Source organism: Euryarchaeota archaeon, assembly GCA_016207515.1.
Lineage (GTDB): Archaea > Thermoplasmatota > SW-10-69-26 > JACQPN01 > JACQPN01 > JACQPN01.
Map to the genome: position 1 here is coordinate 1 of JACQPN010000002.1, position 230,686 is coordinate 230,686.

At 62.9% G+C, this 230,686-nt stretch carries 229 protein-coding genes, 3 tRNA genes and 1 pseudogene (1 of these 233 cut by a window edge); 147 read left to right on the top strand and 86 right to left on the bottom strand.

The features are described from left to right. The coding region (locus tag HY556_00505) for a transposase family protein (protein MBI4392265.1) at positions 1-653 on the top strand (653 nt) is incomplete at its 5' end. A 199-nt stretch (positions 654-852) separates the two neighbouring features. Here the strand turns inward: HY556_00505 and HY556_00510 are convergent. Then, the gene (locus tag HY556_00510) at positions 853-1,038 is read right to left on the bottom strand and encodes a hypothetical protein (GenBank protein ID MBI4392266.1); all 186 of its coding nucleotides are present in this window, start codon (positions 1,036-1,038) and stop codon (positions 853-855) included. A gap of 100 nt (positions 1,039-1,138) precedes the next feature. On the opposite strand from HY556_00510, the gene HY556_00515 reads away from it, so the two are divergent. The 3 genes from HY556_00515 (at position 1,139) to HY556_00525 (ending at position 3,669) form a co-directional block, all read left to right on the top strand. Beyond that, on the top strand, positions 1,139-2,014 hold the full coding sequence (locus HY556_00515) for a hypothetical protein (GenBank protein MBI4392267.1): 876 nt from the start codon (positions 1,139-1,141) through the stop codon (positions 2,012-2,014). A 133-nt stretch (positions 2,015-2,147) separates the two neighbouring features. Further along, a complete protein-coding gene (locus HY556_00520; protein ID MBI4392268.1) occupies positions 2,148-2,786 on the top strand; it encodes a radical SAM protein in 639 nt (212 codons plus the stop codon). Between the two features lie 157 nt (positions 2,787-2,943). Then, positions 2,944-3,669 carry a hypothetical protein gene (locus tag HY556_00525; GenBank protein ID MBI4392269.1) on the top strand — a complete coding sequence of 242 codons (726 nt, stop codon included), beginning with the start codon at positions 2,944-2,946 and terminating at the stop codon, positions 3,667-3,669. Here HY556_00525 and HY556_00530 read toward each other — a convergent pair. Next, positions 3,641-4,129 (bottom strand): hypothetical protein, encoded by a 489-nt coding sequence (locus tag HY556_00530; protein MBI4392270.1) that lies wholly within the window; start codon positions 4,127-4,129, stop codon positions 3,641-3,643. The genes HY556_00525 and HY556_00530 overlap by 29 nt on opposite strands. A gap of 79 nt (positions 4,130-4,208) precedes the next feature. Between HY556_00530 and HY556_00535 the strand changes: the two genes are divergently transcribed. The 6 genes and pseudogenes from HY556_00535 (at position 4,209) to HY556_00560 (ending at position 10,455) form a co-directional block, all read left to right on the top strand. Further along, the gene (locus HY556_00535; GenBank protein ID MBI4392271.1) at positions 4,209-5,759 is read left to right on the top strand and encodes an acyl-CoA carboxylase subunit beta; all 1,551 of its coding nucleotides are present in this window, start codon (positions 4,209-4,211) and stop codon (positions 5,757-5,759) included. A 104-nt stretch (positions 5,760-5,863) separates the two neighbouring features. Then, entirely contained in the window at positions 5,864-6,106 is a 243-nt protein-coding gene (locus HY556_00540) for a hypothetical protein (GenBank protein MBI4392272.1), read from the top strand. Positions 6,107-6,187: 81 nt separating this feature from the next. Beyond that, positions 6,188-6,667 carry a hypothetical protein gene (locus HY556_00545; protein ID MBI4392273.1) on the top strand — a complete coding sequence of 160 codons (480 nt, stop codon included), beginning with the start codon at positions 6,188-6,190 and terminating at the stop codon, positions 6,665-6,667. A 234-nt stretch (positions 6,668-6,901) separates the two neighbouring features. Then, on the top strand, positions 6,902-7,648 hold the full coding sequence (locus HY556_00550) for an MBL fold metallo-hydrolase (protein ID MBI4392274.1): 747 nt from the start codon (positions 6,902-6,904) through the stop codon (positions 7,646-7,648). A gap of 99 nt (positions 7,649-7,747) precedes the next feature. Beyond that, positions 7,748-8,811, top strand: a pseudogene (locus tag HY556_00555) (MFS transporter). A gap of 159 nt (positions 8,812-8,970) precedes the next feature. Then, complete coding sequence (locus HY556_00560) at positions 8,971-10,455, top strand: amino acid permease (protein ID MBI4392275.1); 1,485 nt, start codon at positions 8,971-8,973, stop codon at positions 10,453-10,455. Between the two features lie 37 nt (positions 10,456-10,492). Here the strand turns inward: HY556_00560 and HY556_00565 are convergent, their stop codons facing one another. From HY556_00565 to HY556_00580, 4 genes are all read right to left on the bottom strand, one after another. Beyond that, a complete protein-coding gene (locus tag HY556_00565) occupies positions 10,493-10,975 on the bottom strand; it encodes a 50S ribosomal protein L11 (GenBank protein MBI4392276.1) in 483 nt (160 codons plus the stop codon). Positions 10,976-11,298: 323 nt separating this feature from the next. Further along, positions 11,299-12,108, bottom strand: coding sequence for a class I SAM-dependent methyltransferase (locus HY556_00570; GenBank protein ID MBI4392277.1), 810 nt, complete (start codon positions 12,106-12,108; stop codon positions 11,299-11,301). A 243-nt stretch (positions 12,109-12,351) separates the two neighbouring features. Continuing rightward, positions 12,352-13,305, bottom strand: a complete 954-nt coding sequence (locus HY556_00575) for a class I SAM-dependent methyltransferase (protein MBI4392278.1) — start codon at positions 13,303-13,305, stop codon at positions 12,352-12,354. After that, positions 13,196-13,681 carry a transcription elongation factor Spt5 gene (locus HY556_00580; GenBank protein MBI4392279.1) on the bottom strand — a complete coding sequence of 162 codons (486 nt, stop codon included), beginning with the start codon at positions 13,679-13,681 and terminating at the stop codon, positions 13,196-13,198. The genes HY556_00575 and HY556_00580 overlap by 110 nt, the downstream gene beginning before the upstream one ends. A gap of 102 nt (positions 13,682-13,783) precedes the next feature. Here HY556_00580 and HY556_00585 point away from each other — a divergent pair, with 102 nt between their 5' ends. The 3 genes from HY556_00585 (at position 13,784) to HY556_00595 (ending at position 15,570) form a co-directional block, all read left to right on the top strand. Next, positions 13,784-14,692: a beta-lactamase family protein gene (locus tag HY556_00585; protein ID MBI4392280.1), complete on the top strand. Its 909-nt coding sequence runs from the start codon at positions 13,784-13,786 to the stop codon at positions 14,690-14,692. Positions 14,693-14,765: 73 nt separating this feature from the next. Then, positions 14,766-15,215: a hypothetical protein gene (locus HY556_00590; GenBank protein MBI4392281.1), complete on the top strand. Its 450-nt coding sequence runs from the start codon at positions 14,766-14,768 to the stop codon at positions 15,213-15,215. A gap of 112 nt (positions 15,216-15,327) precedes the next feature. Continuing rightward, complete coding sequence (locus tag HY556_00595; protein ID MBI4392282.1) at positions 15,328-15,570, top strand: type II toxin-antitoxin system HicB family antitoxin; 243 nt, start codon at positions 15,328-15,330, stop codon at positions 15,568-15,570. Positions 15,571-15,803: 233 nt separating this feature from the next. Here the strand turns inward: HY556_00595 and HY556_00600 are convergent, their stop codons facing one another. Further along, positions 15,804-17,441: a hypothetical protein gene (locus HY556_00600; protein MBI4392283.1), complete on the bottom strand. Its 1,638-nt coding sequence runs from the start codon at positions 17,439-17,441 to the stop codon at positions 15,804-15,806. A gap of 173 nt (positions 17,442-17,614) precedes the next feature. On the opposite strand from HY556_00600, the gene HY556_00605 reads away from it, so the two are divergent. The 8 genes from HY556_00605 to HY556_00640 all read left to right on the top strand — a co-directional run bounded on the left by HY556_00605 (position 17,615) and on the right by HY556_00640 (position 26,458). Continuing rightward, positions 17,615-18,772 carry a thiolase domain-containing protein gene (locus HY556_00605; protein ID MBI4392284.1) on the top strand — a complete coding sequence of 386 codons (1,158 nt, stop codon included), beginning with the start codon at positions 17,615-17,617 and terminating at the stop codon, positions 18,770-18,772. Positions 18,773-18,774: 2 nt separating this feature from the next. After that, on the top strand, positions 18,775-19,962 hold the full coding sequence (locus tag HY556_00610) for an OB-fold domain-containing protein (GenBank protein MBI4392285.1): 1,188 nt from the start codon (positions 18,775-18,777) through the stop codon (positions 19,960-19,962). A gap of 286 nt (positions 19,963-20,248) precedes the next feature. Continuing rightward, on the top strand, positions 20,249-20,752 hold the full coding sequence (locus HY556_00615; GenBank protein ID MBI4392286.1) for a hypothetical protein: 504 nt from the start codon (positions 20,249-20,251) through the stop codon (positions 20,750-20,752). A gap of 575 nt (positions 20,753-21,327) precedes the next feature. After that, the gene (locus HY556_00620) at positions 21,328-21,570 is read left to right on the top strand and encodes a hypothetical protein (GenBank protein MBI4392287.1); all 243 of its coding nucleotides are present in this window, start codon (positions 21,328-21,330) and stop codon (positions 21,568-21,570) included. Positions 21,571-21,794: 224 nt separating this feature from the next. Continuing rightward, positions 21,795-23,114, top strand: coding sequence for an aspartate--tRNA(Asn) ligase (gene aspS, locus HY556_00625; GenBank protein MBI4392288.1), 1,320 nt, complete (start codon positions 21,795-21,797; stop codon positions 23,112-23,114). 180 nt (positions 23,115-23,294) lie between these two features. Next, positions 23,295-23,834: a hypothetical protein gene (locus tag HY556_00630; GenBank protein MBI4392289.1), complete on the top strand. Its 540-nt coding sequence runs from the start codon at positions 23,295-23,297 to the stop codon at positions 23,832-23,834. A 329-nt stretch (positions 23,835-24,163) separates the two neighbouring features. After that, complete coding sequence (locus tag HY556_00635) at positions 24,164-24,391, top strand: hypothetical protein (protein ID MBI4392290.1); 228 nt, start codon at positions 24,164-24,166, stop codon at positions 24,389-24,391. A 552-nt stretch (positions 24,392-24,943) separates the two neighbouring features. Further along, the gene (locus HY556_00640; protein MBI4392291.1) at positions 24,944-26,458 is read left to right on the top strand and encodes an AMP phosphorylase; all 1,515 of its coding nucleotides are present in this window, start codon (positions 24,944-24,946) and stop codon (positions 26,456-26,458) included. A gap of 42 nt (positions 26,459-26,500) precedes the next feature. On the opposite strand, the gene HY556_00645 is transcribed toward HY556_00640, so the two are convergent. Then, a complete protein-coding gene (locus tag HY556_00645) occupies positions 26,501-27,781 on the bottom strand; it encodes an MgtC/SapB family protein (GenBank protein ID MBI4392292.1) in 1,281 nt (426 codons plus the stop codon). A gap of 566 nt (positions 27,782-28,347) precedes the next feature. On the opposite strand from HY556_00645, the gene HY556_00650 reads away from it, so the two are divergent. The 5 genes from HY556_00650 to HY556_00670 all read left to right on the top strand — a co-directional run bounded on the left by HY556_00650 (position 28,348) and on the right by HY556_00670 (position 31,109). After that, a complete protein-coding gene (locus HY556_00650; GenBank protein ID MBI4392293.1) occupies positions 28,348-28,530 on the top strand; it encodes a hypothetical protein in 183 nt (60 codons plus the stop codon). 235 nt (positions 28,531-28,765) lie between these two features. Next, a complete protein-coding gene (locus HY556_00655; protein MBI4392294.1) occupies positions 28,766-30,214 on the top strand; it encodes a replication factor C large subunit in 1,449 nt (482 codons plus the stop codon). Positions 30,215-30,270: 56 nt separating this feature from the next. Next, entirely contained in the window at positions 30,271-30,456 is a 186-nt protein-coding gene (locus tag HY556_00660; protein ID MBI4392295.1) for a DUF1059 domain-containing protein, read from the top strand. 50 nt (positions 30,457-30,506) lie between these two features. Next, positions 30,507-30,689 carry a DUF1059 domain-containing protein gene (locus HY556_00665; GenBank protein MBI4392296.1) on the top strand — a complete coding sequence of 61 codons (183 nt, stop codon included), beginning with the start codon at positions 30,507-30,509 and terminating at the stop codon, positions 30,687-30,689. Positions 30,690-30,800: 111 nt separating this feature from the next. Continuing rightward, positions 30,801-31,109: a hypothetical protein gene (locus tag HY556_00670; protein MBI4392297.1), complete on the top strand. Its 309-nt coding sequence runs from the start codon at positions 30,801-30,803 to the stop codon at positions 31,107-31,109. A 376-nt stretch (positions 31,110-31,485) separates the two neighbouring features. Here HY556_00670 and HY556_00675 read toward each other — a convergent pair whose 3' ends face one another. Next, positions 31,486-32,589 carry a GTP-binding protein gene (locus tag HY556_00675; GenBank protein ID MBI4392298.1) on the bottom strand — a complete coding sequence of 368 codons (1,104 nt, stop codon included), beginning with the start codon at positions 32,587-32,589 and terminating at the stop codon, positions 31,486-31,488. Between the two features lie 319 nt (positions 32,590-32,908). On the opposite strand from HY556_00675, the gene HY556_00680 reads away from it, so the two are divergent. Then, entirely contained in the window at positions 32,909-33,145 is a 237-nt protein-coding gene (locus tag HY556_00680) for a hypothetical protein (protein MBI4392299.1), read from the top strand. 72 nt (positions 33,146-33,217) lie between these two features. Here HY556_00680 and HY556_00685 read toward each other — a convergent pair whose 3' ends face one another. From HY556_00685 to rlmB, 3 genes are all read right to left on the bottom strand, one after another. Continuing rightward, complete coding sequence (locus HY556_00685; protein MBI4392300.1) at positions 33,218-34,186, bottom strand: right-handed parallel beta-helix repeat-containing protein; 969 nt, start codon at positions 34,184-34,186, stop codon at positions 33,218-33,220. Between the two features lie 165 nt (positions 34,187-34,351). After that, positions 34,352-38,383 carry a PKD domain-containing protein gene (locus HY556_00690; protein MBI4392301.1) on the bottom strand — a complete coding sequence of 1,344 codons (4,032 nt, stop codon included), beginning with the start codon at positions 38,381-38,383 and terminating at the stop codon, positions 34,352-34,354. A 240-nt stretch (positions 38,384-38,623) separates the two neighbouring features. Beyond that, positions 38,624-39,370 carry a 23S rRNA (guanosine(2251)-2'-O)-methyltransferase RlmB gene (rlmB, locus tag HY556_00695; protein ID MBI4392302.1) on the bottom strand — a complete coding sequence of 249 codons (747 nt, stop codon included), beginning with the start codon at positions 39,368-39,370 and terminating at the stop codon, positions 38,624-38,626. Positions 39,371-39,533: 163 nt separating this feature from the next. On the opposite strand from rlmB, the gene HY556_00700 reads away from it, so the two are divergent. The 3 genes from HY556_00700 (at position 39,534) to HY556_00710 (ending at position 41,148) form a co-directional block, all read left to right on the top strand. Then, a complete protein-coding gene (locus HY556_00700; GenBank protein ID MBI4392303.1) occupies positions 39,534-39,947 on the top strand; it encodes a PadR family transcriptional regulator in 414 nt (137 codons plus the stop codon). Then, complete coding sequence (locus tag HY556_00705; GenBank protein MBI4392304.1) at positions 39,948-40,673, top strand: RDD family protein; 726 nt, start codon at positions 39,948-39,950, stop codon at positions 40,671-40,673. Positions 40,674-40,797: 124 nt separating this feature from the next. Next, the gene (locus HY556_00710) at positions 40,798-41,148 is read left to right on the top strand and encodes a hypothetical protein (GenBank protein ID MBI4392305.1); all 351 of its coding nucleotides are present in this window, start codon (positions 40,798-40,800) and stop codon (positions 41,146-41,148) included. Between the two features lie 93 nt (positions 41,149-41,241). On the opposite strand, the gene HY556_00715 is transcribed toward HY556_00710, so the two are convergent. Together HY556_00715 and purF are read right to left on the bottom strand one after the other, a co-directional pair. Then, on the bottom strand, positions 41,242-43,227 hold the full coding sequence (locus HY556_00715; protein ID MBI4392306.1) for an exo-alpha-sialidase: 1,986 nt from the start codon (positions 43,225-43,227) through the stop codon (positions 41,242-41,244). A 162-nt stretch (positions 43,228-43,389) separates the two neighbouring features. Continuing rightward, complete coding sequence (gene purF, locus HY556_00720; protein ID MBI4392307.1) at positions 43,390-44,844, bottom strand: amidophosphoribosyltransferase; 1,455 nt, start codon at positions 44,842-44,844, stop codon at positions 43,390-43,392. Between the two features lie 159 nt (positions 44,845-45,003). On the opposite strand from purF, the gene HY556_00725 reads away from it, so the two are divergent. Together HY556_00725 and HY556_00730 are read left to right on the top strand one after the other, a co-directional pair. Further along, complete coding sequence (locus HY556_00725; GenBank protein ID MBI4392308.1) at positions 45,004-45,843, top strand: hypothetical protein; 840 nt, start codon at positions 45,004-45,006, stop codon at positions 45,841-45,843. A gap of 90 nt (positions 45,844-45,933) precedes the next feature. Further along, the gene (locus tag HY556_00730) at positions 45,934-46,410 is read left to right on the top strand and encodes a VOC family protein (protein ID MBI4392309.1); all 477 of its coding nucleotides are present in this window, start codon (positions 45,934-45,936) and stop codon (positions 46,408-46,410) included. A 148-nt stretch (positions 46,411-46,558) separates the two neighbouring features. Here the strand turns inward: HY556_00730 and HY556_00735 are convergent, their stop codons facing one another. Further along, positions 46,559-46,984, bottom strand: a complete 426-nt coding sequence (locus HY556_00735) for a type II toxin-antitoxin system VapC family toxin (protein ID MBI4392310.1) — start codon at positions 46,982-46,984, stop codon at positions 46,559-46,561. A gap of 1 nt (position 46,985) precedes the next feature. Then, on the bottom strand, positions 46,986-47,195 hold the full coding sequence (locus HY556_00740) for a hypothetical protein (protein ID MBI4392311.1): 210 nt from the start codon (positions 47,193-47,195) through the stop codon (positions 46,986-46,988). Positions 47,196-47,354: 159 nt separating this feature from the next. Between HY556_00740 and HY556_00745 the strand changes: the two genes are divergently transcribed. From HY556_00745 to HY556_00800, 12 genes are all read left to right on the top strand, one after another. Then, positions 47,355-47,558: a hypothetical protein gene (locus HY556_00745; protein ID MBI4392312.1), complete on the top strand. Its 204-nt coding sequence runs from the start codon at positions 47,355-47,357 to the stop codon at positions 47,556-47,558. Beyond that, positions 47,558-47,824, top strand: a complete 267-nt coding sequence (locus tag HY556_00750; GenBank protein ID MBI4392313.1) for a type II toxin-antitoxin system RelE/ParE family toxin — start codon at positions 47,558-47,560, stop codon at positions 47,822-47,824. The genes HY556_00745 and HY556_00750 overlap by 1 nt, the downstream gene beginning before the upstream one ends. 142 nt (positions 47,825-47,966) lie before the next feature. After that, entirely contained in the window at positions 47,967-49,196 is a 1,230-nt protein-coding gene (locus HY556_00755; GenBank protein ID MBI4392314.1) for a hypothetical protein, read from the top strand. A 197-nt stretch (positions 49,197-49,393) separates the two neighbouring features. Beyond that, positions 49,394-50,536, top strand: a complete 1,143-nt coding sequence (locus tag HY556_00760; GenBank protein MBI4392315.1) for a hypothetical protein — start codon at positions 49,394-49,396, stop codon at positions 50,534-50,536. Positions 50,537-50,665: 129 nt separating this feature from the next. Continuing rightward, positions 50,666-51,181: a hypothetical protein gene (locus tag HY556_00765; protein MBI4392316.1), complete on the top strand. Its 516-nt coding sequence runs from the start codon at positions 50,666-50,668 to the stop codon at positions 51,179-51,181. Next, a complete protein-coding gene (locus HY556_00770; protein ID MBI4392317.1) occupies positions 51,181-52,422 on the top strand; it encodes a hypothetical protein in 1,242 nt (413 codons plus the stop codon). The genes HY556_00765 and HY556_00770 overlap by 1 nt, the downstream gene beginning before the upstream one ends. Then, positions 52,419-53,705 carry a hypothetical protein gene (locus HY556_00775; GenBank protein MBI4392318.1) on the top strand — a complete coding sequence of 429 codons (1,287 nt, stop codon included), beginning with the start codon at positions 52,419-52,421 and terminating at the stop codon, positions 53,703-53,705. The genes HY556_00770 and HY556_00775 overlap by 4 nt, the downstream gene beginning before the upstream one ends. Next, on the top strand, positions 53,702-53,944 hold the full coding sequence (locus tag HY556_00780) for a hypothetical protein (GenBank protein MBI4392319.1): 243 nt from the start codon (positions 53,702-53,704) through the stop codon (positions 53,942-53,944). The genes HY556_00775 and HY556_00780 overlap by 4 nt, the downstream gene beginning before the upstream one ends. Beyond that, on the top strand, positions 53,941-55,281 hold the full coding sequence (locus HY556_00785) for a hypothetical protein (GenBank protein MBI4392320.1): 1,341 nt from the start codon (positions 53,941-53,943) through the stop codon (positions 55,279-55,281). The genes HY556_00780 and HY556_00785 overlap by 4 nt, the downstream gene beginning before the upstream one ends. Positions 55,282-55,339: 58 nt before the next feature. After that, entirely contained in the window at positions 55,340-56,515 is a 1,176-nt protein-coding gene (locus HY556_00790) for a hypothetical protein (GenBank protein MBI4392321.1), read from the top strand. Continuing rightward, positions 56,516-57,766 (top strand): hypothetical protein, encoded by a 1,251-nt coding sequence (locus HY556_00795; GenBank protein MBI4392322.1) that lies wholly within the window; start codon positions 56,516-56,518, stop codon positions 57,764-57,766. It abuts the gene before it with no gap. Between the two features lie 263 nt (positions 57,767-58,029). Next, positions 58,030-58,581 (top strand): Hsp20/alpha crystallin family protein, encoded by a 552-nt coding sequence (locus tag HY556_00800; GenBank protein MBI4392323.1) that lies wholly within the window; start codon positions 58,030-58,032, stop codon positions 58,579-58,581. A 61-nt stretch (positions 58,582-58,642) separates the two neighbouring features. Here the strand turns inward: HY556_00800 and HY556_00805 are convergent, their stop codons facing one another. Both HY556_00805 and HY556_00810 read right to left on the bottom strand, forming a co-directional pair. After that, positions 58,643-59,548, bottom strand: coding sequence for a hypothetical protein (locus HY556_00805; GenBank protein ID MBI4392324.1), 906 nt, complete (start codon positions 59,546-59,548; stop codon positions 58,643-58,645). Between the two features lie 45 nt (positions 59,549-59,593). Further along, complete coding sequence (locus HY556_00810) at positions 59,594-60,970, bottom strand: exo-alpha-sialidase (GenBank protein MBI4392325.1); 1,377 nt, start codon at positions 60,968-60,970, stop codon at positions 59,594-59,596. Positions 60,971-61,280: 310 nt separating this feature from the next. On the opposite strand from HY556_00810, the gene HY556_00815 reads away from it, so the two are divergent. Together HY556_00815 and HY556_00820 are read left to right on the top strand one after the other, a co-directional pair. Then, entirely contained in the window at positions 61,281-61,631 is a 351-nt protein-coding gene (locus HY556_00815) for a DUF2200 domain-containing protein (protein ID MBI4392326.1), read from the top strand. A 310-nt stretch (positions 61,632-61,941) separates the two neighbouring features. Beyond that, complete coding sequence (locus tag HY556_00820) at positions 61,942-63,567, top strand: TCP-1/cpn60 chaperonin family protein (protein MBI4392327.1); 1,626 nt, start codon at positions 61,942-61,944, stop codon at positions 63,565-63,567. A gap of 1,070 nt (positions 63,568-64,637) precedes the next feature. Here HY556_00820 and HY556_00825 read toward each other — a convergent pair. From HY556_00825 to HY556_00840, 4 genes are all read right to left on the bottom strand, one after another. Beyond that, on the bottom strand, positions 64,638-65,075 hold the full coding sequence (locus HY556_00825; protein MBI4392328.1) for a hypothetical protein: 438 nt from the start codon (positions 65,073-65,075) through the stop codon (positions 64,638-64,640). A 78-nt stretch (positions 65,076-65,153) separates the two neighbouring features. Continuing rightward, on the bottom strand, positions 65,154-65,363 hold the full coding sequence (locus tag HY556_00830) for a hypothetical protein (protein ID MBI4392329.1): 210 nt from the start codon (positions 65,361-65,363) through the stop codon (positions 65,154-65,156). Between the two features lie 174 nt (positions 65,364-65,537). Further along, positions 65,538-65,834: a hypothetical protein gene (locus HY556_00835; protein ID MBI4392330.1), complete on the bottom strand. Its 297-nt coding sequence runs from the start codon at positions 65,832-65,834 to the stop codon at positions 65,538-65,540. Between the two features lie 224 nt (positions 65,835-66,058). Then, positions 66,059-66,964, bottom strand: a complete 906-nt coding sequence (locus HY556_00840) for a radical SAM protein (GenBank protein MBI4392331.1) — start codon at positions 66,962-66,964, stop codon at positions 66,059-66,061. A 383-nt stretch (positions 66,965-67,347) separates the two neighbouring features. On the opposite strand from HY556_00840, the gene HY556_00845 reads away from it, so the two are divergent. The 8 genes from HY556_00845 to HY556_00880 all read left to right on the top strand — a co-directional run bounded on the left by HY556_00845 (position 67,348) and on the right by HY556_00880 (position 74,327). Further along, the gene (locus HY556_00845) at positions 67,348-67,653 is read left to right on the top strand and encodes a DNA-directed RNA polymerase subunit K (protein ID MBI4392332.1); all 306 of its coding nucleotides are present in this window, start codon (positions 67,348-67,350) and stop codon (positions 67,651-67,653) included. A gap of 157 nt (positions 67,654-67,810) precedes the next feature. Beyond that, complete coding sequence (locus HY556_00850) at positions 67,811-68,176, top strand: DUF3198 domain-containing protein (protein ID MBI4392333.1); 366 nt, start codon at positions 67,811-67,813, stop codon at positions 68,174-68,176. A 316-nt stretch (positions 68,177-68,492) separates the two neighbouring features. Further along, positions 68,493-70,655, top strand: a complete 2,163-nt coding sequence (locus HY556_00855) for a minichromosome maintenance protein MCM (GenBank protein MBI4392334.1) — start codon at positions 68,493-68,495, stop codon at positions 70,653-70,655. Positions 70,656-70,766: 111 nt separating this feature from the next. Further along, positions 70,767-71,153 (top strand): translation initiation factor IF-2 subunit beta, encoded by a 387-nt coding sequence (locus HY556_00860; GenBank protein ID MBI4392335.1) that lies wholly within the window; start codon positions 70,767-70,769, stop codon positions 71,151-71,153. A 3-nt stretch (positions 71,154-71,156) separates the two neighbouring features. Beyond that, entirely contained in the window at positions 71,157-71,453 is a 297-nt protein-coding gene (locus HY556_00865) for a DUF424 family protein (protein MBI4392336.1), read from the top strand. A gap of 4 nt (positions 71,454-71,457) precedes the next feature. Further along, positions 71,458-72,486: a hypothetical protein gene (locus HY556_00870; GenBank protein MBI4392337.1), complete on the top strand. Its 1,029-nt coding sequence runs from the start codon at positions 71,458-71,460 to the stop codon at positions 72,484-72,486. A 58-nt stretch (positions 72,487-72,544) separates the two neighbouring features. Beyond that, entirely contained in the window at positions 72,545-73,159 is a 615-nt protein-coding gene (locus HY556_00875; GenBank protein MBI4392338.1) for a hypothetical protein, read from the top strand. Positions 73,160-73,286: 127 nt separating this feature from the next. Then, positions 73,287-74,327, top strand: a complete 1,041-nt coding sequence (locus HY556_00880; protein ID MBI4392339.1) for an alpha-hydroxy-acid oxidizing protein — start codon at positions 73,287-73,289, stop codon at positions 74,325-74,327. Positions 74,328-74,338: 11 nt separating this feature from the next. Here HY556_00880 and HY556_00885 read toward each other — a convergent pair whose 3' ends face one another. Then, the gene (locus HY556_00885) at positions 74,339-75,229 is read right to left on the bottom strand and encodes a TatD family hydrolase (GenBank protein MBI4392340.1); all 891 of its coding nucleotides are present in this window, start codon (positions 75,227-75,229) and stop codon (positions 74,339-74,341) included. Between the two features lie 705 nt (positions 75,230-75,934). Here HY556_00885 and HY556_00890 point away from each other — a divergent pair. Next, positions 75,935-76,534, top strand: coding sequence for a hypothetical protein (locus HY556_00890; protein MBI4392341.1), 600 nt, complete (start codon positions 75,935-75,937; stop codon positions 76,532-76,534). Between the two features lie 26 nt (positions 76,535-76,560). On the opposite strand, the gene HY556_00895 is transcribed toward HY556_00890, so the two are convergent. Together HY556_00895 and HY556_00900 are read right to left on the bottom strand one after the other, a co-directional pair. Then, positions 76,561-77,106, bottom strand: coding sequence for a TATA-box-binding protein (locus HY556_00895; protein MBI4392342.1), 546 nt, complete (start codon positions 77,104-77,106; stop codon positions 76,561-76,563). A 189-nt stretch (positions 77,107-77,295) separates the two neighbouring features. Next, positions 77,296-77,940, bottom strand: a complete 645-nt coding sequence (locus tag HY556_00900) for a hypothetical protein (GenBank protein MBI4392343.1) — start codon at positions 77,938-77,940, stop codon at positions 77,296-77,298. 85 nt (positions 77,941-78,025) lie between these two features. On the opposite strand from HY556_00900, the gene HY556_00905 reads away from it, so the two are divergent. From HY556_00905 to HY556_00950, 10 genes are all read left to right on the top strand, one after another. Then, positions 78,026-78,622 (top strand): hypothetical protein, encoded by a 597-nt coding sequence (locus HY556_00905; GenBank protein MBI4392344.1) that lies wholly within the window; start codon positions 78,026-78,028, stop codon positions 78,620-78,622. A gap of 48 nt (positions 78,623-78,670) precedes the next feature. Further along, complete coding sequence (locus tag HY556_00910) at positions 78,671-79,558, top strand: hypothetical protein (protein ID MBI4392345.1); 888 nt, start codon at positions 78,671-78,673, stop codon at positions 79,556-79,558. Further along, complete coding sequence (locus tag HY556_00915; protein ID MBI4392346.1) at positions 79,555-80,043, top strand: hypothetical protein; 489 nt, start codon at positions 79,555-79,557, stop codon at positions 80,041-80,043. The genes HY556_00910 and HY556_00915 overlap by 4 nt, the downstream gene beginning before the upstream one ends. A gap of 55 nt (positions 80,044-80,098) precedes the next feature. Further along, positions 80,099-81,064 (top strand): MoxR family ATPase, encoded by a 966-nt coding sequence (locus tag HY556_00920; protein ID MBI4392347.1) that lies wholly within the window; start codon positions 80,099-80,101, stop codon positions 81,062-81,064. 141 nt (positions 81,065-81,205) lie between these two features. Continuing rightward, positions 81,206-82,534 carry a DUF58 domain-containing protein gene (locus HY556_00925; protein ID MBI4392348.1) on the top strand — a complete coding sequence of 443 codons (1,329 nt, stop codon included), beginning with the start codon at positions 81,206-81,208 and terminating at the stop codon, positions 82,532-82,534. Continuing rightward, on the top strand, positions 82,531-83,265 hold the full coding sequence (locus HY556_00930; protein MBI4392349.1) for a hypothetical protein: 735 nt from the start codon (positions 82,531-82,533) through the stop codon (positions 83,263-83,265). The genes HY556_00925 and HY556_00930 overlap by 4 nt, the downstream gene beginning before the upstream one ends. A gap of 32 nt (positions 83,266-83,297) precedes the next feature. Next, the gene (locus HY556_00935; GenBank protein ID MBI4392350.1) at positions 83,298-84,863 is read left to right on the top strand and encodes a hypothetical protein; all 1,566 of its coding nucleotides are present in this window, start codon (positions 83,298-83,300) and stop codon (positions 84,861-84,863) included. Between the two features lie 671 nt (positions 84,864-85,534). After that, positions 85,535-87,274, top strand: a complete 1,740-nt coding sequence (locus HY556_00940; GenBank protein ID MBI4392351.1) for a winged helix-turn-helix transcriptional regulator — start codon at positions 85,535-85,537, stop codon at positions 87,272-87,274. Positions 87,275-87,399: 125 nt separating this feature from the next. After that, on the top strand, positions 87,400-87,807 hold the full coding sequence (locus tag HY556_00945; protein ID MBI4392352.1) for an NUDIX domain-containing protein: 408 nt from the start codon (positions 87,400-87,402) through the stop codon (positions 87,805-87,807). A gap of 37 nt (positions 87,808-87,844) precedes the next feature. Beyond that, positions 87,845-88,786, top strand: a complete 942-nt coding sequence (locus tag HY556_00950) for a hypothetical protein (GenBank protein MBI4392353.1) — start codon at positions 87,845-87,847, stop codon at positions 88,784-88,786. 31 nt (positions 88,787-88,817) lie between these two features. On the opposite strand, the gene HY556_00955 is transcribed toward HY556_00950, so the two are convergent. The 5 genes from HY556_00955 to HY556_00975 form a co-directional block, all read right to left on the bottom strand. Further along, a complete protein-coding gene (locus tag HY556_00955; GenBank protein ID MBI4392354.1) occupies positions 88,818-89,717 on the bottom strand; it encodes an Mrr restriction system protein in 900 nt (299 codons plus the stop codon). 6 nt (positions 89,718-89,723) lie between these two features. Continuing rightward, positions 89,724-91,103: an orotidine 5'-phosphate decarboxylase gene (locus tag HY556_00960; GenBank protein MBI4392355.1), complete on the bottom strand. Its 1,380-nt coding sequence runs from the start codon at positions 91,101-91,103 to the stop codon at positions 89,724-89,726. A 2-nt stretch (positions 91,104-91,105) separates the two neighbouring features. Further along, positions 91,106-91,774 (bottom strand): triosephosphate isomerase, encoded by a 669-nt coding sequence (locus HY556_00965; protein MBI4392356.1) that lies wholly within the window; start codon positions 91,772-91,774, stop codon positions 91,106-91,108. 85 nt (positions 91,775-91,859) lie between these two features. Further along, positions 91,860-92,765: a hypothetical protein gene (locus HY556_00970; protein ID MBI4392357.1), complete on the bottom strand. Its 906-nt coding sequence runs from the start codon at positions 92,763-92,765 to the stop codon at positions 91,860-91,862. 102 nt (positions 92,766-92,867) lie between these two features. Beyond that, positions 92,868-93,485 carry a hypothetical protein gene (locus HY556_00975; GenBank protein ID MBI4392358.1) on the bottom strand — a complete coding sequence of 206 codons (618 nt, stop codon included), beginning with the start codon at positions 93,483-93,485 and terminating at the stop codon, positions 92,868-92,870. Positions 93,486-93,743: 258 nt separating this feature from the next. Here HY556_00975 and HY556_00980 point away from each other — a divergent pair, with 258 nt between their 5' ends. The 7 genes from HY556_00980 (at position 93,744) to HY556_01010 (ending at position 97,693) form a co-directional block, all read left to right on the top strand. Next, a complete protein-coding gene (locus tag HY556_00980; GenBank protein ID MBI4392359.1) occupies positions 93,744-94,394 on the top strand; it encodes a 50S ribosomal protein L1 in 651 nt (216 codons plus the stop codon). After that, on the top strand, positions 94,395-95,321 hold the full coding sequence (locus HY556_00985; GenBank protein ID MBI4392360.1) for a 50S ribosomal protein L10: 927 nt from the start codon (positions 94,395-94,397) through the stop codon (positions 95,319-95,321). Positions 95,322-95,374: 53 nt separating this feature from the next. Beyond that, entirely contained in the window at positions 95,375-95,671 is a 297-nt protein-coding gene (rpl12p, locus tag HY556_00990) for a 50S ribosomal protein P1 (protein MBI4392361.1), read from the top strand. 126 nt (positions 95,672-95,797) lie between these two features. Further along, entirely contained in the window at positions 95,798-96,031 is a 234-nt protein-coding gene (locus tag HY556_00995; protein MBI4392362.1) for an antitoxin VapB family protein, read from the top strand. Next, complete coding sequence (locus HY556_01000; protein ID MBI4392363.1) at positions 96,031-96,426, top strand: PIN domain-containing protein; 396 nt, start codon at positions 96,031-96,033, stop codon at positions 96,424-96,426. The genes HY556_00995 and HY556_01000 overlap by 1 nt, the downstream gene beginning before the upstream one ends. 47 nt (positions 96,427-96,473) lie before the next feature. After that, a complete protein-coding gene (locus HY556_01005) occupies positions 96,474-97,223 on the top strand; it encodes a YkgJ family cysteine cluster protein (GenBank protein MBI4392364.1) in 750 nt (249 codons plus the stop codon). 83 nt (positions 97,224-97,306) lie between these two features. Beyond that, the gene (locus tag HY556_01010; protein ID MBI4392365.1) at positions 97,307-97,693 is read left to right on the top strand and encodes a VOC family protein; all 387 of its coding nucleotides are present in this window, start codon (positions 97,307-97,309) and stop codon (positions 97,691-97,693) included. 69 nt (positions 97,694-97,762) lie between these two features. Here the strand turns inward: HY556_01010 and HY556_01015 are convergent. Next, positions 97,763-97,836: transfer RNA gene (locus HY556_01015), tRNA-Gly, on the bottom strand. A gap of 243 nt (positions 97,837-98,079) precedes the next feature. Between HY556_01015 and HY556_01020 the strand changes: the two genes are divergently transcribed. Then, the gene (locus HY556_01020; protein MBI4392366.1) at positions 98,080-100,083 is read left to right on the top strand and encodes a DUF4332 domain-containing protein; all 2,004 of its coding nucleotides are present in this window, start codon (positions 98,080-98,082) and stop codon (positions 100,081-100,083) included. On the opposite strand, the gene HY556_01025 is transcribed toward HY556_01020, so the two are convergent. After that, the gene (locus HY556_01025) at positions 100,071-102,302 is read right to left on the bottom strand and encodes a hypothetical protein (GenBank protein ID MBI4392367.1); all 2,232 of its coding nucleotides are present in this window, start codon (positions 102,300-102,302) and stop codon (positions 100,071-100,073) included. The two genes, HY556_01020 and HY556_01025, sit on opposite strands and share 13 nt — an antisense overlap. 189 nt (positions 102,303-102,491) lie before the next feature. On the opposite strand from HY556_01025, the gene HY556_01030 reads away from it, so the two are divergent. Beyond that, positions 102,492-103,055: a hypothetical protein gene (locus HY556_01030; GenBank protein ID MBI4392368.1), complete on the top strand. Its 564-nt coding sequence runs from the start codon at positions 102,492-102,494 to the stop codon at positions 103,053-103,055. 296 nt (positions 103,056-103,351) lie between these two features. Here HY556_01030 and HY556_01035 read toward each other — a convergent pair whose 3' ends face one another. Beyond that, a complete protein-coding gene (locus HY556_01035) occupies positions 103,352-103,996 on the bottom strand; it encodes a Holliday junction resolvase (GenBank protein ID MBI4392369.1) in 645 nt (214 codons plus the stop codon). 74 nt (positions 103,997-104,070) lie between these two features. Between HY556_01035 and HY556_01040 the strand changes: the two genes are divergently transcribed. Both HY556_01040 and HY556_01045 read left to right on the top strand, forming a co-directional pair. Then, positions 104,071-104,568, top strand: a complete 498-nt coding sequence (locus HY556_01040) for a CBS domain-containing protein (protein ID MBI4392370.1) — start codon at positions 104,071-104,073, stop codon at positions 104,566-104,568. Positions 104,569-104,594: 26 nt separating this feature from the next. Further along, complete coding sequence (locus tag HY556_01045) at positions 104,595-105,404, top strand: CBS domain-containing protein (GenBank protein MBI4392371.1); 810 nt, start codon at positions 104,595-104,597, stop codon at positions 105,402-105,404. Positions 105,405-105,607: 203 nt separating this feature from the next. On the opposite strand, the gene HY556_01050 is transcribed toward HY556_01045, so the two are convergent. The 3 genes from HY556_01050 to HY556_01060 form a co-directional block, all read right to left on the bottom strand. Continuing rightward, a tRNA-Thr gene (locus tag HY556_01050) sits at positions 105,608-105,681 on the bottom strand. 133 nt (positions 105,682-105,814) lie between these two features. Then, positions 105,815-106,291, bottom strand: a complete 477-nt coding sequence (locus HY556_01055) for a YbhB/YbcL family Raf kinase inhibitor-like protein (protein MBI4392372.1) — start codon at positions 106,289-106,291, stop codon at positions 105,815-105,817. A gap of 304 nt (positions 106,292-106,595) precedes the next feature. Next, positions 106,596-107,639 carry a class I SAM-dependent methyltransferase family protein gene (locus HY556_01060; protein MBI4392373.1) on the bottom strand — a complete coding sequence of 348 codons (1,044 nt, stop codon included), beginning with the start codon at positions 107,637-107,639 and terminating at the stop codon, positions 106,596-106,598. Between the two features lie 29 nt (positions 107,640-107,668). Here HY556_01060 and dph5 point away from each other — a divergent pair, with 29 nt between their 5' ends. Together dph5 and HY556_01070 are read left to right on the top strand one after the other, a co-directional pair. Beyond that, entirely contained in the window at positions 107,669-108,451 is a 783-nt protein-coding gene (gene dph5, locus HY556_01065) for a diphthine synthase (GenBank protein MBI4392374.1), read from the top strand. 180 nt (positions 108,452-108,631) lie between these two features. Then, entirely contained in the window at positions 108,632-110,476 is a 1,845-nt protein-coding gene (locus HY556_01070) for a fibronectin type III domain-containing protein (protein MBI4392375.1), read from the top strand. A gap of 12 nt (positions 110,477-110,488) precedes the next feature. Here HY556_01070 and HY556_01075 read toward each other — a convergent pair whose 3' ends face one another. The 4 genes from HY556_01075 to HY556_01090 form a co-directional block, all read right to left on the bottom strand. After that, positions 110,489-111,688 (bottom strand): redox-regulated ATPase YchF, encoded by a 1,200-nt coding sequence (locus HY556_01075; GenBank protein ID MBI4392376.1) that lies wholly within the window; start codon positions 111,686-111,688, stop codon positions 110,489-110,491. Positions 111,689-111,746: 58 nt separating this feature from the next. Continuing rightward, positions 111,747-113,315, bottom strand: coding sequence for a 2,3-bisphosphoglycerate-independent phosphoglycerate mutase (locus tag HY556_01080; protein ID MBI4392377.1), 1,569 nt, complete (start codon positions 113,313-113,315; stop codon positions 111,747-111,749). Then, the gene (locus HY556_01085; GenBank protein ID MBI4392378.1) at positions 113,312-114,097 is read right to left on the bottom strand and encodes a DUF92 domain-containing protein; all 786 of its coding nucleotides are present in this window, start codon (positions 114,095-114,097) and stop codon (positions 113,312-113,314) included. Before HY556_01085 ends, HY556_01080 begins: the two co-directional genes overlap by 4 nt. 225 nt (positions 114,098-114,322) lie before the next feature. Further along, on the bottom strand, positions 114,323-115,090 hold the full coding sequence (locus HY556_01090; GenBank protein MBI4392379.1) for a 30S ribosomal protein S3ae: 768 nt from the start codon (positions 115,088-115,090) through the stop codon (positions 114,323-114,325). A 263-nt stretch (positions 115,091-115,353) separates the two neighbouring features. On the opposite strand from HY556_01090, the gene HY556_01095 reads away from it, so the two are divergent. The 6 genes from HY556_01095 to serS all read left to right on the top strand — a co-directional run bounded on the left by HY556_01095 (position 115,354) and on the right by serS (position 121,983). Next, complete coding sequence (locus tag HY556_01095; GenBank protein ID MBI4392380.1) at positions 115,354-115,941, top strand: DUF1801 domain-containing protein; 588 nt, start codon at positions 115,354-115,356, stop codon at positions 115,939-115,941. Between the two features lie 220 nt (positions 115,942-116,161). After that, a complete protein-coding gene (locus HY556_01100; protein ID MBI4392381.1) occupies positions 116,162-116,716 on the top strand; it encodes a type IV toxin-antitoxin system AbiEi family antitoxin domain-containing protein in 555 nt (184 codons plus the stop codon). Next, on the top strand, positions 116,698-117,438 hold the full coding sequence (locus tag HY556_01105; protein ID MBI4392382.1) for a nucleotidyl transferase AbiEii/AbiGii toxin family protein: 741 nt from the start codon (positions 116,698-116,700) through the stop codon (positions 117,436-117,438). The genes HY556_01100 and HY556_01105 overlap by 19 nt, the downstream gene beginning before the upstream one ends. Before the next feature lie 84 nt (positions 117,439-117,522). Continuing rightward, positions 117,523-118,026, top strand: a complete 504-nt coding sequence (locus tag HY556_01110) for a DUF1801 domain-containing protein (protein ID MBI4392383.1) — start codon at positions 117,523-117,525, stop codon at positions 118,024-118,026. 204 nt (positions 118,027-118,230) lie between these two features. Continuing rightward, entirely contained in the window at positions 118,231-120,489 is a 2,259-nt protein-coding gene (locus tag HY556_01115; protein ID MBI4392384.1) for a PKD domain-containing protein, read from the top strand. Between the two features lie 153 nt (positions 120,490-120,642). After that, positions 120,643-121,983 carry a serine--tRNA ligase gene (gene serS, locus HY556_01120; protein ID MBI4392385.1) on the top strand — a complete coding sequence of 447 codons (1,341 nt, stop codon included), beginning with the start codon at positions 120,643-120,645 and terminating at the stop codon, positions 121,981-121,983. Here the strand turns inward: serS and HY556_01125 are convergent. Next, entirely contained in the window at positions 121,980-123,350 is a 1,371-nt protein-coding gene (locus HY556_01125; GenBank protein ID MBI4392386.1) for an exo-alpha-sialidase, read from the bottom strand. The genes serS and HY556_01125 overlap by 4 nt on opposite strands. A gap of 552 nt (positions 123,351-123,902) precedes the next feature. Between HY556_01125 and HY556_01130 the strand changes: the two genes are divergently transcribed. Continuing rightward, positions 123,903-124,142 (top strand): hypothetical protein, encoded by a 240-nt coding sequence (locus HY556_01130; protein MBI4392387.1) that lies wholly within the window; start codon positions 123,903-123,905, stop codon positions 124,140-124,142. Between the two features lie 39 nt (positions 124,143-124,181). On the opposite strand, the gene HY556_01135 is transcribed toward HY556_01130, so the two are convergent. The 11 genes from HY556_01135 to HY556_01185 form a co-directional block, all read right to left on the bottom strand. Further along, positions 124,182-125,429, bottom strand: a complete 1,248-nt coding sequence (locus HY556_01135; protein MBI4392388.1) for a hypothetical protein — start codon at positions 125,427-125,429, stop codon at positions 124,182-124,184. Further along, positions 125,426-125,608, bottom strand: a complete 183-nt coding sequence (locus HY556_01140; protein ID MBI4392389.1) for a hypothetical protein — start codon at positions 125,606-125,608, stop codon at positions 125,426-125,428. The genes HY556_01135 and HY556_01140 overlap by 4 nt, the downstream gene beginning before the upstream one ends. After that, positions 125,608-126,753 carry a hypothetical protein gene (locus HY556_01145; GenBank protein MBI4392390.1) on the bottom strand — a complete coding sequence of 382 codons (1,146 nt, stop codon included), beginning with the start codon at positions 126,751-126,753 and terminating at the stop codon, positions 125,608-125,610. The genes HY556_01140 and HY556_01145 overlap by 1 nt, the downstream gene beginning before the upstream one ends. A 23-nt stretch (positions 126,754-126,776) precedes the next feature. After that, positions 126,777-128,105 (bottom strand): hypothetical protein, encoded by a 1,329-nt coding sequence (locus HY556_01150; GenBank protein MBI4392391.1) that lies wholly within the window; start codon positions 128,103-128,105, stop codon positions 126,777-126,779. Next, a complete protein-coding gene (locus tag HY556_01155; GenBank protein MBI4392392.1) occupies positions 128,105-129,451 on the bottom strand; it encodes a hypothetical protein in 1,347 nt (448 codons plus the stop codon). The genes HY556_01150 and HY556_01155 overlap by 1 nt, the downstream gene beginning before the upstream one ends. 22 nt (positions 129,452-129,473) lie before the next feature. Continuing rightward, a complete protein-coding gene (locus tag HY556_01160) occupies positions 129,474-130,490 on the bottom strand; it encodes a tRNA-dihydrouridine synthase family protein (GenBank protein ID MBI4392393.1) in 1,017 nt (338 codons plus the stop codon). Positions 130,491-130,514: 24 nt separating this feature from the next. Continuing rightward, complete coding sequence (maf, locus tag HY556_01165; GenBank protein ID MBI4392394.1) at positions 130,515-131,162, bottom strand: septum formation protein Maf; 648 nt, start codon at positions 131,160-131,162, stop codon at positions 130,515-130,517. A gap of 32 nt (positions 131,163-131,194) precedes the next feature. Continuing rightward, positions 131,195-131,428 (bottom strand): hypothetical protein, encoded by a 234-nt coding sequence (locus HY556_01170; protein ID MBI4392395.1) that lies wholly within the window; start codon positions 131,426-131,428, stop codon positions 131,195-131,197. A gap of 2 nt (positions 131,429-131,430) precedes the next feature. Beyond that, entirely contained in the window at positions 131,431-132,729 is a 1,299-nt protein-coding gene (locus HY556_01175) for a hypothetical protein (protein ID MBI4392396.1), read from the bottom strand. A gap of 125 nt (positions 132,730-132,854) precedes the next feature. After that, positions 132,855-133,310 (bottom strand): 30S ribosomal protein S15, encoded by a 456-nt coding sequence (locus tag HY556_01180; protein MBI4392397.1) that lies wholly within the window; start codon positions 133,308-133,310, stop codon positions 132,855-132,857. A 182-nt stretch (positions 133,311-133,492) separates the two neighbouring features. After that, a complete protein-coding gene (locus HY556_01185; GenBank protein MBI4392398.1) occupies positions 133,493-134,548 on the bottom strand; it encodes a hypothetical protein in 1,056 nt (351 codons plus the stop codon). Positions 134,549-134,880: 332 nt separating this feature from the next. On the opposite strand from HY556_01185, the gene HY556_01190 reads away from it, so the two are divergent. Next, positions 134,881-137,169: a fibronectin type III domain-containing protein gene (locus HY556_01190; protein ID MBI4392399.1), complete on the top strand. Its 2,289-nt coding sequence runs from the start codon at positions 134,881-134,883 to the stop codon at positions 137,167-137,169. A 45-nt stretch (positions 137,170-137,214) separates the two neighbouring features. Here the strand turns inward: HY556_01190 and HY556_01195 are convergent, their stop codons facing one another. Beyond that, complete coding sequence (locus tag HY556_01195) at positions 137,215-138,498, bottom strand: adenylosuccinate synthase (GenBank protein ID MBI4392400.1); 1,284 nt, start codon at positions 138,496-138,498, stop codon at positions 137,215-137,217. 115 nt (positions 138,499-138,613) lie between these two features. On the opposite strand from HY556_01195, the gene HY556_01200 reads away from it, so the two are divergent. Continuing rightward, entirely contained in the window at positions 138,614-139,492 is an 879-nt protein-coding gene (locus HY556_01200; protein ID MBI4392401.1) for a DMT family transporter, read from the top strand. A 63-nt stretch (positions 139,493-139,555) separates the two neighbouring features. Here HY556_01200 and HY556_01205 read toward each other — a convergent pair whose 3' ends face one another. Continuing rightward, positions 139,556-140,428 carry a PKD domain-containing protein gene (locus HY556_01205; protein ID MBI4392402.1) on the bottom strand — a complete coding sequence of 291 codons (873 nt, stop codon included), beginning with the start codon at positions 140,426-140,428 and terminating at the stop codon, positions 139,556-139,558. 121 nt (positions 140,429-140,549) lie between these two features. On the opposite strand from HY556_01205, the gene HY556_01210 reads away from it, so the two are divergent. From HY556_01210 to HY556_01265, 12 genes are all read left to right on the top strand, one after another. Continuing rightward, complete coding sequence (locus HY556_01210; protein ID MBI4392403.1) at positions 140,550-143,768, top strand: hypothetical protein; 3,219 nt, start codon at positions 140,550-140,552, stop codon at positions 143,766-143,768. 36 nt (positions 143,769-143,804) lie between these two features. Then, positions 143,805-144,983, top strand: coding sequence for a hypothetical protein (locus HY556_01215; protein ID MBI4392404.1), 1,179 nt, complete (start codon positions 143,805-143,807; stop codon positions 144,981-144,983). Next, positions 144,980-146,062: a MoxR family ATPase gene (locus HY556_01220; protein ID MBI4392405.1), complete on the top strand. Its 1,083-nt coding sequence runs from the start codon at positions 144,980-144,982 to the stop codon at positions 146,060-146,062. Before HY556_01215 ends, HY556_01220 begins: the two co-directional genes overlap by 4 nt. 156 nt (positions 146,063-146,218) lie before the next feature. Then, entirely contained in the window at positions 146,219-147,586 is a 1,368-nt protein-coding gene (locus HY556_01225; protein MBI4392406.1) for a DUF58 domain-containing protein, read from the top strand. Between the two features lie 4 nt (positions 147,587-147,590). After that, positions 147,591-148,343: a hypothetical protein gene (locus HY556_01230; GenBank protein MBI4392407.1), complete on the top strand. Its 753-nt coding sequence runs from the start codon at positions 147,591-147,593 to the stop codon at positions 148,341-148,343. Between the two features lie 145 nt (positions 148,344-148,488). Further along, positions 148,489-149,391, top strand: coding sequence for a hypothetical protein (locus tag HY556_01235; protein MBI4392408.1), 903 nt, complete (start codon positions 148,489-148,491; stop codon positions 149,389-149,391). 11 nt (positions 149,392-149,402) lie between these two features. Further along, complete coding sequence (locus tag HY556_01240) at positions 149,403-149,714, top strand: hypothetical protein (protein ID MBI4392409.1); 312 nt, start codon at positions 149,403-149,405, stop codon at positions 149,712-149,714. Between the two features lie 108 nt (positions 149,715-149,822). Beyond that, positions 149,823-150,665, top strand: a complete 843-nt coding sequence (locus tag HY556_01245) for a hypothetical protein (protein ID MBI4392410.1) — start codon at positions 149,823-149,825, stop codon at positions 150,663-150,665. After that, positions 150,665-151,471, top strand: a complete 807-nt coding sequence (locus HY556_01250; GenBank protein MBI4392411.1) for a cytochrome b N-terminal domain-containing protein — start codon at positions 150,665-150,667, stop codon at positions 151,469-151,471. The genes HY556_01245 and HY556_01250 overlap by 1 nt, the downstream gene beginning before the upstream one ends. Before the next feature lies 1 nt (position 151,472). Beyond that, positions 151,473-151,619, top strand: coding sequence for a hypothetical protein (locus HY556_01255; protein ID MBI4392412.1), 147 nt, complete (start codon positions 151,473-151,475; stop codon positions 151,617-151,619). Continuing rightward, entirely contained in the window at positions 151,616-152,320 is a 705-nt protein-coding gene (locus HY556_01260; GenBank protein MBI4392413.1) for a cytochrome bc complex cytochrome b subunit, read from the top strand. The genes HY556_01255 and HY556_01260 overlap by 4 nt, the downstream gene beginning before the upstream one ends. 16 nt (positions 152,321-152,336) lie before the next feature. Then, a complete protein-coding gene (locus HY556_01265; protein MBI4392414.1) occupies positions 152,337-152,858 on the top strand; it encodes a glutaredoxin family protein in 522 nt (173 codons plus the stop codon). Between the two features lie 80 nt (positions 152,859-152,938). Here the strand turns inward: HY556_01265 and HY556_01270 are convergent, their stop codons facing one another. Further along, positions 152,939-154,096, bottom strand: a complete 1,158-nt coding sequence (locus tag HY556_01270) for a hypothetical protein (GenBank protein MBI4392415.1) — start codon at positions 154,094-154,096, stop codon at positions 152,939-152,941. Between the two features lie 97 nt (positions 154,097-154,193). On the opposite strand from HY556_01270, the gene HY556_01275 reads away from it, so the two are divergent. From HY556_01275 to HY556_01285, 3 genes are all read left to right on the top strand, one after another. Further along, positions 154,194-155,501: an FAD-dependent oxidoreductase gene (locus HY556_01275; protein MBI4392416.1), complete on the top strand. Its 1,308-nt coding sequence runs from the start codon at positions 154,194-154,196 to the stop codon at positions 155,499-155,501. Positions 155,502-155,594: 93 nt separating this feature from the next. Then, positions 155,595-155,882, top strand: a complete 288-nt coding sequence (locus HY556_01280; protein MBI4392417.1) for a 4Fe-4S dicluster domain-containing protein — start codon at positions 155,595-155,597, stop codon at positions 155,880-155,882. An 18-nt stretch (positions 155,883-155,900) separates the two neighbouring features. Beyond that, positions 155,901-156,608 carry a biotin--[acetyl-CoA-carboxylase] ligase gene (locus HY556_01285; GenBank protein ID MBI4392418.1) on the top strand — a complete coding sequence of 236 codons (708 nt, stop codon included), beginning with the start codon at positions 155,901-155,903 and terminating at the stop codon, positions 156,606-156,608. A 135-nt stretch (positions 156,609-156,743) separates the two neighbouring features. On the opposite strand, the gene HY556_01290 is transcribed toward HY556_01285, so the two are convergent. Beyond that, positions 156,744-156,974, bottom strand: a complete 231-nt coding sequence (locus HY556_01290) for a hypothetical protein (GenBank protein ID MBI4392419.1) — start codon at positions 156,972-156,974, stop codon at positions 156,744-156,746. A 196-nt stretch (positions 156,975-157,170) separates the two neighbouring features. Here HY556_01290 and larB point away from each other — a divergent pair, with 196 nt between their 5' ends. The 3 genes from larB (at position 157,171) to HY556_01305 (ending at position 159,474) form a co-directional block, all read left to right on the top strand. Then, positions 157,171-157,959 carry a nickel pincer cofactor biosynthesis protein LarB gene (larB, locus tag HY556_01295; protein ID MBI4392420.1) on the top strand — a complete coding sequence of 263 codons (789 nt, stop codon included), beginning with the start codon at positions 157,171-157,173 and terminating at the stop codon, positions 157,957-157,959. Next, a complete protein-coding gene (locus tag HY556_01300) occupies positions 157,959-158,843 on the top strand; it encodes a hypothetical protein (GenBank protein MBI4392421.1) in 885 nt (294 codons plus the stop codon). The genes larB and HY556_01300 overlap by 1 nt, the downstream gene beginning before the upstream one ends. Positions 158,844-159,192: 349 nt before the next feature. Next, positions 159,193-159,474 (top strand): hypothetical protein, encoded by a 282-nt coding sequence (locus HY556_01305; protein MBI4392422.1) that lies wholly within the window; start codon positions 159,193-159,195, stop codon positions 159,472-159,474. A gap of 283 nt (positions 159,475-159,757) precedes the next feature. Here HY556_01305 and HY556_01310 read toward each other — a convergent pair whose 3' ends face one another. Then, entirely contained in the window at positions 159,758-161,041 is a 1,284-nt protein-coding gene (locus tag HY556_01310; GenBank protein ID MBI4392423.1) for a geranylgeranyl reductase family protein, read from the bottom strand. Between the two features lie 533 nt (positions 161,042-161,574). On the opposite strand from HY556_01310, the gene HY556_01315 reads away from it, so the two are divergent. Then, positions 161,575-162,906: an exo-alpha-sialidase gene (locus HY556_01315; protein MBI4392424.1), complete on the top strand. Its 1,332-nt coding sequence runs from the start codon at positions 161,575-161,577 to the stop codon at positions 162,904-162,906. Between the two features lie 4 nt (positions 162,907-162,910). Further along, on the top strand, positions 162,911-163,726 hold the full coding sequence (locus HY556_01320; GenBank protein MBI4392425.1) for a hypothetical protein: 816 nt from the start codon (positions 162,911-162,913) through the stop codon (positions 163,724-163,726). Between the two features lie 45 nt (positions 163,727-163,771). On the opposite strand, the gene HY556_01325 is transcribed toward HY556_01320, so the two are convergent. After that, the gene (locus HY556_01325) at positions 163,772-164,302 is read right to left on the bottom strand and encodes an NAD(P)H-dependent oxidoreductase (GenBank protein ID MBI4392426.1); all 531 of its coding nucleotides are present in this window, start codon (positions 164,300-164,302) and stop codon (positions 163,772-163,774) included. A 125-nt stretch (positions 164,303-164,427) separates the two neighbouring features. Beyond that, complete coding sequence (locus HY556_01330) at positions 164,428-164,742, bottom strand: Lrp/AsnC ligand binding domain-containing protein (protein MBI4392427.1); 315 nt, start codon at positions 164,740-164,742, stop codon at positions 164,428-164,430. 217 nt (positions 164,743-164,959) lie between these two features. Between HY556_01330 and HY556_01335 the strand changes: the two genes are divergently transcribed. Further along, a complete protein-coding gene (locus tag HY556_01335) occupies positions 164,960-166,216 on the top strand; it encodes a Glu/Leu/Phe/Val dehydrogenase (protein ID MBI4392428.1) in 1,257 nt (418 codons plus the stop codon). 103 nt (positions 166,217-166,319) lie between these two features. Then, positions 166,320-166,751: an NUDIX domain-containing protein gene (locus tag HY556_01340; protein MBI4392429.1), complete on the top strand. Its 432-nt coding sequence runs from the start codon at positions 166,320-166,322 to the stop codon at positions 166,749-166,751. An 83-nt stretch (positions 166,752-166,834) separates the two neighbouring features. Here the strand turns inward: HY556_01340 and HY556_01345 are convergent, their stop codons facing one another. After that, positions 166,835-167,980, bottom strand: a complete 1,146-nt coding sequence (locus tag HY556_01345) for a YkgJ family cysteine cluster protein (GenBank protein ID MBI4392430.1) — start codon at positions 167,978-167,980, stop codon at positions 166,835-166,837. Positions 167,981-168,084: 104 nt separating this feature from the next. On the opposite strand from HY556_01345, the gene HY556_01350 reads away from it, so the two are divergent. The 5 genes from HY556_01350 to HY556_01370 all read left to right on the top strand — a co-directional run bounded on the left by HY556_01350 (position 168,085) and on the right by HY556_01370 (position 172,595). Further along, positions 168,085-168,570 carry a hypothetical protein gene (locus tag HY556_01350; GenBank protein ID MBI4392431.1) on the top strand — a complete coding sequence of 162 codons (486 nt, stop codon included), beginning with the start codon at positions 168,085-168,087 and terminating at the stop codon, positions 168,568-168,570. Positions 168,571-168,628: 58 nt separating this feature from the next. Next, positions 168,629-169,378, top strand: a complete 750-nt coding sequence (locus HY556_01355) for a hypothetical protein (GenBank protein MBI4392432.1) — start codon at positions 168,629-168,631, stop codon at positions 169,376-169,378. Between the two features lie 72 nt (positions 169,379-169,450). After that, complete coding sequence (locus HY556_01360; protein ID MBI4392433.1) at positions 169,451-169,858, top strand: acyl-CoA thioesterase; 408 nt, start codon at positions 169,451-169,453, stop codon at positions 169,856-169,858. A 317-nt stretch (positions 169,859-170,175) separates the two neighbouring features. Continuing rightward, positions 170,176-172,014 (top strand): CocE/NonD family hydrolase, encoded by a 1,839-nt coding sequence (locus HY556_01365; GenBank protein ID MBI4392434.1) that lies wholly within the window; start codon positions 170,176-170,178, stop codon positions 172,012-172,014. Positions 172,015-172,157: 143 nt separating this feature from the next. After that, a complete protein-coding gene (locus tag HY556_01370; GenBank protein ID MBI4392435.1) occupies positions 172,158-172,595 on the top strand; it encodes a hypothetical protein in 438 nt (145 codons plus the stop codon). Between the two features lie 133 nt (positions 172,596-172,728). Here HY556_01370 and HY556_01375 read toward each other — a convergent pair whose 3' ends face one another. The 3 genes from HY556_01375 to HY556_01385 form a co-directional block, all read right to left on the bottom strand. Next, the gene (locus HY556_01375) at positions 172,729-175,548 is read right to left on the bottom strand and encodes a DEAD/DEAH box helicase (GenBank protein MBI4392436.1); all 2,820 of its coding nucleotides are present in this window, start codon (positions 175,546-175,548) and stop codon (positions 172,729-172,731) included. Beyond that, a complete protein-coding gene (locus tag HY556_01380) occupies positions 175,545-176,303 on the bottom strand; it encodes a metallophosphoesterase (protein ID MBI4392437.1) in 759 nt (252 codons plus the stop codon). The genes HY556_01375 and HY556_01380 overlap by 4 nt, the downstream gene beginning before the upstream one ends. A gap of 123 nt (positions 176,304-176,426) precedes the next feature. After that, positions 176,427-177,887: an NAD(P)H-hydrate dehydratase gene (locus HY556_01385; protein ID MBI4392438.1), complete on the bottom strand. Its 1,461-nt coding sequence runs from the start codon at positions 177,885-177,887 to the stop codon at positions 176,427-176,429. Positions 177,888-178,000: 113 nt separating this feature from the next. Here HY556_01385 and HY556_01390 point away from each other — a divergent pair, with 113 nt between their 5' ends. Then, positions 178,001-178,384 (top strand): nascent polypeptide-associated complex protein, encoded by a 384-nt coding sequence (locus HY556_01390; GenBank protein MBI4392439.1) that lies wholly within the window; start codon positions 178,001-178,003, stop codon positions 178,382-178,384. 24 nt (positions 178,385-178,408) lie between these two features. Here HY556_01390 and HY556_01395 read toward each other — a convergent pair whose 3' ends face one another. The 5 genes from HY556_01395 to HY556_01415 form a co-directional block, all read right to left on the bottom strand. After that, positions 178,409-178,744, bottom strand: coding sequence for a hypothetical protein (locus HY556_01395; GenBank protein MBI4392440.1), 336 nt, complete (start codon positions 178,742-178,744; stop codon positions 178,409-178,411). A 44-nt stretch (positions 178,745-178,788) separates the two neighbouring features. Beyond that, complete coding sequence (locus HY556_01400; protein ID MBI4392441.1) at positions 178,789-178,980, bottom strand: hypothetical protein; 192 nt, start codon at positions 178,978-178,980, stop codon at positions 178,789-178,791. 129 nt (positions 178,981-179,109) lie between these two features. Next, complete coding sequence (locus HY556_01405; GenBank protein ID MBI4392442.1) at positions 179,110-179,736, bottom strand: hypothetical protein; 627 nt, start codon at positions 179,734-179,736, stop codon at positions 179,110-179,112. A gap of 86 nt (positions 179,737-179,822) precedes the next feature. Further along, positions 179,823-180,383 carry a methylated-DNA--[protein]-cysteine S-methyltransferase gene (locus tag HY556_01410; GenBank protein MBI4392443.1) on the bottom strand — a complete coding sequence of 187 codons (561 nt, stop codon included), beginning with the start codon at positions 180,381-180,383 and terminating at the stop codon, positions 179,823-179,825. A gap of 31 nt (positions 180,384-180,414) precedes the next feature. Next, the gene (locus HY556_01415; GenBank protein ID MBI4392444.1) at positions 180,415-180,771 is read right to left on the bottom strand and encodes a hypothetical protein; all 357 of its coding nucleotides are present in this window, start codon (positions 180,769-180,771) and stop codon (positions 180,415-180,417) included. Positions 180,772-180,950: 179 nt separating this feature from the next. Here HY556_01415 and HY556_01420 point away from each other — a divergent pair, with 179 nt between their 5' ends. From HY556_01420 to HY556_01435, 4 genes are all read left to right on the top strand, one after another. Further along, on the top strand, positions 180,951-181,868 hold the full coding sequence (locus HY556_01420; GenBank protein ID MBI4392445.1) for a dihydroorotate dehydrogenase: 918 nt from the start codon (positions 180,951-180,953) through the stop codon (positions 181,866-181,868). Next, positions 181,865-182,647, top strand: a complete 783-nt coding sequence (locus tag HY556_01425) for a dihydroorotate dehydrogenase electron transfer subunit (GenBank protein ID MBI4392446.1) — start codon at positions 181,865-181,867, stop codon at positions 182,645-182,647. Before HY556_01420 ends, HY556_01425 begins: the two co-directional genes overlap by 4 nt. A 178-nt stretch (positions 182,648-182,825) precedes the next feature. Beyond that, positions 182,826-183,059, top strand: coding sequence for an Lrp/AsnC ligand binding domain-containing protein (locus HY556_01430; GenBank protein ID MBI4392447.1), 234 nt, complete (start codon positions 182,826-182,828; stop codon positions 183,057-183,059). Positions 183,060-183,172: 113 nt separating this feature from the next. Further along, entirely contained in the window at positions 183,173-183,481 is a 309-nt protein-coding gene (locus HY556_01435) for a hypothetical protein (protein MBI4392448.1), read from the top strand. Between the two features lie 376 nt (positions 183,482-183,857). On the opposite strand, the gene HY556_01440 is transcribed toward HY556_01435, so the two are convergent. Next, positions 183,858-184,895: a hypothetical protein gene (locus HY556_01440; GenBank protein MBI4392449.1), complete on the bottom strand. Its 1,038-nt coding sequence runs from the start codon at positions 184,893-184,895 to the stop codon at positions 183,858-183,860. 111 nt (positions 184,896-185,006) lie between these two features. Then, positions 185,007-186,428, bottom strand: a complete 1,422-nt coding sequence (locus HY556_01445) for an MBOAT family protein (protein ID MBI4392450.1) — start codon at positions 186,426-186,428, stop codon at positions 185,007-185,009. 135 nt (positions 186,429-186,563) lie between these two features. On the opposite strand from HY556_01445, the gene HY556_01450 reads away from it, so the two are divergent. The 3 genes from HY556_01450 (at position 186,564) to HY556_01460 (ending at position 188,962) form a co-directional block, all read left to right on the top strand. Then, a complete protein-coding gene (locus HY556_01450) occupies positions 186,564-188,135 on the top strand; it encodes a tRNA uridine(34) 5-carboxymethylaminomethyl modification radical SAM/GNAT enzyme Elp3 (protein ID MBI4392451.1) in 1,572 nt (523 codons plus the stop codon). Positions 188,136-188,274: 139 nt separating this feature from the next. After that, the gene (locus HY556_01455; GenBank protein MBI4392452.1) at positions 188,275-188,559 is read left to right on the top strand and encodes a hypothetical protein; all 285 of its coding nucleotides are present in this window, start codon (positions 188,275-188,277) and stop codon (positions 188,557-188,559) included. Continuing rightward, positions 188,543-188,962: a type II toxin-antitoxin system VapC family toxin gene (locus HY556_01460; protein ID MBI4392453.1), complete on the top strand. Its 420-nt coding sequence runs from the start codon at positions 188,543-188,545 to the stop codon at positions 188,960-188,962. The genes HY556_01455 and HY556_01460 overlap by 17 nt, the downstream gene beginning before the upstream one ends. A gap of 75 nt (positions 188,963-189,037) precedes the next feature. On the opposite strand, the gene HY556_01465 is transcribed toward HY556_01460, so the two are convergent. Continuing rightward, complete coding sequence (locus HY556_01465) at positions 189,038-189,877, bottom strand: aldo/keto reductase (protein ID MBI4392454.1); 840 nt, start codon at positions 189,875-189,877, stop codon at positions 189,038-189,040. A gap of 125 nt (positions 189,878-190,002) precedes the next feature. Between HY556_01465 and HY556_01470 the strand changes: the two genes are divergently transcribed. The 5 genes from HY556_01470 to HY556_01490 all read left to right on the top strand — a co-directional run bounded on the left by HY556_01470 (position 190,003) and on the right by HY556_01490 (position 193,761). Beyond that, the gene (locus tag HY556_01470; GenBank protein MBI4392455.1) at positions 190,003-191,064 is read left to right on the top strand and encodes an ABC transporter ATP-binding protein; all 1,062 of its coding nucleotides are present in this window, start codon (positions 190,003-190,005) and stop codon (positions 191,062-191,064) included. After that, positions 191,057-191,899, top strand: coding sequence for an ABC transporter permease (locus tag HY556_01475; protein ID MBI4392456.1), 843 nt, complete (start codon positions 191,057-191,059; stop codon positions 191,897-191,899). The genes HY556_01470 and HY556_01475 overlap by 8 nt, the downstream gene beginning before the upstream one ends. After that, on the top strand, positions 191,889-192,767 hold the full coding sequence (locus HY556_01480) for an ABC transporter permease (protein ID MBI4392457.1): 879 nt from the start codon (positions 191,889-191,891) through the stop codon (positions 192,765-192,767). Before HY556_01475 ends, HY556_01480 begins: the two co-directional genes overlap by 11 nt. 344 nt (positions 192,768-193,111) lie before the next feature. After that, positions 193,112-193,360: a hypothetical protein gene (locus tag HY556_01485; GenBank protein MBI4392458.1), complete on the top strand. Its 249-nt coding sequence runs from the start codon at positions 193,112-193,114 to the stop codon at positions 193,358-193,360. Then, the gene (locus HY556_01490) at positions 193,357-193,761 is read left to right on the top strand and encodes a PIN domain-containing protein (protein ID MBI4392459.1); all 405 of its coding nucleotides are present in this window, start codon (positions 193,357-193,359) and stop codon (positions 193,759-193,761) included. Before HY556_01485 ends, HY556_01490 begins: the two co-directional genes overlap by 4 nt. A 20-nt stretch (positions 193,762-193,781) precedes the next feature. Here HY556_01490 and HY556_01495 read toward each other — a convergent pair whose 3' ends face one another. The 4 genes from HY556_01495 to HY556_01510 form a co-directional block, all read right to left on the bottom strand. Beyond that, positions 193,782-194,102 (bottom strand): hypothetical protein, encoded by a 321-nt coding sequence (locus HY556_01495; protein MBI4392460.1) that lies wholly within the window; start codon positions 194,100-194,102, stop codon positions 193,782-193,784. Between the two features lie 246 nt (positions 194,103-194,348). Continuing rightward, complete coding sequence (locus HY556_01500) at positions 194,349-196,295, bottom strand: hypothetical protein (GenBank protein ID MBI4392461.1); 1,947 nt, start codon at positions 196,293-196,295, stop codon at positions 194,349-194,351. A gap of 193 nt (positions 196,296-196,488) precedes the next feature. Next, positions 196,489-197,118: a hypothetical protein gene (locus tag HY556_01505; GenBank protein ID MBI4392462.1), complete on the bottom strand. Its 630-nt coding sequence runs from the start codon at positions 197,116-197,118 to the stop codon at positions 196,489-196,491. A gap of 18 nt (positions 197,119-197,136) precedes the next feature. Beyond that, positions 197,137-199,275 carry an AMP-binding protein gene (locus HY556_01510; GenBank protein ID MBI4392463.1) on the bottom strand — a complete coding sequence of 713 codons (2,139 nt, stop codon included), beginning with the start codon at positions 199,273-199,275 and terminating at the stop codon, positions 197,137-197,139. Between the two features lie 125 nt (positions 199,276-199,400). Between HY556_01510 and HY556_01515 the strand changes: the two genes are divergently transcribed. The 4 genes from HY556_01515 (at position 199,401) to HY556_01530 (ending at position 203,564) form a co-directional block, all read left to right on the top strand. Further along, a complete protein-coding gene (locus HY556_01515) occupies positions 199,401-201,170 on the top strand; it encodes a CocE/NonD family hydrolase (GenBank protein ID MBI4392464.1) in 1,770 nt (589 codons plus the stop codon). A gap of 142 nt (positions 201,171-201,312) precedes the next feature. Then, positions 201,313-202,524 carry a multicopper oxidase family protein gene (locus HY556_01520; GenBank protein ID MBI4392465.1) on the top strand — a complete coding sequence of 404 codons (1,212 nt, stop codon included), beginning with the start codon at positions 201,313-201,315 and terminating at the stop codon, positions 202,522-202,524. Positions 202,525-202,722: 198 nt separating this feature from the next. Further along, positions 202,723-203,043 carry a hypothetical protein gene (locus HY556_01525; protein ID MBI4392466.1) on the top strand — a complete coding sequence of 107 codons (321 nt, stop codon included), beginning with the start codon at positions 202,723-202,725 and terminating at the stop codon, positions 203,041-203,043. Further along, positions 203,040-203,564, top strand: a complete 525-nt coding sequence (locus HY556_01530) for a winged helix-turn-helix transcriptional regulator (protein ID MBI4392467.1) — start codon at positions 203,040-203,042, stop codon at positions 203,562-203,564. The genes HY556_01525 and HY556_01530 overlap by 4 nt, the downstream gene beginning before the upstream one ends. A gap of 11 nt (positions 203,565-203,575) precedes the next feature. On the opposite strand, the gene HY556_01535 is transcribed toward HY556_01530, so the two are convergent. Then, positions 203,576-205,237 (bottom strand): CopD family protein, encoded by a 1,662-nt coding sequence (locus tag HY556_01535; protein ID MBI4392468.1) that lies wholly within the window; start codon positions 205,235-205,237, stop codon positions 203,576-203,578. Between the two features lie 16 nt (positions 205,238-205,253). Further along, complete coding sequence (locus HY556_01540; GenBank protein ID MBI4392469.1) at positions 205,254-205,943, bottom strand: hypothetical protein; 690 nt, start codon at positions 205,941-205,943, stop codon at positions 205,254-205,256. Positions 205,944-206,127: 184 nt separating this feature from the next. Here HY556_01540 and HY556_01545 point away from each other — a divergent pair, with 184 nt between their 5' ends. After that, positions 206,128-206,313 (top strand): hypothetical protein, encoded by a 186-nt coding sequence (locus HY556_01545; protein MBI4392470.1) that lies wholly within the window; start codon positions 206,128-206,130, stop codon positions 206,311-206,313. 65 nt (positions 206,314-206,378) lie between these two features. Here the strand turns inward: HY556_01545 and HY556_01550 are convergent, their stop codons facing one another. Next, positions 206,379-206,822, bottom strand: a complete 444-nt coding sequence (locus HY556_01550; protein ID MBI4392471.1) for a CopG family ribbon-helix-helix protein — start codon at positions 206,820-206,822, stop codon at positions 206,379-206,381. A gap of 120 nt (positions 206,823-206,942) precedes the next feature. On the opposite strand from HY556_01550, the gene HY556_01555 reads away from it, so the two are divergent. From HY556_01555 to HY556_01565, 3 genes are read left to right on the top strand one after another with little or no spacing between them, the layout of a single operon-like run. Further along, positions 206,943-207,893: a zinc ABC transporter substrate-binding protein gene (locus HY556_01555; protein ID MBI4392472.1), complete on the top strand. Its 951-nt coding sequence runs from the start codon at positions 206,943-206,945 to the stop codon at positions 207,891-207,893. A gap of 2 nt (positions 207,894-207,895) precedes the next feature. Next, complete coding sequence (locus HY556_01560; GenBank protein MBI4392473.1) at positions 207,896-208,669, top strand: metal ABC transporter ATP-binding protein; 774 nt, start codon at positions 207,896-207,898, stop codon at positions 208,667-208,669. 22 nt (positions 208,670-208,691) lie between these two features. Further along, positions 208,692-209,540 (top strand): metal ABC transporter permease, encoded by an 849-nt coding sequence (locus HY556_01565; protein MBI4392474.1) that lies wholly within the window; start codon positions 208,692-208,694, stop codon positions 209,538-209,540. 42 nt (positions 209,541-209,582) lie between these two features. Here HY556_01565 and HY556_01570 read toward each other — a convergent pair whose 3' ends face one another. The 3 genes from HY556_01570 to HY556_01580 all read right to left on the bottom strand — a co-directional run bounded on the left by HY556_01570 (position 209,583) and on the right by HY556_01580 (position 212,014). Continuing rightward, a complete protein-coding gene (locus HY556_01570; GenBank protein ID MBI4392475.1) occupies positions 209,583-210,527 on the bottom strand; it encodes a cation transporter in 945 nt (314 codons plus the stop codon). A gap of 102 nt (positions 210,528-210,629) precedes the next feature. Continuing rightward, complete coding sequence (locus HY556_01575; protein ID MBI4392476.1) at positions 210,630-211,514, bottom strand: hypothetical protein; 885 nt, start codon at positions 211,512-211,514, stop codon at positions 210,630-210,632. Next, on the bottom strand, positions 211,511-212,014 hold the full coding sequence (locus HY556_01580; GenBank protein MBI4392477.1) for a cupredoxin domain-containing protein: 504 nt from the start codon (positions 212,012-212,014) through the stop codon (positions 211,511-211,513). The genes HY556_01575 and HY556_01580 overlap by 4 nt, the downstream gene beginning before the upstream one ends. A gap of 100 nt (positions 212,015-212,114) precedes the next feature. Here HY556_01580 and HY556_01585 point away from each other — a divergent pair, with 100 nt between their 5' ends. Then, complete coding sequence (locus HY556_01585) at positions 212,115-212,624, top strand: hypothetical protein (protein MBI4392478.1); 510 nt, start codon at positions 212,115-212,117, stop codon at positions 212,622-212,624. Between the two features lie 81 nt (positions 212,625-212,705). Then, positions 212,706-213,947, top strand: a complete 1,242-nt coding sequence (locus HY556_01590; protein MBI4392479.1) for a hypothetical protein — start codon at positions 212,706-212,708, stop codon at positions 213,945-213,947. 28 nt (positions 213,948-213,975) lie between these two features. Here the strand turns inward: HY556_01590 and HY556_01595 are convergent, their stop codons facing one another. Together HY556_01595 and HY556_01600 are read right to left on the bottom strand one after the other, a co-directional pair. Further along, on the bottom strand, positions 213,976-214,926 hold the full coding sequence (locus tag HY556_01595; protein MBI4392480.1) for a hypothetical protein: 951 nt from the start codon (positions 214,924-214,926) through the stop codon (positions 213,976-213,978). 1 nt (position 214,927) lies between these two features. Continuing rightward, the gene (locus HY556_01600; protein MBI4392481.1) at positions 214,928-215,089 is read right to left on the bottom strand and encodes a hypothetical protein; all 162 of its coding nucleotides are present in this window, start codon (positions 215,087-215,089) and stop codon (positions 214,928-214,930) included. A 510-nt stretch (positions 215,090-215,599) separates the two neighbouring features. Between HY556_01600 and HY556_01605 the strand changes: the two genes are divergently transcribed. Continuing rightward, entirely contained in the window at positions 215,600-216,700 is a 1,101-nt protein-coding gene (locus tag HY556_01605) for a ThiF family adenylyltransferase (protein MBI4392482.1), read from the top strand. Continuing rightward, positions 216,693-218,264, top strand: a complete 1,572-nt coding sequence (locus HY556_01610; GenBank protein ID MBI4392483.1) for a M50 family metallopeptidase — start codon at positions 216,693-216,695, stop codon at positions 218,262-218,264. Before HY556_01605 ends, HY556_01610 begins: the two co-directional genes overlap by 8 nt. 137 nt (positions 218,265-218,401) lie before the next feature. On the opposite strand, the gene HY556_01615 is transcribed toward HY556_01610, so the two are convergent. Beyond that, positions 218,402-219,469: a phosphate uptake regulator PhoU gene (locus tag HY556_01615; GenBank protein MBI4392484.1), complete on the bottom strand. Its 1,068-nt coding sequence runs from the start codon at positions 219,467-219,469 to the stop codon at positions 218,402-218,404. Between the two features lie 151 nt (positions 219,470-219,620). Here HY556_01615 and HY556_01620 point away from each other — a divergent pair, with 151 nt between their 5' ends. Further along, entirely contained in the window at positions 219,621-220,292 is a 672-nt protein-coding gene (locus tag HY556_01620; protein MBI4392485.1) for a molybdenum cofactor guanylyltransferase, read from the top strand. Positions 220,293-220,374: 82 nt separating this feature from the next. Here the strand turns inward: HY556_01620 and HY556_01625 are convergent, their stop codons facing one another. Further along, a complete protein-coding gene (locus tag HY556_01625; protein ID MBI4392486.1) occupies positions 220,375-221,241 on the bottom strand; it encodes a DNA integrity scanning protein DisA nucleotide-binding domain protein in 867 nt (288 codons plus the stop codon). Between the two features lie 85 nt (positions 221,242-221,326). Here HY556_01625 and HY556_01630 point away from each other — a divergent pair, with 85 nt between their 5' ends. The 5 genes from HY556_01630 (at position 221,327) to HY556_01650 (ending at position 225,691) form a co-directional block, all read left to right on the top strand. After that, a complete protein-coding gene (locus tag HY556_01630; GenBank protein ID MBI4392487.1) occupies positions 221,327-222,487 on the top strand; it encodes an acyl-CoA dehydrogenase family protein in 1,161 nt (386 codons plus the stop codon). A 274-nt stretch (positions 222,488-222,761) separates the two neighbouring features. After that, positions 222,762-222,834 (top strand) — tRNA-Phe (locus HY556_01635). Between the two features lie 226 nt (positions 222,835-223,060). Continuing rightward, positions 223,061-223,531 (top strand): hypothetical protein, encoded by a 471-nt coding sequence (locus HY556_01640; protein ID MBI4392488.1) that lies wholly within the window; start codon positions 223,061-223,063, stop codon positions 223,529-223,531. Between the two features lie 63 nt (positions 223,532-223,594). After that, a complete protein-coding gene (locus HY556_01645) occupies positions 223,595-224,068 on the top strand; it encodes a hypothetical protein (protein ID MBI4392489.1) in 474 nt (157 codons plus the stop codon). A gap of 198 nt (positions 224,069-224,266) precedes the next feature. Next, positions 224,267-225,691 carry a hypothetical protein gene (locus HY556_01650; GenBank protein MBI4392490.1) on the top strand — a complete coding sequence of 475 codons (1,425 nt, stop codon included), beginning with the start codon at positions 224,267-224,269 and terminating at the stop codon, positions 225,689-225,691. 112 nt (positions 225,692-225,803) lie between these two features. On the opposite strand, the gene HY556_01655 is transcribed toward HY556_01650, so the two are convergent. Next, the gene (locus HY556_01655) at positions 225,804-226,193 is read right to left on the bottom strand and encodes a hypothetical protein (GenBank protein MBI4392491.1); all 390 of its coding nucleotides are present in this window, start codon (positions 226,191-226,193) and stop codon (positions 225,804-225,806) included. A gap of 250 nt (positions 226,194-226,443) precedes the next feature. Here HY556_01655 and smc point away from each other — a divergent pair, with 250 nt between their 5' ends. Both smc and HY556_01665 read left to right on the top strand, forming a co-directional pair. After that, positions 226,444-230,190, top strand: coding sequence for a chromosome segregation protein SMC (smc, locus tag HY556_01660; protein MBI4392492.1), 3,747 nt, complete (start codon positions 226,444-226,446; stop codon positions 230,188-230,190). After that, on the top strand, positions 230,190-230,686 hold the start of the coding sequence (locus tag HY556_01665) for a hypothetical protein (GenBank protein MBI4392493.1). Its footprint extends 502 nt past the window's final position; the window shows 497 of its 999 coding nt (coding positions 1-497); the start codon lies at positions 230,190-230,192; its stop codon lies off the right edge, out of view. The genes smc and HY556_01665 overlap by 1 nt, the downstream gene beginning before the upstream one ends.

Genomic DNA, 230,686 nt, shown 5'->3' on the forward strand with positions numbered 1-230,686 from the left:
CGACAGCACCGGATGAGAAGTGGCAGAGCGACATCACGTACGTCAAACTCGGCGACCGGAACTATTACCTCATCACGTTCATCGACGAGTACTCCAGGTTCATCACGTACTGGGAACTCCTCAATCGGATGGATGGGAACTCGGTGAGCCTGGCGGCTGAGACGGCCCTCAGCCGCCTCGACCATGGGAAGACGCCCGTCATCCAGACCGACAATGGAAGCGGTTTCATCAGTCGGGATTTCAAGATCGTCCTCACTCGCCGCGGCATCACGCACACGAGGATCCGGCCCCACACGCCGACCGACAACGCGTTCGTCGAACGCGTCGAAGGAACCGTGAAGACCGAACTATTCCTTCACGAGCCGGAGACGCCGGAGGTCGCACGGGTGCTGCTTGAGGGGATAATCCACCGGTACAATCACGAACGACTCCACAGTGGGATCGACTACCTCACGCCCTGGACCAAGTATCGGGGAAACCCGGATGAGGTCCTCGAACAGCGGCGACTCAAGCTCGCCGCCGCGAGGCAAAGGCGGCGCGAGAAGAACATGCAACGCCGTCAATCACGCTTATACGTCAAACAAGGAATATCAGTCAGGCGGGAAACGGAACCGTCCAAAAATCAAGGGACCGATTTGTCCCACTTACGCTGAAACGGTACAAAGATAGTGGTCAAATGCACCCCCGCCGTCTTGCCGTGGGATGAGTCTCACGGCGGGACGGGGGCGTTGCGAAAATCCCGCAGCCACCTTTCCATCTTCGTGATTAACTCGACGACTTCTCCGATACCCACCATGGTTCCACGGGAGCGACGGGCCCGTGCTTAAAGGCGCCACCCCCAAAGAACAGGGTTCAGGATGTTTTCCTGCCCTTGACTCGCTCTACGACGAGACGTGATCCGTCTCGGTCGATGGTAATCCATAGGTCGTCGCCGGGTTTGAATGGGAATGCGCTGTCGCTCGCAACGGCCTTGCTGATGTAGATGAGCATTCTGGCGGACTCGTAGTGCATCAGTTTTCCGGGGCCTTCCAAAGACATGGGCTACATGGAACGAAATCGACCGCTTGAGCCATTTTGAGTAATAGGTTTGACCAAAAAGGGGAAGAACCTGTTTGAGTATGGCCGGGTGGTGTTCTTGGTGAGACAACCGCAAACCCGGGTCCGACGCATCATAGGCTTGACCACGATAGGCCTCTTCTTCATCGTCCCAATAGGGATCGCGAGTACGGATACGGTCACGTACTCGGGCGTTCGGACGAGCGACCTCTTCCCCGACGAGCAGCGCATTGATCTGTATGTTACCGTGACGGGGGCGGTCTCTTGGAAACTGGGAAACGCCACGATCCCGCCCGGAGGAAGCACCACCACTATGTTGGAGCCAAGCCCCCGAAATCTCACATTCACCGCCGACTACAGTATCCACCCCGCTTGTTGTCCGCGGGGTGCTATCGATAGCACCAAGACATTGCCCGAAACGACGCCCATCGGCTGCCACGACACCTCTTTCACCGATAGTGGATGGACCATCACTCTGACCCTCTGTGGCACCCTCCGGGCCACCCCAAGTGCCACTTTGGGCATCGTAACGCCTCGCGCACTCCAATGGGACTCGAATTGGGACGCCAAGACGCTGAACATCTCCACAGAGGCCAATGCCGAGGACAGGCAAGTCGTGAACTTGACTGTCCCGACCTTCTATGATTTTAGCGTCCGGGCTAAGGTCAGTGGTTATGGGGCAAGCTGGCAATCCCCTACCCTTGTGGTGGACGCGATTCCTAGTGACCATGAGATCCAAGAGCACTACATCGTGACCCCGGCAAGTCCCGCGAAGACCCCTACCAATACCACGCTGCCTGAACAGAACGCGGGCGAAACCACTGTGACGACCCCGTTCACGGATTCGTCGCCACAACCAAACGGGGTTCAAACGCGACCGACGCCAGGTGTTTCGCCCATAATCGTAATCCTCGGACTCGGCACCATGGCTTACTATGCCTCTAGGCGCCGAACCTAACACCCCCCGAAAAGTGACAAGGGCGCGAAACTGGCGGTTGCCCCCCGATAATGGGACAGAACCGCCACCCCCCAAGGATAATGTATGCCCACCCTGTTGGGCGCTCAACGCCGCGTCGAGGACCGATCCCACCATGAAAGTCAACGAGATATTCTACTCTCTTCAAGGGGAAGGGGCGCACGTCGGGCTCCCCACGGTGTTCGTGCGCTGCACGGCCTGCAATCTCCGTTGTGCCTGGTGCGACAGCGAGTACTCGTTCTACGAAGGCAAGGACATGGAGCTCGACGAGATATTCCGGTCGATCTCGCATTACCCGACGAGGCACATGTGCTTCACGGGTGGCGAGCCGCTCCTCCAAAGGGACGCGTTGGACTTCATGATGCAAGCGCTCGATCGGGGTTACGACATCGTCCTCGAGACGGGGGGAAGCCTCGACATCTCCGCCGTCGACAGGCTGACACCGCGGGAGAAGGTGATAATCTCGCTTGACGTGAAGTGCCCGGCGAGCAAGATGGAGCAGATGAACCGGTGGAAGAACATCCCGATCCTCCGTGCCCACGACCAGTTGAAGTTCGTCGTCGCCGACGAGACGGATTACGCATTCGCCCGCGGCGTCATCGCGAAGCATCCGTCACGGGCCCGGATACATTTCCAACCCGTTTGGGGGAAGGGATTGAAATGGCTCGCCGAGCGCGTGTTGGCGGACGGCATCGAAGCGCGCGTCGGCACACAGCTCCATAAGCATATCTGGGGAGAGGCTAGGGGACGCTAGGCGTCTTTCCGTCGACGCTTTTGCGAAGCAAAAGGGTCGCTCCACAAGCATATCTGGGGCGAGGCGCGGGGGCGGTAGGACGCACGTTCGGCGACTTGCGAGGCGCCGTTCTCGGCCACGATAGTCTTTTGGTCCCACCCCGCTTTTTTCGCATCGATTGACAGCGCTACTCTACCTAGACGAACCGCAACGCAGGACCTGCAACGCGAAGGTCGAGGCCATCCGTGGCGTTTCCTTTACGTTGGACAAGACCATCTTCTCCCCCGGGACCTCCTTGTACCGTCACCCGCAACCGCCCGACCGTGGCGAAGCGTGGATCGGCGGCGACAAGCGTCGGCTAAGCCGCATCTCGTGGCGGCGCGACGAGCTTCTCCATGCGTTGGACGGCGCCGTGCCGAAAATCGGCGATACGCTGCGCCTTCATCTTGACGTGGAAAGGCGCGAGAGGATCGAACGCACGCACACCGCAATGCACCTCATCCTCAGCGTCATGTGCCGAACCACCAAGGTCGTCCTTACGGAAAGCGCCCACGTCCAAGGCGGCGGTCATTTCGCGATCCGTATCCAGCGCGTCGGCTTCAGCCCGGCGCTTGCCGCAAAGTGGTTGGAGGCCGCCAACGGTTTCGCGGCCAAGAAGCTCCTGGTGAGGATCGAGTACCGGACGCGGCCCGCGCTACGAGACGTGGATGCGCAATGCTTTTCCGACGAGGTCACGCACCCTGGTCCGGAAGAGGGACTTCGTATCGTTCGCGTCGGAGACGCAAGTGCCCTTCCTTGTGATGGGACGCTTGCCTCGACCACCAAAGGGATGGGAAGGGTTGTTTTGCAATCGGCGCGGCCTGGTGTGGGCGGCGTCAACCTACAGTTCCGGGTCCTCGATTGACCACGCTTTCCTTCTCATCGGCCTGGGCCCGTTTTGTCCGGCGTAGAAGCTCGAACAACGAAACGACGAGCAGGGTCTCAGTGATCTTTGTGATGACGCCGGGCGCTTCGAACGGCTCAGGCCCGGGTGGATGGGGTCCCACGGGCACGCCGATGAGGCGCGTGTAGAAGTAGAGGGCGATGAGGAACAGGTTGCCGAGGATGCCGGTCCAAAGAAGAAGCACGTTACGCCGCGCGTTGCGGCCGGCCAACGTCCCCGCGCTCCCCGCCTCGAAAAGGAGAAAAGCGCCGAACAAGAACTGCGCAAGCGACGTAATGATGAAAAAGACGCCATAGACGACGCCTTCGTCGAAATGCTCGCCTGTGACGCTCGTGTGGATGAGGCCGGCAAGCATGGAGAGCGTGATCGCGGCGCGAACGACGACGAGATCGGAGTATTTCTCGAACATCCGAGGGTCCAAAGCGGCGCGACGACCAGCGCCTCTGGCGGTAAGATGCCTTCATAATACTTATCCCCCGGCATCGCTTGCCAGGGTCAGCATGTCCGTCGAGGAGAAGATCAAGGACCTTCGCTCGCGCCGGGAGGAGCACCGGGAAGGCGGTGGCGCCGACAAGGCCGCGGCCCAGCACGAGAAGGGCAAGTTCACCGCCCGCGAGCGGATCGAGAAACTACTGGACCCCGGCACCTTCGAGGAACTCGACGCCTTCGTCATGCACCAGGTCTCGCGCTTCGGGATGGACAAGAAGAAGGTGCTCGGGGACGGCGTCGTGACCGGCTACGGCCGGATCGACGGCCGCCTCGTCTACGTCTTCGCGCAGGACTTCACGGTCTTCGGTGGGTCCCTTGGAGAGATGCACGCGAAGAAGATAACGAAGGTGATGGACCTCGCGCTGCGTAACGGCGCCCCGGTGATCGGCCTCAACGACTCGGGCGGGGCCCGGATCCAGGAGGGTGTCGACAGCCTCGGCGGCTATGCGGAGATATTCTTCAGGAACGTGCTTGCGTCCGGTGTCGTGCCCCAGATCAGCGCGATAATGGGCCCGTGCGCGGGGGGCGCCGTCTACAGCCCCGCCATCACGGATTTCACGTTGATGGTGAAGAACACGAGTTACATGTTCATCACGGGCCCCGAGGTCATCAAGTCCGTGACCAACGAGGAGGTCACGTTCGAGGAACTCGGCGGCGCCATGACGCACAACACCGAGTCCGGGGTGGCTCACTTCGCGTGCGAGGACGAATCGGATTGCCTCCAGACCATCCGCCTCCTTCTTGCCTACGTGCCTCAAAACAACATGGAGGACCCGCCGGCGCTCGTCCCCAAAGACCGGCCCGACCGGGAGGACCTGGAACTCGCACGGATAGTACCCGATGAACCGGACCGGCCGTACGACGTCAAGGACGTGATCGGGCGGATCGTCGACGACGGCGAGTTCTTGGAGATCCAGGAGCACTGGGCGCGAAACATCGTAATCGGGTTCGCCCGCCTCGACGGGCACTCGGTCGGAGTGGTCGGCAACCAACCGAAGCACCTCGCCGGGACCCTCGACATCGCCGCGTCGACCAAGGCGGGACGTTTCGTACGCTTTTGCGACGCGTTCAACATCCCACTCCTCACCTTCGTGGACGTCCCAGGCTTTCTCCCCGGCACCGCCCAGGAGTATGGAGGCATCATCCGGAACGGGGCGAAACTCCTCTACGCATACTCGGAGGCGACCGTCCCAAAGATCACGGTCATCACCCGTAAAGCCTACGGCGGTGCCTACGATGTCATGTGCAGCAAGCACATCCGCGCCGATTTCAACTTCGCCTGGCCGACGGCGGAGATAGCGGTCATGGGCCCAGAGGGTGCTGTCAACATCATATTCAGGAAGGAGCTCGACGCTGCGAAGGACAAGGACAAGGAGAGAAAGCGCCTGGTCGACGACTATCGTCACAATTTCGCGAACCCCTACATCGCCGCCGAGAAGGGTTACATCGATGAGGTCATCGAGCCGAAGGAGACGAGGACGAAGGTCATCCGCGCATTGAACTCGCTTCTAACGAAGACGGAAGAGAGACCGAGGAAGAAGCATGGGAACATCCCCCTCTAAGCCAGTAGAACTTCTGGGGCCGGTCCGCCCGTCGCTGCCCTCGGCCGGGGAGGCTGCGTTCCGGCAGCATTCTTAGGAGTAACGTCGATTCCCTCCCGATTCTCATGGCCCGCCTCGTCCGTCACCGATTGTTGCTTCGCAACCTGCACATCATCTACTACCTGTTCCTGGCGCTCGGGTTCCTTAGCGTCCTCATCCTCGCGCTCACGCTTCGCGGTGGCCTCCAGCCGGCCGAAGCAAATTTCCTTCGCATGCTGGACCTTCTCGCGGTCGCGGCATTCGGCGTCGCCTTCGCGGGCAAGATCCTCGCCACGGAGCGTCCCCTCGGGTTCCTGCGCTCGCGCTAGTTCGCGATCTTCGGCTTCCTGCCTATAACAATCGTCGTCCTCGTTCCCGACGGCTTCTACCTCATCGTCCAGGTCCTCATCGTGATTTCCAGGTTCGGGCAAGCGCTCGACCGCGCGTTCGGCGTGCGCGTCGGTCATGCCATCTACTCGCGTTACAAGGCGGTGATAGTCGAGGACCTCACCGAGCCCATCCTCGACAGGATGTTCCATGTATTGCAGGTCAACCTGCGCGGGGGCCGGTACGCCGAATCGGTCGGTCGCGGAATCGATTCGAGCCGCGGTCAAATCCACGCAGCCGTCACGCGGGCGATGAAGGCGAGCCCCAACCTTTCGACAGTATCGCGCATCTCCGGGATGGAAAGCTTGATCCACACGGTCGTCGACGAAGCGCTCACAGCCACGGTCGCAACACTCGTTTCCGACGAGATCAACGTGGCCATCCAGCGTTCAGTCGACCAGACGTTCGAGGACCTCAGGAAAAACGTCCGGGACCCGAAGTGGAAGGAAGTGGGCGTCGGCCTAGGCGACGTGGGGCGCGCGTTCGTCAAAGGCCCGGCCTAGGCGCCGCAAACCCGGGGGTCAGCGTACAGAACATGAGACACGTTTTCCGTGCACGCTTTTTTCCGCCCCCGGCGGAAAAAAGGGTGCTGCCTCTCAGTTCGCCCATCAGTCATCATGGTTCAGCGGTCTGTTTTCATCATCGAGGCACAGCTACATTGCAGGTCTTTCTATAAGTGGGCACCGGCCCCTCAGCGAGGCCCTAGATAACTGGTGCATCGATTGAGTATCGATAGGATGTGTTTCAGGCAGTTCCTTCGGCCAGACTCGGGTTGCGCGAGTCACCTCGTCTCGTGCCAGTCTTTCGAGACGGCCGCGATAATCGAGCCCGATATGGACATCGACCGTTACATCCGTGAAGCCGACGAGGCGGGGGTCCGGATCGATTACGTGATCGACACGCACGTCCACGCCGATCACTTGTCGGGGGCGCGCTTGCTTGCCGAGAAGACGGGCGCGAGACTGCTGATGCACGAACTTGCGCCCGTGAAGTTCCCGTTCCAGAAGATGACGGACGGTGACATCATACGCCTTGGCAACACGTCCTTGAAGGTCATGCATACGCCGGGGCACACGCCCGAATCGACGAGCCTCGTCGCAAGCGACAAGGCGAGGATGCGGCATTTGCCGGGCGTCGAGCCGGGCCCTTGGTTCGTCCTCACGGGAGACACGCTTTTCGTCGGCGACGTCGGACGGCCGGACCTTTGGGGACCCGAGGGTGCTCCGAGGATGTTCGAGACGCTTCACGACCGGTTGATGAAGTTGGAGGACGGCGTCGAGGTGTACCCAAGCCACTTTTCTGGGAGTGCCTGCGGGGCGTTCATGAGCGGGAAGCCATCGAGCACCATCGGTTTCGAGCGGCGGTTCAACCCGGCGATGGCCGAGCCGGACGAGAAGCGGTTCGTGAAATGGCTTCTCGGCCACACGCAGCCCGCGCCGCAGGTTTTCCTCGACAACGTCAAACGGAACCTCGGCGAGGCGTAGCCACTGGCGAACGTCCGAGGCGCGCCACCCGTCTTGGGATTACGTGCGAATCTTCCCCAGTTCACGCTGTTCGTCGTCATCAACGGTTTTGTCGGTGCCATGGTCGGTCTCGAACGCGCCCTCCTGCCGGTCCTCGGGGAGGAGGAGTTCGGCGTCGAAAGCAAGCTCGCTATCCTCGCGTTCGTGGCAAGCTTCGGGCTCGCGAAGGCGCTCTCGAACCTCGTCGTGGGGTCGCTCTCCGATATCCACGGCCGACGGCCGCTTCTCATCGCGGGCTGGCTCTTGGCGCTTCCAGTGCCGTTTCTCATCTACTTGGCGCCCGATTGGAACGCGGTGATCGTTGCAAACCTGTTCCTCGGTGTCCACCAGGGTCTTTCTTGGAGCATGACGATCGCCAGCAAGATCGACCTCGTGGGCCCGCGAAACCGCGGCTTCGCGATGGGCCTCAATGAATTCGCGGGGTACGCCTGTGTGGGCCTCAGCGCGGCCGTCTCGTGGTACCTCGCTGGGGCGCTCGGCCCGCGCTCCACGAGGCGGGGGCCCGCGCCTCCGAGCCCTCCCGGCTTCGCGACGTGTTCGCGCGCGTCTCTTTCAAGGACCGGACGCTTTTCGCCGCCAGCCAGGCGGGGCTTGTGAACAACCTTAACGACGGGATAGCGTGGGGCCTTTTCCCGCTTCTTCTCCTCTCGCGTTCCGCTTCACCGGAGACGATCGGCCTCGTGGCCGCCGCCTACCCGTTCTCATGGGGCGTCCTCCAACTCGTCACGGGTCCATTGTCGGATAGGGTGGGACGCAAGTGGCCGATTGCGGTCGGTATGATCGTGCAGGCGGCCGGCATATGGGCGGTCGTGCTTGGTTCGGGGGTCGCCGCGTGGCTTATCGGCGCACTTCTCTTGGGATTAGGGACCGCCATAGGCTATCCGACCCTAATCGCCGCCGTGAGTGACGTCGTGAACCCCACGGAGAGGGCGTCGGCCGTCGGCGTCTACCGGTTCTGGCGCGACGCCGGCTTCGTAGTGGGGGCTCTTGGCGTGGGGCTCATCGCGGACACGATGGGGCTCGACGTCGGGATACAGGCGACCGCCGTCGTGACGCTTTGCTCGGGGGTCGCTGTCGCTCTTCTCATGCGTGAGACGCTTCCTGGAAGGACGACCGTGGGATGAACCAGGCTCACAAGCGCCGTGCCCGGGCCCTTGGACACGGGTCGTGGCTCGCGATTCCAGCTCGCGGGATGGTCGGCCCGCGTCGGCGAGCGGAGGATGCCGGGCCGTGAAAAGTGCGGCCCAATAGTCTTAACCCCTATCACTTCGTTGCGGCGTCGCGTGGTAATAGTCGACGACGGCAAACTCCGCCAGGACCTCGGCCTCTTCGAAGCGGTCACCCTCATCATGGGCTCCATGATCGGTTCAGGGATCTTCATACTCCCCGCCGTCATCGCGGCCGGCGTCCAATCGGCGCAGCTTGTCCTTCTCCTTTGGATCGTGTGCGGGCTCCTCACGATAACGGGTGCGCTCACGTTCGCCGAGATGGCGGGCATGTTCCCCCGCGCGGGGGGCCAGTACATCTACCTGCGGGAAGCCTTCGGCAAGAAGGGCGCCTACCTCTACGGGTGGACGATGTTCTGGGTCATCCAGACGGGGATCATCGCGGCCGTCGCCGTGGCGTTCTCCCTTTTCACGGCCGTGTTCTTCCCGATGCCGTCGTGGGCCCAGAAGTTCGTCGCCGTCGGCTGCATCATGTTCCTCACGATCGTGAATTACCTCGGCGTCAAGTACGGCGGGATCGTGCAGAACGTCTTCACGGTGATCAAGACGGGGGCGATAGTCGCGCTCGTCGTCGGCGGGCTTCTCCTTGGTAGGGCGTCGCCGGACGCCTACAATACGTTCCTCCCTGCGTCTCTTGGCGGCATCGACCTCGTGAGCGCTTTCGGGATCGCGATGGTCGCCGCCTTGTTCGCCTACGATGGGTGGCCGTCGGCGACGCAGGTCGCATCGGAGATCAAGGACCCGCAAAAGAACGTCCCCCGGGCGCTCGTCATCGGGACGGCGGCAGTGATGCTCGTCTACGTCGCCGCCAACGCCGTCTACTTCTATCTACTGCCACTTGCCCAGGCGTCCGCCTCGCCGCGCATCGCCGCGGACGCAGCGCAGGCGTTTTTGGGCGAGAACGGGCGGCTCGCGATATCGGCGGCCATCATGCTCTCCACTTTTGGGACGGTGAACGCCTTCATCCTCGCAAGCCCCCGCGTCTACTATGCATGGGCCAAAGACGGCGGCTTCATCGGTTCAATGGCGAGCGTGCACAAGAAGCACGGGACGCCGTGGTATGCCTTGATGCTCCAGGCGATCTGGGCGTCGCTTCTCGTCCTCACGGGGACGTACGTGGCACTCGCGACGATGGTGGTCTTTGCGATTTGGCTCTTTTACATCCCGTCGGTCGTCGCCTACTTCAAGTTCCGGAGGAAGATGCCCGACGCGCACCGGCCGTACAGGACCAGCGGTTACCCCGTGGTCCCGCTCGTCTTCGCAGGGTCTGCCCTTTTCATCTGCGCGAACTTCCTCTTGCGCGGAGGTTCGGCGAACGTCTTCGGTTACGTCGTCCCCATCGCGCCGGCGACACTCGTGCTGATCGCGAGCGGCCTACCCGTCCTGTGGATGGTGAGGCATAAGTTGGTGGACGAAGCGAATCCCATGATGGCGGCCCCAAGCGTCGTCGAAGGGACGACGCCCCCGGCGTCGGAACCGAGCACCGTGACGGCGCTCGATGCGGACGAGATGCCGGTCAGGGTGAGGATAAGGGGGAGTTAGGAGAAAAGACCGGGCCGTTCCCGCGACCCGTCGGCGTTTATTCCTTTATCTTCGCGTCGTACTCGCCGGCATCTATCGCCTTCTGGACCACGCGCGGGTCCTTGCCGTCCACGTTGACTCCCATGGACACGCAGGTTCCGAGCACTTCCTTGACGCGTCTTTTCAGATCCTTTCCCGAGAGGTCGTCCTGTTTCATCTTCGCGACGCGGACTGCGGCGTCGATGTTGATGCTGCCGATCTTCGCGGTGTTCGGGGTTCCGCTTCCCTTCTCGGCGCGGACTTCCTTGAGAACGAGTGCGCTCGTGGGAGGTGTTCCGACGGTGACGTCGAATTCCTTCGTGCCGGCGTCTATGGTGACCTTGACGGGGACTTTCATCCCGTCGAAGCCTTTCGTCTTCTCGTTGATGAGTTGGACGACTTTCACGACGTTCACACCCATCGGGCCCAATGCGGGTCCGAGGGGTGGGCCTGCGGAGGCCTTGCCCCCGTCGACTAGCACTTCGATGACCTGTTTTGCCATACTGTCACGGTTTCCTGCCCCGACCCTGAATGTTACGGGGGAGGCGGGCGAAGTCGCCCGCCCCCCAACCAATAACCGTGAGTCCCCGTGGACGGTTAGTCCACAAGGGCCTCGGCCTCGCCGGGTTTTTGCCCGGCATCGGCGATGAGGAAGGCCGCCCTCGTACCGGGCAGCCGATCCCAGGGATGAAGCAGGCCGACGAAAACGCACGCTGTAGATAAGGGTTTCCGGGGCGTGACCGGCGGGTATAAAGGGTCGACCCCGGGCCAGCCCCTAGTGGGCCAGATACCGGGAGAGTATCTACTTGTAGGTACTTTCCTGATTTAGGCCTTCGTGGCCCGCGTCATGAGGTATTCGAGCCGCACGACGTTGTCGGCGAAGTAGTCCTTCGTCATCGCATCGTACTCCCGCCTCCACTTCTCTAGTTTCACGGGTTCGTTCTTGAGCGCGTTCACGGTCCTTATGAAGGGGCCGCCGTACTGTTCCTGGAAAGTGCGGTAGTGCGAAACGGAGAGCGCCGGCCACGCTCCCGTGCCGCGTTCGAAGTGGATGTCCTTGACCGCGGTCCCGAGCCGTTGTCTCACCATCGACACGTCGCCCCATTGCGGCGGCGGCGCCTGACCGGGTGGCGGCGGCACATAGGCGCCGTTGAGGGCGAAGCTTCTTCCGATGAGTTGCTCCGGTGGCCACGTCGCGAATGCGATGCGCCCGCCGGGACGAAGCACGCGAAGCATCTCCTTCGTGGCGACCTCCGGCCGAGGAGCGAACATGTGGCCGAACTGGCTCAAGACCACGTCGAATTCCGCGTCTCGGTACGGGAGCTTCTCCGCGTCGCCCTCATCCCACTTGATCGAAGGCGTCCCTGCGATGTCGGCGTGATGCTTCGCGCGCGTAAGGAGTTCGGGTGTGAGGTCCATCCCGGTGACCTTCGCTCCCGCGCGGGCAGCCGTGACGGCTACGACGCCCGTTCCCGTCCCCACATCGAGCACCTTTTCCCCCGCCTTTACTCCGGCGAATCTCACGAAATTCCCGGCCACAGGGCTTGTGAACAATTGCGCGATCTGGTCGAAGTCGCCGAGCGCCCACGTTTCCCGTGCCTTTGTTTTGATTTCCGTAGTCGGATCGTTTTCCACAAGAACCACCCGAGGCGGAATCACCCGGGGGGTACTTATGGGGGCCGTCAGGGGCAGGTAACCAATTCAAGCCTGTCGGTGGGGCGGCGGTATCGATCCCGGCGACCGGATCTGCGTCTTTCCTGCGCTCGTCCCGATGGGTTTCCTGAGCTTTCCGTATTTGCGGCGTGGCAAAGTTCGCCTCCGAACATGATGGTCCCGCCGCAAGGTAAAGCCTTTCCCAGGACCTTCCGGTGGAGGAGGTCAGCGCATCCCCTTGACGGTCCACGCCCGCGCGATGAGCGGAATTGTTCCGTCGGCTCTCGTGGGGAGCCGGTCGCGGATAAGTTCGCGGAGCTTCCCGCGTCGCACCTCGTCTAGTCCCATGCAATAGCCGGGCGCAGGCGCCTGGCCTCCGAGAAAAGGCTTCCAGTAATCGTCGAAGTCCCGGAATACCGTGGGTTGGTCGACGTGCGACGTCACGACGCCAAGCAGCCCAGCGCCTTCGAAGACGCTACGCAAGGCGCCGGGTTCGCAGATGGGGAATCGCACAGCCTCGTCGAGCGTCCTTGCGTCCGCGTCGAGGTCGCAGGCGGCGTCCCAGAAATACCGCATGAGTTCCATCTTCCCCGCGTAGTCCCAGACGTAGGCCGCGACGGTGCCGCCGGGCTTCACCACGCGCCGCATCTCGGAAACCGCCTTTCCTGGATCTGGGACGAAGTTCAACACGAGTCCAGAAACCGCGCCGTCCCACGAACCGTCGGCGGGAAGGGCCCGCGCATCGCCGACTTTGAACTCGGCCCGCTGCTCGCCAGAGCCGAGGTGTCGCGTTGCGTGCTCCACATAGGCCTTCGAAGTGTCGATGCCGAGGACTTTCTCCGCGCCCGCTCTCAGGAGGGCTTCCGAGAGAGCTCCGGTGCCGCAACCTACGTCCATTACACGCCCACGACCCACGCCGGCCCAGCCCAGGAATCTTGGCGCAAGGAGCCTGCTCCAGCGTCCGACGTACGGCTCGTAAGAATCGCCGCTCGTCCAGGGATCGGTCAAGTGCACGGGCCGAAAACGTGAATCGGACGGATAAGCGTGATGGCGGCCGGTGGAACCCGCGCTACTTCGCTTCCTTCTTTTGCAAAACGCGCACGTTGTCCCCGCGCACCGTGACCGGGATAGGCACCATCGCTTCGAATAGCTCGACGGTGATCTCTTCCTTCCCTTCATCGATGCGCTGTACTCGCGCCTTCTCGCCCTTGAACGGCCCTTGGACGAGTTCCACGATGTCGCCTTCCGCGATACCGGCGACCGACGGCTTCGGGGTGAGGAAATGCTCGATCTCCGTGAGCTTCGTCGCTCCTTCGATGAGGCCTCGGGCGTGCGGGACGCCTTTGATCATCTTCTCGAACCCCTCGCGGTCGTTGCATTCGACGAGGATGTAACCGCGTAGTTCTGCGGGAGCGAGGACCGCGAGGACAGGTATCCCTTGTTTGGTTGCTTTCGTCACGACCATCTGCGCGACCATCTTCTCCTGGTTGATGGTGGTCTTCAAAGCGTAGATGCCGGCTTGTTCGGCGGCGACGGTTGGGGAATCCTCGGGCATGTGAAGCACCTAAGAAGGGATGAAGCGCGGTAGGAGGGATTTTGTATTTATAGGTTCGGGGCGCGTGGCAACGTCTTAAGCGCCCGCAACCATGGGCGGGTCATGGCCCGCGGCATCGATTCGATCGCAATGGCGAATCTTGAGCAGCACGTTTCCACCGGATTGCCGATGGTGAGGAGCGTCCTGGTCTCGTGCGGCGGTTCGCTCACGTATGAGAAGTACTTCGGCCATGGAAGGGCCGACGAACGCGTGAACGTCTGGAGCTGTACCAAGAGCTTCGTCTCGATGCTCGTCGGGATCTTGATCAAGGACGGCGCCTTTCCGGCACTTTCAGATCCCGTGGCCAAGATCCTTCCGGATGTTGCCAAGAAGTCCCACAAGTCGTTTCGCGCGATCACTGTGCGCGACGTGCTTACCATGAGGATGGGTTACGACCTCGAGTTCGGCGACTACGACGTTCTCGGTACCATCGGTTCACCGCCCACGACCGCTCCCGGGACCGCGTTTTGCTACAACGACGTCGGCCCGCACATCATCAGCATGATGATCTCCGAGGTCACGGGGAAGACCGCCAGCGAATTCGCCGATGAGACGATATTCAAGGAATCGGGGATCGTCGATCCGCCGTGGACTCGCGCGCGCGACGGTCATAGCATCGGCGGCTATGGGCTTCTCCTCACGCCGCGCGAGATGTTGGGGTTCGGCGGGTTCGCCCTCGCGCGGGGACGCGCGAACGGGAAACAACTCGTCGACGACGCGTTCTTCGAGGAATCCATCTCGCCGCAAAGCGATGGCGGTTTTCCGGGCGGGAACAGATATGGTTACTTCTGGTGGGTGAGCGACCGTGGAGGGACGCGCACACACTACGCGTTAGGCTTCGGGGGCCAACTCATCTGTGTCGCACCCGAGAAACAACTCGTGGCCGTCGTCACGTGCACGGACGATTTGGGTGCGGACATCGGTCCAGTCCAGGACATCTATTTCGACCGCATCCTTCCCGCATGTGAATGACCCCTTCGCGGCACGCCCTGTTGGAATTTGCGGCCGCCGCCCATATATACGCGCGATGCCCGTTCCCGGCCGCATGGACCGCACGCGCGTCGGATTCGCCATCGTCGGAGTCGCGCCGCTCCTCTGGGTCGCCGTGAACGTGATGCGAGGCGCTTTCGAGACGCGTCTCATGCTGGCGCTCCTCATCGGCGCGGTCGGTGCCTTCGTTGCGGCTTGGCGCCATCCCGAGAGACCGACCGTGGCCGCCGCGGGCCTTGGCGCCGTGGCGCTTAGCATCCTCCTCTTCTACGATCGGGGGATTTTCCTGACCGGCATCGCCTCCGTCGCTGGAGGTCTAGTGGCCGTCGGCGCCGCCGTGACGGCGGTCGGGCTAGCGCGCTCCACGCGTAGGTTACGACTTGGCGGCGCCGTCGTGGCCGCGTTCGGCGCCCTCGTGTGGATTGCGACGGACGACCTCGCGTGGCAGCCTGGTAACGTCGCGGCGGCCATAGGATGGATCGTGGTGGCGGCTGAAGCGCGATGAGCTTTTTCCAAGGCGATCCGCACCCGGGCCGTTCGACGAGTGCGCAGTGCAGCAGTTTCGTCAACGTCTTCCCAGAAACCCTTATTACTCCTGCCGCCTCCTGTAGACCGAGATGAAGCGCCGTTTCACGGTCGTGATTGAAAAAGATCCGGGCGGCGGCTATGTGGCCTCCGTCGCGGAACTTCCTGGTTGCCATACCCAGGGCGACACGCTCAAAGAACTCCGCGCCAACGTGAAAGAGGCGATAGAATTGTATCTTGAGAACGAGGACCTCGATGCGAAATTCCCCGAATTCGTGGGGATCGAGCGCGTCGCCGTAGCCGGCATCGACCGGCGAGGACGAAGCGCACGCTAGTGCGCGTCGAGGTCACGGTGTGAGTGGGTTACGACCTCTACCGGCTCGTAGGGTTCTCCGAGTTCTTTCGGCCCTCGGCTTCGTCGAAATTGGTCCGCCGGCAGCCACATCAACTTGAGGCCGCCCTGCGGCCGGATGGTAGTGGTAGCGCCGTAAACGCGACCGACGTCAAGGGTTGATCCAGGTCTCCCAATGGTCATCCGTATCTGTTCACCGGCGTTCCGGTAACTAGATCACGGACACTTCACAAATGGGAAAAGTTCTCTCGACGAAGCAGGCATGCCGGGTTCGCCACATGCATCGTTTGAGGCCTCGCTAAGGCCCACCACGTTTCTAGCCCTTACATGGTGGTAGAATACGTTATCTGGCGTAAATGTAAGATCAAAGGAAATGGCTCCGGCGTTGCTATTGGTTGCTATCAGGCTCGTGTTGTACGTTGTTATGGAAGGCCCAACGCTCCCGATGAGGATCTCATTTCCGTCACCTCCGATTCGATAAATCCGGTAGCCCAGGAGACCCACGCCTCCCGTGGCATTTGGGGCCGCCCAGGATAGGGTGATTTGAGAAATGCTTGTCGACGCCAAGGCTGGCCCTTGTCCAAATGCGACGGGCGTTGCCGTCAAGTTCCATGGTTCTGAGGGCCGAACTGGTGCGACACCGTGGACCGTGGTTCCTGGCCCTGTCCCCTCCAAAGTGACCGCTCGCACCTCATAGTAATTCGACTCGCCATCGCCCAAATCCTTGTCGCGGTAGGACAACGTGGTGCCGATATCCGCGAGAAGCGTCATCGCGTCCGGCGAGGAGCCTCGAAAGATGTGGTAGCCGGTGATTGCATGATTGTGACGGAGGGGCTCCTGCCAGGAGAGACTGACTTCCCCTCGACCAGAGCCTGTTTTCGCAGACAGATTTCCCACGGGATCCAAAGCCTGGTTTGCGGGATCGTACACAACGATATCCCTCAGGCGTTGGTACGCGTCGTTCCCACCAATTACATATGCGACGCCGTCGCCCCAAACCGCGCTCGTTAGGTCCACGGCGCGTGGCAAACGATCATTCGTCAAGCTGACGAGTCCGGTACTTGGATCGAACCGCAACACGTCCCACAAATGTGACCCTGTGCCATTCCCTCCGAAAACCAATGCCTCCGTTCCCGTCCACACGCCGCTAATGTGCCGGCGACCAGAGGGAAGGTGGCTCGACAAACGTTCAACAGCGCCACTCGATGGTTCGAACCTGATGATTGTTGCCACGGGCCCAATCGCGTCTTGGCCGCCAAGCATGTACGCGTATTGACCGTCCCAAACCGTTGCTCCGAAATCGTTCCCCTCGGGCAAGGTTGACGAGAGTGTGACGACCGTGCTGGTATCCGGGTCGTACCTCAGTATCGTAGGTTGCGGAACTCCGCCAACGTGGCCACCTAGGAGGTAGATGTATTGCCCATCCCAAAAAGCGCCCGCGCCGTAGGTCCGATTAGGAAGGCGAATGGGCACGAGAGTCAGAGAATCGGTCACTGGGTCGTACTGGAATATCTCGTCAAGAGGTCGGCCAAGCGTGGGCCCGTAGCCGCCAAGCACGAAGATTTTTGAACCAGCGGTCACCACTGCAGGATACTCTATGCTGAATGGCAAATTGGTGGCCGTTGCACTCAAGCACCCGGGCGGCTCGAAATACCATATTCGCTGCATGATGCCACCGAAAACGTACGCGCGGCCGTCGAACCAAGCGGCCCCCGTTGCATCGTTCGGTAGCGGTAATTGGCATTCAGACAGAACCGTCGAGTCCGCTTTGCCGGTGGGCACAATCGCAAACGCGGCCTGGGCCACGACTATTACGACTATCCAAGTCGCTTGACGCATCCGTTTGGATTTCAAAGACGCCCCCTTCACAGCCCCAGAAGGAGTCGGCGAGTAGGTAGATAAGCATTATGGCCCGGAATGGACGTCCATCGGACGCCTTACTATAGGCTTTCCGTGCGCGACGTTCTCAGGGGAAGGCGCGTTCCGGTGCGGAACCGTCTTTGCCTAGGAGCTTCGTAAATCGTCTGATGCCCCGCGTCGCCGTCGTCGGAGCCGGCCATTCAGTTTTCGGCGACCGTAACCTTACTCTCCGCCAGCTTTTCCACGAGGCCTTCACCGAACTCGCCTCCAATGTCGATCGCAACTTCGACGCGCGAGACATCGAGGAGGCATACATCGGTTCCCTCGGGTTCGGCGGCGGCCAACTGGGAAACCTCGGCCCCTTCGTCACCGAGACCTCCGTGTCGCCTTCTATTCCCTGTCGCCGCGTCGAGAACGCGTGTGCCTCCTCGGGCTATGCGTTTCGCGATGCCGTCCTTGCGGTGAAGTCCGGGGAACGCGACCTCGTCCTCGCGGGAGGTATCGAACGGATGAACGACCTCTCGCCGATCCACAAGCGTTTCTGGCTCGGGGTCTCCGGCGACACCGAATGGGAACGCACGGCAGGCCTCACGTTCGCCGGAGTCTACGCGTTGATGGCCGAGCGCCACATGATCGAGTACGGGACGACACGGGAAGCGCTCGCGGCCGTCGCCGTGAAGAACCACGCGAACGGCGCCAGAAACCCGAAAGCGCAGTTCAGGAAGGAGATAACGATGGAGAAAGCGCTCCAATCGGCGGAGGTCGCCTCGCCGCTCCATCTTTTCGACTGTTGCTCCACGACGGACGGGGCGACCGCCGTCCTCGTCGCATCCGAGGAAGTGGCGCGCGAATTGACGGACACGCCCATTTGGGTCACGGGTTCCGGAGCGAGTTCGGATCATCTGGCGCTCATGTCGCGTAAGTCCTTGACACGTCTCGACGCGACGGCCCGCGCAGCTCGAGACGCGTTCGCGCAGGCGGGGCACACGGAAAGCGATGTGGACGTGGCCGAGGTCCATGACTGCTTCACAATCGCGGAAGTGATGGCCGTCGAGGACCTTGGCTTCGTCGCCAAAGGCGAAGGCGGGCGCTTCGCCCTCGAAGGCCGGGGAAGAATAGGCGGCCGGCCGACGATCAATCCAGGTGGCGGCCTCAAGGCGAAGGGCCATCCGCTCGGCGCGACCGGCACCGGCCAGGTGTACGAGGTGTGGAAGCAGCTACGGGGCCAAGCGGGAGAACGGCAGGTGGAGAATGCCGAGGTCGGTCTTACGCACAACGTCGGCGGCTCCGGCGCGAGCGCCGCGGTCCATGTCCTGGAGCGCTGAAGATGGCGGGGGTCGCGTCGTTCGGCATCGCGTATCCTTCCTTCGAGGTACACGTAGATGAGAAGAGGCGCGGCAAGACGCGACGGTCCGCCTTGCGGCGGCTCGTGACCGCGTTCGACGAAGACGAGAACACGCTCGCCGTCGACGCGGTCCGCGCGGTGCTGGCCCACACGCGGCTCTCACCGCGCGAAATGGCCTGCGTGTTCGTGGCATCGACCGCTCGCAAGCCGCGCCCGAGCGCCTTCGGCGAAGCGTTCTCGGAGACCACCGTCCTCGATGTCCTCGAACTCACCGGCGTTCCCGTCGTGAGGTTTCCGGACACGCCAATCGGCGCGGCCAAGACGCTGCTTGCGGCGGCGACTCGATCTGGGGACGAAGACAGACCGATGCTCGTCTTGGCGACCCATGACGCGTCTCGATCGCTTTCCGGCGGCGCTTTGGCGGCCGCGGCCATAGTCACACGGACGGGAACCTGCGATCTTTCCCTGCCGACCGGTTTCAAGGGGAGATCGGTCTCTCGCGCACTCGGCGTGGTCGACATGGGGGCAGCGGGCTTCATCGCCGAACTCATGGATGCTGTCGCCGCGGTCCGAAGCGATCGGTTCACGCTCGCCCCTTCAGGCTCTAAGCGTCCCGTCTTGGGGGTCGGACGGGCCGCAGATGTGCCGGGTGCTTTCCGCTTCGAGCCCAAGACGACGCCGATCCCGCAGGAGTCCTTCGACCGGTTGCGGGCAATAGGTGTGGAGACCGGGCACATCCACGACAAACCCATGGGGGCTTTCGTGTCTCAGGCCACGTGGCTTGCCGGCTCCCGGGCCCGCTACCATTTGGAAGGCGCGGTGTGCGGTTCATGCAAGGCCGTGAACTTCCCGCCCAACGAGACTTGCAACGAGTGCGGCGCCGGACAGATGGTGACGCTTCGCCTTTCGGGGCGCGGCACGACATACTCGCTCACGAGGATCGGCCGGGGCGGGGCGCCCGCCGAGTTCGCGATGCAGGAGGCGCTTTCCGGGCCGTATTGGGTGGCGATCGTGGAACTCGACGAAGGGCCGAAGGTCGTTTCACAACTTGCCTGCGGGTTTGGCGGCGAGCCCACGGTGGGGACAAGAGTCCAGGCGGCTTTCAGGCGCATCTACAAGCAGGACGGGTCTTCGCGATATGGCCTCAAGTTCGTGCCAAGCGTGCCTTGAGCGTTTTGTGCGTCAGGCCCATTGGTCCGACCAGGTCTAAAGCAGACGTTTTGAGAAAGGTCTTTCCACCGCGCGCCCCCTCGGCGCCTCCGTGGCGCAATGGCTATGGGCGGCCCTTCTCGTTTTCTTGATGGTCGCGCGGCCGGCTGGCCGGGCCCGAAAAGCGCGCGTACCGCCACGCAAGACGGTGAAGACCAAGCCGAGAAGGGCGAAGCGCGCCGCGTCCTCCCTCGTCCGGGGCGGGCATCGTGTCGTGGGCCCTAGGCGTGCCGGTGTCGCCCCACCGATGAGCACCGACGACGATAGAGGGACGTCGGCGAAGCGCGGAACGCCACCAAGCGTCGAACGCAAGAATGCGGTGGACGAGGCGAAGCGGATCCGTGTGCCCGGACACCAGGCGGGCGAGGATGCCGCGGGTGAGCCGAGGCGGATCCGCGTGCCAGAAGCGATCCTTCGCAAGATGTACGTGGAGGGAAGCCTCGCGAACGCCAGGCAATCCGTCGTCTTCAGTCTACGGAACCAGTTCTCGACGGCAACGATCGTTTCGTTCCCGCAGCTCTTGATCGATGGCGCGAGAGTCGCCGTTGCACGACTCTGCGTGAAGGTCGCGGCCAAATCGACGCTCGCGAAATCCGTCCGCGACTCGCAGCCGTTCGTCTTCGCCAAGAACGATGAGGCTGTCTTCTTGGTCGATACAAAGCGCCTCGCGGCGGGCGTACACTCCGTACAATTGACGGCGGACACGCGTGAGTGGGGGCGGCTTGTCGTGGAGTTCGAAGCGAGTATTTGACGGTCTGCGGCTGGCGACCGATAAGGGAGGGCGGATCCGAGGATGGCCGGGTTTACCAGTGCTTTTTCCTGAGCCCGCGCCCTCGAAGCGGTTTTCGTAGTAAGTAGACAATGCTCAAGACTCCCGGGATGCAGACAGGTACACGCGAGGGTTGCCTTGTATCCGCCACCACGGTGCGCCGTCTGCCGAAGGCCGATCCTGGAGGGTAGAAGAACCGATTATTTCGGGGTAGGGACACCGCCGCCAAACGCGCGGCACGTCCACGTTCCCGACCAACACCCCCTCGCGCTCCTCCTTTGCCACGGTTGCGCTTCATTGGCTCGTTCGAGGGTAGAAACGGGACCGTCGTCGTTCGGCCTGGCGTGATCACGGGCTCCGTTTTGCCTCGCGTGATGAAGCCCCGGACTCATGGTTTCGGCGGCGCGCAATCGTACTAGGGGCCGATCCGGCGCATTCACACGCGGGTCGGCATCAGGGCGGCTCGCCCGCGAACACGGTGGCGACCTTTTCTTAAACATACCGGCAAACGTTAATCACCGCCCCTAGACGACCATCACCCGTCAGAAGGGCGAAGCGTGTCAGCGTCCCCAACGTGTCGAGAGTGCGGCAAGCCAGTGCTTGGCGGAAAGCACGCGGACTACTTCAGTCCCCCAGAGAACACGGGGTGGCTTGGAGAAGCGGAGACCACCGTCGATCACGACCGGCGGATCCTGTTGGCCACCGACACTACGAAGCCGGATCCGAGGCTTTGCTTCGATTGCAAGGCCTTGCGGGAGCGTGCTCGCATCGCCGACTTGGGACGCTTGGCCCGTTCGTAGACGGCATCCCACACGGGCGGTTTGTGACCCTTCGCCCCTTCGTTCGATCATTGCTTTGTCGGCGGTCGCCGGCATCCGGCGCGCGCTGGCGCTCACCGTTTCCTGCCCGTCGACGCGGGCGAGAGGTCCGGCGGCATCGCGACGCGTCGTCTTGTCTTTAGCTTGGCAGCGGGCGCGCCGGCGCTATGTTCATTAACGATTAGCCGCTTGGCGAAGCGACGCCCATGATCGACCTTTCGAAGCGCCGCTACTCGCTCGCGATAAGTCCCGCCGACGACGGCAAGGAGGCCGTGGTCGCCGGTTGGATCCACGAGTCGCGCGACCTCGGCGGCATCGCGTTCATCATCCTGCGCGACCGGGAGGGGACGCTCCAGGTCGTGCTTCCGAAGAAAAAGATCGAGAAGCAGCTGCTCGACCAACTGTTGGGCATCAACCGCGAATCGGTGATCGCGATCCGCGGGAGCGTGAAAGCCTCGCCTCAAGCGCGTAACGGTTATGAGATATTCCCGCTCGAAGTAGAGGTGCTTTCCCGGGCGGCGGCCCCACTGCCTCTTCCCGTGGCGGACAAGGTGCATGCCGAGATCGACACGCGTCTCGACAACCGGTACATGGACCTCAGAAAGCCCGAGGTCGCGGCGATCTTCCACGTTCGTAGCGCGATGCTCCGGTCGGCCCATGCGTTCTTCGCCGAACGCGGTTTCACGGAGATCCATACGCCGAAGATGATCTCCGCCGCTTCCGAGGGCGGGACCGATCTTTTCCCCGTCGCCTATTTCGAGAAACAGGCGTTCCTTGCCCAATCGCCGCAACTCTACAAGCAGATGATGATGGCGACGGGCCTCGACCGGGTCTACGAGATCGCGTGGTACTTCCGCGCGGAGGAGCACAACACGCGTCGCCACCTCAACGAATCGACCGCCATCGACGTGGAGATGGCCTACGTCTCTAGCGAAGAGGACGTGATGGGCCTTCTGGAACGGCTTATCCAACGGATCTGGACGGACATCACGAAGAACGAGACAGCGGCGCTCGCGGCCGTCGGGGCGAAGCCCGTGGTGCCAACGTTGCCGTTCCCGCGCGTCACCTACGACGAGGCCATTCGACTCGTCAACGAGGCGGGGTTGAAGCTCGAATGGGGCGAGGACCTCGGCACCGAGGGCGAGAAGAAGCTCGGCGATCTCATGCTCGCGAAGGGGCACGAGTTCTACTTCATAAAGCATTACCCGGCAGCGGCGAAACCTTTCTACGCCTACGTGGAGGACGGGTCGCAGCTGTCTCGTTCGTTCGACCTCGACCACAAGGGACTCGAAGTCACGAGTGGGGCCCAACGGCAGCACGATTCCGACAAACTCGTGAAGCGATTGGAGGAGAAGGGCCTGAATCCGAAGGATTTCGAGGCGTACTTGTCCGCATTCCGTTACGGCATGCCGCCGCACGGCGGGTTCGGGTTGGGGATCGAACGTCTGGTGATGGAACTTCTTGGGGTCGAGAACGTGCGGGAAGCGATACTGTTCCCGCGCGACAGGCAGAGATTGACCCCATAAGGGAGTTTTCGGCGTCGAATCCTGGCTTGAACGACCCTCCATGATGAGAATCGACCACGTCTTGCGGGCGCCACCACGTTGGTCGCCTTCTGGGGGGCCCACGGGGCCTCAAGCGGCGGCTTTTTGTATTTGAGGGTTTCCCTAAACGCTCTTACGCGACGGGTTGCGAGATATGGTCGGTTGCCGCCAATGCCGATCCAAAGGGATGCTACGCCTGTCGCAAGCACATTGTCGCCGCCGCAGCGGGAACTTCGGGCACGCGGGACGCTAGGTGAAGAGTTGCCTCTCGACTACTTCCGACTCTTTTCGGATAGCCTGGTCACGGACCTTCACACTTTGGAGGACGATGCCGTCATCGAGGACCATCTGTTCACCGCGGGCAAACGCGCCGGCGACGTGTTCTCGCGCGTGGTCTCCAAGAACACCATCCACCTTCCGAAGAAACTGGCCGTCCTTTCCGAGGCCCTATACGATTTCAAGGTGGGGATAGCGAGTTTCAGGATCCAACCTGGCTACATCCGCTTTACGATAACGGAGTGCGTACACTGCGCTGGCGCGAAACCTTCTGGCCGGGCTTTGTGCCGTTTCGAGGCGGGCATCGTCGCCGGGGCGTTGGAGAGTTTCGTCGAGCGTGAGATCGACGGTGCTTCCGTCACCGAGACCAAGTGCTGGGGGCTCGGGGACGACCGGTGCGAGTTCACGGTCGCGATGCCTGTGTGAGTTTGCCGCGGACCGTGACACGCGTTGAGTTCCCCTGCCGTGCCAGGGCCGCCACGTCCGTTCCTTCTCGTCGAGGGTCCGGGTCCGCGATGTGAGCGGGGCGCCATGCGGTTTCTCGGCCGATTCTCCGTTTTTGTGGAACGCCTTTTGACAGACCTGAACCGGTCCTAATCACGGTTGAGGCTCTAAGAAACCGTCTGTCGGGAAACCGGCTTCCGACCGGCGGCGTGCCGAAAAAAGCGCCCGTATCTCGAATAGGGTCTGAGGAAATTGTATAAATAATCCAAAATCAACGGACCAGCACCGCACGACGCGGTGGAGGCTGAAACATGCGACCAAAACACAACCGATTGGAATCCGTCTTGGAGGCAAGCGAGGCACGGTTCGAATCGGGCGAACACCTGGAGGCGCCCGAAGCGCCGAAAGAGGCAGCGAACGTGGAACACAGGATCCGGTCCGTCGACTCGATCGCCCGCACGATGAGCATCATCAACAGGCACCCGATGCACGTGAAGGGTGGGTTCGCGGAAGGCACAGACGCCTGGAACAACGCGTAAGGGGGACCGAGGGCCCGGGAGGGCACGAGGTCGCCCACTTTGGATGCACCCTTTGGCCCTGGCGCAAACAACTGTTTGCGCGGGGCCGCGCGCACGCCCGGCGTGCGCCGCGGTAAAGGGTGCTGGAGCAACGCGTAGGGGGGACCGAGGGCCCGGGAGGGCACGAGGTCGCCCACTTTGGATGCACCCTTTTGTAAAGGGTGCTGGAGCAACGCGTGGCGCGAAAAAATCCCTGCGAAAACCAACGTCCGAGGCGAAGAAGGAGAGGCAAACGGGGGCGGGGCATTCTTTCCGCATCAGTGGAACGGGTCGCCCCGCGCGTCCGGCCGCCGGGCATGCACCGGATGCCGGGGCGCACGGGGGTTTTCCATGGAGGCAGCGCAATCTTTTGAACGGCCCCGGGCAAATGCCAATGACGATGTTTCCAAACGTGCGCTAAAGCAGGGTTTAATACCCGTGGAGTCTCCATTATACGCCGCGGGAGCGGAGGACAACGGGAAGCCTTACGTTTTTCCGACCGCGCGGACATGAGGAAATGACTCGATGGATGGGCTGAAGCTCGTCGTTAGGCTTTTCGACATCGACCTCGGCAAGTACCAGGTGATCCTCCACGAGAAGGACGCCGAGGAGCTCGGCATCCACTCGCAGGACCGCGTGAAGATATCGCGCTCCGACGAGACGATCACCGCGATAGTCGACACGACCGATTCCTTCATCGAACGCGGGCAGGTCGGGGTCTTTTTCGAGGTCCAGCAAAGGCTCGAACTGACGGAAGGCAACACGCTCAAGGTCGTCCCCGCCGACAAACCGGCGAGTGTCGCTTACATCAGGAAGAAGATGGAGGGGAAGGACCTCTCGCGCGAAGAGATAGACACGCTCATCCGCGATGTGGTCGACGGCAGCCTAACAGACATCGAACTCGCGGCCTACGTCACGAGCATCCAGATCCGTGACATGAACCTGCGGGAGGTCGAGGACCTCACGAACGCGATGGTGAAGTACGGCGAGGTGATCGATTTCGAGGGCGCCGAGATCTTCGACAAGCACTCTATAGGTGGCGTGCCGGGGAACAAGATCTCGCTGCTCGTCGTCCCCATTGTGGCGGCGGCGGGGCTGCTCATCCCGAAGACCTCGTCGAGGGCGGTGACGGGTGCGGCGGGAACGGCCGACATCATGGAACTCTTTTGCAACGTGCGCCTCTCGGCCGAGGAGATCAAACGCATCACGCTCGAAGTCGGAGGTGTCCTCTCATGGGGCGGTGGCGTGAACCTCGCCCCTGCGGACGACATCATCATACGCGTCGAGCATCCCCTTTCGCTCGATCCCCGCTCGCAGCTCCTTGCGAGTGTCATGGCGAAGAAGAAGGCGGTCGGGGCGCGTAACGTCGTCATCGACCTTCCGATGGGCGAGGGCACGAAGATCGTCCAACAGGACGAGGCCCGTAAGATCGCCCGCGACTTCATCGACCTCGGCGAGAGGCTTGGGATGAAGGTGGAATGCGCGATAACGTACGGTGGGCAACCGGTGGGAAAGGCCATCGGCCCTGCGCTCGAGGCGAACGAGGCGTTGCTCGCGCTCAACAACGGCGACGCGCCGCAATCGCTCGTCGAGAAATCCGTCGGCATCGCCGGGATGCTCCTGGAGATGGGCGGCGTCACGGCGCGCGGCAAGGGCCGCAGACTCGCCCAAGAGATCCTTGAAAGCGGGAAGGCGCTGCAGAAGTTCGACGAGATAGTCATAGCGCAGGGTGGCATGAAACCGAAGGAGCAGGAGATCGGCCGTCACTCGGCCTCGATCCTCGCTCCAAACGGCGGTTACCTCACGGGCGTTGCGAACCGCCGGCTCGTCCACATCGCGAGGCTCGCCGGCGCCCCAAAAGACGGTGGCGCGGGCGTCGTCCTTCATAAGAAGCGCGGTGACAAGGTGGACACGGAGGAGCCGCTTCTGACGATCTATTCGAGTTCGGAGTACAACCTCAAGACGGCGCTCGCGGAGGCGAAGCGGGGCGTGCCGGTCACGATCGAAGGCATGGTTCTCCAACGCGTGCCGGACTTCCAGGAGTTTTGACCCAAGGCCGGGTGTCGCCGATCTAGTAGGCGCGCCTTGGCTTCACGCCGGCAGCCGCGCGTAGAATTCGATGATGACGAGCGCGGCGACGCCGACGGCCGCGGCGGCCGCTATGGGCAAGGCGACGCGCTCGGCCACTTTCTTGTTGGCGGAGCGGACGATTATGAACTTGTTCACGGTGCTCAACGTCATCGCGGCCACGGCCGTGAGGGCGGCGACTTTGAGGGGGATCGTGCCGCTCGCGTAAAGGAGCGTAACGGATGCGACGACGGCGGCCGCGTGGATGAAGCCGCCGAGCGCGGTCGCGTAGACGCCGGATTCGCCCCGTCCCGAGGCGAAGAACGCAAAGCCCGCGAGAAGCGCGAAGAGGGCGCCGAACTTCACGGCCGGCCAGATGGCGAACGGGTTCTTGAGGGCGATAGTGGCCGCGTCGTCGACGTCGCGGTCATGTTTCAAGAACGACGCTCCTACACAGATGCACGCCATCGCCGCCGCCGGGATGAGCAGCACCTGCGCGAGGCGGAGACTCGGGTCGACGAAGGCGGCTATGGCTAGGTTGCGCCCAAACATCGCGGCCGTCGCAAGAAGTGTCCCTGCCGCCGCGTGGGCGACCAGGGAAGGGTTCGCGGCGGCTATCTGGCCGAGGGATGCGGCGGTGGCCTCGGAGTTGACGAGACCGCCGAGTAGGCCCGCGGCGACGATCCCGCGGCGCGCCCCGATCTGGCGCATACCGATGAACGATGCGAAGGAGAAGGCGGAGACGAAGACGACGATGAGGATTATCGTGCGCAGGTTCCAGATGCCCCACGGGTCCAGGGGGCCGTCGGGCGAGAGCGGGTAGAGGATGAAGGCGATGGTCACGAATTGGAGCGCGGCGCTTATCTCGTCGTCGGAGAGGTGGTGCGCTATGAGGTGGAGCCGGCGCTTCGTGAGAAGCAGCCCGGTCGTCATCACGGCTATTATCGTTCCTTCGAGGAGGAATCCGTAGCCGACCATTACGCCGACGAGGTAGATCACAAAGATCGACATCGGGGTCGTGAAGCCGGTCTCGCCGAGGAGGTGGCGCACCACGAACATGCTGATGGCGAATATGCCGGCCATCGCGAGCCCGAACGCGACGACGAGCCCCGTGTCGGAGGCGATGGCGAGTTGTTGCGTGAGTAGCCCCGCGACGGCGATGAGGGGGAAGGTGCGCACCCCCGCTATGACGAGCTTCTTGTCCGTGCGGTGCTCGCGTTCGAGCCCCACGAGAAGGCCTGCGCCGACGACGACGGCGAGCTTCACGAGGAACTCGAAACTGACTTGAAACTCCAGGCCGGCCACTTTGTCCTCGTCTCTCGAAGGTGGGCCCGTGGCTTAAAATGCGAGAGTCCGAGCACGCAAGATCGCGCGGTCTCGCCCGTTCTCCGTGGACGGTCTTCTTGCTTAGGCGCCGCACGCCGGTCCATGTGTCCGGACTTCCCGCGGCATGGAGGGTTCCTCGGCCCTTGCGAGTCCTTGCGGCCACCGGGCCTCCCCGCGTGGGCAGTAGCCTATATTACCCATTACCACATCTTCGCGCCGTCGGAGTGATGTGACTGGCGAAACAGCCGGGGGAGAACTGCAAGAAGTGCGGGCATTGGGGCTCGTCGCCCGAGTTCGGTTTCGATGACCGGACAGGCTATTGCAACGCCCACGAGAAGCTCACCAGCGCCGATTACTGGTGCGACCTATTCATCTCAAAAGAGAAGTACCAGAAGCAGCAGGATGAGCTCTACGAGCAGATCGAGTCGGAAAGCGGGGAGTTCGAGGAATAGTCGCGCTAGTACGTACTTATAGGTATATGCGCCCTTGATTCGATTCCGCTCCACTCGGTAGCATTTTTATACACCTCCGGCATCTTCCGGCCGATGCGTTTCTCCATCTGGACGGCCGTGAGCCTCCTCCTGGTCGTCTTCGCCGTGGTCTTCTACGCGTACATGTACAGCATCACCGGCCGCTGGTTCGAGCAGGGTGTCTACGCGGTGACGGTGATCCCCCTGGGCTTTGGCCTCGCTGGCCTGTATCTCACGACGCGCGGGAACCCGCAGTAGCCGTGCACCGGTCACGGGCCGCGTAGCGCTGCACTTCCGGCGCGATGGGCTTTTTCCCGGAACATCACGCTCTGCCCGCCAGACCGCTTCGTTCCATGCTGCCAAACCCGATCGGGCTGGCCGGGTCACCCTTTTCCCAGGGGGACGTCGCGTGCAGGTATGGGCCTTCTCGCCGTCTGATGGCATCGCGAATCCAGGCGTCGGGGTAATCTAGCGGGAGTGCGATCCACGTCCCGTGCCCACCGAGTGGACGGAGAAATACCGCCCAAAGACCCTTGCCGACGTGGCGGCCAACGCAAAAGCGCTCGCCGATATGAAGGCGTGGGCGGATAGCTGGGAAGCGGGCGTACCGGAGAAGCGCGCTCTCCTTCTTTCAGGCGACCCCGGGATAGGAAAGACCTCGGCCGCCCATGCGCTCGCCCACGACATGGGGTGGGGAGTGATCGAGTTGAACGCGTCCGATTCGCGTAACGAAGAGGCGATCCGGCGAGTCGCGGGCGCGGGTTCGAAGCACCGCGGGTTCGGTGCCGACGGTAGCTTCGTGAAGGACACGAACGCCGGCCGCACCCTCGTCATCCTCGACGAGGCGGACAACGTCTTCGGCCGCGAGGACCGGGGCGGCGTGAAGGCGATCGCGGAGACCATCCGCGAGACGGCGCAACCCATGATACTCATCTGCAACGACCAGTACGAGTTGCAGCGACGCGGCGCCTCCCTCGTCAACCAATGCAAGGTCGTGAAGTTCAGCCACGTGATGAAGAACGCGATCCCTCCAGTGCTTCGGAACATCCTGAAGGCCGAGGGGATGACGGCGGAACCGGAGGCGCTCATCAACATCGCGGAGCGTAGCGGCGGCGACCTTCGAAGCGCCATAAACGACCTTCAGGCGTTGACGGCGGGAAAGACCGAGTTGAAGGCCGCCGACGTCGAAGCAATCGGCTTCAGGGACGCCCGCGCATCCATCTTCGACGCCGTGCGCGAGATATTCAAGTCCGAGAAGATCGACTCCGTGCGCACGGTGCTTTTCGACCTCGACGAAACGCCCGACATGCTACTCCTCTGGCTCGACGAGAACCTTCCATTGGAATACAAGGACCCGGCGGATCTGGTCGAAGGCCTCGCGTGGCTCTCCCGCGCCGACACGTTCCTCGGGAGAACGGTGCGGACCGGGAACTACGGCCTGTGGCAGTACGCGAAGGAGACAGCGGCGTTCGGGGTCACCGTCGCCAAACGCCGGCGCTACCCCGGCTTCACGCCCTACCGGTTCCCGACCTACCTCAAGAAGATGTCCACCGCCAGGGCGATACGGGAGACGAGAAAGTCCGCTTCGCGCAAAGTAGGCGAGGCGCTCCACGTGGGCCGGCGCGTCGCCCGAAACGACGTGTTCCCGTTCCTACGCACACTCTTCACGAATGTCCCGACGCTCGGGGGCAAGTTCGTCCACGACTTCGACGTGGAGGACCACGAGTTGGCGCTCATCATGGGGTCGGGCGTCGATTCGAACGAAGTGAAGGCGGTGCTTGAGGAAGCGAAGAAGATCAAAGCGCTTCCAACGGCGAAAGGAGCGCCTACGCCGGAGCCCGAACCCGTGGAAGAGCCCGAACCGGCCGAGGAAGCACCCCCACAAGAAGAGGAGCCGGAAAAACCCGCCCCGAAGAGGCAGAAGAAACTCATGGAATTCTAGGTGCGCAACGCAAACGCTCTTCAACCACCGCTAGGCTATAGGAGGTTCGAGAACACATGGACAAACCCCAAGACCAGAGGGAGTACGTGATCTACACGTGCTACCCGATAGAAGAGTGCGGCTTCTCCGTGAGAAGCCACAACGAGGAGGAAGTGGTGGACATGGCGGTCATCCACGCCGAGAAAGGGCATAAGATGCGAGTCTCCAGGGCGGGCGTCAAAGGATTGATCAAGAAAGGGTAGGCGCCAGAGGATTCGAAGGCTTTTTTTGGGGCGAACGCTTGGGCCCACGCATGGACGAGCCTACGCCAAAGAAATTCCACGTCTTCGTTTGCTTCCCGATCACCGATTGCGGCTTCACGGTGAAAAGCCACGACGAGGACGAAGTCATCGAGACGTACCTCCACCACGCCGAGAAGGTGCATGGAAAGAAGGCGTCGAAGGCGATGGCCAAGGGAATGATCAAGGTGGAGTGAGGCGGGCGGCGTTCGCCCCAAACGGGCGAAGACTTATCCGTCCGCGGCTAGCAGTCCTCTTTGCCGAGCCGCATGTTACAAATACGTCATACGACAAATATGTCTCATTCAATGTCTCGCCTGAAAGAGCCTCCCGCGTTGCCGAAGACGATCCGTGGGCCAGCCCCCACCCTGACGACACTACACGCGATCGAGATCATTCTCCGCAAGGCCGACAGTCGCGGGGAGGGTCCTTTGCCTTTGGCCGAGATAAAGCGACGGATGAAGGCCAAGAGCGTCAGGCATTCGACGATCCGCACGTGCGTGGACGAACTCCAGCGGCTGGGTCTCGTGCTGTACGCTCCACGAAGAGGCGTCATGTGGACCTACAACCCTGACCCCGCCTTCTGGGCGAAGAAAGGTTTCATCGAACTCCGGTGAGCGTGCCGGGCGTGGCCGCGCGAATCGTCCGAGTCACGGTGGACTTGCGCATGATGCGTCGCGCCGGAGGACCGCAAGCGAGGGCGCTCAGGCGGCTCAAGCCGCGACTTGAGGCCACTCCATATCTTGGCGAGAGAATCCGTGACGACTTGATCCCGTCGAGATTCCGACACATGCGGCACGTCCACAGGCTTGCCTTACCGCAAGGGTGGCGGGCACTCTATTCTGTCTCAACGCAAGAAGGAAGGTCAGAGGTCGCCATTTTCTGGATCGGGTCCCACCCGGAATACGATCGTCTCCTCGGCTACAAACGAAGTTGAATGTTCGGAACCTGCCGACGCCATGTTCCAGGTCAGGTCGAAGCTACTGGCGGATCCTACCGCCTCGTCACTATCGTCAGTATGTCCTCGTCGTTCAACTCGTGGTCGAGTCCCACCGTCTGCTCCGCGAACTTGGCGCTCGTTCCCGTGACTATCGCGTAGCGGAACTTGCGCCGCCATTCGCGGTGTATCATGTCGCAGACGGTTCCGACGTCGCTACCCGACTTCAGCACAAGCGCGTCCTTGAAGTCCGGTTCCTTTCCCGGCGGCTTCATGAAGACGCGTATGAAGCGGAGTTTGGCGTAGATGGCCTCTCTCAGTTCGTCGAGGCCGGTGCCTTTGGAGGCTGAGACCGGGACGGTGTGCCAGCCATGCCACTTCTTCTTCAGCGAGTTGAGTTCGCTCGCCGTTATTGCGTCCACCTTGTTTATGGCGATGAACGACGGGACGTAGATGCGGTTGCCGCTCACGTAGTCGATGAGCTGCTCCACCGTCGCATCCTGACGGACGATGACATCGGCGTTGATCATGCCGAACTCCGACATGACGTCGCGCACAAGTTCCTCATTGAGGTGCGATAGTTTCACGGTGGCGTTGAGGCCGATGCCACCTTGTTTCTTGTGGACGATGCGGATGTTCGGGGGCTTCTCGTTCAATCGGATCCCTGCGTCGCGCAGTTCTTCGATGAGGACTTCCATGTTGTCTGGGCGCAAGGCATCCATGATGAGCATGACGAGGTCGCAGTTTCGGACGACCGCGAGGACCTCGCGGCCGCGGCCCTTGCCGCGGGAAGCCCCTTTGATGAGTCCGGGTAGGTCGAGGACCTGGATCTTCGCTCCGCGGTACTCAAGTAGGCCCGGGATCACGTCGAGTGTCGTGAATTCATAGGCGGCCACCTCGGAATCCGCGTTCGTGAGTCGGTTGAGCACGGTGGATTTGCCCACACTTGGGAAACCGACGAGGGAAACGGTCGCGTGCCCGCTCTTCTTGACCGCATAGCCGCCGCCGCCTCCGCCGCCTTGGGACGCCCGGCGCACCTGCTCGTCGCGCATCGCGGAAAGTTTTGCCTTCAGCTTCCCGATGTGGTGGCTGGTCGCCTTGTTGTACTTGGTCTTGGAGATCTCCTCCTCGACCGCCTTGATGTCGTCGTCGATTGTCATCTGGTTCTGGGCACGCTGTTAAGGGCAGGTTTGCTAAATAAGAATCGAACGAAGGCCCGGTGTTTCGCGTCGCATGGGCGAAGGGAAGGGGGCGAGTCGTCACCCGTCGTCGGCCGGCGGCGGCCATGGGCAGAGGCCTTGAACGGACCCCATGTCCAGGCAGTCGGCGGGCCGTCTTGTCATCGGGACGGCGGGAAATCCTTCTCCCGACCTGTGACCTGTGAACGTTCCAATCTTCTCCGGTTGATTGTTCGCGACAATGTATAAATAACCTGAAACCCAATAGTTGTAGTAATAATCAATTGAAAGGTTGATACTTATGGACAATGGGCCGGGCACTTCAGTACCTTCGGACGACGCGGAACCCCTGAAGGAAGTCAAAGTCAAGATTCCGCTCGAATACCACGTGAAACTACACTCGATGAAGGTGCTCACGGGTCAACAGATCAGTGACACGATAACCGACGCGCTGAGATCCTATTTCTTGAAACGCGACGGGCCGCAGAAACTTGAGCACGCGGAGCCGTCGGAGCTGCTTGACGGCGTCACTGGGTAAGCGGTACAAGTCTTCCGGTCATTCCGTCGCGGACTCCGTTTTTTCGCCCGTTATTCTCGTAGCTTCCGCGCCCTAGGGAGGCCCGGACTCCGGCCAAGGCGCCGAGCGGAACAGGCTCGTCTTCTGGACGCACAGATTCGCCTTGTCCCCTCCCGTCTGGTTCGCCCCGAAGTGGTGGTTCCAGAAGTTCATGCGCCCGTCGAGGGTCCGCGAACAGAAGGTGCTCTCCCCGAAGACCCCGTACTCGGCGTTCTTCACGAGGTTGTTCGTGTTCACCCTCACGCCGTCGGAGAAGAGCTCCGCCCGCACGCCGATGCGGTTCATGTAGAACGTGTTGTTGATCACGCTCGCGTTCGTCGCCCCCGAGTCGAGGAACGCTCCGATGTCGCTTCCCGACACGTTGTTGCGGTAGATGACGCTAGAGCCCGCCGATGCGAGGTGGATGCCCCATGTCCGGCTTCCGTTGATGCGGTTGGCCTCGATGACTATCGATGCGGGCGGCGGGAAACCCCCCACGCGGACACCGGTCGCATAACCGCTGATGTTGTTGCCGGAGACGATGAACGTCCCGGGCGTGCTCACGATGTCGATCCCGCGCAGGTCGACGGTGCAGCCGGGGCACACGAACGCGTTATCGTTGATAGTGACGTTCGTCGCGTTCGCGTAGACGAGGAGCCCCTGTGTCATCGCGTTGTTGCCGACGATCCGGTTCTCTTGGACGACGAAATGCTCGCGGGTCCCGTAGAATTGGATGGCCGCGGCGAACCGGCATCCCGTGGCCGGCGTGTCGAGCGGGTAACCGTCCGTTATCGTCCACAACGCGACGATGTACGGCAGATCCTCTGTGCCGTCACCGGCAACGATGCCGTACTTCTCCAAGCGTTCGAGCGGCGTCTTCGAGGAGAGGTCTTCGTACACGCAAATGGGCGCATGCGTCGAGATCGTCACGCCGAGGGGCGCCGCCTCCGCGTGGGGACCCGCGCCCCCGACGAGTAGTATCGTCACAATGCCGAGAAGCGTCGGAACGGCCGTCTCTCGCACGCGATACGCATGCGTCGCGGACGGTTCAACGTTCGCGCGGCAGAGCATATCCTCTCTCTAAAGGAACGGCGTCCGTCGTACCAAGGGACAGCAGACGCGCCCGGTCCAGTACGGTAGCCGGGTCCTATGGAACACCGGCGCCTATCGAACGCCCAGGCCGCTTTCTCACGTCATGTCGTAGTGCGTAGTGCCGGCGCCTTCCGGCGAAACGTAGAACGCCTTGACCACGTTCTGCCCTGCTTGCGGCCGCAGGGGAAGCGTCGGTGGACTGAGGTTGCTTCCCACTATCCACCCGTTGAGCGAGATCAAGTGCCACCCGGGCAAGTACAGGCCTGCGCCGGCACCGGTATCCACGTCAAAGCCCACCGTGAACGTCGCGCGGCCGCCAGCGTCGGTCGTAAGGTCGAGTTTCAAGTCGGTGCGGGCCGTGAGCGGTGGCATGCCCGTCTCGACCACCGGGACGGTCCTGACGGCCCCAGTATAGGATACGTCGAACACGAGCGCCTCGCCTTCGACGGGCACTCCGTCGATGAAGACGACGCTCACGTTGCCCGTGACGGGCTTCGTGGGGTCGTTGAAACTGTCCGAGCGTCCCTCATCGTACGTCTCGAAGGGCGGCACCGGGACGATGCCGACCGTCGACGCCACGACGCCGACCTCCGCGTCCTGATCGAGGATTATCGTGTACGTCTTCTGCAAAGCGATCCGCAAGGGGTCCACTTCGACGGAGCGCGTCGCGAGGCCCATTTGGTAGCGCGCGACGACGAACGTGCCGCCGGGGTTTATCGTGAGCCTTACTTCCAGCATGTCGTTGGCGCCCCACTCCCCGATGCCGAACGAGGCGTTCGCCCAACCGTCCGCCGTCACTGCGATCTCCGAATCGCCCGTCGAAAGCGTCGCTCCGGTCGAAAGGTCAACGTAGGCGAGCGCATACACGCTCGAGGTGAGGTTGAACGGCCTATCGCCGGGCGAGTGCACGAGGCGAAGCTCCACATCAAAGTTCGTCCCGCCGTAGACGCGGATCGTCTTTGAAACGGTCGAGGTCGCCCCACCCGTATCCGTGACCCGGAGGCTCACCACGTAACTCGCCGACAGGGTGTAGGCGTGGCTCGGGCTCTGAGCCGTAGAGTTCGACCCGTCGCCGAAGTCCCACAGGTACTGGAGCGGCAGGTTCTCGGGGTCCGTCGAGGCGTCGATGAACTGGACGGCGACGTTCTCCACGGGTTGGACCGTCGCTACCGTGAAGTCGGCGGTCGGGAGCCCGTTGGCGACCGATACCGCGTGGACGATGACCGTCGAACCGCCGTCGTTGTCCGTGGCGGTCAGCGTGACATTGTAGGTGCCGATCGCGGAGAACGAGTAGTTGACGTCCGGCCCCGACGCGGTCCCGTTCGCGTCCCCGAAGTCCCAATCGAGGGTCACGACACTTCCATCGACGTCGAGTGCGGTCGAGTGGAACTCGACCACCTGGGCCGCGATGGGAGAACCGGGGTTGAAGTTGAAATCCGCGCTCGGCGGCGCGTTGACCCGTATCGTCGTGTTCGTCGTCGACGAGCCGCCCGAATTGTCGGTGACCGACAAGGTGACCGTGAACTGGCCGGCCGACGCAAACGAGTGGTTGACGATCGCGCCGCTGTCCGTCGTCGGCGTGTCGCTGAAGGCCCAAAGGCGCGCGACGATGCTGCCGTCCGGATCGGTGGAGGTGTCGGTGAAGAAGACCGTCTCGCCGATCTGCGGCACAGTCGGCCCGTACGTGAAGCTCGCGACCGGTAGCCGGTTTCGCACCGTGATGCTCGCGGAGGCGGAGGCGGACGCGCCCAGGTCGTCGGTCACCGTGAGGGTCACGACGTACACGCCCGGGTTCACGTAGGCGTGCGTGGTGTTGCGGATCGTGGAGTTGCTGGCGTCCCCGAAGTTCCAAAACCACGATACGATGGTCCCGTCGGGGTCAGAGCCCGTCGCGTTCATGTAGACGGTCTCGAAGGTGAGGACGTTGGCGGAGTTCGCCGTCCATTGCGCCGACGGCGGCCTGTTCACGGCGACTATCTTCGTCACGGAGCCCGTCGCACCGTCGTCATCGGTGACCGTGAGTGTGACCGAGTAGGCTCCCGAGCCGGGAAACGTATGGGACGGGTTCGCGTCGGTGCTTGTCGGGAGCGTGTCACCGAAGTTCCAGAGATAAGAGACTACGACGCCGTCCGGATCCGAGGCTAGCTCCGTGAAGTTGACAGGTTCGCCGCGCCTTGCGACCGCGGGCGACCATGAGAAGTCCGACACGGGGCCCCGGTTGAGGACCTGCAAGTTCACAAGGGCCGTGTTCGAGTAGCCGTCATCGTCGGTCACGGTGAGGCTGACGGTGTAGTTGCCGGAGTTCGCGTACGAATGCGTGGGGTTCGATGCGGCGGAGCCGTTCCCGTCGCCGAAGTCCCAAAGGAGCGACACGATGACGCCGTCTGCGTCCGTGGACGTGTCGTTGAACTGGATCGTCTGGCTAGTGAAGGGCACTGTGGGCGTGCGGGTGAAGCTTGCAAGCGGTGCCTGGTTGCCGACGTACATGCGCGTCTGCGTCGTGTTCGTTGCGCCATCGTCGTCGGTCACCGTGACGCTCACCGTGTAGTTGCCGTCGTCTGCGAACGAGTGGATCGGGGCTTGTACGGCGGACGTGTTCCCGTCGCCGAAATCCCAGAACCGGGTGACGATCGTCCCATCCATGTCGGTGGACGTATCGGAGAATTGGACCGGGCTCAGGTCGACTGGGAACGGAGGCGTGAAGGCAAACGACGCGACTGGAGCCCGGTTCAGGATAGTGATGTTCAGGGTCGTGGAATTGGAGAGAAGCGTGTTGTCCGTGTCGGTGAGGGTGACTGTGTAGACGCCGTCGTCGACGTACTGGTGTTTGACCGTTATTCCGAGGGTCCCGCTGAGGTCCGTGTGCGTCGCGTGAACGATGGTGACCGGCTCGTTGTAGGCTGGGTCGTTGGCGCCGGGGTTCTGGAGATTGGCGTTGAGGTGCCCGTCGCCGAAATCGAAGCGGGAAAGGACGATGACGCCGTCGTCGGTGGAAAGGTCCGTGAACCTGATGTTGGTGAAAGTGTAGACGCCGAAGAACGGGGAGGCCTGGAGGAGCATCGTGGGCGGAGGGAATGATACGCATGTCTGCGGGTCGTTCTCGTCCACACAAAGGGGGCCTCCGAGGAGCGTCTGGTTGTGGCCAGCACCGGCACCCTGGGGGGAAACGATCTGGCGCGCGTATCCGTCGAGTGAGAGCCGCGCTTCGCGGGGGCCCACCTTGAAATAGGTCAGGACGCCGACGAAATCGGACACCGCGAATACGTTGTCCACTTTTCCCCACGATTCATACCAAACGCTGAGGTCGAAGTTGTTCTCGTCGAAGCTGATCGTGACGTTTCCGGTGGTCTCATTGTTGAACTGTCGCGTTTCCTGCGTCGTCGGCGTGAACTGGATAAGCCCGATGGGCTGGTCCATGTAAGTGTAAGAATCGAGCGGCTTGCCATCCACTACGACCGCCGAGACGGGGATGTTCTTCGTGACATCGCCGCCGATTGTCCTCTCTGTCTGGAGCCTCGCGAACCCGCCGGGGTTGAGTTCCACACCCGTCACTTTCTGGCTGTCGACGATGACGAAGGCGATCTTCGTGGTCTCCTCGTCCAAAGCACCCTTCGCGTCGGCCAACGAGTCGAGCGACTGCTTCGCATGTGCCTTGTTGTTCGTCGAGACTTGCTTCAGGTCCGACTCCGCGAACATCGCACTGTGCATGGTCCCGTCGAGATGGAGTTCCGCGCGCGTGGTGCCCGCGTTCGAGACACCATACTTGCCTTCGAAGTGGCGTAGCGTGATCACGTCCATCGGCGTGAGTTTCAGTTCGCGGTCCCCGACGAAGAGGCGCGCGTTGTCGCCGCTTTTGGTCCCGACCTTGAAGATCAGTTTATCGACTTTGCCCGTCCCCCAGAAATCGGATTCGATCTTCGCGCCGTTCAATTCCGCGAAAAGCACGGAGACGCCGCCATACGCGTCTCCGCCTGGACCTTGCGCCGTGTAGACGCGAAGGTCCGTCGGGACGCTCGAGACGTCGATCCCTGTCTCGCCGCCGGCGAACTGCGAGTAGGTGGCGGTGAACTGGGAAAAGAGCAGGCTGCCGATGACGACCATGATGGCCAAAAGTTGCTTTATCAGCAAACTGGCCGCCTCCGCCCGTTCCCTCTTTCCAATCCTGCCCGCTCCTTCGACCTGCCGCTTAAGAGTGCCATGGGGACGGTCGATAGATAACCGGTTCTGCGTCACTCCAGTTGGGAACAAGCGAGCGTCCCTGGCCGGTCCGGCCGGGCGCGGGGAACACCCGGGACGCGGGCTTGGGTTAATACGTACCGACGAGACGTTGGCGCATCACGCGTGGGATGCGCGGCCGAGCCCCCATTGCTACGGTCGCATCTTCTTGGCCGCCGAAGTCTGGCGCACCCTTTCGTAGAGAAGGACGGCAGCCGCGTTCGAAACGTTCAGGGATCCGACGTGGCCGCTCATCGGGATGTAGACGGTGAGATCGCAGAGTTCCTCCGAAAGCCGTCCCATGCCGCTGCCTTCGCTTCCGAGAACCAGCGCGAGGGGCCCGGTAAGGCGCTCTTCGAAGTAGGGTCTCTTCCCGTGGACGGCCACACCCGCGATCCAGACTTCGTGGCGTTTCAGTTGGCGTAACGCGGTCGGCACGGATGATGTTGTAGATACAAGTACGTACTCGGTGGCGCCGGCGCTCGATTTCACGACCGTGGGCGTAAGCCCCGCGGCGCCGCGTTCGGGGATGATCACCCCGTGGGCGCCCGCGCCCTCGGCGCTTCGGATGACGGCGCCGAGGTTGTGGGGGTCTTCGACACCGTCGAGGACGACGATGAGCGGGTCCTCGCCGCGTTGCTTTGCCCGCGCAAGGATGTCCTCGATGGAGACGGTGCCTCGCGGCTCGCAGTAGGCGAGGACCCCTTGGTGGACGCCGCCGAACTCCTCATCCAGTTTGCGGCGGCTCGCGGGTATGACGTCTATTCCCCGCTCTGCGGCGAGGCCGAGGATCTCCTCGCTTCCCCGAGTCTCGCGAGCGAGCAGTATCCGTCGGATGGAGCGGCCACTTTTCAACGCCTCCTTCACCGGGTTCACGCCCGCCACGATCTCGAGGGACATGCTTTCGTCGCATGTCGGTCGGGCGGAAAAAGACGCCCGTCGGACGATGTTGCGGCAAAGCGTCGCGCTGGCATTCTAAAATAACATTTGCTACAAACGTGGCATCTCTTCGAATCTGCCGAAAACAATATATTGTTCGTCGGTATACCTTGCTATCCAAGGTATGGCCGATCTGACTGCTAACGCGGAGCCCGCCGGCTCCGCTAAGCGCCGCGGCGTCTCCGACTCCACGAGCGCCGACCTCGAGCGCTGGATGCGCGAACTAAGGAAAGGCTCGACGAGGCTTGCCCTCCTCGCGGTCCTCTCCGAGAAGGAGACGTACGGGTACGGGATACTCACAGAGCTTCGCAAGAAAGGAGCCGTCGCGTGGGGCTCCACCGAAGCCACCGTCTATCCGCTGCTGCACGACCTCGAGTCCGCGGGTTTTCTGTCCAGCCGCTGGGTCGCCACCGACACCGGCGTCCCGCCGAGGAAGTACTACAAACTCACCGCGACCGGAGTGGAGCTTCTCCAAGCACTACGAGGCGCCTGGAGACAGTACAAGGACGAGATGGACACCCTAGTGGGAGGCCCTTAGATGGAAATAGACCAAGCCGCAAAGAGACTGCTCGAGGACTACGCCGACTCCGTCGCGAGGCGCTCTGGGCTACCTGACCGCGAGCGATTGGACGCAAGACTCGAACTCTACTCGCACCTCTTCGACGTCGCCTCCACGCGTGTCTCGGCCGAAGGCGGCTCGATAATAACGCAAGACCACGCTAGACTCGCGATCCACTCGTTAGGGACCCCGGATGAAGTGGACGCCGCCTTCTTCGCCCCGAAACGGGCGAAACTCGAAAGGGCCCCGTTCACGCCCCGCGCGATCGCGTACCTCATCGACTTCGTCATCGTCGCCATCGCGACCGGACTCGTCGTCCGACCGCTCGTGAGCATCATCCTCGACCCCGTAGGTTACTCGTGCTCGATCGACCCCTTCCAGTTCCGCTGCAGCGCCGGTACGCCGATCCTCGGGGCGTTCCGGGGCGCCGACGAGCTCTTCGGCATACTCTACTTCGCGCTCATCTTCGCGGCCTTCGAGGCGACCCGGGGACAGACGCCCGGAAAGATCGTCATGCAACTGCGCACCGCAACGGAGCACGGCGGCCCCGTTGGCTGGAAGGCGGCGTTCATCAGGAACTTCACGAAAGGGTTCCCGCCGCTCGTCCTCGCGGACACGCTCCTCGGTCACTTCGCGTTCGGTGACAAGAAGGAGCGCGTCTCCGACAGGTACGCCGGGACCGTCGTCGTAAGGGAGGTGCGGTGATGACGCGCGGAATTGTCACCGACATGGCGTTGGCCATTTTTCTCTCGGGATGCGTGGGACCGGCGCCGCCACAAGACGGCGCGGCAAGCGGCCGAGGCGGACCCGAAGCCCGCGCGGCAATGCCATGACGGCGCGAAACCGTTCTCGCATCGTCGCCGGTGCTTTGCTCGTCTTTCTCATCGCCGGTTTCGCCGGGCTCTACTACGCTGACCTCGCGATGGAGCGTTGGCGGCCTTGGCAAAACGATCGGGACTCCGAACACGTCCCGCCGGGGTGGACGTGGCCGGTGCTCATTGGCCTTGGCCTCGTTCTCGGCTTGGCCGTGGTCCTCATCATGGGAATCGTCGCCTTGGTGATGGTGCTTGCGTTCTTTTCTCCGTTTCTTCTCCTAATCGGCGTCGTTTGGCTCCTCACCCGGGATGGGCGGCGTCAGCCGCGGCCCGCGGATCATGGCTGGAGCAGCAAGCTGCCGTAGGACCTTGCGAAGAAGGATGCCGCGCGTTCGGCGAGAACAGGGCCTTGGATCACGGTTCTCTAATCGGACCGCCCCAGGAGGAAATCGCGCCTTCTACTTCCCACCGTTCTTGTCCACACTCGGGCCCCCGAGCGATAGCCCGCCCGTCTGCCTGACGTACATGATCTTCGAAAGGCGCGCGGTGCCGCCTGCCGAGCCGTCCACGTATGCCATGTGGATGAGGCCGTCCTTGTCGGCCTGTATCTGGAAGAAGTCGAGGAGGTTACGTGCGTTTCCGCACGCACTCCCGCGCATGCAGACAGGCCCGTACTGGATGAGTTCGGGGCTTGCCGCGGATTCGACCCACGTCGCGTCGTCGTCCAACCCGTTCTCGGTGATCGCGAGAATCGTGTACCACTCGCCGAGCACTTTCTCCGGGTGTCCGACGAAGGCCGTACCATAGAAGGAGAGCGCGACCTTGCCGGCAGCCCCAGCGGTGAGCCACGGGAGAAGGTAGGTCCCCGGGTTGTTGTTCACTTTCTGCGGCGGCGACCACGTGGCGCCCTTGTCCGACGAGTGGGATATCCAGATGCTCAGGCCGCCGTTCGAATCCGTCTCGTCGCTCCACGCCGTGTAGACGTTACCGCCCGCGTCGGCCGTTACGACGGTGAAGATGTGGCAGGGGAAGCAAAACGACGTGTTCGTCTCGCCGTTACGCTTCGCGACGTTATGCCACACGAACGTCTTTCCCATGTCCGTCGACGTCGCAACCCCGGGGCCGTCGTCGTTGCATCCTGCAAGATAGAGCGTGCCGTCGGGGGCCCGTGCCAGATTGCCTCTGAAACAATCGTCTTCGGGGATGATGGTCCGGCCGGAGAACGTCTTTCCCCCGTCGAAAGAGTGTGTCACCGTCGCTCCGTCGCGTCCGTTGAAGCCGAGCCACACGTGGTCCGCCCCGTCGACGACGAGCCATTGGCGATCCGCCGAGTAGGGCGCTCCGATCGGGAGGCCGGGCGCGGCGACTGGCAGCGCGGGCGGGGAAACGGGGTAGAACGAGGCCGGGTTCGGCTGCGCCGGGTACTGCGCTCCACCGGGGTTCGTGAACCAAGTCTTTCCGCCGTCGTGGCTTGAGGAAACGGTCTCGCCGCTTCCCCCTTGCTGGTCAGAGAAATAGATGGTGTCCTCGCCGGTGACCGCTACGTCGGAGTCGCCGCCGCCAACCGTGTATATGCTACCGGGATCGGAGAGCGCGCCCATCTGGTCGCTTCGGACATCGTGGTGGATCTTGATCCGCGTGAAACTCATGCCGCCATCCATCGACTGCCACAACGATTCTTGGGGACCCGTGGGCGCGGCGACGTAGATCGTGCCCTTGGGGCTCACCGCGATCGAAGGCTCGCCGGTGCGTTTTTCGGCATCGACAAGGACCGGCGTCCCGAATTGGAGAGGCGCCTGTGTCCCGACCGGGACGGGAGAGCCCAAGATGGGCAGGGTGACGTTTCGTAGCGTGAGGCGCGCGGCGAAATCCACGGGGACGGCGTCGCCGATCCGTGAGATGGCGCTCACGCGGAGGCGCCAGTCACGCACTTCGGAACGATCCCCGTAAAGTGTCGCCCAGCATTCGCCGGCCCGTGCATTCCGGCCGATCGACGGCGCGCCGCACCAGGTCGTCCCGGACTCGTTGAGGACCCGGAAGCCTAGCGTCGCGGCACCGTCCATCCACGTGAGGTTTCCTTGGACGATGGTCACGTCCGGGGGAAGGGTGAAGTCGAGGTCGACGTAGTTCAACGGGTCATCCGGTAGCCTTGGTTTCGAAACGCTCGAAGGGATCGGGACGGGAAGCGGGACCGGGGTCGGCCCAGTGTCCGGCCGCCAGATCGCGGCCGGTGGCGTCACCTTGCCGCTCCAGACGAGTACGACGGAGTCGCCGACGACCGAGATCTGTGCCCCGACGGCCTCGACGACGGGGGCGAGGTTCACGGGTAGCGACGTGTCCGTGGGCGTCATGGAACTTGTCGGCGAGACGCAGCCCGCGAGGCTCACGCCAAGAAGCGGCAAAACGATCGCAAGCGTGGACAGTCCCCGGACGTTCTTCCCCATGGTACGCCTCTTCAAGAGAAGAGCCGTTGGAGCCTTATCATTGTTCATGTATGAGGGTTGGTCAATCGAAGGCAAGAAAGGGCCTGGGCGCAGAGAATCCGTTGCTGTGACGTGATCCTCTGGCAATCGGGGCGTGCTCTACCCGACGATCTCCGGCCTTCTTCAAAAGAGCGTCTTTTGCAACCTGTGCTTCTCCCCAGGTATCTCCACGGGGTACTCGCCCGTGAGACATCCGAGGCACAAGTCGCCATTGTCCATGCCGATGGACCTTACGAGACCTTCGACCGAAAGGTAGGCAAGCGAGTCGGCTCCGATGAACGCCGCTATCTCTTTTTCGCTCCTCGACGCGGCGATGAGTTGTTCGCGGGTCGGCATGTCGACGCCGAGATAGCAAGGCGACTTTATCGGAGGCGAGCCGATCCTAAGATGCACTTCCTTCGCACCCGCCTCACGTAAGAGCGTGACGATGCGTCGCGTCGTCGTGCCGCGCACGATCGAATCATCGACGAGCACGACGCGTTTTCCTTTGATGACAGAAGGCACGGGGTTGAGCTTCAACTTCACGCCGATGTCGCGCGCCTGCTGTTCCGGCATGATGAAGGTGCGGTGGATGTAACGGTTCTTCATCAGGCCCTCCATGAACGGGATGCCGCTCTTGCGGGCGAACCCCAGCGCGTGCGTGCGGCCGGAGTCCGGGACGGGAACGACCACGTCGGCCCGTGCCGGGGCCTCCTCTGCGAGGATCTCGCCCAAGCGGATGCGCACGTCGTGGACGTTCTTCCCGTCCATGACGCTGTCCGCGCGGGCGAAGTAGACGAACTCGAACTGGCAATGGGCCGTCGATTCGGCGGCTGTCCCGGGAAACGCCTTCAACCCCTCCTCCGAGATCTCCACGATCTCGCCCGGTTCCATGTCCCGCAGGAACTTCGCGGAGACAACGTCGAGTGCGACACTCTCGGAAGCTGCGACGAATCCGCCATCGGGAAGCTCCCCGATGCAAAGCGGCCGTATCGCGTGAGGGTCGCGCACCGCATAGACGCGGTCCTTGAACAGGATGATGAACGAGTAAGCACCCGAGAGCCGCTTCATGACGCTTCGGATCGCCCGAACGACGTTCCCCGTCTCCGACAATTCGTTCGCGATCATGCGGACCGCGACCTCCGAGTCGCTCGAAGTCTGGAACGCCCAACCTTTGGCTTTCAGTTCCTCGCGCAGTTTTTTCGAATTCGCGATGTCGCCGTTGTGGCCGAGCGCCAGTTCCCCGTGCGAGGTCGTGACCGTGAACGGTTGCGCGTTCTCCAACGCCGATGCCCCCGTGGTCGAATAACGGACGTGGCCGATCCCTACGTTCCCGTCGAGCGTTTGGAGCACTTCCGGAGTGAAGACGTTCTCGACGAGGCCCATCCCGCGGAAGGTCTGCGTGCGCCCGGGTCGTACGCCGGGCCCGCCGTTGGTCCTCTCCTCGCCGGCGGAGGACCCGTTGTGCACCGCGATGCCCGACGATTCCTGGCCACGGTGCTGAAGAGACCGTAGACCATAGAAGATGAGGAGCGAAACGGAGCCCGACTTCGAAGCGATTCCGAAGATGCCGCACTTGTCCTTGGCTTCGCCTGGCACTGGGTCCCATTATTCTGAAGGACGCCGCCTTTATACGGGTTTCGTAGGCGGGTCGCGGGTCGTGGGACCGACGCCCTCGAAGGCGGCCTGAGAAGCGCTGCCGGACGCCTTTTCCGGGGGAAGGGTTCAAGTATCCACAGGGATACAGGCGTGAACCAAATGACCGACCGCGTTCTCTTCGCCGTAGCGGCAATGGCCATCGTCCTTTCGGGCACCGTGAGCGCCGGCACCGAAAAGGCGCCCGAGCTCGTGGACGCTGCCATGGACACGGCCCGGCCCGACGAATCGCAATCCACGGACATCATCGCGGGCTGGATCGAGAAGGAGGAAGAGGCGTCGTTCACGACCGTCATCAAGGTCCAGACGCTCGACTTGAACCTCGCGGCTGTGACCGGTTTCTCATTCGCGTTCAAGTACCGCGGCCTCGACTACGCGACGTCGGCCTTCCTCATCCCGGGCTCGCCCCCCGACTTCTCCTACGGTCACTGGGACGAGGATGCGGGCTTCACCTACGATTCGAACGCGACCACAGGCACGGTCACCGCCGGGTCCCCCGGCTACGTACGCGTCGTGTTCAAGAAGGACCACTTCACGTCGGAGCCCCACGGCAACGCCGCTGCGGTCGCCTACAAGGACCCGCCGACCATCGAGAAGATCGCGGTGACGACGATCGACGGCAAGGCCTTCACGCCTCTCATCCTGCTCTTCCTCGTGAACGTCGACCCCTTTAGCGTCGCGCCGGCCCTTAGCTCGCCTCCGCCGGCGCTTTACAATTCAGACTCCGCCACCGCCACGAAGAACTACGTGATGACGCTCGGGGTCCCCGACGCGCCCGTCGTCGAGCCCTTGCTGGCCATCGAGCCGTTGAACGCGTCTGGCCATACCGAGCCGCTCTCCGATGATGCGACGGCGCCGCCGGTCGCCAATACGCCGGGCCCAGAGGCCTGGATGCTCGCGGCGGCGCTATCGGCGGCCATTGTCATAAGGCGTCGCCGGTAGAGCAGGCCGTCGTCCTTTCCTCGGCGGCCCCGCGCTCACTTTCGAACATCCCCCCTTAGCCTTAAGACGGGCCTTTAGGTTCCCATCTTGATGGCCATGGCCCTCAAGAAACCCGTCGGTGTGAACGTGATGCTTGGAGTCGAGAACGTCGAGAAGACCGCGCACTTCTGGGAAGAGAACTTCGGGGCGAAGATCCGCGACCAGATGAAGGCCCCAGATGGGACCTGGGTCCACGCGGGAACGAAGTTCGGCGAGTCCTACATCATGTGGGCCACGATCTCGCAGCCCGGAAGCATGAAGAAGGAGGACTGGCAGGCGTGGTCGGCAAAGCCTCGTTACAACGGCGTCAACGTCTACGTGAACGTGAAGAACGTGACGAAAGTCTGGGAGACGGCGAAGGCGAATGGAGCAGAGATCCGCGAACCCCTCACGGACCAGTTCTGGGGAGATCGGAACTTCACGTGCGTCGACAACAACGGCATCCTGGTGACCTTTGCCGAGAAGGTGAAGAACGTGACCGCGAAGCAGATGGCGAAGGCGCTCAAGGAATCGGGCCGCCCGCAGTAAGCGTTTGGTAATACTGGTCCAACCCTCCGCTCATGGCGTAATCGCGGGACATCGTCGATTGCGCCCTGAGGCCGGCGGTGAGCGTCCGCGCGCCGCATGTCTTCGCACGGCTGGTTCTGCAGGTTCTCGAGGCCCGGTGTCGTCTGGTTCATGCCTGTTTCTTGCGACCCTTGGTCGGACTGAACGAGATGACCTTGATGCCGAGCTTTCTTGCGGCCTGCAACTGCCTGTCATCAGCGGAGACAAGGGTTCCTCCGGTGGAGACGGCTGCCTCTAGGTACTCCGCGTCGTAGTACGTCACGCCGGTGGCGGCATCCCAGACGCGATCGTCGTCGGTGTTCAACGGAATCAGGTCGATTCCGAGGAAGACGGCGCGGTGAAGCTCCTTGGCCTCGGCGACCTTCAGGTCGCGACACTCTTTCTGTATGACCCGTCCGAGCTCGCTGTATGCGATGTGTGGAGCTTGAAGCGCCATGCCTTTCGCCGAGGTTTCGCTAAGCCAGGCCCGAAACTCCTCCGATCCCGCCTCATCGAGGAACGATTTTGCCAAAGCGCTGGCATCCAAGACGAACATCCTAGTGCTCCTCGCGAGCTTCCCGTACGACGTCAGCCACGGGACGACTTGCGGGCCGCCGGTACTTCGCAAGGGTGGCGTTGCGACGATCGATTCGGAGTCTTTCTGCGAGCTTCGTGAGGTCCTCCTTCACGGTCTCGGCGATCTTGACTCCCGCCTCGTCGAGCTCGTGCTGTAGCGCATCTGGAATACGCACGCTGATTACACCCATGTGTTTACATGGTTGTAAGACAAGATAAAGTTTACTGCTGGTTCTTACGGCCCAGGAGGGAAGTTGGTTGCACGGCGTGGGCGCCTTCGCGACCGACGTGCGAACCCGCCGACACCGCCGGTTAGTTATTTATACTTCGTCAGCGCACGTATACATTGTATGCCAGAAGACACGATGCTTCGCGTCCCAGTGGCGGTTCGCGAGCGCCTGCGACGCTACGGCGTGAAGGGCCAGACGTACGCCAACATCCTGACGAACCTGATGGACGAGTTTGACCATCGAGAGTTCGTGAAGGAACAAATCGCTTTGTTGGATGAGGCGATCGAGGAGAAGCCGCGCCTAGTTAACCTTCGAGACCTCTGATGCCTTACCGGGTGATCCTCGGGCGGCGCGCCGAAAAGAACCTTCGCGCGCTACGTGCCGATGAACGGGCGCGAGTCAAGGACGCTCTCCTCGTGCTGGAGGAAGACCCGATCCACCCCAGGCCCGGGGCGGACATCAAGCGGCTCAAGGGCACAAGACGCCTCTACCGCGTGCGCGTAGGCCCGTGGAGAGCCATCTATGGCATTCACGATGGCGACGTAATTATCACGGACTTCTTCAGGAAGAAGCGCGGATACGACATCTGATCTGTCCATGCAGACGATGCAGATCGTCTTGGGGCGGACGGCCGCGCACCCTTGAACGCGAGACGGTTTCCAGCGTCGAAAACCCGATCTGCAGCGAGAGAATCCGCAAGTTCTATCGTCCGTCTCGGGGTAAGCGGGAAACATGGATCGTTCCAGCGGCCGCGTCCAAGTCGGCCTCGCGTTCCTCATCGTGTTCGTCGCGGGCTGCCTCGGCCCGCCGCCGACGGGCGATGACGACGACGATGGACGGGACGAAGACCCTTCAACGGACCGACCGGGCGTGGGCGACAACGACGCTTCCGAGCATTTTGCGTCCGATGATGACGGGTCTAACGAGGAGGGCGGCGACGACGACCCCGACGCCGCGTTCGAACGCGTCGAATGGAACCGCCGCATCAATGCGTCGTTTGCTCCGGTCGACTGCCCGAGGCCGCCCCGGCGCGAGTACAATGACACGTACTACAAGGGCCCGCTCATCGACACGCACATGCACATCCCGCACCTTCCCGATTCCCCGATCGGCGAGCCCGTGCCCGACGAGAAGATGCACCCCATCGCCGGTGTCAACGTCCGCATGGGCGAGATCGCGTGCCTCCTCAAGTGGGAGGGGACCAAGAGCGCCGTATCGTTCTTCCCGGTATTCCCTCACATCGACTGGCAATCCCTCGAAGTCGTGAACCGGACGATGTCGCTCTATCCCGACCTCTTCATCCCGTTCATCATGGCGCCAGCCGCGAACGACGACCCACCGACCGTTGACGAGGGGCCACTTCGCGGAATGCTTGAGGTACATCCAGGGCTCTTCCGCGGCTATGGGGAAATCGGTCTCTACTCCCGCTCCGAAGGCGGACGCGACTTGAGGCCGGACGACCCCATCCTCAAACGCGTCTATCTCGTCCTCCGCGAACACAAGCTCGTCGCCTACCTCCATCCCGGCGACGGCCACGCAGCCTCACTCGACGCGGTCCTCACGGAGAACCCGGACCTCAACCTCATCGTCCACGGAGACCAGATCGCGCCCGCTATCGGCGCGTTGATGGACGCACACGACAACGTGTTCTTCACCGCGAACGACCTCTACGGCGACCAGTACCTGCTTCACCAGCGCGAGAACGCGACGACGTTCCTCGAAAAGACGAAGGACTTCGGCCCAATGCTTAGAAAGGATTGGGACGACTGGAAAGCGATCATCGAAGCGCATCCCGACCAGTTCATGTGGGGCACGGATCGGGGCGGCGTCGCGGTGTGGACGTACGACCACGCGGTCGGCGACCGGCTCTCGGATTACGGGCGCGCTTTCATCGGAGGACTCGATCCGGCCGTGCAGGAGAGGTTCGCTTTCAAGAACGCCGAGAGGCTGTTTTCGCGGTAGCCGTGCGACGAGCCGCCGCGGGTCTTGGGGCGCCGAGCGCCAACCCTCTTGGCGACGCATGCCCGAGGGCAAACGAATGGACGCGCTTCAACGCCTGTGCTATAAATACCTCTCCGTGCATCGAAACGAGTGACGTCCAACTCGCCGCCTGACAACCGGTGCGGGGCGACGCATCGTGCCAAGCGGAGTAGTTGAATTTGGACCTCGCCTGGAACCCGCTCGGCGCCATCGGCATCGTGGTGGGCGTCCTCGCTTGCGCCATGGCGGCGCTCGTGTGGAAGGCGCGGGCCGACCGGGCCCAAAACCGCTGGCTCGCGGCCTACCTCTTCGGCAACGGCTTGTACTTCGTCGCCTACAACGGCCTCCGACTCTTCGCGACCGATCCCCGTGACGCCTACGCGCTCATGGCCTCAGGTTGGTCGGTGAATCTGCTGTCCGTCGGAGGATACTTTGCCTTCCTCTCTACGTTGGATTCCCCTCTCGTCTCTTGGATGCGAAGGTACCGGATCGTGTGGGCCGTGATGGGCGGCTCTGCCCTGGTCGCGGCATATGTCGTCGTCCAGCCGGGTGCTTGGTTCCCGGGCGTGCAGCCACTCGGTGGTTTTTCGGGATGGGGCGCAGTCTCCTCCCCGCTTAGAAACCTCGTCCTCCTGGTCCTCACGGGCCTCTTTATCTTTTCCGCAGCGCCGGCGATCGACGCTTGGCGCCGAGCGAAGACGCCGCTCCTACGTCGCCAAGGTTGGATCTTTGGCGCCACGTTCGCGACGACATCGCTCGGTTGGGCGGCCTTCATAATATGGTACCTGGCCTCGGGAACGGGCACATTCACGCCGTTTGTCGTGGTCGTCAATTTCCTGTGGCAGGCCCTGCTTTCGCTTGCCCTCTCCCTTGGCCTTGCGTACGGGATCCTGAAGACCCAACTTTTCGACGTCGACATCAAGCTCAAGTGGACGTTGCGAAGCGGCACGCTCGCGGGCGCCTTCTTGGGCGTTTTCTTCGTGGCAAGCGAGGCAGCGCAATCGGTACTCTCCGCACAACTCGGTCCCATTGTCGGGCTCGTCGCAACGGGTGCTCTCGTGTTCGCGTTGGCACCGCTCCAGCGCGCCGCGGACAGGATCGCGGACAAGGCCATGCCGCGCGTTTCGGACGACGCCGAGTACAGGACGGTGAGAAAGCGCGAGGTGTACGCCGCGGCCGTCGAGAGTGCTCTCGAAGAGGGCGACATACGCCCGAAGGAGCGCGGGATGCTCGCGACACTTGCGGACCAGCTTGGGCTAGGTCCGAAGGAGATGCACGAGATCGAGGTTGAGGCGCGTTCGGAAAGAGCGCGGGTGGCGTAGATGCCCCTCTCGCCGGGTTTCCTCGTCACGCAGGCGACTACCCTCCTTCTCGTCGTGCTGGGCGCGTTCGTCCTGACCGTGCGACCGCGCACGCGTGCGCCGGCTTTCCCGGTCACGGAGGCGGCCTGAGTGCACTTGCTCGACGCCGTGGGGCTCACCGACTCCGTTTCGGTGCTAGTGTTCACTCTCCTGGGCCTTTGGGTCCTTTCGCTTCGCTGGCGTTCGGCCACGAACATCACGTTCGCCGTCTGCGCGATCGCTTTCTCGGCGGGCATAGTCCCGGTCAATCTTTTCACCGCCCGGACTCACTTGGATCCCCCCATATCCGCCGCCGCGGACGTCGTCGCGAAGCGCGCCGTCTCGATCACGCGCGACGGCGATCCCGTCCCGTGCCCCATCCCGACGCTGCCTTGCGACGCAGCGCCGCGCGGCGCGCCGATCCTGCCCGACGACACCCGATACTCGCTCGTCATCGGCGACTACGTCGCGCTCGGCGGCGACGGATACGACAGGCTCCCCGACCTCGGTGCGAGCGGCGCGCTCGAAGCGGACGTGCTCATTGAGCACCTCGAGCGCCTCGGCACGGTCGAGCCGCGCGTCGACGGCCGCGTGTGGCACGTCGCGCGACTTCAGGGGGTGCCCTGATGCACTTGCTGGGCGAGGCCTGGTTCTCGTGGGTCTCCTTCGTGGTCGCCGATGTGATCCTCGTTGCGCTCGGCATTCTCGTGCTCCGGCTCAAGCCGCGGACGCCGGCGAGCTGGGCTCTTGGCGTCTTCGCGACCGCCTGGGGAGCCAACTTCATCGTGGCGCTCGCGCCGTTCTTCTTCGACATCGACCTTTCGAGGCCAGGGTATCTGGAGGGTCAAACCCTTCTTCGCGTCGTCCTGAGAGCCATCTCCGCCGGCGGCCTCGTGGCGATGATGCTGACCTTCCCGCGGGCCCTGCCGCGAGCCGAGCGCCGCGCCCTCGTCGGGCCCGCGATCTTTGGCGCGGTCTGGGCGTTTGTGCTCATCGCCCCGCGATGGGCGATCCCACCGTGGGCGCTCCTCGACGTGGGAACCGCGATTGTCGGGTACGGGTTCGTCTGGGCGTACCTGCTGCTTCTCACGTCCCGGTGGCGGCGCGCGACCGACGCGGGCGAACGGCACCAGATCGTGCTCACGTTCGTGGCGCTCGCGCTGGGCGTCAGTTTCCAAGCGGGACAATACGCGGGAGGCGCGAGCCAGCTCGCTTCGTCAGGCGTCCTGACGTTCGTGACCCAGCTTGCCCCACCCGTCTGGCTTGCGGTCGTCTGGCTCCGGGGGGCCCACGGGGCGCAAGCGCGCGTCGAGCGGAATCTCGCCATCCTCCCGCTCGCGCTCGCGTTCGTGGGATTCCTCGTGGGGAGGAGGAGCCCCTACGATCCCTCGGGCCTCCTCGCCCTTGGCACCGTCGCGATCCTCACCTATGCGATCGTGCGTCACCAAGTCCTCGGCATCGACGTCAAGCTCCGCTTCGCCATCAGCAAGTCCACGGTCGCGGCCGTGTTCATCGCGGTTTTCTTCGTCGCGAGCGAAGCGGCGCAGCAGTTCTTCGGCGAAGCGTTCCAATCCAATTACGTGGGCATCCTGGCGGCGGGTGCTCTCGTGTTCGCGATCGCGCCGTTGTCGCGCCTCGCGGACCGGATCGCGGAGAAGGCGGTGCCGGTTCCCACGGCACCTCCGGAGCCCACGGGGCTACCTTTTCGCGAAAAGCTCTACCGGGATGCAGCGCGCTACGCGCTCCGAGACGGCACGATGACACGCATCGAGGAGTTGCATCTTGCCCAGCTTGCCGCCGAGCTCGGGCTGCGCGCGGATCGGGCGGTCGAACTGCGCCATGAGATCGAGGAGGAGATGAGGGCGTGATCGTTTTCCACACGGAGTGGGACGCGATCGTGAACGCGATTACGGCCGCGATCCTCGCGGGGTTCGGAGCCTGGATCTGGGCGCTTCGGCCGCGGACCCGACTCACCCGTATGCTCGCGCTCTTTGCCGTCGCGCACGGCGTTCTCTACACGTACATCAACTTGGTCGAGGTCCTCCCTGTGGGAGGCCCCGCTTGGATCGCGGATACGCTCCTCCGGGGCGCGCTCTTCGGGGCCGCCGCGTGGGGTCTGCTCGCGATGGGACGCGAAGTCCTGCGGCCTCTCGGCCCCGGGAGCGATCGTCTCTGGAAGGTCGCCGTCGCGACCGTCGGGATTCTCGCGGTCGTAATCACGGGCCCGGTGCTTTTTGGCCTCCCCGATTCCTCCCCTCTCGCCTGGGTCGCGATCGCCGCCGAGCTTTTCGGCCTCGCAACGTTCATTCTCGGATTCACCGCCCTTCCGGTCGTGTTTGTGTGGCTCTACCGGCAGCCCCTCGGGGAGGACGTTGAGCGGACGAGGCGCAACGCCATCGTGATGAGCAACGCGCTCGTCCTCTGGCCGGCGCTCTATGGGATTGAGGCCGCGATCGGGGGCGGTATCGGCGGATACCTAGTTCTCATCGGTGTGGTCGCGCTCGGGCTCCTCTGGCTGGCCAACATCGGAGTCGATCCCCGGACAGCCCGCGAGGCTCGCGACGCGGCGCTTCTCGCCTTCGCCCTGCTCCTCATCGGAACCGTCGACAGACTGATCCTCTCCGACGCGCTCGGCTACTCTCGCGCAGAGGGCCCGTTCTATGGAATCGCGCGCCTCCTGACGGTCGTCGCGCTCTCCTACGCCGTCCTGAAGCACTCCGTGCTCGGCTTCGACGTGAACCTACGCTTTGCAATCAGCAAGTCCACCATCGCCGCCGTCTTCGTCGCCGTCTTCTTCGTCGCGAGCGAAGCGGCGCAGCAGTTCTTCGGTGAAGCGTTCCAGTCGAGCTACGTGGGCATCCTGACGGCGGGTGCGCTCGTGTTCGCGATCGCGCCGTTGTCGCGGCTTGCGGACAGGATCGCTGAGAAGGCGGTGCCGATCGCGGAGGGCCGTCCCGCCGCCACGACGGCGAAGGAGGAAGCGTACAAACGCGCGTTGCGCATCGCGCTGCGGGACCGCAAGCTCACGCGCGAGGAGGACATCCACGTGCACGAGCTCGCGGAGCACCTCGGCATCGGCGCAGGCCGAGCGATGGCATTGCGTGTAGAGATTGAACGCGAATTGGCCGCATCGACCGGAGGCGGGACTTGACGATTCCGCTCGGCCGGATCCTCAACCTCGCCGGGAGCTCGGTGATTGTGCTGCTCGGGCTCGCCGTCGCATTCCTTGGCCGAGGACGAGGTCCAGACCTTGGAGTGACTCGGTTCTCCATCGGCATCGGCGGGCTCGCTCTCGCGAAGCGCCACATGCGCGACCTTGTGGCCACCTGGGCGGGAGAGGACGCAACTGGTCGCGAAGCGGCGCCCGACTTGGAGGCGCGGTCCCCGTGAATCTGCTCTCCGGGGCCCTCGTGCCCGCCTACGCCGGGACCCTCACAAACCTGCTCCTCGCTGCGGCTCTCCTCAGGTGGGGCCCAAGGCGGGGGGCATCGGTCTGGTTCGTCGCTTTCCTGGTCGCGGACGGCGTTGGCCTGGCGCTCAACGCAATCGAGAACCACGTCTTCCAGACCTTCGACGCCACCACGTCGAGCGCGTCAGAGATCGAAGCGACACGGGCGCTACTCACGGGGCTCGATGTCGCCGTGGGCGTTCTGCTCGTCTCTGCCCTGTTCCTGATCGTTTTCGCAACGATCGAATTCTTGGGGCGCGCCCCGCGATGGCTGGCACCGGCGGTCCTCGCGACCGCGAGCACGGCGGCGCTCTGGGGGATTCTCGACCCTCCCGCAGGATACTTCCTCCGCGAGGGCCGCCTCATACACGTCGTCGACTCCTCCTATTTCTTCCTCACAACGCTTCCTGCCTTCGCAAGCCAAGGCGTCGCGCTTCTCGTGCTCGCGCGGCGACCAGCCGGCGATCCCAGCTCACCCACGCGCCGCTCTCACCTCCTCCTTGGCATCGGTCTCCTCGTGTATCCTCTTCATCGTGGCGCCTATCTTGTGGTGGACTACTTCCTCGACCCGCTGTCTGTAGCGCGAGTAACTGCCTCCAATCGGTTCGTCCTGCTCGGCGAGCTGGCGACCGCCGTGTTCCTCCTCTTCGCCGCCTACCTTGCCATCATGCGGCTTGCACGCACACATCCCGAGCACGCGGGCCTCGTTCTCGCGGCCGGCGTGGGCCTCGGCTCCGGGATACTGCGTGCCCTGACGGATGCGCTCCCGTCCTACTTCTATTTCGGCGTCGCGAACCTCGTGCTGCCGCTCGTCGCTACGTACGCGCTGCTCCGGCACAACCTGTTCGGTCTCGATTTCAGGGTTCGGTGGGCGATCTCGAAGTCCACGATCGCGGCGGTCTTCATCGCCGTCTTCTTTGTGGCGAGCGAGGCGGCGCAGCAGTTCTTCGGCGAAGCGTTCCAATCCAATTACGTTGGCATCCTGGCGGCGGGTGCTCTTGTGTTCGCGATCGCACCGTTGTCGCGGCTTGCGGACCGGCTCGCTGAGAAGGCGGTGCCGGTGGCCGCCGGAACCGGGCCCGTCGAGGCGAGCGCGTCCGACACGCGCGGAGCCGACGCGTACCGACACGCGGTGCGCTTGGCGCTTCGCGACCGGCGCCTCACGCCCGGTGAAGAGGTCGCTTTGGCGCACGTCGCGCAGGGTCTCGGACTCACGCCTGTTGAGGCCATTCGGCTCCGCCACGAGGTCGAGGCGGAGACCGGGAAGGAGGTGCGCTAAACTGGCTCTCGACGCGCGGTTCGTAATCACCGCAGGAAGCGGCGCGCTATGGGGCCTCATGGGTGTCGTGATCCTCGCACTCGGCAGGAGCCGACGGGAGAACGTGGCGCTGGGGGCCCTCGCCCTATCGTTTGGTGCGATGTTCGTGTCGAACAACCTCGCCTTCGAGCCCGGAGCTGACGCGCTCCCAGTCATGTGGGGCTCGGCCCTCTTGGCCGTTGTCGCCGGTCTCGCCGCCCTCGCCGTGGCATGGACGACAGAGGGCCTCCCACGCGCGCCGGTCGTCGTCGCGGGAGCCGTCGGGGCCGCTTGGCAGCTCCTCGTGCCGATGGGACCCGTGTACGCGGCGGTGAACGCGGCGCGCTTCCCGCAGCCCGTGGCGGCGGCGTTCTTCACGAACGTCGCGTCTCCGCTTTTCGTCATCGCGTTGGCGCTCCTCATCGGGCTCCTTGCCGCCTTCGCCCTCGCCCCGAGGAGACTCGCGATGGGTGATCCGCGCCGTCCGCCGCGAAGGCTTCTGATGTACGCGTTCGGCCTCTACCTCGCGTACTCGATGGGCGCCAACGTGGTCGCGTACGACTTGAGCGGCTATGTCGTACTCTTCCCACTCGTCGTCGCACTTGCGGTGGCGCTGCTCGTCGCTGGCGCCGCGCCGGGCGGGCTGCCCGAACGTGACGGGGCGCTCGTCATCCTCGCGGCGGGCCTCGCCGGCGCGATCTCCGAGACCTGGGGAGGGGCGACCACGTCGGGCCTTGGCGTCGGCATCCTCCGCATCGTCGGCGTTGCGGTCCTTGCGTACTCCGTGTTCCGCTACGACCTCCTCGGCGTGCCGCTCCCGCGTATCGCCGAACACCGCGGCAGCCTTGCGATGGCCTCGCTGGCCTCGCTCTTCATCGTCGCGCAGATCGCGGAGAACTACCTCAGCGCGGAGTACGGCCTCTTGATGGGTGGCGTGGTGGCGGGCGCGCTCCTCTTCGCCGCGAACCCCATACAACGGGCGATGGAGAGGACGACCGCTCCGGTCGGGCCCCATCGTGCTCCGGCGACGGTCGAGCGCCGCGAGGAGAGCGAGCGTGCCTACAGGGTGGCGTTACGCCGCTTCCTCGTTGACGGGGATATCAGCGCGGAGGAGGAGATCGCCTTGGCCCACCTTGCGGATGAGGCGGGCGTGACGGTGCGGCGAACAATCGAACTCCGCCACGAGGTCGAGCGCGAGTTGGGGAGGCGGGGCTGATTGGTTCTCGACCTCAGCGCGGCTTCGCTCGTTCGCGCGGGAAGCGGTGTACTGTTTCTCCTTGTCGGGCTCGCGATGATCGGCCTCGGTCGTCGGAAGCGCGAGAACCTGGCCGTCGGTGTGGCGGCAGTCGCGTTCGGCCTTGCTTTCGTCGTCAACAACATCGATCCGTCAGGCTCGGTCGTCGCGCAGATCGTGCTTGCCCTGGTTTGCGCCGCCGCGCTCGCCGTGCCGGTGGCTTCCTCGAAAAGGGCCGCCGCGTTCACGGCATTTGTCGCGCTGTCGCTTGTCGGACTCCTCGCGCTATCGACGCCAGCCCAAGTCGTCGGCTTCGCGGGAGTTCCCATCCCACCTGAGGCTTGGACGGGTTATTACCAGTCCCTCTTCGGCTACCTCCCAATGGTGGCGGCGGTCCTTGGGTACGCTCTGATGCAGGCGCTGCGATGCAGTAGCGAGTCGGACGAGTGCAGCGCCCGGGCATCAGCGCTTCTTGTCGCCGGGTGGGGGATCTATCCTGCCTTCCTCACGGGCGGACAGGTTGCCATCGTTGCGACGCTTCGGTTCGGGCTGACGCCTCCCGGGCTCGCGACCACGGGCGTCCTTGCCCTCGCCGTCGCGGTCATCGTGGCGATGCTCCTCTACTCGACGCGCCGCACGAAGAGAGCCCGTAATGTCGCGTGGCTTCTCCTGGCATGCGAACTGGCCGGGATGGTGGATCAGGGCTTGGGCGGGACCTATGTCACTCCATGGGTCGGTGTCGCGCGCTCGATTGGTGCGGTGATGATTGCGGTGGCGGTCTTTCGCGAGGCGGCACTAGGTTTTGAACTCGGTCTTCCGACGATCCGCCGCGGAACGACGGCGACGGTGGTTCTCGCGGGCTTCTTCATCGTCGCCCAGATCGCGCAGAACTTCTTGAGTGATGAGTACGGGCTGGTGATGGGGGGCGTGGTCGCGGGAGCGCTGCTTTTCGCGGCGAACCCCATCCAGCGCGCGATCGAGAGGGACTGGGCCGACCGTGCGCAAGCCACCACATCAGCGGCGTTTCCCATGGCAAGGGGGGCGCCGGCCGCCGCGACGGCGAGCAAGGAGGAGGCGTACCGCAACGCGCTGCGTATCGCGCTACGTGACCGCGTCCTCACGGAAGACGAGGAAGTCCAACTCGCGCATCTTTCCGACGAATTGGGCCTCACGCATAGGCGGGCAAGAGAGATCCGAAACGAGGTGCAGCGCGAGGCCGGGGCGCGGGAGTAACGACGTCCAATGCAAGGCACGTCCTCGGGGCCCCCTCTGGTCGGTCCTTTACCGCGCGGGAGGACAGGGGTCCCAACTCGCGTTGACCCTGCCATTACCGAAGACGTGTAACAGGTACGAATTGAACGGTACACCGTGCGGTGCGTGCGAACGGAACGGTCCCTCTAGCCGAGATTGCGACGCCTCACGCGAACGGCCGCGGCGAATCGCGCCCTCGTTATTTTCATATAGAAGAACCATTCTATAACGCTTCCGTGACGTAGATGCCCACCAATCTTCCGGACGACTGGCGAAAGAGGCGCAAGGAAGGCGACAAGGACCCCTTCTTCGAGATGTTCGGCGACATGGACGCTGAATTCGAGCGCATGCGCGTCTACATGAACAAGATGATGGAGGACGCGATGAAATCGCCCGGAATGAAGCTGGGCGAGCCGTACGTCTACGGTTTCAGCCTCAAAGTAGGCCCCGACGGAAAGCCGCGCATCCAGGAGTTCGGGAACACGAAGCCCTTGGCGACGGCACCGGAGGAGGCGGGCCGCGAACCGCTCACCGACGTCATCGAGGACGAAAAGACCGTCTCGGCCACGTTCGAGATCCCCGGCGTCGAAAAAGACGAGATCCAACTCCACGTCACGGAGGACAAGTTGACGATACGCGTGAACACGCCCAAGCGGAAGTACCACAAGGAAGCGGACCTACCGGCGCGAGTGAAGCCCGAGACGACGGAGGCGACGTACAACAACGGAGTCCTCGACGTAGTGATCCAAAAGGCGGCGGAGAAGGCGCCGGCGGGAAAACGCGTGCAGATTAAGTGAATCACGCGCGTGGCCATTGTCGGTCAGAAGGTCGGTTTCTGTCCCCGACTCCTGTGTCGCCTTACTTGATTTCGGCTGGCCTCAGGCTGTAGCATCGCCCCGGTCCCATGTCGTAGTGCACGAGTTGCGCCGCGCCGCCGCTTTCCCCAAGTATCGACCCGGACTCGACCTGGTAGTTCGCAAACGCGGATAGGCCGATGAAGGGGGCCAGCGTGAGATCGAGCGCACCGGTGACGGCGCGCTTGGAAACGGTGAAGAGTCGGTACGAGACCTCCTCTCCCCCAGTGCTGTTCGCAACAGGGCCGCGGAAAGAGAACGTGAGGTCGCCGAAAGCCGCCCTTGCATCGATGGACTCGACGCCGGGCGCAGTTACCGAGGCTTGGGAGGTCGTTGTGACCTTGTCGACGGATAGATTTCGCGCGGCGTAGGCCTTGACGAGGTCGGCCGAGGCCACACCGTGGCGCAGGAACACGCGGTAATTATTGATTTCGGGGACGCGGTACGAATCGGGTGGATCCGCGTAGACATAGACGAGCGATTCCTGGTGGTTCTTGATCTCTCCATCGGGGGTGAGCGCCCGCGAACACCGGGTGACGACGAGTGCGCCCTGGGCCGTCCCCGGCGCTCCGCCCGCGAAGGGGACTGGCTCGAAGCCGGGCGGGAGGAACGCGGCGACGCGTTCGGCCTGGAAGGCGACGGCCGCCACCAGGAGCGTGCACCCTTCTCCAGTCATGTTCCAAACGACGGCTGGAGCGAGGCTAGCGTTGCCGTCCTCCATCTCGTCACCAGCGGTCGGCGTCCCCGGGTCTGTCGAAGTGTCGCCCGCCGTGCCATCGCCGCCGGGAGTTCCGTCACCGCGCGGGGATTCGGGCTCACCCAAGCATCCGGCGAATGGCGCCAGGAGCATGATCGTGCTGATAAAGAGACTGAAGACCCGGTCCATTTCTTGGTTTCCCTTGTGCCTCACGAAGACCGCCGAATCTTATCTCGTTTATGGCAAGCGAGTATCGGGTCAGGCCGTCGTCAACCGCGCGCCCGTGATGACGTGGCCATTCCCGTGTCTGGCGTTCCACACGGCAAAAGCGCCTTGACCTTCGGCAAGTGCCACGAGCCCCATGTAGTCGCCCGTCGTTCGAGTCGTGCCTTCGTGCGCGTCGAGCGTGATGCGCTCCGACATGTTGCCATTCGCCGCGATGGCTACGGCCCGAAGGGTGGCGCTTAGTGTGGTCCCTTCGCCCATCGGGAACCAGTAGGTGACGATTGCGCTCCCGTCGCGCGTGGCCGCGAGAGCGGGCGATGTCCGGGCGGCGGCCTGCGTCGACTCGATTTCGATGGCTACGCTCCATGTTCGCCCGCCGTCGTCCGACCAGCGCAGCGTCACGATCTGCGGCACGTCGGGCTGTCCGTTCGTTTCGCCCGTCATCGGGTAGGCCATGTAGATTCGCTCGCCGGTCGGCCCCGGCCCGATGGTCTTTGCGAGGACCGGGAATTTCGTCGTGCTGTCGATCGACGTGTTCGTCGTCCATGATGCGCCCCTGTCCGTGGAGACGGCTAAATGGATCTTAGCATCGTCCGTCTCTCGGTACGAAACGACGCATGATCCGTCGTCGAGCACGAGCGGGAACGCCCCGGAGGAGACGCCCCGGTAGATTTCGCTCGGCGGCGACCATGTCCGGCCGCCGTCTGTGGAACTCGCCGCATAGGTCTGCGTACAACCCTCGAAGCAAGCGGACGTCCGTTGCTCGTTGCGGTTCCACGCCATGAGGACGGTACCGTCCGCGCCCGAGGCTAGCCATTGTTTGTCGAATTCGATGCGGCCTGCACCGTAGGCGGGCGAAACCGCGTCCGAGCCTTGCTGCAGGATGCTCGCCTCGGGGAAGCTTTGACCACCGTCCGAAGAGCGCCAAAGCGCGATCGAGGCTGCGGTCGAGGCGATGCCCCGCCCGTCCACGGATTCAAAATTGAAAACGAGGGCGGTGTACAGGACGGTCCCATCGGCTAGGATGAGGACGGCCGGATCGTCCGCGTGGTCGTATGCGACGAGAGGATGGGTCGGCGGTGCGTCGCGTCCCATGGGAAGCCGCATCGTCGCCCAAGTGGCGCCACCGTCCTTGCTCACGTGCGCGAGCGGCCACGAGTACGGCTTGCCTTGCGCGTCGAACCCCTGGTCCATGCTGGCAGCGACGATCGTTTTCCCGTCCCGGGGGTCGGCCGCGACCGCGGGTTCCCAACGCGTGCCCTTGTCGATGACGACGGCGCACGGCGAGGGGCAGGAGAGGACAGGGCGGTGGTCTGGTTCCGGCTGCTGTTTCCGTGTTTGCTCGGCGCATCCGCTCACGACGACCAGTATGAGGACCACGAGTGTGATCGGGGCACGCGGGCTCTGCATCAATCCGGGGAGGCGTAGACAGCCCCCCTCCTTATCGGTTCCGCCAACGACGGTCACAACAGGCCCGCCGGGATAGGGGCCACCGACGATTGCCACCCTCTTCCACGAGCCGGTCGCGCGGGGCGAGCGCGAGACGCGACGAAGGTCACCCGCCCCGAGACCTCTCGACCTCGTTCCCAGCACCGCAGTGGTCGACAGCTCACAAGCGCTTCCTCTCGATTGCCCGGCTTCGCCTCGCAGCGTGTGAACTCCGGCGGTAGCGCTTTAACGGATTGTTCTACTACTGAGCTCAAGGATCCGGGGGATGGTCGTGACCGAACATCGAATCTTCTCCATGCCGTTTGCGCAAGTGTATCCGCTTTACATCCAGAAGGCCGAACGCAAGGGACGCACGAAAGCGGAAGTCGACGAGATCATCGGCTGGCTTACGGGCTACACGTCGAAGGGCCTTCAGCGACAGCTTGACGCCCAAGCGGACTTCCGGACATTCTTCGCGGAAGCGCCGAAGATGAATCCGAACGCGTCCCGGATCAAGGGCGTGGTCTGTGGCGTGCGCGTCGAGATGATCAAAGATCCTCTTATGCGAAAGATCCGATGCCTGGACAAACTGGTCGACGAACTCGCCCGCGGCAAGGCCATGGACAAGATCCTGCGAAAGTAGTTCGAGGCGTCCACGGGTTGCCGGTAGATGCGACGGGGCTTCGGCCGGTCTCTTGGCGGAGTAGTGCATTTCCACGCGGTCGGGCACGAGGTTTCGGTAAACCTGCCCGCCATTCGAGTGCCCCGCTCGCGCGTCCCGGCTCGCCATCCAAGGTGCGTGCGGTCAGTCGCCAAGCACTCGAGCGGCATGCGCAAGCAAGGCAAGACCACCAAACGCTTAAATAGAAGAGCTGCTTTACTGCGCCTTACTCGCGAGGCTTCCTATCTTAGGAAACCCCGCGTACCAAGAAGAATTTGGTGATTCAAACATGATGGCAGGAGGACAGCAGGTAATTATCCTAAAGGAAGGCACCCGCCGCGATCGCGGAAAGGGCGCACAGTCGAACAACATCCTCGCAGCTAAGGCTGTTGCAGAAGCGGTCCGCTCGACACTTGGGCCCAAGGGCATGGACAAGATGCTCGTCGATTCGATGGGCGACGTCGTCATCACGAACGACGGAGCGACGATCCTCAAAGAGATCGACGTCGAGCACCCCACGGCGAAGATGATCGTGGAGGTCTCAAAGACCCAGGACGAGCAGTGCGGCGACGGCACGACCACAGCGGTCGTCCTCGCTGGTGAACTCCTCAAGCAGGCAGAAGACCTCATCGAGGACGTCCACCCGACGCTCATCACGGCCGGCTACAGGCTCGCAGCCGACAAGGCCATCAAGGTCTTGAACGACATCGCGAAGCCCGTGACGCTCTCCGACACCGCCACCCTAGTGCGCATCGCCCGCACCTCGATGGCGTCGAAGTCGACGAGCACCTACTCCGAGCACCTCTCGACGATCGTCGTTGACGCGGTCACCGCGGTCGCAGAGAAGACCGGCAGCGAATGGAAGGTCGACAAGGACAACATCAAGATCGAGAAGAAACACGGTGGCTCCATCGAAGACACCGAGCTCATCGAGGGCATAGTCCTCGACAAGGAGAGGGCCAACAGCAGGATGCCCTCGACCGTCGCGAGCCCGAAGATCGCCCTCATAAACGCCGCCCTCGAGATCAAGAAGACCGAGGTCGACGCGAAGATCGAGATAACGGACCCGAACCAGCTCCAGGCGTTCCTCGACGAGGAAGAGCACACCATCAAGAAGCTCGTCGACTCCGTCGTCGCGAGCAAGGCCAACGTCGTCTTCTGCCAGAAAGGTATAGACGACCTGGCGCTTCATTACCTCGCGAAGGCCGGCATCTACGCCGTCAAGTCCGTCAGCGAGAAGGACATGAAGAAGCTCGCAAGAGCGACTGGCGCGAAGATCGTCAACAACCTCAAGGACCTCACCTCGAAGGACCTCGGCACCGCCGGGAACGTCGAGGAAAGGAAGATCGCCGATGAGGAGATGACCTTCGTGACGGGCTGCAAGGGTGCGAAGGCCGTGACCATCCTGGTCCGCGGCGGCACCGAGCACGTCATCGACGAAGTCGAGAGGAACCTCGACGACGCCATCGGTGTCGTGCGCTCGGCCGTCGAGGACGGAAAGATCGTCGCCGGTGCAGGTGCCCCGGAGATCGAGGTCGCCCTCGCGCTTCGGAAGTACGCAAGCTCGGTCGGGGGCCGCGAACAGCTCGCCATCGAGCGCTTCGCATCCGCACTCGAGATAATCCCGAGGACACTCGCGGAGAACGCCGGTCTTGACGCGATAAACGCGCTCGTGGACCTTCGTCAGGCCCACGAGAAGAAGCAGACCTACGCCGGTCTCGATTTAGACACGGGCAAGGTCGTCGACGCGTGGAAGGCCAACATCCTTGAGCCTCTCCGTGTCAAGACCCAGGCCATCCAGTCCGCAACCGAGGTCGCGACGATGATCCTAAGGATCGACGACGTGATCGCGGCCAAGGCGTTCACCCCCCCGCCCCCGGGCGCGGGCGGCGAACACGGCGGGATGGGCGATTACTGAGCATCGACCCAGGTTCCAAAACCAGGCGGGTTCCGGATGAGGGGCCCGCCATTATTCTTTTTTCTCCCATGATTGATGCCTGTGAGTGCCCTGAGTGTAGGTCGTGCGGGGGGCGCCCTGAAATAGCCCTGACGTCAATTCATTGTGATTCGCATTCAGAGCCGTTCGTCCGCTTTTCAGGTCAAGTCCTTCACTTTTGCAAGCCGTGCTTTGCGAATCATCTGACGGCCGTGCAATCACGCTCGTCGATTTGTTGTGCCAACGATTTGGTGCACCTCTCGTCGCACCGATTCGTCAACGCGAGCGGCGTTGAATATTTTCTCCGCTGACGCTGGTCCGTCTTCGAAAACGTGGCGGAACCCGCTGAAGGATTCGGGTTTTCCACCTTGGTGGTATGGGAACCTGGGGTGCGGAGTATCGGCATAGAATAGTAACAAGCACGAGGCCCGATCCGTCGCCGTTATTATGTGAAGGTCACCGGCATTTCCAGAGCCGAAGGACGGCCATGACGTTTCAAGGGGTGAGGGGTGCAAACGATTTGGTGCCAAAAGGCGCCGTTACAAGCCTTTATGGCTCCCGTCCAGGTTCAGGTCTCGGTGACCGAATGAACCACTACGTTTTGCTAATGACGCTCGTTGTAGTATGCGCTGGATTTTTGTCGGGGTGCGTGAGCCCAATCAGGGCTGGTGACCAATTGCCGCTTGGCGGAGGAATGAGTGCCGCGACAATTCCGCAGCCAAATTGTGGCGGCGCTCGATTTGCGGTTGTGGAAACCTTCGAGTTGGATCATCCAGGGTATCCAATTGAGAGTGTTAACAGTACGCTCAATGGAATGGCCGACAGGGGCTTCGTCCTGATAGCGATGACCGAGGTCGCGGGGGGGGATGGCTCAGGTCACCATTACTCCATGGTTTTCCAGTGTGCAAGATAGGCTGCGAGGAACGGCATCTTGCAAGGCCCCAACGGCAACTGGGGTCCTCCAGCGACACCTTAGCCCCACCGACGCCGTCCAACTCGTCTACCAACTCTACGGCCTCACGGAAGATGAAATCAAGGTCGTAGAGGCCGCCTCATCGCGATGAGCGGTTCCTGATCGGCGCCCCGCCCACCGTGTACCGTTCGGCATCTCTCGTCTTCGTGACCTTCTTGAGGGTGAACTTCCCGAGGTTGGGAGTGTACGCCATCCTGAAGCTCACGTCGAAGAGATGAAACAAGGGTTCTCGACCGATCAACGGGAGCGATGGAAAGCCGGGTTGGTTCAATGGGATTTGGAAGGGCGCTTCGAATGACTCGCGTCGCCCCGTTTGTTCGAGGGTCACGGTGAGGCGTGCGACACCTATTTCGAAGCTGTTCGCGACCGACATGGCCCGATCGACGGGTAGTTTTTCCACGTCAATGCCGAGGAGGCCCTCCGCCATTTCTCGGGGGATCATGGAAAAATCCGCTCCCGAATCAAGGAGGAGGTCGGTGAGGAACCTACGATTGCCAAGCGCGAGGCGGCATGCCATGACCGGTCTCTGAATGACTCCACCTCGGCCGATGGGGTACGCCTTGAAGGCGTACGAAAAATTCACATCGGCCAAAGGTTACACCGTGATGTAGCCTTCAGGGACCATCACGACGTAGGGTTCCTTGCCTGGCGCTTTTTCTTGAGTCGCCCGAATGACGTCCTGGAGACTCTTGTCGACGGCGATAATCTCCTGGTCGACTACGGACACCCACTTTCCAACGAATTGACGGAGGTTCTGTTTCGCGAACCATTCGCTGTTCTTTTCGAGGGAACTCTCGTCTTCCATCGGTGCGTCTCCTGGTGGTGCCCATGGCGGCGACCGTTATATAAGTCTGTTCCCGGAGCCGTTAAACGTTTCCGCGAAGCGCCTTCCGGGGGCGTCGCGTGCAAGAGAAGGAAAAAAATCGGCGGGTCCGCACGGGAACCCGCCACCAAACTTTTTCTGGCGCCCTTTTCGGTCTTAGACGCCGCCCCGTTTCGTGGTCGTGCGCGCTTCGATGAAGTCGCCGACCCAGACGCCGGCGATGAACAGTATCGTGAGGATCACGATGCTGACTATCGTTCCAGCGACGTCGTTCGCGAAACCTAGCGGGCTCGTGGAGGTCGTGTAACCGAGCACCGCGAACAGGACGCCGACGACGGCCCCGATGAGGAGGCCCATCTTCAGCATGTTCGTCTTGTTCTGCGTTCCCGGTGTCCACCAACCGTAGATGAGGCCGCCTAAGAATATCAGGAGGCCCCATGGGAGGTCTGCCATCAGATCACCACAGGCCGTTCGGCTCCCATGTGTAATAACGTTGGCCCTCCATACGGCGAAAGGCTGCAGCCCCTCCCGGCTTGATGCCGTTCACGATGACTTCAATCCGGTGATGCGACGGTCGGCCTTCGTCGATTGTCGTGTTCGGTTTCTTTGTAACGAGTGGTTGGATGCCTCGTCGCCCCTGTCTCCGTCGCGTTCTCCCTCGATGGCCAGGCAGGCCGTCACGACGAAAACGCGACGCCCGTTCCTTCGAACGCCTCCCTGAGTTTTTCCGCCATCTTGCGATACGTGGAACCATCCGTGACGAGCGCCGCCGTATTCTCGAACTTCGTGCCCCGCGTGCGCGCCGTGAGGACGGGAACCACATTCGGGAGATAATTCCAACCCGAGAAGCAGACCCGCCTCACGCCGGCCTCCACCATCGCATGTGCAATGTCCGTCTCATCCAACCCGCCGGTCAGCGGATAGGCCGGCATCAGGTTCGCGTAAGTCTCGACACCTGCGTCGGCAAGGAAGCGAAGCGCCTTGAGTCGCCCCTCGATCGGCGGGGCCCGGGGCTCGATCACGGCGCGTGCCTCGTCGTCAAGTGTCGGCACGCTGAGCCCGACCGCGATGTCCGAGAACCTCCGGAAGAGATCGGTGTCGCGACGTACGAGAGGGCTACGTGTGAGTACGCGGAGGGGCCAGTGGTTGCGAAGGAGGATTTCGAGGCAGCGCCGTGTCATGCGCGCTTCGCTTTCAATCGGCTGGTAGGGGTCCGTCGCGGACGATAGGAAGACCTGGTCCTTGTCGAGCGTCTTGAGTTCTCGCGCAAGGACGGTCGGCAGGTTGCGTTTCACCACGACGTAGGAACCCCATTTCGGTCGCTCGAGGTGTGCCACGTCCGGCACGTAGCAGTAAGTGCACGCGTGAGAGCACCCCAGGTACGGGTTCAACGCCCAATGGTCGTACGGGTGGGGCATCCGGTTGAGGGCGCGCTTCACTTCCACCTCGCGCACCTCCGTCGAGCCGAATTCGGCCGGCGTGACGAGTTCGTCCCGCGCCATCATGGCCTGGCAGAACGCCTCGATGGAAGTCTGGGAAGGCCGATGGGCGCGTCCGAGCACGCTGTGAAGGGAATCATCCACTACGCGAAGTCCAGCGGAGGCGGGCACACGGGACACGAAGTCACTGGGGAAGAAGTGTCCACGCTTGGGGTGCCCGAAGCTGCATCAAAGGGGGCAGGAGGGCGGCGGCCGTTTGGCGAACTGGGCCGCCGCCCATCCGTTCAAAGTTACGCTGTTGCCGATCCCCCCGAGGAGGTTTTCTGAATCTTCGCCACGGCAGATGTGACCAAGGCACGCCCCGTCGGATGAAGAGGCGAAGCGCGTGGACCTGCTGCCGCAGGGGAAAGGCTACCTTTCAAGAGCGCGCCACCCACGCCGAAGGGCGCCCCTGATGCCTTCTGAGGCCCAGCAAAGGTTAATAAGGGGTTCAGGATTAACCGGGCATGCCCGCCGCGGTGCTCCTTATGGCCGAGTCCACACCATCTCAAAGTGATTTCACGCGGTTCGAGAAGGCGCGCGTCATTGGTGCCCGTGCACTACAGATCGCGCTCGGCGCTCCGACGCTGCTTGATACGACCGACTTTGACCCCGTCAGACTCTCGCACATGGAATTCAACGAGGGCATCATCCCGATAACGGTCGTCCGCCAGCCGCGCGTCAGCAAGTTCCGGCGGCCGGTGCGGGTCGCCCGCACGGGGATCGCGGCCGACCTCGACCTCGTCGAGGAAGATGAGCCGGCGCAGGATTGGCCCGAGGCCGGGGAACATTAGAGAGGCGGCGCCAAGGGCGATTCGGGACCACGGTGACCATTCCCGACAGGAATTCCCTGTTGAACAAGCGCCGCGAGTGAAAGTCGACCCCGTCCCGTTTTCAAGGCCCATGTTTTCCGCAAGGCACATATCCAGCTAAAGCGGCTAGCGCGTCCCGATGCGTCTGAACCTGAAGCCGTACAGGATCTACGTCTCGGGGTTCATGGCGATCGTCGGCTCGCCGGTCCTTATCATCGGTTTTCCCGCGTATTTCTGGTTCGTCGACAAGAGCCCCGATCCCCAGAACCTTAAGCTCTTCTTCGGGGGCATCGGGCTCATGGTGGGCGTCCTCGTCCTTGTCATGTACGGCCCGAACTTCCACGCCCTTTGGAGGAAACGGCTGCGTTTCCGGGAGTTGACCTCGGGCGCCAAGAAATCTGATTTCCTGCGTAACATCCAGGAGTTGGACGAGATCGCAAGGACCTTGGGCGGGAGTTACCCCAGGCGTTTGCGTGAGATGCGCGAGGGCCAGAAGAGGAAATAGGTCAACGGACAAGCGAGCGGTTGGTTGGTTCGAGTGGCCGGGTGTTCGGTGCGGGTGCGCGGTGTTCGGTTCGAGTGAGGGGCGCTTCGGTTCGAGCGAGCGGACGTTCGGCGCGAACCAGCGCGAATCCGCCGAAACTATCGGCGACCCCCGAATCCAAGGCCTAAATGGCGCGTTGCCACATCAATAGTGCAACGCGTCCTGACACCCCATGGTTTCCACTCCAATAACGGGTAACGACTTTCTCCTTACGGAGTGAGCCGGCCACAAGTTTGCGTTGCTCGTGCAGGTTCATCAGGAAGCGCACCCTACTCCCATGCCCCGACGACGAAACGAGGAGGTGACCGATACGCCCGAAGCGAGGACCCAATTCAGTGAATCGCAGCTCACGCAAAGCTGGGAACGCTTCCTGCGAAAGTACGCCAAAGCGCTCATCAACGAAGCGGTCCAGGAATACCCGCAGAAAAGGAGCATCACCGTCCGCTTCCTCGACATCGACCGTCACGACCACGAACTCGCCGAGTACCTGATAAAACACCCCTACCACGCCATCCGAGCGGCCGAGGCGGCGCTCAAGGCGATGGACGCGCCGTGGCTCACAGAAGAGCGGCCCAGCCTCCGTTTCCGCTTCGAAGGCCTCCCCGACAGTTACAAGATAGGCATCCGGAGCCTCAGGGCGGAGGACCTCGGGAAAGTAGTGGCGCTCGAAGGCATCATCAAGAGAACGACGGAGGTCAGGCCGAGGCTCGAAGACGCGATCTTCGAATGCCTTCGATGCAAGGCCAACATCAAGGTGTCGCAAGACGAGCATCTGACCTTCAAGGAGCCTTACGAGTGCTTCGAGGAACAAGGCGGGTGCGGCAGGTCGCCCGGCTTCAAGCTCATACAGGAGTCGTCACGTTTCATCGACCAGCAGCGCATCGAAGTGCAAGAGGGCTTCGACAAGCTGCGAGGCGGCGACCAGCCCCAGAAGATAAACGTCTATTGCGAAGAGGATCTCGTGGGCCGCTTCTCGCCCGGCGACAGGGTCGTGGCCAACGGCATCTTGAGAAGCAGCCAACGGAAAGTCGGCGGAGCGAAGTCCACCGTGTTCGACCTCCACGTCGAAGGCATCAGCATCGAGCGCTCCCGCGAGGAGTACGAGGACGTGAAGATCTCCCCCGAGGACGAGGTGGCGATCGAACGGTTGGCCCAGGACCCGGAGCTTTACACCAAGATGATCGACAGCATGGCCCCCTCCATCTACGGCATGAGAGAAGAGAAGGAGGCGCTCGTCTTGCAACTGTACGGCGGGGTCGCGAAGAAACTGCCCGACGGGAACCGTTTGAGGGGCGACATCCACATCCTTCTTGTAGGCGACCCCGGTGTCGCAAAGTCGCAGCTTCTCCGGTACGCCTCGTCGCTTGCGCCGCGTGGCATCTACACGTCCGGAAAATCAAGCAGTGCGGCAGGGCTCACCGCGGCGGCGGTGCGCGACGAACAGGACGGGCGATGGGCGCTTGAGGCCGGGGCGCTGGTGCTTGCCGACGGCGGCATAGCGTGCATCGACGAGATGGACAAGATGGAGGAGACCGACACTTCCTCGATGCACGAGGCCATGGAGCAGCAGACGATCAGTGTCGCCAAGGCCGGGATAACCGCGCAGCTCCAATCGCGGTGTTCCATCCTCGGGGCGGCAAACCCCAAGCTCGGGCGCTTCGACCCGTTCAAGAACATCGCGGAACAGATCGACATGGATCCTCCGCTTCTTTCGAGGTTCGATGTCATCTTCCCGCTCACGGACAAGCCCGAACCGAAACGCGACACGGCGCTCGCAGCGCACGTCTTGTCGACGCACCGCGCCGGTGAGATAGTGGAGTACAGGAAGGGAAAGCCCGAAGGTGCCTACAGCGAAGCGGACGAGGAGCGTGCATTGTTAAGGGCAAAACCGCCGATCGAACGCGGTTTCCTTAGGAAATACGTCGCCCACGCGAAGAAAAGTTGTTTTCCGGTCATGCAGGAGGAGGCGCTCGAACGGATCCGTGACTACTACGTGAACCTCCGTCGCCAAGCGGGTGCGGAGGCCGGCGAGCGCGGCCCCGTGCCGATGACGCCTCGCCAGCTGGAGGCCATCGTGCGTCTTGCCGAATCCTCGGCGCGCGTGCGTCTTTCAAACGAGGTCCGGATCCAGGACGTGGACAGGGCCATCGGTATCGTAGAGTATTATCTGCGCAAGGTCTCCGGCGGGACCGGTGTGATGGACATCGACGTCATAGCGACCGGTATCAGCCACGACCAGCGGGAACGCATCAACATCGTGACAGAGATCATCCGTAGCCTCGAAGTCGGGCGAGACGGTGCTCCCTTCACGGAAGTGATCGCCGAGGCGGAAAGGCGTGGGATCCCCGTGGACAAGGCGCGAGAGACCGTTCTTCGGCTCAAGGAGCAGGGACGCATCTACGAGCCAAGAAGCGACCACTTCAGGCTAACGCACGGTTGATGCGCCTCTGGCGCTTGGCGCGAAGCCATCTTCTACTGGCTCAACCTATAAATACAACGACGGCTAACCGGGCTCGCTCAGGTTCGTGATAGATTGTCTTACGTTGATCTCTTGAAGCGCGGGCGAAGCCAGGTGCCGGACAAGGTGAAAGGCGACATTCGGTTCGAGATGCCGAAGGCGGAGACGCTCGATGAAGGGAAGGCAACGGTGATCTCCAACTTCAAGCAGATCTGCGATTCGCTCCGGCGTGACCCGGACCACGTCTTGAAGTGGCTTCAACGCGAGTTGGGCGCACCGTGCGTGAATTCAGGAGGCCGCGCGATCATCCAAAGGAAGCTCGGTCGCAACGCCGTGAACGAGAAGATGGAGGAGTACTTGCGCGAGTACGTTCTCTGCAACGAGTGCGGAAAACCCGACACGCATTTCGAGAAGGACCACCGCGTCCATATCCTCCGCTGCGAGGCGTGCGGCGGGCACCGCCCCTTGAAATCGGGGTAGCGGATGTTCCGGGCAAAGGTCTACAAGCAAGGCAACGAAGTGCTCGTCGCCGCCTCGGACGACGACATCGTCGGGAAAGTCTTTCGCGAAGGGCGGCTCCACATCAAGGTGAGCGCCGAGTTCTACGGCACCGAGACCGTCGAGGCGGATTTCCTCCTAGGCCAACTTCAGGCGTGCACGATCGCGAACCTCGTCGGAAGACGGGTCGTCGGGTTGGCGCTCGAATACGGTTTCATCGATGCCGCGAACGTCATCTACATCGACGGCGTGCCCCATGCCCAGATGGCAGTGATGAGGTGACTCGATGTTCTGCGTGAAGTGCGGGAAGGAGGCGGAACTCTTCGACGCGCTCTGCGCGTCCTGCTTCATCGATGAACAGGACCTTCTCAAGGTCCCCGACCACGTGGACCTCGAGATATGCGCGCACTGCCACAGCAGGAAACGCGGATCCCGTTGGCTCGAGCCGAAAGGCGAGCTCAACCCCGCCCTTGAAGGCGCGGTGAAGGATTCGTTGACGCTGCACGCCGATGCCAAGTCGACGCTGCGCTTCCACGTGAAGGAGGAGGACCCCCGTAATTTCCTCTTCACAATCCGTGTCGAAGGCACCCTCCGGGGGATACCGTTCGCCCGGTCCGCGACGACGAAGGGCCGGCTCAAGTACGGCACGTGCACGAGCTGCAGCCGACGCTTCGGCGGTTACTATGAGGCGATCGTGCAGCTTCGCCGCGAGGACAACCCGTTGACGAGACCCGAGATGGAGACGCTCGTCGACCAAGCGTCCACCGTCGTCGAGCGCCTACGCGAGGAGGGCGACCCGAACGCGTTCATCCTGAAAAGCGAGGAAGAGCACGGCGGCCTCAACCTCTACATGGGGACCACGAACGCGGGCCGGATAGTCTCGAAAGCCATCCAGGCGCGTTACAAGGCGCGTCTAACCGAATCGCCCGAACTCGTGGGCCGTCGCGAAGGCCGCGACCTCTATCGTGTGACCTTCGGCGTGAAACTGCCCGCTTGGGGGGTCGGCAGCGTCCTTGTCATCGACGACAATGTCCTTCTTGTGCGTGGGTTGACCGTGAGGTCCGCCCGTATGCTGAACCTCGACACCGGCGAACAGATATCGATGGACCGGTCGAAACTCGGCCGCGTGCATCTACTTGACCGATCCGCGACGAAGGAAGCGGTCGTCGTCTCCGAGAGCGAACGTGAGTTCCAGGTCCTCGATCCCGACTCGATGCGGACCGTCGATCTCAAGAAACCCCCCGGGTTCCCCAGGGGCCGCAAGACCGTGAAGGTCGTCCGCCTCGAAGAGCGGCTCCTGCTTCTTCCGGAATGAAGGCCGCCCATGGATCCCCAAGGCAAAAGCTAAACGAGGCGTCCCGGATTCCCGCCCGATGGAAAAAGCGGACGTCCTCGTGGCCCTCGTCGGCGTCATCGTCTTGGCGGCGGCAGGCGCCGGGATAGCCTTCTTCCAGGTCGTGCCCCAGCCCACGGAATTCCGCATAACCTGGGCATCGTCGCAGGTCGCCTTCGCTCCCCAATCTGGCACCTCTACCGGCGAGACGCCGGCACAATTCACTTTCAACGTGAACGCGACGAACGTCACGAGGATCGATTTTACCGTGAGCGTCACTGGAGCGGGCCCACGCACCGCCGACGACACGGTGAGCGTCGAGGTGACGGGCCCGATGAACCGGAGGTTCACGACCACGGCGCAACTCACCGGGCAACAGACGTCGACGGTCGAGCTCCGGCTTGACGGCGAGTTACGCGCCCCGCCGTCGACGACGGGGCCGGTGTACTCGTTCACTCAAGGCGACGCCGAGCGCCAGGTCTTCGCGTCCTTCTCGGACACGAACGCCACCGGCGCATGGACCGTCCGCGTCACGGCGACGACCACGGCGGCCGTCCCGAATTTCCACACGGAAGGCCACTCGATCGCGGTCTCCGGCGCGCTCATGAGGTTCGACGCGACGGTCACAAGCGCGGGCCCGACGAGGACCCGGTGATGCGTCGCCCGGTTCGCTGCGCTGACCCGCCGTGACCTTCAAGTAGCCGCCCACGTCTTCGTCGCCGTTGAACGCGACGGCCCCGGAGTTCCATAATCTCAGGGAGGTGGAGGCCCTCGCACGGTCCATGCTCTCGCAGACCGCGTACGATTACGTCATCGGTGGAAGCGGCGACGAAAGGAGCGTGCGCGAGAACGAGGCCGGTTACGCGCGGTTGAGGCTCGTCCATCGGGTCCTACGGGACGTTTCCCGCCGCGATTGTTCGACCCGGGTCCTCGGCCAGCGCATCTCACTGCCCGCGATGGTCGCCCCCACGGCCTTCCACAAGTTGATGCATGCTGAAGGCGAGGAGGCAAGTGCTCGCGGGGCGGCGGCCGCCGGAACCGTTTTCATCGCCAGCACTCTTTCGAACACATCGCTTGAGGCCATTGCGTCCGCCGCGGCGGGGCCCAAATGGTTCCAACTCTACGTCTACCGTGATAAAAAACTGACAGAGTCGCTCGTCTCGCGCGCTGCGTCCTCCGGGTACAAGGCGCTGGTGCTCACGGTGGACACGCCGACGTGGGGAAGAAGAGAGCGGGACCTGCGAAACCGCTTCACGCTTCCACAGGGCCTGCAGCTTGCGAACTTCACCGGAATCCCCGCTGGACGTCTCTCGGCCGCCAAGGAGGGAAAGAGCGGTCTCGCCGCGTACCTTGACGAGCAGAGGAAACCGGACCTCACATGGGCGGACGTCGAGTGGCTTAAGGACGTATCGGGGCTCCCGATCGTCCTCAAGGGCATCGTGCATCCCGACGACGCGAAGGCGGCGGTCGAACATGGAGCGGCCGCGATCATCGTCTCCAACCACGGTGGGCGCCAACTCGACGCCGGGGTGGCCACGATCGACCTGCTCCCCGGGGTCGTCGCCGCCGTCGATGGGAGGTGCGAGGTCTACGTCGATGGCGGCGTGAGGCGGGGCACGGACGTGTTGATCGCGCTAGCACTCGGCGCAGATGCGGTGCTCATCGGGCGACCGATCCTTTGGAGCCTCGCGATCGCCGGCGAGGCGGGCGTCGAGCGCGCGTTGAGGCTTCTACGCGACGAGTTCGACTCGGCGATGGCGCTTGCGGGATTCAAGTCGCCAGACGAGGTCACGAAGGATGCGGTCCGCGCTTCGCCGCTCTGACGAGGCCTACGTCAGAGTTCAACGGAGATCCGGTAGACCTTTTCCGGGTTTTCCTTGTGTATTTTCCAGAGTGCGTCGGTCGCGAAGATCCCCTTTTCGACGAGTTCATTAGAGCGGCGCGGCACGGTCTTCGGTCCCAATACCGCGCCCGTCGCGGTCCCAGGAAGGATCTTTCCATCTTCCATCCGCGGTTCGTCCGTGTAATCCGTCTCCATCATGAAGCGCGTCCCCTGGCGGGCCGCTTCTTCCGCCTGTCCCTTCCCCACGATGACGCTTGGGAAAAGGCCGTGGTTCAGCTTCTCGTCGACGATCGCGGGCGAGTAATGTTTCACCATCCGCTCCACCGGGAATCCGACTTCCCTTCCGATGCGGGCAAGATCTGCGAAGACTTCGGGCGTCGCCGACTCGGTGTGAAGTATCGGCGCCACGCCAAGGTCGCGGCACAGTTCCAATTCGAGACGCATGAGGTCGTTGCTTACCCGCCCGACATCCTCGCTCACGGGGTAGTGAGGGCGCCCCGCCTCCCCCATCGCGACCGCCTTCCCTTCGCGGACGAGCTCGGCGGCGCGGCGTATGGCGGCCTCCATCACGATGCGTGACTCCTCAAGGCTCATCCCCGTCTTCATCATCTCGGTGAGTTCCGCCGGATGTGGGCAGAGTGCTACGAAGACGGTCACGCCCTCGACGCTTCGGGCGATCTCCGCGAGGCGAAGTGTGACATCGAGCGCCTCGTGTTGCTTTTCGACGGTGTTTGCGACCGTGCGCCCGTAGGGTTTGTGAACGAGCATCATGTGCGTCCCCCCGGCGCGGACGAACTCTTTCACGGCCTCCGCTTTCCGACCGTCGGGGTCAAGGTGGAAGTGGTTGTCGAAGACGGGGTAGGCCGGCCGGGGCGGACGCATTGCCCAGCAACCGCCGAACGGGATTAAACGTTGCATGAATCATTGTTCGGTTTTTCCCCACCAGGACCGGTGGTTTTACGTTCCTAATTTCGATGCATGCGTAGTCGGTTAAGCCCATGTCTCCCTTATGAACTCACTCCTGTGGGGCGCGCATTGCACCTGGAGGCCTCCGGCGAGCGCGATCGCTTCAAGGCCGCACAATGTGCCGGCGCCTCCTGAGAAAGCCGGCGGTTCACAACGTTTGACGCAAATCCTCCTTATAAGCAAGGTTTCCTTAACCGACAACGGATGAATTTCGATGGGGTGTTCATGAGGGCCGTCCCGGCTTGTCTCGTGGTCCTTGGGGTCACGCTAGGCGGTTGCGTCCAGAGTATTGACGGATCCCGAGACACGGTAGTTTTTCCGTGGTGGGTGGCCCCGGCCAATGTGACGATCGAACTTCGGATGTCAGACCATTTCGTTCCGTACGGAGGAGACCTGACGACCACGGTCGTGGTCACTAACCACGGTCCCGGGGCAGTTGAATACCCATGGAGTTGCGGCGGCGCACCGTTCCTGTGGTTCGAGGTCATGAATGGTTCCCGCGTGATCGATGGAGAAGACCTGGTTGCATGTACCGTCCCGGCAAAGTCGCCCCTACGGGTTCTTGCACCGGGAGCATCCGCAGAACATACGCGGCGGTTCGAGGGCCGCTGGTTTGGGGCGGTGCCCGAAAACCTTGCGCCCGGGGGTGAATATCGCGTCGTGGGAAGGTTCGGCTACTGGCCCGTTCTGACTTACGATCCGAATGTCGCGGCCACGGTACGTGAGGCGAACTCGACCTTCGTGTGGGAGGGATGGAATGCAACGAAGCACACTCCGCAATTCCGGTTCTGGCTTGATTCCAACGAGACCGAGTTCTTCCCAGGCACGTCGGTTGCGATTGTGGCGCATCTTCAGAACACTTGGGACAAGGCCATTCTCGTGAATACGGCCTGCGATAATCCGTGGGTCGTCTTCAAACTCCACCGTGGAATCGTTCAATTGGGTGCAATGGAGTCTGGTCTAAGATGCCTCGCTCGGACTCCGGTCGTCGTTGAACCGGGGGCCTTTCTCGAACATTCATTTAGTTGGAACGGGACGATCCTAAGCGACGGCTTCGTGAACGGTGAACCTCGGCCACAATATCCCGCACTCCCAGGCGGAAACTACACCGTAGAGGGAACGATAACCTATTGGGACGGGCCACTCAAACTGAAGACCTATTCCGGCAACGCAACTACCGGCGTTCGCTTCTTGGCGAAGGAGCTGGGCGAGCAGGATTAGGGGCCGTGAGCGCGGGTCAATGGGGCCTACAGCAGGCCTAGCGCCTTCAACTCCTCGGTGATCTTGTCCACTGCCTGCTCCGCGTCCTCGGGCTTTCTAGCGCCCGTGCACACGAGTTTGCCGCTTCCGAATAGAAGGACGACGACCTTCGGGACGTCGAGGCGATAGACGAGGCCCGGGAACTGTTCCGGCTCGTACTCGACCTTCTCGAGGCCGAGACCTATCGCGATGGCGTTGAGGTTGAGTTCGGCGCCCAAGTCGCTCGAAGCGACGATGTTCTGGACGGTTATCTCGGGGTGGCGGTTCACCTTGACGCCGCTCGCTTCGATCTTCTGCGTCACGATGTCGACGGCCTTTCCGACGGCGTCGATGGATTTGGCGCCGGTGCAGACGACTTTTCCACTCCTGAAGAGCAGCGCGGCGGTCTTCGGTTCGCGCAGGCGGCAGACGAGGCCGGGGAACTGTTCGGGCTCGTATTCGGCATTGTCAAGTGCAAGTGCGATAGACTGGAGGTCTAGTTCGGAACCGATGGAGGTCGAAGCGACGACGTTCTCGATCTTTATCTTGGCCATGTGGAATCCCTCGTGCCGAGGGGAGTCTCCGCTCCCACGCCGGGTATAAAAGCTATATAAGATGGGCGTTTAAATAGTTTATCTGCAAGCGAAAACAGGAACGGTTTACATATGCGTTTTTAATCTACATGTCAGAATCTATCTCGGTTCCGGGATGCTGGCCGCTGCGATTCCATTCCGCCATCGCAACTACAAGTTCCTGAGGGCAGTCGTTACGCCTTCGAGCCGCGGCAACTCGATGACGGCAAGGATGCGCGTGTGCCCGACGGGGATCGCCTTCAGCGAGTCGGCCATCTTCCGCTCCCGCCGCTTCTCCAGCCGGGCGAAGCCCTTGAGCTTGCGGACATCGGAATCCCACTTCAAGGCGAACTCTCCGGCGGTCGCCGCTTTCGGCGGTCGACGGGCCAGCCTACGCATCTTGAGGCTGTAGCGGACGAGTTGGATGCCGGACACCTCCTCGGTGAACGCGTCGGCGTAGGTGTCGTCATCGAGATCGAGCGCGAACGTCTCGACGCCGGCGGTGAGGGCAAGCCGGACCGCCTCCATGAGATCCGGCGGCGGCACGCCGACGTCCCCGAACCTCGACAGCGCCAAAGAATACCCTTCTTCGACGTCCTCATCGTCCGGTTCCGGCGCATCGGGTCCGGCCGTGATGTATGCCCGTAAGCCCGCCAATTCGTTTTCGGGGATGCCGACGGCGACGCAATCAGGAGCCAGGTCTTGAAACAGCTGGGCAACACGGTCAGCCTCAGAAACGAGTCCGGTGATGGTGCCGAGGATGTGGAAATCCCTCCCGTGCGACTGCACCATTTGGAAGCCGCTTGGGGAAACCACGCGCCGCGAAGCTACACCATGGTTAAAAACGCCGCGCACCGGTCAAGCGAACGCACCTCAACGCTTTTATATGAAAGGGGAGTAGTTGCATCGGGTCCCATTGGTAAGCGGGATAGGATTGAAAGTGGCTGTCACAGCGGTAGGTGTGCTACTCGTCTCGGTCCCCTTGTTCCAGGAGGTCAACGCCTCGTACCTCAAGTCCCTGGAGAACCTGCGCGAGCCCCCGGACCTTCCTCCTCCCGAGAACCCGCCGCCCGTGAATATCAGCGTACCGATCCCTCCCGAAGCCGCGGCCCTCTTTTGCGCCGACTCTCCTAGCGACGAGGTCGAATACCCGGCCGCGAACGTCACAAGCGACGACGCTGGGGCGCCGTCACGTAGCGTCGATGTGCCTGACCTAGCCGTGGGCGGCCGCCTCGAAGCGGGTTGGCGGGACACGACCGCGTTCGTCGCGCGCGTCACCGATTCGGGATCCGCGAGCCTGGCCGAGGTGCAGCAACAACCGCAGCCCTCGCAAGGACGCGACGCCCTCACCGGCCAAGGGAACGACACCTTCCCCGACGTAAGCGGACGGATAACCTTGCAAGTCGACCCCGGCACGTCCTTCCCCCCGAACGCGGCCGTGACGCCGCGATGGGCGGCAATCCTCTGGCTCAAGTTCCGGTGCAGCGAGGTGGTTTGAGCGAACGACGCAATAGAGCGACTGAAGAAGCCGCCGAACCTCCTCCTCGTGTCGCTCGCGGTGGTCGCCGCGACTTCGATCCTGCTCCTCGTCCTGCCGTCGCTTGGCATGCGCCTTGCGGCGTCCGTCATGTTCTCCGTCTGGCTCGCATCGCTTTGCCTCGTCGGGGTGGCCCTCTACGTGCAGTACGTGAAGAGACCCGCAGAAAACGTAGGAGGAGACGAGGAGAGCCCCCCGCCGGCGATAGCAACGCCTCCACAGGCGCCGCCGACGCCTCAACGGCCGGCGCCCCCACCGCCGAGGCCAGCGGCCGCCCCCCCACCGAAGCAAGCGCCCCCCGCCTCTCGGCGAGAGGCACCGGCACCCGCGGAGGCCTCCATCGATCTCTCCGGTTACGAGATACCCGGCGCGGGCGAAAGCATCATCTCGCCAGGCGAGAAGATCACGCTCGTCGTCCGGGCCCAGCCTTCCGCGAACGAACGCTACGTCCGGGTGACGGCGCAAGCAGCCGGCGAGCCGCCGATCGTGGAGCGGGCCCCTGTGTCGCAAACGGGCGAGGCCCGCGTCACCCTGCAGTTCCCCCGGCAAGGCGTTTTCAAGGTGAACGCGGGGTTCGAGAACGGGACGGGAGCGGTGCTCAAGGAGTCCGTCGTGCGCGTCGTCGATTACCGTGAGGCTATCATCCGGCTCTACCACGGTTTCAGGCGTCACGCGCTACGCCTCAACTCGGACTTGAGCCCCCACCTTACCGCTCGCGAACTCGCCGAGACCCTTGCGCAAAGGGGCCAGGGGACGCTGCAAGACCTCGTCGCGATAGTCGATCTCTCCGAGAAAGCCCTCTACTCGGGAAGCCCGGTCCTTCGCACCGATTACCTTCACCTCATCGGCGTCCTCAAGCGGCTTCGGGCCACCGACGTCCTGGAGGGCACGGCGTGAACGCGAGGATCGCCGTTCCCCTGGTCGTCGCCGCGGCGGTCGCTTACGCCTATTATCGGACGGCGTTGGCGCCCACCGAACCGTTCGGACCGCTCTACGAGTGGGCGGCCGTCACGGCGATCTGTCTCGCCCTCATCCTGTTCCACGTCTCCGCCTCCACGAAGGCGCGGCCCGAGGCGGCGCTACCAGGAAAGAGCGTCCGGCATCACAGCCAATCCGTGCGGGCGCTACGCGATCCCTCCTACGAGATACTTCGAGGCCTCCTCTATTCCTTCGTGGAGCGGGGAGAGAACGAGAAGGAGCTTGCGCGAGAACTCGAGCGCCTCTCCTCGGGATTCCCGCCCGGGATGCTCGGCGAGTTCACGACGGGCTCGACGAAGACCGATCGGCGCGCCCGCGCGATAGACCCAGTGGAACGCGAGCGTCGGCTTCAACTTGTGAGGCGCGTCATGGAGCGCCTTGAGGACGGCGGCGTTGGCGGATGAAGGGGCTCGCGCCCTCGAGAAGAGGCCGCCGGGAAACGTCGGCCAGGCCGACCCGATGGCTGCGCCACAGGCTCACCTTCGCCGGATCGTCGCCCAGGTGAGCGAGTACTACCTTGGCAAGGAACGCGTGGTCGACAAGCTCCTCGCGGGCGTACTTGCCGGTGGGCACGTCCTCTTCCAGGATTACCCAGGCCTCGGAAAGACGCTTCTCGTCAAATCCTTCGCAAAGACCGTGGGCGCGGAGTTCAAGAGGATCCAGTTCACGCCCGACATCCTCCCAAGCGACATCCTTGGAAGCAACATCTACGACTCCGAGGCGAAGGCGTTCCGCCTCATGAAGGGGCCGATCTTCACGAACATCCTCCTCGCCGACGAGATCAACCGTTCGCCGCCGAAGACTCAATCCGCCCTCCTGGAGGCCATGGAGGAAAGGCAAGTGACGATAGACGGCAGGAGCCTACCGCTCCCGAACCCATTCTTCGTCCTCGCCACCCAGAACCCCATCGAGCAGGAAGGCACCTACCCGCTCCCGGAAGCACAGCTCGACCGCTTCACCATGATCCTCTCGACGGGTTACCCGGATTCGGTGGAGCTTGAGGGCGAGATCCTCGAAAAGAGGATCGGGTGGAAACGCGACGACCCCACGGACAGGATCCAACCGACCGTGACCCTCGACGAACTGTTGCGGCTGCGCTCCGTCGTCGAGACCGTGTACGTCGACCGGGAGATAATCCTCTACATCTCGAAGCTCGTGCGCGGCATCAGGGCCCACCCCTTCGTCCAAGTGGGCCCAAGTCCTCGAGGCAGCCTGTCGCTTCTCAAAGTGGCGCGCGCAGGGGCGCTTCTAGCAGGACGCGACTACGTAATCCCCGACGACGTGAAGCGTTTCGCACAGGAATGCCTCGTGCATCGCACCATCCTCAAGGTGGAACATGCGCTCGAAGGGCGAACACCCGTCGAGGCGCTCTCCACCGTTCTTTCTAACACGGCGCTTCCGACCGGTCTCGGCGTGAGGAAATGAGGCCCGCCGGGGGCATTCCCCTTGTCACGTTCCCGGTCGCGAGGCCGATAGGGCACGCTGTGGCGCCACCCACCTTGAACTCGGCGACGGAGTGAGGCGATGAGGACCCATCTTTCGCGCGGACCTCTGTTCGGGGCCGCAATGGCAATCGCGCTCGGCGTTTTCCTTGGGAATCCGCCGGTGATGCTTTTTGGTTTCACGTTGCTGGTCGGCGCCCTTGCGGCCGCCGCGCCGGCGACCCTAAAGACGCCAAAGGTCGGGCGTTCCATCCGCGTCACGCGGACGACCCAAGCCACGACCTTCGACGAGGAAAGCGCCGAACTCGAAGGCCTCGAGCTTTCAAAGCCCGGCAGAAGGGCAACGGTCGGTGAGGAGATAGCCGTCGAATGGGACGTTTCCGCGGGCCCCGGCCTCGCCCTCGTCCACGACGACCTTCCCGCGCACGTGGAGTTGACGCACGGCACCAACTTCCGTCTTCACGACTGCGACACGGGCCCTCTCACGTCCTCGTACAGGTTCCGCGCGACGCGCCGCGGGGCCTGCGACGTGCCTCCGACGCAAGTGTACCGCTTCCACCCTTTCGGGCTTGACGAGTCGACCGGTTCCCCCGTCGGGGAGACGGAAACGATCGAGGTCGAGGATTCCACGGCTGAGGTGCTGCGCATGAAGAGGATGCGCGCCCGCGGGAAGACGACGACCCCCGACGAGGACCGGATAACGCAAGGCGTCAAGACCACGGATTTCCGGGAGATCCGCCAATACTCGATGGGCGACCCGTTGAAGATCATCAATTGGCGGGCGACGGCCAAGCGCTCGACCGGCCCTCGCCTCGAACTGATGGTGAACGAGTACGAGATCGAGGGAAAGCGCGCCGCTTGGTTCTTCCTCGACGCGGGGGCCTACATGGAGGTCGGGACGAACGCCTTGAACCTGCTCGACTTCAGCGCCGACGCTGCACTCGGGCTTGTGAGCTACCTTTCGGAGCGGAATTTCCGCGTGGGCGGCACGATATACAACGCCGCGGAGCCCGTCGTCTTCTACCCGGATACAGGGAGACGCCAATCGATGAAAGTGCGGGACGCCCTTGCGAAACTGCGGCCCGCCGCCACGGCCGACGGGCTACCTGTCGCCGTCGAACGCGTCAAGGGATTCCTCGCGCGCGAGAAACCGGTCGTCTTCGTCCTTAGCCGGGTGGAATGCGCGTACGAGATGAACGTCGAGGGCGTGCGACGCATAAGGAGTTACGCGGGGAGCCGCGCTTCGAGGGCGGCCCCGATCGTCTGGCTTTCGCCGACCGTCGACTCGACGGTCGAAGAATCGGACGAGGCGAGCGGCATGGCCCTCGCGATCCTAGGGTACGACGCGCAACGGAAGGCCCGCGCGCTTCGACGCCTCGGCGTCTCGCTTCTCCAATGGGACCCCTTCGAGGAGCCCGTGGGGTCGGCCTTGATGAGGGGGATCGAGCGTTGAGGCGAGCGCTTTCGAAGGAAGCGACGCGGCTTTCGCGCCTCCACATGGGTGTCTCCCTCGGGGCCTCGCTCGTACTGCTCCTTCTCGCTTCATACGCATTGGAGAACTCGGCCGTGGTACAGAACGGGGAGCCGACGAGCATCGCCATGCTTCTTGGGGAGACCGGCTCGGCGCTGCCGCCGTTTCTTGGAGAGCTCGATTCGCTCATTTACGTCCCGCTGGGCTGCCTCGCATTCGGCATCGCCGTCAACCACGGGAGCCGCGGAGCCCGCCCGTTGGGACTCTATCTGGGGGCTTTGTCCGTGGCGGCCCTCGTGACGATCGACGCGAGCATCCTCGATTGGACCGGACTCATCGGAGAGCGGACCGGGCCCCCGACCCTCATCTCGTTCCCCCAGATCGCGCTCGCGGTCACGCTTCCCACGTTCGCGCTTTCTAGTAACGTCTTCGCCCTAGCGGCGCTGCAGGTGGAGCGCCTCGACGAGCGCGGGCCCGTGCCAGGAGACCTTGTCCGACTCCACGAAGCCCAAGTGAGGGAGGCTTTGAAGACGCTCGGCGAGACGGCGGCCATGGGGCTCGTCGTCGGCACCATCGCCGTCCTAGGAGTTCGCAACGCCGCAGGCGTGGACATCGGTCTTGGCGACAACGCGGCCCTCGTTGGGGGGTTGATGACGTTTGTGGTCGCATTGCTTTTCGGGCGGAGTTTGATTAAACAATCAATCCACAAATAGGTTAAAAAGCGGGTCGCTAAAATTTTGCATAGATGCGAGGTGGCATCATGCAGTTGGCAGGAAAACACAAATTGGGTGCGATATTGGCCGCGACCGCTCTTCTTGCAGTCGCAGTCGGAGTTGCTCAAGGAAGCGATTGGACCGAGTACACGGGCACGATCGAGTCGAGAAGTGCCTACCTCCTCGGTGTTGCCGATGGGGCGGAGCGCGTCCAGATACGGTTCGCGCCGTCGGAGGCCGATGGAGCGGACCCCGGTGCGGCCTTCGCTCTTTATGACGGCCTCGACAGGTTCGTGGGTTATTACGAACTTGACTCTCAATGGAAGACCGCCGACGTCCTCGTGAAAGGCAGTGGCGCCTACGTCCTCTTCGTCCATGATCTCAAGGACGGCGCGCTCGCCGTCGCCCAGAAGGGGCGCGCCCAGACGACGGCTGACCTCGTGAGACTCGAGGTCAAGTACGACTTCACGCCCATCGCCGAATCCGACGGCGGATCCGGCTTCAAGACCATCGCGAGCTTCAACGCGGACGACGTCCCGAAGGCCGCGGCCATCGAGTACACCGGCGACGCGACGAACTTCCGTTCCGAACTGTCAAGCTCCGAAGGCGTCGTCCACACGGCCATCGACGAATACGGGCGGGCCTCCGAACCGGGCGCTTGGACGGAGTGGAAGGGCGAGCGGCACACGACGCCGGCGAACCTCGCCTCCGGTCAATACGACGCGAGGATCAGCGCCGACAGTTTCCAAGGAACGGTATTCGTCGTGACCGCGAGCTACGAACGGCCCGACCTTGATTCCGTGGACGCGGATGAGGTCAGGCCTCACGTGGCGCCCGGTCCGGGCTTCGAGGGCGCGAAGATCTATGGGACGCTGCCCCACGCGAACACGGCCTATGCCTTCGATGTGGTCGAGGGAGCCGATGAACTCGTGATCGCCACCCACTCTTGGGACGCGGTCGTCCGGCTCATCGGTCCGCACGATTCGTCGAGCCAGCTTGTGAGGCTCGATGGCCGCGATTCGCCGGTGGTGAAGGTCAAGATCTCCTCGCCCGGCGAGTGGGTCATCGTCGAGGACGCGCGGCACTTCGGATACTCGAACCAGCCCCACGGCGTCATACTCGGCGTCACTGGAGCGGCGCCCGCGGTAGCGCAACTGCGCGAACTCGGATTCCGCACCGGCGCGGCCAACGTGACGCTCAACGACGATTGGTCGCCCGCGCTTGGAAGGGCGGCGACCGGTGAGTTCAAGCTCCCGGCGGCCCCCCTCGACTTCCTCGTGGGCGGCGCCGGGGTTTCCGTACAACACCGCGTCGCGATCTCGTCGCAGAAGGGAGACGTCTGCTGGAGCCACGCCGAACTCGTCTTTGGCGGCGCCTACTGGTCCGACGGGGGCTACTGCAGGCCCGTGGACTTCGAGAACTGGATCGCCGGCGCCTACAAGATCGTGGCGGAGAACACCCTCTCGATGCCCGACCACGTGGAAGTCAAGTGGACGACCTACGACCGCCACGTCGTGAAGAACGTCGTCAACGGCCCCGCGGCAAAAGAACCGGACTGCCCGGATGAGCCCGAAGAGGCGCCCAAAGCACCCGAATGAATGTGACCAGGATGCGCGATGGGCTTCACCCGTCCTCGCGCATCCGGCCTCCTCCAGCCTAATGACAAAGGCGATTGCATGGTAAGTGTAAGTCGCGCCGATACGCGATTCCCGGTCCGTTCCCCGTGGGCGACCCGTTGGGACGTGTCGACGACGCTTGCGCGGCAGTCGCCTTTGTCATTCGCGTAGCGGAAACCCCCACTAGGCCGCGTTCAACGCGCGGCGTCCGCTACGCAACCTTTCATTCTCCAGATTCTTCCCCCTGGCATCACGTAATACTCTCCCATCGCCGTCCCGTCACACTCCTCCCGTTTCGATCACGTCATACGCTTCTTGCCTTCGCTTCGCGGGACTCGTACCATGCCATGAACTCGCCTTGCCGCCTTGCGAACCCAGTGGCACCCGTGTTTGGCACATGGATCCGTGCCGGCGTCTCGCAACGACGAGCCGTGTCGGCCGTGCGCGAAGCAATGGTCACCACTAGTGGGCACCGAAGCGTGAAGTCCACCGTCTAAGAATCAGCACCTCGCTCATGGACACGAATCACCCTTTTCGACGTTTCAATTCACGTCATCACGCCGATTCCCTCCTTGGAAACCGATTATTTCAATTCCCACGTTTCAACCACCGGTACACAATGCTTATAAGCCCACGTGAGGGAATCTGAGCCGATGAGGCAGGTCTCTAAGGCCGTCCTGGTCGGGGTCACGGTAATCTTGCTTTTTTTCCCGCTGGCCGCCGCCGAGACGACCGAATTGTCCGTCGAGGCGCCTTTCAAAGTGCTCGGCGACACCAAGGCCGAATTCGAGTCCGGGTGGCTTGTCGCATGGGCACCCGAGGGCCGAGACGTGGCGGGCGACGAGTTCAGCCTCTCGGCCAGCAGCATCCCCTTTGCCGAGATCAAGGTCTACAACTACACGACGGAGTGCACCGTCGTCGACTTCAGCAACCCCCCGACTTTCTCGTGCCAGTTCGACCCCGAAGCAAGTCCGGTGGAAGTGGACTACGCGGACGAGGGGCCGCTCTCAGACGTCCGGGTCGAACCGCTTGACGACTTCGTCTTCGTGGCACGCCTCGGCCAGGGGATAGCGGAGGAGGCTCCGGTGACCCGCGGGACCCTCGAGGTCTCCACCATCGAAGAGGGCGACTCTTCGACTTTGAGCGCGCTTGAGTCCAGGCGCTACATCTACGCGACGGCCCAATCCGAAATCTGGTCGGAGACCGAGTGCGGGAGCAGGGTATGCCAACCGTATGGCGTGCGGTTCGAAAAGGATCGGCCGTACCTCGAGTTGGAGAACGGGTTGGCCACCGTCTCGGGTGGATCGCACATCTACATCTTCAACGGCAAGTTGCAGTTCCACGACCTGTCGAAGCCGGATGGCCGAACGACGGAACTCATGGCCGGCAGGACCGCCTACACGGACATGCAAAACGGCATCCCCACCCGGCAAGTGGTCACGGTCACGTGGATAGTGTTGACCGATTGGACCGGCGGCTACGATATCCAAAGCTCATTGCCCATGCGCGCCTTCTCGCAAGGAAGCGAGGTCGTCCAATACAAGGGGCTAATGGACTTCAAAGACCCCACCGGTTCCGCCGCGATCAACGGGAACCTCACGGAATTCGTGGGCGAGGACACGGAGATCGCCGGCGAGATGACCGTGATGGGGATCGACGCCGGCTCCCACCGCTCGGGCGGGACCACGCTGACTTTCCAGGTACTCAACGATGCCGCGCCGCCGATACCCCCGACGCCGCCCCCGATCGTCGAGGACGAAGGCTTCGCGCGTGGCGTCGTCGCCGCGACCGCCGCGACCTCAAGCCTTGGCCTTGCCGCTTACTTCTGGCCTCGCCTCAAATGGCTCGCGACCGTGCCTCTCATACCGCTCTACACGCGAATCGCGAAGGACGAGGTGCTGGAGCACGGCAAACGGGAGGAGATCTACAATCTCATCCGCGAAGAGCCGGGAATCCACGCTCACGAGATCAGTTCCAGGGCGCAGATAGGGTGGGGCACGACCGTGTACCATCTTCGGATGCTGGAGACGAACAAACTCGTTACCGCGCAGTATTCCGGCCGCTACAAGCGGTTCTTCGCGAACACCGGTGGGTTCTCCCAGAACAAGGACATGTACGCGGCGTTGAAGAACCCGACCACCGCGAAGATTGCCCAAGAGATACTCAGGAACCCCGGCATCACGCAGAAGGACATCAGCAAGGCCATCGGCATCACGCCGAGCCTCGTTTCCTGGCACATCGGCAAGTTGGAAGAGGCGAACCTTGTCCGCAGGGTGAAGGAAGGAAGGCTCGCACGGCATTACGCGGGCGACGGGTGGAAGACCTTGAACCTCCAGTTGCCGGGCACGCCCATAGGCGGCGAGGCTCCGCCCGGCGAGCGCGGTGCGGCATAAGTCCGCCCAGGCGCCTCCAGTCTCCTCATTATTCCGAGCGGTCGATGATTCTCTCTTGTGGGATCCGAGGTGCCGGCCCCGGGTAAAGCTTTTTGAGCATAGGCGCCGAATCATAGTCGGTCAGGATGCAGGCCCGTCCGGTCGTCACGGTCTTCGTTCGGCACGAAGGGAGGCTGCTCTTGCTTCGCCGGTCGAACCGCGTCGGGAGTTACCGTGGCCTCTGGGGCACGATAGCCGGGCACATCGAAAAGTGCACTGCCCGGGAGCAAGCGCTTCGCGAGATCCGCGAGGAGACGGGCCTTTCCGAAGGCGATGTGACGCTTTTCGCGGAGGGGCCGTCGTGGACCCTGGAGGACGGCGACCTCGGCATCGCGTGGGTGATACACCCGTTCCTTTTCGAGACCATGGCGCCGCAGAAGGTAAGACTCGATTGGGAGCACACGGCGATCGAATGGGTACGCCCCGAGGGACTTTCCGAGAAGCCTTGCGTCCCCGGTCTATCCGAAAGCCTTTCCCGCGTCCTCGCACAATAAGGGGAGATATTAAGAGTGACAATCCGATGGCGCGCTCGTGCGCGCCACGGTCTTGATCCTTTCCGGTCTTGCCCTCACGACGATCTTCTTCACGCCGGTCCTCGCGCAGAAAAATGGCGAGCCAGTGGACGTGGGCGTCGGTCTTTACGTCATCTCCTTCGGGAACTACGACGTGAACAAGGGCACGTACACGATCGACTCGTACATCTGGTTCCGCTGGGACCCCGCGAAGGCCCCGTCGAACTTCACGCCGCTCGCGTTCGAGTTCATGAATGGGAGGGCCTCCTCGAAAGAGAAGATATCCGACGACATCCTGGAAAGCGGGCAGCGCGAGGTCTGGTATCGCGTGCAGGCGAACCTGTACAACGAACCGGTGTTCCGCGATTACCCGTTCGACCGCCAGGACGTCGCCCTATTGATCGAGGACACCGTCCACTCGACGGATGAGCTCGTCTACCATCCGCTCACGGGTCCCGAGAGCGTTGACAAGGATTTCAGGATATCCGGCTGGAAGATCGAGAACGTGGCGACGTCGAACGGCACGAAGGCGTACCCGTTCGGGGAGGACTACTCGCGCTACTCTTTCGACGTCACGATCGTCCGCGAGCCCACATCGACCGCGATCAAGACGGTACTTCCCCCGCTCGTCTTCATGGCCGTGTCGGGGCTCTCGTTCTTCTTCGGCGCCGACAAGATCGCGAACCGCGTCGGGCTCTCGACCGCGATGCTCATCTCGGCAGTCATGTTCCACATCAGCCAGACCTCGTCCCTTCCGCCGCTCGGGAGCCTCATCCTGATGGACAAGATCATGATCGCGACCTACACGTTCCTTGCAGGTAGTCTCGTCGTCACGACCGTGTTGCAGATCAACCAGGACGTCTGGAAGAGGCCGGACATGAATTCGAAGATAAACCGGTTGGGAGGGGCCGCCACCATCGTGGCGCCTATCGTGACGGCTGCGTTGCTCCTTGGGCTATGAGGCCGCCTCCTGGCCGCGAAGATGGACGGGCCTATTCCACCGGCGCCAAGTACCAAATTGGCTTTAGTGGCAACAGGTTTTGTTCGGCCTCGCGAACTTTCGCATAGTGGTCGATCCAAAGATCGAAGAATCGGTCTGCGTCCAAGAGCGTAATTCGCCGCGTTTCTTGCGCGCGGGCCAAATCCTCGGCATCCTTGGTGAAGCCACCGATTGAAACGTAGAGGCCGACGTCGTCGTGGCCGAGAAGGGACAGAAACGATCGTAGGGTTTCTACATCCACCTTCTGCACCTGGCGTTTGACTTGGACCTTGATGCGCGGCGGCTTTGTGCCGAGGGGGTCATTGCCGGCGATAATATCAACGCCCCCGTCTTTGCCCGGGGGAGCAAGCCAGGAGACATGATAACCCATAGCGCGAAGGAGTGCGGCCACTACTCTCTGGACGTCATAGGGCGGCATGGACCGAAGGTGTTGATCAATCTGGCTCCATGCGAGTTCGTCAGCTTCCTCGTAGGTGGCCGTTGTAAGGGCCGCGGCTGATTCAAGGCCTTGAGGGTCGTCGGCGTCATCAAGGTACTCGGGCTGCGTCGATTTCCATTCCTTGTAAAGTCTACGTGCCTCGTCGTTGAACTTCTCGGGGTCCGTGAAGTCTTCAAAGGCGGCTTTCCCTTCGCGAGTGAGGGTCCACCGCCCTTTGTTTTTTATTAGCCATCCCGCCTTCACCGTCGAGATGGTGGCGAATCGTACTATCTTTGTGTAGCGCGGTACGTTGGGCTCCTTGGGATAAGGCGCCTTTTCAAAATCCGTAAGGTTCAAGATTCTGGGAAGTTCGGCCACGATTTCTTGAACGTGTAGGCCGTCAGGATGATGAAGAAGGAGTTCGAAGGCAGCCCGCTGAAATTCCCCGACGCGCTTTTTCTCAAGTTCCACCAACCGTCTTCACCCCACCGTCTTCTCCCATTTCTTCAACTTGAGGACCTTAGACAAAGTGGAGCCCCGCGCGATCTCCTCTCTCAAGCGGTCCTCCTGCTCCTTCACGTCGACGGCGCGGTTCGCGATCTCCTGCGCCCGCTCGCGCGGCAACACGACGACGCCGTTCTCGTCGGCGACGATCCAGTCATCGGTGCGAACGCGTTGCCCGCCGGCTTCTATCTCGACGCCGATCTCGCCAAAGCCCTTCGGGTCGCCCGCGTTCGGTCGGATGAGGCGGGCCCACGCTGGGAACGCTATCCGCCGGATCTCGTCCACGTCGCGTATCGAACCGTCGATGACGACGCCAGCGAGTCCTTTCGCTTTCGACGTGTGGCTCGCCAATTCCCCCCACACGGCCCTCTTGTCCCCATGCACTTTTACAACGATGATGGTCCCGGGTTCAGCCTGGTCTATCGCCTCCACGGGTTTCGCCCAATCGCCGTCCATCGTGCTCACCGTCAGGGCAGGTCCCACCGCTTTGGCTCCGATGAGAACCGCGTTGATCCCGTCCATGGCGCCCTCCCGGTGCATCGCGTCGCTCACGTTCGGGGAACTGGCGATCATGAGCGCCTCGCGGATCTCCGCTGACGAGAACTTCTTCATGCCGGCGCTCGGCACCGATTTGACCTCGTCGATGGCCTTGCGGATCGCGCGCGTTGCCGCAGTCGCGTCCTTCGCCTTGGTTATCGCTCCGCCCACGATGATTACCGAGGCGCCAGCCTCGACAAGAGGCGCCACCGTCTCGGACGTGAGGCCGCCCGCGACCGCGACGGGTAGCGACGTCGCTTTGACGACGTCCCGTACCATCTCGATGGGCGAGCCGCCCTTCATCTGTTCGTCGACGCCGATGTGGAGAGCGACCAGGTGCGCACCGAGTCTTTCTGCCTCGGCCGCACGTTTCGGTGTGTCTTTGACTCCGATGAGGTCCACGATCACTTTGCCCCCGTATTTTCGCGCCGCTTCCACGGCCTCCATGATGGTGCCGTCATCAGAGACGCCGAGCACGCCAACGACCGACGCGCCGGCCTTGATGGCCATCTCCGTTTCGAGTCCACCCGTGTCCATGATCTTCATGTCGGCGACGATGTCGTTACTTGGGAATTCCTTCCGGAGCGAGCGCACCGCGTCGAGTCCCTCGGACTTGATGAGGGGTGTACCGGCCTCGACCCAATCGGCCCCACCCGCGACAGCCTCGCGCCCGATTTCGAGCGCGCGATGGAGGTTCACGAGGTCGAGGGCGACTTGGAGTTTCACGCGCTGGCCCTTTGATGCTTTCGCGGACGCCGGGGACGAAGCGGTCGCTTTGCGCGTGCCTATCGTGGACGCGCGCGCGGACTTTCGCGCCATGTTTACTTCAAACCCTCCAAGAGATCGGTGAGCGCCGCCGCGGGATCACGGGCCAATACGACGCCGGAAGCGACGAGCACACCTTCTGCCCCGAGTTTCAACGCCGCCGCAACGTCCCGGCCGTCCTTGACACCGGCACCACACAAGACGCGCACATTCGGATTCACGAGGTGTACGGCATCGACAGAATTCCTGACGATGTTCGGGTCGGCCGTCGTGACAGAGATATTCCCCCCTATGAGTTCCGGCGGCTCCACCGCGACGAAATCCGGACCGATCCCTGCGGCCACCTTCGCGGCCTCCACGTCTCTTGCGCATATGACGCTCAAAAGGCTCTCCGAGCGCAGAGCTGCCGCCGCGTCTGCGGCGGTCTTCCAGTCGATCGGATGCTCCGAGTGGTTTAGAAGCGATCCGTGGCCTCCTGCCGCCCTGACTCCCGCGGTGGTGACCTTCCCCGTGTTCTGGCCCGGCTGCGTCGCATCGACGTGCTGCGCCAAAACGAGAAGGCCCTTGCCGGAGAGCCGATACAGGTCGAGCGCCTGGGCCGCGAGCATCACCGTATCGCGAGCCCCGTCGACGAGGCCGAGGGCGGTGGCAATCTTCGCCGCACCGTCGCCCGTCGCTTGCGGGTAGGTCTTGAAGTTGACTATGATGACTGGAGCGCCTGTCAACGGGCGGAATGAGGAGGCCCCGGATTTAACCTTATGCCGGTCTTCCGCTCACGAGAAGGGTCTTGCGGCGATCCCGCCTCGTCCCTCATACTTCTACGAGCCCGTACGCCCCGTTCACGCCCAGCATGTAAACGACGCGCACGAGCGTCGTCCCCGTCGGGATGCTTCCAGTCTGGTTCACCGAAAGTCCGGTGTCGCAGCGGATCAGCGTCGCGCCGGTGTACCAGCACTGGTCGAAATCATTTCCAATGGTCGTCGTGATCCGGTAGGTCTTTCCGCCGCACGAGGACGCGACTGAGTGGTCGCGGGAACTCACGCCGTCGACGGCCACGCCATTGAGACCGATAAGCAGCGTACCGCCCACCGAGATGCACGGCGGATTCACGACCTCCGTCATACTCAGCGCGCTGCCGGTCAAGGCCGGATTGCCCGTGTCTGTTGGGGTTGCAGATACCGTCTTCGATCCCGTCGTGCTCCACGTATGAGTTTTTACCGCCGGATCGCCAGATTCCTTGCTCCCTGATGCCGGAACGCGCTCGACAGGGGAGCCGTCGCCCCAGTTTACCATGAGGTACACGCCCGGCATAGTAGTCGTGGCGGTGAAGGAACACGAGGTGATTTTGAAAGTGATCGTCGGATTCGGGTTGCACGTGACGTTCGTCATCACTGGAGGCGTCGACGCCGCGTACTGGATGTAACGCGCCGTCGTCACGTTCCCGATGTTCCAATGTGTCGCGATGTAATTGTTGCCCGACGCGCCCGGCCTGAAATAACTGTCGTGGCTGCAATCGAAGTGCTTGCGGTCCGTGCAAGTGGAGGTCGTGTATGTCGAATTCGAGCCTCCGTCCGAGTAGCACATGATGTCGAGGCCGTCGTTGCAGTGCCAACCGCCCGACGAATCCGGTGCCGTGAGCTGGACGGCGCCGAGATTATGGCCGTTCTCGTGCATCATTATCGTGTAGTCGCTGAACCCGTAGGTTATCCCGTACATGGCGCCCGCGCCGGAGTAACCGTTGTTGTAGTTGTCAATGATGGACCGGTCGTCGCCCCAGATGTTCCCTTGTCCCCCGTAGCCGCCGACGCCGTCGTCGTGTCAGACCCAGTACTTCGTCCTGTAGTCTGTGTAGCCACGGGAGGCAAGTTCGGATGTGATCGACGAGAACGTGTCGCTTCCAGAGACGGTGTCGAGCATCACGCTGTCCACGCGAAGCGTCGTCCCGTCGGAGAGGCATCGCATCTCGTAGTTCGCCACATAGCCGAACTCGGCGGCCTCTTCCCGGAGAACTCCGTTCACCTGGTTCATCATCGACCTAATGCTCGGAACCATCGTCGAAGAGCGGTTCGTCTTGTTAGGTGGATAGGTGTAGATGAGAAGACCCGCATAAAGATCAGACGAGGGGGCGCAGGCGGGTGCCGCGGGTGGCGCAGCTGGTACGTCGGGTCCGCCGGAACCGGGCGCGGGCGGAGCAGGGTCGGGCCCATGCGAGTACATGATCGCCCCGTCCTGCCGTTTTATCGCCCACAGGCCGTTGTCGAGCCGACACGACTGGCCTTGCCCCGCGACATAAGTGAAGTCGTCGCACGGGAGTTGCGGCAAATCGTCGGGGGCCGCGGCGGCCGGGGTGACGGGCAGCGCGCCCGACAGCATCAGGAGGACTGTGAGAACGGCAGTGATTGTGGCGGCGCGCGGTCTAAGTTCGTCGATTGGCATGGGTCAGCCTTCCCGTCTTGGAAGAGATGCTCAGCCACCATCAACTTTTTCGTGAAGTACTATGAGAATCGCAGACCGCCAATTCGGCCTTCGCGAACCGAACCCGGTCCCGCAAATCTATATTAACCCCTTTTATCATAGACGCAACTCCGCAGCCGTAGTAGAACCGTTTCCGTCCTTGTGGCGGGGTTCGCGTGGCAACGTGCCCGGCGCGACCGGTCGAATCCGGTCCGCTCCAACTACGGAGGTTCGATGTCAATGGTGGACAAGAAAAACGTCATCAAGGCCGTAAGCGAAGTCCTCGAATCCAGCAAAGGCAAGAGGAAGTTCAAGCAGACGGTCGAGCTCGCCATCAACCTCAAGGGTGTCGACCTCTCGGTGCCAAAAAACCGCATCGACGAGGAGATAGTCCTCCCGAAGGGCCGCGGCCGCACACCCAAGGTGGCCGTCTTCGCCTCCGGCGAATTGGCGGTCAAGGCGCGAAAGGTCGCTGACCTCGTCGTTGCCCCGGAGGAGATCGAGAAGCTCTCCGGCGACAAGAGGAAGGCGCGGAAAGTCGCCACCGAAATGAATTTCTTCATCGCGGAAGCGCCGCTGATGCCCACCATCGGTAAGACGCTCGGTACAGTGCTCGGCCCTCGCGGCAAGATGCCGCGTCCGATGCCGCCGCAGGGCGACCCCGCTCCGATGATAAACGGCCTCAAGAACGCCATACGCGTTCGAAGCCGCGACCGCGTCACGTTCCACGCGCCCGTCGGCACGGAGGAGATGTCCGCCGAGGATCTCGCGGACAACATCGTCGCGGTCATCGACCGTGTGACGGTCAAGCTCGAGCACGGTGCGCAGAACCTCGGAGGCGTCTACGTGAAGGCCTCCATGGGGCCCGCCGTGAAAGTCGAGGTGAGCTAAGTGGCCCACGTCGCACCGGCGAAGAAAGAGGAAGTCGCGCGCCTCGTCACCATGCTCAAGGGCGGCTCCGTCGTCGCCATCGCCAACGTCGAGGGCATCCCCGCGAACGCGATCCAGAAGATCCGCAAACAACTCCGCCAAGACGCCCAGATAAAGGTCAGCAAGAACACGCTCCTCACCCTCGCTTTGAAGGAAGCGGAGGGGCACCACCCGCAACTTGGGACCCTCGTCGAGAAGATCGACGGCCAGACGGCCCTCATCGTCACGAACATGAGCCCGTTCAAGCTCTACAGGAAGCTTGAAAGCTCGAAGAGCAGCGCCCCGGCGCGAGGCGGCGAAGTCGCCCCCGCCGACATCATGGTCAAGAAAGGGGACACGCCGTTCAAGCCGGGCCCAATCGTCGGTGAACTCCAGAAGGCCGGCATCCCGGCCGCCATCGACCAGGGCAAAGTCGTCATCAAGAGCGACAAGACCGTCGTCAAGGCCGGCGAACGCATCCCGCAGGAACTTGCCGCGGCCCTCACTCGCCTCGAGATTTTCCCGCTCATCGTCGGCGTCGACCTAAAGGCCGCCTACGACGAGGGACTCGTCTACGGCCCTGACAGCCTCTCCGTCGACTACCTTGGAAAACTCCTACAGGCCCACCAGGAGGCCGTGAACCTAGCGGTCTATGCCGGGATAACGGAGCCGGGCACAATACAGATGCTCGTCGGTGTGAGCCATTCGAAGGCGTTGGCGCTCGCTTCCGTCATGCTCGAGAAGAACCCCGAGGCCGTGAGCGAGGCCATCAAGGCCGCGCTCGCAAGCCGTGCCGCAGCACCGGCGGCCGACGCGGGCGAGTCGGGCAAGGAAGAGAAGAAGAAGGAGAAGGAAGAACAACCAAGCGAGGAAGAGGCGATGGGCGGGTTGGGATCCCTCTTCGGATAGTCGTCGTGAGAATCACACAGTATGCGAACAAAGGTCCACAGGAGCTGAAAAACATGGAATACGTCTACAGCGCGCTCGTATTGCACGCCGCCAAGAAGGAGATCAGCGAAGCGAACGTCAAGAGCGTCCTCACCGCCGCCGGCGTCAAGGCCGACGAGACGCGCGTGAAGGCCCTCGTCGGCTCACTCGACGGTGTTGACATCGAAGCGGCGATCAAGACCGCGGCGATGGCCGCGGCGCCCGCGGCGGCAGCGCCCTCCGGTGGCGACGACAAGAAGGAGAAGAAAGAGAAGAAGGAAGAGGTCTCGGAAGACGAGGCGGCGGCCGGTCTGGGCGCTCTCTTCGGTTAGAGCCGTTCTTCGACCTTCTTCGATTTCGTTTCGGGCCGGCAGACCGGCCCAAACACCATTTTCTTTTTCTCATCGAGCGCAAGCGGCGCAAAGGCTTAAGCCCATACACATACATACACACACGTCATGGCGACGAAGACGATCAACCTCACCACCGACGCCTACAAGCGCTTGGCGAGCCTCAAGCGCGGGAGCGAGAGTTTCAGCGACGTCGTGAACCGGTTGACGGGGAAGTACGCGCTTCTGGACCTTATTGGAATCTTTGACGACCGCACCGCGGACGAGCTACGAAAGGCCAAGAAAGACTTCGACCGTCGGCTGCGAAAGGACATGGATCGGATCGCCCGGCGGATGAGTTGATGGTGGTGCTGGACACGGATTTCGTCATAGACCTCACGCGGGGGGTCGAACCGGCCGCCGAGCTGCTGCGTACCTTGGCAGAAGGGTACGAGCCGCTGGCCGTGAGTAGCGTGACCGTGATGCAGCTCCATCACGGCGTGGCCCGCGCCCGGCGGCCCGCCGCCGAGATGGCCCGCGTAGATCGGGCCTTGCGAGGGGCGGCCACCTACGCCTTCACCCATGACATTGCCGCGATTGCTGGAAGGCTTGAAGGTGACTTGGAGGAAGCCGGCACGCCTATCGGCCTCTCCGACGTGATGATCGCCGCCACGGCCCTTCATCACGGGGAGCCGATAGTGACGCGGAACACGCGCCATTTCCGGCTCGTGTCCGGGCTCCATCTTCTCGATTATTAGGGGATCGCCCCAACCGTTAAGGCGGGGGTCTGTCTCTCCACGAACCAATGGGCTCGGCCCCTGCCCTCCACGTGTTCAAATGCACCCAGTGCGAGAAATGCTGCACCGACCTAAAGGGCAGAGCCGCCGGAGTGGGGGGTCGGCGCGACTTCAAAGCACTCGAGCGCCCCGGCGTCTACTCGCTCGCCACGACGGGCGGCATACAGCTGTGGGCGTGGGAGCGCGAGAAACTCTCCGCTATCGCCAAGGCGCGCGGGTTGCCGCTTCGCACGGCCCCTGCCATGGTCTTCGCGGACGCGAAACTTGGAGCCGTCGTGCTCGTCTACGAGGTCCTGAACCGCAGCTGCCCGTTCTTCAAGACTCCAGTGTGCACCATCTATGAGGATCGCCCTCTCGTCTGCGGGGCGTTCCCGGTCCTTCCGGGTGGCCGCGACATGGGTTTCACGGCGTTCTGCCCGGAGGTCGTGGTGCCGGCCGCGAACGATGACGCGACCGCGACGTTGGTCGCTGCGTACGGTGATACCGCCCGCCACGCGCTAAAGATCCGCGACGTGACCGCTCGCGTCTCGTCACTTCTTGGTTTCATGGTGGCAAGCGGCGGGTTGAGCCCGGTGAAAGACCTCTCGGAAAAAGCGGTCGACGCGATGGTCGAACGGCGCCGCATCGATCTCCACATGGCGATGGGGGCCTGCGGAATGTTCTCGAAGACGGACGTTGAAGATCAAGTGAAGATCTTTTCGCTCGAAACGGTTCCTCCGGGCGATGCAGCGCCCCGGCTGCGTCCCCCCTCACATTGATAAGGTTCTTCGGCCACCTGCCCAAAACCTCTTTACGAGGGGCTGGGCATCGGGAAAGGCCCCGGTTGGGGGCAAGTGAGAACATGACCACGACAAGACCGACACACTTCGAGATCCTGGCGGACAACGTCGAACGCGCCGAGAAGTTCTACAAGAACACGTTCGGCTGGAAGTTCGCGACGATGCCCGGCCCGGAACCCTATTGGACCATCAATACGGGCGACGACAACACGAAGGGGATAAACGGCGGCCTCATGCCGGCAAAAGCGGTGCCCGGCTGGCCGCGCGGCGCGTTCATCTGCACGATGAACACGAAGACGCTCGACGCCGACCTCAAGAAGGTCACGGCGAACGGCGGCACGATCGTCGCCCCGAAGCGCGCCGTCCCGACGATGGGATGGGTCGCCTACTGCAAGGACACCGAGGGCAACGTCTTTGGCGTCTGGCAGGACGACAAGAACGCGAAGTAAGGATACGAGCTGCCAAAGTTCCGATCGACAAGCGCCCCGGTCCTTGCCGGGGCGACTTGGTTTTTTCTATGCAAGCGCCGGGATTTGAACCCGGATTACTAGCTTGGAAGGCTAGAGTCCTAACCAGGTTAGACTACACTTGCTTTTTCCTATGGCTGTTGGGGTAGGCTAACCGAGACGCAAGCAATCAGGCTTGCGGCGCAGGTTAGACTACACTTGCGGGATTGCCGATGTCGCGTCGTTGCGTGCGTGCCTAAAATTCGGGCGGACAATTGTAATCTCCTTATAAATAAATGAGTGCGCCGATTGGGTGCCGATTCAGGATTTATTCGGCAAATGTTATGATAGAGAGGCCCCTGACTCATTCATATAGTCCGCGTGCTCCGATGGCCAGTCCTGAAATAGAGAAGCTCCGAATCGTCTTGGACTACGTCCCTTGCGACGCCTGCCTTCGCATCCCTTGCGATGACCAGGAACTGTTCTGCTCGCTTTGCAGCCGGATAACCCGCACCGTCGCCCACAAGCAGATCGTGAGACGCAAAGTCCTCGTCGAAAGCCCGGAACCGGAACTCGGGATAGAGCCCGTCGTCCCAATCGGGGAGACGCCGCCGCCTCTCGCGGCCAAGGAAGAGCCGGCGACCATCACCATGGAGGAGCCCCGACCGGTAGAAGCCGCCGTCACGCAGCCGACCGAGCCGGCGGCCGCCTCGACTCCTTCAGACGAGCCGCCGGCCGTCGTGACGCAGGAACGTCTCCAAAGGGAAGACAGCGCGGCACCGGCGATGGCGCCAGCCATGTCGGAGACGGACGACGAACCGGTCATAGAGGTCAAACGGCCGCAGCGAAAATCCAGGCGCGAGGCGGAAAGCGCAGGCGCGGTGGACGACTTCTTCAGTGTCGTTCGCCCCGCGGACAAACCCCTTTCCAGGAAATCGGACTACGAGCCGGTGGGCTTCGATTGGGAACTCGGTGACGACAAGTGGGCAGACGACCTCCTCGCCCAGGCGAACAGGCCGGACGACGCGCCGTCGCCTGAGGCCTTGATCAAGGAAGACCCGTTGGCGGAGCTCGCCCGCCGGGAGACCGAGTCGAAGCCCGAAGGCATCGTGCCGGAACAGGAACCGCCCCGCGAGAGCCCCCCCCCACCCGAGGTCGAGGGATTGGATCGTTTGGCCGAGACGCCCGAAAGCCGAACGGAGGCGCCGCCGGAGACGGCCTGGCCGGAGGAGCGCGCCGTCGAGGACGCCTTCGAATCTGTCGAGGACGAGCCGCTTGAGGCGTTCGAGGAGGTCCCCGACACGGGTCACGACGCGCAGTGGGCCCGGCCGGAAGAACCTGAAGCCTCGGAGCTTGAGGTCCTTGACGAAGACGAGTCCCATGGTGAACTCGAGGTCCTTGGCGAGGAGGGTCCCGAATCCGAGTTGGAAGTGCTCGGTGAAGAGGAGCCCACCCGACCGCCTTGGGAGGCGCCAATGGTCGAAGAGACGCGAAGCGAACCTCAATCCGAGGCGATCGAGGCGCGCGTTTCGCCCTTGCCCGAGGAGCCGACGCCGCCCGAGACCCGGCATCAGCCGGAAACGGCGCGGCCGGAGAAGCCAGCTCGCAGATTCGCATTACCAAAGATCGCCCTTCCTTTCGGCAAGAAGAAACGAGGCAAGGAGGAGGGCGAACGGAAGCCCGGCGCGCCATCCCAGTCGAGCCAACTGCCTGAGGCGCCAGTGGCCCCGGCGATGCACGAGCCAGAGGCCCGAACGACCGAGACCTTTGAGGAGGTCTCCGAGGCCGAGGTAGTCGCCGAGACCGCTGAAGCGGTCGAAGTCGTCGAGGCGGAACCCCTGGAGGCGGAGGCCGTTGGGGTCGACGCGATGGAGGCCGAGGTAGCCGAAGGAGAGACTCTCGAGGCGGAGACCGTCGACATGGAAGCGGAGGAGCGCCTCGGTGGTCCGGTCGGCGCCCACGTCGAGGAAGCGGTCGAGCCCGAAGGCCGTCGCCGAAGAACGATCCAGGGCCAAGACGTGGAGCTTGCGAAGGTGCCCGGGATCGGAGCCCTTTACGGCGTGCGCCTTGCCAAGGGCGGCGTGAAGTCGCTTGTGGACCTTTTGGACCTCGACATCGAGAGTTTCAGCCAGAGGACGGGGATAAGCGCGCGGCTCTTGAGCCGGTGGCAGGGGATCGCCGACCTAGCGCTACATGCGAAGGTGCCCATGCGCGAGGCCGAGGTCCTGGTACGGGCAGGCATCGTCTCGACCGAGCATCTCGCGTCGTCCAGTACGACGGCAGTGGTCGAAAAGGCGTTGAACGCTGCACGCGACCTTGAGATCGCCGAAGAGGAGATCGACATATCGGAGCCATCGGTCGCCGCCTGGATAGAAGCGGCTCAGCGCGCCTGACGGCGCCGGGACAGCGAGGCGACGGACGCGATGGAGAGGAGCATGAGAGCGGTCTCCACGCCAGGCGTCCTCGCTGGTCGGTTCTCAAGCGGGAGAAGCGGCCGCTCGTAGAGCGGATTGGGGATTACGACAGCTTCTGCGTACTCGACCATGGTCTTCGCACCTATCTCGATCGGGTTCGCAGGCGTCGCGGCGCTACGCCCGGAGAGGCGGATCGCGTAATCACCGGCGGAAAGGCCGGCAAGGTCGAAAGTCGCGCGTGGCTTCGACTGGTCGAGTTCCGTCCCTTTCACGACGCGCCCCGACGCGTCGATGAGCGCCGCTCCAAGGACGAAAGAGCCCGTGCCCCCGACCTCGACCGACGCGATGCCGGATCTGACGCCCGGATAGAGCCTTAGCGGCATCGTCCGCTCGTAAGGACCGGAAGAGGCTACTCGCGCTTTGTTCATCGTCTCGTACGCCCCTTCGAAGGAGTCGTCGGCCGTCTCCGTCGAGCCGACGCGCACAGGCAACGTCGCTAGCACGGCGTCCCGGTGTGGGCCCTGTGGACGCACTTGGTCGAGGAAGAGGAGCGACGCGTGGAATATCCCGTGCGCGGGCAGCGTCACGATGGTCTCCGCCGCGCCTACGCCGACGATGAGGCCGGAGTTGTGGACGATCCTCCCTTCGGGATCCGAGACGGTGAGCAACAGGTCGCCGCCTTGGGACGCGTCGGAAAGGCCTATCTTCCACGGGACGGGTCGCCACGCGGCGTTGACGGTGGGTGCGACGAGGAGGCCGACGGGCCCGAGCGATGCCGCGCCAACGTCGGCGGTACTTGCGAGCGGAATCGGCGGGAATACGTTCTTCTCATCGTAGGTCGCGCGGACGTTCGCTTCGTAGTAACCGCCGGTCGCGCCACGCGACAGGCCGGTGCCGTAGACGTGCAAGAGGTAGACGCCCGTCGACGGGACGGCATCGACGGCGAGCGCCCTCGCGGGGTTCGCCGCGCCGAACGTCTGCGTCGCGATCGTCTTGCCCTGGGGATCGATTATCTCCGCGGAGTACGAACCGGCGCCGTTCGAGGCGTCGCCGGGGGCCCCGGGCGCGGTGTTTCCGGCCGTGAGCCCGACTTCGATCGTGCGTATCCCGTCGTAGACCGGGATCTCGATGAACCTCTCGTACTGCCCGTACTTCCCTGCGGCGTCGGCCGAAAAGGCGCGCGGGAACTCCCGATACGTCGCCGTGTAGAGTTTCCCGGGAACGACGTAACTATCGTCGAAGCCGATGGGGACCTCGAACACCGCGACAAACGGGTCCCAAGTGACGGCGCCGGCAGGCGGGGGAAGGCTTGCGACGGAGAGCACGTGGAGCCCGGACTCGGGAAACGTAAGGCGAAAGCCCACCTTGCCGCCGACGGCCTCGAGGCTTCCCGTCGAGTGAAGCAATTCCCCGCTTCCCGTGGAAAGCGACGCGATGACCGTCGCTCCACTAGTGTCGCCGCGCGTGTCGGCGATGGTCACTTCGAAGCCGGTCGGTGACCAAAGGTTCATCGGGGTCGTGGATTGGAGTGAGACGGACGTGGTGCCGAACGACCGGGTGACGGGCGGGAGGTCTTTTCCCACGTAGTCCTTCACGTTGAGCCCCGCAAGGGGGTCAGGGATACTCGCGTACTCGGCGTCGATAGGTTTGAGCTTGAACTGTTTCAAGCCGTAACCGGATTTGTAGAACCCGCTCTCGCTGGATTTCGCGAAAATGGTCGCCTTGACCGTGGGCCTTTCCGGCGGCAACGTCGGACGCTCCCGTTCGAGGACCTCGATGGAAAGCGGGCTCGTGAAGCGGTAGATCATCTTCACGTTCTGGGGGTCACTACTGTCGGTCTCGAAGTACTGGGGGAGGATCGGCACGTCTATCGACTTGGGCTCGACGGCGATGTCCGCCCACGCGGGCTTTCTCGGGAACTCGAACGTGATGACGATCTCCTCGCCGGGGTTCGGCGCCGTGAAGCCTTCTTGGCTCGCGTCAAAGGTGTAGGTGATGCTTCCTGTGAAGCGAAGCGCCTGCCCCACGCTGGTGTCGAAGGTCTTCCCGCTCACACCTTCGACGTTGATGGTGATTATCGGATTGATGTAGCCGCAGGGGACGCCGCCGCAGGCGGAGGCCGGCGTCACGATCATGGGACCTATGGCCGCGGCTAGCAACAGCATGGCGACGGCTGGTCTCACGTGGTCGCGTTTCAACTGGGGTCGGCCTCGAGTATTTAAAGCACAGTTGTGCGGGATATTTGGCGTTTGTTGTACGGCCGAGCTTCAAGGGAAGACGTACCGGGCTGGATGAGAGCAAAGACCGGGAGCGGGCAACCGTGACGTAGATACAAGTACGTACGCAATCTGGTTGCGGGCATTAAGGGGAAACGCCATTACGCCAGCGTGCCGTCGTTCGTTATCCACGCCACCATCCCCGCGCTCGTGATGCTTGCGAGCCGGCGCTTCGACTGGCGAAAAGTCCTCGCGCTCCTGCCTCTCACCTTCCTTTGCGACATCGATTATTTCCTCGGCATCCACCGCGCCTCACTGCACAACGTCTTCATCCTCGCCGCCGTCGCGGTCCCGATATACCTCATCGATTCGGGAAGACTGCAGCGCCACGCGCACCTGCGCGAAAACTTCTACATCGCGTCCATCTACGTCGCAAGCCACCTCATCATGGACTCATTCGCCGGCGGCATCGTGCCCTTCTACCCCATCTTCAACCAGACGCTCTTCATCGACGTCTCCGTCATCGTCGACACCCGCACGAACACGCCCATCGTGGATGTCGCACCCGGCACCTTCGATGGGCCGCCCACGGTCTCGACGTTCTACGAATTCCTCAACGGAAGCGAAGCCGCGATACTGGTGTTCGTCGCGATCTCCATCCTCGCACTCGTCGTCTTCAAGCGAGGCTCCGTCGTCGAAAGGCACGTGGTGTTGAGACCGCTCGAAAAAGAGTGAGACAGGCCACGAAGGCGAGAATGATCGGCCACCTCCCTCGCACTTTCCGGTGTTAGGGCGCGAGCGTAGACAAGGGTGCGTCCGGGAGGCTGGAGCGCCATAGGCGGAGCAGGGATAAACGCATCATGGAGGATACCGTGAGCGGCGGTTTATTGGAAACCGTGTCCCTGCTCCACTTACCCTTGGTAACCTGTGAGTATGTAAACATTTTGTCAGCACCCCGCGGGAAGAACAACCGGGTCGGTGCCCTCCGCCCCCCTAGGACCCGATCCGTCGGCGCTTGCTGCGAACCGAGCCTATCCCGTCATGTATTCGATGAAGCTCGCCAAAGGCATCCCCTCATCGAAGCGGAGGATGAAATTCCCCCCATCGCTCACAGCCGCCTTCGGGATCCGCTCGTAAAGGACCCTCATCGCCCCCGTGAAACCGCCGGCAGGCAGCGAATAGAACCGCCACGGGTCACGCCCCCGCAGGTTCTTCTTCCGGTAAGCGTAGAGCGGGACTATGCCGGCCCGGCCACAGTCTGTGAGCATCTTCTGGGCCTGCACCTTCATCTGCGTGGTGTTGCTAAGATGGATCGTCATCCCGCTCGAGGCCTTCACCTCGATCGGAAAGCAGATGTCGCCTCGTAGCGCCACCAGGTCCACGCCAAGCGAACCCGCAGCGCGCACCACCATGAAGGGGCGCTTCGCGATCCGCCCGTAACTATCCGCTACATCCTGGTCGAGGGCACCCGTCACCTTCCTCACCACATCCATATCGCCTGACAAGAGGCCCTTGAGTTCCCGTTCGAATACCGAAGACACGGTCGCGGATAGCCCATCTTGCGTCTTTAATTGCACCGTTCCCGCGTGGCGGCTGGGTCCCGCCCGTGAAGGCCTGCGCTCGTCAATTAGACGAGGGCCGACCTTGCACCCCGTTTGGACGCCCCAAGAAAGCATTTAATAGCCCGCGAGACCGATTTGTAATACACAGCGAGGGAAGTATGTTGGAACGGGTTTCTGCGCGTGAGATCATGACGACCTCGCCGGTCACGATCCCCTCCGAGGCCCTCGTTGTCGATGCGGCGAGGATAATGGCCGAAAACGACGTGGGAAGCCTCATCGTCGTCGACCATGGGGCGCCCGTGGGGATAATCACGGAGCGCGACCTCGTCGTGAAGGTGCTTGCCAAGAACAACGGGCATTCGCCCGTGCGCGATGTGATGTCCTCCCCTGTCGTCACCATAGGACCCGAGACCGACGTCTTCGATGCGGCGCGCAAGATGCTACGCCTAGGCATCCGGCGTCTTGCCGTGACCGATGGGACGAGACTCGTTGGCATCGTGACGGAGAGGGACCTTCTCGCCGTGTCACCGACGCTCATCGAGGCGACTAGCGAGTTGGACCGTGTGCGGCCACAGGCGGATTCTGGCCCGATGCAAGGCAAGTGCGACGGCTGCTCGACGCTCTCGGACCGCCTCATGGGCAGAGACGGGCTCCTCCTTTGCGAGGACTGCCTCACAGAAGATTAGTTTGACCGAAAAGGAGGTCGATTGACGTGAAAGCCAAAGATCTGATGACCACCGACATAATCAGCGTCGATAAGGATGAGAAACTCGAAATGGTCGTTTCGACCATGCGGAAAGCCCGCATCAGCAAGGTGCCCGTCACCGAGAAGGGAAAGCTCGTGGGCGTCATCACCGATGGAAGTATCGCAGACGAGCTCGGGTCGATAAAGACCAAGGGGATGCAGGCGTCTGCGCTTCACGCCTCATCCGCGATGACGAAGGAGTTTCACTCCGTAGGGCCGGACGCGGAATTCGGCGACATCATCGAGATATGCAAGAAGGACAACGTGGGACTCCTCCCCGTCGTCGAAAACGGGCGACTCCAAGGGATAATCACGAAGGCCGATATCTTGAAGTTCGTCGACAGCCACGCTCAACTACACACCGTGATGCAACGCACCCTCCACGCGGTACATCCGGGCGAGCGTGTGGTGCACGCGAGGCGCATGATGTTAGACCATGGGATCGAAAGGCTTCCCGTGATAGAACAAGGAAAGGTCGTCGGCATGGTGGGCGAATACGACATCGCCCTGGGGCTCGACGAGTTCAAGAAAAAATACCCCCCTAACCACCAGGCCGCGCAACTCAAGAACTTCCTCGTGGACGACATAATGGTCCGAAACGTGATATCGGCCAGGCCCGAGACCTCGATACGAGACGCGGCGAAGACGATGCTCGAAAAGGACGTCGGGGCGCTCCCGGTCGTCGATGGAACCGGAAAAATCGCCGGGATGGTCACGAGGACGGACCTCATAAGGAGCGGAACGAACTCGAATCACCATAAGGTCAGCGGGCATTAGGCGCCCGTTAGGCCCGCGCCGCTCAGGGAAGTGTTCTAGGCTAGGGTATCAACCGGGTGCGCGAGGTTTCGACCCTTGCTGCGTCGCTCGATGGCCGGCTTCAAGAGCCACAGGGAGCCGAACCCAAGTTCGGAGGACTCGCGAAGCTCGTCCTCCTCTCATCGAATGTCGCTTCGCTCCATTCGATGACCCTTCTGATGAAAAGCCACCTTTGGGAGTCGAACCCAAGACCTTCTGATTACAAGTCAGACGCTCTACCAGACTGAGCTAAGGTGGCAAATGCGTTAATTACGCCGCCCTGTCTCGCCCATTCGCATCTGGTGTCTCGACTCCAGGTCGCGGGAAGCCTGCCTTCGCCGCAATCCTTGCCAAGCCCCACACCTAGATAATCCCTTCGACGTGTCCAAGCGTCAGGATTTCTGGTACCTCCCCATCAACTCGCCCCATGCGAGTACCTTCCCCTCCATCGCCTTCGTGAAATTGGCTAGGTCCGCGCCCCGCGCCAAGGCGAGCGGCTCCGAGAGCGCGTAGGCCTTGAAGAAATACCTGTGGTCTCCTGACGGCGGGCAGGGACCCGTGTACCCGGTCCTTCCGGCGCCGTTCTGACCCTCGTGCGCCCCAAAACCTTCGAGGTCGGCGTCCTTTGCAAGGGACGCCCGTTCGATGGGGAGGTTCCAGAACGTCCAGTGGAGGAACGTGCCGCGCGGCGCGTCGGGGTCGTCCATGATGAGGGCGAGGGCCTTGGCGCCGGCGGGGACGTTGCCGATGGTTATCGGCGGCGAGACGTTCTCCCCTTGGCAAGTGTATTCGCGCGGGATCGGGGATCCTTCGGTGAAATCACTCGACGTGATGGTCAACGCCTTTGGTGAGTCCGTCAATGGGTCCATGGTGACTCCTGCGATCCAGCCGGCGACGAGGATGAGGAGCGACACGAGCGTCGTTTTCCCCCCACGGCCCGGTAGTACTGTCACACGCCCCTGATGGCGCCCGCATGGCATAATCGTCACCATCGCGCCCTTTGGAGGATGCGCGTTCCTCAGGAAGAAGCGCCATCGCTTTTCGCCGACCGCTGCTGCGTCACGGATTATCGTCGTGATCACGTGTGTCCGCGGTTGCCCGCAAGCGGGCGCGGCCCACCAGCGTGCGCCACGGGTATCAAGGATGGATCCGACCTCACCGACCCGATCAGCGTCAATCCGCGAAGTGGATATCGGCGACGAAGTGGCGTTCTTCGGGACTGTAGTTGCGCACTTCGCGGATCGTGCGCACCTCGTGGCGACGCGACGCCCCGGACCGGTCGAGGGCGTATTCCGTCCTTCTTGGGGCGTCGTCGGGCGATGAGATGAAATGGAAGTGCACGACGCCGCCCGGGCGCGTCGCCGAGATCGCATCCTGGAGAAACGCCTCGGCCCCATGCGGCAGGTTCATTATCACGCGGTCGACGCCTCCTTTGAGCGACGTTGCGACGTCCCGTGCGTCGCCCAACACGGCACGAACCTTGCCCCCCACCTTGTTCGCGGCCACGTTCTCGACAAGCAGGGCGTACGCGTCCGGATTGAGATCGACCGCGTAGACGCGCTCGGGGGCGGCGTTCTTGGCGATCATGACGGCGAAAGGCCCGACGCCGGCGAACATGTCGAAGACGACCTCGCCACTACGGACCTGCGAGGTCACGCGATTGCGCTCGGTGGCAAGGCGCGGTGAAAAATAGGCCCGAGCGACGTCCACTTTGAGGTCCAATCCATACTCGCGATGGCGCGTCGTGGTCCGGTCTTCGCCGGCGACGACCTCGACGCGGCGTAGACGGAGTTCGCCTTTCACGCCTTCGTCGATGGCGACGACCTTGGCGTTCTTGTTGGCTTTGAGGAGTGCTTTGCCGATCTCGGCCTTCTGACTTCGAAGCGGCGGCGGTAGCTTGATGATTATTATGTCGCCGATCACGTCGAAGCTCGACGGAAGAAGCGCTCGCAAGGACTCCGGCACGTCGAGGATCTCGGAATAATCGCGCGGAAGAAGGGGCGTCTCCTCAAAATCGAACAGGCCGCTTTCCACCTTGAAGCCGAGAAGCGTCGCACCTTCCTCCACCGGGAAAAGAACGTCTTCGCCCTCCTTCGCCACGCGTAATCCGATCTTCAGGACGCGCGCCTCCACTAGCCGGCGCCGTACCTCCTCCGCGTCGGCGCTGGCGACCCGCACGTAACGCTGGAGCACGAGCCTCGTGATGCCCGGCCTCATTTATATCTTAGGGCCCCTATGCGCCTCGCGTGAGCGGACTCGTCTTCATAGGATTGGGCCTTCACGACGAGAAGGACATCACCCTGCGAGGCCTTGAGGAGGCCCGCTCGTGCGACGCGCTTTTCCTCGAATCCTACACGTCGCTTCAGGCCCCGACCTCGCGAAAAGGGCTTGAGAAGCAAGTGGGAAAGCCCATCACTCGGGTCACGCGAAAGGACGTCGAAGGCGGCGATGCGATCTTGGCGGCCGCATCGCGTGGAAAAGCGGGTCTCCTCGTCGTCGGCGATTCCATGGCCGCGACGACGCACATCGACTTGCGCCTTCGCGCCGAAAAGGCGGGCATACGCACGTCGATAGTGCACAACGCGTCGATAATCACCGCCGCGGCCGGATCCCTCGGGCTCCAGTCGTACAAATTCGGCAGAAGCACGACGCTCGTCATCAGCCGGCCGGGCTTTGCGCCGGAAAGCCCGTACGACGTCGTCGCGGCGAACCTTGCAGCTGGAAACCATACGCTCGTGCTCCTTGACATCGATGTCGAGTCGGGGCGTTACATGACTGCGAACGAGGGACTTTCTCAACTCGAGTCGATAAGCCGCAAGCGCGGCGACGGGCTCATCGGGGAAGATACGACCTGTTGCGTCGTTACGCGCGTCGGGGGCCCGAGCGAGACCGCGAAGGCCGGCCCGCTCAAGGCATTGGCGTCCATGGACTTCGGGCCGCCGCTCCACGCGATCGTCGTCCCGGGGCGTCTTCACGACGTCGAGGCCGAGGCCCTTCGGATCCTGGCCGGTCTTACGACCTTGGGCTGATGGTCGCACACGCCGGGGATGCAACCCCGACGTTCCCTGCCGCCCACGCGCGGCGGAAAGTATTTGATTGTTCCATGTTCCTCATGAAACACATAGGAGGCTGTCGGGGCGACGCCAACGCACAAGGACACCGGCCAAACGTCGGCAGGCGGCCCCTTCGCGGTCCTCGGGGCCGTCGTCATGCTTCTCGGGGGCCTGTCACCGTTGATCGTCGACTCGTCGCAGGCGCATGGCGCCGAACTCGTCGCCGTTCTCCCTTACGAGGCGCTCGGGACGTCGGCCGTGATGGCGGGAAGCGACGTGTTCGTGTTCGGAGGGTTCGACAACGACGCCTCCTATTTCGACTCGATAGTCCGGTTCAACACGACCACCAAGGTCGTGACCACGATGGCCGCGACGCTTCCCGGTCCGCGGGCGTGGACGAGCGCCGTCTGGGACGGTGAAGCGGCCTACGTCTTCGGCGGTTACGGAGCGACCTGCCCCGGGTGCTCCAAAGCGCCGCTGCGGGACATCATCAAGTACGACCCCTCGACCGATACGGCCGTGGAACTCACGGCGGAGTTTCCCACGGGCCGACGCGGGACGAGCGCCGTGTGGAACGGTTCGAAGGCGTTCATCTTCGCAGGGGAGACGCCCGGCGGACTCTCGTCGAGTGTGTCGACCTTCGATCCGGTGACCGGCGTGGTCGCGAGCGCTAGCGGCGCCTTCTCGAGTGGACGGACGGAGACGAGCGCGATCTGGGACGGGCGAAACGCCTACGTCTTCGGCGGCCGCGGGTGCGCCACCTCTTCCGGGTACTGCTCGCAGATCACGAGGTACAACACGACGACGGGCACAACGACCGTGATGGGCGCGACGCCACCGGAGGAACTCGCCTCCACGAGTGCTGCGTGGGACGGTTACGCCGCGCACGTGTTCGGCGGAAGGCGCTGCGACGGTCAATGTTACTATGAGTGGAAGGTCTTCCGGTACGACACGACGACCGGAAGCCTCACGACGGCGCCGGCCGGAAGCATCTACCCACGCTACGGCATCGGAGCGGCCACCGATGGCAACGGCATCTACCTCTTCGGAGGCGGCGTGGAGCAAGATCATTTCCCCGACCCCGTCGGTTACGCGTACTCCACGATCTTCAACTATACCCTCACACCGGCCGGCACGGGAAGTGTCCTGGCCATCGCGGGGCCGGGTCGCGGCGAGACACGGGTCACATGGGGTCCACCCGCCTCTAACACGACGCTCGGCCCCATCACGGGCTACGCGCTCTACCGGCAACCGCCCATCGGGATCTTCTCGCAGATCGCGTCGCTCCCATCGACGGCCAGGTCGTACAACGACACCGGCCTCGGCGACAACGAGACGTGGGAATACTACGTGACGGCCTTCAACTACGCCGGGGAGGGCGAGGATAGCAACCTGGCGTCCGTGACTACCTACGGACTCCCATCGGCGCCTCGAAACCTCGCGGCGGTCGCAGGGCCTGGCCGACTCCAGGTGAGCCTCACGTGGTCGGGGCCTGCGAGTTCGGGCGGCGCGGGGGTCGCCGGTTACACCGTGTACCGGGGCCCCGTGGGCGGACCTCTTTCGAGCGTCGCGCTGGTCCCCTCCAACACTTTCACCGATTCCGGCCTCACGGACGGCGCCTCCTACGAATACCGGGTGTCCGCGAGAAACCTCGTCGGGGAGGGACCGTTGAGTGCGGCGGTTGTGGCGACGGCGTACAACGCCACCGCGCCATCGGCGCCTACCGACCTCGTCGCGATCCCGTCCGGTATCGGCACGGTCCGCCTCACTTGGGAAGCTGCGGCGGACGGAGGTCGCCCGATAACGGGCCACGTCGTTTACCGCGGCCATTTCGTCCCCGCGTGTGCCTGCTTCCTATACGGGCCTCTTGACGCGGGACCGGGGACGCAGTTCACGGACACGAACGTGCCCACGGGCATCTATCAATACAAGGTGGCGGCGCGTAACGTCGTCGGCCTAGGCCCGCAATCGGCCGGCGCCCACACGGTGGCGGCGCGTTGAGCCGCCGCGTGCTCATTTCGCGGTGACGATGCGCACCACGTCCCCGTTCTCAAGGGCGTGATCCGCTCCCATCACCATCTTGGTCCTTGCGTTCACGGCGCGGATGAAATGGTCGCCGAGATCGGTGTGGACGCGGTAGGCGAGTTGCTTCGCGGTGGTGCCGCGAGGGACGAGATGGGCGTCCGGAAGGACGCGACCTTCCTTGTCCGTGTAGTGCGAGTCGTCCTCCACGGGGTAGACGACGACCTGGTCGAGCGTCTTGAAGACCACGTCCTCGAGCGCGCACTCCACTCCGGTCGAGCCGAACTTTTGGAGGACGTGCATGCGGATGAATTCGAGGGCCTTCCTTTGCTTCTCGCTCAGTTTCGAATCGTCGACGATCTTGAAGTCCGCCTCCCCCGGCAGGTAATCGATGACGCCGGCGTTCGCGGCCTTTCGTAACGCGAGCTCCGATTCCGCGGAGCTGGCCAGGACGGGGTACGACTTGATCGCCAGGAGCCGTTCGACGATCTTCGGATCGGCCTTGTCGGCCTTGTTGGCCGCGACGAGCATCGGTTTCGACGCCTCGCGCACGGCCCGCGCGAAGGCGAGAAGTCCCTCGTCGCCCCAGAGTGTCGGCCGCTCGGGGTTTAGCCCCGTCTTTCGAAGGGCCGCGTGGACGTTCAATTCCGTGACGCCAAGCCCCGCAAGCCTCTCGTGGAGGATGGGTTCTATCTTCTTCTTTTGCATCTCGGCCCCCCGGACGGTCTCGCGCCAACCGCGCTCCAGGATGCCGCGTATCCAGAAGGCGATCTCGTCGGGAAGGAACTCGACGTCCTTTGCCGGATCGTAGATGCCTGCCCCCACCTCGCGGCCCTCCTCGTCCGTCGACCCGGAGGCGTCGACGATGTGGATGAAGGCGGAGGCCTTCCTCAAGTCGTCGAGGAACTTGTTCCCGAGGCCGCGGCCTTCGTGCGCTTTCGGGACGAGGCCCGCCACATCGATGAGTTCGACCGGGACAAGGCGGGTCCCGTCTTTGCAGGCCCCGGTGCGCGGCGTGCACTGAGTCTTCAGCGCGACGTGCGGGCAAGGGCTTCGCACGAAGGCGACGCCCCGGTTCGGTTCGACGGTGGTGAACGGGTAATTCGCTATCTCCACCGGGACGAGAGTGAGGGCGGAGAAGAAGGTGGATTTGCCGACGTTGGGCTTCCCCACGAGACCCACTTCTAGCATCGAGGCGTTACGGCGGTTATCGGTAATAGAGGTTCTTGAACCACCGGTGCGGGGACAGTCATCTTTTCGGCGATTCCCTGACGAGTATCGATCGGCCCGTCATCTCCTTCGGCGCCTCGATGCCCATGAGGTCGAGTACTGTAGGCGCCACGTCCCGGTGACCGCCGCCGCTTGCAAGGCCAACGTCCTCGTCTCCGATGAAAAGAAGCGGCACGGGGTTTGACGTGTGGGCGGTGTGCGCTCCGTTCTCGCCTTGCATCTTCTCCACGTTCCCATGGTCCGCCGTGATCAGCACGTCGTATCCCCCGCTTCGTGCGGCCGTCACGACCTCGCCAAGACACGAGTCGACCGCCTCCACGGCCTTGACGGCCGCGTCGAACTTTCCAGTGTGCCCGACCATGTCCATGTTCGCGTAGTTGACGAGGATGAAACCGAGGTCACCGCTTGTCGCTCGCTCGATGACTGCGTCCGTGATGGCCCGCGCGGACATCTCGGGCCGTAGATCATAGGTCGATACCTTCTGTGACGCGACCAGTACGCGCTCTTCCCCCTCGAAGGGCGTTTCGTCCATCCCGTTGAAGAAGTAGGTCACGTGGGCGTACTTCTCCGTCTCGGCCACGCGAAGCTGTTTCACGCGCGCTTTCGAAAGGACGCCGCCGAGAAGGTCCGTCAACGCGACCGGCGGGAACGCGGCCTTGAGCGGAAACGTCTCGTCGTACCGGCTCATCGTATAGCACTTGACGCGGGGGAAGGAGATCCGCCCGAACTCTTTGAAATCCGCATCGAAGAGGGCCCTCGTCATCTGGCGGGCGCGATCCGGGCGGAAGTTGAAGAAGAGGACGACGTCGCCGTCGGCAAGGGCGGGCGCGCCGGCGATTCGAACAGGTCGCACGAACTCGTCGGTCTCGCCGCGCTCGTAGGCCGCATCCAATGCGTGCGAGGCGGTCGCCGGGCCTGTCGTGCCTTTTCCAGCAAGGACATCGTCCTTTCCAACAATGACGTCGTGGTACTCCTTCGTGCGTTCCCAGCGCCGGTCCCGATCCATCGCGAAGTAGCGGCCACCCACCGTCGCGAGCCGGCCGACGCCTGTGACCTTGAGTTCTTTCTCGATCCTCTCGATGTACCTTTGCGCGCTTTGCGGCGGCGTGTCGCGCCCGTCGAGTATCGCATGCACCGCGACGTCCGAAAGCCCCTTCGCTTTGGCGAGGCGGAGTATCGCGGATAGGTGAGCGATGTGCGAATGGACGCCGCCATCCGAGACGAGACCCATGACGTGGAGGCGCGCGCCCTTCGAAGCGTCCATCGCCTCCAGGAGGACGGGATTCGAGTCGAACGAGCGGTCCTCGATGGCCATGTCGATCCTCGTAAGCGACTGGTAGACGACGCGCCCGGCTCCAATGGTAAGGTGACCGACCTCGCTGTTTCCCATCTGACCGCGCGGAAGCCCCACGGAAAGCCCGGACGCCTCAAGCAACGTGTTCGGGCGGTCGCGAAGCCAACCTTTGAGGTTCGTCGCGTTCGCCGCTGCGAAAGCGTTCCCGATCGTTTCCTTTGAATGGCCCCAACCATCAAGGACGACGAGGAGGACCTTCTCCCCATGCTTCGACGTCGAGGAGCCTTGCTTCAGAAGAGCGCCCCCAAGGTGAAAGCGAGGACGGTGCCGGCGGCTATCGAGATGAGGTTGACCTCCTCCTTGTTCACCATGCCTTCGAGTTCGAGGAACGCGCCCAAGAGCGAATCGATCTGGCAACCGATGAACCCGACCAACGTGGGCACGATGAGGTTGAAGGCGTTCACCTTGAGCACACCCGTGAGGGTGAAGAGGGGTGCGATCACGCCAAGGAGCACGATGCCGAGGAATGCGATGGTGAAAGCCCCGATGAAGGCCGCCGTCGTCCCGGGGACGGAGACGCCGCCGTCCGTGCCGGGCGGGACACGCTTCAAGGTCGTTATCATGTAGACCTCGTCGGAGAGGGAACCGAGTTCGCTCGCAAGCGTATCGGACGCGGCGACGGCGATCGTGGAGACGAACGTCAACGCGGCGATGTCGGGGCCTTCAAGGCCGTACTGGCCGACGATCACCGGGTAGAGGACGGCGACGATCGCGGGCATGAGGCCGTTGGCGAGGACGTTGCGGATCCTTCGAACGCCCCCCTTCCGTTCGGCCACACCCCGCTCCTTCTTTTCGGCGTACTTGTACTTGGTCGCGACGACCGTGATCCCAAGAAGGGATATGATGAGAAGCACCCAGAAGATGTTCGTGTAGTAGACGATCGCCGCCCCGAGGAGGAAAGCGACGAACGAGGCCGAGAGGGTGAGCATCCGTTTCTTGAAGGCAAGGAACGAGAAGACCGCGACGATTGCGAGCTCCACCGCGAGCTTGATGTCGCCCGTAAGTAGCGCCGCCATCCGGGGGCGAATCCCACCGGGTGCCTAAAAACCCGTTGCCAAGCATGGAAGCGTGTGGCGTGGTCCCGGCTGCCCACTGGAAACCGGGAAAGCGCGCAAGGCGACCTTCGACCGCCGCGGTCTTCACTACATGGAGACGGAGGTCGGCCTCGGGCGCCGCGGGGAGGAAAAAAAAATCGATGCGGGTGCGCCCGGAACCGGGCACACCCTGCAAACGTGACGCGCCTAGACCCTTTCTTCTTCCGTGAGCTCCTCTTCCGCCCGTTCCTTCTTCTCCTCGGTCGGGGCCTCGGGGGCGCTCGCTTCGGCGGGGGCGTCGGTCACCGGTTCTTCCGGCGTCTCGGCCGCTTCGACCGGTTCCGGTTTGGCGAACATCGGCTCGTGTTCGATGGGCTCGGCCGGTTCCTTCCTTATCTCGGATTTCCTGATCTCCACCTTCTTCACCGGGTAGACCTTTCGGCTCACCTTGAAGAGGGCAGAGTTCAACTCGCCGTTGATCATGTCGCGCGTGAATTCGGGTAACGTGAGGCGGGAGCCGAAGTCCGTCATGACCGTCGCCATCTCGCGCCTGATCTGCGCTTCCTGGCTCGTCTTCGTCCGCTTCTCGGTGACCGCGACGGGCTTCACGCGAAGCGAATACCCGTCCTTCGTGGTCACGTCGTAGACGGCGTCGATCTTGCTGTGCTTCCTGCGGATGAGCCTCCGGAGGTAGTCGGTCGTGAGTTCGTGGCCGACGAACTTGCTCGTCGCGTCAAGCCCCACGACGCCATTGACCTTGAAGAAGAGCTTCACGTGGACCTTTGAGAAGTCGCCCGTGATGTCCTGCATCGTGGCCTCGGCGATCCGGCCCATCATCTTCTCGGGCTCGTCGGCGAGCGTCACAGCCACCGGCACCTCGTTGAAGATCTTCGGGGCCTTGATGCTGTACCACTGCTTGGTCTTCCACTTGTCCTTGACTTTCTTCTGAACGGTTCGTGCCTTCTTTTCGGCCATTCTGGTCAACCTCTGTACCGGGGTCGGCGGAATCGGACGGTTGTCCGGCGCCAAACGACGTCTTACGCCCTATTGGGCATCCCTCGCCCGGAGGTAGCCTCAGGATGCGGACTTGGTATTTAAAACTGGGGGCGTCCACGGTCCGACACGGAGGCTGGAGGCGCCCACGGTCCCAAACGAAGCCGTTCAACGGGGGGGTCACGTCGTGCAAGCGCCGTCGGCCGCGGCGCCATCGTCATTAAGCGCCTACCGGATTCGGGTGCATGCCGGTAAAGGGTAGGACCAAGCCCGCCAAGCGACCGTCCCGAGTCGTCAAGGGAAAGGCCACGGCGACGAAAGGCAAGGCGTCCAAGGCCACTGCCGGACGCTCCCCCGCGAAGAGAGGTAAGGGTCCCCGGGCGAACGCGAAGGCAGGTGGTGGCGATCGTACGCGAGCCGCCGCGAAACCCGGTACAAAGCTTGTCGACGAGGCGACTCGCACCGAGCGGACTCACACCGAGGGGGACTGGCGCGAGGCCACTCTCGCACGCATGCGGACGCTCATCCTGGAGGCCGACCCCGACATGATCGAGGAGCGCAAATGGAGAAAACCTTCGAATGGGATGGCGGGAATCCCAGTCTGGTCGCACGGGGGGATGGTCTGCACCGGGGAGGTCCACAAGAATGTCGTGAAGCTAACGTTCGCCAGGGGCGCTAGCCTCGACGACCCCAGCCACCTTTTCAATTCCAGTTTGGCGGGCGGCACACGACGAGCGATCGACATCCAAGAAGGGGAGAAAGTGGACGCCGACGCGTTTAAGGAGTTAGTGAGGGCAGCGGTGGCGGGGAATGCGATGGCGAAGGAACGGTAGAGTCTGAGGATTGTGGGCCTGGGAGTTGGATGGGTAATCCCGCCTGGCCGGGTCCGATTGCCCCATGTTCTTTGGGGGAGCGCGCGAAGGGCACGCGCCATGCCTCCATCGTTCGGCGTCAACGTTGCAGCGGCTCGGAGGCGCCCATGGGAGCTACACAACTTTCGGAGCATCATGAGAATTATCTATATATAACGACAGTCTTTAACTGTTGTAGTAAATGAACATTGACCTTCTCCGGGCGGCGTTCCCATCCTCGGAGTTCAGTACGCGCGAGGCCTCGGCGGCCCTAGGCACGTCCACAGCGACGACGCGCACGCTCCTGAACGAACTCCGCACCAAGGGCCTCCTGATCCGGACCGGCCGTGGCCGCTACCGCGTGGCACCGGATTCGAACCGCGCCGCCTTGGATCGCCGTCGCATCGAACTACGCTTGGAGCATGCGCTGGAGGCCCCGCTCCGCATCGGCTTGGACGGGCCCGACGCGGTCTCGTTGTGGACGCGGGGCCGATACACGGTGCGCTCCGAGTCGACGGCCATCCACATCGCCGTCGCCGCCGACGACGAAAAGGCTTACCGCAAATACCTAGACGAAATCGGACTCCCCATCGGCGAAGAATACCGCCGCCCCCACGTGGCCCTGCGCGTCGTCCCGGAACCCTGCTTCACGGTCCTCGAAGGCAAGCCTGTACTTGACCGCGAGGCGGTCCTGGCGTTCATCCACGACAACCCAATCACTTACGATGGAGCAGATGAATGGCTGGTAAAGACGTAGAACTGAAAGCACGTGAACAGGAGCTGTACACGGTCCTCCAGGACTGGCCCGACGTGCAAGCCATCATGGTCGGCGGATACGCTGCCAGTGCCTGGTCGTTCCCACGCTTCAGCCATGACCTCGACTTTATCATCAGCGAAGCCGACGCGCCCACTCTCCGGGACCACTTCACGTCGCACAAGCTCAGCCTAACGAAGGAACGCCCCGACATCGAGCAGAACTACGGCGGCGCCGGGGAGCGTTGGGAAGGCGGCGACCGCGACGTCACCGTCGACCTCTTGGTCAACAGCATCCAGGACCGAAGCTTCGAAATCCCCATGCTCCTCGGTGAACTCTGGAAGGACCGCGCCACGCGACCGGTGCGAGGCATCACGGAAAGCGGCCTCGAGATGCCCGTCATCAGCAAGGAGGCCCTTATTGCCCTCAAATGTCAACCAATGCGGCCGCGCGACATCGGTGACATCTGCGCCGTCGCGTACACCGGCTACCAAGCCGACCGCCTCCACGAGCTCCTCGCGCCAATCATCGAACAGAGACCCGACCTGTTCCGGGAACGCGTCGACACGCTCAGCAAGGCACTGGGTTCGACGCAAGAAGAACTCCAACAAGCTCTGGGGCCGCGCATCCCCGGCTTCAAACGAATCCGCGACGATATGCAGGTGACCGTCGATGGGCTGCTAGCCCGCCTGCGTCGCTGGGGTTTGGCCGGGTCGTCGGCGTGACGCCGAACGAATCGCTCACGCCGACTTGCTCCGCTTCGCTGCGCAAGCGGCCGATCTCAGTCGTTCGCTCGCCCCGCAATCGCCATGAATCCCCCGCGCCATCCAGGTTCATGCCAACCAAGGACAAACGTGTCGTCGGCCGTGGGAAGAGATCCGGCGGAGCCAAGCGAAAAGGGTCTCTCGGCTGCCGCGACGCCCGCCCTCCTCTCCGGCGGCAATCCCCAGATTCCCAAAGCGGAGGGCGACGCGCCTGTGAAGGCATACATCGCAGCGATGCCGGGGTGGAAGCGTGACGTCGGCAAGCGTCTCGATGCGCTCATCGTGCGCAGCGTCCCCGACGTGCAGAAGGCCGTGAAGTGGAACTCGCCGTTCTACGGGATAGATGGCAAGGGTTGGTTCCTGTCGTTTCACGTCTTCACGCACTACGTCAAGGTGACGTTCTTCAACGGCACGTCGCTCAAGCCCGTTCCACCGGGAGGCACGGGCAAGGACGCGCGTTGGATCGACATCCATGAGGATGATTTCGACGAGGCGAAGATCCTGGCATGGGTGAAGCAGTCGGCCAGGTTGCCCGGCTGGATCCCTTAGTCCACGCCGGGCCGACGCCATTCTCTTTCCCGTTTGCGCGACGTGATCGGCGCTCCCTCGGCACGGTGTGGCCGGGCATCGTGGGAGGCGCCAGAGCGCGGCGGCCGAAGGGTGTCCCATGCGGGCCCCGGGGCACGGTGTCTTGGTCGCCAAACGTCGGGCCGTTAGGTGAAGGTTGAAGTGAAGGAGGCCGGTTCCCGGGTCGTGCTCTCCCTCCAAAGGATGCTAGCCCCCGCCCGTTTCGCGCCTCGACGGGGTGCGCCTTTGGCTCCCCTCGTCCTCATCGTCGTTACGCTCGCTCTCGTTCCGGCGGGCCCGCTCGATGGCACCGCCAGCGCCACTTCGCACACGCCGACATTCGTTGAGAGCTGGTACACGTTTCCCGGCGGGCCCGTGGAACTGGTAAACGTGACGGTCTGGTACGATGCGAGCCACTACAGCAACAAATGGTCATGGTACCTCCCGTTCGGTTTCAGGCCAGTCGCCGTCTCAGACGACCTCGGAAGCATATCCTTCACCGAGGAGGCGAACGGCCAAATCGTTTTCGAGACCCATTACGCATTCGGGTCCGGCTACAAGTCTTTCAAGATCACCGGTTCGGGAGCCGCCACGAAGACCATCACCGAGGGGATGTACCTGTCCTCCGCCTGGGCCCCGGCGACCGAGGGAAACGCTCGTCTCGTCATCGAAGCGCCGGCGGGCGGCGTCGTCCTCCTTCCGAACGGCACGCAGTACTCGCGCTGGGTAGAGACACGGTCGAAGTCGATCAGCCGTGCTTTCCTCTTCGTCCACAAGGACGCGATAGAGAGCCGTCGCCTCGGGAACACGACGCACTACGCGTTGCTCACGCCGGCCTCGTGGGAGTCTTCTTCAGGGAGCGCATCGCAGCGCGCGTTCGCCGTCGCCAACCTTGCGGAGGCTTTCATCCCGCGCCTTGAGAACATCACGGGGTTGCCGATGCCCCAGGGCGGGCGCGTCCTCGTCATCTACGCTCCGTCGACGCTTTTCGAATGGGAGGCCGGGTGGTACCAAAGCGGGGTGATAGCCGTAAGAGCCGAGGACTACGAGAACGCCAGTTACGACTGGGACCTCCGCGGTGGAAGCACACTCGTGCATGAAACGTCCCACGCCTTCCTCGACGAACCCCTCGATTGGGCAGGCGGCGGCGCGTCTTGGTTCGACGAAGGCCTGGCGACGTATTCTGATAACTCCTTCGAGGACGCGCATCCCGAGTGGCTCGTCGAGTGCAAGCCGGGCTTCTATTGCCAGAACCTCTCGTCAAAGATCGGCTTTGACGACATCAAAGGCATCTACGAGAACGGGACGGCTTTCGATCGGGAATGGACGCCCCACGCGACCCAGACGACCGCTTCTCGACATCTCGCGTACGAGCGTGCCGGTTTCGTCGTCGGGGCCTACGTGGCCCAGTTCGGCGAAGCGGCCCTAGTCGATGCGATCGCCCGCATCAAGGCCCAAAACGACGTGGAGATCGACGCCGAGTGCAAGCCTTGCGTCCTCGATGCGCTCGAACGACTGCTCATGGAAGCCTCTCACGCAGCGACGGCGTCCCCCATCTATCAGCCTTACCGCGCGGAATTCGCCACCGGCGGCGAGGCGCTCCGATGCTCCGTCAAAGGGCTAGTCGTTTTCGAACAGTTCTTCCTCAAGGAGGAAAGGGGGAATGGCGAGCCAAGATGCGCCGGCCACCGGCCGCTTCAAGCAATAGTTCCCGATTTCACATTGAACACGACGCTTCTCGACGTGAACGTCGATTCGAGCACCTCGCGAAATGCTTCCGATGACGACGAGGTCGACTGGGACTGGGGCGAGGGCCGGATCAAGGGAAGAGGGATCCGAGCGAACCACACTTACTCGGCGCCCGGCATCTACGAGATACGATTGACCATCACCGCAGTGGACGGGCGCTCGTTCACGACAAGCAAGTTGGTAGAGATCAAGGGCCCGAACGTGCCCCCTGTGGCAAGGCTCAACGTCACGACCGATGGGCTCACGGCCGTCGTGGACGCCGCCGATTCCACCGATGGCGACGGCTTCATCGCGGCCTATGAGTGGGATTGGGGCGACGGGAACACCTCGACGGACCTTGCCGCTATCCACGCGTATTCCTCGGCGGGCCAGTACACGCTCCGCCTCACCGTGGTCGACAATCAAGGCGGGGAGGGCGAGACGAGCGCAAGCGTCACGGTAAGGCGGAAGGCGATCGAGGAACGCTCGGAGGACACTGGCGGCGACGACGGGCGCTCAAGCGACGACGCGACGGCGTCAAAGAATTCTGGGGAAAACGGGGACACGACGGATGGGGGCGGCGTGCTTGATGGCAAGGACGCCGACGGTGAGTTGAAAGGCCCCGGATCCGGTGAAACCGAGACGCCGTACCCCGGGCTCGAAATCCTTCTACCCGTGGCGCTATCGGCCTTCGTCCTTTCGACCCGTCGAAAGTGACCTCGCGACGGGCAGGACAGGGGACGAGGAAAGCATGCCTCCTGCCACCGCTTGCGCCCGCGGACCCTTGCTGCGCCCCATAAGTTCTTGGTGGTGGCGGTCGCGTGGCATGCTCGCCGCGTTTAAGTAGGCTCATCACTTTTCGCGCCTGTAATGCTCGACATCAGGCTCATCCGAGAAAAGCCCGGCGAACTCCGGGCGAACCTTGCCCGTCGAAATCACGCCCCATGGCTCGAACTCTTCGACAAGGTCGTCGAGGAGGACAAGGAGTGGCGGCTCGCCCAGAAGAAGGTCGACGACCTTCGTGCGGCGAAGAACAAGACCGCCTCGCGTATCGGGGAACTTATGCGCGAGAAGAAGAAAGAAGAGGCCGACGCGGCCCGACGCGAAGCCGCCAAACTCGGCGCCGAACTCGAGTTGGAGGAAGCGGGCCTTCAAGACTGGCTCGCCGAACTCAACAAGAAACTGATGCGCCTTCCGAACATCCTCCACGAATCGGTGCCCGTCGGGAAAGACGACGCCGAGAACAAGGTGGAAAAGACGTGGGGCGATGCCAAGAAGCCGGCCTTTGACCTGCGGGCCCATGGGGAGTTGATGGAGGCCGCGGGGCTCGCCGACTTCAACCGCGCGGCAAAGACAAGCGGGGCGGGCTTCGTTTTCCTCAAAGGCGAACTGGCACAACTTGACTTCGCATTGCAGCTATACGCGCTCGATTTCCTTCGCAAGAAAGGCTGGACGATAATCGAGGTCCCGGTGATGATCCGCCGCGCCGTCTACGAGGGCGTCACCGATCTATCCGACTTCGAGTCCGTCATGTACAAGATCGAGAACCGGGACGCAGGCGTCGAACCCGGCGACGAGATGTACCTCATAGCGACGAGCGAGCACGCGATAGGCGCGATGCACCACGACGAGATACTCGAAGAGGCCGCGATGCCGCTCAAGTACGCCGGGATATCGCCCTGCTTCAGGCGAGAGATAGGAGCGCGCGGTGTGGACACGCGCGGCCTGTTTCGCATGCACCAGTTCAACAAGATAGAACAGTTCATCTACTGCAAGCCAGAGGATTCGTGGGCGTTCCACGAGGAACTGCTCGCCAATTCGGAGGCGCTCTTCCAGGGACTCGGCATCCCGTACCGCGTCGTCAACGTCTGCACGGGAGACATCGGCACCGTGGCGGCCAAGAAATACGACATAGAAGCATGGAGCCCGAGGCAGGGAAAATACGTCGAGGTCGTGTCGTGCTCCAACTGCACGGACTATCAAGCACGGCGACTCAAGTTGAGGATAGGCCGCGTGGGAACCGAGAAGCGCACGCCGCACACGTTGAATAGCACGGCCATAGCCACAAGCAGGGCGATGGTCGTCATATTGGAGAATTACCAGAATGCGGATGGGACGGTGACGGTGCCCGAGGCGCTACGGCAGTACATGGGCGGGGCCGATCGTCTGGGCGCCAGTGCCTCGGCCTCTGGTCCTACGGCGAACCGTTAGCGGTGCCGCCGTTTGCTTGAAAAGAGGGCAATGCCGAGCCCGATAGCGGTCACAACACCCGTTCCCGAGAATCCCGGCACGGGCGAAATGACCGGCAGGAGGTGCTGTTCATCTTCGCGCACGTCGCCGAGAGTCCCGTCGTTCGAAGGTGATTCCGGGTCGCTGTACGGCGCGAGGGCCCCGCCCGGGTGCATTTCGAAGATTGTGAGTAAAGAGCCATTGGTTGCCACCGGATCAAACATTGGTACGGAAGATAGGTACGCCTGCCGCCCGAAATCATGGTGGTAGGTCGCTGCGAGCACCGGACGGCCATCTGGGAAGATTCCCATCGACCAAGGGTGGATGACATAGCGCTCCACCGAGCTCATGCAGTGCGGCAAGTCGAAGGTCTGTCCGCCGTCCAATGATTCAACGGCGAGAAAGCACCCGTTTGACGCCCGCACGACCTCGTCTTGTGAATGGGTCCAGACGATCCAAACGCGCGAGCCTCGTGTTGCAAGAGTGGCTAGGGGCGTGTCGGCCGTTTCCGGAACAAACGATCCTTCCGCCGGGCCATTCAGGAGTCGGGCATCGGCGTCCCCCGAAGGTGTCACTCTCACGTACACTCCATCGCTTCTGGAGCTTGGATTGCCGCCAAAGATGCCGAACTTCGCCATGTTCAGGGACGAACGCACGATGGCATGCGCATTCCCTTGCCCATCGACCGCCATCGATTCGACGTGATGGGCGTTGTTGCGGTCGTTCGCGCCAGGAATCTCGGCTGCCGGCGAGAAACTCGCTCCACCGTCGCTGGACGTCGCGTACCACACAGTCCCGGTGTACGGACTCCTGCGCACATCGGCGAACACGAAAACTCGGTCGTCAGGCGAGGAGCCCACGACCACGCGTCCATTGAGGTCTCTCCATTCGTCGCGACCAAAGTCCCAAGCCAACGCGGCGTCCCCGTCCTGGCCTACGTTCCATACGGTGACACCGCCAAATTCCCGGTCGGAAGAGTCTGACGCGAGTCGTCCAGCCAGCACGATCGACCCGTTCGAGAGCTCCGTGCCGGACATCTCCCCACGGAAGGTCAGGTTAGTCGACAAGATCACCGATGATGTGATTGACATAGTTCGTAGATCCACGCGCACCATTCGAGCGGGGCCGGTGTAATCCCCTTCGCCATCTTCGTTGCGGAGGAAAAAGCCCAGGGAATCGTCGCTCATGGGAACGAAAGCCCAGCCCTGGACATCTGGCGGCAGGTCGCCCGGGAGTTCGAGGGGCGTCGAGAACGTGTGTCCACCGTCCCGCGAGATGACGAGTTGAACCGCGTCTGCGATTGGAAACGTTCTCTTTTCCCCCCGTCGAGATGGCGCAGTGCGCTCCACACGACGACCATCTCGCCGCGTTGCGTGACGTGTGCCCTTGCGCGGTGATACTCCTGGTCCGTCGTCGCCGGGAACCCGGAAACAACTCCAGGGTAGAGACCGTGCGCGGGCGCAGCACCATGTAACTTGACTTCGGCGCGTGATGTCGCCCTGGCGATTGCGTTCCCATCCGGCAGGGTCGTCTCGTCGAAAAGGTACGGAATCTCGATGGAACCTCCAAGAGGCGGACGCTGAGATCGCGTTCGAGTCGCACGTTTCGCAGCAGAAGGCTGAAAAATGCCTCGCTTTTCACTTCAAGAGGGATGATCCTGTCGGCCACCGCCCCGGCAATACGGTCCTCATGAGCGACGACGAGATGCGTGTTTCCTTTGGCGTTGGCGGAACGTACCGTAGCCCGTAGAAGGCCGGATTCGATGTTGGCGGTGAGCGCCGGCTCGGACCCGTATTGTTCGGCGTCGGCGCCTGCGGCAGGCGCGGCGAGTGTGCCGATCACAATGGCCCACGAGGCAATCATCACAAATCTCATGTGCACACGTCCAGTAGGCGATTAACTTGAGGAATTCCGCGCTAATAGTACATGATTATTGGTCGAATCGATGGCGACGGAAAGCGGGCCGGTGGCACGGGAAGGGAAATGCCGCGCCCCGCGCGTTGAACAGCACGGCAATAGCGACGAGCAGGGCGATGGTCGTGATATTGGAGAATTACCAGTATGCGGATGGGACGGTGACGGTGCCGGAAGTGCTGCGGCAATACATGGGCGGGACCGAAAGGCTCGGGAAGCCGTCCTAGGCGGTAAACGGGAACACGGCACCGGCGTTCCACGCCACCTCAAGCGCCTTCCGGGCGTGCCTCGGAGTGCGTGTCGCGCTCAAGGGCCTTCGTGGTCGCATCGTCAAGCCCCAACGACGCCGCGAGCCGTTCTAGCATCTCGCGCTCCTCGCGGCTGAGGTTTCCGTCCGCCCAGGCGCCGGCCACGGCCTCGCGATAGACACGAGCGCGCTCTTCCGACGACATCTCGCCGACGCTTTTGACCCCGGGCATGGCCGCGCTCGCCACCTTCTCGGCCGCTCGCTGGAGGGGCGCGATTGCGAATACCAACAGGCCGGCAGCGGCGATACCTATGTAGGTCCCGAGGCTTTCGGCGAAGACCACCTGTGCGGTTTCGCTCACCACGAAAAAGACGCCGATGAAGGCGGCGGCGATCGTCGACTGCTTGATCGTCCACTTGACCTTCAGGTCGAGGCCGAGCAGTTGGTGGCGAAGGATTGCGTACGCGGCGACCGCGGCGCCAAGGATCCTGGCGACGCCGTTGAACCCGTCGTCGAGCACCGAACCAGGAGGACTCGACGCCGTCACCAGCATGCCCGCAAGGGGCAGGGCGAATGCGAAGAGACTGACATTTCTGGCCAGCCTCGCCGCGGGTCGTGGAGCGTTTCGGGTTGCCGACAGCCAAGCGGATCCGACTATGAGGCTCATCGCCAGCATGGGCGGCCAGGGGGTAAGGTTGCCCGCATCGACCGCCACGTTCCCCGTGACCAGGCCGGGGAATATGAGGAGGGCCACAGACAGCATGGCGGCCTGACTCCAGGCCGAGTCATCCCCGCGAGCGACGGCGGTGGAATAACGGCCGGCGAGGATGAGAATCGCGCACCAGAGAAGGCCGTAGAAAACGGCGAGCCCCACTTGCGAAAATTGGTCGGCCGGTCTTGCAAGGCGCGGCCATACGATGACCAGGTAGGCTCCAACGAACGCCACACTAAGTAGCGCGGGCCGAATCAGCTTACGATGGTCTTGCTGGGCCATGCGCTTTGGAAACGTGACCACGAGAGCTATGAGCATGCACCCCGCGATGAGCAGGATCGCGCGCGCTGCGACAAGGAGAACCTCGTCAAGGGAATCATCGTCGGAAGTCAGGTTCCGAAGGAAGAACGATACTCCGAACAACGTCGCGTAGCTCCCGAAGAACAAGGATGATGGGCGACCCCGACCGAGGACGAGCGCCATGACGCCTAGAGCGAGGAGGACGATGCCGCTGCCCGCGTTGATCCAGGCCGAGGCCGTTGGCAAGAAACTCATCGATTCACCCCGCGTGCGGCCTCCGTCTCAAGCTGCAGCGCACGCTCGGCCCCGAGGCCGAACAATCCGAAACAAAGCGTCCCAGCGTTTCGCGGACGTAAGCAAAGCATCCATACTCCCAATGTGGCCTCAAGGAGACCCGAGAAGCCGTTCAGAAGCACGAGTGTCGTGAAGGCCATCAGACTGCCTCCGTCCGGCCGGTCCCGCCCTCCAGGACCTCCGCCTCAAGCTTAATCGCCTCGTTCCCATCGAGACCGAGATTGTTTGCCAACCGGACGAGGACGAGCCGCTCCTTGGCGGTTAGGCTCCCGTCCATCATGCTGTCGGACACGGCTGCTCGGAATATCTCGTTCTTACGCGACTCCACGTAGGCGTCGGTGTCCTTCACTCCGGGCATGGCCTTTTCCGCGAGCCGGTCGGCCGCCCGTTCGAGGGGCCTCAGGGCCAAGAGAAGGACACCTGCGCCTACCGCGCCGCCGAGTGTGCCGAGGCTCGCGCTCGCCGCGTTCTGGACCAGTTGCTCGATGACGATGAAGACGAAGAGGAACGCGCCAACGATGGCCCCCCGGCGGATCCCGACCTTGATCTTGAGGTCGATGTCGAAGAGTTGCGTGTGCAGGATCCCGTACGAAAGCCACGCGACGAGCCATAGCGTGGCCAAGAGGACGCCCCAGATGAACCACGAGCCGAAGCGCGAGGGGCCCCCGAGCTGGACGGGAAGGAGGCTGTATGCCAGGAGCGCGACGAGCGTGACATGGTAGACGCCGAACCCGGTGGCGTAGCACCGCATCTGCCGGCGCACGACCGGCGTTCGCGCGTGCCTGTAGGACGAGAACGCCACGCCAACGGCGAAGAGCAGCATCAGCAACGACGCGATGTTGAACGGCGACCGGGCGGGCCCGAGCAAAACCGACCACGGTGTCTCCGTGCCCCGCGTCACGCCGAGCTGCCACCACGAGGGCGCGAGCACCACCGTCAAGGACAATGTGCCGACGAGGCCCAGCACCGTGACGCGACCAACGTGGGTGCCGAGCCACCCGACGACTGGCGTGGGGAGGGTCCCCAGAAAGCCGAGGTACGCGCCGTGAAACCATAGGACGGGCAGCGTCAGGGCGAGGCCCAGTGCCCACCCGTCCTGCGGGCTCGTCGTGGAGAAAAGCAAACCGGTGGTGCCCGCGTAGAGCCCGAGGCAGAAGAAGAACAGCGCCGGAAACCGGTTCCGGGTGCGGTCGGGGCGCAGCAGCAACACCACGGCCGCCATCAAGATCTCGAGGCAGGAAAGCGCGAGGCTGGCCAGCGGCGCGGCGTTGAGCTCGAAGGCCACCTACGCCTCCCTCCACGCGACCGTCACGATCCTCCAGTGGCGGTGGGCCTCGTTCTCAAGGCGGCCGATTCGGCCTCCACCGCTTCCCTCAACTCATACGCCTCCTCCGGCGTCAACTGACAAACACTCGCAAGCCTCGCGAGGGCCCTCTCCTCCTGCTTCGTGACGACTCCGTCCGCGAGCGCCATCCGCACGGCGTCCTTGTATGCCTCCATCTGTTTTGCGCGGTCGCCTTGTTTGATCTCGGTCGCCTCGTGGACGTTCGGCATCGCCGCGTTCGCGATGCGGTCTGCGGCGCGCTGTAGTGGTGCGATTGCGAATAGGAGCAGTCCGGCTGCGAGGCCGCCGAAGGCCCAATCATATTGGGTTTGGAGATACTGCTCCGCGACTTGCGTCACGATGAAGAACACGGCGAGGAAGATCGCCGCAAGTGTCCCGCGCTTGATGCCCCACTTGATCTTCACGTCGACATCGAAGAGTTGGTGTTTGAGGAGCGCATAGGTCGTGAGGATCGAGAGAGGGAGGCGCCAGATGCCTGAAAACGCAGAATCGAGTGCGGTGCGGGTGGGCCCGGGCGCCATGGTCGCAACGACTATCCCGGTGACCAGGGGGAGCCCCGCCAGCAGGAGGTATTTCCTGGAAGCCGAGGCGAGTATCGGGTCATCTGCACTCGCTCCGCGTCGCCACATGACGTAGAAGGTGTATGCGACAAGCGCTAAGATGATGGGGCGCGAGAGCGCTGCCAGAAAGGTCCAGCCCCCCGCCCCAAAGGGCTCGGCCCCCATCCTAACGAGGGTGGTGGCCAGATTCGCGAGCACGACCATCGCGAACGCAAGACTCACAAGCAGCATGGATTGGCGTCGGGACCCACTGTTTTCTGCGAATGCGTCCCGCGCCAAGAGTGCAGCGATGAGCATGAAGAGGACGGTGAAGGACCCGTAGTTTCCGCCGCCGCCAAAGAATTGGTTAAGCGCCCCCTCGCCCGAGTCGATCGAGTGGTCGAGCATATACCACGCGTCGAGCGCGACCAAGGCCGCGAGAAGTAGGCCCGCGATCAGGGGGCGGGGCGGCCAGCGCCGGTCTACCGGGTAGATAGAAATGAAGGAGAGGAGTGCCGCAAAAATGGGGGGGCCGAGGTAGCCCCCTAGGGCGTTCGCGAAGGCATTGAGGCGCAAATCGTCCGTCGTGTTGATGCCGCCGAGGAGATGCGCCATCCCCCGAAAGACCAGGACCAGGGCGAACGCGCGGTTCAACCTATTGTTGAATCCAAGGTAAAGAAGGACGCCGGCGAGCAGGATGTTGAGCGTCCCCGCGGCGATGATCGGGTATTCGTCAAGGGGAATGACGGCCACTAGGCGCCCACTCCCGTCACCGTGATCTCCATCGCCTTCTCGACCTCTTCGCGCACGGTGAGCGTCTCAAGGGGACTAAGCCCCAGCTCGTGCGCCACCGTTGCGAGCGAACGCTCCTCCGCCCGCGTGATGACGCCGTCGGCGAGCGCCATCTCGACGGCGGCGCGGTAGGCTTTGAGTTGGCTTGTTTTGTCGCCGGCGCGGAACTCTTGGGCCTCATGGACGTTCGGCATGGCGGCGTTGGCGATCCGGTCTGCCGCGCGCTGCAGCGGCGCGATGGCGAAGAGGAGGAGGCCGGCCGCCACGCCCCCGAACACCCACTCGTAGTTGGTCTGGAAGTATTGCTGGGCGAGCTGTGTTACCACGAGAAAGGTGAGAAGGAAGACCGACGCGATCGTCCCGCGTTTGATGCCCCACTTGACCTTCACGTCGATGTCGAATAGTTGGTATCGAAGAAGGCCATAAACGACGAAGAGCGGCAACGCGACGCGCCAGAAGAGGAAACTTTCTGCGAAGATGCGGCCGTCGGCGGGCAGGAATACGCCAACGAAGACGCCCGACATGACCGCGGCGGCCGCGAGCAACAAGTAGGCGCGCGCGGTCCCGCCGATTTCCTTGTCGGGCTTTCGCGACAGGTCGAAAAGCTTCGCGACCACGACTCCGAGTACGAGGAGGGCCGCACCCTGTTGCAGGGCTGCGTAGAACGGCGGATAACCGAGCGTCCGCAGGGGCGCCGGGAAGAGCTGTCCCGCAAAGGTGGAGGCGGCGAAGTCGAACAACAGGAAGAGGACGAAGCCGAGGCTCACGAGGACCACGGATTGGCGTGCGGAGCCTGCGGGCATGCGGGCGAAATCCATGAGAAAAACGAGGGCAAGCAGCGCCCCCACGACGGAGAAAAGGTCACCTATCATCGCCAGGGGGCCGAGGGGGTACGCCGAATAGGGATCGGTCAGGAGCGCGGGAGCTGAGAGGTCTTGGAACAGCCGATGATCCATCGCGTACAATAGTTGGACGACGATGGCCATGCCCCAGAAGAGATACGGCCCCGCAGGGAACCTTGTGATGATTCTGCGCCTCGTCGGATACACGAGGCCGAACCAAACCATGGCGAATGCCAAGAGCAGGAAGAAGTAGGGCTGCACGGAGGCCCAGAGGAAATCCTCCACTACGCCCTCGCCCGTGAAGCCGAACACCACAGCGGTCCAATTCCCTCCCCTGGCGATCAAGAAGAGTGCGAAGGCCTGGTTCGCGGCACTATTGAAGCGGAGGTAGAGGAGCCCGCCCGCCAGTGCGAAGTTGACTGCGGCGAGGGCAAGCGTGGTGTACTCGCTCGGCTCGATGGCCACAGGAGGCCAAGACACCTTTCGGTTATAAAGCCGTGACGAGGCGACCGTCCACGAACGCCTCGAAATCGCGGAGGACCTTTTCCACGGTCGCCCCGCGCTGCCACCCGGCCCTCATCTTCGTCGCGCCGCGTAGCCCCCTTGTGAACTGGTTCGCTTGCTCCAAGACGTGCTGCCTTGGAAGCCCGATCTCCAACGCCATCCGGGCGTACTCCTGGAAATCGAGGAGGCGCTCGGCGGCGGTGGGCGCTGGAAGCTCGTGGCCGGTTGCGAGGAAGTGGGCGATGCGTCTGAATACGTGCGGGTCCCCGAGGGTCCCGCGTCCTAGCGCGATGCCGTCTGCGCCGCTCTTTAAGAGGGCTCTCGAAGCGGAGGGGCCATCGACGACGTCGCCGTTGAGGAGGACCGGGACTCCGACGCCGTCCTTGAAATCGCGCACCACCGTCCAGTCCGCCTTCCCCCCGTACCCTTGCGCCGCCGTCCTCGCGTGAAGGATGAACGCGTCCGCGCCGGCGGCTTCCAAGCGACGCCCGAGTGACGCGACGTCGATGCGACCCGTGTTTCCGGCGCGCAGTTTCACAAGAAGGGGTTTTCGCGAAGCGCTCTTGATGGCCGTCACAAGGTCCTCGGCCTTTTCCGGGTGATCGAGTAGCGCGGCGCCGCATCCTTGGTTCTTGATCTGCCATGCGGGGCAGCCCATGTTGAAGCCCAGGATCTCGCAGTCGCGCTCCGCTTCCTTCGCGGCCGCCGCGAGCGAAACGGGATCGGTCCCGAAAAGTTGGATGCTCGTCGGACGCTCCTCCGCGCAAGTGAGCATCCGGGCGAGCGCGCGTTTCTTCTTATGCTCTCGCGCGGCCGCTTCGCCGCCGCCAAAGGCCGCGACAGCGCCGGCGGCGACCATCTCGGATGAGACGAGTCCAGCGCCGTGGCGGCGGCAAAGGACCCTGAAGGGGAGGTCCGAGAAGCCCGCCATGGGGCTCAAGACGAGATTGTTCGGGAGGCGGACGTCTCCTATCTCCATCGGGTGAAGCGGCTCTCGCATGTGGACTCTCCGGCTACGCGCTTCTTATTCATGAAGTCTAAGGTGCGAGGGCAAAGGGTAGGCCGCCTCTTGAAGAAGCGCCAACGTGCGCCGCAGCGGCAACCCGACGACGTTGAAGTAGTCGCCGCGGATCCCGGCGACGAGCGAAGCGCCCCTCCCTTGGATCGCGTACGCTCCGGCCTTGTCGAGGGGTTCGCCCGTGGAGACGTAAGAATCGATCCGGGTATCCGAAAGGGCATCCAGGGTGACCTCTGTGACCTCGCAGGCGTCGAAGCGTCGCCCCTCGGGCGAGCGAAGGGCGATGCCCGTCATGACGCTGTGCGTTTTCCCGGAAAGCGAGCGTAAAGTCGTTTTGGCCGTGGCCGCGGTCTCGGGCTTTCCGTAGACTCGCCCCTCGTGGACGACAATCGTGTCGGCAGCAAGTAGGTGGTCGGACGTGGAGATCGAGTCGGCCTCGTGCCGTTTCAACGCCGCGTCGACCTTGCGCCAAGCGATCGCGACCACGCCTGCCTCGGGCGGCGAATCCAATGGAAGGGTCTCGTCCACGCGGGGGTCGGCCGTCACGAACTCGAGACCGAGCGACGTAAGTAGTTCGCGCCTACGGGGCGAGCCGCTGGCGAGGACGAGCACCACAAGGTCACGGCTCCCTTGCGTCGAGTGGCCCCGTGCGATCACCGGGTGTAGACCAGGGCAACACCATGCGTTCACCGTTCTCGGGCCTTGGCGGCCGTCGAGACCGCAAGCGCGACCGTGATGGCCGCCAAGAGGTCATCGACGGAACTCAACGCAGGGCCCAAGGAATCGGCGTGGATCTTCGCCTCGATTCTACGGCCGTCCACCTTCATTCCGACGTAATGGCCGTTGTCGACGCCCACGGAGCGGGCGACGAGTCGCGCTTCGCCCACGGACTTCAGGCGCATGTGGACCGAGAGCCGCACTTTCAGGAGAGGACACCTTCAACGGCTTTGTCGATTGATTGCAAGACACTGGCCTGGACCGCGAACGGAACGACGCCTATCGCCATGCGCCGATTGCCGCGGACACGGCTACCCGGCGGGACGCATGAGCGTAGCGTCGCGAACGCGTCGAACCTGGCGCGTAAAGCCTCGCTCGAGGGGACGACGTGAAGCTGCGTCTCCTCACCGTGGGCGCGTGAGACCACGACGACGCCCTTCGTGGAGAAGGAATCGCACGCGAGCACACCGGCCGAGTGCGCGTCCCCGGGACCCGTCGCTTGGAAGTGGGAGATGGCGTTCATCTCGGTCAGTCCCTCGCGCTCGAGGCGTAGGCCCAACCGCATCAATTCATCGTTCTCCTCTACCCACGCGGAGCGCAGTTCCGCGGGCGGGATCTTGGCGCCTAGAAGGTGAGCTCCCATGTGGCCGTAGGCCGTTCGCGCGAAGCTTCGAGCCGAAAGGGTGAGCGCCCAAAGCTCGCCGAGGTCCTTGGCCACAAGGCTCGCGGCCGACACGGTCTCCGCTGACGATGCCCGCCCGGTGGCGGCGAGGAGTCGGAGTGCCACCGAATCCGATAGCCGTCGCCTGTCGCCGGCGGGTAGCATCGACCACTCGAAGGCGCTCGATATCTTCAGTCTCTCGAGGAGTTTCTTCGCGTTCTGCGCCCGCCCGGAGACTTGGGGCAGGAACGGGCGCGTCGAGGTTGAGAGCGATTCGATGAGGTGTCCCTGGAAATGGACGGGCGGGCCTGCTTCGATGAAGCTGCGTTTCTCCGATTCGGCAAGAAGCGCCGAGTCAAGGCCCGGAAGGCGCGACAGCGTGCCGGCATCGCAGATAATGCCGACGCAAGCGATGGGCAAAAGGTCGGCGTTAGCGTCGGAGCACTCGAGCGAGACCTGCATGGAGACACCGGCCACCGAAGCTTCCCACGGTCCTTCGTCCTGGGCGCCGGTCAGGACGACGTCCTTCGCTTCCGGGTCGGTCAATGAATCGCCGCTCAGGACGAGGGTCTCGCCTTCCCGGTGCTTGAGCGATCGGGCGGCGGCCTCGGTGAGGCCGACCGAGACCAGGAGGTCCGCGCCCGCCGTCTCCCCGGTCTCTCGAAGGTCGCCCTGGTCCCCGTCGACGTAACTGATGTGGAAAGCCGCGCCCGCGCGTTCCATCGTCCGGGCCAAGACGGCGCTCGCGGCGACGGAGGCGACCGTCCTTGCGCTGATTATCCGGGCGAAAGTCGCCCGTCGCAACGTCTCGGCCGCGCGGCGGGAACGGGATGCGAAGTCCATCTAGGATGCCTCCATATGGAGCGCAGTGCCAGGGGCAGCCATGAGGGCGAAGTCAGGGGCCGGGCGGGGCAGCGCCATACGATGGACGCCGCGATGGGCCGGTCCGGGGCCCCGTCGCAACTTCCTCACTCAACGGTGAGCTTCGCCGTGATCGCGCTGTACTTCCAGTCCGCGGGCAGGCTCCCCTTGGCACGGTAGTAGTGTGCGAGTTTCCTGATCCGTGATTCGATGAGCAGGAGTCCCCTGCCGTTGTTGTTGTCCTTCCGATGGGCTTCGAGGTGGCGCCGTAGGTTGAGCGCCCGCTTCATCAAGGCCTGGAGGTCCTCCGGGATATCGAAGACGATCTTGTTCTCGGAAAGGATCTCCATGATCGTGCGGCCCGTCGCCTGGCGAACGTCCGGCACGGCGTAGAGGTCGCGGAGAATCGTGCCGATCATGGCGGTCGTCTTGCCTTCGCGGGCAAGCTTCACGACGGTCTCCTCGATCTCGGTCTTGTCAAGGTTCGAAAAACCGGCAGCCTTCGCCCTGCGCGGCAGACGCTCGCGCGGGACGGATTCCTTCCTTGCGTGTTTCTTGGTCACGTATGTCACGTTCCGATGACGCGAAGCCGAAGCGGATGGGAATCCGCGAGGCGCGGTGGACGCGGGCGTCCACGCGCGCCGCCGACCGGTCGAAGGGTCGGAGCCGCGCGTCTCTACGGCGCCCAATGGATAACCAATATTTAACGCTGATGACCGGGCGGCCCACGAGGAGCGGGGGCCCGCTAGGCGTGGTACATGTAGGTGCTCGAATACGTCTCAAGGGCGCCGCCGGCGGCGGTCGGTTGCGTGTGGCTGAACCAAAGGTCTACATTGCCTTCCCTGTGGGTGTGCGGGCACCCGCCCGTGTGGGACGCTTGGCTGCCGTGGGAGTTCCCGTCGTCAGACGCTTGTGCCGCGCAGGCGGTGGCGCCGGGCGCGTTCGTGATCTTGTTCACGGGGACCGTGCCGGGCGTGGGGCTCCCGCGCACGTCGACAAGCATCACGAAATTGTAGAACCTGTAATTGTCGGCGGTCTCCGTGGACGGGTTGTGGTCCTTGCCGCCCTCGTAGCACTCGGGGATGTCCGGCGCGTCCGTGGTCGTGCACCCGTTGACGTACGTGTTGTTGCTTCCGGTGCCGCTTGGATCGTTCTTGGCGACGTTTGGCGTGTTCGCCGCTCCCGTGCCACGGTTCGTCGTGCCCCCCGCGAGGTTCGGCGCCGAATCGAAAACGGTGCCCGCGATCGTCACGACCCAGAAGTACGTGTTGCTCTTGAAGTATTCCCGCGTCTCCCACGCGATGCCGTTCGGGTCCGTGTACTGGTAGACGAATCGACGGACGGCGCCGGCGAAGAGGGTCGACGGATCCGGACCGCCTTGCCCTATTGCGATGATGTAGCAACCGATGGTGCAATCCTCCGTAGTGACGCAAGGGCTTCCCGTCGCCGCCCCGGGGTCTATGAAGTACTGGTCGTTGAACCATAGGAGCCCGTTCGGCCCGTCCACAGGTTGCGTGCACGAGCGTTCCATGTGCCGCGCGTACCCGGCGACGGCCGAGAAATTGTGGCCGGTGACCAACGAGTTGTTGCTCTGCCTCTCCTTCACGACCACGCGGTAGGTCGTATGATCCTCGATGACGTTCCCGCCGCAACGCGCCGGATCGTAGCTTATCTGGCATTGGATCTGCGTGAAGCCGCTTGGGTTCGCATCGGCCGTGTGGAATTCGGACGTCGCTCCGACCGCGCCCGCGAGGAGGAGCAGCGTGACAGCTAGGGCGAACCACCTTGTGTCACCGTTCACGGTCGTTCCTCCTCTCTCGTGGCATGTCTCGGACCTGTTGGGGCCGTCTGCCCGCTCTCCCGGCGCTTGGGCACCGCTGGCCGGGCGCTTCCTCCTTCGGCATATGCTATAAAGAACGTTTTCGTTAGGTTCTATGCGAATCGGAGCGGCGAAGGGTGGCGGGAAGACCGGACGACGCGCCAAAACCACTTCGGAAAGAGATGGGAGGCGCCTCCTTTTCCCGGGCACGTCCCGGCACGCGAGGGAATTGTAACCCACCGCGGGGTGCAAGCTGAAGGTTAATAGTCTTCGCGCCAGCTTTTCGACGGAGGCATGCGATCGGCGCCCAGTGGATGAACCCCCTCTATTCTTGCAAAGGTTCTGGAAGAGAACGACGCAAGACAGCGTCTTTCCTGCCAACGCTCATAGTCGCACTGCTGACTCTCCAAGTCGTCCTTCCGACGTTCTCGGAGACCGCGCTCGCCGACAGCGGCAGCGTCATGGCGGAGTCGGCCGACCTGCCTTCTAAACGATGGGGAACGAGCGCCGTCTTCACGGGGACGCACGCTTTCCTTTTCGGCGGCAGTAACGGCGGCCCGGCTTTCTACGACGACATCCAACGCTTCGATCCCGAGGGCGCGACGTGGGCCACGATGGGGGCGAGGCTCCCGTCCGGTCGCGCCGACACTAGTGCGGTCTGGACCGGGTCGAAGGTCTACATCTTCGGAGGACGCGACCGCAACGGCACCGACCTCGACGACATCCTCGAATACGACCCGGCCCTCGACGTCCTGACGGTCGCGCCGGCGAAGCTCCCGCAACCGATGACGCGGACAAGCGCCATCTGGGCCGAGCCGGACGCCTACGTGTTCGGTGGGTTCAACGCCGTTTCCCGATCCTACTCCACGAAGATCTTCCGTTACTCGCCCGCCACCGGGTCCGTCACCGTCATACCGGCAGCCCTTCCCTCGCCACGATGCTGTACGAGTGCGATCTACGATGGGTCGAAGGGTCACATATTCGGCGGTTACGACGGGGGGAACCGGTCCGACCAGATACTCCGTTTCGACCCAGTGGTGGGCGCGCTCACGGTCTCGGCGGCAAGACTCCCGACGCCACGCGCGTACACAAGCGCCGTCTGGAACGGGGAGCACGCGTACGTCTTGGGCGGCACCGAGTGCCTGGAGAATTGCCACGACGTCGACGAGGTGGTCCGCTATGAGACCACCGCCGGGGGCGTCGTCAAGATGAGCGCGACGATGTGGCCACCTGTCACCTACGCGAGCGCCGTCTGGATGGGGGACGAGGCCTACGTCTTCGGCGGATTGTGGCGGCAGTCGGTGCGCGACGAGGTGTGGTCCTACAACATAGCGCCCGGAGCGCCGCGCTACGCGTACGCCACGACCAAGAACGCCCATGGTAGCCTCGAGGTCCTCTGGCTTCCCCCCTTCACGAACTCCTATTCGAGTCCGCTCCATGGTTACCGCCTCTACCGTGGGACGGCGCCGGACGCTTTGGCGGAGCTCGCGACGATGGGGAACCGCACGACCTACACCGACCAACCCCTCCCCGACAACACCACGTTCTACTATCAGTTGGCCGCGTTCAATTCACGGGGCGACGGCGCCAAGAGCGCGATAATCTCGGCTAGGACCCTCGCCCGCTCGGTGCCCACTGTCCCGCTCGCCCTGACCGTCCTTCCTGGCCCTTCGCCCGGCAAGATCACGGTGTCGTGGAACCCACCCGCGAAAGACTCCGGCGCGCCCATCCTCGCCTACCGCGTATATCGCGGCGAAACGAACACGACGCATCCTTTCCTCACGGAAATCGGCAACGTCACGAGTTTCGTCGACCAGGGCCTCGGGCACGGCGCGAAACGGTTCTACAGGGTGAGCGCGGTGAACGGGCCGGGCGAAGGCCCGCTCGCTAGCGCCCAGGGCGGAACGACGTTCAACGTCTCCTCGAAACCCCTTTCGTTCCAGGCCCTTCCGGGCCCCGCGATGGGGCAGGTAAAACTCTCCTGGAAAGCGCCCGCGGACGACGGTCGTAGAGAGATAACGGGCTACAACATCTACCGCGGCACATCGCCGGGGGCGTTGGGCCTTGTCGGGACGCTATCGCCGAAGATGCTTCTACTCGACGAGAAGGGGCTTCCCGACGCGACGATTCACTACTACGAGGTGGTCGCCGTGAACGCGATGGGCGAGGGCGAGGCCGCAACGGCGGCAGCGAGCACGTACGTGGACACGGTGCCGGAGATGCCGAGGGAACTCACGGCGTCTCGTGGCAACAACACGGCCGCGTTCAACACGGTGAACCTCGCGTGGAAGTCCCCGATCGACAATGGGGGACCACCGACGATCGGCTACTACATCTACCGGTCCGACGACTCGGGGGCGCCGGGAAAACTCATCGAGGTGGGTGCCACAGGCGTCTACGTGGACACGGAGGTGGAGCCGCTCACGAAGTACTACTACCGCATCGGCGCGAAGAACATACTCGGAGCGGGCATCTTCACGGACAGGGTGGGTGTGGTGACCGGCTACAACCCCAAGGTCTGCAGCTGCTCGCCCGGCGCCGGGGCGTACGATGACCGCGACGCCGACGGACAGAAAGACAACGGCGAGGACCTGAGACCCTGAGCCGACACGTGCGTCGCGTGGCCCATGAAACCTGTGAAGAGCGTCTTACAGTAGGTCTAGGGTGTCTTCTCTACGCGGCCCGTAGCTAACCATCACGACGGGGACGGCAAGCTGCTTTGACACGTAGTTCACGTACTTCTGCGCACTTTCGGGAAGCGATTGGAGCCCCTTGTGCCGGTCCTTCTCCACGGCGAGCGGGTCTAACTGGCCGAAGCCCTTGAGCTCCTTGTACACGGGTTCGACCTCGGCGAACCGGTCGATCGACGCCGGCACCTCGCGCACCTCCTTGCCATCCAACCTGTACGATTCGCAGACCTTGATCGAGGGAAGGCCCGCGAGGACGTCGAGTTTCGTGATCGCAAGGCCCGTGAGGCCGTTGACCCGCGAGGCGTGCTTGAGGACGACGAGGTCTAGCCACCCGCAACGGCGCTTTCGCCCCGTCACCGTCCCCACTTCTTTCCCGACCCTTACGAGATGCTCTCCCGCCGCGTCATGGAGTTCCGTCGGGAACGGCCCGCTCCCAACGCGCGTCGTGTAGGCCTTCACGATGCCGATGACCTCGTCCACGGCGTTCGGCGGGATGCCCGTCCCCGTCGAGGCGCCGCCGGCCGTCGTCGATGAGGACGTGACGAAAGGGTAGGTGCCGAAGTCCACGTCGAGCATCGTCCCTTGGGCGCCTTCGAGAAGGACCTCTGCGCCCCGCTCGACCGCGTTGTTGAGGAGGAGTATCGTGTCCTTGACGTGGGGGCGTAGGCGTTCACCGTACAGCGCGTACTCTTCCAAGACCGCTTCCATGGACGGCGCTTTCGCCCCGAACGCGCTCATGAGCGTCTCACGCGAGGGGTAAATGGCCTTGAGGCGGCGCGACAATGCGTCCCGATCGACCAAGTCGCCGGCCCGCAGCCCCATGCGGGAGATCTTGTCGCTGTAGGTGGGGCCGATCCCGCGCTTCGTCGTGCCGATGCCGCCGCCGGCGCCTTCGAGCGCCTCGTCGAGCGCCCTGTGGTGGGGCAATATCACGTGCGCGCGGTCGCTTATCGAGAGGTTCTCAGCCGTGTGGCCGGTCGTTTTCAACCGGTCCATCTCTTCGAGAAGTACTTTCGGGTCGATGACGACGCCGTTTCCGATCACGCACTGCTTGTCCTTGTGCGTGATGGCGCTCGGCAGATGCTGGAACTTGTAGGTGTGGCCCCCGACCACGACCGTGTGCCCGGCGTTGTTTCCGCCTTGGTAACGGGCGATGACGTCGAAGCGCGACGCGTAATAATCGACGACCTTGCCTTTGCCTTCGTCTCCCCATTGGGCGCCTACGACGACGGTTACGGGCATCCAAGAGGCGCCCAAGGGAAGGCCGAAGATAAAACCTTCTCTCCTGGTGATGAAGGCCGGGAGCGCCCCGGTTCCATGGCGGTGAGATGATATCCGGCGTGGCTCTTGCCCGGTCGTGGAGAGGCCTCCCCGCTGGGCCCTTGGCGCCCTACTCGCGTTGAGCATCTGCGCCGTGTCGACGGCGAGCGTCATGATCCTCCTCGCAAACGCGCCTCCGCTCGCCGTCGCCTTCTACCGGCTTGCTTTCGCGACGTTGATCCTCGCCGGGCCGGTGGCCCTCTTCTACCGGGCCGAGCTCAAGGGAATCCTGGGGCGGGACGCGCTAGCGCTACTCGTCACCGGTCTTGTCCTCGCCCTCCACTTCGCCACGTGGATAACGTCGCTCTCCCTCACGTCGGTGGCGTCGAGCCTTGTGCTTGTGACGCTTCACCCGGCGATCGTCGGCGGCATCACGCAGTTCTACTACAAGGAGCGGTTGGCGGGAAGGGCCTGGTGGGGGATCGGGGCGGCGATGATGGGTGCTGTCATAATAGGTGTCGGCGACAGCGGCCTCGGCGACACGAGGCTCGTCGGTGACTTGCTCGCCTTCACCGGGGGGGCGTGCGCCGCCCTGTATTTTCTCGCAGGTCGTAGGCTTCGCCAACGGGTCCCCCTTCTTCCCTACGCGTTCGTCGTCTACCTCGCTTGCTCGTTATTCCTCGCGCTTTTCATGGTCGCCGCGAAAACGCCATTCACAGGCTATTCGACGGATCAGTACCTCTGGTTCGTGGCTCTCGCGGCCGTGCCCATGATCCTCGGCCACACGGTCATCAATTATCTCCTGAAGTGGCTCCCCGCGCCCCTGGTCTCGACGAGCATCCTAGGCGAACCAGTGGGCTCGGTGGCGCTCGCCTTCGTCGTCTTGGGCCAGGTCCCGCCGGTGACGTCGGTCGTCGGCGGCGCCGTGATCCTCGTGAGCGTGTACTTCGTCTCGCGCGCCCTCGACAAGGGATGAACGCATGGCCAGGGCGTAAGCGCCGTCGACTACCCGGCGCGCGCCGAACGTAGACCCGCCCCGTCAGCGCCGCGTCCTTGAGCGTGCGAGCGCGACCAACGCCGCTCCAGCGACGACCAGGGGCAAGGACACATCTGGAGTGGGATTGGCCCCGTCGGGTGCGTCCACCGATATGGTCCGGGTGGCCGTCGCGACGTCGAAACCATCGCTCGCGATCGCGTTGACCGTGAAATTCCCCTCCAACCGGAAGGCGTGGCTCGGCGCTTCACCTTCTCCTTTCGTGCCGTCGCCGAAGTCCCACTTGAAGGACACGGTGTCGCCGTCTGCGTCGGTGGCACTCGCCGCGAACGCCACGGCGACGTTCGGCTCGACAGTGACGGGCCCCGGCGCAATCGTGACGTTGGGGGCGGCATTCGTCGCCCTAAGGGCTTGGCGGTACGGGAAATAATCGTAAAACCACGGGAACACGGGGTTTTCCATCGTCCCTTTCTTGAAGCTCTCCGCCCACGCGCAGACCTCGTACTCGCCCGTTGCGAGGCCTCGTTCCACCGAGACCTGGTGCGCCCAATGGTTCTCCTCGCCGCGGATCGTCGTCTCCTCCCCGGCCTTGAGATCGACCGACTTCACGAAGGCGGACACGCGTTCCAGGTAAGCATCACCGGTCCCACTGTCGCAAGACCCGTCGGGCTCGATCCTGTATATGACCACGAAAAGGCCGAACGAGTGATCGACCGACGCCTTGTTCTTCGCCGTCACGTTCACGTAAAACACTTTTCCCGGGACGATGAGCGCCGGATGCTCGACCGCCGTGATGTCGATGGTCTGGCCATTGTCTATCCGCGGGTCGGGTGTCTGGGCATCGGGCCCAGCGCCTGCCCCCGCGAAGGCGACCGCCATCAACAGGGTCATCGTCAAAAATGCGGCCCGTCGCGCCACGGTCCCCTTGTACCGGTGAGCGCCTTAAAGGTTTTCGGCCGTTTCGTTCGGTCCTTCCCATCCATTCTACTAAAGTTCATTAGGCGAGTGGACTTCAGAAATGTAGGCAAGGAAGGCACCTGTGGATCTCCGACTCCCCCTGGCAGCAGTGGCGGTCCTAGGGTCCCTGCTGGTCCTGTCCCCGTCCTTTGACAAAGCGAGCTCTGGCCTTGACGGCCTGGTCACGGACATCATAGCCGAGCAGTCCCCCCCGGACAAGCTCCCGGACATCCAGCCCCCGAAGGACGTGAACATCACTCCGCCGAAGGACCTCCCGAAGGAGATCCCGCCGGACCTGAAGATATCGCCGGAACTCCTTAAGCAACTCGCCGCGATGGGGCTCGACCCGCAGATGGGCGGGATGACCGGGCAGAACAAGGGCAACTTCTCATCATTGCCGCAAGACCAATTCAGGTCTTGGAACATGGACCGGGAGAGCGGGGCCGACCGCACGACGTGCGACGCCGCCTTCGATCCGGCCCTCGGCTGCATGAAGCGCCTCAGATCGTTCGATCGCCTCGAGGCCGACTATTCGATGGGCGTGGCGGATCAGACGCTCAAGCCGATTCCGATCTCGCAGCCCCCGGGAAGCCAGGCCGAGCGCGCGAAGTTCACGGGGCGCTTCCCCGTGGTCATCTCCCAAAGCGGTCCGACCCCCATCTTTTCCGTCGCCGCCGACATGCAGATTCATGGGTACTCGTCAGACCCGCCGACCAGTTTCACGTTCTGGAAGGACGGAGCGGACGGCTACTACGTGAAGCCGGACAGGTTCGCGGAAGCGAAGGCGCCTGTTCTTGTGAACCTGAGTATCGAAGTGAGCGGCCCCCAGTATTATTATATCTTGAAAGTACCGAGGGGGACCACGCTCTCCGACGTCCCGGCGGCGCTACGCCCTTCGTTCCCCTCGCAGCTTCGCGACGAAGTGAAACTCGTCACGGACAAGTTGAACATCACCGGCGAGACCGATTACGGAAAAGTAGTGAACACCCTCTCCAAGTACTTCAACGACTTCGGCGAGGGCGAGATCCCCGACGAGTCAACCTACCCGGACAAGTTCCTCGCGATCGCCCTTGGCGAACAGGGCTGCTGCCGGCACAGGGCGTTCGCCTTCATGGTCATCGCGCAATCATACGGCATCCCGACGCGGGTGATCGCGAACGAAGGCCACGCGTTCGTCGAAGTGAACGTCCCGGACATCGGGTGGGAACAGATCAACCTCGGCGGATGCGGCAGCTACACGTTGAACAACCCCCGCGACTCGCCCATGTTCGAGCCCGTGGAAAGAGACGGCGAGAACCCCCGTGACGACGTGCCGGCGCCCGAGCCCGTGTCGCCCACCATCATCCCCACCGTGACGGACATCGTGGAGTACACGCAGGCCGCAAAGAAAGGCGACCCGATAACGGTGAAGGGCTACGTGCGCGAGGTGGAATCAAAGAAAGGCGTGTCGGGCGTCCCCATCGAACTCTTCCTCAACAAGACGAAGGAAGCTCCGGGCGCTTCCATCGGCCATGGTCGCACCGACTCGAACGGCGATTTCGCGATCGTCACGTCGATCCCCCAGGGCCTCGGCGCCGCCGATTACCACCTGGTGTCGCACGCGGAGAAGGTGATCGGGGACCCGAACCTCGTCTATCTCGAAAGTTGGAGCGATCCGATACTGCGCGTCGAATCCGCGTCCGCTATCGAGTTGACGCTTCCCGAGAGGGAAGGGATCGGAAGCCCCACCGTGCTCCAAGGCCGGCTCACGGACCTCACGGGGCTTGCGATAGACGGTCGGAACGTGACCGTGGCCGTCGACGGGACCACGGCGCTGGTGGAGACGGACCGTGCCGGTGTGTTCTCGCGTAACCACACGTTCACGACGGCCGGTCCGCATCGCGTCGTCGCGACGTTCGCCGGCGACGAGTTTTACTCGGCCTCGGCCGCCAACGCGAGCGTGAAAGTGGACGACGTGAGCTTGGTCGGAGAACCGGAGCTCACACTTGTCCGGGGCACGGACGCAAGTGTCAGGATGCGCCTCGTCCTCGGTCCACAAGGTGTGCCGCGCACGACCATCGGGGCGACACTCGACCTTGCGAAACCCGGCCTATGCGGCAAATCGTGCACCGTCCCACGGGCCGTACAGGTGAAGACGACGGACGGGGACGGGAACGTGACCTTCATCGTCCACGCCGATGCGTCCGCCTCGCCGGGGACCGCAAGCATCGATTACACGAGCGATCGGTACGGCAAGCTCAAGACGCAACCCGTGCGGATCATGTTCAAGCCGGTCCTCGGCGTGGAGGCGCCCGCTTCGGCGCGCGGCGGGGAGAACATCACGGCGCGCCTCATCCTGGTCGACGACAAGGGCGCTCCCATGCCCGGCGTCGAAGTCTCCGCGACCCTCGTCTCGCCGGCCGGGAACGTCACGTTCAAGAACCGCACGGACGCGCGCGGTGTCGCAGAGGTGCGGATAGGCACGCCCCGATCGGCGGGCTCGGGTTTCCTCCAAGCCTCTTACGCCGGGGATTCGGGCGCCGTCCCTGTGAACAGCACCGCCCCCTTCGAGGTCCTTGCGGCGAAGACCACGGAAGTCACGCCACCCGTGAACCTCGGGACCCTCACGACACTCCTGTTCCTCGCCGTTCCAGTGGCGGCGATCGCGGGCGCCGCCTACTTCTTGAAGAACCGCATGCCGAAGAAGCGCGCGGCCGTGGAGGTCGCTGCTGGTGTCCGCCTCGAGATGAAGTTCAATGAGATCGACGACGACCTCCCGGACGTCTGGGGGCCCGGGACCCCCGTCACCCTCGAAGTGCGCCTTACACGTACCATCGCGCCCGAGGGGCCCATTGCCGGACAGGTCGAGCTCAAGATCGACGAGGAGACGCTCAAGCTGACGACAGACGCCGAGGGCGCGGCCGGCCACACCGTCACCTTCGACAAGGAGGCCGATGTCGTTTGCGAGGCCACCCACGTGCCAGCGAGCGGTCCATGGGTCTCGGCCACGAGGGTACTTAGACTCGTCGATTACCGCCGTGAGATAGAACAGGAGTACAAAGCGCTCCTCGAGACCGTCAAGGCGAAGGGCCTCCCCGTGAAACACGACACGACACCTCGCGAACTCGAGGCGATGATAGTGGACACGTTGGAGACGTCGACGCAAGCCCCCACCGTGATGGCCGCGGGTAGACGCGGCGCCGACGAGGCCGTGTCGGTCTTCGAGATCACGAACTACGGGACGAGGCACCTCACCCGCGACGACTTCGTCCGCTTCTACAGGGCGAAGCGGGCCGTACTGGAATACCTGGGGGTCGAGTGATTGGCGGGCCGATCGTCGGTCCCTGGAGCCGCCCCGGTGAGCGCCGATGTCGGCCCGACCTCCACGGAAGGGGCGCGGAAGAAGCAAAAGCGCCCTTGGGGCCTGTATTTCAAGATCCTCCTTGCCCCCGTCTTCGCCTACGTCGTCTTCGACCACGCTTCGGTCTTCGGCCCCGACGGGCCGCTTCCCATCGAATTCGCCGACGCTGGGGTCAAGGCGTTTGAAGAGCCCCTCTACGCGCTCATCGCGCTCCGCTTCTTTTCGAACCTCCTCCAACTTCGCCTGCCCTATGAGAAGAACCCGTTGCCGCGCCTTGGGCGGTCCGTGGCATGGGCCGCGTTCTGGTCGCTCTTCTTCCTCTTCACGCTCGAGGACCTGTTCACGTCGAAGGACCTCAACGTGACGCTCCTTGCGGCCGGCGCTCCCGCGTTCGTCATCGGCCGGGCCCTTTACAAGGAAGAGAAGCTCGTCCAGAAGACCGATCTCCAACGGCGCCTCGCCTACGCCCTCTCGGGCGTCATCCTCATGGCGGCCGGTGTGTTCGCCTTGGGTCAGGGCGCCGGCCCGTTCGTCCCGTACCGGACGGAAGTGACGGCCACGGCCCTCGTAGGCACCGTGGTCCTGACCCTTCTCGTCCTCTTGATCCCGCTCATGAACCACCGCAACCTCCAGCTTCGGTGGTTCGCCCGCGAGTTCGGCACCGCCCGCGGCAAGACCGTCAGCCTCGCGACCACGATCTACGGCTACTACGCGTTCCGGCCGACGATCGCCGGCGGCCTCGCCCACCTCGAAGTGTACGAGTATTTCCTAGGGCTTACGCTCGCAGGCTACGTCTTCGGCCGGGTGAGGAACCATTACAGGCGCGAGATGTCGGAAACGCCCTACGTCTCGACGCATCGGAAACATTCGCAGGAGATCGAGAAGCGGCCGGACCGCACGTTCGTCGAGATCAAGGAGACCGTGGCCGGGTTCCTCGCGGGCCGCAACGTGAAGGACAAGTATCGCGGCGTTCTCGCGGAGGCGCTCAAGGGCAGCGGTCTCGAAGATTCGGAGGTCGCAAGCACCCTTTCGAAGGTGGACGCGTACAAGGACGAGAAGAGACCGCTCGTCGGGCTGGCGTTCATGGTGAAGAAGGTGAACGAGCGCAACAGGGCACGACGCCTCGAACTCCACAATCAGGTCATGCATAGTCTAACGGGTGGGCAACAGGCATGATGGGAAACCAATGGAAGGAAGAGTGCGACTTGATCATCGAGTCCGTAGGCTCGGTGTTCGTCGGGAACAGGCTGATATTGCGAAAACTCCTCGCCGGCGCCCTTGCGAACGGGCACATCCTGTTCGAGGATTACCCGGGCCTTGGGAAGACGCTCCTCGTCAAGGCGTTCGGAAAGAGCATCGGGTGCGTGACGACGCGCGTCCAGTTCACGCCCGACATGCTTCCCGCCGACATCGTTGGGACGAAAGTGTGGAACACGAAGGCCGGCGAGTTCACGCTCGCAAAGGGGCCGGTGTTCACGAACGTGCTCCTCGCGGATGAGATAAACCGTTCGCCGCCGAAGACGCAATCGGCGCTTCTTGAAGCGATGGAAGAGCGCCAGGTCACGATCGAAGGCGAGACGTTGAAACTCGGCACCCCGTTCTTCGTCCTGGCCACGCAGAACCCCATCGAACAGGAGGGGACGTACCCTTTGCCGGAGGCGCAGATGGACCGGTTCCTCCTGAAGCTCTCGACGGGTTACCCGCAGAGCCTCGACTCCGAGACGGAGATCCTCCGACGTCGCATCGGTTGGAAGAAGGACGACCCGACCGATGACGTGAAACCGGTCATGGACGTCACGCGTTTCCGGGCACTCCAGGAGAAAGTGGAACGCGACGTGTTCATCCACGACGCGATCCTCAAGTACATCGGCGAGGTCGTGAGGGCGCTACGAGACCATCCAAAGGTCGAGGTCGGCCCGTCGCCTCGCGGCTCTCTAGCCCTTCTACGCATCAGCCGCTCGAACGCCTTCTTGAGCGGACGCGATTTCGTGACCCCCGACGACGTGAAGGTGTACGCGATCGAAGCCCTTGCCCACAGGACGATACTCGACCTCGAGCACACGCTCGAAGGCCTGAAGCCCGAAGACGTCGTGAAGGAGGTCCTCGCTTCGATCGAGACGCCGATGAGGTTCAAGAAGACGGAAGCAGGCGTACCGGAAGCCGAGGAACCGAAGGTGACGGTGCAGCCAGCGCCCGTCGCAGCGGTACAAACGCCCGCCGTCGTCGAACCGAAGAAGAAGAAACGGTTCCTGTGAGGCGGATGGGCGAAGAGCCGTCGCGGATGCTTCCGACGCGCGTGACGCCGGGAGACGCCACGCGTGATTCCATCATAGGAGTAACGACGAACGATGCATAGCGCCACGACGCCCGCTCGACCTACGACGTTTCGCCCGGCGGGCGCCTTGCCGCAGATGGAAGAGAAACCGGTTCCACCGCCCGAAAAGGTCGAGAGCCCCATACGGCCGACGTCAGGACTCACGCGCACCGGCTACTCGGTCCTCGCCGCAGCGACGACCCTCATGTCCTTGGGCCTTGCCCTCGGGAACTACTACTTCATCTTCGCCGGCCTCTTCCCGCTCTTTCTCGCCCTCGTGGCGATGTCGCAGCCCACGCCATCCGGCTTCACAGTCACCCGCGAAGTCACGGGCGTGCCGGCCCGCACGGGCGATCGCGTCAAGGTCGCTCTCAAGCTTCGTTGCGAAAAGGGGCGGGGTCTCATCGAAGCGTACGCGGCGATCCCTCCGTATTTCGAGCTCGTCGATGGGACGAACATCCAGCTCTTCGCGAAGGGCAGATCCATCGTCGAGAAAGAGTGGAGCTTCACGATACGCGTCACCAAACGGGGAAGTTACGTACTCCCGCCGCTTCTCGTCGAGAGCGTACACCCGCTTGGATTCCTGAAGCCGCACACCGAAAAGATCGGCGAACCGTTCACCCTCGACGTGAGACCGCGTCTGGCGCCGGTGAGACGGATCAGGGGGCTCGCCGGCATCGCGAAACGCCCATTTCCTGAAAACGACATGGCGAAGATCGGCATCAAGAGCAACGAGTTCCGGGAGATCCGCGAATACGTGTGGGGCGATCCGCCGAAGACGATCAACTGGAAGGCGACGGCGCGCCGCGGCGAGATGCCCGGCATGAGCCCGATGCCCCTCGTCAACGAATACGAGCGGGAGGGGAAGAAGACCGTCTTCCTATTCGTCGACGCCGCGAAGTACATGGAGGTGGGCTCGTCCGTGGAGAATGCGTTCGAATACGGGCTGGAGGCCGCTTCGGGGATCGCGCAGTACTACCTCGACCGCGGCTACCAGCTCGGCGCGTACTTCTACAACGCCGCCGAGACCAAACTCATCTATCCTGACAGCGGCAACAAGCAATTCATGAAGGTGACACAGGCAGCCGTCGGCGTCCAGGCCGGCGAGAGTCGCGAAGGGTTGCTAAGCGCCGTCGAGAAGTGCAAACATTACATCGTCACGGGCAAACCGCTTGTCATCATCGTCACGAGGCCGAGCGGAGATGTCGAAGCGACCGTCGGTGGGATCAAGCGCATCCGTGGAATACTTGGTAGACGCAAGCGCCGGCTCCCGGTCCTCGTGATAAAACCCGAGTTCCTCTCGCTCATGGGCGCCGCGGGCATCGCGGAGGCCGATGCGACGCGGATACTCGCGAAGATCGAACGTCCCGCGAGTATGCGGGTGAGAAAGCTCGGTGTCTCTATGATAGAGTGGGATCCGCGTAAGACCAGTTTCGCGGCGGCCTTCGTAGGGAGGAGTCTATGAGCACGTGTTCCAGATTCTCGTCGTTGGCCACGACGTTTGGGCGGCAGAGCCTTCGCACGGTCGCGGCACGGGGGGTCGGATGATGGCGATCGATCTTGCCCGGTTGGCGCGCGGCATCGGCTTCGCGCTTCTTTACGCCTTCTCGCTCGCCGTCATACTATGGCAATCCCCGATCTACGCGACGCTTCCCGGCGACATCCCGTTGCCATACATCCACTTGTTCCCGCTCGGACCCTTGGCAGCCCTCTTCTTTGTGGCGGCCTTCTTCATCACGATGGTGGCAGTGCTCCCGAAGCGTCACGAGGTCGGCGCCTTCGTCATCCCGCTGACCGTCACCCTCCTCATCACCGGCTTCGCCTTCAGCAACATCGATTGGACGCGCGTGATCGTGAACCTCCACCTCACCCAAGGGGGCCTCCCGCCGGCGCAAAGCGTCGTGCTCACCTGGGTCCCCCTTTCCATACTCGTCCTCTACTTCGAGAACGAGGAGGCCGTCCGGCTCCGCAGACACTACGTCGCGAAAGGCATAGACGAGGCGGAGGCGCAAGATGCGGCGAGGAACGTGCGGATATCGAGCCTCCAATGGATACTTCCGGCCGTCGCGACGACGCTCATCGTGTTCTTCGCGTTCAGTTACTCTCGTAGCGGCGGCCTACAGGATGCGGTGAAGAGCCTTCCCATCGGGATAATCTTCGTCCCGCTGATGCTTGCCGTGTTCGTCGCTGTGCTCGCGTACGTGTTCAGCCAGCGAAAGTGAGGGGGCGGTCGAGTGGATGGCGCGGGAGCGAGGCCGGGGACCGCGCCCATCGCCTGAAAAACCACGTGACAAGGTCGAGCTGGTCTGCGCGATACGTCAATGCCAATCCCTTAAATACCTCTATTAGAATCCGGGCCCGAGCACGATGGCTTTCCACTCTTCACGCAACAGAAGCGTCCTCGTGACGGTCCTTCTCTTGGCGGCGGCCGTGGCGGTTGCCACGGACATCGAGGCGTTTTCAGGCGGATTGGACAGGCGGATCGACCCAGATCTCGTCGTCGGCTGTACGTGCCACAACAAACTTCCAAGTAGTGCAGTGAAGATCGGCCTCGAAGGCATCCCAGCGAACTACACGATCGGCGACAAGTACACCCAGAAGACCTACCCGATCAACATCTCCATCCTCTCTGGCGGGCCCGACGTAGCGCCGGGAAAGGCTCAAGGCGGGTTCAACCTCAACGTGTCCGCGGGAAGACTCCAGGTGCCCAAGGACGCCAAAGACGTCCAGATAATGGAGATCACGAACGATGCGACGCAGACCCCGGCGGGGAACAAGCAGCGCTCGTGGATGGTCGAGTGGGTCGCCCCGGCCGCCCCGAGCGGCCCCGTCGAATTCATCCTCACGGTGAACGCCGTGAACGGGAACGGCGTGCAGGACGAGGAGGGTAAGACCCCCGAAGTCGGCACCGCCCAACAAGACGCTTGGAACCGCGTCATCCTCATATCGGAGGGCTCGGGCGCCGCGGCCGCCGGCGGGCACGCGGGCGGCGGCATCCCCGTGAACGAGATCGGCGTCACCTGGCACGCCCACTGGGTCGGCGTCGCGTCATTCTTGGCGCTTTTCGTCCTCTATGTGTTCACTTTCTTCATCCTCCGGTACGGTGAATCGAAGCATGCGACCGATCACCGCGACAGGAGCGAGGGCGCTTCGAAGGGCGCCGGGTCCGTCGTCACCGACGCGAAGACGAACAAGCTCCTCATGTGGATGGCGATAATCGCTGCGATTCTCATCGCACTCGAGATCGCGTTCGCTTCAAAGCTCATATAGGAGGAACGGAAATGGCCGCTACCCAACGCACGATCAAGAAGGGGCCGCAACAGGGCGACGTGACACGCTCGGAAGCGGCGACGGAGCCCCCGTCGGTCGCCGTCGCCATCGTCCTCCTGTCCATAATCGTCCTCTACTTCTCCGTCGCCTTCATAATAGGCCTCTTCGCGGGTGGGAACACCATCGCCACCCAACAGGTCCTGGCGCTCGACCTCGGTGGCGCCTTTATCGGCATGGCGTTCATCCTTTCACTTTACAGGCGCTACTTCCTTCCAGACGTCATGGTAGTGAAGAAGCGACGCGACAAGTACGAAGACTTGTGACCGTGCATGATGCCCGGTCGGAAGGCCACGTGAGCAGTATGGGCCGTAATGGAGCGGCCTTCAAAGGCGGAACCGACGAAAGATGGACATGAAGGGCTTGGGACCAAGATGAGCATCGACCCCGAACTGGACTCTGAAGGCGGAAAGGGAGGAAAGATCTCCCGTCGGGCCTTCGTCAAGGGTGCGATGGGTGTAGCGGCGCTTGGAGCCACCGGTGCGACCGCGGCGGCCATCCTCAACCCGTTCTCCGTCCAAAAGGGCGGTTCCTCGGTGGTCGTCCCGTTCATCGGCGCGAAAAAGGTGAGCGGTCCGGCGCCTCAAGGGATACCGCAACTTCCTCTCAAGATCAACGGCGCGGGCGAGGTCGAGGGCGTCCCAACCGACGGAAAGACGAATTTCCTCGACTGGTTCAAGTACTGCGGCCACGACGCCGCGCCTGGCCTTCAGGAAAGTTACAGCGCCGGCGACAACGTGCTCGAATACTTCCTCACCGAGGAGAAGGTCGTCTCCATCCCGGATTCCGGTTTCGAGTTCTGGTACAAGTCAAAGCTCGGCTCCCGTGTCCTCGCCTCGGATTTCGATGGGCCGCTGAGTGCCACCGGTGTGGGAAAGGGCGCCGCCGTCAAGTGGCGTAGCAAAGGCCAGACCGGGAACAACATCATCACCGCCATCATCGTGAAAGTCGACCCCTCGAAGCTCAATTTCGAGCCCGCCGGGATCAAGAACGGTTTCCTCGCAGGGACACCTGGACTTCCGGACAAGAGCGGGAGCCTCATGGCTTTCGTCTCGTTCTGCAAGCACTTCTGCTGCGTCCCCGGCTACCACGAATCGAAGACGGCGGCCTCCCAGGGATTCTCGGACAAGCTCTTCTGCACCTGCCACTTCTCGGTCTATGACCCCGTCACCATCAAGGCATACGACCTTGTCCGCACCGTGGAGGACGGACACTGATGGCGACCACCACGAAGGAAGCACAAGTCGCGACGACGCGTGTCTACAGGAAGGTCACCCTTTTCGAGAAAGCCTTCCTCATCACGTTCGCTTGGCTCGACGAGCGATTGCGCATCAGGGCCTACATGGACGATCTCAGGGACTTCTACTACGGGCTCAACATGCAGTTCCCGCGTAGCCACACCGAGAAGTACAAGCTCCGCTCCATCTGGTACTGGTACCCCCTGTATTCCTTCGGAAGCATCTCGTTCATCGCCTTCATAGTCGCGACCGTCTCGGGGATAGTCTTGGCGCTCTACTACATCCCGTCAACGGCCCCGAAGACCGTGATGGGCTTCGAGGCGTCCGAGGCCTGGGGCTCGGTCGTCGACATAATGATCAACGTGCCGTTCGGTTTCATGATCCGCGCGATACACTTCTGGTCGGCGATGATAATGGTGGCAGCTGTCGTGCTCCACATGATACGCGTCTATTTCACGCAGGCCTACAAGAAGCCCCGCGAACTGAACTGGCTCATAGGTGTCGGGCTCTTCGGCGTGACCATCCTTCTCGGCTACTCCGGGTACCTTCTTCCCTGGAGCCAGTTGAGCTTCTGGGCCGGCCGCATCGGCCTTGAGATGTCGCTTGCCTCTCCCGTGATCGGGAATTGGCTCGCCGGGATGCTTTTTGGCGGGCTCGAGTTGAGCCAGGCCACGGTCACGAGGATGTATGTCCTCCACATCTTCCTCCTCCCGGCCGTCGCTTTCGGCCTCATGATACTGCACATGACGCTCGTTTGGATGCAAGGCATCGCGGAGCCGCATTGACATGACCATGGACGCCACGCCCCGGGACGTAAGCGCGAAGCGCCCGAAGGCAGCGGTGGCTTCCATTCCCCGCGTGTCGAGCGGCGGATCCTCGTCACAGATCACCATCGTGCGCCGGCTTGAGGCGCGGGGGACGGTGTCCCTATGAGCCTCTCCGAGCTCACGATGGAATACCTGAAGGACGCGAAGGCCATCGAGGCGGACAAACGCTCGAAGAAGCGTTACCGCGCCGTCGAAGGCCACCCGTTCTGGCCACACGAGGTCGTTCGCGACAGCGCGATGTTGTTCTTCTTCATGGGGATAATAATGGTGCTTTGCGCCCTCACGCCTTATTACCTCGAAGCACCGGCGAACCCGGCGGGGCAGCCCGAGGTGATCCTTCCTGACTGGTACCTCCTTTGGTCGTACGGCCTTCTCAAACCAGGGGTCGCGATCCCGATAACATTCGGTGAGACGGAACTCGTGAGCGGGAAACTCATGGGGATCCTCCTCAACATGGTGTTCGTAGGCATCCTCGCGGTCATCCCCTTCATCGATCGGGGAAAGAGCAAGCGGCCCGTCGAGTCTCCCTTCCAGGCGGCCTTCGGGATAGCGGGGCTGGTGTTCACCTTCATGGTGACGTTGTACTCGATCAACGGCGTCGTCTACGTCGAGTACGCAAAACCCATCTATCCAGGCATCCCGACATATGGTACGGATATCCTAGTCCCCGAGGTGTCGCTGCTCGCTTGGCTCGTCTGGACGCTGCCAGTCGTCTTCTTCGCGATCACCTACATGGGACTCAAGAAGGTCCAGAGGTTGGGCGGCTACGAGTTCAACCTGAACAGGACGTATTACAAGGTAAGGTAGACGGGACCATGGCGCGATGAGCCAAAAGGTCTCCCCCGAGTCGTTCAAACGCCTCGTCCGTTTCGCGCAACTGTTCGGCGCCGTCCTCTTCGCGCTCGGTCTTGACAATTCCTTCGGCATCACCCACGTCTTCCCCGTCAATCTCCCCTTGGGGCTTTCGCTTCTTGTGGCCGGGATAGGCGTGAGCGTCATCCCGGTCTTTTTCGAGACCGAAGGGTACGGCCGCACGCAAAAGACCGGTTTTCTTGGAAAGAAGGTCTGGATCGACGAGTCCGAAGCGCTCAAGGACGCGCGCCCTGCGGTGACACTCTACGTGAGAAGCGAGTGTGCCCTCTGCGGGGAGGCCGCGACGCTTCTTGAGGCGCTTCAGAAGGAATTCGTCTTCGACATTTTGGAAGTGGACGTCGATTCCGACCCGGCGCTCATGCGACAGTACGGTGACCTCGTCCCCGTCGGGGTCCTACGTGGTGAAGAGATCTTCCGGCTGCGCGCCGAGGTCAAGCCCCTGCGCAAAGCGTTGAAGCGCCGCTTGCTGTAGGCGTCACGCTCCACGACCGGGAAAGCGCGCCACGCGTTTTGGAAAGAACCTCTCCGACGTAAGGCGGCGGAGGTGTCGCGTCATCGCTTGCGCCCAAGCGACAGGGCCAGCGCGACGGAGAGGGCGAGCGCGCCGAACTCCGGGCCGGGCGCGGGTCTTGTCCCGTCGCCACCCTCCAGGTCCTTCGCGCCGTCTGATTCCCTGACCGTCGTTTGTGGGTCTCCAGGCGGTCCCTTGACGGGCACGTTCACGACGACCTGGTCGCCCCCGCCGGTGACGGTGACCGTGAGGTTCTGGCTGGCGCTTGATATGACGGGAGTACTCACCTCGAGGCTGAACTGGCCGGTGGAGATGCTCGATGAGATAAGCGTAAGGGCGCCGATCCGCGCTTGGATCTCGAAATGTCCGGCCGCGCCGCTCGTGAGCGTCCCTTCGAGGTAGAACACGTCGCCCGAGAGGACGGTCCCGGGTTCCGGCTTCGTCACCACGAGTTCGATGTCGCCGGAGCCACCTGATGTCCCCGTGTGCAGTTCGTCTTCCCCCTCGCCCTCGGCGACGAGGACGACCGTCGATGTCGCGGCATCGGAAATCGCGCGGCCATCGCTTGCAACGACGCGGATCGGGACTACGCCGCGTTCGAAGAGCGCGTTATGCACGTCGAGACGCCAGGTCTCCGAGCCGGTGGCGATACGTGTCGGGCCGTTTCCGATGGTGACGCTCACCGTGAGCGGGTCGCCGTCGACATCCTCGGCCGTGCCCCGTATCGTGAAATTGCGGCTCAACTTGGCCCCGTCACGGGGTGAAGCGATGACGACGCGCGGGGCAGTGTTAGGTGCGAGCATGGTGAAGTTCCCGTTCGCGTAATCGACGCCGTTACTCGTGCCGTTCGCCGCCGTCACTTGGAGCCTCACCTGGCACAGGGGGCCGCCGTTGCAACCGTTCTTCTTGTAACTGTGGTTGTTCAGCGGCCCGCCCGCCCCGCCCGTACCGTCGCCCCAGAACCAGTTGTAGTACAATGGCCGACCGTACGGGTCGTAACTCGCGGAGGCGTCCACGTGGAGTTCGAGTCCGTCCGCCTCGCCCGCAAACGTCGCCACTGGCACTTCGACAGCATGGGTACCGCCCGTATGCGTGACACCGATCCCCCCCGGTGAGATCGCTCCAGCGAACGACGAAACGCATGAGGCGGCCACCAAGACAGCGACGATGGAGGCACGGGAAGGGGGTCTTCTTGCCATTGTCCGTCGCTCCAAGAAGCGCCCTTCGCTTAACTTTTTCTCCCTTGGAAACCACTTCCCGAACCCTTAAGTACCGATCTCCCGATGCGCCGTCAACATGCCGGACGAGAAGTTCGATTGCATCGTCGTCGGCGCCGGGTTGGCAGGCCTCGCGGCCGCCTACCAAATGGCGACGGACGGCCTCCAAGTGCTGGTCGTCGAGAAGGCGAAGGTGCCGGGCCAGAAGAACGTCTCGGGCGGCAGGATGTACTCGCACGCGCTCGCAAAGCTCATCCCGCGCTTCTGGGAGGAAGCCCCGGTGGAGCGGGCGGTGACCCGGGAAGGCGTCACGTTCATGACGCGTGAAAGCGCGTTCTCCATTGATTTCGAATCGAAGAAACTCGGCGACCTGCATAACTCCTACAACGTCCTTCGAACGAAGTTCGACGCGTGGTTCTCGGAAAAAGTGGCGGCTAGGGGCGCGATGATCATCCCGGGTGCTCGCATCGACCGGTTGCACATCGAGGACGGTCAGGTGAAAGGGGTCATCGCCGGATCCGACAAGCTCCTTGCCGATTCCGTCGTCCTTGCCGAGGGCGCGAACCCGCTCCTTGCCGAACAGGCCGGACTCAAACCGCCGTTGAAGCCCCATCAGACGGCCGTCGGCGTCAAGGAAGTGATCAAGCTCGGTGCCGACGTGATCAACGACCGGTTCAGGTTGGGAATGGATGAGGGCATGGCGCAGGTCTTCGTCGGCGCCCCCACGTCGGGGCTTCCAGGGGGCGGTTTCCTCTACACCAACAGGGACTCCGTATCGCTCGGCATCGTGATGCCTATCGATTCCGCGATGGGCTTCGAGCATGCTCGCGATAAGAGAAGGCAGGTGCCGGAACTCGTCGAGGACTTCAGGACGCACCCGTACCTTGCGAAACTCCTTCGAGGAGGCGAGGTCGTCGAGTACAGCGCCCACATGGTGCCCGAAGGCGGCTACCGCCAAGTGCCGAAGGTCCTGGCCCACAACGGGGCGCTCTTGACGGGCGACAGCGCGGGGTTCGTCATCAACGCAGGCCTCACTTTCCGCGGCATGGACCTCGCCATCGAATCGGGGCGCATCGCCGGCGTCGCCGTGAAAAGGGCGAAAGACAAGGGCGATTTCACGCGAGGCGGCCTCAAGGAATACGAACGCCTCCTGAAGCAGAGCTTCGTGCTCAAAGACATGAAGCGTTTCAGGAACGCGCCGGGTTTCCTTTCAAACCCCAGGATGTACACGACCTACCCGGAGATGATCTCGGACCTCTTCGAGACGCTCTTCACGGTCGACGGGGAGAAGCACCTGTCAAGGAAAGAGGTGCGGCAGGTCTTGATGAGGCACGTAAGCCCTGTTACCCTCGCTATGGACGCTTTGAAGGGGGTGCGCTCGCTGTGATCGTGGCCAGCCTGGTGCATGTCCTGAGTCCGCGCCTCCGTCCGCGCGTCACCCAATGCCCCGGAGGTCCTCGCCATGGGCCTTGCTGAACTCATGAAGCGCCTCTCCATAGAGGAGCGCTTGGGGACGACGGTCTTCGACCAGTTTGAGGAGCCGCACATCACGGTCGACAACCGCCTCTGTGTCGATTGCGTGGAGAAGCCGTGTCTCAACACGTGCCCTTCGCGCCTTTACACCCTTCACGAGGGCGTTCTCACGTTCCAGTACGAGGGGTGCGTCGAGTGCGGGACCTGCCGCGTCGTCTGCCACAACGGTGGGAACAAGGCGGTCCGGTGGACGTATCCGCATGGGGGATTGGGGGTCAGGTACCGTGAAGGCTGATTCCGGGCCGTTGGCGCGATTGAAGCTCGGGGAAGGATAGCCACGGATTGGAGGATCGTCCGCCTCGGCTCGATCGATTCGACCAACGACGAGGCGAAGCGACTCGCCGAAAGCGGTGCAGTGCATGGCACGGTCGTCGTCGCCAGGGCACAAACGGCGGGCCGCGGCCGGGGGGCGAGACGCTGGCATTCACCCGAAGGCGGTCTTTGGTGTTCAGTGCTTTTGAGGGAAGTTCCGTCCGGCGTCTTGGTTCTCCCGATGGTGTTCGGCGTTGCCGCCGTTGACGCCGTGGAGAAGGCCGCGGGGAGGTCCTGCCGACTCAAGTGGCCAAACGACATCATGCTCGACGGCCGTAAACTCGGCGGCATCCTCATAGAGCCGCGTTGGAAGGGCCCGGAGCTCGACTTTTGCGTGTGTGGCGTCGGGATGAACGTCAATAACCCGCCCATGGAACTGGAAGCGGGTCGCGAAAGTTCGAATCTGGCCGGGGCCACTACGCCCGACGAGTTGCTCGGGGCGCTCCTTGACGCCCTCGCCACCCGGCTATCGGAAAACGCGGCGGCCTTGAAAGCGGATTATGAGGTGACGTGCGAGACTTTCGGCAAGGATGTCGAGGTGCCGAGAACGTATGGAGGCGGCAGGGGCCGGGCCGTGGGCGTCGACATCGACGGGAGGCTGATCGTCGATACCGGCGGGAGGCGTGTCGTCCTTTCATCGCTCGATTGAGGATGTTCCTCCAAGCTTCAAGGACGCGTGGTCCGTGCCCCTGTCTTTCAATGTTCCCAAGTTCAGGATGCTTCCGGTCCCGTGGCGATGCGGTGGCATGAGCGCCGAGTGGACCGGGTCTTTACAAGGAGGCGGTCATGGTTCCTCGATGCCGCTACGCAGTTGTGAGATGGCGGCCGGGTCCGGGGCCTCCAAGGCGCTGGGCCCCTTCAGTTCGTGGAAGTACCTGTCGAGCGCCTCGGTGATGGTGTCGCTGATCTGTTTTCCCGTCAGCACCTTCATGGAGTGCAGTTTGATGTGGTAATTGATAGGGATCTTCACCTTCACTTCCTTCAATCGCGCCAGGTCCTCGTCATTCGGTTCCATGAAGTTGCTCCCCCATGTATCTAATCATTTCAACAATTTCGTTGAAATGTTCTTGATTACAGAATGTTACCTCGTTTGCTTAAAGCTACGCCTTTCGGGCTTTGTGGCAGTGCATCTTCTGCGGAAAGATTTCGCGACAGTGTATGAAACCGGGGTGCACATTTATCAATGGGCGGCGTTAGCGTCTCCACATCGTATGAAACGGCGCAATGGGATGAACGGCGCGCATCAAGCCGCGGACGCGATACGCCACGTCGGCGACTTCGCACGCCTTGATATCGACCGGGAAAACCGCACGGGGATACCCGAGGTGGTCGTGGCAGAAGGAAAGACCGCGACCCAATTGGAGGCGATCGTGGGCGCCTACGCCGACGCGAGACCGCGCGTGATCGTGAGCAGGATCGACCGGGCAGAGGCCCGGCGCTTGCGCATCCCGAAAGGGCGGTCCAAAGAATACAACGAGGCGGGGAGGATACTCGTCATCGCGAAGAAAGGGAGCCGCACACCGCTCCAGCGAGGGATCGTGGCCATCGTCGCTGCGGGAACGACCGACGTGGGTGTCGCCGAGGAGGCCCGGGTCGTCGCAGAGGAGATGGGGGTGCGCGTCGAGACCCATTACGACGTAGGGGTCGCGGGGCTCACGCGCCTTCTTGCTATCGTGGATAAACTCAAGAGAGCGGACGTCATCATCGCGGTCGCCGGTCGGGAAGCGGCCTTGGCGCCCGTGGTGTCGGGCTTGGTGGACAAGCCCGTCATCGGATTACCGGTGTCAAGCGGTTACGGGTTCGGCGGCAAGGGAGAGGCGGCCCTCAAGGCGATGCTCCAATCCTGCTCGCCCATCACCGTCACCAACATCGACGCTGGATTCGTTGCCGGCGCGTGCGCCGCGCAGATCGCCCGAAACGTCTGGAAGGCGGCCGGCAAGGGAGACCAGGGCATCCGCAGACGGGCACCCCTGCGGAAAAACGGTCATGAGGGAAAGTAGTGGACGACGAAACCGACGCTGAACTCAAGGAGAAGAAGACGCAACGCGCCGACGCGGAAAAAAGGCTCGAAAAACTCTACGAGCGCCGCGACGACCTCAATAGTGAGGCGCGCACGGCCCGCGAGGAGCGCGACGTCGCCAACGCCGAGCGCACCCGCATCATCGATGCGGTGAAGAAACTCCAGGCGGAACGGGACGCGTTCAACGCCGAGATGAAGATCCACAAGGAGAAGCGCAACGAGTACCAGGACGCAGCGCGCGCCCTCATCGACACGAAGAGGGGCAAACGCGAATCCGGCCCGCGAGGACAACGCGGCCGCGCCGTGGAACTCGATGCGGAGATAAAGACGCTCGAATTCAAGCTTGAGACGGGCGTCATGAAGACGTCCGAAGAGAACGACATCATCGACGAGATAAAGGAGCGGCGAAAGGAGCTCGACGAGGCCAAGAAACTCGCGACCGTCGAGGTCGATCTCCTCACTGAGGTGAAAGACCTGGATACGAGGATAGACGGGCTTCGAAAACTCGCCGACGACGAGCACGCGGAGGTCGTGAGGCTGTCAGACTTGGCCCAAGAGGTCCACGCCAAGATCCAGCCCATGAGGACCGAGCTAGACCATCTCAGGGGCCGCTCCGACGAGAAGCACAAACAATACCTTGAGCTGAAGGCCAGGGCGGACGAGTTCCATCAAAAGGCGGTGGCGCTACGCGGCGAGGTCCTGTCGATCCGCGACGAGGAGCGGAAGATCTGGCAAGAGCACAAGGAACTCGTCGACAGCCACGGGAAGAAAGTGAGGGACGCCTTCGCCGACGAGGCTGCAAAGGACAAGGAAGCGGACGAGGCCTTGCAGGCGCTTCTAAAGAGCAAGAAAGTAAGGCTCTAGACAGGGTCCAACGCCCCAGCGCGTGTCTTGGGCAAGGCCCATGAAGCGGGTTTTCCCGCAAGCAGGCCCGGGCATCGCGTTTTGCAACGGGGCGCCGGTCCATTCGCCCCGGCCGGGCTCCATGCACTTAACCACAGGCTGTCGGGGAGAATTGCCCCAAAGGCCTTGTTTCCCAATTCCCCAGGTAAGAATCAACCGCCTCGTTTCTGGTTACTTTTACCCTTAAACACCTGAGGTACTTCCCCTCCTTTGGCCTTAGAAATAGGTTGGAGTACTTCTTACGAAACGGCGCTCGGCGCCACGGACGCGACTGGTCACTGGTTGCGGGACGGAAAAGGATCCGCCCGGCTTGCCTGATCGGGGCATCGCGCCTCGGGAGACCGAAACAGAAAAAGAGGCTGCAAAAGACATGAACGTGAAAATCAGGGACATAGAGAGGCTGATGGCAGAAGGCTACGACGTCGAGGACGTATCGAGCGATGAGGAAAGCATCTACGTGACGCTCAACGGGAACACCGACGGCTTTCCGGTAAGGCGCGTGGTAGAACTCGACCACGACGACGCCGCGGAGATCCTCTTCGGAGGCTCATGGAAGCGGGACCCGGCGTTGCTCGCAGCGCCGCTCCTTTAGCGATCAGACGTGGCCGGCACGGACGGCGCGGGCAAGTGGACCCCCGCGCCCTCGTTTTTTCTATCCTTCTTCGGTGGCCCAGCCTTTGCCAAGGGAAACGACCACGCAGCAGGGCTTCGCCCCGGGCTTTGAACGATGGCGTCATCGCGACGGCATGATCCGGCGCACGACCGATCTCCTTCACGCCAGAAGCAGTTTCCCGTAGAACCAGAAACTCGATAACTCTGCCTTCGTCCCGCGCGACCCTTTTGCGGCTTCGACGCAAAAAATGTCGACGGAAAACTCACGCAAGGAGGAGTTTCACGTAGAACCAGAAACTCGAGAACTCCGCCTTCTTCTCGCGGTCGGCGAGCATCTCGCTGATGATCTCGCGCACCTTCGGTCGCGTCGCAGCTCGCCGCAAGACGAAGTTGAGAAGCCAGGTCCTGCGGCCGATCTTTTGCAGCCTGTAGCTCGCCTGGAGCTCGTGGTCCAAGGTCTTCCAGACGTTGGCCTCGTACGATTGGAGGCGTTTTTCAGAGAAGTCTTTCTCTTTCGAAGCGCTGGCGATGGTCTCGGCGGCGAGATGTCCGGAGACGAGCGCGTTCCCGATCCCCTCGCCGCTGAACGGGTCGATGAGTTGCGCCGCGTCGCCCACGAGCACCCAACCGTTGCCGGCGAGTTTTCGGTGCTCGCTTCCGCACGGGAGCTTCCAACCCTTGAAAGAGCCCGGCACCTCCTTGGCGTTCTTGAAACGCTCCTTGAACATCGGGTGCTCGCGGATGATCTTGTAAGTCTCGTCCTTCAGGTTGACCTTGTGGCCGTTCCTGGCCTTCTTGAGATCGGTCTGGATCATGCCGGAGCCCACGTTCGCCATGCCGTTCTCGAGGGGGAATATCCAGAAATACCCGGGTAGAAGCGAATCGACGAAATGGATCTCGATGTTCTCCGTGACGTCGGTGACGCCTTCGTAGTAGATGCGAAGCGCCCCGATCCAGTGGTCGTCGTGCTCCGTGAAGGCACCCACCTTCTTCGCGACGACCGAAAGCGCCCCATCCGCCCCGACGACCACGTTCGCCGTGAACCGCTTCTCGACGCCGTTGTGCTTGCCAACGACGCCCGTCACCTTGCCGTCCTGCCAAGTGAGGTCGGTGGTCTCAAAGTTCTCGTACGTCGTGACGTTAGGTTGCGCCTTCGCGTTCTGGAAGACGATGTTGTCGAACACGTAGCGGCGCGACACGTAGCCGGGGTTCAGGTACTCGTGGCGGCGCTGGCCCTTCATCGTCTCGGGGTTCACGCGTTTTGGGAAGGGGATGGTGACGAGGTCGCCCTTCGGGGAGGAGAAGGTGACGCCGTTTGCGAGGCCATGCGGCTCCTTTTCGACGTACTCGGTGAGACCGAGTTCGCTAAGGACCGAAATGGATTTGCCCGAGATCGCGTCCCCGCAGGTCTTGTCGCGCGGGAACGTGGCCCTGTCAAGAAGAAGCGTCTTGAGGCCGTGCCGGGAGAGGAACGCAGCGCAGCTTGAACCACCCGGTCCTCCGCCGACGACTATCGCGTCAAAATCGATTCCACTAGTAGGCGCCAAGGGTCGTCTCCAAGTTGGATAGTGGCTGGAGAAAGGGGCAGGTCACATGAACGTTTCGATTGTCAAGATGATGGTCGGCGGGGCCCAAGGGGCGAGATAGACGGATGAAGAGGGCGATGACGTCGCCGACAGCCCTACGTTTTCAGCCGCCGCCAGACCAATCCCGGCTTATCCGGTCTTTCCAGACGCTCCACAGGTATTCGCAATCGCTATTGGCCTCGATGTGCCGATAGAAGCCTAACCCCTCATCGGCCATGCTACGGTGGCAGAAGTCGCAAGTGCATACGCCGTTCGAATACATGGGTGAACCTCTTGGTCGTTTGCAGACTGCCACAAGAATCCGCGCTATTCTCGATAAACGTTTTGATTCCGATTGTCATCAAATGACCGACATTGCGTGAAAAACGCGGTCAAATGTCCTCCAGATTTCCGGCCTTGGTCCGGTCTCCTTGATGGGCGGCCCTCAGCGTGGCGCGGGCGGCCGTTTGTCGCACAACAAGCCTTATGAAGGGTCGAGCCGACTTATGCGACCGATGCGGGCCGCGGTTTCCCTAGCGACGGTGCTTATTTTCACGGCCGCCTCGGGCTGCGTGACGCAAGGGCCCGGAGGCGTCGATGCGAACTCGCTTTCCGGCCTGATTCCGGACGACCTCGCGGGCGTGGCCTCTGGTCTCACGATGAGACTTCCGGCCATCGTGGATCCCGAACGCTGGTCGGGCGAACCGTCCATCCTCGTGACGAAACACGGGACGATCCTCATCACGGGCGCTGGAGGCGCGACTCGTTATGCGACGAACCCCGCGGACGCTGCGACGGATGCCGGTCAAAGCTACATCTGGCGTAGCAGCGACGGCGGCAAGACGTGGGACTTCGTGGACCTTCTAGACATCATCCGCGCTCGAAACGCCGGGCCAGGCGTCGAATCGGACCTGGCGGCCGATTTCGCGGGCACCATCTATTTTCCCGACATGTCCGGTGCTTCCGTCTCGTTGGGCACGAGCTCCGATGACGGGAAGACGTGGCCGTTCGTGAACCCGATCGCCTCGACTCTGCCGGGAATCGACAGGCCGTGGGCCGCGGCGTCCCGCAATGGATTCGTCCATGTCTCGTTCCTCCAACTCGCCGCCGGTCACTACGTCTCAAGCTCGGCCAACAGCGGTTACACGTTCGACGCGCCTGTGAAGCTCGAAGGCTGCGGCGGAGTCGGCAACATCGCCGCCGACCCGGAGGCCGGCACCGTCTACCTCGCTTGCCTTAGCGGCGCCGACGTGAAACTCTTCCGCTCGCAAGACGGAGGCAAGACATTCGAATTGACCACTATCCACAGGGACCGCGGGAACTTCACCACCATCATCGGGCCCTGGGTCGACGCCGACAGCGACGGGATGGTCGCGATAACGTGGACGGAAGCGCGTCCCGAGGGCGGCTCGTCGGTCTACTACACGTTCAGTCGGGATTCAGGCAAGAGCTGGACCGAACCGCGCCGCGTCGACACGCTCGACGGGACCGCCATGATGGCCACGGTCGCGATCCATCATGACAGGCGTGCCGTCGTTGCCTGGTACGGCGCCGGCGAGGCCGGTTCGCCTGACTCTCTCGACGTGGATTGGTACGTCGTCATGGCCGCCATCGAGAACCCGGGAACGCCCGCCGAGACGATGACCGTCGGCGACGCCGTCGGCAAACCGATAAAACACGGGCCCATCTGTGGAAGTGGCCTTGGATGCGTCACGGACAACCGCGCGAAGGACCGCAACCTCCTCGACTTCTTCGAAGTGGACCTCGACGGTCAAGGAAAAGCGCATATTGCGTACACCGACGCTAGCGGCGCGGTGCCGCTCATCGGCTACGTCGGCGAGGCTTGAACCAGTGGGCGCAAACGCGGCGCCTGTCGTTCTTTCCGTACTAATGGTCCTATCCGGTTGCATCAGCGGGACCGGACCGGCCGGTGATGCCACTCGCTCGGAGCTCCTGGGCAGCGTCGAGCTTGCAACGCCACCCCCTCCGCTCGTTCTCGAGGCCTGCCGAGGCTTCCTTTTCGAATGGCCGGTGCCGGTCGAACGCCTCACGCCCCTCGTTCCCAGTCCTTTCAAGGTGAAGCCGCTCGTCGAACGCCAGACGCAAGAACGCTTACCGGCGGACCCGGTGGGACTACTCAACCTAGAGGTGATCGCGTGCGGCGAAAAAGGGGCGGTTGCCTACCTCGCGATCCTAGGGACCGATCTCGTTTCGCCCGCCGGAATGGATGCCGACACCGGTCGATCCCTGTACGTTTTCGATCTCTACGCCGGGGGCGAAGCGCTCGATTACTACGCGTTCTTCGGACATCCGCTCGAAAACGCCTCCGGCGACGTGGCCCTCACGAGTGCGGCCGGTGAATGGAACCGCGCCGTAACAACCATAGCCTCGGGAGGGCGCGAAATCTTCAGGAGCGAGGGCGCAAACGGCGCCGCACCCGAGGAATTCAACCCGCAGCGGCACTATTTCCGCCTCGAGCGCGACACCGTGTACCAGTTCGACGGCGGATGGCGGACCCACCTCACGGAAGGCTACGGGACGGTCACCTATGCCCCAGACTCAACGTTTGCAGGCGTCCTGCCCCACGAAGCGACGCCCGTGGACTATCACCTTCTCAACCCCGCCGCCTTCCAAGGGGCGATGAGATTGAGAGAAGCACCCGCGTGAGCACGCGTCAGCCCGGTGGGAGAGCGAAGGTTTTGTTCCCGCCCGCTACTTTGGCTTGTGCTCGCGAAACACCATCGCCCAGTGCGACAGTTCGTGCCCCAACTCCTCGAGGCGCACCCGCACCTTCGCGTTGGTGATCTCGCCAGTCATCTCGTCCGATTCGACGTGGCGCACCAATACCTGCGACGGAAGCACCCACGCATGGAGCCAGCGGAAAACCGTGCGCAGGTCGTTCAAGGCGTTGAAACTCGAGCCCGTCGAGACGAGTGCGACCGCCTTCCTGTCGAAGTCTCCCATCGAGAGGTGGTCGAGCAGGTTCTTTATCGTGCCCGAATAGCTCCCGTGGTACTCCGGGCTACCGATGACGAACCCATCAGCCTCGGCGAAGCGCTGCCGGATGGGGTCGAATTCCGGCGAAAAGCGTTCCGGGTGGAACATGGGCACCTCGACCTCGGCAAGGTCCAACATCGATGTCTCGGCCCCCGCTGCTTTCGCGGCCTGTAGGACCGCATCCACCGCCCGGCGCGTGTTGGATCCTTCGCGTAGCGACCCGACCACGCCGAGGATCTTCACCATCAGGGCACCGACAGTCTGTCCCGTGGGAAAAGTCTTCGGATTCCAGGCCGCCGGCACGAAGCGAACCGGGACCACGTGCCCCGGGACCGGGGTGAAGCCGGCCCCGCTTTCGCGCCCTTCGGGGCCTATTCGACGCGGTGGCCGTTCTCCTTGTACGTCGTGACGACCATCATGGTCTTCGTGTCCTCTAGCCCATCGAGCGGCCCTAGGCTTTTCACGATGAAGTCCTTCAGTTCGCGATACGAGCTGAACGCGGTCTTGATGACGATGTCGTCCTCGCCCGTGACGAGGTACGCATGCTGGATCTCCTTGAAGTTCGCGAGTTTTTCCGCGATGTCGTCGGCTTTCGCCGTGTCCACCTTGAGGAGGATCAGCGCCTCGACCGCCCGTTGGGCGTAAGTTTTCGAGTCTGTTTCGCTCCCGGAGGCTTCCCGCGCCATTTTGGCCACGGTGACGGTAATGTGGGCGCCTTATAAGATTTTTCGTTGACACCGGCGGGTGGGTACACGAAAGTTTGGCGGCACATCGGCATTGTCGTTGGCACAATGCCGCGCGCGGGGAGCGCGCGAGGTTACATCCATGAAAGGGGCCGCAACCCATGGGCGCCCATCATCTTCATATAACCACAGCCCGCTACGCCGCGCCAAGGTGTGACCCTTGGCACAGGTACCAAATCCCCTCGAAGTCGCGAACAGGCAATTCGACATTGCGGCCGACCATCTGAAGCTCGATGAGAGCACGCGCAATTTCCTGCGCTCCGCAAAGAACGTCGTCCGGGTCTCGGTACCCGTGCGGATGGACAACGGTGTCGTCAAGGTCTTCATCGGTTTCCGGTCCCAGTACAACGACGCACGCGGCCCCTTCAAGGGCGGCATCCGCTACCACCCTAACGTCACGATGGACGAGGTCATCGCCTTGTCCGCGTGGATGACGTGGAAGTGCGCGGTCGTCAACATCCCGTTCGGCGGCGCCAAGGGCGGCGTCATCTGCAACCCTAAGGAGATGAGCCAGAAGGAACTCGAAAGCCTCACTCGCCGCTACACGGCCGCGATCTCGGACGTCATCGGTCCGGCGCGTGACATACCGGCCCCCGACGTCTACACGAACGCCCAGACGATGGCGTGGATCATGGACACCTACTCGCAGATCAAGGGTGTCCGCACCCCCGGCGTCGTGACCGGCAAACCAATCGAAGTGGGCGGTTCCGTCGGCCGGGACCAGGCGACCTCCCGCGGCGCGCTCATCGTCGCCCGCGAGGCGCTGAAGTACAAGAACCTCGACGCGAAGAACGCCACAATCGCGATCCAGGGATTCGGCAACGCTGGTGAGAACTGCGCCGTCTTGGCCAAGTCCATCCTCGGCGGCGGCAAAGTCGTCGCGGTGTCGGATTCGAAGGGCGGCATCTACAACCCGAGCGGGTTCGACGTCACCGCACTCGTCACTTTCAAGAGCAAGACGGGCTCGGTCGTGAACTTCCCGGGCTCGAAGAACATCTCGAACGAGGAACTCCTGACGCTTCCCGTCGACCTCTTGATCCCGGCGGCACTTGAAGGCCAGATCACGAAGGAGAACGCGGGCCACGTCAAGGCCAAGGTCATCGTCGAGGCCGCGAACGGCCCCACGACACCTGAGGCGGACGACATCCTGTTCAAGAACGGCACGCTCCTCTGCCCCGACATCCTCGCAAACGCCGGCGGCGTCACGGTGAGCTACTTCGAATGGCTCCAAGGGTACAACGAGTTCCCATGGAGCGAGGAACTCGTCAACAGCCGCCTCGAGGAGATGATGGTGCGATCGTTCGGCGACGTGAAGAAGGTCGCAGAGGAGAAGCGCGTGCACTGGCGGACGGCCGCATACGTGGTCGCGGTCGGGCGCGTGGCCAAGGCCCTCAACCTTCTCGGGATATGGCCGTAACGCATTCTACATAGATCAACGAGCGGGGTCGCCTTCTTGCGGCCCTGCGCTTTCCTCTTTTTTTCACAAACGCATTTTAACCAGCGTCGCCCTTGCCCGTCCCATGGTAGAAGAACGTTCCGCCGGCGCCCTGGTTTTCAGAAGGTCGCCTTCCGGCCCCCTGTTCCTGCTGCTGAAGTACGGTGCGGGCCATTGGGATTTCCCTAAGGGCCATCTCGAACGCGGCGAGGAGGAACTCGACGCGTCCCGGCGCGAGATCGAGGAGGAGACGGGGATCCCGCCGCTGGCGCAGCGCTATATCGCCGGTTTCCGGGGTATCAACAACTACGTCTTCCGTCGCGGCGCAAAGACGGTGAAGAAGAACGTCGTCTTCTTCCTCGTGGAGACGGCCGTCGTGGACGTGAAGCTCAGCCACGAGCACCAGGCCTTCGATTGGGTCGAATACGAGAAGGCAAGGTCGATGTTGACCTACGACACGGCCCGTTCTATCCTCGACAAGGCCTGGAACTTCATGGCCGTCGAGAAGTTGAGATGAGTGGACTTCCGGCCACCGGCGCCACAATGTCGCTGGGAATGCGGCGTCGATCGCACACTGGCCTCGAACCGCTTGGTGGACTTTCAGATCACGGCGCCGATGGTCTGCGAGTCGAGGAAGTCCATGTCCATGAACACGAGCGCGTCCCGGGCGTCCCTTGCCGTTATCGTCTTGCGTCCGGCGAGATCGGAAAGCAGGGACGCCCTCCACCAAAGGTCCGTGGCCAACGTCACGGTCTCCTCGAGCCCAGCCTGGCACGCGTCGATCTCGTAACCTGAGTCTGCGACGATGAAGTACGAAAGGCCGGTGAAGATGTCGCGAGACAGCGTGAGGGAAACGTATTCCTCGAGAACCGACCTGGCATCAGGCTCCAGTGGTCGCAAGCCTATCGAGTCCACGTCGCGTCGCGACACGGTCTCCTTCACGCCCGTTTCTTCGAGGCGCCTCTGGACCAATTCGCTGCCATCGATCGAGAACAGGTGCCAGCCGAGGTCGGGATCGATGTACACCGGGAGGTCGCCGATGTCGTCCGTCTCGAATACGCTCCGCACGGTCTCATCCACGTAATCCGGAAAACCCGCCGCGCTGCTTACGCGGATCGCGGCTTCGTACGGCGCCTGGATCGCGTCTTCCCAAGGAAGTCCCGTCGCTTGGGCGAGGAAGTCCCGGTCGAACAGGTCGGACGCGAGCGGGCGCAAGGCGGTGACGATCTCATCCTGCGTCCGGTAGGAGCCGCGCTCTCGCGCCTTCTCCTCGAACCGGCGGTACGCGGCCCGCGATCGGCGCAGTGTCTCCTCGACCGGGGCCTTGGCCACGACCTCCTTGGCGTAAGTGAGAGCGTCGGTGCGCCCTGCGGAGCGTTCGATTCCGTCGAGGCCCAAGGCGCCTTTGGCGTTTCCTGCGAGGCCTCGGCACGAAAGATCGACATTTACTTGCGCTCGTGTCCCGCAGTGGATGTGGAACGGGAACGACGAGCAGTATCGCGGCCGTTTCTCATAGATAGTGCAGGAGCGGTCTTTGAGGAAGCGGCACGCCCCACCTTCGCCTTGGAGCTTGAGGCGATGCGTGCCGCCTTGCGAGATCAATGCGGGCTTCAGACCAGGATCCATGAGGAAGACGTTGACGAGGCCGCGCTCGACCTCGGGCGAACAGAGGCAACAGTACCCGCAGCCTTCGAGGCAGACGAAGCCCTTGCCCGCGGCCTCGACGTAATCGACCTCGAGTTCCACGGGCGCGCAAAGATGGCGCTCGTATATTAGCGCATCAGGTGGCTTCCGGCGATGGAGGGGCCCCATTCCGGAGATTTCAAGACGCCCTCCATTTTTCATCCCGCATGGAGGGTTTCCGCCTTGACCGCGCCACGGGGCCGGGAATCCACCCGCTTACGCGTCTTGCGACCGGCCTCGGCGGTTCGACGGCGCTACGGGAAAAGTGCGGCGGGGCCCGCCAAGCCGAGGACTTCGTCGCGACCGTGGAGGCGGTGGTCACGACCGACGAGGGATTCATGAAGATCGACGTCGGGCGGGGTGCCATCGAGATCTCCGGGCCATACCTTTCGACCGGCGATGAACGGCACATCTACCTCGACTTGATCCACGAGCTCATCCACATCCAACAGCATAGGCGCGGGTTGGAACTGTGGGACCGTCGCTACAGCTACGTGGACCGCCCGACGGAGATCGAGGCGTACAAGGCGGCGGTCCTCGAGGCGCGCTCCCTTGGTTTCACGGAAATCGAGATCGCCCAATACCTCGAGGTCCCGTGGGTCAGCCCCATAGATCATCGGAGACTATTGGAGACCCTAGGGGTCAGAAGTTGACCGTGTGGGCGGATAGGTCGCCGGGCAAGACCAATCGCATGCCGCATCGGGGAAGCGCATGAGCGACCGACGCCGCACAGTCCACCTCATCGTTTATGCGGTCGTCCTTGGTGGCCTCGTTGCGGCGTCGGTTTTCGGCCCCGCCGAATACGGGGGATTATCGATGGTGGGCTTCGTCGTGGGCCTGCTCCTCTTCCTCCTCATGGGGTTCCGGCGCGAATCGAGGGAATGGAAAGAATTCGGCGCCGCGATCGGGTTCGCCGCGGCAGCGCCAGGCCCGCACGTGCCTTGGTCCCAACCGTTCCCCCTCCAAAGCGGCTCGGCGGGCGCGCATCCCGCCACGATTTGGCGACGCGGCGGGGAGGACGAAGCAAAGGCGCTCGTCTTCGGCCTCTCGCCCATGGGGGTCGATCCCGGAATCTCCCTGACCATATCGAGGGAGAACATCGGCGAACGGCTGGCCAAGGCCCTCGGTGGGCAGGACATCGAGGTGGGAAACCCAGACCTCGACGCCCGGTTCAGGGTCGTCGCAAGGGACGAGTCAAGAGCGCGATCCTTCCTCGGATTGGCGTCGCAAGCGGCGATAACGCGGCTCAACCATTTTGGAACGCTCACCGTAGGACGGCCCCGGGGATCGGAGGTTCTGGGTCCCTTCGCCCAAGTGGTCGGCGGTGCGGCCCGCCTGCCAGCTGCGCCCACTATCGTCTTCGAGCGGAAAGGGTACGACCTCGACCCCGTGAAGGCACGCGGGGACCTTGAGGCCCTTGCAATATTGGCGGATGCGCTCGTCGCCGGGGCCCGCCGCTGAGCTGGCGCTCCGAGCGGCGTGTCCGGCGACCACCGCAAAAGTCTATCTCCAGAAACCACGTCCTCGATTCCGATGTTCAAAAAGACCCAGAAGGTCTACTTCGGCCACATCGATCGCGCCGGGATAGTCTACCACCCGCACTTCATCGATTACTTCCATCAAGCGTACGAGGACTTCCTTGAATCCTTGGGTTTTGCCGAGCAGACCATGTCCGAGGAATTGGGAGCGCGCTTCCCCGTCGTCAATGTCAACGTGGACTATCACAGGCCGGTGCAGCCGAATTCGCGCCTCGCGATCGAATTGCACGTGAAACGCATCGGGCGGACTTCCATCACGTACGGTTTCCGGGCGCTCGAGGCGCAGGGGCAGGCGGTCGCGGAGGGGGACATCGTGCGCGTGGCGATCGACAAGGATTTCAGACCCGTGCCCGTGCCTAAAAGACTTCGTAACGCTTTGGCCCGGCACTTGGAAAACGCATAGACCCATCGAGGGGGCGGAGAGGGTAAAGGAACGGCGTCTTCCGCCCCACGACGTGGTTCGACGCCCATGAGGCGCGCCGGCGTGGCGTCGGGGCCCCCGGGCAGTTACGCGACGGCACGTGCCAAGGAAGCGTTCTCGTGCAAGGGCCGGGAGGAGCCGGCGCCTAGCTGTCGCGTCGGAGACGACGCGTAGGCGGCGCGTCTCATCACCCTATCTGGAGGCGTTGTCGGCTCCACGGCGCGGAAAGAACCCGCCCGGCCAATCCGTGCACAAGAAGCTATTTAAACGCTCATCCTCGTTAATCGTGCTTGTAGCCTATGCATAGGGGAGCGCGCGCTTTTCTTGGATCGTTTGCCTTCTTGGCGATCACCCTTTCGGGGTGCGTTTCGCAGCCAGGGCTCGCCCCCTCCGACTCGACGCTTGGCGCCGACCTAGGCGCCTCGATAGCTCTCGATGATCCCATCCTGTCGCAGGTATCGCTCGGGATATCCGCGATCGAGCGCCTCGACATCGTTTCCTTCGACGGCGTCTTGATCAACCAATACGTCTGGCGCCCGACGGGCGCTCCGGCGGACGCGACCTTCCCCGTCATCATCAACTCCAGCCCCTATTGGTCCAACCTCGAAACACCGGCCCGCTTCGGTGGCGACGACTTCGGCTGGTGGCTCGTAAACTTCTTCGTCCCCCGGGGTTACATCGTAGCGCTCCAAAGTGTCCGCGGCACGGGCGAATCGGGCGGTTGCTTCAACCTTGGGGGCGCGACCGAGATGAAGGATATGTACGAGACCGTCGAGTTCTTCGGGACGAAATACCCGGGGACCAACGGCAAGGTCGCGGTCATCGGCAAGTCCTACGACGGCACGACGCCGCACATGGCATCGGTGCTTCAGCCGCCGCATCTTGCCACGATCGTCCCGATCGCGGGCATAACCGATTGGTATCGTTACCTTAACACGAACGGCGTCTCCTACACGGCCCGGTCGATTTTCAACACGCAGTACACGACCACGGTGGATTGGGGCGCTGATGGTTTCGGGCCCTTGGCCCTCATCGACGGTGACCCGTCACAACTGGATCCCACGAATGCGCTTCCCCGCGAAGAGAATTACCGCAACTGGCCGAACTCGGCCTGCCATGATCTAGCGCTCTCGGGACTCGCGGCCGCGCGCACGGAAGCCACGGGAAGCTACAACGAGTGGTGGCAGGAGCGTAACTACAGGAAAGACCTCGCCAAGGTCAAAGTGCCCGTCTTTCTCGTCCACGGGATGCAGGATTGGAACGTGAAGCCCGACCAGTTCGGCGACTGGTACAACGACCTGACCGTCCCGAAGCGAGCGCTTCTAGGCCAATGGGACCACTCCTATCCGCTTCGCGCAGATTGGAACGTGACGCTCCTACGCTGGTTCGACTGGACGCTCAAAGGCGTCGAGAACGGCCTCATGGACGGTCCGACCGTCCAGATCGAGGATTCCTCGGGGCGCTGGCGCACAGAATCCGAATGGCCGCCGAAGCGCGCCACACCCATCGATTTCTTCCTTGGAATGAGCGGGACCGAAGGGGCGGCGACACCTGGAGCCCCGGGAGCGCATGCGACCGCCTCATACTTTGACGGGCCCACGAACGGCCCCGACAACCTCCCCGGTGGTAACGGCGACGTGACCTGGGGAACGCTTGCCTTCGAAACCCCGGCCTTCGAGTCGGACATGGTGGTCACGGGCCTGCCGAAGGCCACGTTGTTCGTGTCGGTGGACAGGCCGGCGACACGTCTCGTCGTCACGGAGAGGCTGGTTGCCCCCAACGGCACGATGGAGGAGGTGAACCGCGGGTTCATCAGTGTAGCGCACAGGAACGGTCCAGAAGGCCAACCGGAAGCGCTTCTTCCCGGCGAGATCGCGAAGATCGAGCTCAGCCTCTTCCCGGAAGACACGTTCGTCCCCGCGGGCTTCAAACTCAGGTACATCGTGACAGGATACCACTCGTGGGTGGAACCCGTACCGACAGGAGGTATGGTGACCCTTCATTTCGGCGGCGACGTCGCAAGCAAGATGACGCTTCCCATGGTGGCCGACGGTGCTTTCGACGCGCCGCAGCCGGTGGTCGTCGACCACGACGAGGTTCCCGGGAACAGGCCGCGGCCGGCGCCCGATCGGCCGTAAGCGTCCTGCGGTTCGAAACCGGCTCCGTGGTTCCCAGGGCTCATTCTTGTTTGCCTCTCTGATACGTCCGTGTTACACTTGTTCGAGTCGGTGGGGCTCTTTCGTCGCCTTGATAAGAAGGATGCCGCAAACCTCATCGCGGGATGAATAGACGGGGGGAGCGTGCCCGTTCGATCGCCCTCGCGCTTCTAGTGGCCGCGGGGGTGGTCCTTTCGGGCTGCTTTGCGAACGTCAGGGACTTGCCGCGTGTCCGCATGGAAGGCTACGACTCGAACGCCGACGGAGCGGACGATGTCATCCGGTTGATCCTCTACGAACTTCATGAGGACGCTCTACAGCCCGAGATCGTGGAGATCCATCGCGATGGCGTCGAACTGCAAGACACTGGCGCCATGGACAGCGATGACCCGTGGTTCATAGTGTATCATGATCCGACGATGAAGAAGCCGTGGGGAAGGGAAGTAGGATGGGCGATCGGTGAGAATCGGTTCCTGGACTGCAAGCACGCATCGCACAGGGTAAGCGTCACCATACACGCCGACCTGATAGCGAATTCGACGGTCGAATGCGGTGGATCATGATTCCCACGGTCCTTCTTTCCTGATCGGCCACGGACGCGCCGCCGATCGATACGAGGAGGACCACGGGCCCACCGTGGCTGTCCTTTGCCGCTTGGGACACGGGGTGGGATAGCAAGCCGTAAACGCGCTGGCATCAGTCCCAGAACCGCCTCGTCCTCGCGTAGTTTATCTCCGCCTCAAGGACGTCCCTAAGGAACGTCTCCTCGTCGGAGCGTTGCTTGTACAGGACGCGCCCCGCGGTGTCGGGCCCGACCCCGCGTGCCACGAGCGCAATGACCGCGCGTTTGCCGTGGGCGGTCACGAGGTTCGCGTTGGTGTTTAGCCGCTTCCATTCCTTGCGCTCGTCGTCGGTGAGCTTTCGCTTGTCCTTTGATATGAGCTTCAAGGAGCGTTCGTGCCATGGGCGTAGCGCCGCGACGAGAACACTTGCACACTTTCCACAGACAATCGGCTCCGGCACGGCGGCCACTTTCCTTTTTGACTTCCACTCGCAACAGTTCACGCACGCCAGCACGACCGATTCCTCCGATAGTCGGTTCTTCAAGGCCGTGAGTATCGTGCGATCCGCCCTCGCGGGGCTGATGAGCTCGATACGTGTGTCGAGGCCTGCCGCCCCGATGGGAGAGAGATCTTGGACGACGAGGCGTATCTCCTCGTTCGCGATCCCGTGGAGGACGAGTTTCGTGGTCTCGACGTCGAGCCGGTCGACGAGGACCTCCCGCATTGCCTCCTCGTAGATGGGAGTGCGCCTGAAGGTCTCGATGAGTCTCTGGACCGAGAGCTTTCGGAAATCCACGTCCCGTTCGACCGCTCCGAATTTCCGGGCGACGTTCACTAGCCGATGCCGAAGGTACGAGGAGTTCGTGAGGACGATGTCGAGGAGGGGAAGGATGTTGTCCGGCTCGATCCCCTGGAGCGCTCCGAGGATCATTTTCGGAGGGACGCGGGACGGGACGGTGACTATGATGCGATAAGGGTCGATGTCGAGCCCGACGCTTGCACCGAGGCGGGCCGAGAGCATCGTCGTCATTAGCCGCCCGAGCGTTTCGTTGACCCTGTGGCCGAAACAGGCATTCACGACCACTTTCCCGGTCGTGAACTCGACGGTCACGGTCTCATTCGTCGCGAGGACCTTCGGGCTTTGGCTTGCGACGTAGCGGACGAGTTTCAAGATCCCCGCCCGGTCGCCGGGATACTCGGATATGAGGATGTCGACGCACGCGTCCTCGCCTTTTTCCTCGGAAAGAGAAGCAATGCGCGCCCGGAGCTTCCCGACTTCCTGCGCGACGGCGAAAGGGACGGGGATCTCCTCGCCCACCCACGACGGGATCGCCCCAAGGGGGTCTTTCACGGGTTCGACGCGGATGAGGTCTTTCTCGGGGTCTATCTCAAGGACGCGCCACGGGTGGCCTTGGCAGATGAAGATCGCGGACGGTTCGATGTAGGACGAGACGAAGCTCTCGTCGAGTGTCGCCACGGGTTTTCCGGTGACGATGTTCACGACGTGGAAGTCCTTCTCGTCCGGAATCATTGAGAGGTTCTCGAAGAAGTACGGGTAGCTCCTTCGTTTGGCGGATATCGTCTTCTCGTCGAGGAAAATCAGGTGGAGCTCTTCGAGCATCTTGACGACGCGGTCGAATTCCTTGCGTGGCATGTCCCGGAAGGGGTGGCTGCGCCGGAACATCTCGAACGCCTCCTCGAGCGCGACGCGGCCGCGGCTCAACGTGTAGGCGATGAGCTGGTTCGCGAGCACGTCGAGCGGCTCCTTGTGGCTTTTGAAGACCTCGAGTTCCCCGGCCTTCGCTCGCCGCGCAATGACCAGCGATTCGGCGATGTCATCGGGGTCGGTCGCCAGGATTATCCCGTTCGACACAAGGTCCGCGCGATGACCGGCCCTTCCCACACGCTGTACAAGCCGCGTCACCTGCCTTGGGGAGTTGTACTGCAACACGAGGTCGGCGGTCCCGATATCGATGCCAAGCTCCATCGAACTCGTGCACACCAAGGCTCGCGCTCTTCCCTCGCGGAAATCCTCTTCCGCCATCACACGGACGTCGCGGGAGAGCGATCCGTGGTGCACCACCAGCGGGAAGGATTCATCTATCATGTGGACGCGGGCGGAGAGTACCTCCGCGGTCTCGCGAGTGTTGACGAAGAGCAATGTGCTTCGGCGGCCCATGACCTCCGCCATCGCGACCCGGAGGTACGCGGCGGCCTCGGGTTTTGCGAGGACCTTGTCGGCCGTCTTCACGTCCTCCTCCGTCGGTTCGGGGCTCACGACCCGGATGTCGAGTGCTTTGAGGATGGGCACTTTCACGACCCTGACGGGGCGTCGCCCGCCGAGGAACGCGGCCACTTCCGCGTCGTCGCCGACGGTGGCCGACAGGCCTATGCGCTGGAATTCCCCAGCGATCTCCACTAGCCGCTCCATCGCGACCGCAAGCTGGGAGCCCCGTTCGTCCTGCGCCAATTCATGCACCTCATCGACGACGACCCACCGGAGTCCAGAGAGATGCTCCTTGAGGCGCCTTCCCGAGAGCATCGCTTGCACCGTCTCCGGCGTCGTGATGAGCATGTCCGGGGGGTGTTTGCTTTGGCGCGAGCGCTCGGCAGTCGTCGTGTCGCCGTGGCGGACCTTCACATCGATGTCAAGCGCCTTTCCCCAGTCCTCGAGCCGGTTCAGGAGGTCGCGGTTCAACGCGCGTAGCGGCGTCACGTAGAGGATGCTGATGCCTTTCTTCGGGAGAGCCGCTTTGATGAAGGAATCGAAGATGGGGATAATGGCGGATTCCGTCTTTCCCATGCCCGTAGGCGCGATGAGGAGCGTGTGCGCGCCCGATTCGATGACGGGGATCGCGAGTTGCTGCGCTGCGGTCGGCGCCTCGAAGCCTTCGGCCGCAAGGAGGCGCTTCAGGGGGTCCGAGAGAAGGTCAAACGTGGTCGGCCGCGTCACTCGCGAGCGAACCTCCGCAGTTCCCGGATGGGACCGAGGTCTATCCCGTCCACCGTGTAGACGCTTGCCGCCTCGACGTCCACATAGGAATTCTTGATGAGCGGGCCCAGAAGGTCCTCGGGGCCGAACGCGTTGAAGGCAACGCCGCCGAGGAGGTTGTTGAAGGCGGGCATCACCAGGAACTCGGCTCCACGTTTCAAGTCGGTGTATCTTTCGCGCGCAGTCTTGGTGAGCTTCCCGCGGATCCACGCGGGCTCCTTGTGGCGACCGCCCAACTCATCACGCAGAAGCACAGCCGGGTGATTGTGGCAGGTGACGAGGAGCTTCCGCTCTGCGACACTTTTCGCGGGCCAAGCATGACCATGTGCCACTCCCACTTCCTCAAGTGACATCCCGTCGGCGGAATGGACTTTCACGTTGTCGCTCATCGGCGGGAGGGCGCCGTCGTGGTTACCGGGCACGATATCCACGGGGACGCCGAGCGAGCGGAAGAACTCTGGGAGTTCCCTCACTTCCTGCGTCGTCGGGTGGTCGATCGAGTGTTTGAGGTCACCAAGGATCACGAGCCTCGTCGCCCCGGTGGTCGTGAGCAATCCTTCGACGCGTCGTCGCATCGACTCGGTCTGCGATGGGAGATTGATGCCGCTGTGCCGGAGCGCCGATTCCAGGCCGATGTGGAGATCGCCGATGAGCAAGGCCGTTTCGTCGCCCTCGACAAGGAGGGCGCGCTCGCCGTGGACGGGTTGGGACTTCACGAGTTACCTCTGGGATTGACGGAAACCCGGGAGCGCGATAGAGGTTCCGGTAGGGGAGGCGGGAGAAGGCTTCGGATGTCGGACCCCGAGGTCGGACGCCGACGGGACGTCGTTTGCCGGCCGTTACACGTGCTCCTTCAGCACCCGCGGCAACGCCTCGACCACGTCCGTGGCCAAGAGCCCGTAGCTCTTCTCCGCGAACGCGAAGTCGCCTGCCCTTCCGTTCATGAACGCCGCGACGCGCGCCGCGTCGAACGTGTCCATCTTCTTTGCAAGAAGCGCCGCGACGACGCCGCAAAGGCTGTCGCCGGTGCCGCCGTGGCTCATCGCCGGGTTTCCGGTCTCATTGAGTTTCAGGCGCTTGCCGTCTGCGACCACATCAACCGGGCCTTTGAGAAGGATCGTCGCTTTCAAGGCCTTCGATTGCTCGCTCACGAGCTTCGAACGCGCCTCGATGTCGGCGGGTACTTTCTTTCCCGTGAGTTCCTGGAATTCGCGCTCATGCGGCGTCAGGACCATGGTCTTGTCGAGAAGCGTCGTCTTACCTGCGACAGCGTAGATGGCGTCAGCATCGATCGACACTGGTTTTCCTGCGCGTCCGGCCGCTTTGACCGCGTAAAGTACCGACTCCAAGACCCCACTCGAGCGGCCAAGTCCGGGCCCGATCGCGAGGGAGTCGCACTTCTCAAGCCACCGCTCGAACTCGGTGACGTTCGCCTTGTCGTTGAAGTCGAGTTCGTTCCCCTTGAGCGATCGCGTGATGAGGTTCGGGTTGTAGCTTGAGACCGATGTGAAACTCGATTGCGGCGTCAAGACTATCGCCAGGTCCGCACCTGTGCGCATTGCAGCCATCGCGCAGATGACCGGTGCGCCGTGGTAGGGCCCGCCGGCGATGACCAGGACGGTTCCGCCCTCGCCTTTGTGCTGACTCTTTGCCGGTTTCGGGTAGAGGGTCATGTCGCCGGGCCCCGTGTGGGTCTCGGCCTTCTTCGGTATGCCGATGTCGCGGATGAGGATGCGGCCCGAGTTCTCCTTCGTCATCCCTTCCTTGATGTCGTGGAACGTGACCGTCACTTCTGGCTTGATCGCGACCTCTGTCCCAAGGCCGGTCGGGACGTCAACGGAGACGATCGTTTTCTTCAATTTGTTGACCATCTTGACGAGCGACTTGTACGGCTCGTCGAGTTCGCCCTTTATCCCGGCGCCGAGAAGGGAATCCACGATGGTGTTCGCCTGGGTGATCCGGTCCTTCAGCACTTCCGGGCTCAAGTCGATGGCCGAAACGACCTTCACCTTGCTCGGGAGGTTGCTGAACGCCTCGCGGTTCAATTTGGACTTGACCTCGGCCTGGGGCTTTGCAAGGACCACGTCGACCTCGAAGTTCTCCGACAGGATCCGCGCCGCCACGAGTCCATCGCCGCCGTTGTTCCCGGGGCCCGCAAGGACGGTGATCTTCCCGGCCGTGTGGAGCTTCAGGACTTCCTCCGCTACGGCCTTGCCGGCGTTACGCATAAGTGAGTTCAGCGGGACGCCGAGCGCCTCCGCATTGCCATCCAGGACCCTCGCTTCGGAAAAAGTCAACATCGGATTTACCGCAGCCTTATATATCTCGGGTTCATTAAAATTTCCCACGCCCACGCGGCAAGTAAGCACTCGGCTTCAAGTGCCGTTGGGCGTCAATACAGTGAGGAAAACCCATGATACCCGGCGGACGGGGCATGAATCCCCGAAAAATCAACCAAATGATGAAATCGATGGGGATCTCCGTCGAGGAGATCGATGGTGTCGAGAGCGTCGTCATCACGACACCCGAAAAGGAGTACGTTTTCACCGACGCCGAGGTGTCGATAATGAAAACGCCTCAGGGGAAGACCTACCAGGTCGTCGGCGAGCCCGAGGTCCGGAGCCGCGCACCCGGCGGGAAATCGGCCGCAACGACGCCGAAGGGGCCCAAGTTCACCGATGACGACGTCGCCCTCGTGATGGCGCAGACGGGGGCGCCGCGGGAAAAAGCCGTCGCCGCCCTCGAGGAGTGCGACGGCGAAATCGCAAGGGCCATCGTGTCGCTTGGCGGCTCTTGAAGGCGTTCGCGGCCTTGGATTGAGCTACGTTTGTGGCGCGTGGACCGGCTCCGATGGCGTTGGACGCGCGGCGGAGTCGAACTGCATCACGAGACCGCCGACCTTGGTCGCGGCAAAGTTGTAGATGAGGGCGCCGAAGGCGCCCATGACGTAGCCCAGGATCCCGAAGAGTATGGGGAAAATGATTAGGGATGCGATTCCGAACCCGGCGAACCCAGGCCCGCCTCCTGGTGTGGGGATCGCGAGGGCGATGGCGGCGAAGAGGGCGCCCTCCAATAGCCCAACGAAGCCAAGGATCAGCGCATACATCTTGGCGAAGGATCTCACACCCACGCGAACCAACACAAGCGTGTCGCGCATGGGCTTCCAGCGCCGCCGCTCCGGATAAGGCCTTCGAAAGGGAGCTACAGCCGCGCTATCGAGTCCAAGAGGTCCGTCACCCTCGCGGGTTTCGTTTCCCGCTTCATTTCCGAGACGAGTCGCTCATAGTATGCGACTTGCGAGCGGATACCGGCGAGCTCGCGCTCGATGGCTGCTTGCCGCTCGCGCCACTTCTCAAGTTCTCGAAGGGTCTCCAGGATCGCCTCGTCTCGCATTGGATTAGCGCACCCGACTTGGTTAGCCGCTATTTAAGGGTTGTTGATGGAAAACGGAGCCTGACGAAAGCACCGTTCTGCCATGGTAGGCGCCAAGCACGGCACCACAAGCGCCCACTTGTGAAGGGCCTACCTTGTGCACTTGACGTTGCTCATCATCCCGCCCAGCTGGGTTTGCCATTGCGTGCCGACGAGGGCTTCCCAGGTGGAAAAGTCGTTGGCCGTCCCTTGGCTTCCAATTGGTAGGTTGGTCGAGGCCGGGACCTCCGTCTGGGCCAAGCCGACGGCCGCGACAAGCGTCGACGATTGCGTGCATTCGAATTGGACCACGACCGCTTTGCCCTTCACCTTCGCGCCGTTCACGGTGAGCGTCGCGTCGAAAAGCTCGTAGGCCAGCGAGTTCCCGCCGACGTTTTGGACCCCCGTGCGGTCGGTCGTCGTCGTGATCCCACTGTCCTCAAGCGTCTTGTCAATCTGCTCCCGTATCACGGGCTTCACATCGTAGATGGGGACCTTCGTGACCGTTGCGACGGACGCCGACCCGAGCGGCAGCGCGTCGCGCTCGTAGGCGCGTAGCGTTATGAGGATCTGAGCGACGGTGAGGTCCTTTTTGTCGTCCTTGTCCTTCGTGGGGTTGTGGATCCAGCCCGTCGCCAGCGCGGAATCCGGGATCGTGGCCGCGACGAAGTTGGAGTTCGAGATGCAGCCCGGGATGGCGACCAAGGCGGCAAGGAGAAGGCTAGGGAAGGCGCGCATGGGTCCATGTAGGCCTACTCCAAGGCTAAAAGGTTTGTCGACGCGTCCTAGCGGACGGGTCGTCGAGTGCTCGCTTCCGATACCGCCTAGAACCGGGGAAGATAGGCGCTTTGGCGCGTCATGCGCCCCGGGGCGATGTCAAGCCGCTCGCCCCGTTCCAAAGCAAGTAGGCGCGCTTTCGTCGGAAGGCCCGCCCCGTAGCCGCCCATCGATCCGTCGGCCGCGATGACACGATGGCACGGGACGACGATCGCGACCGGGTTGCTGCCGTTGGCGCTTCCCACTGCCCGAAACCCATTCTCCGAGCCGCAAGCGTTCGCGAGGGCCTTGTACGAGCACGTCGAGCCGTACGGGATCTCTTGGAGGTGCCTCCACACGTTCTTTTGGAACTCCGTCCCTTCCAGGAAATCCACAGGGACTGTGAAATCCCGCCGCTTTCCGGCGAAGTATTCGGTGAGCTCACGCGCCGCTCGCCGCAGCATGGGCGTCTCGGCGCGCGAAACCTGGAACCCGTCCGCTCGAAGGGTTTCGCCGAAATCCTCGCGAGGCGAGAGGAAGTTCAGCCGGACGAGCGCCTTGTCGGTCGTCGCGAGGCCGAGCGGGCCGACGGGACTCTCGAATACCGAATAATTCACCTTGGTGGGCATGGACGCGAATCTCGTCACGCCCTCTTCAACCCTACTCCTGAGGCTTCAAAACTGTCCGTCGCCCACGTGGAACGAAGCGCTGGGCCGCTCTAATGGTTCCAGATGTTCCAAGGGTGGTCACGGTCACGGTGGCCGTTGGCCGCCCCGCCCACGTGATTCCGGTAAGGGCGTCGATGGCGTCACCCTTCATGATGTGAGGAACGCGAAGGATACCGACGCCCTCTTCGTAGGCGATCAGCGCCGGTTTCCGAATGGCTGGGCCGAGACCGGAAACGTGCCGGCTCAGGACACCGAGTATCGAGCCTTGCACATCACGTTTTGGCGTACTCGTCGGCTCCACCTTGAAGACGATGTACCGGTTTCGCCCCACGCGGTCCTTGACCGTCATCCAGGTCCACATCGCGCTCCCGTATTTTCCCCTTATGCCGCATCATGCGCGTTTGCCGCCCGACGGCTCCCCTTTGGCCAACGCCCGGCGGGCCACCGGGGACCGGAACGCCGTCGCGGCAAGCGTATTCCGCCGCCACCCAACAATTAATTACGGCTCCGCGGGTTGACAGCGCGTCAATGGTGAACACTTCGACGACACTCGCGGGCCTGAGACTGAGAAGCCCCACGGTCCTCGCTTCTGGTATCCTCGACGAGACGGGAAGCGCCATGCACAGGGCTGCGCGAAGCGGCGCGGGGGCGGTCGTCACGAAATCCATCGGTGCGAAGCCCCGCGTCGGTTACGCGAACCCGAGTTGCATCGAGCTCGACGGAGTCGGTGTCCTCAATGCCGTCGGCCTTCCGAATCCCGGTGTGGAGAACGTGGCGCAGGAGCTTTGGGCGGCCGCAAGGGGCGGCGTCCCCGTAATCGCGTCGGTCTTCGGCGGGACCCCCGAGGAGTTCTCGGAAGTGGGCGGCATGATGGCCGGTTATGGGGCGCAAGCCATCGAACTGAACCTGAGCTGCCCGCACGCGAAAGGCTACGGGACGGAGATCGGGACGGACCCCGCGTTGGTCACCGAGGTCGTTCGAGCGGTTAAACAGCGGGTACGCCTACCCGTGTTCGCAAAATTGGCCCCGAACGTCCCCGACATCGCGGGGCTGGCGAAGGCCGCGGTCGCCGCGGGCGCAGACGGCATCACCGCGATAAACACGGTGAAGGCGATGGCGATCGACGTTCGCGCCGGGCGACCCATACTTGCAAACCGCGTCGGTGGCCTCTCCGGCCGCGCGATCAAGCCCGTCGGTCTCAGGGCCGTCTATGAGATCGCCCAAGAGGTCGATGCGCCGATCATGGGCGTCGGCGGCGTCTACACGGGCGAGGACGCGCTCGAATACATCATGGCCGGTGCCTCCGCGGTCCAGGTGGGTAGCGCCGTCATGGAGCGTGGGTGGGACGTGTTCGCGAAGATCGACTCGGAACTCAAGGCACTCCTGGACGAATGCGGCTATCCGTCGGTCGAGGCGGCACGGCGCGTGGCGGTGACGGCAAAGTGACGTTCACCACACGTGTCACCCGGGTCGTCGAGGAGAACCCCAAGGTCCGCACCATCCACTTCCGGCACGAGAAGGCGGGCGAAGCGCGCCCCGGCCAATTCGTGATGGTGTGGATCCCCGGCGTCGACGAAGTCCCAATGTCGCTTTCAAAGGCAGGGCGCGAGTGCGCAGTGACCGTGGGGGCGATCGGCGACGCTACGTCGGCGATGGCCGGGATGAAGAAAGGGGACGTCATCGGCATCCGCGGCCCATACGGGCGACCGTACTCCATGACCCACCGAAGAATCCTCTTCGTCGGGGGCGGGACGGGGATCGCGTCGATCGCGACCGCTGTCGAAGCGCACAGGAAAAAGAGACGCTCATGTACCGTCGCCCTAGGTGCCCGGACAAAGGAGCTCATCTTCTTTGCCAACCGCTTCAAGCGCGCCGGAGCGAAGGTGAGGATCACGACGGACGACGGCTCGATGGGCGAGAAGCGCTTCGTCACGGATACGGTCGAAGAGGAGCTGCGCCGCGGCGCGTTCGACGCCGTGTACACCTGCGGGCCCGAGAAGATGATGGCGCGCGTCGTCGACATAGCGAACGCGGCCCGCGTCGAGGTAGAAGCCAGTCTGGAACGTCACATGCGCTGCGGTTTTGGCATATGTGGCGCTTGCACGCTCGACGATGGGGGCGAGCGCGTCTGCCAGGAAGGGCCGATGTTCACGGGCAAAGAGCTAAGGAAGATCACGGAATTCGGGAAGTACCACCGCGACGCGTCCGGACGCAAGGTAGCGTAGTACGCTTCCGCCGGACGAGCACCGGCGACGGCCGCTGGCGCCGCGCGTTTCGTGTCCTGGGGCCAGAATTGATTCGATTGGAGGGTCGCTGCCCGGAAATTGCCTTATTTCGGCGATAGACGGTGCAGTTCGGAATAATATTTAAGAATCCGCGGGCTTAATCCTTCGTGGTGCGGAAATGGCAGTAGGATTCGTACTGATTTCAGCGGCCCCGGCAAAAGAGCACGAGGTCTACAACGCGCTTTTGAAAGTGCCAGAGATCGTGGAACTCCACCCGCTCTTCGGCGAATATGACCTCATCGCGAAGATCGAAGGGCCAGACTTCGACACCCTCGGGCAGATAATCGTGAACAAGGTACGCACCATCCAGGGCGTCATGGACACGAAGACCCTGACCGGGACCCGCTTCTAGCCGAGGCGTCCGGCACGTTCGCTTGCGTGCGGCGCGGCTCGTCGCGCTAGTCGCACGAGTCGAAGGAGTCATGCTTTAAGTAGCGGCGGCCATTTCACGCCCGAGAAGAGAACATGGCCGTAACATCTGACGTATTCCTTAGCACGCTTCTGATTTCCTTCGGCGTCTTCACGCTCCTTGCAGGGCTGTTCACGGCCTACTTCGGTGCTGGCCGGAGCCGTCGCATCGGCTTGGCGCTCACCATCGTCGGCCTTTTGTCGGTCCTCATCTTCGCGGCGTTCACGTGGCCGATAGCCCCCGGGGCCGTCGCCCCCATCTGGGACCCCGAGAACACGATACTCGCCATCGTCGCGGTGCTTGCCGCCGGAGTCGGGGCCTTTGTCTCGATGGGTGTTTTCTTGATGGCGATAATGCGAGCCTAGTGGCTCGCATTTCGTCTCGCGAAGCTTCGCTCCGCTTCGACCATAATGCGCGCCTAAGCGCGCATTTGGCGGAGCGTACGAACCGCTTGCGCCACCGCGATAATGCGGGCTTGAGCCGGCATTTGGCGTCGCGCACTAAAGATGCGCTTGGGTGATCATGCGGGCCTGACGGTTCGCATTAGGTCTGGCCGCGCGACCAAGTGGGCTCAAGGTGTTTTTCCGTTGAAAAGTCGCTCGACATACGTCGGATTGGGGCGTTTGCATCCAAGGTACCCGCCATGCGAAAGGCGTCACGAAGGGCGCAGGGTGAATTTCTTGCGCCGCGTGTCCGCCCGCGGATGAGGAACCGTCACCCGCCCGGCAATTCTTCAGGCATTCAGGATTCGGCGAGTTTGGCACACAGTTCGCCAGATTCTGAGCTCAGCACACCTAACATGGCCCTCGTGTTTGGTCGTTCCACGTGGATTCCGTCAAAGAACGCGCCCGGATCGCCGCCGAAAGTCTCCACGCTTGTGAAATCGTAGAGGCGGATTCCGATTTGACAGAGACTTTTGAGCTCCACGATCATAGCATAGTGAGCGTCGTTGAATTTGGGCGTGTCCATGGCGGCGAGCAATGCGGGATGCACGGGGGTCATGATGATTGAAACATTTACACCGGCAGAACGCGCTTCGTACGAGAGCCGTCCTATGCTAGTGTCGTTCACTGGTCGGGGGTCAACGATTCGAGAAAGAAGTTCGTCGCGGGAATCGACCATCGATGCAACGCGCTTGGCAAGTACCTCCGCGGGAGTTTTCACCCCATCGCCCCGCCCTCCATAAAAGTCCCTCAGGGAATAGCCGTCTGGTGCATATTCCCCAGACAAGACCGGGGTCCCCAGTACGAATCCGGCCAGGACCTTCAGACTATCGCGCAAATATCTTGCCGAAAAAGACCCCATCAGCAATCTAGCGTCGTCCGTCGGCGTCGCCGCAACGGCGGCCGCAGCCTCGGGTAACTGGGCCGCAAGCGGCGGCGTCGCCAGCACCTGCGGATGTGCGTCTCTCCCAATGGCATATGTAAGTTCGCTATCTTCGAGCGCCAACAGGATGTGCGCGGGGGCTCGTCCGCTCGCGACCGCGTACCGGTATATTGCCAAGTAGTCACCGGGCTTCCCACCGGGCAGGGCGAAGTTGAAGGCCGAACGACCAGTGAACTCGGAATAATCCGTCGGTGCAAACGTCATCGCCTTTGACGAGCCCAGAATCAGTGTTTCCGGGGCGCTCTTCATCGCATGGAAAAGCGCGATTTTTGCGTAGGCGTCATTTCTAGCGTATGGTTGAAAATATTGCGTGCTGAAGTCGCCATGGGGATTTACAAAGTAATTCAAGCCTAAGATGCTCCCCGTGCCAAGACAGAGCGCGGCTAGGAACACTGCGACGAAGCGGTGAGTCGTGGGATTCCTTTTCTCCATGCTAGTTTCTCCGCGGCCGCGAAGCCGGCCAACTGGTGGACCGTTCACGCGCGAGACCGACGCGGTAGGCCCCTAGAATTGGTAGTACAGGAATGGGCTGCTCACCTCTGCAAGCCTTAAGATTGAAATAATCATCAAACCCGCACTTAGAATGGCCCATCTTGGCTTGTGGTCGACCTTCAATTCGATAGAAGGTTTTGCGCCCCAGCAAAAGGCCGCTAGGCCGCAAAGCACTATGGCAACCTCTGCAAATGTACGCCACTCCCGTTGAACATCCAAAGCGAAAAGGGCCTGGATGACGAATAGCGCCGATGTCAGGTCGGTGGCGCGGAAGAAAACCCAACCAAACGTGACGGCGGCGTAAGTCGTGAATCGTTGAACCAAGACAGGAGCCGCGTCCCAGGGGCGCCGGAAAACGTGGTAAGTTGCCAACAGGGCTCCGTGGTAGACGCCCCACGCGAAGAATACCCATCCCGCCCCATGCCATAGGCCGCCAATGGCCATCACCACGACGAGATTCAGTACGGTCCGGATCCAGCCCAATCGATTCCCGCCGAGCGGATAGTACAGATAATCGCGAAGCCACGAAGACAGCGAAATGTGCCATCTCCGCCAGAAATCCGAGGGGTTACGGGCCTGGTACGGTGCGCGAAAGTTGATTGGAAGCTCCAATCCGACCAGGCGGCCGAGACCGATGGCCATGTCGCTATAACCCGAAAAGTCGAAGTACAGTTGTAACCCGAACCCAACAAGGGCCAGCGCCGCGCCCATGCTGTCGAGCGATGCCGGTGACGCCCACAACTGGTCTACATAGGGGGCGATGCCGTCGGCGACAATCACTTTCTTTGCAAGTCCGATGGAGAACAGGGCCACGCCCCCGACAACTCTTGGCACATGCGTGGGCGCGCCCATGTTGGAAAGCTGCGAAGAAAGACCCTTGAAACGGACAATCGGTCCAGCGACCAGGTCGGCGAAGAGAGTGATGAACGCGAGGTACGAAAGCAGGTCGTGTGTGGGCTGGATTGTTTTTCGGTAAACGTCTATGGTGTAACTCAGCGACTTGAAAGTGAAGAATGAGATTCCCACCGGCAAGACGATTTCGTAATGCGGGAGGGCAGAATCCGTGCCAACCAGCGACAGGAGAGTGGTGGCGTTTTCGACCACGAATCCAGCGTACTTGAAGAAAACAAGGATTCCCAAATTAAATGCGATTGACAGGCTTAGGTACTGAAGGCGACGCGATCCTTGTGCGCGCGCAATCAGGCCTCCTAAAGCGTAATCGACCGCGGCGACCGCAAGGAGCAGGCCTGCAAATCGAACGTCCCACAGGCTGTAAAACGTCAACCCAGAGGCAATCAGTACACCCAGCCGCCACCTCTTGCTTGCCACAATCCAGAACAAGAACAGCGTTATTGGAAGGAAGACGCCGAGAAAACAAAAGTCGTTAAACAGGGCGCGGCACATTTGATGATGCACGTCGAGAGGCTGGCCCATACATGAAGCCTTCTGAGCGATTTCTGCCCCGCGCTCCTTACGGAAATCCGGCCATTGGTGCGGTTGGCACCCCACCGTTTATTACCACCTTCTCCACTTGGCTCGACGTTGAGCCGGGCATATTACGCGGAACTCATCTCGCGCCTTGCCGCGGGCGAAGCGTCGACCAAGGACGACGTCCACAAGATCAAGGTCGAGCTCGCTCGCCGCCACGAGATGTCGGCGATCCCGTCCGACGCTGACGTGTGGAACGAGGCGTCCGGCGAGCTCAAGGAACGTCTGCGGTCCCTTCTCACCATCAAACGGACGCGGTCCATCTCCGGTGTCGCGGTCGTCGCTGTGATGACGAGCCCGGCTTACTGCCCGCATGGGACCTGCCTCTATTGTCCAGGCGGGCCGGACTGGGAGCGGCCGGCGGCGCAGGCGTACACCGGCCTCGAGCCGGCGGGAGCAAGGGGCCTTCGCAACGACTTCGACCCGTTCAAGCAGACCTATGGGCGCTTGCATGAGATCGAACGCATGGGACATCCGATCGACAAAGTGGACCTCATCGTCATGGGCGGCACCATCACGTCTCGCGCGGTCGCTTACCAGGAAGGGTTCGTGAAGGGGTGCCTTGACGCCATGAACTGTGTTGACGGGGGCGAGCCGGCGCCCACGCTCGAGGAATCCGTCTCGCGAAACGAGGAGGCCCGCGTGCGCTGCGTCGGCATGACGCTTGAGACGCGTCCCGATCAATGCTCGCCGCAACAGATCCAGAAAGCGCTTGAGATGGGCGCGACGCGCTTCGAACTTGGCGTGCAGTCGACGCGCGACGACGTCTTGCGAAACGTCGCGCGTGGCCACGATGTACAGGCGACGATCGATGCAACTCGGCGCCTAAAGGACGCCGGGCTCAAAGTCGGTTATCACATGATGCCGGGGCTACCGGGCTCGTCGCGGGAGCGTGACATCGCGTCGTTCCGCCGGATATTCGAAGACCCTGATTTCCGCCCGGACATGTTGAAGATATACCCCACGCTGGTCATCGCCGGCACCGGGCTTTACGAGTTCTGGAAGCGCGGGAAGTACCACGCGATGACGACGGAAGAGGCGACCGACCTAGTGCGCGAAGTCATGTCGTTCGTCCCCACGTGGGCGCGGATAATGCGTGTCGACCGGGACATCCCGACAACGGAGGTCGAGGCCGGTGTCATGAAAAGCAACCTGCGGGAACTGGCGGAAGAGGATGGGAATTGCCGGTGCATCAGGTGTCGTGAGGCCGGGCATAAGGCACGACGAGGGATCCACGTCGATCCCGGATCCGTCGGTGAGTACGAGGAGGTCTACGAGGCGGCGGGCGGGAAAGAGTATTTCCTGACGGTCGAGGACAGGTCGCAAGACATCCTCCTCGCGTACCTCCGGCTCCGTGTTCCATCGGAGGGAAGCGCCGCGTTGGGCGCACCGCATCTTTCATGCGCGCCGGGTCACGCCTTCGTTCGTGAAGTGAAGGTCTTGGGTCATCACGTTGCGATAAGCGATGCGCCGGAAGCAGGGGAGCTCCAACATCGCGGATACGGTCGTCGCCTCCTGGAGCGGGCGGAGGGGATCGCCCGGGGTGATGGTGTGCGGAGGCTCCTCGTGACGAGCGGAGTGGGCGCACGGGCCTATTACGGGAAGCTCGGCTACGAGCGGGTCGGGACTTACATGGGACGGACCCTTGCGTAGCGCCATACATACAAGTACCTACCTCTTGGAAGGTGCGAAGTTGCTGCAATCAGACGTCTCTCGGTTGGGACACGGGAAGCGCCCCAAGATAGGAATATTGGTAGAAAAGTCTAATAAGTAGAAAAAACTACCAATAGTCATGGCGACTTCGGTGAAGATGCGCCGCGCCGACAAGGAACGCCTCGACAGGCTCCAGGCTGAGATTGTGGCCCGGTCTGGCAAGAGGCTGTCGCAACAGGAACTGCTGGCGCTGCTCGTGGCACTTGGCGAACGGGACCGGGAGGCACTGACCGGCGAGTTGCGTCCACCCGGTGGTCGGGAACTCGCCGCACTCATGGCGCTTCCCGTCTCCACGGGGAAAAGGACGACCGAGGAGACGATCGACCGCGATCTCTATGGAGGACCCGTTGAGCCTTCTGATTGATACGGGCGTCCTGTTCGCGTTTCTCAACAACGACGACGCGCGCCATGGACAGGCGGTGGGGGCGATCGAACGAATCGCCAGGGGGGAGTGGGGCACGCCGCTCGTCTCTGACTACGTCGTGGATGAGCTCTTCACCCTCATCCGGGCCCGCACGGGCAACCCAGACCTCGAGACGGCCGCGAAACGGCTCCTGCCGTTTCCGAAGCCGATGCTCCCGAGGTTACAACTCGTTCCAGTGGGTCCACGCCACCTCGACGCGACGCTCGCGCTTTTTCTCCGCCACCGCACGCGGCGGCTGTCGTTCACGGACGCGAGCATCCTCGCGCTCATGCCGGAACTCGGCATCGAGACCCTTGCGACCTTCGACGACGGTTTCGATGGCCTCGCCGAGATCGTGCCGTAGCCGAAACACTCAATCGCAAACATCTGCGGAGGAGCGCGCGGTGATCGTCTTGGCCCGAGCGACCATGGACCGCCGTCAGAACATCGGCAGAGGGCCAGGAGGCGGCCTCGGGAACGCCGCCTCGATCTCGCGCAGATCGTCATTCGTCAATACCCATCCGACGCCGCCCGCGTTCTCCCTCGCGTGTTCCACCTTCTCGGCCTTCGGTATGGTGAAGACGCTCTCGTTGCGCGTCAGGAAGTTCAGCGCCACCTGCCTCGCCGTCTTCCCATGCCGTTTCCCGATGTCTTCCAGCACGCGTAGTCCCTTCACACCGCCCGGCGGCCAGGGCACGTAATCACCGCCGAACGGGGCGTATGCGACCACCGCGATGTCGTTCCGTTCGCAGTAGGGGATGACGCCGTTCTCGATGCCCCGGTCCGCGACATGGTAAAGGACCTGGTTGCAAGCGATCGGCCGGCTCGAAAGGTGCTTCGTCGCTTCCTCCAAGTCGGCCACGTCGAAGTTCGAGACACCGATGTGCCTCGTCCATCCACGCTTTGCGACCTCCTCGAGGCCGTGCATCGCGCCTCGAAGATCGAGCGTGTCCTCGCGCCAGTGAAGGAGGTATACGTCCAAGTGGTCGGTGCCGAGGCGTTTGAGACTCGCCTCGCACGCGGCGACGACGCCCTCCCGTGTCGCGTTACGCGGCAGCACCTTGCTCACGAGGAAGACGTCGTCGCGGCGGTTTTGGATCGCGCGGGCGACCACTTCCTCGCTGCCGCGGTAGAGTTCCGCCGTGTCGATGTGGGTCATGCCAAGGTCGAGGCCGGCCTTGAGCGCCTGCTCCGCACGCTTGGCGTTCTTCAGTTGCCACGTACCTTGGCCGATGACGGGGACGTCGATCCCTGTAGGCCCAAACGCGCGAGCGTCCACGCGGGATGCAACGAGCGGCGGCCATTAGAGATTTTTGGCGCGCTCCAAAGCGGCCGGCCGTCGATGGGCGACGGTAGTCCCGTGGTGCGGTAATCCTTATGAGGAGCGGGCGTCGTGTTTTCGACGTGGCCGGCTTCGCCATTGAAACGACGGGACTCACAAAGACCTTCGAGCGAAAGCCCGAGAGGGGGATCAAGGGGTGGTTCGACCGACGTCCAAAGGCCACGATCACCGCCGTCGACCATGTCGACCTCCAGATACGCGAGGGGGAACTCTTCGGCCTCCTGGGTCCCAACGGGGCTGGAAAGACCACACTCGTGAAACTGCTCTCGACCCTTCTACTTCCGGGATCCGGAAGCGCCAGGATATGCGGCCTCGACATCGAACGCGATGCGGATGCCATCCGTCGAAAGGTCGGCGTCGTCCTGGGCGGCGAGAGGGCGTTGTACTGGCGCCTCACCGGCCGCGAGAACCTTTGGTACTTCTCCCAGCTTTACAACATGCAAGATGCTCCCGCGCGCAATCGCATCAAGGAACTTCTCGACGTCGTGGGAATCGCCGACCGCGCGGATGAGCGCGTCGAGAACTATTCGAAAGGCATGAAGCAGCGCCTGCACATCGCGCGTGGACTTCTCACGGACCCCGAGGTGCTGCTCCTCGACGAGCCCACGATCGGCCTCGACCCGCAGGCCGCGCGCACCCTCCGCTCGCTTGTGAGCGAGGTGGCGCGCGGGCTCGGGCACACGGTCGTCATGAGCACGCATTACATGTACGAGGCTGACGCGCTTTGCGACCGTGTCGCCATAATGAACCGTGGAAAGATAGTCGCGTGCGATTCGCCGGCGGCGCTCAAGGGAAGGCACGCGGACGGCGGGGCGTTCCTCGTCTCCGTGCGGACGGCCGGCGGAGAAGACGTCCGCCGGGGCCTCGAACAGGCGGGAAGCGTGGGCGCGGTGATATCGGAGACCAACGACGCGGCGACGGGTGTCGTGACTTTCAGACTTGCCATCCGGGCGGGGGCCGCCGACGAAGCACCGCAGGAACTCGCACGCGCGGTCGCCGATGCGAAAGGACGCCTTGTGGCGCTTCGGCAGGAGGAGCCCACGTTGGAGGACGTATTCGTGCGGCTCACGGGGGAGACGCTCGGCGTGGACGCGCCTCCGGGGGGAAAGCCGAGCGTTGAGTGAGATCGGTCTCGCAGCCTATCCGCGCGCGTTGCGTGCGAGCATGTTCAAGAACTGGCGCCTCTCGACGAGTTATCCGAGTTGGATCATCAACCGGCTCATCGGCCCCATAGTCTGGGTCGCTCTCTCCGTCTACGCGTTCACGGGACTAGCGGACCCCGAAAGCGTCTCCAAGGCGTTCGAGGCGTCCGGGGAGACGGCCTCCTTCACGGGTTTTCTCGTCCTCGGCCAGACCGTCTTCTCATTCTTCATGGGCATGAACTGGCGCGGCGGCATGGCGATCCAGCGGGAACGTTGGTACGGGACCTTGGAGATGGTGCTTCTTGCGCCGACGTCCCGAGTCGCTTTCGTCCTGGGGGAAGCGCTCTTCGGGCTCCTTGACAGCGGATGGACGATTTTCCTCGCGATGTTCGTCGGTTTCATGCTCTTCGGCGTGGAATTCCACGTGGCCGATCCTCTCGCCGTCGTCGTCGTGATAACCCTGACGCTTCTTTCGATGGTGAGCCTCGGCCTGTTCTTTTCCGGTTTCTACATGTTGACGCGCGCCGCCGGTCCGATGTCGCAAGCGATCCAAGCACCCGTGCGGTTCCTCTCCGGGACGCAGTTTCCCGTGGGTGCACTCCCCATCGCCCTTCAAGGCGCGGCATATGCGATCCCCGTTACCTTTGGGCTCATCGCGGTCAGGGGAACGCTCCTTGGGGGCCAGCACCTCGACGCCCTTGGCCCACAGATGGCGGCGCTTGTAGGAATGACCATCGTATTCTCCCTCGCTGGTGCTTGGCTCATCGGCGACATGGAGAAACGCGCAAAGAGGAACGGGACGCTCCATGCCTATTGAACCAAGCCCGGCCGCGCCAGTTTTTTCGAGGACGACGCTAGCGTGGGGCCGCACCTTCCGCGCGACATATGTTTCCAACTTCAAGGGACAACTGCGGTATTACACGACCTCCGGCTGGATGATTTCATCGCTCCTCTCACCAGTCTTTCTCCTCGCAAGCGCCGCGGTCATAGCCCATTTCCTGGCGGGCGGAGGCGTGCCGCCGCGCTTCTTCGAACTCACCGGTTACCCCGACTACCTCGCCTTCGTCGTCATCGGTCTCGCGACGAACGGTCTAGTGAACAGCGCGCTCGACGACGGCGGCACGGCCATCTACGACGAGGAGTCTGCGGGAACGTGGGACCTCATCGCGCTCACCCCGACGAACCGCTTCGTGTGGATTTTCGGTAAGACCTTGGCCGGCATGACGGCGAGCATCCTCGACCTCGTCATCGTCCTCGCGGCGGGTGTCTTGATCTTCGGGATCGTCCTCACGCCGGCGAACCTGACGGTCGCCTTGGTCGGCCTTTTACTGACTCTCATCGGGCTCCAAGGCTTCGGTTTTCTCATGGCGGCGGCCGGTCTCTACTGGAAACAGCCCTATGCCCTCGCGATGCTCTTCAGCCCCGTGTTCATCTTCCTTTCTGGGATGGTATTTCCAGTCGAAGCGCTGCCCGGTTGGGTCCAAGCGATTTCAAGTGCGTTCCCGTTGACCCACGGCCTCCACATCATGCGAGACGCGGTGCTCCTTGGCAAGGGCTTCACCGATCTCACACAATCGTTCTCGATGCTTGTCCTCACAGGCGCTGCATTCATGATCGTCGGGTTCGCCGCGTTCGCCGCCATGGAAAAAAGGGCAAGACGGCACGGCGTGTTGGGAAGATACTGACGAATCCTGTCGGGGCGGGATTTCGCCGGCTCCCTGCGGCCCGTATTGGAACATCTCGGAGGAAGCACGTTTCGCGCACTTCGCCAAGATCATCTCGACGTTCTGTGGGCTTGGACGGTCCCACAGCGCCTTTTCGAAGTAGACGCTCGCCTCGCAGTAGTCATCGCGTAAGGATCGCGGATGCCGGTGCCCATGCGCATGGCCTTCTCCGTGGGCGCCACCCGTTGGAAGCGATCGGTCACGCAACAACTCGTCGTGCGGGGCCGGCGAAGCTCAGCCTTTTTCCGCCGCCTGTGGGGAGAATCATGAGAATCCTTATCTATGCGTATAGATAATCTTCATGTATGCCCGCCACCAAATCCGAACCCATGGACAAGATGACCTTCACGGTGCCAGCGCGCATCAAGAAGCGTGCCCAGGCGAGAGGCGACGTGAATTGGAGCGCGGTTGTGGCCAAGACCATCGAGCAGAAACTCGCATCATTGGAACTAGCCGACCGCCTCGCGGCCAAGTCGCAACTCACCGAGGCGGATGTTGACGAGATCGCCGATCTGGTCGACTCGGCCATGGCGAAGCACTTCGGGCTTGCATGAAGATCGTTGTCGACGCCAACCGCTTCTTTAGCGCGTTATTGAAGGACGGCCCCGCGCGAAAGGCCATATATGAGACGCGGGCGGCGCTCTTCGCTCCCGAGTTTCTGAAAATCGAGCTCGCCCGACACCGCGAAGAGCTCCAACGGAGGAGCCGCCTGACGCCCACGGATTTCTCGAAGCTCATGGACGAGGTTGCGGCCCAGATAGTTTGGGTCCCCGACGAAGCGATCCACGCCCACCTTTCCGACGCCGCGAGGGCGATCGGCACGGTGGACATATCCGACGTGCCGTATCTCGCATCTGCTTTGGCGATCAAGGCCGACGCGATCTGGAGTCACGATCTCGATTTCGACAAGCAGACGCTCGTTCCACGGGTCCCACACCCGGACTCACGCCCATGAGGCTATCACGGCGTCGCGTGTCATACGACCGACGAAGAACACCTTTGCACGCATTCCGCCAACATCAGCTCCACGTTCTTGAGGCCTGGAAGATCCACCAAGACAGCTTCGAAATGTGTTTTCGCCCTTGCGTAGTCCTCGAGAAAGTAATGGGCGATGCCGGCGCCCAGCCGAGCGTACGAGGACGCCTCAACGGCGAGCGATTTTTCGAACGCCTCCGCGGCGCCCTCGTTGTCGCCCGTGCCGATCGCCCGATCGCCTTTCTCGCAAAGCGCCCTTGCGGCGGCCAAGCTCGGAAGAAGCGCCTTTCCGTCGGACATCGCGAGCGGGACAGACGTCATCGCGACGACGAGATACCGACCGAATACATAACCGTGCGCGGGCGGGGAACGCCGGAAATGAGCGCGGAAGAGGGGACAAGGCCGAACCGCGGCCTTCGCGCAAACCCGAACCGGCGTAAAGCCCAGATGCGCCCTTCCAATATCCGGGAGCACGGCGACCTTCGAGGGAAAACCGTTGACGCCCTTCTACACCAACGCGGGCTACCACTTGGTCGAATTCGTGGGCGTCGCGATCCTCCATACGCTTCACGCTTCAAGTCGCTCGACGGCCCTTGTGGCGCCGCGCTCCCGGGCGACCTCGGCTTCTATCCTGGCCATGTCGTCGGGCTTCAACCGGAGGTTCTTGGCCAGGGCCTCGAGCGCGCGACGTTCGCGCTCGGTTATCGCCGCATCCGCTGAAAGGTCCTCGAACGTGGCCCTGTAGACCTCCCAACGCCGGAATTCCTGGTATTTCGCTGCATCACCCCCGACGGGAACGACGCGATCCGCGAGCCTGTCCGCCGCACGCTGCAAAGGCGCCAAGGCGAAAAGCAGAAGGCCAGCCGCGATCCCGCCAGCGATGAGGCCGTATTGCGCACTAAGCACGTTCTGGGCGAGTTGGCTCACGACGAAGAAGACGGCCAGGAAGATTGTCGCGAGCGCCCCCTTGGAGAGAGCGAACCTGACCTTTAGGTCGATGTCCAAGAGATGGTACTTGAGAACGCCGTAGCCGAGGCCGACGGCCGGGACAAGGACGACGCCGGTAATGATTATCACCGGCACGATCACGAACCACCCGGGCGGCTCCCCCTGGATAAGGACGACGGCGCCAAGCATCGTGACTATGAACGCGGCTAGGAGAAACGCCATCGGGAAGGCGATCACCCACATCATGTAACGAAGCCGCGACCTCTCGAGCGTGGTCGCCGCTCTCTTGGCACGCCGCCAGAAGATAAGACCCGCGAAAAGCGCCCCTCCAAGAAGGTAACCGAACACGGACAGCGGTCCCGTGACCTCGGTGAAAAACGTCCGACCAAAAAAGAGGGTCGCGAAAATGGTGGCCGAGACCACCAATGGGACAGCGAACAGGTAGGGGCGTCGGGCGACGGTGGGCATCGTGGTTGGATACGTGACGGCAAAGAGGATGTCGAGGCTTGGCAGGAGGCTTGCCGTAAGGGCCACCATTCCGATTGCAATCTCAGAATCGAGCGCTAGATCCACCCGCAGTTCGTTGAGGATCGAACCGATTGGAAGCGTCCCATACGCTAGCGGGTGTAGGACGAGGTAGAGGCCCAAGAGGCGCGCCGGCAGCCTTCCTCCACCCTTGGTGAGGACCAGGACGCCTAGCGCTGCTTCGCCGACGGCGACGACCGCGAACAGCGTGAACAGGGCCTGCGGACCCCACCAATCGGAAGGCCTATGGTAAGTCAGGGTACGCAGCGGCGGATCCGCGAACACCGCCCGTCCTCCCCCTTCCGGGGCAAACCGGAGTTCCACGTCCGGCGGAGCGCCCTCGACACGGATCTCCCGATGGAACACGTAAGGTTGTACATCCTGCTCGCTCACGACTCGATGGAGGATGGACACGTTAGGTTGGAGCGGCCGCGCACCGGGGCCGCTCCCGTCGGCTGCCGACACGCTCACGTTCACCGGCCCGTTCGCGTCGACGGTGATATTGACACTCACGAGCAAGCCCCAAGTGTGCCACTCGTCGTACTCCTTCGAAGCCTCGAGGCGCCGCACGACGAGCGGCACGTCGATTTGCGAGGACGTCTCGCCCGATGCGCTTCGATGGGAGTTGGTGCCCATCGCCGTCGCGCGCAAGGACAAGGAGTAGGTACCGGCGCTCGTGTCCGGCGAAACGGTCACCGAGACGGGAACAGACGCTGTGGCACCGGCTGTGGCCGTCGCGGAGCGCCCGACGCAGCCGAAGCCCGCCGCCGGCGTGCAGGTCACGCTGACGGTGGTCATGGCACCGGGCGCGGCGTTGGGCGCAACATAGCTGACGTTCACGACGAAATCGAACGCCGCCGACTGGTTCTTGGAAATCGGTGCGGCTGGCACCAAGACACGTGGCGCCGAGATCGTGAGTGTCGCGTCCTGGCAGCTTGCGAGTTGTGGATTCCCATCGCAGACGCCTTGGCCGCTCGTGGGCGCCGCGATCAACAATAGGGCAAAGCCTAATGCCGCCGGGACGAAGATGAGCTCTCTCATTCCCCGACGGCGAGATGCCGGTCGATTATACGGTCTTGTCGCCTTGCTTGCCCCTTTGTGCCCTCGGCTGTCTGGGTCGCCTGCGTGGCGTTGCGACGAGCCCCGGCATTCTCTTGCCCGTTGCAAGCTGCAACAGGTCGGAAAACACGACGCACCCCCGAGGCAACGCGTCCCCTGTCACGCGACACGGGGATCAACCGCCGCCCTTGCGGCCACGCGATGTGGCCAGCCTCGTCCCGATGGCGCCAAGGATCGACCCGAACATCACGGCAAAAAGGACCTCGGGTGCGAAAAGAACGGATCGTAACGCCAACGTCAGCGTCCAATCTGCGGCCCCCCGTCCCTCCGACGTCGCATATGACACGTTGTAGGCGCCGCTCGTTGAGGGTGTGAACGCGCCAAGTATGTAGGACGTGGGCACACCGATGTCGTCTTCGGGGTCGAGCCGCTGTGTCTCCGACCAGACGACTTCGCCGCCGGTCGCGCGGGAGATCCTGACGTCGACTTGCATCGAACAGTTGAAGCACGACCGCGTGAGAGTGTCGAGCGCGACGGAATACGTGGTGGACGACGAGAGCGTCACGTTCAAAGTGTCGGCGCCGCCGATCGGCGGTATTTCCGTCGAGGCGACCGTTTGCGCGGCGAACGAATCGTAGAAGAATAGGCCGCCGGACGCGAACGCGCCGATGACGAACGTTGCGAAGACGATCTGGCCGACTTTCGAGCCCTCTCGCTTCCCTTTCGGTTCTCGCTGGGCCCACCATTCGGCGCTCCCGGGTTCCGGCTGACCGCCGGCGGAGCCGTACGTCTGCTCATCGGCCAATGAGGCGGACTCCCATTCTCAGAGATCCCCGTCGGCGATGCGCCTTTCATAGTCCGCCCGGTACCACTTCCTCGTCTTCGTCTTGTTGTTCTCGGTCGTCTCGAACGCCTGGACGAGGACGACATCGTGGACGTGTCCCACGAGGGGGCTCACTTTCGCCTTTATCGATTTCGCGAATTCGGTCTTGAGTTCAGCCCTCATGAGCGAACGGGAATCCTTCGATGCGAGCACCGTCGGCTCCTTCGGGATCGCGTAGACGACGAGCCGGTGCTGACCGCTAACGTCGGTCACCGCGATGGGTTTCGTGTCGACGACCTCGGTATGACGGATTGCGGCGCGGATCTCTTCGCTTGACGTCTTCACGCCGTTGATGTTGATCATGTCGTCGATGCGGCCCAAGTGGCGCCAGTAATCCTTCCCAAGACGCTTCAAGTGGTCGCCGTGTCGGCGGAGAATCTCGCCGTTCGGCCCACGGGGCATCCCTTCATAGTACACGTCGCGGTTGTCGTAGTTGAGGAGTTCCGTGGATTGTCCGATCCAGGGACCGATGACGCCGATCTCGCCATCTTCCGAGGGGTTGCCATGCTCGTCGAAGACCACGAAATCAAGACCCAGCGCCGGGGTCGAAAAAGTCGAGGGCGACCACGGCCTCGCAAGCGTCCCCGTGTTGAGGCCCCCGCCGGTCTCCGTTCCACCGGAATACTCCATGACCTGCGTGTACTCAGCTTTCCCGTCGACGAGTTTTGACGCAAGCCACGAAAGGTAGAAGGTGTCCTCCGGTTGAGACGGTTCGGCCGTGGAGCTGAACAGTCTCACCTTTCCCCAGTCGAGGCCTTCCATCGTCTTGTTCGTCCGCCAGCTTTGCACGATCTTCGGCACGGTCCCGAGCAAGGTCACCCCGGCGTCGCGGACGAACTCGCCGAATCCGCGCGCCGCCGGGTTGCCGTTGTAGAGGGCCATCGTCGCGTCGTTCACGAAGCTTGCGGCGGTGAGCCATTGGCCCATCATCCAACCGTAGCTCGTCGGCCAGCACAGGACATCCTCCGCTTTCACGTCGTGGTGCCAGTAGGCGTCCGATGCGCTCTTGATGGGCGTCACGTGCGTCCAGGGGATCGCCTTCGGGTCCCCGGTCGTTCCGGAGGAGAACAGGACGTTGCTGTGGTCGCCGGGCTTTCGCATGACGCTTGCGAAGTGTACGTCGCTCGATAGGAACTGGCCCCACGTCATGTCCGGGCCGCGCATCGCGGTCGCGAACCCCTTGGTCCATTCGGACGGAAGCACCACGGCGCGAGGAGAACCGGCCTTCTTCGCATTCTCGTAGACTTTGAACTCCTTTCCGCCTCGTGAGTAGGAATCGACCGTGAAGATGAGCGTCGCTTTTGCAATCTCGAGCCGACGGGAAAGCGCTTCGGGCGCGGCCGAGTCCGGGATGCCGACGATCGCTCTCCCGCTCTTGATGATGCCAAGGTAGATGGCGACGGCCTCGACGTTCATGGGCATATAGAGGGCTATCTTGGCGTCGGGGGGAAGCCCCAATCGGTCCAGGCCGTTTGCGATCCTTGCGGCCAGTTTCTCCAATTCGGCGTAGGTGACGCGGCGAAGATTCGTGGCGCCTTCGCGTCGGTAGACGATCGCGGTCTTCGTCCGCTCCGCCTTGAGGTGGCTCTCGGCGATGTTCAACTCGGCGCCTGGAAGCCACCTCGGGGCCGTCGGTTCGCTTTCGGGATCGAGCATCCTGTCGGGCCTCTTCTTGAAGATGATGCCGAGCGTCGCGATCGTGGTCGACCAGAACGCTTCGCGCTCGGTCGTCGACCACCGGTGGAGCTCGCGGTAATCGTTGAAACCTTTCTCCATCATGAGCCGGCCGACGTTCGTGCGGGCGATACTCTCCGCCGTCGGCGACCAGGCCGGGGCCGGACCGTCCGAGGCTTCACGGCCTTCGAACGCGGCTTGGAAAAGCGCCGCGTGGGAAGCGTGGCCGTACGATGGGTCGGCAAGGATCTCGCGAAATGAATCCCAGATCATCTGCTGGCCCGCGGGAGTCCTCGCATCCAAGGAATGGCGTTCGAGCACGTCGTTCGCGCGCTTCGCGAGGTCGGGGGCTGTTTCGGCGTCGACGCCTGCTTCGACCAGCCGCGATGCCTCGAGCCTCGCCACGAAGAGCGGATCGCGGCCCCGATTAATGTAGGTTCGGCCGCCGACGACAGGGATGGGGGGTGAGGCCGCCGTTGGAGGAGACGCGGCCCACAAGGCTTTTTAAGATACCGGTGAATCGTCATTGGATGCAGCGGGGGAGACTAGGATTAGTGGGGGCGATACTCTTCACCGCGACCCTCGCTGGGTGCGTTTCCCCTGCTTCCACGCCGATCGACGTCGCATCGGCGGCGCAGACTTCGATCGGTCCCTATTCGGTGCGCGCTCCCGACGTTGCGCTTCGGCTCTTGGAATCCGGGCACCTCGTGCCGACGATCGGCGACGACGTCCAGATCCACGTAAGGATGGTGCGCCCGGACACGAGCGAGAAGGTCCCGATAATCGTCCAGTTCACGCCCTACACGGCGCCGGGTCGAGGCATGCTCTACGAGCCGATGGTGCCACAGGATTCTCCGGTGCGCCAGACGGTCGGATCGAACGCGTTCAGCAACCTCGAGGACAATTTCGTCAAGCAGTTCGTGAGGCGAGGGTTCGCGTTCGGTTACGCCGACGTCCGCGGCACGGGAGATTCTGGCGGGTGCATGGACCTGCGGGGCCAACTCGACATCGAGGACGCGTACCGGCTAACGGAATGGTTGGGGACTCGCGAATGGTCGAACGGCAAGGTCGGTTTCATCGGAGCGAGCTACCCTGGTAGCGAGGCGCACATCGCGGCGATAGCCAACAACCCGCACCTCGGCGGCGTCATCCCTGTCGTCGCGTCAACGAGCTTCTACAATTACCATCACAAGGGAGGCGTCCCGTACTCGAACCATTTCGGGACGAACACCGGTTACACGCAGAACGCCTACGGTCCGACGCGTAACCCCCAGTACGAGAACTGGCTCGAGCGCCAAGCGACGGAGCCCGCAAAGTGCGACACGTCGTACCAGCTCGCGGTCCAGCTCGATCAGTCGGGTGCTTACAACGCCTGGTGGAACGACCGCAACCTCCGCTGGCGCGTCGGCGAGGCCAAAGTGCCCGTACTCATGGGTCAAGGACTCGCCGATTGGAACGTCAAACCGGACCATATCGCGAACTATTACAACGACCTCGGCAACGCGAGGAAGATACTCATCGCGGGCCAGTGGCCGCACCAGTATCCGGCGAACGCGACGTTGCCGGACGCCTCGGGACCCGGGGACACCGCAAGATTCACCGCTTATGGCGCTTGGTGGGAGTACGCGGTCGCGTTCTTCGATGAGACGTTGCTCAGCGTCCACACCGGACTCTTCGATGAGGACATTGCCTTCATCCAGGGAAGCGACAAAGTCTGGCGCACGTATCCGGGCGAATGGCCGCCGAAGGGTGTAGAGAAACTCATGTTGGGCCTCACTCCGTCGGGCCTTACGCTCGACGGGTCATCTTCCGGCACACTTTCGTGGGACGCCAAACCAAAACAGGTTGCTGGCTCGCCGGTGGCGGCCGACGAGACGATCGGCGCCAGTGAACAGGTCGTACTCGAACTTCCTCCGCTCGCTGGGGCGATCCACACGGCGGGGACGCCGAAGCTCAACGTCACTATCGTATCCACTGCGGCAAACGTGCACCTCGTCGCCGTGTTGGAAGCGACGAACGAGACGGGAGCGTGGGTGCGCGAAAACTACGGCTACCTGAACCCGATCTACAGAAGCGGTCTTGAGACGCCGGAGAAGTTGATCCCTGGCAAGGCCACCCGTGTCACGATCGAGATGTATCCGCAGGAGGACGTGTTCAAGGCGGGGACAAAGCTGCGCCTTATCCTGCGTAGCGTGGACGAGGGGCGCACGATTTCAGCCTTCGATGAGGCCAAGATCATGGTGATGCTCGACGGCGAGCGGCCGGCGGTATTGAAGTTGCCGCTAAGCCCGATTCCATAGGGCGAGGGGGAAGGAATTGTCGCCGGCGCGCTCTGCTCCGCGGCAACCCCATACCCATCGCGGAACTTGGCGAAGCTCCGGTCAACAAAGCCTATATAGAGACCCACCCCTGGATAGCTTATATACTCCAGGTAGCGCCAGAATGTCGTCTATAGCATCGAGACCGACGCAGATCGGCTTCGTCTTCATCCTGCTTCTTGCAAGCCTCTCAGGCTGCGTCGGGACGAGCCCCGCCCCAAGCGAGGGTGCGCCTGTCCAATTCGCTTCCTCCGGGGAGGTGAAGGAGTTCGACCTCTTCGTCCACCACGGCATCATCCAACTCTTCCCTGGCGCAACGGTCCAGGCGATGTTCTTCACCGACAAGGAAACGGCGCCCGCGCCCGGCGAGGTGGTGCACTCGGGCCATGGCACCGTCCCGGGACCGATGATCCGGGTCCGTGAAGGCGACCTCGTGCGGGTCAACGTCCGCAACCTCGCCGCCCCGTTCAACCACACGTTCCACGTCCACGGCCTCATCGTCCCGTGGGAGCAGGACGGCGTCCCGTACCTCACGCAAGCTCCGATCAAGCCCGGCGAGGCGTACACGTACGAGTTCACGTTGAAGCAAAGCGGCACCTATTGGTACCACTGCCACGTCGACGCCGCGCACCACATCGACATGGGGATGTACGGCGCCTTCATAGTGGAGCCCGCAGACAACTCAAAGGAGCCGAAGTTCAACCGCGAGGAGACGCTCATCTTCGACGAGTGGGACACGAGCCACATCCACAATCTCGCCGTCGGCCAGAACGCCATCCCAAAAAGCGGCGACCCGCTTGCGGTCGGCGATTACGCAACGAGGCAGGCGCGAGACGGTTACAACAACCAACAGGTCGCGGCGAACCCGGTGCGTGAGCCGCGCAATTGGTACCCGGAGACGTATCCCCCGTACATGCCGCAGTACAACGCCTTCCTCATCAACGGAAAGGCGTTCCCCGAGACGGAGACCATCTCGGTGGAGACCGGCGACACGTTGCGCCTGCGCCTCATCAACGCCGGCTTCGAGTGGCACGCGATACACCTTCATGGCCACAACTTCTTGGTCACCCACAAGGACGGGTACCTCCTCTCGGCCCCTTACAGGGCCGACACCATCTCGATAGGTCCCGGAGAGCGCTACGACATCGTCGTCGAGTTGAACAACCCCGGAATCTGGATGCTCCAGGATGCGAACGAGCTCTCCCTCCGAAACGACCAGATCTATCCAGGCGGCATGATGACGAGCATCGTGTACAAGTCCTACGCGGACAAGGCGGGCGTGCACAGCCACAGGGCCGCGGATTACCTGAACCTCTACGAGCGCCTCAACGCATGAATGGGGCGCGTCCGCTATCGAGAAGCGCCCGTCGCCGGCGCCCGAGACCCCCGCAGATCCTTTCCTTTCCCCGGCAAACGCGCCCGGCGCGCGAGACCCCCGTAGATCCTTTCCTTTCCCCGGCAAACGCGCCCGGCGTCCTCAAGGCGCGTCGATGCGACGCGCCGGCTTTATCTTGTCTCACCATGATTGCGGCCCATGTTCGGATACCTTCCGTCCGTCTTGGCGCTCCACATACACGATTTCTCCGGCGCGCTCATCGCGATAGTCGGTCTCATCTCATTGGGCCTTGCCGGCGTCGGGCACCTCGCCTCGAAGGCCTCCTCGAACCCGGCCTTGAAGTACGTGACCCTTGCCTTCCTCGTGTTCGGCGCGAAGGGGCTTTTTGCGACGTGGGCGATAGTCACGGACGGTGTTGCGCACGAGGACCTCGAGCTCATCCTCAGCGCGGCTGATCTGCTCGTCGTTCTCTTGCTTGTCGCGCCTCTACTTTCGAAACGGGCGAAGAGCAAGGCATGACGAGCGAGACGCAGCATCGCGTGCTGGACTGCATCCGGGCGTACCCCGGCATACATCTAAGGGGCATCGAGCGCCTTCTAGGGATGTCGAGTGCGCTCGTCCATTACCACGTGCGAGACCTCTTGGCGAAGGACATCATCATCGACGAGGAGCTTCACGGGCGAAGGCGCTACTTCGACGCCGACCCGGCGCGTTCAAAACGGCTTTCCCAAGACGAGCGCGACATCTTGGCGCTACTTCGCGAGGAGGCCCCCATGAACGTCGTGCTGCTGCTTCTTGACGACGGCCCGATGTCCCACGGCGAGTTAGTGGCACAGACAGGCCTTGCCAAGAGCACGGTCACTTACAACATCGACAAGTTGGTCGCGGCAGGGATAGTGGAGAAGGACGAGAAGGGCGACGCCCAAGAGCTGCGTCTTGCCGACGAGAAGCGTCTTCGCGGTCTTCTTATGGGACACGCGCCGACGCCGGACCTCATGCGCAAGTTCAGGCGACTCTGGGAGGACTTCTATTCCGATTGACGCGGCGACCCCTAGTCTCCCCTCGACCCGCCTGAATCGGGCTCAACGACCTCCACTTCGAACTCCAGCTTCTTGAACTCGTCCGGGCGTTGCATGATGACGTACACCTGCCAAACGCCGGGTTCCGTGAAAAAGGCATCCTCGATCACCCACTGGTTCTCGCGCACCCTCTCGGGGATGACGATCGTCTCCGGCTCCCCGGTCCCCGGGGGGGCGAACTTGAGTCCGACTTCCGTCGAGTTGGGTAAGGGCTCGGAGGAGAGCGGGTGAAGCGCCAGACTGACGCGTTGGATGCCGACGGTCACCGGGTTCGGCCGGATGCTCAAGACCACGTGCGTCGTCTTCGTCTCTTGCGCGAGTTCCAGCGGCACTGGCCCCTGCGTGCCCGTCTCCACATCGGCGGAAGGCGGGGCGGTCGACGCAAGAAGCCCCGCCGCACCGACGACAATGAGAAGCAACGACAGCTCGACAGCCACGACGCGGCGCAGCGTCGGCGAAGAGGCCTCGCCCAGAAGGAGCCGTGGGCCCAACTTGTATTGGTTGTAAGCGCCGAGACAAATGAGCGGCAGGATGAGCGACGCCTTGAGTATCACGAGTAGACCGTAGTCGGCGGATAGTAGGCGGTCGACGGTCCCCACATGAAGCCACGCGGCGTACGTGCCCGTCAAGAGGATCGCAGCGACGCTCCCGACCGCGATCGGCGAGAACCGCGTCACGAGTCTTCCCGCCTCCGGCGGCTTCGCCGTGGATAGGACAAGGGCGAAACTCACTAGTCCGCCCACCCATATCGATGCCGCCGTCAGGTGGACGAGGTCGGCGGCCACCGCAAGCGCGGTCTGTTCCCGAAGTGCCGCCGCGTGGCTGCCGCTTGCCGTGAGGTAGAGCGCGGCCACCCCGAGCCCGCCAGTGGCGGCGAGCGCGAGTCGTCGGTATTTTTCAGGCGCGTAGTAGGCGGCGACGCCGCAAGCCGCTGCAAGCGCAAGCGCTCCGGAGCGCGCGACGAGGAATGTGCCGGCGTCGGTCCCGGCGGCGACTTCCACGGGGGCGGCGATACGCGAGGCGAGGCTTTGAAGCACGTAGAGGCCGGCGGCGGCTCCGACAAGACCTAGGATGGCCGGGGGAGCCGCCAGTCGACGCGGCGTATCGCCTTTGCGAAGGATCACCAAGGCGAAGGCAGGGACGCCGACGCTCGCGAAGACGCCCATGTAGAACAATCCTCGCGCAATCCCTTCGTTCTGCACGACCTCAAGCGAGTGCTCTGCGTGCTCGTGGCTTTTCACCTCGTCGGTGAACTTCAAAGTCGCGTTCCCGACGCTGAAGACGAAGGAGCCTCTCGCCGTGTGCGTATCAACGGAGAGCGTCCTCCAATTGACGACGTATATGCCGTCGACGAGGGGCTGCGTCGGGACCCGGATGACGTTCGATTCCGCTTCATCGAACTCCGTCGTTCCAATGCTCACGATCCCTTGGTCGAGGCCCCGCACCTCGGCTTGGGTGTACTCCCGTTCGACGTCTTCCGTGAAGCGGATCTCGACCTCGGCCACCCCCCACTCGGCGTGCCCGTTCGGGGAAGGGTCGGCGCTTTGAAGGACGGCGTGCGCGGCCGCTTCGCCGGAGAATAGGATGAGAAGAAGCGCGCAGACGGCGATCAAGGGACCGTTCGCGCGCTTCATGGTATACGGCCGTCGACTATGGCTTTCGCCGGTAAAGGGCTATCGTTGCGACGAGCCCGAGGACGGCAGCCAACCCCGTCTCTGGGATGGGGCTCGCCTTCGACGAGCCGCCGCCGGAGACCTTGAGTGTGGCGATATCCGCCTTGAGTCCGGTGATATCCGCCTTTAGTCCGGCGATTTCTGCGTTGAGGGCGGTGATGTCTGCGGCGAGCTCGTCCGGCAACGGTTGCTCCTCGGGCCACATGATCGCCGCTAGGGAATCGATGTCGTGTTGCGGGGGCAAGGTCTGATCTATGGCGGACCCGTTGATGATCCCTTTTATCTTGAGCGAGTAGATTCCGGGCTCCGTGTAGATGATAGGGTACGTGTATTTGCCTGACAGACCGAATTGGCCCACGAGTTCGTGCGTGATATCCAATTCCTTGTCGCTATGGACGATGGAGATCTCGAATCCGACGGCGCCGGCCGCGTGCGCACCCGAAGTGTTGACGAGGCCCGTGATCGGCGTTCCCGTGGCGTTGTCGTAGACGCCGAGATCAAGTCCGGTCTTGTGCCACGTATACGTCGGTTCCCCGATGTGGCCCCACACGAATTTAATCCTGTCGTCGGTCGAGTAGACGGTCTTGTGGGCGGACGCCGCGCCGGCGGCCGCCAAGAGGAGCGCAGTCGCGATTACAAGCATCAACACGGTCCGTTTTGCAGTCATGTGGATCAACTCCGCGAGTTTAACAGTTTTCGAACACTACTGAATTATTTGTAGCTTGTGGTAAAGACGTTGGCGTGACGGCGGTCTGCTTTCGACCCTTGGCCGACGCCGCTCGCATTCGTGCCTCGGCGAGGGGACGGACCATGGCGAAACTGCTATGGTCGGTGACGGGTTGTAGTTCCCCATGGTGACAAACGCCCGTTCCGACGCTTCTGTCGCGCTACTCATCGCAAGCTTCATCACGGTCTTCAGTTTCGTGCGACAGTCCCTGTCGGATCCCCTCGGCTCCGTCGTCGCGACGCTCGCTGCCGGCGTCGCCGTCTTTCTCATCGCCCTCAAAGCCGTGCCTTGGTACCGCGGCGAGGCCTAGGGACGGGGGCCTTGACCGCAGGCCTCGATCCACACGCCTCCCGGGGGTTCTTTTTCCGAGGGTCGTCAAAGCAGGTCCACGTGGCTTGGGATGACCGTATGCCGCACCAAGTGTATCCCCTTGAGCGCCGAAAGCGCCGAGTAGAAGCTTGCCACACGCGACGACGCGCCGTCCACGACGAAGACCTCCACGCAGTCGTTGCCTCGAAGGTGCGCATGCATCATGTTCCGGATGATCTCGCCGTAGTCGTGCTTCACGGCGGCGACGCGCCTCTCGTCGGACTTGTCGAAGCACACCGCGACGACGGCCTGCTGCTTCGTGGACTTGGAGGCCCGCTGTTCCGCCACGAACTGCGTCAGGGCCGCCTGGACGGCGACACTGCGCCCGGAAAACGGCGTCTCTTGGACGAGGCGGTCGAGCTCGGAGAGCAGGCTCGAAGGGATCGAGACCGTGACGGGTTTCGCGTTCGCGTGCTTTGCGCCGGACACCATGGCACCAAGCCCGTTCACTGGCTTAAGCCCACCGCGGCCGGCACCTCGCGGCCTTATGAAGAATGGCCATTTTCTTCATATTGCGTTAATAAGACGGGTCGATGGCTTCATATCGGTCGGCCGACTGCCCGTCTTGCGATGAGCGCGCCGGTACGAAGGGAAGGCGAGAAGGGCCGCTCGCGCTCATCGGCGTCGCGGGCGCCGCTCCTCCTGGCGTTGTTGGTCATCGGCCCCGCCGTCGCGGGCTGCACCGCGCCTTCGCCGGCCAAGACCGACATCGTTGCCTCCTTCTACCCGGTGCGTTTCCTCGTAGATTCCATCGCCGGGGGAAGGCTATCGGCCATGACGCTCGTTTCTCCCGGGGTCGAGCCGCACGACTACGAATTGAAACCCTCCGACGTGGGCGCCATCGAAGGGGCCCGCCTCGTCGCCTACCACGGGGCCGGACTCGAGGTCTTCGAGGCGCAGGTGAAAGCGCTGGCGGCAGCGGCGGGTGTCGAGGTGGTCGAAGCCTCCCGGGGAGTCGATCGGCAGGTGCGCGACCTCGGCGAAGAGGGGACCGGCATAGATGCGCACATGTGGTTGGATCCGGTCAGGTTCAAAGCGGAGGCCGCGAACGTCGGGGCCGCAGTCCAGGCGGTGGATCCGGGCAACGCATCGTTTTATGCGACGCGCTTCGACGCGCTGGACGAACGACTCGCCGCCTTGGACAGGGAATTCGCCGAAGGCCTTGGGGGTTGCACAAAGCCGAAGATCATCACGACGCACGCCTCGTTCGGTTACATGGCGGACCGGTACGGTTTCACCCAGTACTCGATAACCGGCTTCGAGCCGGATGCGGAGCCCTCGGCCGAAAAGGTGAGAGCGGCGGCCGACCTTGCAAGGCGCGAGAACATCACCGTGATCTTTTTCGAGACCCTCGTCTCGCCGAAGGTGGCAAAGGTCGTCGCCGACGAGATCCACGGCACGGCCGACGTCCTCGACCCCGTCGAGGGGCTCACGGAGGAGGGCGAACGCGCGGGAAGCGACTACATCTCGCTCATGCGACGGAACCTCGCAAAGCTTCGAGATGCGATGGGGTGCACCTGACCTTGGACAAACCCTCAGTCCTCGACCTCACCGGCGTCTCCGTCGACTACGGCACCGACCGGGCCCTCGAAGCGGCCGACCTCGCCGTCGAACGGGGCGAGTTCGTAGGTGTCATCGGGCCGAATGGTGGGGGGAAGACGACCCTGCTTCGGGCGACCCTCGGCCTCGTGCCTGCGAGGGAGGGCTCGATACGGCTTTTTGGGACACACGTGCGCAGTTTCGTCGACTGGTTCCGCATCGGGTACGTGCCGCAAAACGCGAGCCATATCGACCCGCAGTTTCCCGCGACCGCTCTCGAGGTGACGATGCTCGGCCGGGTCGGTCGGCGTGGCCTCTTCCGTTGGCTCACGGCCGTCGACCGGGAAAAGGCCACGCACGCGCTCGAAGAGGTCGAAGCCGCACACCTTGCCGACCGCCTCATCGGGTCGCTCTCGGGGGGCGAGAGGCAACGCGTCTTGCTTGCCAAGGCGCTCGCCGGGGAGCCCGAACTCCTCATCATGGACGAGCCCACCACGGGTGTGGATCCGAAGGCGCGGTCGGCCTTCTATCGTCTGCTCGACCATTTGAACCACGAGCACGAACTCACGATCCTACTCATCAGTCACGACACGGAGGCGATCCTCCAAAGCGCCCACCGCATCGTCGCGGTGAACCGGCGCATTGTCTTCGATGGAGCGCCGGGAGTTTTCCGGGAGCGCGAGAACGTCTTGGGGGTCTACGGCCTCCACGTGACGCACGCCGAAGAAGGACACGGGGCGGCACGGGGTTCCCCATGAACGAAGCGCGCGAGGCGTCGAGATGAGCCTCCCGGGCCCCGCGGACGTCTTCGCGTACGACTTCATGGTGCGAGCGCTTGTCGCCGGCATCCTCGTCGCGTTCCTTTGCGCGCTGCTCGGGGTCTTCACGGTGCTACGCGGCATGGGAATGATAAGCGATGGGCTTGGCCACGTGTCGTTCGCGGGCGTCGCCGTGGGCCTACTCGTCGGCGCCTTTCCCCTCGAGTTCGCCCTGGTGGCAGCGATCGTCGGGGCCGTGGCGATCCAATTGCTCCAGGAGCGCGGCCTTCTCAAAAGCGACGTCGCCATCGGCCTCGTCTTCACCGGGGGTCTCGCGCTAGGCATCGCGATCGTGAGCCACGGGCGCGGCCTAGGCGTCAACATCTCGAGCTACCTCTTCGGCAACATCCTTGCCGTGTCCGCGGGCGACGTCCAACTAGTCCTCGCGCTCGGCGCCCTGCTCGCGGCCGCGACGGCGTTATTCTACAAGGAGTTCCTGTACCTCACTTTCAACGAAGAGGCGGCGCGAGTGAGCGGCCTCCCGGTGGGGGCTCTCAACCTGTTCTTCAGCATCCTCATCGGCGCGGGAGTGGCGCTCGCGGCGCGAGTCGTCGGCGTTCTTCTAGTGAGCGCCCTGATCGTGGTCCCGGCGGCTGCGGCGCTGCAGGTCGCCCGGAGTTTCAAGCGGACGCTTGCGGCCGCAGCCGCACTGGGGGTCGTCGCCGTGGTGGTCGGTCTTTACCTCAGTTTCGCCGTCGACATCGCGGCGGGGGCCGCGATCGCGCTTGTGAGCATCGGCGAGTTCGCAGCGGCGGCCTCGTGGCGCTTATTCCGTTCGATGCGCTCCGCAAGGGCGCGTAAGACAGCGTGACCCGGAAACCGGGCTCCCTGCCACATTACGAGCGTGACGGTGTTACCGCGCCTTCGGCGTCGAACGCCCTTCTGAGTCGTGGCCGAACCGCCTTCGCTCGCCACTCGACGAACAGAAATGGATGGTCGTGAAGACACCCCCGAGTTCGTTTTCCAATCGGTCGCGCACCTCGTGGGATACGACATCGGCCTCCTCTATGGTCATCTTGGGAGCGACGGTGAGGTGCAAGTCGAGATGCACGCGGTTAGGGCCCACGTACTCGGCCGCCATCGAGTGGACGCCTTGGACGCCGGAGACGCCCTTCGCCACGGTCTCCACGCGGACGTAGTACTCGTGAGCGGGGGACCCTCCGATGAGATACGGCACGTTCGAGAGGAACAGCCGGATGGCGTTGTAGACGATGAGGCCCGCCACCAGGATCGTCGCGAAGGCGTCGCCCTGGGAAAAGCCGGCGGCCACAAGAGCGATCCCACCCATCGCGGCCGCGACGCCCAAGACGTCGTTCAGGCTCTCCATGGCCTGCGCCCGGACGACGCCGCCCTCGGCGCGCTGATCTTTGAGGGCGAGGGCGAGTGGCCACAGGAGGAGGACACCGCTACTTCCGAGGACCGCGAGCGCGAGGCTGGTGTCGGTGCCAGGGTCATGCGGGCGGCCTAGCGAAAGCATGGCTTCCCGCACGAGGCCTGCCGCGACCAGGAGCACGAACAGGATCGACACGAGGACGGCCGCGAGGTTCTCGATCCGCCCGTAACCGAAAGGGTGTTTCTCATCGGGCGGGGCCGCGCTGAAGCGCGCGGCAAGGAGCAGTAGCACTATCTGCAGGATGTCGGTGAGGCTGTGGAGGGCCTCGGCAAGGACCACCACGAACCCGGTCTGCGCGTAGAGAAGGACCTTGGCAAGAAGCAACACGACGGAGACGAAGAGCGCGACACGGATGCTCCTCAGGCGACCCGGTGTGTTTGTGGCGTGGCCGCTGTGGTCGTGCACGCCTCGCCTTAGGTCCGACCGATTCAAGAAACCTTCGACGCGACGAGGCGCAGGGCCCGTTCTCCACCCGTCTTGCCTTCATCCCGCCGTTTCCACCGACGCCTATGGCGAATCCGGGCGCCGGCGCTTTGCAAAGGCGGAGAGAGCGATTGCCGCGCCCAGGCCGACCAATAGCGGGTAAAGACCGGTGGCCCCGGGGGTTTGGCGATCCGTTTCGGCCTTCTTCTCCTCCGAACCCGGAAGGGGGTCGAGCGCGTAAAGGTGCAATATCGGCGTGTCCGAGTAATCGAACCGGCCGGACTCGGAGGAGAAGCGCATGTGGTACATGCCTCCCGTGCGAAACACCTTGTCGACGCTCCACAACCCCGTTTCCTCCCTCGCCAGTGACGAATCATCGACGTCCACCAGCACACTGTGATCGTCGCTCCAGTGTTCGAAGCGGACTTTTACGTCCGTGAAAGGGTCCGAACGTGCCCCGGTCGACGCGTTCATCACCTCGAAGGCGAGTCCCACCGTCTTGTTCGTCGAGGAATCGAGCGACGGGTTCGCGGGCCGTATCCTGAAACCGAGCTCCGGGTAGACCGTGAAGTTGGTGTCGAGGACGTACTTGGTCCGGTTCGCTTCGAGCGTCAACGTCCCCACGTAGGGCCCGGGCCATTCCGTTCTCCAGAAGGCGCCGAAGACGGTCGGTGATTGGCGTTCGAATGATAGGGTCTCGTTCACCTTCCCGGGCAGCACCATCTGGAGCGTGATGTTGAGGTCGGCATCAAGGCCCGATGGCCCGTTCTTCGTGACGAATGCCGAGACGCTCGTGAGCGTCCCCCTGAAGACGGGCGCCGGGTAGACGTCGACGAAGACCGCGTACGGCCCGGCCGAGAGGCTCTTCGCCTCGCTGAAGCTCTCGACATGCGCGTTAGAAGCGCCCCCCAGCCAAAGCAGGGCAAGGACCAATCCCGACCGGATCCACCGGCGCGTGCCCGCCTTCAAGCTTTCCTCCGGGACGAGAAGAGCGCAAGGGCGACTCCCGCGGCGACGATGGCGAGGGGCGTGGGGCCCGGCGTCGCCTGCGACGACACGGCCGCCACTTCGAGAGCACCGCGCATCCCCGCCGCTTTGTGGCCCGGGATCGTGCAGTAGTACTCGAAGGTCCCAGGTTCCGTCAACGTGAAGTCGAGGGTCACGGTCGCGTTTGGCGCCATGGGCCCGGTGAAGGCGATCTTTTGGCCGCAGTCAGAAGAACGGGCGTCGCCGCAAACGAGCAGGTCGTGCTCGGAGGCGCCCGCGTTGAGGATGTTCATCACTATCGTGTCGATCGAGGTCGCGGCGAGCCTTTCCGGCGCGATGTGGAGCGGGGCCTCGTGCAGGTAGACCGCCTGCTCGATTGTTTTCGACTGGGCGGCGCTCGCGTGGGCCAAGACGCCGGCCGATCCGAACGCGAGGAGCAATGTGATCGTCCCGACGGCCAATCTGCTGGATACCTTCCGCATGATGAGGTTTGAACATTTTTCGAACGCCCATAATCCTTTCGGTGGCCGGACGAGGGAACGGCCGGCAATCCTTAAACGAAAGGGTTCGCTCCAATTGCCGGTGAAGATGCGTCCGGCAGTCCCCATCGCTGCAACGCTTCTTCTCGTCGTCGCCCAGGGCGCTTCGGGAAGCGGCGTAGTGACGGTCGATGTACTTTTCCATGACGGCGGCGGCCACGAGACGCCTTACCATATCGCCCCGTCGGAGTTCAACGCGACCGAGGGGGATCTCCTCGTCCTAACGGTCGTGAACCCCGGCGGAAACCAACAGGGGCACGATCTCGTGGTGGAGCGTCACCGGGACGCAAAGACGATGCTCCTGCAACCGGGGAAAAGCGAGACGCTGCGTTTCACGGCGGGCCCCGCCGGGAATCACACGTACTACTGCACGGTTCCCGGGCATCGGGAGGCCGGGATGGCGGGGACGATGCGGATCGCGGCGGGCCCCGTGGGCGACGAGGGCGATGGAAAGAGGACGGGCGTCGCGCCCGTGCCGGGCGTCCCGCTGCCGTTGCTTCTCATAGGCGTGCTGCTTCTTGTCAGGGCAAGGCGCCGGCGAAGAGCGATATGAAGAGGGTGCACTCGGGTGGACCAGGAGCCCGCAAGCCGCCAACAAAGGTTAAATAAGGTCGAAGGGTAAAGTCGCGTGTCGATGAATCGTAGAGCCATCTTGGCGACCCTTACGGGACTCACTCTCGTGGTCATCGCGCTGGTCCCCGGCCCCGGTTGGGGTGACGCGACCCACGAGCATCGCGCACCTACGGCGGACCCGTTGCGCTTCGACATGACGCAGTTCCTCACGGGCGAGAAAGGGATGACGCCGCTCGCACCGACGGCCGCCGCCGCAACGGTGATCGATGCGCCGGAATCATCGCCCGTCCAATCCGAGCCGGTCAAGTTCGTGACGAAGGCCGGGAGCAATTATTCGAAACGTTTCCTCGGCAAACTCACGCTCTTCGTGCAGTTCGACGCCCCGCCCGTCGGAATCAACGGCACAGGCCAACCAGGATTCGGTGTCGCGTTGGGAAAGAACGGAGAGGAATTGACGTTCAGCCAATTCACGCCCTCCGATCCGATCGCCCAGAACGGGACAGCGCCCTCGAAGTTCGAGATCGGCATCCTCGGCTTCGACCTCCCGTGGAAGGCCGGGGATACGATCGAGATCTGGGTCTACTACTACGGCTTGAACAAGGCCGAGAACCCGACGGTCCATTATCTCGTGGGGAACGGAACCTACAATTCGTCGCTTTGGATGCCGATGCAGTACGCGAGCATAGACGAGTTGGGGCACAAGCACGGGAACGCGAAGCATTTCCTGTACTCGGAATTCGACCCGTTCGACCTCAAGCGGCCGTGGCCGGGCGCCGAGCCGGTGGGAAACGACAGCATCATCATCAACGTCCGCACCTTCCACTACGCCTTCACGCCGGACCCCATAATCGTCAAGAACGGGACCCACGTCTATCTCCGGTTCTACTACGATCCGGCGCTCGACGACTTCACCAGCGACAGCGCCGAGGGGCTCCCGCCGGCGCCCACGAAAACGGACCCGGACGATCGAGGATCCTTACACAGCTGGTCGACGAGTTACGACCCGGCTCTCACGACCCGGATCTATGCCGGGGAAGTGGTCGTCGTGGATTTCATGGCCGATCGGCCTGGCACCTATCCGACGGCGTGCACCGTGTATTGCGGGAAGAGTCACTACAACATGCAAGGCGGGCTCACGATACTCGGCGAGAATGGGACAACCGATGAGGACGGGCCAGAAATTGATGGGTGTGAGGGGCCCGATTGCGTCGCAAAGCCGACCCCGACGCCCGGATTCGAGGCGTTGTCGGTACTGTTCGCGGCCGCCGTCATCGTGTTCGCGCGACGCCGAAAGGCAATATAGGTACAAGTACGTACTAGCGCGTTCCGTGTCAGCTTCCTACGGTCGTCCAGTTCTTCGCGCCGTCCACCGATTTGTAGATCGTCGCTGCCGCCGAAGCGTACAACGTCGTAGGCGACTCGGGGTCGATGGCGATGACCGACACGACCGCGTCCTGGTGGATCCCGTTTCCCGCGGCGTCCCAGGTCTTGCCCCCATCGTGGGTCAGCGCGAGCCTCGGGCCGCCCTGGACGAAGAACGCGTAGATCGTCCCGGCATCCCTGGGATGCACCGCGACGGCCGTCGCCGGAAACGCGGGCGAGCCGGCGACGATCTCCCACCCATCGCCGCCGTCGCGGCTCACCATGACGCCTCGCGCCGTCCCCGCATAGACCGTGTCCGGCTCGGTCGGGGAAGTCGACATCGCGGCGACTGGGTACGAGAGGTCGATCCCGAGTCTCTTCGCGAAGTCCTTGGCGTTCGTGGTCCGGTAGAGGCCGGTGCCGCTGTGAGCGCAATAGACGATGTCGGGATCCGCGCGCGAGACCGCCATACCGTGACAGTCCACCTGGCCTCGAAGGGCCGAGATCTTCCAGGAGCGACCGCCGTCCGTCGACTTCCGGATCCCCTGGCTTCCGCCACCCGTCGGATGCCCGCTCGACCAGGCGGTCTGATTGTCGGCCGGATGGAGGCTGAAACCCATGTAATCGGACTTGTCCGGACCCACGTACGACCAGTTTGCGTCGTCATAGCCGCGGATAACACCCGTGTGTGTCGCGACGAAGAGGCCGCGGGGATCGCCGGGATCGACGGCGAGACCGTGGATGTGGCTGAACGAGGTGGCGGGCTCGGGGACGTAGTTCGAAGCGGTCCCCGATCCAGATGGCGAGGTGCAGCCGGAAAGGGCGACCGTGAGAAGGATCAAGACTGGTGAAACCGCCTCGATCCTCAGGGCGCCGGATCCACGGCCCCGACCGATGCGTTGCCCGTCGTTCGCTCCCACTTCACTTACCCGCGCCCGAACCGCCCATCAGCCCGCGGCAGAAGTCCCACATCTCCTGGGTCGTCCAGCCGCTCATCGGGCCGCTTCCGGCGGCGACGTTGCTTACGATGGCGCCGAGCGCGAAGGCGAGGAGCGCGATCGCGACTACCTGCCATGATTTCATGCACGGAAGTCTAGGGTCCGAGGCTTTAAGTAATTTCTGTCCCCGTCCAACGTCGAGCGGGTTCCGAAGCCGCGCGTCGGGCGCGCGCGGCGAAATATCACGTCCCACATCGCGTTGAAGCCCGAGAAACGCGGCGGTCCATCCGCGAGTGCTCACGTCCGGACAATCTACGTCTGGATAAGGGGCGGTCGTTCGACTACGGACTCACGAAATACGTGAAATATCGAGCACCGCCCTCCTAGTCCGCTCGGGTCGCGACCGCGTGCCGCTAGAGCGACGCGCGTGCTCACGGCCCGAAGCCGCGACGGGAGGCTCCCGCGCCTACAGGAGGTGACAGAGCATGAGGCAGGCATTCAGCGTGGAAGTGTTGGAAGACCGGACGGCGCCGTTGTCGATGTTGACGGTGGCGGCGTGTTGTTGCAGCGACTGTTGTTAAGGAAACGACGACTTTCGAGACAATGACATGGTACGATACGAGATTTCAATATTTTTCCATTTCGCGGAAAGACCATGTGGAAAAGACCGAGGCTGAAGAGATCCTGGCAGAAACTGCGCCAGGAGGACGGCGTGATCGTTCTCTTGAACGAGCTGTCGAACGACCGGTTGCGAATACGCGACGAGAGGGGGGTGGCCTGGAGCATGCTGCAGGCCTTGGAGACTCCACATGATCCGGAGTCGTTGGTCGGCGCGATCAAGGGATCCACGGGCGCTGACGCCGAGGAGATCCTCGGTGGCCTGGAATCCCTCGGAGAGGCGGGGCTCCTGGAGGAGACGCTGATCGAACCCCCGCCGGTCCCCGCCGAGTACGGAAGAGCATACAAACGGAACCTTTACTTCTTCAAAGAGTACGAGACGCAGGAGCGTGACCGCAACAAGCTCCTTCTCTCGCTTTACAACGCGCGCGTCGCCGTCCTTGGACTAGGCGGCACCGGGAGTTGGGTGATCTCGTCGCTTCTTGCGGCCGGGGTCGGGACGCTACGCGGCGCCGACGGCGACGATGTCGGGCCGGAGAATCTCGGGCGGCAGACATTCTACCGGCGACGCGACATCGGAAAGGCGAAGACGCAAGCGATGGCGGACGAAGTGGCAGACTTCAATCCTGCGATACGCTTCGAGGCACGGCAGGGAATGGTTCGTTCGGTCGAGGATGTCGCGGCGCTCATCAAGGATTGCGATTTCTTGGTCGTCGGATGCGTGGGACCCCGTTTCACGCTATTTCGGTGGGTGAACGAGGCGTGCCTCGCCGCCGGCGTCCCTTTCATCGTGGTGCAGACTCGCGCCGTCGGCCCGATGATCGTGCCCGGGCACTCGGCGTGTTACACATGTTACGAGGGATTCCTGCGCGAGAACCACCCGTACTACGACCAATTGGTGGCCTCCCTGGATACGAACAAGGATGCCGCGCGGGAGATGCCGCAGTTCGGGCCTCTCGTCGCGTATTCCAGCGCACGCGCGGGGTTGGAGGTCGTCCGATACCTTTCGGGCTACGCGCAGCCGGATACGATCGATTGCATATTGCAACTCAACGGACCCGACTTAGAATGGAACGCGTTCAAATTCTCAAAAGACCCCGATTGTATATCTTGCGGAACGCGTGATGTGAATGACTGAGACAAATACCCACGAATGGCGCCCCGAGGACACCCCTAGACTAGCACCGACGCTTGAGTTTTCGCCAATGCTCCAGGGCGGTGTGCAGAAGGTGGTCGTCCGCGACGCCACCACACGCAGATATTACCAAGTGACCCCCGAGGTGGCCGGTGTCATCAAGCTCTTCGATGGCAGCAAGACGATCGCCGAGGTCGCGTCGCTAGCGTCGAGCACCCTGCAAGACGATGTCTCGTCCGGCGACGTCACACAACTCGTGGATCAGCTCTGGCGGTTCGGATTCCTTGAGGGGAGTGTCGCCCCTGCCCGCGACCCGGTGACGTGGCGAAGGAGACTGGCCATCCCGTTGGTCCGGTTCGAAAGCGGAGCCCGGTTTGAAAGGTTTGCGCGTTTCTTCGCCCCGTTTTTCTCCCCGAAACTGGCCACTCCGATGCTCTTGGCGATGGGGGCATCCCTGCTTGTCTTCATCTATCTCTTCTTCGGAGAGCGCAACGAGATCGGGATACGGATGATGATGGCCACGAGGGATTGGATGTCCGTGCCTTTCTTCCTCGCGCTCGTTTTCCCCGTGATGGTGATCCACGAGGCGGCGCACGCCATCGCCTTCATCAATTTCGGCGGTCGCAAGCCCCGGTTCGGCGTCATCGTGTTCCTGTTCGTCATCCCGGCGTTCTACACGGACGTGAACGATGCGTACCGCTTCCAGAACAAATGGCACAGGATCGGCGTGAGCCTCGCGGGACCGTTTTCGAACCTGCTTCTTGCGATACCAGCGCTGATCTTTTGGCCGTTGACTCAGGGCCTGCTTCACGATGCCGTGTTCTTCCTCATCATGATGAACATGAGCGTCGTGATCTTCACGCTCTATCCCATGTTCAGGGCCGACATTTACTACATCCTCGTCGATCTTCTCGAGATCCCGAACCTGCAGGAAAAGGCCATTGGCTACACGTGGGGTGCCCTGAAACACCGGTTTGGGGGCCCCCGCCCGGCAGTGCGGGCCGACGGGAGGCGACAGGCGACGATATTCGCGGCCTACGCCGTCCTAAGCGTCCTCGCTAACGCAGGCATTTTCTATCTCCTGTTCTTGCAAACGGTGGGCTTCACGCCGGTGGGCGATGCCGTGGAACAGAACGAATTCGCATTGGCGCTTCCCGGCGTCTCGGGGGTCCTGGTGATGCGCGACATGGCCGAGCGCGCCATGGCAGATCGCGACGGAACCGGCGGGATGGGAGACATGATGATGGACCAAGATCAGGTCTCGAAGAATTCATTGAAAGATTGTCCAAAAGCGCAGGCGGAGGGCGACGCGTCCATGACGATGGCGAGCGGCGAGTCGAACATGTCGTCGATGGACAATCAGTCGATGTCGTCCTCGATGGAAGGCATGGACCAGAACCAGACCGAGTCCGGCGCTAGTCCGACGGCCGAGGAGATGAACATGACCGAGGAAGAACATGCGGGAATGAGCGGAAACGACTCGGACGACCCGATGGCCCACATGTCCGGCGGCGACGGGGTGGAATCGATGGAAGGGATGGGCACGGGCGACGAATGCGATGAGTGAGGCTCTCCGGCGGCGCGCCGCCGTTCCAATCGTCGCGGGGACCAGGGCGACGGCGTCCGACGTTGCCAGCGCCGTAAACGGGTAGGCTCCAGACCACCAGCAAGAATTCCATTACGGGAAGGTGGGGAGGTTTCAGGCTACCCCTTCGCCTTCGTCCAGCCTTCCGGCTTCGAGAGGTTACTCGGCCGTTCGAGGTACCGGTTGAACCCGATGAGCGCGTTCTCGCTCCCGTACTCCGCTATCCGCCGGAGACTCCAGCTGATGTGCCTAAGGTGCGTGGCGGTGCCCGGGTCCTTGATGCTCTTGATGATGTCCGCGGTCAATGCTTCTTCCTCCTCCTCGAGCTTGAAGCGCGCCTCGACCGCGCGGTTCGCGAGCCGGATGTCCCTAGACACGACGGCCGCCATCGCGTCGCCGTTGATGCGCGCCGCGAGTTCTGAGACGCGGCGCAGGCGGAGGAGCAGGTCATCGTCGAGCTTCTTCCCGCTTTCAAGGAGCCACACGGCGTTCTTCGCGACTATCTCCGCATAATCGCCGATGGTCTCCAGGTTCTTCGCGATGAGACGGTTTCCGACGATGGGCAGCTGCTCCTTGAGGCCGATCTTCTCTGCGAGTATCGGGTCGGTCTGCGCTGAAAGGAGGAGGCGCAGCGCGAGATAGTACATCGTGTCCGCCTCGTCCTCCCGGAGCATCGCGTCCTTGGCGAGCGCCACCTGGCCCGTCGTCAGCGCCTCGATCGCCTCCTTGTGGATGGTCGCCCCGATCGTGTAGAGACGCTTCAGGACGGTCTCCATGGGGAAACGCGAGGTGTCTATCGAGCATTGGAGCTCTATCTCCTCAGGCGTCTCTTGCATGATGCCGAGGCCCATCAGTTTCATCGCGGCGGTGCGCGTTTCGTGGATATGATGGCTCTTGATGCGCCCCTTGCTCCTGACACGGATGATGTTGCGGCCCAAAACGTAATTACCGATGATGATCCGGCCGAGCATTCCGTCTTCGTCGCAAAGGTCGGCGTCGATGACGAACTCCTCGACCTGGCGGTCCCGTGTCTCCTTGCCGGCCACGGCGACTTTCAACGCGCCGTCGCTTTGCTCGTCGAGCGTGAGGAGGTCGCCCTTCTTTATCCTAAGTTTCTCCACCCAGTCCCTTGGCAGGGAAACGGACAATGTCGAGGCGCCGACCTTCTGGACCTTACGGCTTTCCAAGGTTCCGTTCTCCGCTACCCAGTTGTAATTACCAGTATAAGTTATTTTGCGCGGACGCGTCCACCGCCTCGCGCGTATGTTCCCACGCCTATCCGCCGGAACCTGCACGTTTTCAAAGCGTCCTAATAATCGCTACGCCGAATTACGGGTCGTGACAGTGTCCGCCATCATCCTCGCAGGCGGGAAAAGCAGCCGCATGGGCCGTGACAAGGCATTGGTGCCGCTCGCCGGCCAAGCCATGATCGTCTGGACCGCGGCCGCCATGAGCCGGATCCCAGGTTGCGTCGAGATCATCATCGCCGGAGGGAACGTGTCCCGTGGGGAGACCTATTCTCGCCTTCTCAAGGGTCACGTGCCGGTCCCCGTAAGGCCCGTCGCGGACCAAAACGAGGACGCCGGGCCCATCGCCGGCCTCATCGCCGCGGCGCGCGTGGCAAACGGTGAGATCGTGGCGCTTGCCCCAGTCGATTCGCCGCTCCTTCTCCCCGAACTCTACGTGCTCCTCCTCGAAGAGATGGGGACTCAGGCGGGCGCCGTGGCGGAAATCGGGGATCGCCCGGAGCCGCTCAATGCCGTATATCGCACGGCACGGCTTCTTGCCGCGACGGCAGATGGGGCCGTCGAGGCACCCCGCGACCTCGTCGAGCTCCTTGACGTCGCGCTCGTCCACGAAGCGCGCGTGAAGGAGGTGGACGAAGAACTCCTCACCTTCGCCGATGCGGACACGCCGGAGGAACTCGCGGAACTCGAGGACCTGATCGCGGCGCGAGGCGGAGGCGCCACGAGGGCGGGAAAACACGGGCTCGTGGACCAAGCGCGTTGAATCGCGGCTGAGCAGGACGCCCGCCCCCGTGTTGAGGGACACGCGAGACCCCGTCGATTCCTAGTGGCCCCGGGCCCCGCCGCTAGACGCGCCCCATCGTGATGATCGCGGCGCCATCCTTCCAGATCCGGATCGTCCCGCTCGACGAGACTGTCACCGCTATCGCCTTCGTGCGCCCGGATATCGAGGCGGCGGCGAGGTGCCTTCCGCCTAGGCCCGACTGCAGGTGAACGCCTTTGTCGATCTCGATGTAGCGCCCCGCGGCCTCCATGACGCCGTCCTCGCGGAGGATAAAGGCCCCATCGAGCTGCGAGAACTCCTTCGCGGTCTCCCACGCGCTGTCGTTCAGGAGGTTTCGTTCCGACTCCGGATGTCCCATGAACGGGTTGATGACGATCTGGCGCGAGCGCGACATGACGGCCGGCGCGTCGCCGATGACGAACATCGCGCCCGTCCTCTTGCCCTCGCGGCCCTCGCGGGCGAGTTCGCTTGAAAGCCGAAGCAACCGCTCCATCACCTTTAGGTTGCCGCGCCCCGAAAGCTCCTGCTTTACCTTCACCACTTCGGTGTCTCGAGCGAGGTTCACGCGGATGAGGGATTCGACGCCGCCGCCGCCGGCGATGACTAGAGCGTCGTCCTTCCCGTCGAGCCGGCCCTCAAGGTACGCCGTGGTGATGACGTCGCGCACTTGGCCGAGCCCCGAGACGCTTCCCGTGATGTCCTCCGTGGTGAGCATGGTCGCCCTGACCTTCGATTCGAAGGTTCTCGCGAGCTTCTCTTTGCTTGTGGCGAGGATGACGGGGGCTTTCGAACTTGCGATGACCGAGCGGGCGAAAGTCTCGACGTCCGTGACGAGAAGCGTCACCGTCGCCTTGGAATCGTGGATGAAGTCCGTGATGGGACCGGATGGGACGCGCGACCTCGTGGTGCTGGCCTTCGTCTTCGTCATCGGCGGTACAGCGCCTCACCATGGGATAAGCGTTGCCGGTCCCGAAACCATCTTAAGAATCGGCCACATTCGCCACATGGTAAAGATGAACTTTGACCTCACCGAGGAGCAACTGGCCATCCGGAAACTCGTGCGCGAATTCGGCGAGCAGGAGGTCGTCCCGAAGACGAAGGAGATCGAGGAGACGGGTGTTTTCGAGACCGACGTCGTAAAGAAAGCGGCGAAGCTCGGGCTTCTTGGGATGAACGCGCCGCCGGAACTCGACGGTGCAGGCCTCGACTTCGTGTCCTACACGATCGCCATCGAGGAAGCGAGCAGGGCGAACGGTTCGTTCGGGATCACGCTCGCGGCGCACAATGGCCTCGGGATGTCGCAGATCCTTCACCAAGGCACGGATGCGCAGAAGAAGAAGTACATCCCGCCGCTCGCGCGCGGGGATCACGTCGGCTGCTGGGCATTGACCGAGCCCGCCTCCGGTTCCGACGCGGCAGGTCTCCAGACGACGGCCACCAAGAAGGGCCACCATTACATCCTGAACGGAACCAAGGTATTCGCGACGAACGGCCACTACGCCGACACGATAACGGTGATGGCCAAGACCGACCCGGACAAGGGAAGGAAAGGGATCACTGCGTTCATCATCGAAAAGGGCACACCGGGATTCAAGCTCGGCATCATGGAGGAGAAGCTCGGGCTCCACGGTTCGTGCACGAGCGAACTGATACTAGACAATTGCGAGGTCCACGAGGACCAGATCGTCGGTGGAAGCGAAGGCATCGGCATGGGCTTCAACGGCGCTTTGAAGACGCTCGACTCGGGCCGGATAGCGATCGGCGCCATGGCGCTCGGAATCGGCCAGGCGGCGCTCGACGCGTCGGTCGAGTACGCGAAGCAGAGGAAACAGTTCGGAAGACCCATCGGGACATTCCAGGCCATCCAGTGGAAGATCGCGAACATGGCCACCGAACTCGACGCGGCGCGGCTTCTTCTTTACCGCGCGGCGTACTTGCGGCAGAAAGGCGCGGAGTTCAAGTCGGACGCCTCGATGGCGAAACTCTACGCGAGCGAGGCCGCGATGCGGGCATGCAACGATGCGATCCAGATCCACGGCGGCAACGGCTACACGACCGATTATCCGGTCGAGCGGTACTTCCGCGACGTGAAGCTCTGCGAGATCGGGGAAGGGACGAGTGAGATCCAGCGGATGATAATAGCGCGGCAACTCGGATTGCCGGTCGAGAAATAGACGCCGGCGGGCTGCGTCATGGACCCTTGGGCCGACTGCGATCAAATGCGTCAAGGAGCCGGACGACGATTTGTTCGTCAGTCTCCCCCGGCGCGCCAAACGTCCGTAATAGGGCCCGGACCTTGCGGCTAACCGGGATCTTGATTCTCATGCACGTCAAGGGCGCTCTCGACCCGCATGACCCTTCCCGTTGGAGGGGTCGCCGAAGGAAATCGGCGTCCGCGAACCATTAATAAGGTGCCTCGCTTTCGTCCCCCTGCCCTCGGGCAATACAGCCGCAGTAGATCAGTTGGGAGATCGCCAGACTGAAGATCTGGAAGTCGCTGGTTCGAACCCGGCCTGCGGCATCGGGACGCGGTCGTTTCCGTCGACGCTTTTTCCGCGCCAGCGGAAAAAGGGTCGTTTGGAGCCGGCCTGCGGCATCGGGACGCGGTCGTTTCCGTCGACGCTTTTTCCGCGCCAGCGGAAAAAGGGTCGTTTGGAGCCGGCCTGCGGCATCACATTGTTCCTGCCTTAGTCATTTCGAGGCCTGTTCCATAATCCTATTCCCGGCCCCACCGGGATTGAGAGGCCGTGACTTCCGGTCCATCGCCCTGGAAGGGAATCGGTCTCCTTGCCCTCTACGTCGCGCTGTCCAGCGCATTCGGCCTGGCGCTACGTGGCGTTTCCGAAGGCCAGGACCTCGATTGGGCGCAAAACATCATCGTGAACGTCTGGTCGCGTAGCGCCGACGCCGACGTCGTCTTCAAGGTCGGCACGATCCTCGCCGGCCTCGTCAGTTACCGGCTCGCCGCGCGGCGACTCGTCGGAGCCTCCATCGTCGCAGGATTCGTCCTCAACTGGATCGTCTACTGGTTGAGTTTCCTGCTATTGGCCACGCCGGGCAACCCGAATGCCCAGCTCTCGCGCGACCTCGCCGAGTCCTTGCGTTTCGTGGCCCAGTGGGGGATACTGGGCTTGATATTCACGGCCATCGCGCCGGTCGTCGCACAATCGGTCCTGGCGGAGCCCGCCAACAGCGCCACAGAACGACGGATGGCATGAACCCGGGTGCGTCCGGATGACGACCCGACAGTAAGGTTTATGGGGCGCCATGCGGCCCACGATGTGATAAAGGTCGCGTGGTCCACCCTCTCCGCCTTGGTGGTTCTCGTCTCGGGTTGCGTCTCCACGACGCCACCGACAAGTGGCGACGCGTCTACGATCGAACCGGCTGCGGTTCAAGATATGTCGCCCTCCAACGCGACCCAGGCCTCGAAGGACATCGCCCGCGGGCACATCGTGGCGGCAGGTCCGTACACGAACGTCCGCAGCATCGCCGTCCTCGCGAGAGAGGGAGTTGACGGTTTCTTTTTCCCGGCGCCGCCCGCGAAGACGATGCTCACGACGCGCACAATGGACAATCGAGGCCTCGGCTACGACCTCTCGATGAACTTCCACGACGCGGCACGGGTCTATCTCGGTGGATGTTCGACGCCTGCGATGGACGAGACGTGTGTCGTGCCGGTCGGCGCCGCCACAGGGGAAGTGACGGCGGCGATGGGCGTCGATCTCGATGTGGTCGTGCTGATTGCGCAGTGAATCGAAAGACCTCGAACGTCGCCTCGGCGGGTCTTTCACCCCCGGGGAGGATCCGTCCGGTCGCGCAATGGGCTTTGCGTCAACGGAAGGTCGATGCGCGCCGCTTCATCCGCTACGCTCTCCCTAGCGTCGTGACTATGGTCTCCCCAGAATCGTTATCCCTCTCCCGGCTGGCTACGTCTTCTGGAGGCTCCCTGTTTGAGACGTGTCAGCGCATTGGGAATCGTGTTCGGTCTGTTATTGATGAGTTCGGTGAACGCAGGATCGCCGTCCAATAGGGGCGACGTTACCGCGGCCCCGTCCATCGATCCACACGCCGACACGTTCGACGCGTCATTCATTGCGCGAGAGCGTTTCGCCATGGAGAGCGAGTGGGTCGGGTTCTCCCCCATGTCGGGCCGGCTGGTCGGACCCGCTTCAAGCGACGAGGCCCCCTTGGCGTCGGGGCCCTGCGACGTATCGTTTTCGGGGCGCATCGTCGCCGGCGGCCTGCCGCTTGCCAACGCACCGCTCGAACTCCACGACAAGCTCCACGTGACGAGCGCGGACGATGTGGATATCCTACGCTCGGCATCGGCTAACCGGTGGGTCCCATCGTCCAAGATCGTCTCCTCCGGACGCACCGATGGGGACGGCGGTTTCACGTTCTGCGTTTCGAGGGCCGCCCTCCCGGACGGCACGCTCGACGCCTTCGTTCGTCTACGGACCGTCGATCCGGTCGTCGCAAGCGTCATGGCATCGGGCCGAAGCGTCGCGGTCCACACCGACTCGGGTGCTTTAGCCTACGAGGCGGATTCGGCGGAGTTCAGGGACGTGGCTGATGGCGATTTTGACGCGGGAACGCTCGTCCCCAGAGAACCGGGCCCGTATCCGCCGGTCGTCGACGACCTGCCGGATTGTCCAATCGAATTCGCGTCCGGGCCCACGGGGCGGGTCGTCACGGCGGAGCGCCCGCAAGACGACCTCGTGTGCCTCCCACGCTCCATCCTGCCATACGGTTCCGTGGCGTCCGCCTTCGCGGTCTACTCGTACATCCACTATGCCGCCCACTACCTCGCTAGCGACCTCGGGGTCGGCATGGGCCATGTTGAAGTCTACTACCCTGACGAGTCGTGCTTCGGTGGTGCGGCCGCCTGCTATTACGGTGGGCAGGCCGAGATCGTCGTACCCGCGAAAGCGGCCGGGTATTCGATAGTCGTTCACGAGTACGGCCACCACGTGATGTACACGAGAAGCACGTCGAACGTGGTCGGAGGGTGGCATGCGTGCGGCACCGCATCGGGCGCGATGCTGGCGTGGAGCGAGGGCTTCGCGGACTTCATGCCGGCCTTTGCGAGCAGGTTCGAACGTTCGACCCTCTGCCGGGGCGACGAGGCGCCTCCGAGCGCTTTCGGGGCCGAGGACGAGGCGAACGTCGCGGCTACCCTCGAGGACCTTCTCGACGACGCGAACGAGCCGGGCGATCCGGCCACCGTCTCCGCCGCCGATTTCTGGCGCGTCTTCACGCGGGGCCCGCACACGTACCAGACTTTCCACGACCTGTGGCTCGCCGAGTTCGGCGAAGGCTCCCGAGAAGCCGTGGCGCTCGCGGCCGTCGAGGCCCACAACGGGATCGCGTCGTAGGGCGACGACCGCAAGGCCCGCGGCCAACCCCACTAGTGCCCGGTGCCAAGTCCCATGATCGGCGGCCAGCGAGCCGCCGGCGCGGGCGAGATATCGCGCCGCCGCACACCATTCAGGCGGCGTTCGCGTGCCGTTTGGCGGCTGTCACGGCCTGCTCCTCCACGTAGTCGAAGCGCTCCGTGAAGGGCGCCTGCAGCACAAAATGGGCCAGCACCTCGTCCTCCGAGATGCCCATGGAGATCATGCGCCGCTCCGCGGGCTCATCCGCCTCGCCTGGACCGAGAGTTATGTGGCGGACCACGACCACGTTCCCTTCGGTCCCCCCTCGCCGGTAGAGGAAATGCACGCGCGACGAACCGTTGACTAGGGCCAGGTCCAGCCGGTACCCCTTGAGAAGCGGAAAACCGTCTGGCAGTGCGGCCGTGTTCGCCTTGGCCTCCTCCTCGTACCTAAGGATGAAGAACCGGCGGATGGATTCGAGGTCGCGTTCGAGAGATCGCATGGGCGTTGACCGTGGAATCGTGTCGTTGAGATTACAAAGCCCTATCGTCCGACCAGGGGGAGATGGACGTGGTCCCGGGCGCCCCGCCTCCTTGGCCACAACTTCAATTCAATGGAATTAAATACGCAGTTAGGGGAATACCCTGTCGGGATGGGAATGCACCCAAGACAGGCAGGTTTATCTAAAGCCATCACTTTTGAGGCGTCAATCTGGGTCATGTTCCACTCTGTGCCCGTGGGAGGGACGTAGGTTGCACCTCACTAGGATCGAACTTGAGAACTTCAAGAGCTTCGGCACGAAGCTGACCATTCCTTTCCTCCCCGGCTTCACGGGCGTCACGGGGCCGAACGGTTCGGGGAAGTCGAACATCGGGGACGCGGTGTTGTTCGTCCTCGGCCCGAAATCCAGCAAGGCGATACGCGCCGGCAAACTCACCGACCTCATCTTCAACGGCGGCAAGGACAGGAAGAGCGGGCCGGACTTTTGCAAGGTGAGCCTCGTCTTCGACAACGCCGACCGGACGATGCCCATAGAGGCGAATGAGGTCTCCTTGACGCGGATGGTGCGTAGATCCAAGACGTCCAAGGAGGACTACTACTCCTATTTCTACATCAACGGCCGGACGTCGAGCCTCACAGAGTTCGACAACCTCCTCGCATACGCCCGCATCAGTGCCGAAGGGTACAACCTCGTCCAGCAAGGGGACGTCACGCGCATCGTCAACATGTCGCCCTTGGAGCGGCGGCGCGTCCTCGACGACATCGCCGGCATCACGAAGTTCGACGAGGAGATAGAGAAGGCGGACAAGCGCAAGGCCGAGGTGGAGGCCAACCTCGAACGCATCGGGATCATCCTCAATGAACTGAACCAACAACTTGCCGCCCTCGAAAAGGACCGCGCGGCGGCCGAACGGTATGCGACGCTCAAGAAGGATTTCGACGTGACGCGGGCGAAGTACGCGAAGCGGCGGAAGGACAATTTCGAGGCGGAGCTGGTCCGGCTCAAGGCGGAGATAGAGAACTTCACGACCCAGAAGACGCAGCTCGAAGGGGAGAAGACGTGCCTCCAGGACGAGATCGCCGAGGCGGACAAGAAGTTCAACGAGGTCCAATCGAAGCTCTCGGAGCGCGGCGGCGAGGAACTGCGCGAGGTCCAGGAAGCTGCGAACGAGCTTCGGGTCGAAGTGCAGGTCACCAAGGAGAAGATGAACCACAGCAAGCTCGAACTCGCCGAGCTCAAGAAATCACGTTCAACCGTGAAAGGCGACCTCGACAAGGCGATGCGTGAGATCGCCCGCCTCGAAAAAGACATCGGCAATCTTGAGAAGGAGCGGGGAACGGCGCTCGAACGCATCGAATCGACCGATTCCGAGTTGGCGTCGGTGAAGGACCTCGTCAGCAGGTCGAATTCCAAGTCCGGCGACTTGCAACGCGAACTGTCGCAACTGAAAGTCGATTGGGAGGCAAAGAACGCCGAACTCATGAAGGTCAAGGGAGAAGCACAATTGCTTTCCGAGAAGATAGCCCGCCTTGAACAGGACCTTGCGGTCCTCGAAGAGGCAGAGAAGAACACCGAGTTCGAGCTCAAGGACATCGACTTCTCCCTGCGTGAGACTCAGAAGGAAGCGAAGACGGTCGGCAAGGGCGCCGATGAGCTGAAATCGAAGATGTTCTCGCTCAAGAAGGACGAGTCCGAATTCACCAAACAGCTCAACGAACTCGAGCCCGCGATACGGCGCCTCAGGAACGAGTACCAGGACCTCAAGGCCGCAAAGAACGCGGCCGAGGCCGTCACCAAGGGCTACGTCCCCGCCGTCGACCGCGTCCTCGAAGCGCGTGACACCGGGGAGCTCAAGGGCATCTGCGGGACGATAGCGGAACTCGGCCGCGCCGATTCGAAGTACGATATGGCGCTCGAGATCGCGGCGGGCGGCAGGATGCAGGCAGTAGTGACCGAGAGCGATGAGGACGCGGCGCGGGCGATCGCGTACCTGAAGAAGAACAACATGGGTAGAGCGACCTTTCTTCCGTTGAACAAGATGCTTCCCGGACGGCCCCAGGGAAAGCCGTTGATGGCGGTGCGTGACGCCGGCGCCGAGGGGTTCGCGATAGACCTTCTCCGCTACGATGAACGGTTCAAGTCCGCGTTCTGGTACGTCTTCAAGGACACGGTCATAGTCAAGAACATCGACCACGCGCGTAGGCTCATGGGCGGAGTGCGTCTCGTGACACTCGACGGCGACCTCATAGACTCGGCGGGCGCCATGTCGGGCGGGTCCACCCCTAAGACCGACCGGTTGAAGTTCGGCGCCCCGTCGAAGGACGCGTTGGACAAGGTCACGAAAAGCCTCCAGGCGGCGATCGCGCAACAGGAGGTCGTGACGTCGCAGCTCGCGGAGATCCGCGACGAGCTCGGCCGCATCGAATCCGACCTTCGCAACATCAGCCTCACCGGCGTCACCTCGGATTCAAGGGTACAGGACCTCGAAGGACGGCGAAAGGAGTTCGCCTCGAAGCTCGATCTCGTGAAACGCGACCAGGAACGCGTCCAAGGCGAGATCAAGGCGACAAAAGATGCGGCCGAAAAACTCGCATCCCGCCTCGCGAAGGCGGAGGCGTCGGTGGCGAAACTCGACGCCGACCGCGAGGAGCGAGGAAAACTCCTTCTCAAGTCCACGGTGAAAGAACTCGCGGACAAGCTCACCGTCCTCCAGGACGAAGTCACGAAGCTCCGGCAGGAGGAGCACGCGCTCACCTCGAAGATCGAGACGGGAAAGACGAACCTCTCTCTCGTCTCCGTCCGACGCGACGAACTCGCAGGGAACGTGGAGCGCGTGGACGCTTCGATGGGCGAACACGAGAAGACCGTGAAGGAATGCGAGAAGTCCATCCAGGAAAAGGCCGAGAAGCTCACCGTCATCGCGAAAGTCGAAGAGGAGAAGACGAAGGCGTTCTCCGGGCTCACGAAGGCCCGCGACGAGGCGCACGATCGCGTCGCCGCCTTGAACGCCGGCCTCGACAAGCTCGTCGACAAGCTCAACAGCACATCGGACCTCATCACGACGAAACAATCCGAGATCCCCCACGTGGAGGCGGAATTGACGGAAGTCACGGCCGAATTGGGCCAGTACGCTGCCGTCGAGATCCCAGCAACCATCGAGGAGACCCTCGAGACGTTGAAAGCGAAGATACGGCGCATCGAGAACGAGCTGAACTCTTTCCAGGGCGTCAACCTCCGGGCGCTAGAACAGTTCGACGCCGAGACGAAGCGCAAGGGCGAACTCGAGGCGGAGGTCTCAAGGCTCCAGGAGCAGAAGACCAACCTCGTGGCCCTAGTCGAGGAGATCACGGCCAAGAAGAAGGACGGCCTCATGATCGTCTTCGCGGAGGTCAATAAGAACTTCACAGAGGTGTTCGCCGGCCTCTCCGACGGCGGAAAGGCGGAACTGCTCCTTGAGAACCCCGAACGTCCGTTCGAGGCAGGCCTCATCATCAGAGCACAGCCGAAGGGAAAACGGGTCACGCGCCTCGAAGCGCTGTCCGGCGGCGAGAAATCCCTCACGGCGCTCGGCTTGATCTTCGCCATCCAGCAATACCAACCGTCGCCGTTCTACATGCTCGACGAGGTCGACATGTTCCTCGACGGCGTCAACGCTGAACTCGTCGCGCGGATGGTCAAGACAAACAGTGTCCGAGCCCAGTTCATCATGGTCTCCTTGAGGAAGTGCACGCTCCAACAGGCCGACCACGTCTACGGCGTGACCATGACGGCCTCCGGCCTATCGCAAGTGATAGGCGAGGTGAAGGTCTCGGAGCTCTCGGATGAGCCGGAAAGGAGCGCCACGGAGGAACCGTTGGTGAAAGTCAAGAGAGCACGCTCGAGGAGCGGCAAGCGCGTGGTCGACGCCCCCACCGTCCACGCCGAGGAAGTCGCGCCCGTGGAAGGCCCGAAGGTTGAAATCGCGGCGCCGACACCCGATCCAGGGGTGAACCCCTAATGGCGCCGGGCCAACAGTTGGTCGAGAAGACGACGGCCGGCGCGCCGCCTTCCGAAACGGCCGTCCCGGCCGCGCTCCCCTTACGCCCCGTCGATCCCGCCTTGAAGGAAGCGCAGGACAAGGTCATGGGCCATCTCCTTTTCCACAAGGCGATGATAAGCGAGGACGGCGGGAACGAAAAGATCAACCAGTACATCGAACTCGTGCGCGAATCGAAGGACGGGGCGCACGTCTCCATAACGAACCCCGTCGACAAGGCCATCGCCATCGCGTTCGAACTCGTCATGGAAGAGCACCTCAACCCGTGGCACATCGACCTGGTCCAGTTCTCGACCATGTACCTGAAGCGCGTGCATGAGGAGGGCTCGCTCGATCTCATCACGGCCGGACGCATCGTCCACATGGCCTGGACCGTCCTGAAGCTCCAAAGCGACGAAGCCGTCACGAAGGCGGAGACCGTCCAACAGCAGGCCGAAGAGGCGCCTTCGTGGGAAGA

Excerpts from the sequence above, each read along its gene's own strand:
- HY556_00510 (MBI4392266.1), bottom strand. The coding sequence starts at position 1,038 with ATGTCTTTGGAAGGCCCCGGAAAACTGATGCACTACGAGTCCGCCAGA.
- HY556_00520 (MBI4392268.1), top strand. The coding sequence starts at position 2,148 with ATGAAAGTCAACGAGATATTCTACTCTCTTCAAGGGGAAGGGGCGCAC.
- HY556_00535 (MBI4392271.1), top strand. The coding sequence starts at position 4,209 with ATGTCCGTCGAGGAGAAGATCAAGGACCTTCGCTCGCGCCGGGAGGAG.
- HY556_00540 (MBI4392272.1), top strand. The coding sequence starts at position 5,864 with ATGGCCCGCCTCGTCCGTCACCGATTGTTGCTTCGCAACCTGCACATC.
- HY556_00550 (MBI4392274.1), top strand. The coding sequence starts at position 6,902 with ATGTGTTTCAGGCAGTTCCTTCGGCCAGACTCGGGTTGCGCGAGTCAC.
- HY556_00565 (MBI4392276.1), bottom strand. The coding sequence starts at position 10,975 with ATGGCAAAACAGGTCATCGAAGTGCTAGTCGACGGGGGCAAGGCCTCC.
- HY556_00575 (MBI4392278.1), bottom strand. The coding sequence starts at position 13,305 with ATGAAGGGAAGGAAGAGATCACCGTCGAGCTATTCGAAGCGATGGTGC.
- HY556_00580 (MBI4392279.1), bottom strand. The coding sequence starts at position 13,681 with ATGCCCGAGGATTCCCCAACCGTCGCCGCCGAACAAGCCGGCATCTAC.
- HY556_00585 (MBI4392280.1), top strand. The coding sequence starts at position 13,784 with ATGGCCCGCGGCATCGATTCGATCGCAATGGCGAATCTTGAGCAGCAC.
- HY556_00590 (MBI4392281.1), top strand. The coding sequence starts at position 14,766 with ATGGACCGCACGCGCGTCGGATTCGCCATCGTCGGAGTCGCGCCGCTC.
- HY556_00595 (MBI4392282.1), top strand. The coding sequence starts at position 15,328 with ATGAAGCGCCGTTTCACGGTCGTGATTGAAAAAGATCCGGGCGGCGGC.
- HY556_00605 (MBI4392284.1), top strand. The coding sequence starts at position 17,615 with ATGCCCCGCGTCGCCGTCGTCGGAGCCGGCCATTCAGTTTTCGGCGAC.
- HY556_00610 (MBI4392285.1), top strand. The coding sequence starts at position 18,775 with ATGGCGGGGGTCGCGTCGTTCGGCATCGCGTATCCTTCCTTCGAGGTA.
- HY556_00615 (MBI4392286.1), top strand. The coding sequence starts at position 20,249 with ATGAGCACCGACGACGATAGAGGGACGTCGGCGAAGCGCGGAACGCCA.
- aspS (MBI4392288.1), top strand. The coding sequence starts at position 21,795 with ATGATCGACCTTTCGAAGCGCCGCTACTCGCTCGCGATAAGTCCCGCC.
- HY556_00635 (MBI4392290.1), top strand. The coding sequence starts at position 24,164 with ATGCGACCAAAACACAACCGATTGGAATCCGTCTTGGAGGCAAGCGAG.
- HY556_00650 (MBI4392293.1), top strand. The coding sequence starts at position 28,348 with ATGCGTTTCTCCATCTGGACGGCCGTGAGCCTCCTCCTGGTCGTCTTC.
- HY556_00660 (MBI4392295.1), top strand. The coding sequence starts at position 30,271 with ATGGACAAACCCCAAGACCAGAGGGAGTACGTGATCTACACGTGCTAC.
- HY556_00665 (MBI4392296.1), top strand. The coding sequence starts at position 30,507 with ATGGACGAGCCTACGCCAAAGAAATTCCACGTCTTCGTTTGCTTCCCG.
- HY556_00670 (MBI4392297.1), top strand. The coding sequence starts at position 30,801 with ATGTCTCGCCTGAAAGAGCCTCCCGCGTTGCCGAAGACGATCCGTGGG.
- HY556_00675 (MBI4392298.1), bottom strand. The coding sequence starts at position 32,589 with ATGACAATCGACGACGACATCAAGGCGGTCGAGGAGGAGATCTCCAAG.
- HY556_00680 (MBI4392299.1), top strand. The coding sequence starts at position 32,909 with ATGGACAATGGGCCGGGCACTTCAGTACCTTCGGACGACGCGGAACCC.
- rlmB (MBI4392302.1), bottom strand. The coding sequence starts at position 39,370 with ATGTCCCTCGAGATCGTGGCGGGCGTGAACCCGGTGAAGGAGGCGTTG.
- HY556_00700 (MBI4392303.1), top strand. The coding sequence starts at position 39,534 with ATGGCCGATCTGACTGCTAACGCGGAGCCCGCCGGCTCCGCTAAGCGC.
- HY556_00705 (MBI4392304.1), top strand. The coding sequence starts at position 39,948 with ATGGAAATAGACCAAGCCGCAAAGAGACTGCTCGAGGACTACGCCGAC.
- HY556_00710 (MBI4392305.1), top strand. The coding sequence starts at position 40,798 with ATGACGGCGCGAAACCGTTCTCGCATCGTCGCCGGTGCTTTGCTCGTC.
- HY556_00715 (MBI4392306.1), bottom strand. The coding sequence starts at position 43,227 with ATGGGGAAGAACGTCCGGGGACTGTCCACGCTTGCGATCGTTTTGCCG.
- HY556_00725 (MBI4392308.1), top strand. The coding sequence starts at position 45,004 with ATGACCGACCGCGTTCTCTTCGCCGTAGCGGCAATGGCCATCGTCCTT.
- HY556_00730 (MBI4392309.1), top strand. The coding sequence starts at position 45,934 with ATGGCCATGGCCCTCAAGAAACCCGTCGGTGTGAACGTGATGCTTGGA.
- HY556_00735 (MBI4392310.1), bottom strand. The coding sequence starts at position 46,984 with ATGTTCGTCTTGGATGCCAGCGCTTTGGCAAAATCGTTCCTCGATGAG.
- HY556_00740 (MBI4392311.1), bottom strand. The coding sequence starts at position 47,195 with ATGGGTGTAATCAGCGTGCGTATTCCAGATGCGCTACAGCACGAGCTC.
- HY556_00745 (MBI4392312.1), top strand. The coding sequence starts at position 47,355 with ATGCCAGAAGACACGATGCTTCGCGTCCCAGTGGCGGTTCGCGAGCGC.
- HY556_00750 (MBI4392313.1), top strand. The coding sequence starts at position 47,558 with ATGCCTTACCGGGTGATCCTCGGGCGGCGCGCCGAAAAGAACCTTCGC.
- HY556_00755 (MBI4392314.1), top strand. The coding sequence starts at position 47,967 with ATGGATCGTTCCAGCGGCCGCGTCCAAGTCGGCCTCGCGTTCCTCATC.
- HY556_00770 (MBI4392317.1), top strand. The coding sequence starts at position 51,181 with ATGCACTTGCTGGGCGAGGCCTGGTTCTCGTGGGTCTCCTTCGTGGTC.
- HY556_00790 (MBI4392321.1), top strand. The coding sequence starts at position 55,340 with ATGGGTGTCGTGATCCTCGCACTCGGCAGGAGCCGACGGGAGAACGTG.
- HY556_00800 (MBI4392323.1), top strand. The coding sequence starts at position 58,030 with ATGCCCACCAATCTTCCGGACGACTGGCGAAAGAGGCGCAAGGAAGGC.
- HY556_00810 (MBI4392325.1), bottom strand. The coding sequence starts at position 60,970 with ATGCAGAGCCCGCGTGCCCCGATCACACTCGTGGTCCTCATACTGGTC.
- HY556_00820 (MBI4392327.1), top strand. The coding sequence starts at position 61,942 with ATGGCAGGAGGACAGCAGGTAATTATCCTAAAGGAAGGCACCCGCCGC.
- HY556_00825 (MBI4392328.1), bottom strand. The coding sequence starts at position 65,075 with ATGGCATGCCGCCTCGCGCTTGGCAATCGTAGGTTCCTCACCGACCTC.
- HY556_00830 (MBI4392329.1), bottom strand. The coding sequence starts at position 65,363 with ATGGAAGACGAGAGTTCCCTCGAAAAGAACAGCGAATGGTTCGCGAAA.
- HY556_00835 (MBI4392330.1), bottom strand. The coding sequence starts at position 65,834 with ATGGCAGACCTCCCATGGGGCCTCCTGATATTCTTAGGCGGCCTCATC.
- HY556_00845 (MBI4392332.1), top strand. The coding sequence starts at position 67,348 with ATGGCCGAGTCCACACCATCTCAAAGTGATTTCACGCGGTTCGAGAAG.
- HY556_00850 (MBI4392333.1), top strand. The coding sequence starts at position 67,811 with ATGCGTCTGAACCTGAAGCCGTACAGGATCTACGTCTCGGGGTTCATG.
- HY556_00855 (MBI4392334.1), top strand. The coding sequence starts at position 68,493 with ATGCCCCGACGACGAAACGAGGAGGTGACCGATACGCCCGAAGCGAGG.
- HY556_00865 (MBI4392336.1), top strand. The coding sequence starts at position 71,157 with ATGTTCCGGGCAAAGGTCTACAAGCAAGGCAACGAAGTGCTCGTCGCC.
- HY556_00870 (MBI4392337.1), top strand. The coding sequence starts at position 71,458 with ATGTTCTGCGTGAAGTGCGGGAAGGAGGCGGAACTCTTCGACGCGCTC.
- HY556_00875 (MBI4392338.1), top strand. The coding sequence starts at position 72,545 with ATGGAAAAAGCGGACGTCCTCGTGGCCCTCGTCGGCGTCATCGTCTTG.
- HY556_00880 (MBI4392339.1), top strand. The coding sequence starts at position 73,287 with ATGCTCTCGCAGACCGCGTACGATTACGTCATCGGTGGAAGCGGCGAC.
- HY556_00885 (MBI4392340.1), bottom strand. The coding sequence starts at position 75,229 with ATGCGTCCGCCCCGGCCGGCCTACCCCGTCTTCGACAACCACTTCCAC.
- HY556_00895 (MBI4392342.1), bottom strand. The coding sequence starts at position 77,106 with ATGGCCAAGATAAAGATCGAGAACGTCGTCGCTTCGACCTCCATCGGT.
- HY556_00920 (MBI4392347.1), top strand. The coding sequence starts at position 80,099 with ATGGCTGCGCCACAGGCTCACCTTCGCCGGATCGTCGCCCAGGTGAGC.
- HY556_00925 (MBI4392348.1), top strand. The coding sequence starts at position 81,206 with ATGGCAATCGCGCTCGGCGTTTTCCTTGGGAATCCGCCGGTGATGCTT.
- HY556_00935 (MBI4392350.1), top strand. The coding sequence starts at position 83,298 with ATGCGAGGTGGCATCATGCAGTTGGCAGGAAAACACAAATTGGGTGCG.
- HY556_00940 (MBI4392351.1), top strand. The coding sequence starts at position 85,535 with ATGAGGCAGGTCTCTAAGGCCGTCCTGGTCGGGGTCACGGTAATCTTG.
- HY556_00945 (MBI4392352.1), top strand. The coding sequence starts at position 87,400 with ATGCAGGCCCGTCCGGTCGTCACGGTCTTCGTTCGGCACGAAGGGAGG.
- HY556_00960 (MBI4392355.1), bottom strand. The coding sequence starts at position 91,103 with ATGGCGCGAAAGTCCGCGCGCGCGTCCACGATAGGCACGCGCAAAGCG.
- HY556_00970 (MBI4392357.1), bottom strand. The coding sequence starts at position 92,765 with ATGTACGGGATAACCTACGGGTTCAGCGACTACACGATAATGATGCAC.
- HY556_00975 (MBI4392358.1), bottom strand. The coding sequence starts at position 93,485 with ATGCCAATCGACGAACTTAGACCGCGCGCCGCCACAATCACTGCCGTT.
- HY556_00980 (MBI4392359.1), top strand. The coding sequence starts at position 93,744 with ATGGTGGACAAGAAAAACGTCATCAAGGCCGTAAGCGAAGTCCTCGAA.
- rpl12p (MBI4392361.1), top strand. The coding sequence starts at position 95,375 with ATGGAATACGTCTACAGCGCGCTCGTATTGCACGCCGCCAAGAAGGAG.
- HY556_00995 (MBI4392362.1), top strand. The coding sequence starts at position 95,798 with ATGGCGACGAAGACGATCAACCTCACCACCGACGCCTACAAGCGCTTG.
- HY556_01000 (MBI4392363.1), top strand. The coding sequence starts at position 96,031 with ATGGTGGTGCTGGACACGGATTTCGTCATAGACCTCACGCGGGGGGTC.
- HY556_01005 (MBI4392364.1), top strand. The coding sequence starts at position 96,474 with ATGGGCTCGGCCCCTGCCCTCCACGTGTTCAAATGCACCCAGTGCGAG.
- HY556_01010 (MBI4392365.1), top strand. The coding sequence starts at position 97,307 with ATGACCACGACAAGACCGACACACTTCGAGATCCTGGCGGACAACGTC.
- HY556_01020 (MBI4392366.1), top strand. The coding sequence starts at position 98,080 with ATGGCCAGTCCTGAAATAGAGAAGCTCCGAATCGTCTTGGACTACGTC.
- HY556_01035 (MBI4392369.1), bottom strand. The coding sequence starts at position 103,996 with ATGCTTTCTTGGGGCGTCCAAACGGGGTGCAAGGTCGGCCCTCGTCTA.
- HY556_01040 (MBI4392370.1), top strand. The coding sequence starts at position 104,071 with ATGACGACCTCGCCGGTCACGATCCCCTCCGAGGCCCTCGTTGTCGAT.
- HY556_01055 (MBI4392372.1), bottom strand. The coding sequence starts at position 106,291 with ATGGACCCATTGACGGACTCACCAAAGGCGTTGACCATCACGTCGAGT.
- HY556_01060 (MBI4392373.1), bottom strand. The coding sequence starts at position 107,639 with ATGAGGCCGGGCATCACGAGGCTCGTGCTCCAGCGTTACGTGCGGGTC.
- HY556_01070 (MBI4392375.1), top strand. The coding sequence starts at position 108,632 with ATGCTTCTCGGGGGCCTGTCACCGTTGATCGTCGACTCGTCGCAGGCG.
- HY556_01075 (MBI4392376.1), bottom strand. The coding sequence starts at position 111,688 with ATGCTAGAAGTGGGTCTCGTGGGGAAGCCCAACGTCGGCAAATCCACC.
- HY556_01085 (MBI4392378.1), bottom strand. The coding sequence starts at position 114,097 with ATGGCGGCGCTACTTACGGGCGACATCAAGCTCGCGGTGGAGCTCGCA.
- HY556_01090 (MBI4392379.1), bottom strand. The coding sequence starts at position 115,090 with ATGGCCGAAAAGAAGGCACGAACCGTTCAGAAGAAAGTCAAGGACAAG.
- HY556_01095 (MBI4392380.1), top strand. The coding sequence starts at position 115,354 with ATGCCGGTAAAGGGTAGGACCAAGCCCGCCAAGCGACCGTCCCGAGTC.
- HY556_01100 (MBI4392381.1), top strand. The coding sequence starts at position 116,162 with ATGAACATTGACCTTCTCCGGGCGGCGTTCCCATCCTCGGAGTTCAGT.
- HY556_01105 (MBI4392382.1), top strand. The coding sequence starts at position 116,698 with ATGGCTGGTAAAGACGTAGAACTGAAAGCACGTGAACAGGAGCTGTAC.
- HY556_01110 (MBI4392383.1), top strand. The coding sequence starts at position 117,523 with ATGAATCCCCCGCGCCATCCAGGTTCATGCCAACCAAGGACAAACGTG.
- serS (MBI4392385.1), top strand. The coding sequence starts at position 120,643 with ATGCTCGACATCAGGCTCATCCGAGAAAAGCCCGGCGAACTCCGGGCG.
- HY556_01135 (MBI4392388.1), bottom strand. The coding sequence starts at position 125,429 with ATGAGTTTCTTGCCAACGGCCTCGGCCTGGATCAACGCGGGCAGCGGC.
- HY556_01140 (MBI4392389.1), bottom strand. The coding sequence starts at position 125,608 with ATGGCCTTCACGACACTCGTGCTTCTGAACGGCTTCTCGGGTCTCCTT.
- HY556_01160 (MBI4392393.1), bottom strand. The coding sequence starts at position 130,490 with ATGCGAGAGCCGCTTCACCCGATGGAGATAGGAGACGTCCGCCTCCCG.
- HY556_01175 (MBI4392396.1), bottom strand. The coding sequence starts at position 132,729 with ATGGACTTCGCATCCCGTTCCCGCCGCGCGGCCGAGACGTTGCGACGG.
- HY556_01190 (MBI4392399.1), top strand. The coding sequence starts at position 134,881 with ATGAACCCCCTCTATTCTTGCAAAGGTTCTGGAAGAGAACGACGCAAG.
- HY556_01195 (MBI4392400.1), bottom strand. The coding sequence starts at position 138,498 with ATGCCCGTAACCGTCGTCGTAGGCGCCCAATGGGGAGACGAAGGCAAA.
- HY556_01220 (MBI4392405.1), top strand. The coding sequence starts at position 144,980 with ATGATGGGAAACCAATGGAAGGAAGAGTGCGACTTGATCATCGAGTCC.
- HY556_01225 (MBI4392406.1), top strand. The coding sequence starts at position 146,219 with ATGGAAGAGAAACCGGTTCCACCGCCCGAAAAGGTCGAGAGCCCCATA.
- HY556_01235 (MBI4392408.1), top strand. The coding sequence starts at position 148,489 with ATGGCTTTCCACTCTTCACGCAACAGAAGCGTCCTCGTGACGGTCCTT.
- HY556_01240 (MBI4392409.1), top strand. The coding sequence starts at position 149,403 with ATGGCCGCTACCCAACGCACGATCAAGAAGGGGCCGCAACAGGGCGAC.
- HY556_01245 (MBI4392410.1), top strand. The coding sequence starts at position 149,823 with ATGAGCATCGACCCCGAACTGGACTCTGAAGGCGGAAAGGGAGGAAAG.
- HY556_01250 (MBI4392411.1), top strand. The coding sequence starts at position 150,665 with ATGGCGACCACCACGAAGGAAGCACAAGTCGCGACGACGCGTGTCTAC.
- HY556_01255 (MBI4392412.1), top strand. The coding sequence starts at position 151,473 with ATGACCATGGACGCCACGCCCCGGGACGTAAGCGCGAAGCGCCCGAAG.
- HY556_01260 (MBI4392413.1), top strand. The coding sequence starts at position 151,616 with ATGAGCCTCTCCGAGCTCACGATGGAATACCTGAAGGACGCGAAGGCC.
- HY556_01265 (MBI4392414.1), top strand. The coding sequence starts at position 152,337 with ATGAGCCAAAAGGTCTCCCCCGAGTCGTTCAAACGCCTCGTCCGTTTC.
- HY556_01270 (MBI4392415.1), bottom strand. The coding sequence starts at position 154,096 with ATGGCAAGAAGACCCCCTTCCCGTGCCTCCATCGTCGCTGTCTTGGTG.
- HY556_01275 (MBI4392416.1), top strand. The coding sequence starts at position 154,194 with ATGCCGGACGAGAAGTTCGATTGCATCGTCGTCGGCGCCGGGTTGGCA.
- HY556_01280 (MBI4392417.1), top strand. The coding sequence starts at position 155,595 with ATGAAGCGCCTCTCCATAGAGGAGCGCTTGGGGACGACGGTCTTCGAC.
- HY556_01290 (MBI4392419.1), bottom strand. The coding sequence starts at position 156,974 with ATGGAACCGAATGACGAGGACCTGGCGCGATTGAAGGAAGTGAAGGTG.
- larB (MBI4392420.1), top strand. The coding sequence starts at position 157,171 with ATGAAACGGCGCAATGGGATGAACGGCGCGCATCAAGCCGCGGACGCG.
- HY556_01315 (MBI4392424.1), top strand. The coding sequence starts at position 161,575 with ATGCGGGCCGCGGTTTCCCTAGCGACGGTGCTTATTTTCACGGCCGCC.
- HY556_01325 (MBI4392426.1), bottom strand. The coding sequence starts at position 164,302 with ATGGTGAAGATCCTCGGCGTGGTCGGGTCGCTACGCGAAGGATCCAAC.
- HY556_01330 (MBI4392427.1), bottom strand. The coding sequence starts at position 164,742 with ATGGCGCGGGAAGCCTCCGGGAGCGAAACAGACTCGAAAACTTACGCC.
- HY556_01340 (MBI4392429.1), top strand. The coding sequence starts at position 166,320 with ATGGTAGAAGAACGTTCCGCCGGCGCCCTGGTTTTCAGAAGGTCGCCT.
- HY556_01350 (MBI4392431.1), top strand. The coding sequence starts at position 168,085 with ATGGAGGGTTTCCGCCTTGACCGCGCCACGGGGCCGGGAATCCACCCG.
- HY556_01355 (MBI4392432.1), top strand. The coding sequence starts at position 168,629 with ATGAGCGACCGACGCCGCACAGTCCACCTCATCGTTTATGCGGTCGTC.
- HY556_01360 (MBI4392433.1), top strand. The coding sequence starts at position 169,451 with ATGTTCAAAAAGACCCAGAAGGTCTACTTCGGCCACATCGATCGCGCC.
- HY556_01365 (MBI4392434.1), top strand. The coding sequence starts at position 170,176 with ATGCATAGGGGAGCGCGCGCTTTTCTTGGATCGTTTGCCTTCTTGGCG.
- HY556_01370 (MBI4392435.1), top strand. The coding sequence starts at position 172,158 with ATGAATAGACGGGGGGAGCGTGCCCGTTCGATCGCCCTCGCGCTTCTA.
- HY556_01385 (MBI4392438.1), bottom strand. The coding sequence starts at position 177,887 with ATGTTGACTTTTTCCGAAGCGAGGGTCCTGGATGGCAATGCGGAGGCG.
- HY556_01390 (MBI4392439.1), top strand. The coding sequence starts at position 178,001 with ATGATACCCGGCGGACGGGGCATGAATCCCCGAAAAATCAACCAAATG.
- HY556_01395 (MBI4392440.1), bottom strand. The coding sequence starts at position 178,744 with ATGCGCGACACGCTTGTGTTGGTTCGCGTGGGTGTGAGATCCTTCGCC.
- HY556_01400 (MBI4392441.1), bottom strand. The coding sequence starts at position 178,980 with ATGCGAGACGAGGCGATCCTGGAGACCCTTCGAGAACTTGAGAAGTGG.
- HY556_01405 (MBI4392442.1), bottom strand. The coding sequence starts at position 179,736 with ATGCGCGCCTTCCCTAGCCTTCTCCTTGCCGCCTTGGTCGCCATCCCG.
- HY556_01410 (MBI4392443.1), bottom strand. The coding sequence starts at position 180,383 with ATGCCCACCAAGGTGAATTATTCGGTATTCGAGAGTCCCGTCGGCCCG.
- HY556_01415 (MBI4392444.1), bottom strand. The coding sequence starts at position 180,771 with ATGACGGTCAAGGACCGCGTGGGGCGAAACCGGTACATCGTCTTCAAG.
- HY556_01420 (MBI4392445.1), top strand. The coding sequence starts at position 180,951 with ATGGTGAACACTTCGACGACACTCGCGGGCCTGAGACTGAGAAGCCCC.
- HY556_01430 (MBI4392447.1), top strand. The coding sequence starts at position 182,826 with ATGGCAGTAGGATTCGTACTGATTTCAGCGGCCCCGGCAAAAGAGCAC.
- HY556_01435 (MBI4392448.1), top strand. The coding sequence starts at position 183,173 with ATGGCCGTAACATCTGACGTATTCCTTAGCACGCTTCTGATTTCCTTC.
- HY556_01445 (MBI4392450.1), bottom strand. The coding sequence starts at position 186,428 with ATGGGCCAGCCTCTCGACGTGCATCATCAAATGTGCCGCGCCCTGTTT.
- HY556_01455 (MBI4392452.1), top strand. The coding sequence starts at position 188,275 with ATGGCGACTTCGGTGAAGATGCGCCGCGCCGACAAGGAACGCCTCGAC.
- HY556_01480 (MBI4392457.1), top strand. The coding sequence starts at position 191,889 with ATGCCTATTGAACCAAGCCCGGCCGCGCCAGTTTTTTCGAGGACGACG.
- HY556_01485 (MBI4392458.1), top strand. The coding sequence starts at position 193,112 with ATGCCCGCCACCAAATCCGAACCCATGGACAAGATGACCTTCACGGTG.
- HY556_01490 (MBI4392459.1), top strand. The coding sequence starts at position 193,357 with ATGAAGATCGTTGTCGACGCCAACCGCTTCTTTAGCGCGTTATTGAAG.
- HY556_01495 (MBI4392460.1), bottom strand. The coding sequence starts at position 194,102 with ATGACGTCTGTCCCGCTCGCGATGTCCGACGGAAAGGCGCTTCTTCCG.
- HY556_01500 (MBI4392461.1), bottom strand. The coding sequence starts at position 196,295 with ATGAGAGAGCTCATCTTCGTCCCGGCGGCATTAGGCTTTGCCCTATTG.
- HY556_01515 (MBI4392464.1), top strand. The coding sequence starts at position 199,401 with ATGCAGCGGGGGAGACTAGGATTAGTGGGGGCGATACTCTTCACCGCG.
- HY556_01520 (MBI4392465.1), top strand. The coding sequence starts at position 201,313 with ATGTCGTCTATAGCATCGAGACCGACGCAGATCGGCTTCGTCTTCATC.
- HY556_01525 (MBI4392466.1), top strand. The coding sequence starts at position 202,723 with ATGTTCGGATACCTTCCGTCCGTCTTGGCGCTCCACATACACGATTTC.
- HY556_01530 (MBI4392467.1), top strand. The coding sequence starts at position 203,040 with ATGACGAGCGAGACGCAGCATCGCGTGCTGGACTGCATCCGGGCGTAC.
- HY556_01535 (MBI4392468.1), bottom strand. The coding sequence starts at position 205,237 with ATGAAGCGCGCGAACGGTCCCTTGATCGCCGTCTGCGCGCTTCTTCTC.
- HY556_01540 (MBI4392469.1), bottom strand. The coding sequence starts at position 205,943 with ATGACTGCAAAACGGACCGTGTTGATGCTTGTAATCGCGACTGCGCTC.
- HY556_01545 (MBI4392470.1), top strand. The coding sequence starts at position 206,128 with ATGGTGACAAACGCCCGTTCCGACGCTTCTGTCGCGCTACTCATCGCA.
- HY556_01555 (MBI4392472.1), top strand. The coding sequence starts at position 206,943 with ATGAGCGCGCCGGTACGAAGGGAAGGCGAGAAGGGCCGCTCGCGCTCA.
- HY556_01565 (MBI4392474.1), top strand. The coding sequence starts at position 208,692 with ATGAGCCTCCCGGGCCCCGCGGACGTCTTCGCGTACGACTTCATGGTG.
- HY556_01580 (MBI4392477.1), bottom strand. The coding sequence starts at position 212,014 with ATGCGGAAGGTATCCAGCAGATTGGCCGTCGGGACGATCACATTGCTC.
- HY556_01590 (MBI4392479.1), top strand. The coding sequence starts at position 212,706 with ATGAATCGTAGAGCCATCTTGGCGACCCTTACGGGACTCACTCTCGTG.
- HY556_01600 (MBI4392481.1), bottom strand. The coding sequence starts at position 215,089 with ATGAAATCATGGCAGGTAGTCGCGATCGCGCTCCTCGCCTTCGCGCTC.
- HY556_01605 (MBI4392482.1), top strand. The coding sequence starts at position 215,600 with ATGTGGAAAAGACCGAGGCTGAAGAGATCCTGGCAGAAACTGCGCCAG.
- HY556_01610 (MBI4392483.1), top strand. The coding sequence starts at position 216,693 with ATGACTGAGACAAATACCCACGAATGGCGCCCCGAGGACACCCCTAGA.
- HY556_01625 (MBI4392486.1), bottom strand. The coding sequence starts at position 221,241 with ATGACGAAGACGAAGGCCAGCACCACGAGGTCGCGCGTCCCATCCGGT.
- HY556_01630 (MBI4392487.1), top strand. The coding sequence starts at position 221,327 with ATGAACTTTGACCTCACCGAGGAGCAACTGGCCATCCGGAAACTCGTG.
- HY556_01655 (MBI4392491.1), bottom strand. The coding sequence starts at position 226,193 with ATGCGATCTCTCGAACGCGACCTCGAATCCATCCGCCGGTTCTTCATC.